Genomic DNA, 217,321 nt, shown 5'->3' on the forward strand with positions numbered 1-217,321 from the left:
CGCGCCAAGGCCAGGGAGGAGTGGTGAGGCTGCTCGGACTAGAGGCAGTATTGCCGGGACCGGGGAGTACTGTCAGGACTTCGGTCTCGACCTCTGCAAGCCGCAGTCGCGCGCCGGACTTCTTCACAGGCTTCATCGCGCCCACAGCAGACCGTGGCGCCGCTTTCGGGTTCATATGAGGACGGAGTTGGAGATTGTCACGAGAAGGCGATATCGGCGGCATCTGGTGATCGACAGATCCGATTCGCCGGAGGTGGGTCAATGGTCTCCGGGCAGATCCCCGAACCCCGAACGAGGCGGGCAAGGCGAAGGGCTCGGTGACGCGGTTCAGGGGGTTCCTGTCGGGTCGTCTTGTTCCGGGGTCCCGGTCGGGGTGGTGACGGTTCAGGAGTGGCTCAGGATTCCTGGTCGCCGAGGGCTCGGGCTGCGTCGGGGGCCATGGTGCCGATGATGCGCTCCAGGTCGTCGATAGTGGCGAACTCCACCACGATGCGGCCCTTGCGGCGCCCTAGATCGACTTTCACCTTGGTTTCGAAATGGTCGGAGAGACGGTCGGCGAGATGGGTCAATTCGGGTGCAGTTGGGCGGCTGGTCTGGCGTTCGCGGACAGGCTTGCTGGCCGCAGCCTTGGCGCTGCCCAGTGCCACGATCTCCTCCACCGCCCGCACCGAGAGCAGTTCGGCCACGATGCGCTTGGCGAGCTGAATCTGTTCCTCGGGGTTCGACAGCCCGAGGAGCGCCCGCGCGTGACCGGCGCTGACTGTTCCGGCAGCGACCTTCAGCTGGACGTCGGGCGGGAGGTTCAGCAACCGGAGGGTGTTGGTGATGTGGGAGCGGGACCGGCCGACCTTCTGGGCGAGCTGTTCATGGGTGGCCTGAAAGTCGTCCAGGAGCTGCTGGTAGGCGGCCGCCTCTTCGAGGGCGTTCAGCTGCTCGCGCTGGAGGTTCTCAATCAGGGCATCACGGAGAAGATCGTCGTCCTGGGTATTGCGGACGATGGCGGGCACGTGATCCAGGCCGGCGAGCTTCGAAGCGCGTAGGCGCCGCTCCCCCATGATGAGCTCGTAGTCACTACCGCCGATCGAGCGCACCACAATCGGCTGGAGCAGCCCGACTTCCTTGATGGACTCGGACAGTTCCTTGAGTCGCTCCTCGTCGAAGACCTCCCGGGGCTGGCGCGGGTTCGGGATGATCGCCGACAACGCGATCTCCTTGAAGTACGCCCCGGCAACCGGCTGCGAGCCATGCTCCAGCACGGAACCGTTCTCCGCTGCCACGGCTGCCGTGCCGTCAACGATAGGACCGGTCGGGATCAGCGCCCCGAGTCCCTTGCCCAATCCCCGCCGCTGCTGACTCACTGCGTCTCCTCGTCCACCCGGCCGACTCCGGTCACACAGGGAGAGGTTACCGGTGACGACGCGACCGGGTGCGCGCTCGCCACACGCACTTCCTCCCATTTCCCCCGTCGTATCCCAACCCGCATCGGCTTTTCTCTAGGAGCGGATGGGTGGCTGCGCCGTGACTTGGGAACGCAGGCCATGCCTGTCCGGGCGTCGTTGAGGGCGGGTGGCGAGCGCCTGGGTAGCGTGGTGTGACAGACCCACGGCGACTACGGCGAGTGACGTCAAAGTGGCTTGCCGTAACAGTTGGGTGAGCGGGCGTCAGCCCGCGATCAGGGCGCGGTGGGCGATCTCGCGGGCGGCGTCCTTGTAGGCCATCGCGCCGCTGGAGCCGGGGTCGTAGGTCATCACCGACTGCCCGTAGCTGGGCGCCTCGGAGAGGCGCACGCTGCGCGGGACGACCGTCTTGAGCACCGTGTCGCCGAAGTGCGAGCGGACCTCCTCCGCCACCTGCGAGGCGAGGCGGGTACGGCCGTCGTACATGGTCAGCACGATGGTCGACAGGCGGAGCGTCGGGTTGAGGTGGGCCTTGATCAGATCGACGTTGCGCAGCAGTTGGCCCAGGCCCTCCAGGGCGTAGTACTCGCACTGGATGGGGATCATGACCTCCTCCGCCGCCACCAGGGCGTTGACGGTGAGCAGGCCAAGCGAGGGCGGGCAGTCGATGATGATGTAGTCGAACTCGATCTCGTCATAGGCGGACAGCGCGCGGCGCAGGCGGGCTTCGCGGGCCACGAGGGAGACGAGTTCGATCTCGGCGCCCGCCAGGTCGATGGTGGCGGGGGCGCAGTAGAGACCGGGCATGTCCGGGACCTGCTTGACGATCTCGTTCATGGGCAGGTCGTCGACGAGTACCTGGTACACGTCGGGGATGTCGCCTCGGTGCTCGGTGGCGAGTGCGGTGGAGGCGTTGCCCTGGGGATCGAGGTCGATCACGAGCACGCGCTGGCCATGCATGGACAGGGCGGCGGCGATGTTGACCGAGGTAGTGGTCTTGCCCACGCCGCCCTTCTGGTTGGCGACCGCGATCACGCGCGTCTTGGGCGGGCGGGGCCAGCCGCCTGAGTTGTCGCTGGGAGCGCCCCCGGAGCGGGGGGCCGTCTGGACGGCTGTTGTTTCACGTGAAACCACTGAGCTGAGCGCCTCTCGTACCAACGGCGAATCACCGGGGTTAAGGGGGGTCTGGGTCACGATGGCCATCCTTTCAACCAGAGGCGGGGTCGTGTCGGGAAATCGCTGTCGCGACACGCCCATTTCGGGCCAACCAACCCCCGCCTGGCTTTCTGAGGACGGAATGACGGGCCAGCCCAGGCCGCTCGGTGCGACTGGCACGACCTTCACCTCCTCCGTCGGCGCCTACCCTGCTCAGGCGCGCGTCCCGCAACCACCCGAACCAATGTTGCAGGCGGCTCGACCTTACCGTGCCCAACGGTCACCAGTTCAGCCGCACGGGCCCCACTGGATTTCAACTGAGCGGTGGCTTCGGCAAGCTCTTCGGCCGCCCGCTCCCCCTTCATGGCAATGAGTTCGCCGCCTTCGCGAAGAAGCGGCATAGCCCACTTCAGCAGCCGCTCAAGCGGCGCGACGGCACGGGCGCACGCGACGTCGAACTCGCGCTTACCCGCAAGGTCCTCGGCCCGGCCGCGCAGCACCTCGACGTTGTCGAGCTTGAGGGCCTCGACACACTCCTCCAGGAAGACGGTACGGCGAAGCAGCGGCTCCAGGAGCGTCACCTGGAGGTCTTGACGCACGATGGCGAGGACGAGGCCGGGGAGCCCTGCGCCGGAGCCGATATCCACCAGGCGGACGTCTTCGGGGACAGCCTCTGCCACCACCGCGCAGTTGAGCAGATGGCGGTCCCAGATGCGGGGCACCTCTCGCGGGCCGAGCAGACCGCGGACCACACCCGGTCCGGCGAGCATCGCGGCGAAGGTGTTCGCTCGCTCCCATGCCTCTCCGGGGAAAACGTCCCGCGCGATGTCGGGTGGAGCGGACAGCTCTTCGCTCACTGGCTGGTGGCCCTTCCGGTAACGCCGATGCGGATGGATACAAGGCTAGGTGCCGGATCCCGTGGGAAGACTAGCGGCTGGTCACCTGTGCTCCGATCATGCCGCAATCGGAGCAGTTCGCGGGGATAGACCGTGTGCACGCGGGAAGGCCCGAACGATTGAGCGGCCATCCAGTGTTTCGGCACACAAATGGTCGCGAGCGTCCGCCGGACAGCACCAATGCCGAGCGGCTGTTACGGGCGAGAGCCAGCGGATGAGGTGACGAGAGCCGGCCGCCGGAGGAGGCGGGGGCGTGAGCGGAGGCGGGGAAGGGCAATTGGGGCTGCGGGGGTAGTGGTGCCCTTGGCGCAGCTAAAGAGTTGCCTGGAGAGGACGGACGAGCGACAGCGCCCTCGGTGCGGGGCTCAGGGCCGCCGGGAGGGGCGTATGGGGCGGCGTTGCGGTGAGAGTGAGGCGGGGTGAGGAGCGTGCTCCTGGAGGCCGTCAGGTGGGTGCGGCGGGTGGGGGTGGGCGGGGCTGGGCCGTAACGGCGAGAAGTCGTGACGCACAGAGGTCCCATAGGGTCGAGGTCGTGACGCACAGAGGTCCCATAGGGTCGCGGTCGTGACGCACAGAGGTCCCATAGGGTCGCGGTCGTGACACGTGTTGGGGCCGAGGCTCTTTCAGAAGGCATTGGGCTTCGAGAGCTCGACCGGCCCGGAGAAGCAGAAGACCGCCGCGTTGTCGAACGCGGCGGTCTGCAACGAGAAACGGTCAGGCCGGGAGCACCACGACGAAGCGGAGCGGCTCCTCGCCCTCGGACTCACTGCGCAGGCCGGCCGCGGCGACCGCGTCGTGGACGACCTTGCGCTCGAACGGCGTCATCGGGTGGAGCGACTTCGGCTCCCCCTTCTGCCGCACCTGGGCCGCGATCTCACTGCCGAGCTTGCTCAACTCGGCCCGGCGCCGCTCGCGGTATCCGGCCACGTCGAGCATGAGGCGCGAACGTTCGCCCGTCTGCCGGTGTACGGCCAGCCGGGTGAGCTCCTGGAGCGCCTCCAGCACCTCTCCCCCGGGCCCGACGAGTTCGTTGCCCTTGAGGCCCACGACGGACACGAGCGCCCGGTCGCCCTCGACGTCCATGTCGATGTCGCCGTCGATGTCGGCGATGTCCAGCAGGCCCTCGACATAGTCGGCCGCGATCTCACCCTCTTGCTCCAGCGCGCTGACATCCGGCGCCGCCTTCTGCTGCTCAGCCTCGGTCATGGCCGACGTCTCCTTTGTGATCACGACTTCTTGCTGCCGGTGCGCTTGCTGCGGGACTGCCGGCTGGGCTGGTTGCGGACGATCTTAGGCTTGGGCGGCTCCGGCGCGGGAGCCTCCTCGACCGGAGGGCTCTTCTTCAGCTTGGACAGCAGGCCGGGCTTCGGCTTGTCCGGAATCACGTTGCCCTTGGCGTCGAACTGGGGCATCGGGTGGCGGCTGTAGAACCAGTGCTGCTGGCCGAGCGTCCACAGGTTGGTGGTGACCCAGTAGAGGATGAGGCCCAGGGGGAAGTTCAGGCTGAAGATCGCGAACAGCGGCGAGATCCACATGAGGATCTTCTGCTGGGCCGCCATCGGGTTGTCCGGCATCTGCTGGATGGAGCGGGTGACGCTCTGCCGGACGGTGAGGAAGGTCGTCAGCGAGCTGACCGCGACGAAGATGGCGATGATGATCTTGCTGGTGACGTCCGGGGCGGAGAAGAACGTCTCGGAGATGCCGGCGGTCAAGATGTGCGCCTGCTTGGCGCTGTCGACGACTTCCTTCGTCATGCCGTACTTGGTCGCGGTGCCGTTGGCGATCGCCTGGAGCACCGTGAACATCGAGATGAAGATGGGGAACTGCGCCAGGATCGGCAGACAGCCACCGAGGGGGTTGGCTCCGGCGCCCTGGTAGAGCGCCATCACCTCCTGGTTCATGCGCTGTTTGTCGTTCTTATAGCGCTTGCGAAGCTCCTGCACCTTCGGCGCGAGTTCCTGCATCTTCTTCGACGAGCGCATCTGCTTGAGGAAGAGAGGGAAGATCAGGATTCGCATGATCACGGTGAGCGTGATGATGGTCAACGCCCAGTTGAGCCCGCTGGCGGGGTCGATGAAGGTGCTGTACGCCTGGTGGATCCAGGTGATGACTTGGGCGATGAATGTGTACAGCCAGTTCAGCCAGGCGAAATCCACCGGCTTAGCTCCCTTGCGTTTCGTGAGTCCGGACCGAGCGTGGGGGCACCGGGTCTATGCCTCCGGGGTGGAATGGATGGCAGCGCCCGATACGCCGGACAGTTAGCCAAATGCCGCGCAGAGCCCCGTGCACGGCGAGAGCCTCGAGTCCGTACGCACTACAGGAAGGGTAGAAACGGCAGCGCGGACCCAGCATCGGGCTGATGAAGGCCCGATAGAACCGGATCGGGGCGATCAGGATCCGGGCCGTAAGGCTCGGCTCGCCCTGGGGCTGCTCCGTCATCTTGGTCCATCCGTCGCGGACTCTCTCCGCCTCAGCAAACGATCGAGCGCGGCGTCGAGTTCGGCGGCGAGGTCCTCGAATCGCGCTGACGCGGCCGGTGGGTTGGCGCGTATCACCAGCAGGCTACCTCGCGGAAGCCGGTCGAGACGGTCTCGGATCAGGTGTCGGAGGCGGCGTTTGACCTTGTTGCGCACTACCGCGCCACCCACCGCACGGCTGACCACGAAACCCACCAGAGGCGTCTCTTCACCGGAGACCCTCAGGTGCAGCACCAAAGTGGGACGACCTGCCCGGCGGCCACGTTTGATCGCCGCGGCGAAGTCCTCCCCCTTCCGCATACGCGAGTGTCGGGAAAGCACGTTATACGCCTATCGCCCGCCGGCGTGGTTAGCCGGCGGGCGGACAGTCGGACGCGGGACGGTCAGGCCGACAGCTTCGCGCGGCCCTTACGGCGGCGGGCAGCGAGGATGGCGCGACCGGCCCGCGTGCGCATGCGAAGCCGGAAGCCGTGGGTCTTCGCGCGGCGACGGTTGTTCGGCTGGAAAGTACGCTTGCTCACGGGTGGGCTCCAGGCTTGAAGGTGCGCCCGTGGTGGGCGCTTACACACACAGGGATGGCTCGCCACGGGCATGCAAAAGAGCCGTCGTGTGACAAGCCGACCGTCGTACGTTACGGGGCAGGCACGGGTCAGGTCAAACCGAGCGGGTTATCCACCTTTCCACAGGCGAGTTTTCCACCGACGCGGCCGCGTCCACAGTTGTGCACCGAGCTACCACTAGGCTGTGGACAACGTCTTGAACACAGCTGTGCACATCGATACCGCCTCCCACCTTGGACCAGGTACAAGGCTGTGCACAGCCTGTGGATCACCTGTGGATCACGTGTTGATATCACGGGACAGCCATGTTGTGGACGGCGGGGCTGCCCACTATCCCGGACGGCCTCCACTGTGGACAAACCCGCGACAGGGAGGAGAGGGCCGAAGTATGGACCTCGGCGCCGTTTGGGCCAGGGCATTGGGCAATTTCCTCAACGAGAGCGTGCCGGTGCAACAGCGAACCTGGCTCTCGATGGTCCGCCCGATCGCGCTCGCCGACGACACGATCGTGCTCGGTGTCCCCAACGACTTCATCAAGGACCTCATCGAGGGCAAACTGCGCTCGCTCGTGACGCACGCGCTGTCACAGGAGCTCGGCAAGGCCATGCGGCTGGCGGTGATGATCGACACGACCGCGCCGGCGACACCGATGCCGATGCCCGACCTTCATCCCCAGGCCGTGCTCCAGGGTTATCCCCAGGGTGGGGATAACTATCCACAGGCTGTGCAGAGCCCGAATTACCAGGTCTCCGAGCCTCCGCAGTTCTATTCCCCACAGCCTGACCCGCAGCAGGTGGCCACAGATTATCCACAGCGCCAGTTCGGCTTCGAGCAGACGCTGCCCGCCGTGGAGAAGGCCCCGGAACCCGTACAGCCTCGGTGGGAGGCCAAGAGCAGCAAGCCCAGCGAGCCGGCCCGGCTGAACCAGAAGTACACCTTCGAGACGTTCGTCATCGGTGCCAGCAACCGCTTCGCGCACGCGGCGGCGGTCGCGGTGGCCGAGTCGCCCGCCAAGGCGTACAACCCGCTGTTCATCTACGGCGACTCGGGGCTGGGCAAGACGCACCTTCTCCATGCGATCGGGCATTACGCGCAGTCGCTGTACGACGGCGCCCGGGTGCGGTACGTGAGCTCGGAGGAGTTCACCAACGACTTCATCAACAGCATCCGCGACCACAAGGCCGACGGGTTCCGCAGCCGCTACCGGGCCATCGACATCCTGCTTGTGGACGACATCCAGTTCCTGGAGGGCAAGGAGCAGACGCAGGAGGAGTTCTTCCACACCTTCAACACGCTCCACAACGCCAACAAGCAGATCGTCATCTCCAGCGACCGGGCCCCCAAGCAGCTCATCACGCTGGAGGACCGGCTGCGCAACCGGTTCGAGTGGGGACTGATCACCGACGTCCAGCCGCCCGAGCTGGAGACCCGCATCGCCATCCTCAGGAAGAAGGCGATACAGGAGGGCCTGGCCGCGCCGCCCGAGGTGCTCGAGTACATCGCCAGCCGGATCTCCACCAACATCCGCGAGCTGGAGGGGGCGCTGATCCGGGTCACGGCCTTCGCCAGCCTCAACCGGCAGGGCGTCGACCTGCAGCTCGCCGAGGTCGTGCTCAAGGACCTCATCACCTCGGACTCCGGCCCCGAGATCACGATCGCGGCGATCATGGCCAAGACGGCGGAGTACTTCGGCATCAGCATCGACGACCTGTGCGGCAGCTCGCGCAGCCGGGCGCTCGTGAACGCCAGGCAGATCGCGATGTACCTCGCCCGTGAGTTGACCGACCTGAGCCTGCCGAAGATCGGTCAGCAGTTCGGCGGTCGCGACCACACGACCGTCATGCACGCAGAACGGAAGATCCGGTCGCTGATCGCCGAGCGGCGGTCGATGTACAACCAGGTCAACGAGCTAACAATGCGCATCAAACAGACGTCGCCTGGGGCCTGACCGTCATGCACACCCTGTGGAAAACACTGTGGATCAGCGGAAACACCAAAACAGGCAGTGCATTGCGCCCCAAAGTGTCCGAAATATCCGCCAGAATGCCTGGGGATAAAGGTGGGGATAACCTGCGGACAACTTGTGGACAGCCGGTGGATGACTTGTGGACGGCCTGTGTACAGCGGTTTTCCGATCTATCGGGAGCCCCCGATTTTCTGTGGATAACCTGTGGACAGCCAGTGGATAACCGGTGGATGAAGGCCATGTGATCTGGGGATGGCCTGTGGGCAACGGAAGACTGTCCCCAGGCGCGGAAGTTACCCCCAGGCTCTACCCACATCCCCAGTGGATGAAAACAGCGGTGTTGAAGTGCGGAAACACGGGCTGTCCACAGTATCCACAGCCCCTAGTGTGAAGACCACATATCTCTCTCTCAAAGAACTCAAGACCCATAGAGGGGTTCCGCCCGTCCGGATGCTCGGGAGAGTGAACACTTGAGTCAGCGACGAAACCCAGGAGGTTGATCAGCGTGATGTTCCGAATCGAGCGAGACGTGCTCGCTGAGGCGGTGGCATGGACGGCACGCAGCCTCCCGGCCCGCCCGTCGGTGCCCGTACTGGCCGGGATGCGGCTGGAGGTCACCGAGGACCAGCAGTTGAAGCTGTCCGGCTTCGACTACGAGGTCTCCGCGGAGGTGACGCTGGAGGTCCACACCGGCGAAGCGGGTGTGGTGCTCGTCTCGGGCAAGCTGCTCGCCGAGATCACCCGCGCGCTTCCCGCACAGCCTGTGGACTTCGTGGTGGACGGCCCGAAGGCCGTCGTCACCTGCGGCAGTGCCCGGTTCACCCTGCTGACCATGCCTGTGGAGGACTACCCCACGCTGCCCGCCATGCCGCCAGCCGCCGGGCGTGTGGGCAGCGACGTGTTCGCCTCCGCGGTCGCGCAGGTCGCCGTCGCCGCGGGCAGGGACGACACGCTGCCGATGCTCACCGGCGTGCGGATGGAGATCGAGGGCGACACCGTGACGCTCGCGGCCACCGACCGCTACCGCCTGGCCGTACGCGAGCTGAAGTGGCAGCCCGGACAGCCCGACTTCTCCGCCATCGCGATGGTCCCCGGCAAGACCCTCGCCGACACGGCGAAGGCGCTGGGGTCCACGGGCGCCGAGGTGGAGATCGCGTTGAGTTCCGCCGGAGGCACCGGTGAGGGTATGATCGGCTTCTCCAGCGCCGGGCGCCGCACCACGACGCGCCTGCTCGACCCCGAGTTCCCCAAGTACCGCTCGCTGCTGCCTACGGAGTTCTCCGCCAAGGCCGAGTTGTCCACAGGCCCGTTCGTCGAGGCGGTCAAGCGCGTGGCCCTGGTCGCCGAGCGCAACACCCCGGTCCGCATGGCGTTCAAGGACGGGGAGGTCGTCCTTGAGGCGGGCAGCGGCGACGAGGCCCAGGCCGTCGAGGCGCTGCAGGTGGACTACGACGGCGAGGAGATGAACATCGCCTTCAACCACCAGTTCCTTCTGGAGGGCCTCGGGGCGATCGACTCCGATGTGGCCAGGCTGCAGATGACCACGTCCACCAAGCCCGCTATCCTCACCGGCGGCAAGCCTGTGGATGGCGACGCGACACCTGACTACCGCTACCTGATCATGCCCATCCGCTTGTCCAGCTGAAATGATGGAAGCCTGACAAGAGGGGGCGCATGATGCAGATCGGCCTGGTCGGACTCGGCAAGATGGGCGGCAACATGGCCGAGCGGCTTCGCCGCGGCGGTCACGAGGTCGTCGGCTACGACCGCGATCCGGCGATCAGTGACGTCGGCGGGCTCAAGGAGCTGGTCGAACGCCTGCAGGCGCCCCGCGTCGTGTGGGTGATGGTCCCGGCGGGCGCCGCCACCCAGCAGACGGTCGACGAGCTCGGCAAGCTTCTCGACGAGGGCGACATCGTCGTCGACGGCGGTAATTCACACTATGTGGACGACCAGAAGCACGCGGCCGAGCTCGCCGGGCGCGGCATCGGCTTCGTCGACTGCGGCGTGAGCGGCGGCGTGTGGGGGCTGCAGAACGGCTACGCGCTGATGTGCGGCGGCGACAAGGCCCACGTCGAGCACGTGATGCCGATCTTCGAGACGCTCAAGCCGGAGGGGCCCGACGGGTTCGTCCACGCGGGCGACGTCGGCGCCGGCCACTTCGCGAAGATGGTCCACAACGGCATCGAGTACGGCATGATGCAGGCCTTCGCCGAGGGCTGGGAGCTGCTTGAGGCCTCCGACGTGGTCAAGGACGTGCGGGGTTCCTTCAGCAGCTGGCGCACGGGCACCGTGATCCGTTCGTGGCTGCTCGACCTGCTGGTGCGGGCGCTCGACGAGGACCCCGAGCTCAAGGAGCTGCGCGGCTACGCGCAGGACTCCGGCGAGGGCCGGTGGACGGTGCAGGCCGCGGTCGACCACGCCGTGCCGCTGCCGGTGATCACCGCCGCGCTGTACGCGCGCTTCGCCTCCAGGCAGGACGACTCCCCCGCGATGAAGGTCGTGGCCGCGCTGCGCAACCAGTTCGGCGGCCACGCTGTGGAGACGAACGACGACAAGAAGTAGTTTTCCACAGGCGGCACGGCGGTGGCCCGGCCGCCGCCGCGGGCCACTACCCTTCGTGGGGTGCACGTCGCCCACCTCTCGCTGACCGACTTCCGGTCCTACGCCTCCGTGGAGCTCGGCCTTGAGCCGGGCGTCACGGCGTTCGTGGGGCCCAACGGGCAGGGCAAGACCAACCTGGTCGAGGCGCTGGGCTACGTGGCCAGCCACTCCAGCCACCGCGTCGCCAACGACGCCCCGCTCGTACGGCAGGGCGCGGGCCGGGCGGTCGTCCGCTGCGCCGTCCACAGGGACGAGCGGCGGGCGCTGGTCGAACTGGAGATCAACCCGGGCAAGGCCAACCGGGCCAGGCTCAACCGTTCGCCGGTCTCCCGCCCGCGCGAGGTCGTCGGCCTGCTGCGCACGGTGCTGTTCGCGCCGGAGGATCTCGCGCTGGTGAAGGGCGATCCGTCCGAGCGGCGACGCTTCCTCGACGACCTGCTCGTCGCCAGAGCGCCCAGATTCGCCGCTGTGCGGGCCGACTACGACCGGGTGCTCAAACAGCGCGGGGCGTTGCTCCGCGCGGCCGCACAGGCCCGTAGAGGCGCGCGCGGCGCCCGTCGGGCCGAGAGCGACACCGCGTTCGCGGCGGCGGGCGCCGGCGACGTGCTGAGCACGCTGGAGGTGTGGGACGCCCATCTCGCCCGGCACGGCGCCGCGCTCCTGCGGGCCCGGCTCGATCTGGTCGAAGCCCTGCGGCCGCTGGTCGCGGGAGCGTACTCTTCCCTTGCCCCGTCGAGCGGAGCGGCAACGCTCGACTATCGCAGCACGTTGTCCACAGGTGGGGATGATCCTGAGGGCGAAGAGCCCGGTGGACATGGATCTTCGGATGCGCACACGTTATCCACAGGCCTGGGGAAAACTCTTGAGGAACAGCTGCGCGAGCGGCTGCTGGAGGTCCGCGCGGCCGAGCTGGAGCGGGGGGTCACCCTCGTCGGCCCGCACCGCGACGACCTGGTCCTGGGTCTCGGCGACCTGCCCGCCCGCGGCTACGCCAGTCACGGCGAGTCCTGGTCGTTCGCCCTCGCGCTGCGGCTGGCCGCCTACGACCTGCTGCGCGCCGACGGCGGCGATCCCGTGCTGATCCTCGACGACGTCTTCGCCGAACTCGACACCCAGCGCAGACGGCGGCTGGCCGAGATCGTCGCCTCCGCCGAGCAGGTGCTGATCACCGCCGCGGTGCCGGACGACGTACCCGGTGAGCTCGTCGGCGCCCGTTTCGACGTCACAGAGGGAAGTGTGAGCCGTGTCCGCTGAGGACAACCCCGCCGCCCGCGGCGCGGCCATGGCCAGGGAGAAACTCGCCCAGGCCAAGGCCGACGCCGCCAAACGCGGTCAACTCCCCCGCCGGGAGTCGCGCCGCAGGGCGCCGGGGCTGCGGCGGCAGGCCGGCGACCCGCAGCTGTTCGGGCGGGCGATCTCCGACCTGCTCGCCGACCGGGGCTGGGAACGGTCCGCGGCCGTCGGCGGGGTTTTCGGCCGCTGGTCCGACATCGTGGGCACCGACCTCGCCGCACACACCAAACCGGAGGGTTTCGCGGACGGCGAGGTCCTGATCGCCGCCGACTCCACGGCCTGGGCGACGCAGGTCAGACTGCTCGCCCGCACCCTCGTGCGCAGGCTCAACGAGGAGCTCGGTGTCGGCACGGTGACGAAAGTGAAGGTCAGAGGGCCGCAGAACGCGCCACGCCCGACGGGAGGGCTGCGGGTGACCGGCAGCAGAGGCCCCGGTGACACCTACGGCTAGGCCGTACCGGGCGATCAGAGAGCCGCAGGCGCGCTGAGCCCCCAACCCAGAGGGGGGATGCTTGAGTGGGGGGAAAACGAGCTACAGGGCATCACAGGCGCGTTCAATGCCACTTTCTGCGCTCCGAGCCGGTAGAATGAAACCGGATTCCGGACACGTCCGCTTGCGTGTCACCCCGGCAGCAAGCCGACTCCCCCGGGTGGCCGCGCATCGGGGCACTCACGACGGTGACGGGCACGGCAAGACAAGCTGACAACAAGTTGTCACACTTGCCGCGTGTCCGCGGCAGGAGGATTTCGCACTTGTCCTACGACGCTAGCTCAATCACCGTACTCGAGGGCCTTGAGGCGGTTCGCAAGCGCCCGGGTATGTATATCGGCTCGACCGGCGAACGCGGCCTGCACCACCTTGTCTACGAGATCGTGGACAACTCGGTGGACGAGGCGCTCGCGGGTCACGCCGACCGCATCGACGTCACGCTCCTCGCCGACAACGGCGTCAGGGTCGTGGACAACGGCCGGGGCATTCCGACCGGCATCCACCCTGTCGAGAAGCGCTCGGCGGTCGAGGTCGTGCTGACCACGCTCCACGCGGGCGGCAAGTTCGACGGCAAGTCCTACGCGGTCTCCGGCGGCCTGCACGGCGTCGGCTCCGCCGTCGTCAACGCGCTGTCCACAGCCATGGACGTCGAGGTCAAGCAGAACGGCCACTTCTGGCGTCAGCGCTACGAGATGGCCAAGCCGACCGCGCCGCTCGCCCAGGGCGAGCAGACCGCCGAGACCGGCACCACGATCACCTTCTGGGCCGACCCGGGCATCTTCGAGACCACGATGTGGAACTTCGAGACGCTCTCGCGGCGCTTCCAGGAGATGGCCTTCCTCAACAAGGGCCTGACGATCACGCTGACCGACGAGCGGCCCGACCACGTCGACGGCGACGAGTCCCACCGGGTCGAGTACTTCTACGAGGGCGGTCTGGCCGACTTCGTCCAGCACCTCAACGCCAAGAAGGAACCGGCGCACGCCTCGATCATCGCCTTCGAGGAGGAGGGCGAGGGCATCGCGGTCGAGATCGCCATGCAGTGGAACAACTCCTACTCGGAGTCCATCTACTCCTTCGCCAACACGATCAACACCGCCGAGGGCGGCACCCACGAGGAGGGCTTCCGCGCCGCGCTGACCTCGATCGTCAACCGCTACGCGCGTGAGCAGAAGTTCCTCAAGGAGGGCAAGGACGACAACCTCTCCGGTGAGGACGTCCGCGAGGGCCTGACCGCGATCATCTCGGTCAAACTGGCCGACCCGCAGTTCGAGGGGCAGACCAAGACCAAGCTGGGCAACACCGAGGCCAAGTCGTTCGTCCAGAAGGCGTGCAACGACCACCTGCGCGACTGGTTCGAGCGCAACCCGGGCGAGGCCAAGGACGTCATCAACAAGTCGCTGCAGGCCGCCCGCGCCCGCATCGCCGCACGCCAGGCCCGCGACCTGACCCGGCGCAAGTCGCTGCTGGAGTCCGGCAGCGGCCTGCCGGGCAAGCTGGCCGACTGCCAGTGGAACGACCCGGAGAAGTGCGAGCTGTTCATCGTCGAGGGCGACTCGGCCGGCGGCTCGGCCAAGGGCGGCCGCGACTCGCGTTTCCAGGCGATCCTGCCGATCCGCGGCAAGATCCTGAACGTTGAGAAGGCCCGCATCGACAAGGTCCTCAAGAACAACGAGGTCCAAGCCCTGATCACGGCGCTCGGCACCGGCGTGCACGACGAGTTCGACATCGCCAAGCTGCGCTACCACAAGGTGATCCTGATGGCCGACGCCGACGTCGACGGCCAGCACATCAACACCCTGCTGCTGACGCTGCTGTTCCGGTTCATGCGGCCGCTGATCGAGGCCGGGCACGTCTACCTGTCCTGCCCGCCGCTCTACAAGATCAAGTGGAACCGCAGCGGAGACGACGCCTCCTACGCCTACTCCGACGCCGAACGCGACGCCGTCATCGCCGAGGGGATCGCGGCGGGCAAGCCGGACCCGCGCCCGCGTGACAACGTCCAGCGCTTCAAGGGTCTGGGCGAGATGAACGCCGGCCAGCTCTGGGAGACCACGATGAACCCGGAGACCCGGCTGCTGCGCCTGGTCACGCTCGACGACGCCGCACAGGCCGACGACCTGTTCAGCGTGCTGATGGGCGAGGACGTCGAAGCCCGGCGCGACTTCATCATCCGCAACGCCCGCGACGTCCGTTTCCTCGACGTTTAGCCAGACAAAGGATCACCACCTGTGACGGAAGTGAACACCACTCCCCCGGCTGAGCGCATCGAGCCTGTGGACATCCAGTCCGAGATGCAACGCAGCTACATGGACTACGCGATGTCCGTCATCGTGTCCCGTGCGCTGCCGGACGTCCGCGACGGCCTCAAGCCGGTGCACCGCCGGGTCCTGTACGCCATGTACGACGGCGGCTACCGTCCCGACCGCGGCTACTTCAAGTGCGCCCGCGTCGTCGGTGACGTGATGGGCACCTACCACCCGCACGGCGACACCTCCATCTACGACGCGCTCGTCCGGCTGGCCCAGCACTGGTCGCTGCGCTACCCGCTGGTCGACGGCCAGGGCAACTTCGGCTCGCCGGGCAACGACCCGGCGGCGGCGATGCGCTACACCGAGTGCAAGCTCGCGCCCATCGCCATGGAGATGCTGCGCGACATCGACAAGGACACCGTCGACTTCCGGCCCAACTACGACGGCAAGTCGCAGGAGCCCGACGTCCTTCCGGCCCGTTTCCCGCAGCTGCTGGTCAACGGCTCCGGCGGCATCGCGGTCGGGATGGCCACCAACATCCCGCCGCACAACCTGCGCGAGGTCGGCGCCGCCGTCAAGTGGTGCCTGGAGAACCCGGGGGCGAGCGACGAGGAACTCCTTGAGGCGGCCGTCGGGCTGGTCAAGGGGCCCGACTTCCCCACCAAGGGCCTCATCGTGGGCCGCAGGGGCATCGAGGACGCCTACCGCACCGGCCGCGGGTCCATCACCATGCGGGCCGTGGTCGAGGTCGAGGAGGACGGCAAGGGCCGCCAGGCGCTGGTCGTCACCGAGCTGCCCTACCAGGTCAACCCGGACAACCTGGCGTTGAAGATCGCCGAGCTGGTCCGCGAGGGCAAGTTGACGGGCATCGCCGACGTACGGGATGAGAGCTCGTCCCGGGTCGGGCAGCGGCTGGTGATCGTCCTCAAGCGGGACGCGGTCGCGAAGGTCGTCCTCAACAACCTGTACAAGCACACCCAGCTGCAGGACACCTTCGGCGCCAACATGCTGGCGCTGGTCGACGGTGTGCCGCGCACGCTGCGGCTCGACCAGTTCGTCCGGCACTACGTGGCCCACCAGATCGAGGTCATCGTCCGGCGCACGCGCTACCTGCTGCGCAAGGCCGAGGAGCGCGCCCACATCCTGCGCGCGCTGCTCAAGGCGCTCGACCGGCTCGACGAGGTCATCGCGCTCATCCGGGCCTCCGACTCGGCCTCGCACGCCCAGCAGGGCCTGATGGCGCTTCTTGAGATCGACGAGGTGCAGGCGCAGGCCATCCTGGACATGCAGCTGCGCAAGCTGGCCGCCCTGGAGCGTCAGTCCATCCAGGACGAGTTCGAGAACCTGATGACGCAGATCGCCGAGTACAACGCGATCCTCGCCAGCGAGGCCCGCCAGCGCGAGATCGTCAACGAGGAGCTCGCCGAGATCGTCGCCAAGTACGGCGACGAGCGGCGCACGGAGATCATCGCCTACGACGGCGACATGTCGATCGAGGACCTGATCGCCGAGGAGGGCGTGGTCGTCTCGATCACCCGTGACGGTTACGCCAAGCGGACCAAGACCGACCTCTACCGGGCGCAGAAGCGCGGCGGCAAGGGTGTTCGGGGTGCGCAGTTGCGCCAGGACGACATCGTCGACCACTTCTTCGTCACCACGACCCACCATTGGCTGCTGTTCTTCACGAACAAGGGCCGGGTCTACCGGGTCAAGGCATACGAGTTGCCCGACGTGGCGCGTGACGCGCGGGGCATGCATCTTGCGAACCTTCTGGCGATGCAGCCCGACGAAACAGTCATGGAAGTTCTCGATCTGCGTGACTACGAGGTCGCGCCGTACCTCGTGCTGGCCACCCGCAGCGGGCTGGTCAAGAAGACCCGGCTGTCCGAGTACGACTCCCCCAGGACGGGGGGGCTGATCGCGATCAACCTCAGGGACGACGACGAGGTGATCGCCGCCCGGCTCGTCTCCGAGCAGGACGATCTGCTGCTGGTCTCCAAGGGAGCCCAGTCGATCCGGTTCACCGCCTCCGACGAGGCGCTGCGCCCGATGGGCCGCGCGACCAGCGGCGTCATCGGCATGCGGTTCCTGGAAGGCGACGAACTTCTCGCCATGAATCGGATCGCAGACGGTCAAGATGTGCTTATCGCCACCAAGGCTGGGTACGCGAAGCGGACACCCGTCGAACAGTATCCAGTTCAGGGCCGAGGTGGTAAGGGGGTGCTGACGGCAAAGATCGTCAGCGCTCGTGGCAAGCTGGTCGGAGCCGTTATGGTCAACCCGGAGGACGAGGTCTTCGCGATCACATCCGCGGGCGGGGTGATCCGCACGAGTGCCGGGGAGATCAAGCAGTCCGGCCGCCAGACCATGGGAGTGCGCTTGATGAATCTCGCTGACGGCGACAGCGTCGTCGCCCTCGCCCGCAACGCCGAGTCGCTGGAGACTTCGGTGGAGGCCGAGGAAGACGGGGGAGGAGAATAAAAGATGAGCGCCGCCCAGGGTGGGTCCGCCAAGACCAAGTCGACAGCTCGCGAGAACGGGCAGCCGAGGCAGCAGCCGGACAACCGTGACCCGCAGGTCAGGGACGAGCGGGTAGCACCGGTCGCCGGGCCTGTCTCCCCTCCGCCTCCTGCGGCCGAGGAGGCTCCGGCCGAAGGCAACGAGACCGCGCGCCTGCGTCCGTCCCTGATGTCCGAGGCTCCGCCGGCCAAGATCGAGCTCGGCGGCAAGAAGAAGGGTTCCGGCGGTTCTGCCGCCCGGCTCCCCCGCAAGGCCCATCTGGTCCTGCGGCGGGTCGAGCCGTGGTCGGCCATGAAGTTCAGCTTCGTGCTGTCGCTGGTCTGCTTCGTCGTGCTCTTCGTCGCCGTCGCCGTGCTCTACATGGTGCTGTCGATGCTCGGGGTCTTCGACTCGCTCGTCGACCTGGTCAACCAGCTGGGCAAGGGTGAGCAGGGGCAGAACAGCATCCCGCTCGACATCGCCTCGTGGTTCGAGCCGGTACGCATCCTGGGCTACACCGCGTTGATCGGCGCGGTGAACGTGGTCCTCATCACGGCGCTGTCCACGCTGGGGGCGGTCATCTACAACCTGTCCGCCGACCTGGTGGGCGGGGTCGAGGTCACCTTCAGCGAGGCTGAATAGCGGTCGGGCTCGCGCCGCCCACCCGGGGTTTCCACCTGGGAGGCGGCGCGAGCAGTGCCCGTGGCACGGTAAGCTTTTCCTCGTCCGAACATGCGGTTCGCAGGCTGGTGCGAGGTGCGATATCGTTCGGTGCGCGGGGCTATAGCTCAGACGGTTAGAGCGCTTCCCTGATAAGGAAGAGGTCCCAGGTTCAAGTCCTGGTAGCCCCACCCAGTTGACCGACGAAAAGGCCGCTGTCCGATTTTCGGAGAGCGGCCGTTTTGCTGTCCGCGCGACTTACCGTTCTCGACCGAGCGCGCGCTACGCGACCGGCCCGCCGGAAGACCCGTGCGCCGGAGCGGGCGAGGGGGTTCAGGGGCGGCCGCTCCGGCGTACGGGTGGGTGGATCTCGCGGATGATCTGGATGAACGTGCGGACGCGGGCGGTGTCCTCGCCCGCGCGCCACAGCAGCCCGTACTCGATGGGTGGGGCGTCGCTGAAGGGTACGAAGACCACGCCGGGCCGGGTGTAGTAGCGGGCGCCGCGCGCGGCGACCACCGAGACGCCCTGGCCGAAGCTGACGTGGGAGAGCACTTCCTGCCAGTAGGTGATGGGCGGCCCGTGCGGAATGTTCCGGCCGGAGGGGGTCCGGCGCGGGTAGTGGTGGTCCAGCCAGTAGTCCGGGATTATTCCGGCCATCGGCAGCAGGGTGGCGTCTGCGAGGTCTTCCAGCGAGATCGTCTCCCGCTGGGCGAAGGGGTGTACGTCAGGGACCATGAGTGCGCGTGGCTCGGAGAAGATGACGGGGCCGAGGGCGATGTCCGGTTCGTCGATGGGGAGCGCGGTGAGTTGGAGGTCGACCTTCCCGCTGCGGAGCGGTCCGAGCGGGTCGCCCAGCAGCACTTCCTGGATGTGGACCGCGCAGTCGGGGTGGCGGACCCGGAAGAGGTCGGCGGCCTGGACGACGAGATCGCCCGACCACAGGGAGGAGAAGCCGACGCCCAGCGTGCCGGTGATGCCGCGAGCGGCGATGGCGGCCTGTTCGAGGCCGGCTCCGATCTGCTCGTAGGCCGGGCGCAGAGTGTCGCACAGTTGCTGTCCCAGAGCGGTGAGTCGCACGTTGCGGCTGGTGCGTTCGAACAGCGGTGCGCCGACCTGGCGCTCCAGTTTCTTGATGGTCTGGCTGATCCGGCCGGTGGTCACGCGCAGGCTCTCGGCGGTGCGCCCGAAGTGCAGTTCCTCGGACAGGGTGAGGAAAGCCTCTAGTTCATGACGTTCGAGCACGAGCCCCTCCGTTGAACCCGGTTAAAGAATCGTTCCACTTTCCGCCCCTTGATCGGCTTTCCGGGCCGGTGCAGGCTGTACCAATGAGCAAGATCGCGGCGGTGGTTCACCTCTCCATGGACGGCGTGGTGGAGGAGTTCACGCACAGCAGCCCGTTCTGGGACGACTAGCAGGACAAGTTCCAGCACGGCAGCCCGGCAAGAACATCAACCTGTCCGGCAGCATCAGCCTGACCCGGAGCCTGCTGCGGGCCGGACTCGTCGACGAACTGCACCTGCTGGTGCATCCGCTCGTTGTGGGTACCGGGATGCGCCTGTTCGAGGAGAACTCCGACCGGCTGCTGCTCAAGCTCACCCGCTCCACCACCTTCACCACCGGCGTGCTGGACCTGACCTACCAGCCCGCCTGACCTCGGCCGCGTCGACGGTTTCCGGTGCTGTCGCCACGTCTACGACGTTCGGGACGGCGGCGGCGACTGTCGGCGGTGCGGTGTCCCGCTCGCCCAGAGCTCTCTGGGTGAATCCCCTCCAGGTGGCCGACGGGGGCGGCATACTGGGCGGGCCTGACCTGTGTTCACTCCGGGTCGGTTTACCAGCGGGCCCGCTCCTCTTATGCGCCGGAGGGGCGGGCCGGCTGACGTTTCGGGGCCGATGGGGTGCGGCGCAGGATGTCGATCGGGGTGCCGGGCGGAACTCTGCGGAGTTTGCGCAGGTCGTGGGTGTGCAGGCGGATGCAGCCGTGGGAGATCCGGGTGCCGGTCACACCGATCTGGCGGGCGCCGTCGAGCGGGCCGTGGATGGCCACCAGCGGGTCGGAAGCACCGTCGGGTACGGCGTGCGCCGAGGTGACCAGCAGGAACGGGACATACGGCGGATGCAGTCGCGGCTCCTGGAAGGCCACGAAGAAGCGGCCGGCGGGGGTCGGGTGCTCGGCCGTGCCCACACCGGCGGGCACCTTGAGGACTCTGCGGCCGGCCCGGTAGAGGGTGAGCCGGGTGCGGGAAAGGTCGACGACGATCCGGTACGGCGTGCGGCCATGTCTGACGCGGTGGTCGCGGACCCAGGCGGTCGAGCCGTTGGGGCGTTGGGCAAGGCGCACTCTCACCCATCCGGGGCGGGTGCCGATGATCGGGAGGATCGTGCGGTGACCGTACCAGGTGGGGGGAATGCGACCGGTGCGTTTGCGGCCGGGACGGGCGTACGTCGGCACAGGCTCCCGCACGATGGCGAGCCGGGTGATGTCGGACTTCGGGGAAGCTTCGACGGTTTCGGCAGGGAATATCACTGCGAACTGCCCCAAGGCAGCAAGCGTCAGTAGGCGTACCAAATCGCGGCACCTTTCGGCGAGCCTCCGCCCAATATGCGTCACAGTGAGCGATCTTATGTCACTGGAGGTAACTATCTGGAGCCCCAGGAGTCATGGAGGAGGCCGAATGCGCAGGAGACTGTTTCGCAGATGTCTGCTGATCGCTGCCGCGACCGTACTCATGTCCGGGTCGATCGCGGAGGCCGCCGACGGGATGGCAGCCAACCACGAACCGGGCGTGTTCAGCGAGGTCGAGATCACCGGGAAGGGGCCGGGCCGGTCGGTGACCGGATACCAGGCGCCCGAGTGGTTCAACCCGCTAGGCGGCTATCCGGGGACGGTCCCGCCGGGGTCGATGCCATACGACATCGGCTTCGCGGGCACGCTCAGGATCACTGACCCGGTCACCGGGCAGAGCGCACTGACGTACTGCATCGATCTGCGGACCGACACCGACGACGGCGTTCACTACCGGGCCGGAGCGTGGGACGAGGCGAATGTCTCCCACCTCGGCTACGTCGAATACATTCTGCAGCACTACTTCCCATCCACGCACGAGCCCGAAGGGCTCGGCGAGGACAAGCGGGCGGCCGCCGTACAGGCCGCGATCTGGTACTTCAGCGACAACTACGTCGTATCCGTGGCGAACCCGCTCAGGCGCGTCGTGGAGACGATCGTGGAGAGCGCGCTTCGTCACGGACCGAGCCCCGAGCCGAGGACGCCCAAGGTCGAGATCACGCCGTCGGAACTGCCGGCGCCGTCCGGGGAGATCGTGGGACCGTTCACCGTCCGGGCGGACGGACCCGCGCGAATCAGGCTGTTCGGGGTCGAGGTCTTCACGGACCCGGCCGGCAAGCACCGGATCGCCGACGGCTCGGAGGTCCGCCCCGGCCAGCGCCTGTGGGCCTACAGCCTGTCGCCGGAGCAGCCGCAGGGCTTCCTCATCGAGCGCGTGGTGAAGGGCCTCGTCGGTACGGTCTACCTGTACGACGGCTCGAACCCGCACCTTGAGAAGGCTCAGAAGATCATCCTGGCGCAGCCGATCAAGGCGGTCGCCAAGGGCGGTGCCAAGCTGAAGCCGTTCGACGCCGGCCGACTGGAGGTCGTCAAGCGGATCAAGGGCAACGGCGCCGGGCACCAGGGCCAGATCAAGATCAACGTCGACTGCACCTACCCGACGTTCAAGCGCACGATCACCATCCCCGCGGGCGCGAAGGCCGGAGACCGGACCTTCCTGTTCAAGGGGATCGCGACGGGCAGTGTCTGCAAGGTCACCGAGACGGCCACCGGCGCCAACAAGCGGGCCAAACTGGTCGGCACGCCCACCATCGTGCCGTCGCACGTGAAGATCGAACACTGTAAGACACAGCGCATCACCGTGACCGACACCTTCCGCAAGGTCGTTCACCGGCACCGCCACCGTGACCACGGGGGACGGCGGCACCGGGAGCACCGGGAGTTCGAGGTCGCAGGCTGAGCACAACAGTGGGGTGGCGGCCGAACCGGCCGCCACCCTCGTCGCCCGGTAGCCGCCCGGCGCTCGCCAGGCCAGACGGCTAACGGGGGAGATCTCGTCGATCAGACTCGGTCGCTAGGTGGCCCGGTCTCCGATCGCCACCTTGACGACCGAGCCGTCAAGGGTGATCGACGAGATGTGGTCCTTACACTTCCGCCATGTACGGTTGCCGTACCTGGTCACTGAAGAAAGTAGCGGTGCCGCCGTCGTCGTAGGAGACGGTCAGCCGGAGCTTGCTGGAGTGGTACATATTCAGCGATATATCGGTGATGGTGCCGCATCTGCCCTTTATGGTGATACGGTCGCCGATCGCGAAACGGTTCATCTGACCACGGTCGCGTCGGACCCACATGCCGATCTCGCGCAGGTTGACCTTCTTGTGTTCGGTACGGCCAGGCTTGCGAAGAGTCGCGGACTCGGGAGCGGTGCCGGCGAAGGCGACCCAGAGCTCCCACTCGTCGCGGACGAGGGTGAGCATCGGTCCGTTGGCGTCACTCTCGCTGGTGACCCTCCAACCGCGCTGCACGGCCTTGGTCTCTAACGCGTTCGGATTCATCGTGACCTCCTGGTGCGTAGATTCGTGGCATTTACCAGTAGACGTGGTCGGGTGTGTGGTCAGAGTAAATTTCCGAACCACCCGCTCGCCCGATCCATGCCACGGTTACGGACGGTTGCTTTCCCATTACGTATAACGAATGACGGTTACCGCGACAGCCAGGTCCACGTGTCCGCGACGGTCTCTTCTACCGGACGGCAGCGCAACCCTGTGGCCTGGGCGCGGGTGGTGTCGGTGTGGATCAAACCGGCCAGATGAGGCTCCGGCGGGATCCAGCAGGGCAGTTCGGCCCAGCGGTCGATGCCGGCGGCCGTGATCTCCTCGGGGGTCTTCCAGTCGAGGTCGGCGTCGGCGCCGGTCACGGCGATAGCCGCCTCCAGCAGCGAGCGCATGCTGGTGTGGCCTGCGGGATTGACGAGATTGGTCGGGCCTGGGGGAGCGGCGAGGATCCAGGCGGCCAGGTCGCGGACGTCGACGAACCGCACCGGCAGCTCGGGCGGGCCGGGCGCGAGCACCGTGCCGCCTCTGGCGATGAGGTCCAGCCAGTAGGGCAGCCGCCCGCCGTTCTCGTGAGGGCCCAGGATGAGGCCGGCCCGCGCCAGGACGGCACGGTCGCCGAAGGCCGCGAGGGCGGCGAGTTCGCCGCCGCGTTTGTTGGGAGCGTACTCGCCGGTTTCGGCCTTGGCGGAGGCTTTTACCGTGGGGTGGCTTTCGTCGAGGTCGCGAGGCAGGGGCGGGGCGTAGACCGCTCTGCTGGAGACGTACACATAGCGTTCGGCGCGGTCGGTCAGGGCGGTGGCGCTGTGGGTGACGGCCTTCGGGGCGCCTGCCCAGGTGTCGAGCACGGTGTCCCATTCGCCGTCGAGGGTGGCGAGGTCGGCGGGGGACAGGCGGTCGCCTCTGAGCTGCCGGGCGGCGGGGTGTGCCCAGGAGGCATGGCCTCTGGTGAACGTCGTGACCTTCCAGCCGTGGGAGATGGCCAGGGTGACGACGGTTCTGCCAACGAAGCCTGTTCCTCCGAGGACCAGCATGCGGTTCACCTGGGCGATGCTAGCCGCAGACAGATCGCACTGCCCGGAACAGCGCCACCCTGTGGATAGCCGAGTTGAAAGCGGCGAGCCTGTGGATAACTTTTGGGGCGGCTCGGGTCGGCGAGGTGCCGTCCGTGATGGCTTGAACCCCGGAGGGACCGGGTGCAGGAGGACCGGCGACGCTGGAAGGACCGGGCTCAGGAGGACCGTCGACGGTGGTTCGGGCCGAGGGGGCGCTGCTGGACTCGTGGGGCGGAGGCGGGTTGTGGTGGAGGGCCCGGGAGAGGTGGTGCTCACAGTTCGGGAGGGTGCGGGATCGGCTGATCGACTCCAGCAGTTCGGGGGTGAGGCGGTCGAGGCGGGGGCGGATGTCCGCGCGGAGGTCGGGGGCGTGGGTGGGACGTTCGGCCGGGCGGAGGGACCAGCGGGCATGCAGGAAGCGCTGGACGAGTTTTCCGGCTTCGATCTGGTCGCGGAAGATCGTGGTGGTGAGAGTGGGGTCGAGGCCCATCCGCTGTGAGCGTTCCGTCACTGATGTGAGTAGGTGTCGCTCGCGGTCCGGGTCGTCGATCGGGCGGCCGGTGATCCACTTGGCGGCTGCGACCGGGTGCGCCAGCATCAGGCGGTCGGCTGAGAGCTGAACGAATCTGATGAGGGCGTGGTGGCGGTTCGTCGGGACTTGGGCGGATGTGAGGTGTCGGTGGTCGGTGGGCCGGGGGTGGGTGGATGCGGCGGATGGGAAGTGGTTGGTGAGGGCCGTGACGGTGACCAATACGGGGGCCAGTACGGTCATGGCGGGCATGCAGGGGTCCTCGCGGGGATCGGAGAGGTACGGTTCAACGGGTGATCATCGAGATCGACGTGGAGAGAGCGGCGCCGTCCGACCTGCCGCCGGGGGGCACCTGTGTGGTCGCCAGGCGGGGCGACGAGGTCGTGGGCTGGGCGTATCTGCTGGGGGACGGGGAACCCCGTCCGGTCTTCCTGGAGACCGGCCGACTGGACGTGGCCGCGTACACGGAGCTGATGGGTGTCGCGCGGACGCTGGCGGGGTCGGCGGGCATGACGTGGATCACCTCCGGGTCCGAGCGTGACAGGCAGGTGGCCGCAGCGGTCGGTGCCACGCTGACGGAGGAGCTCGACGCCATGTGGGAGTCTCCCCGTACGGCCTGGCCGCAGCCGACCGGCCTCGGGCGGGAGCACACCGGAGCCGACGACACCCTGCTGGCCGAGTTGTACACACGTCTGGGGGAGCAGCGCTGCGACGAAACCGGCTGCACCACCGTGTGGACCGCCGCCGACGTGGCCGCCGCGACCGACGGCCAGGTCCTGTGTGTCCTGGAAGGACCTGACGGGCTGCGCGCCGTGGCCGGGGCGATGCCGGAGGCCGGGGCGGGGGTCGCGGGTGCCGAGCGGGTTCAGACGGAGATCGGGGCGGGGGTCGCCGATGCCGAGCGGGTTCAGGTGTGGGTGGTCGAGGACGGGCTGTCGGAGGGTGAGCGCGGGAGGCTGGTCGCCGGTGTGCTCGGCCTGGTTCGGCGCCGCCATCCTTCGGTCGGGGCCGCTTACGCGACAATCCCGGCGCCGGGGTTCACGAAACTCGAGAACGACGTCCGGTACGAAGCTTCATAGTGGAGGCATGATCATTCGAGCCGTCCTCACCTTGCTGGCCATCCCGATCTCCGCGGTCGTAGTGAGTTCGCCCGCCGAGGCCGAGTCGAAGGAGTCGGCGCGGCGCAAGCTGGCCCAGCTCAAGGTCGCCAAGCCGTTGTCCGCCCGGGGGTACGACCGCGCCCGGTTCCAACCGCGCTGGGCCCACCACCGGGGCCGGTGCGACGCTCGCGAGACCGTCCTGGCCCGCGACGGCAAGGGCGTGCGGCGGAACGCGGCCTGCCGACCGGTCAAAGGCACCTGGTACAGCCCGTACGACGGCAGATGGTTGCGGAACGAGCGATTGGTGGACGTCGATCACGTGGTGCCGCTGGCGTACGCGTGGCGTTCGGGCGCGAGCCGATGGAGCCAGGCCAAGCGGCGTGCCTTCGCCAACGACCTGACCAGGCCGGAACTCATCGTGGTCAGCCACTCGGCCAACATCGCCAAGGGCGGACAGGGCCCGCAGAGCTGGCGGCCGCAGCGGCGCGCCTACTGGTGCGAGTACGCGACGTCGTGGATCACGGTGAAGCACCACTACCGGCTGTTCGTGACGAGGAGCGAGCGGACGGCGCTGCTCAACATGCTCAGGACGTGTCGCTGAATATTCGGGTGCCCTCGTCAGAAGGCTCCTCTATCGTCTGCGCATGACCAAGGACGGCCGGGCCGTAACCGCTCAGAGCGAAGACTTCTCCGCGTGGTACAACGAAGTGATCACCAGGGCGGAGCTCGCCGACCGTGGTCCGGTGCGGGGCACGATGGTCATCCGACCGTACGGTTACCGGATCTGGGAGCTGCTTCAGGAGGAACTCGACCGGCGCATCAAGGCGACCGGCCACCAGAACGCGTACTTCCCCCTGCTGGTCCCGGCGAGCTATCTCGACAGGGAGGCCGAGCACGTCGAGGGGTTCGCGCCCGAGCTGGCCGTCGTCACGCACGCCGGAGGCAAGGAGCTGGAGGAGTCCGTCGTCGTCCGGCCCACGTCGGAGACGATCATCGGCGAGATGATGTCGCGCTGGATCTCCTCGCACCGTGACCTGCCCATGCTGCTCAACCAGTGGGCCAACGTCGTGCGGTGGGAACTGCGGCCGCGCACGTTCCTCCGTACGACGGAGTTCCTCTGGCAGGAGGGGCACACCGCGCACGCGGACGCCGAGGACGCCATGCGCGAGACCATGCTCGCCCTGCGGATCTACACCGAGGTCGCCAGGGATGTCGCCGCCATGCCGGTCGTGCCGGGGGAGAAGACGCCCGGCGAGCGGTTCGCGGGCGCGGCGCGGACGTTCACGATCGAGTCGATGATGCGTGACGGGAAGGCGCTGCAGGCTGGGACGTCCCACTACATGGGGACGAATTTCGCGCGGGCCTTCGGCATCCGGTACGCGGCCGAGGACGGGCGGCTCGAAACGTGTCATACGACGTCATGGGGGATGACCACCCGCATGATCGGCGCGGTGATCATGACGCATGGCGACGACAGGGGGCTGGTGCTGCCGCCTCGGCTGGCGCCGTACCAGGTGGTGGTCGTGCCGATCGGGCGCGGGGAGGAGATCGCCGCCGCGGCGGCGCGGGTGGCCGAGCGGCTGGCCGCGGCCGGGGTGCGGGTGCATGTGGACGATCGGCCGCAGCATTCGCCGGGGTACAAGTACAACGAGTGGGAATTGCGCGGGGTGCCGTTGCGGCTCGAACTCGGGCCGCGTGATCTCGCCGCCGCCTCGGCCGTGCTGGCGTGGCGGATCGGCGGGGAGAAGGAGAACGTCGCACTGGCGGACCTGGAGGAGATCGTCCCCCGGGCGTTGGACGAGTTCCAGGACCTGCTGCTGCGGCGGGCCGCCGACTTCCGCGCGGCCGCCACGTCGGCGGTGGACGACTGGGCGGGGTTCCGGGCCGCTGCGGCGGATGGGTGGGCGGCCGCCTTCCACTGCGGGGAGGCGGCGTGCGAGCAGCAGATCAAGGCCGAGACGGCGGCCACCGCGCGGTGCGTGCCGAACGACGCTCCCGAGGCGGAGGGGACATGCGTCCGCTGCGGGAGGCCGTCGGCGTACGGGAAGAGGGTGTTGTTCGGGCGCGCGTACTGACAGCACACGGGTGTGCCAACCGCGCACGGGGCGCCTGGGACTCCAAGGTGTGCGCGCTACTGGGCCGGTCGGTGGGTGAGGAGGACGGCGTGGTGGTCGGTGCCGGTGGGGCCGTCGGGATCGGCGTGTACGGTTGCCGCCCGCAGCCTCGGCAGGTCGTGGATCAGGCGGTGCTCGGCCTCGACGGCCACGGCGTGGGCCTCGACCAGCGACAGGTCGTGGCGCACCGCGATCTCGACCTCGGCGTGGAGGGCGTGGCCGATCCAGCGCAGCCGTACCGAACCCACCCGGGCGATGCCCGGCACGGCGGTGAGGATCTGTTCGGCCTGTTCCACCAGGGCGGGGTCGACCGCGTCCATGAGCCGGTGGTAGATCTCGCGGGCGGCGTCGCGCAGGACGAACAGGATGGCCGCCGTGATCAGCAGGCCGACGATCGGGTCGGCGATCGGGTAGCCGAGCGCGGCCCCTCCGGCACCGAGCAGGACGGCGAGGGAGGTGAAGCCGTCGGTGCGGGCGTGCAGGCCGTCGGCGACCAGCGCGGCTGAGCCGATCTCGCGGCCGACCTTGATCCGGTAGCGGGCGACGGCCTCGTTGCCGAGGAAGCCGATGACTCCGGCGGCGGCGACGAGGGCGAGGGCTTGGACGTTCTCGGGGTTGATGAGGCGTTTGACGGCTTCGTACCCGGCCAGTCCGGCCGAGGCGGCGATGAGGAGGACGATGATGATTCCGGCGAGGTCCTCGGCGCGGCCGTAGCCGTAGGTGAAGCGGCGGGTGGCGGCGCGGCGGCCGACGGAGAAGGCGATGGCGAGCGGGATCGCGGTCAGGGCGTCGGCGAAGTTGTGGAGGGTGTCGCCGAGCAACGCGACCGAGCCGGAGAAGGCGACGATGACGGCCTGCACGCAGGCGGTGACCATGAGGGCCGCGAACGAGATGACCAGCACCCGCATGCCCCGGCTGCTGGATTCCAGGGCGCTGTCGGTCTTGTCGAGACTGTCATGACTGTGCGGCGTGAACACCGACATAAGACGCTTTATCCCCCACGCGCCCTCGTGTCCGTGGCCATGCCCGTGGCCATGCCCGTGTCCGTGGGCGGGTCGATGTTCCGTGTCGGGCTCGGGTTCGTGCTGCTGTGGGGGGTCCAGTTCGGCCATTGTGCGTGCCTCGTTTGCTTTTGCTGGGTTTAGGGGCATCATATGTATTCATGTACGCACGCGACAACGAATCAGGTGCGACCCCTTCGCAGGAACAACCCACGAGCGCGCAGGTAGCGGCCGCGATCGAGGCGTTCCGCATGCTCAGCGACGCCACCAGACTGCGGCTGATGTGGCTGCTGTCGCACGGCGAGTTCGACGTCGGCACGCTCGCGGCCGAGATCGGTGTCGCCCGCCCCTCGGTCTCGCAGCACCTGGCCAAACTGCGGCTGAGCGGACTGGTCGAGACCCGCCGAGACGGCCGCCGGGTGCTCTACCGGGCCAGGGACTCACACGTCAGGGCCGTCATCGACGAGGCCCTGTTCCACGCCGACCACGAGGTCAGCGGCATTCCGCGTCACGACTGACCGAGCGTCGCGGCCACCCCGGGCCCCACGGTCGCGCGGAACACCGCGTCGATCTCTGCGGGAGTGGCCGTGATCTCCTCGTCCGCCCACGTGCGCGCCAGCGCCATGAACGCCCCCACCACGCAGGTGATCGTCAGGTCGAGCGAGACCGACGCGGTGGCACCCCTGGCGAGCAGTTCCTCGCGCACGATCCCCGCGAGGATCTGCTCGCTCCTGGTGATCACCGCCTTGCCGCCCCGCCTGCCCAGCAGCGCGCGGACCAGTCTGCGCTGCTCGGCCACGTGCTCGAACATCGGCAGGCTGAACGCGAACAACGGCCCGTCGCCGCTGGGCGCCGGGCGCAGGAACGCCAGTTCGTCGAGGCTGCTGAACAGCACCGCCTGCTTGTCGGTGAAATGCGCGTAGAAGGTCGAGCGGCCGACGTCGGCGCGGTCGATGAGGTCGGTGACGGTGGCCGGCTCGTAGCCCTTCTCCAGGATGAGCTCCACCAGCGCCCGCTGGATCGCCTGCCGGGTGCGCCGCACACGCCTGTCCACGTTTCCGGACACTTCCCTTCATTTCATTCGGTACGGCACAGCACGCCGAAACCAACCGTTGACCCGTCCACGTTAACGAACAGATCATTCATAAGTGAACATACTGTTCAGAAAGGTGGCGACATGGGACTCGGGAAGCTGCTGCACGGCCACGCGGAACACGCGGAGGAAGGCGGCACGATCGACCGCCCGCGAGCGTACGAGCTGTTCTCCGACCTGGGCTTCTTCGGGCGGCGACGGGAGATGTTCACCCGGCTGGCGGCGTTGTCCGGGGTCCGTCCCGGCGACAGGGTGCTCGACGTCGGCTGCGGCACCGGCTACCTGAGCCGGATCATGGCCCAGGTCGCCGGGCCGTCCGGGCAGGTGACCGGGGTGGACCTGTCGGTGCCCATGATCGAGCACGCGCGGCGGCAGGCGCCCGCCGACTGCGCGTACGTCGTCGGCGAGGCGCAGCGGCTCGACCTGCCTGATGCGTCCATGGACGTGGTGACCTCCAGCCTGGCCGTTCACCACCTGCCGGTGGCGGCGCGGGCGGCGGCCTTCGCCGAGATGCACCGCGTGCTGCGTCCCGGCGGGCGGTTGCTGATCGCCGAGTTCAGGCCGCCGACGAATCCGCTGCTCGCGCACGTCATGCTGAAGTTCTCCGGGTCGCCGATGCGGCACAACCCGCGTGACCTGCTCGGCGGCCTCATCCCTGACGCGGGCTTCGAGGTGGTCGAGGAGGGGGAACTGCCGGTGATGCTCTATTACGTCCGGGCCCGCCGTCCCTAGGTGGCGGTGATGACCCGGTCGAGGGCCCGCTCGGACGCTCGCAGGTCGTCGATCGCGCGGCGGATGCGTTCCCGCTCGTCGCGCAACTGGCCGACCACCACGGGGCAGGTGGGGACGAGATGATCGCCGTCGGGGCGCAGGCACGGCAGGACGACGGCGATCGTGCTGGTGCTCAGCCCGGCGGCCAGCAGGCTGCGGATGTTTGCGACGACGTCGATGTGCTCGTCGGTGTATTCGCGGTAGCCGCTGCTGCGTCGTGCGGGGTCGAGCAGGCCCTGTTCCTCGTAGTAGCGCAGCAGCCGTTCACTGACCCCGGTGCGCCGCGCCAGCTCTCCGATCCGCATGTCGGCTCCGTAGCCTCGGCTCCAACCTCAGGGTGAAAGCCTACCCGCCTGCGGCAAGGCGGTGGAGACGGTCCCTTGCGGATCGGCCGGGTAGACCGTCTGTCAGGGGGTCACGCGTTTCATGATCGGATTCCTGGGGAGCTCAGAACTTTTTCGGACGGCGGGTCGAGAGGAACAGGTAGCCGATCAGGGCAGCGGCGATGAGCAGGCCGACAAGGTTCTCAATGGTCATCACATATCCCCTTTTCTCGGATGCCAGCTATAGAGAAGCCCTGCCGGGAAAGGGCGGCAACCACTCTTGATGGGATCACTACTGTCACCGGCGGAATCCCTACGCGTTCTTGACGCCCCGGGTGTGTCGCCGCGGGTCGTGGAGGTGGGGCGGCGGCGTTCGGGCGGTCGGTGTGGTCGCGGCCCTCCGTGTGTCGTCGCGGGTTGCGGAGGTGTGGCATCAGTCCGGCGTCAGCATTCAGGCGATTGGCGTCCGGATTACATATCGATCGGCTGACATTTCGATGTATCGGCCTAGCGTCCTTAGCGGAGAGATTTCCGCAGGAGGCATTCGATGTCACAACCCCGATTGTTCGTCCCCGTCCGGGTCAGCAGGTACGCCACGGCGCTGCGGCTGTTCCGTACTCCCTCGGGCGCCAGGACGGCGGTCGCCTTCAGCTCCCCGCTCCGGCTGGCCGCCGTCCTCGGGACCCGGCAGCAGTGGGTACGGCTCACCGAGCCCGCGCTGCGCGGGATGACGGCCGAACTCGGCGTCACCGGAGTCGTCATCGACCCGGCGGGGACGATGACCGGCACCTCTGCGGGTGTCGCCTGATGTGCCTTCTCCAGCAGGACCTCGCCGCCCAGGACACCTCGGGGCCGTGGTCGGCCACGACCGTGTTCACGCCCGCCGCCGAGACCGGCGGCGTGCCACTGATGGAGATCGTCGAGCGGTTCGGCACCCCGGCCTATGTCGTGGACGAGGCCGACCTGCGCGGACGCTGCAGAGCGTTCAAGGACGCGCTGCCGGGCGCCGACGTCGCCTACGCCGCCAAGGCGTTCCTGTGCCGGGCGGTGGCCAGTTGGATCGTCGAGGAGGGGCTCAGCCTCGACGTGTGCTCCGGAGGAGAGCTGGCCATCGCCCGTTCCATCGGCTTCCCCGCCGAACGGGTGATCTTCCACGGCAACGCCAAGACGCCGCGCGAGCTGCAGCAGGCGGTGGACGACGGCGTGGGCCGGATCGTCATCGACAACCTGGCCGAGATCGCCCGGCTGGCCGTCCTCGTCCCGCAGGGACGTCGGCAGAAGGTGCTGCTGCGCGTCATCCCCGACATCGAGGCCGGGGCGCACGCGGCGGTCCGCACCGGGGGAGAGGGCCAGAAGTTCGGGCTGTCGATCGCCTCCGGCGACGCCGCCGTGGCCGTGGCGCGGGTGCTCGGGCAGCCGTCGCTGCAGCTCGTCGGGCTGCACTGCCACCTGGGCTCGCAGATCGACGAGGTCGGGCCGTACGTGCGGGCGGTGCGGATCATGGTCGAGCAGTACGCTCGCGTCCGCGACACCCACGGCGTGGTGCTGCCCGAACTCGACCTCGGCGGCGGGCAGGGCATCGCCTACCTGGAGGCGGAGCAGGGCCTCAGCCCGCACGCCTACGCCCGCGCGGTCCTCACCGCACTGGAGGAACGCAGCGCCGGGCTGGGCCTGCCGGCGCCCCGGCTGACCGTGGAGCCGGGGCGGGCGATCAGCGGCCCGGCCGGGCTCACGCTCTACCGGGTGATCGCCGTCAAGCGCACCCTCACCCGCACGTTCGTCGCCGTGGACGGTGGCATGAGCGACAACCCCCGCCCCTCCCTGTACGGCGCGCGGTACACGGCCCGCCTGGTCGGCCGCACGTCACGCCCAGCGCCACCGCGCGACTCGGCGACCTCGGCGAACTGCGCCGCTTCGGCCACCGTGACCAGGCAGGCGACGCTCGTCGGCCACCACTGCGAGGCCGGTGACGTGATCGCGGAGAACGTGCCGCTGCCGGCCGACATCAGGGCGGGCGACGTGCTGGCGGTGGCCGCCACCGGCGCCTACCACCACTCCATGGCCTCGACGTACAACCTGACCGGCCGGCCGCCGGTCGTCGCGGTGGCGGGCGGGGCCGCCCGGCTGGTGGTCCGGCGCGAGGAGATCGAGGACCTGATGCGGAGGGAGGTGGGGCTGTGAGCCGGATCCGGCCGGAGGCGGTCGGGCTGGTCGCGCTCATCGCGGTCGTGGCCGTCCTGACCCTCCTGCTCTGACATCCCAAGCGGTGTTCCACGTGAATCACGTGTTTCACGTGGAGCACTGTTCCCACGAAAGGGAGCGCCGCAGGCCGCGGCGCTCTCTTTCGCGTGTCACCCGCCGACACCGGTCGCTCGGCGTCAGCGGGCGAAGCGGTCGCTCCTACCGGAGTAGGTTTCTGCGTGCGAAGCGGTCGCTCATGCGGGGGGTGGGTGTCAGGGCGTGGAGCGGTAATCCATGCCGGGCGGGTGGCCAGGCTCCGACGAGGTCGCAGGTACCGCGTCCGGTGAGTGCGGATGAGCACTTCGCCGCCAGGGCCGACAGATCTCGTTGCGGACCAGAGGAAGCGCTCATCTCCGTCATCACTGTCACGGGGTGAAGCGGTGACCCATATCAGGTCCGGTGATCAGGGCTGACTGGGTTGACGCCGACCAGGCCAGGTTCACGGGGTGAAGCGGTAGCCCATGCCGGGTTCGGTGATCAGGTGTACCGGGTGGGCGGGGTCGGGTTCCAGTTTGCGGCGCAGTTGGGTCATGTACTGGCGCAGGTAGTGGGTTTCCTTGATGTATTTGGAGCCCCACACCTCGGTCAGCAACTGCCGCTGGCTGACCAGTTTGCCGGGGTTGCGCAGCAGGATCTCCAGGATGTGCCACTCGGTGGGCGTCAGCCGTACCTCTCCTGAGACGGTCTTGCTGGTCAGGTCCACGACGTGCTCGCCGACCTGGATGCGGGCCAGCTCGGCCTCGTGGATGGCCGCCCGCCGGGTCACGGCCCGCACCCGGGCGAGCAGTTCGTCGATGCCGAACGGCTTGGTCACGTAGTCGTCGGCGCCGGCGTCCAGCGCCTCGATCTTGTCCTGGTTGCCCGCGCGCCCGGACAGCACGATGATCGGGATGCTGGTCCAGCCGCGCAGGCCGTGGATGACGTCGACGCCGTCGAGGTCGGGCAGGCCGAGATCGAGGATGACCAGGTCCGGGGGGTGCTCGGCCGCCTGCCTGAGCGCGGCACCGCCGTCCGGGGCGACGTCCACCTCGTACTGGCGGGCGATGAGGTTGATGCGCAGGGCGCGCAGGATCTGGGGTTCGTCGTCGACGATCAGGACACGGGTCACGTCGTCACCGGTTTCGAGCAGATGGGAAAAGTGAGGATCATGGTGAGACCTCCCCCTGGCGTCTCATCGGGGTCAAGGGTGCCGCCCATGGCCTCCGTGAGCCCTCGGGAGAGGGCGAGGCCGAGGCCGACACCGGTGTGGTTGTCGCGGTCGCCGAGCCGCTGGAACGGCAGGAAGACGCGGTCGTGGGCCTCGGGCGGGATGCCGGGGCCCCGGTCGATGACACGGATCTCCACGTGCTCGCCGTGCGAGCTGGCGGTGACGAGCACGCCCTGGCCGGGCGGGCTGTAGCGGACGGCGTTGGACATGAGGTTGGACAGCACCCGTTCGAGCAGCGCCGGATCGGCGGTGATCTCGGGGAGCTCGACGGAGATGTCCCCCTCGACGCGTTCGCGCAGCGGGCCGAGGTCGTCCACGGCCCTCGGCACGATCTCCTCCAGGGCGACCTGCTGGAGCGCGACGCCCAGCACGCCCGCCTGGAGGCGGCTCATGTCGAGCAGGTTGGCGACCAGCCGTCCCAGTTTGGTGAGCGACTCCTCGGCCGTGGCCAGCAGTTCGCCCCTGTCCTCGTCGGACCAGACGATCTCGGTGCTGCGCAGCGAGTCGACGGCCGCCTTGGCGGAGGCGAGCGGGGTGCGCAGGTCGTGGCTGACGGCGGCCAGCAGCGCGGTGCGCATCCGGTCCGCCTCGGCCAGCGGCCGGGCCTGCCTGGCCTCCTCCTGCAGCCGCTGCTGGCGCAGCGCCACCGCCGCCTCGGCCGCGAACGCCTCCAGCACCTGCCGGTCGGCGGCCTCCATCAGCCGCCCCTTGGCGGTGAGCACCAGGCTCTCGTCGATGACGATGTCGGTGTCCGCCATGGCCGGGTTGGTGCACGGGGTCGCGCCCGTGGTCGCGATGATGCGCCAGGACTCCGGCTCCGACTGGTCGTCCGGGCTGGGCTCGCCGATGCGTTCCAGCAGGGTGACCGAGGCCAGCCCGAACGTCTCCCGCATCCGCGCCAGCAGCGAGGGCAGCGCGGCCTCGCCGCGCAGCACGTGCCCGGCGAGGGTCGAGAGCACCTCGGCGTCCGCCGTGGCGTTCGCCGCCTCTCTCGTACGGCGGGCCGCGAGGTCCACGATCCAGCTCACCGCGACGGCGACCACCAGGAAGACGGCCAGCGCGAACAGGTTCTCCGGATCGGAGATCGTGAACTGCCCGACCGGCGGTGTGAAGTAGTAGTTGAGCAGCAGGGATCCGCCGATGGCCGCCGTGATGGCCGGCCACATGCCGCCCATGAGCGCCACGCCGATGACCATGCACAGGAACAGCAGGATCTCGCTGGGCAGCGACAGGTCGTCGCGGAACGGCCAGAAGATCGCCGTCAGCAGCGGCATCCCGACCACCGACAGCACCCAGCCGGCCACCCGGCGCTTGCGGGTCAGCGCGGCTCGTGAGCGCTGCGGGCGCCGGCGCCCCTTCTTGGCCTCCTCGTGCGTGATCATGTGGACGTCGATGGAGCCGGACAGCGCCGTGGTCTCCACGCCGACTCCGCGCGAGAACATCTGCGCGAACCGGCCCCGGCGCGAGGCACCCAGCACGAGCTGGGTGGCGTTGACGCCCCTGGCGAAGTCGAGCAGCGCCCTCGGGATGTCGTCGCCGACGACCTGGTGGTAGGTGCCGCCCAGGCTCTCGACCAGGGTGCGCTGGCGGGCCAGGTTGGCGGGGTCGCCGCCGGCCAGCCCGTCGGCGCTGGTCACGTGGACGGCCAGCAGGTCGGCACCCTTCGTGCGGGCCGCCACGCGGGCGGCCCGCCGTACCAGGGTGTCGCCTTCGGGGCCGCCCGTGAGGGCGACCACGACCCGCTCGCGCGCCTCCCAGGTCTGGGAGATGCCGTGCTCGGCCCGGTAGCGGTCGAGCTGGTCGTCCACCTTGCCCGCCACCCACAGCAGCGCGAGTTCGCGCAGGGCGGTCAGGTTGCCGACGCGGAAGTAGTTGGACAGCGCCGCGTCCACCTTCTCCGGTGTGTAGATGTTGCCGTGGGCCATCCGGCGTCGCAGCGCGTCCGGCGACATGTCGACCAGTTCGACCTGGTCGGCCCGCCGTACGACCTCGTCCGGTACGGTCTCCCGCTGCGGAATCCCGGTGATCTCCTGCACGACGTCGTTGACCGACTCCAGATGCTGGATGTTGACCGTGGAGATCACGTCGATCCCGGCGTCGAGGATCTCGTCGATGTCCTGCCAGCGCTTGACGTTGCGCGAGCCCGGCACGTTGGTGTGGGCCAGCTCGTCGACCAGGACGATCTTCGGCGCGCGCGCGATGACGGCGTCGACGTCGAGTTCGGTGAAGGAGGACCCCCGGTAGAGCAGGCTCTGCCGGGGGATGAGCTCCATGTCCGCGAGAAGCTCGGCGGTCCGGGGCCGGTTGTGGGTCTCGACGAATCCCACGACCAGGTCCCGGCCTCTGCCGAGCGCCCTGCGGCCCTCGCTGAGCATCGCGTAGGTCTTGCCGACCCCGGGCGCCGCCCCCAGATAGACCCGTAGCCGCCCGCGTGCCACTGCGCTCACTCCTTGTCGAGCGCCAGGTTGAGGGTGAGGACGTTGACCGCGGGTTCGCCCATGAAGCCGAGCGCGCGGGCGGTCGTGTGCTCCTTGACCAGGGCCTCCACCCTGGCCCGGTCGAGGCCGCGCTCCTTGGCCACGCGGGGGGCCTGGAGCCGGGCGTAGCCCTCGGAGATGTGCGGGTCGAGCCCGGAGCCGCTCGCGGTGACCGCGTCCGCGGGCACCGCGACCTGGGAGACCTCGCCCTTCACGGGTACGGTCCGCCCGGCCGCGTAGTCCTCGCCCGGCTTGCCGCACTCGACGGGCAGACCCTGGTAGGTCGCCGTGAACGGGGTGGCGGGGCAGGCCTGGTTGACGCTGACGGCGCGGTCGGCGAAGACCTTCAGCACCGCGCCGACGCCGTCCGGCGTGCAGTACGGCCGTGCTCCGCTGACCCCTTCGAGTTCGCCGACGGCCTTGGACCGGGCGCAGACCTGGGTGAGGAGGGACTGCTTGCCCTCGTCGTCCTTGGCGCCCGGGACGGGCAGGGTGTCGATGACGTCCTCGGGGCCGAGGTTGCTTGCGGAGGTGGACAGCGGGTCGTAGCCGTCGCCGGCCGCGGACGGCCGGGACTGGAAGTACTTCTTGACCGGGTTGCCGTCCTTGTCGGTGAAGGACTGGCCGATGAGCTCGCTGCCCTTGCCGTCGATGAGCGAGCCGTTGGCCTTGTTGTTGAACAGGGCCTGTGCCACGCCGGTGGTGACGAGCGGGTAGACGAGGCCGGTCACGACCGTGAGGACGAGCACCGCCCTGACGGCTGCGAGGTGCTGGCGGATCCAGCCGGGAAGACGTTCCATCAGACGATCCCTGAGATGAGCAGGTCGATGATCTTGATGCCGATGAACGGCGCCACGATTCCGCCCAGGCCGTACACGTACAGGTTGCGGCTGAGCAGTTTGGAGGCGCTGGACGGGCGGTAGCGGACCCCTCGGAGGGCCAGCGGGATCAGCGCGACGATGATGATCGCGTTGAAGATGACGGCGGACAGGATCGCCGACTGCGGGCTGTCCAGCCGCATGATGTTGAGCGTGTCGAGGCCGGGGTAGACCGCTGCGAACATCGCGGGGATGATCGCGAAGTACTTGGCGATGTCGTTGGCGATCGAGAACGTGGTGAGCGCGCCGCGCGTGATGAGCAGCTGCTTGCCGATCTCGACGATCTCGATGAGCTTGGTCGGGTTGGAGTCGAGGTCGACCATGTTGCCGGCCTCCTTGGCGGCCGACGTGCCGGTGTTCATGGCGACGCCGACGTCCGACTGGGCGAGCGCGGGGGCGTCGTTGGTGCCGTCGCCGGTCATGGCGACCAGGCGTCCGCCCTCCTGCTCCTTCTTGATCAGCGCCAGCTTGTCCTCGGGGGTGGCCTCGGCGAGGAAGTCGTCCACGCCCGCCTCGTCGGCGATGGCCTTGGCCGTCAGCGGGTTGTCGCCGGTGATCATGACAGTGCGGATGCCCATGCGGCGCATCTCGTCGAAGCGCTCGCGCATGCCGGCCTTGACCACGTCCTTGAGGTGGATGACGCCGAGCACGCGGCCCTTCTCCGCCACGACGAGCGGGGTGCCGCCAGAGCCGGAGATGGCGTCGACGAGCCCGCCGACCTGGTCGGTCGGGTGGCCGCCGTTGTCGCGTACCCACTTCATGACGGCGGTGGCGGCGCCCTTGCGGACCTCGCGGCCGTCCAGGTTCACGCCGGACATGCGGGTCTGCGCGGTGAACGGCACCCATTCGGCGTGGGCGAGTTCGCCGGGCTGGCGTTCGCGCAGGCCGTACCGTTCCTTGGCGAAGACCACGATGGAGCGGCCCTCCGGGGTCTCGTCGGCGAGGCTGGACAGTTGCGCCGCCTCGGCGAGTTCCTGCTCGGTGACGCCCGCCACCGGGACGAACTCGCCGGCCTGCCGGTTGCCGAGGGTGATGGTGCCGGTCTTGTCCAGCAGCAGCGTGGACACGTCGCCCGCGGCCTCGACGGCGCGGCCGGACATGGCCAGCACGTTGCGCTGGACCAGGCGGTCCATGCCGGCGATGCCGATGGCCGACAGCAGGGCGCCGATCGTGGTCGGGATCAGGCAGACCAGCAGCGAGACCAGCACCACGCCGGTGACGCCGTCGGCGTCGAGCGCGGGAGAGTCCGGTACGCCGGGGTTGACCATCTTGGAGTAGATGGCCAGCGGCTGCATGGTCACGGTGGCGATCAGGAAGATGATCGTCAGCGCGGACAGCAGGATGTTCAGCGCGATCTCGTTCGGCGTCTTCTGCCGGTTGGCGCCCTCGACCAGGGCGATCATCCGGTCGATGAAGCTCTCGCCGGGCTTCTGCGTGATCTGGACGACGATCCGGTCGGACAGCACCTTGGTACCGCCGGTGACGGCCGAGCGGTCGCCGCCGGACTCGCGGATGACGGGCGCGGACTCGCCGGTGATGGCCGACTCGTCGACCGAGGCGATGCCCTCGATCACGTCGCCGTCGCCGGGGATGATCTCCCCGGCCTCGACGACCACGACGTCACCCTGCTTGAGCAGGGGAGCCGCGACGCTCTCGCCGGACTTCAGCCGGGCCATCGTGTCGGTCTTGGCCTTGCGCAGCGTCGCCGCCTGCGCCTTGCCCCGGCCCTCCGCGACGGCTTCGGCCAGGTTGGCGAACAGTACGGTCAGCCACAGCCAGACCACGATCGCCCACGCGAAGAACGAGGGTTCGAGGATCGCCAGCACGGTGGTGAAGACCGCGCCGAGCTCCACGATGAACATGACCGGGTTGCGCCACAGGGTGGTGGGGTTGAGCTTCTTCAGGGCGTCGGGCAGCGACCTGAGCATCTGCCCGGGGTCGAGCAGACCGCCGCCGACCTTCCTGTTCTTCGGTTCGGGAGCCATGCCCTGCGCGTCGAGCACTGGGGTTGACATGTCAGGACAGTCCTTCTGCGATGGGGCCGAGCGCGAGCGCCGGGAGGAACGTGAGCGCGACGAGGATGATCGTCACGCCGACGACCATGCCGACGAACTGGGGCCGGTGGGTCGGCAGGGTGCCCACGGAGGCGGGGACGGGAGCCTGCCTGGCCAGCGACCCGGCCAGCGCCAGCACCAGGATGATGGGGATGAACCGCCCGAACACCATGCACAGGCCGAGCGCCACGTCATACCACGGGGTGTTGACGGTGAGCCCGCCGAAGGCGGATCCGTTGTTGTTGGAGGCGCTGGTGAAGGCGTAGAGCACCTCGGACAGGCCGTGCGGCCCGGAGTTGAGCATGCCGGCCCGCTGCTCGGCCGAGCCCATGGCGAACGCGGTGCCGACCAGCACCAGCGTCGGGGTGACCAGGAAGTACAGGGAGGCCAGCTTGATCTCGCGGGCGCCGATCTTCTTGCCGAGGTACTCGGGGGTGCGGCCCACCATGAGTCCGGCGACGAAGACGGTGATGACGGCGAGGATCAGCATGCCGTACAGGCCGGAGCCGACGCCGCCGGGGGCGACCTCGCCGAGCATCATGTTGAACATCGTCATCATGCCGCCGAACGGCGTGTACGAGTCGTGGAAGGAGTTGACGGCACCCGTCGAGGTCAGCGTCGTGGCGGCGCCGAAGGTCGCCGAGTTGGAGACGCCGAACCTGACCTCCTTGCCCTCCATCGCGGCGCCGACCGCCTGCGGCACGGTGGCGTTGCCGCTCAGCTCGAAGACGTTGGTGAGGGTCACGCTGGCGATCGCGATGAGGCCCATGACAGCGACGATCGCGTAGCCCTGCTTGACCTGGCCGACCATCTTGCCGAAGGTGCGGGGCAGCGAGAACGGGATGATGAGGATCAGCAGGATCTCGAACCAGTTGGTCCAGCTCGTGGCGTTCTCGAAGGGGTGGGCGGAGTTGACGTTGTAGAAGCCGCCGCCGTTGGTGCCGAGCTCCTTGATCGCCTCCTGGCTGGCCACGGGGCCGCCGGTGAGCGTCTGGGTGCCGCCGGTGAGGGTGGTGATCTCCTGCGGGCCGGTGAAGTTCTGGATCAGTCCGCCCGCCACCAGCACCAGGGCGCCGACGAAGGCGATCGGGACCAGGATGCGCAGCGTGCCGCGCACGAGGTCCACCCAGAAGTTGCCGAGCGTGTCCGACTGCCTGCGGGCGAAGCCGCGTACCAGGGCGATGGCGACGGCCATGCCGACGGCCGCGGAGACGAAGTTCTGCACGGCCAAGGCCGCCATCTGCACGGCGTAGGTCATCGTGGACTCGCCGGAGTAGGCCTGCCAGTTCGTGTTGGTCACGAAGCTGATGGCGGTGTTCCAGGCGATGTGGTCGGTGACCGGGCCGAGGTTCTGGCCGAACCAGCTCGTCTGCTGGAGGCGCTGCATGCCGTACACGACGAGTACGGAGATCAGGGAGAAGGCGAGCAGGCTGCGGGCGTAGGCGCTCCAGCGCTGCTCGGCGTTCGGGTCCACGCCGAGGAGCTTGTAGACGCCGCGTTCGACCGCGAGGTGTTTGGCTCCGGTGTAGACGCGGTGCATGTAGTCGCCGAACGGTTTGTGCAGCAGGGCCAGCACGGCGATGAGCGAGATGACGAAGACTGCTCCGGCCATCAAAAGCGCTCCGGGAAGAGCAGCGCGATGACCATGAAGACCACCAGGGCGGCGGCCAGGATAAGGCCGGTGGCGTTAACGGCGCTCACAGGCGCTCCACCGCCTTCACGACAAGCCCGAAGACCACGAAGATCGCGATCGTCAGGGTGACGAAGATGACGTCAGCCATCCTCACTCCTCAATTCCGGGGTGCTTGCTCTAGCCGTCAGATCGGCGGCTACAGCCCAAGCAAAACCCCAGATTTGCCCGGTTTTGCCGTTCTTGACGGCTTCCATACGGGCTGAGCGTGAGAATTGACGCCCCTCATACGAGGCGGCTGGGACTACCGTGGCCGGGCGCTGCCCAGCACATGGGAGACGTGGCAGTAGGTCAGGCGGTCGAGGCCGATGATCGCGAAACCGGCCCGGTCGAGCGCCGCCAGGCAGTCGCTGGCGGGGTGGCAACCGCCCAGGACCCGCGACCAGAGCAGCTTCTCGCAGGTGGCCAGCAACTGGTTGGCCGAGCGCTGGTGCTCGTAGAAGCGCAGCTCGCCGCCGGGGCGCAGCACCCGCCGTACCTCTTCGAGGGTTTTCGCGGCCGACGGCGACGCGCACAGCGCCAGGGAGGTGACGACCGCGTCGAAGGCGGCGTCGGGCGCGGGCACCCGCGTCAGGCTCCCCCCGACCACCCGCACCGGTACGGTCACCCGCGCCGCGACCTGCTCGGCCGTCCCCCGCAGGAAGGGGTCGGCCTCCACGAGCACGACCTCGCTCACCTCGGCGGGATAGCAGGTGAGTTTGACGCCGTCGCCCGCGCCGAACTCCAGGACCCGGCCCGACAGCCCGGCCATCAGCCGAACCCGCTCGGGGGTGGGCCAGCCGCCGGCGTAGATCGGGCGCGGGTGGTGGAACTGCTCGATGCCTCGGCCGAGGCTCCGGGCGGTATCAGGGGGTTCGTCGGTTCGCACTGCCATGTCTCCACTATCGGCGGCGGGGGCGGTCAGTGGGCGCCGTCCCTACGCAATCGTGGCGGGCGGCTATCCCTTTCATACGGAAGGCCCCCGCTGCCATCGCGGGGGTCTTCCATGTGATCAGCCGAACAGCTCGGCGATCAGCTCGCCGTCGATCGGTGCCGGCGTCAGCCGGACGCCCTTCGGCGGCTCGACGTTGAGCAGGTGGCGGACGAAGAAGTCCCACCTCCTGCGGTAGACGTGGTGCTCGTAGCCCCAGAAGGTGTGCTCGGCACCCGGGACGATCAGCATCTCGAAGTCCTTGTCGAGCTGGATCAGCCGCTCGACCAGCCGCAACGTGAGGTGCGCGTGGACGTTGTCGTCGTTGCCGCCGTGGATCAGCAGCAGCTTGCCGACGATCCGGTCGGCGCCCTCGACGTTGGACGAGCGGACGTAGTCCTCCTCGCTCGCGGGGCCCTCGTAGGTCTCCGCCCAGCCCGCGTGGTAGTAGCGGTCGTCGTGATTGCCCGCGTCGGCGACGGCGACCTTGTAGAAGTCGGGGAAATCGATCATCGCGCGCACGGTGGCGAACCCGCCGCCCGACAGGCCGAAGACGCCCACCCGGTTCAGGTCCATCCACGGCCGGCTCGCGGCGAGCTGGCGCATGCCCGCCACGTGGTCGACCAGGCCGCCCGCGCACTCGTAGTTCTTGTACGAGAAGTCGTGGAAAGCCTTGTCGCGGCAGGGCGTGCCGCGCCCGTCCATCGCGATCACCACGAACCCGATCGCCGCCAGGGCCTCGGCGTCGGTGCCGAGGAGCCCGGGGTCGAAGGCCGGGCTCACCCGCTGGATGTGCGGGCCGGGGTAGGGGTGGTCGATGACCGGGTAGCTGCGGCGCGGGTCGAAGTCGTGTGGTTTGTACAGCACGCCGTAGACGTCCGTGACGCCGTCGGCGGCCTTGACCTTGAACCGGGCGGGAGCGCTCCAGCCGGTCGCCACCAGCGCGCTGATGTCGGCCCGCTCCAGCTCGACGAGCAGGCGGCCGTCCCAGCCGCGCACGCTGATCAGCGGCGCGGTGCCCGTGGTGGAGGCCGTGTCGATGAAGTAGGGGTTGTCCTCAGGGTTGTCCGGGACGGTGACCGCGTGGTCGAGGTCGTCCACGGTGACCCGGGAGAAGCCGGAGCCGTCGAGGCCGACGCGGCAGACCGTGCGGCGGTACGGGTCGTCGGCGACCAGGCCGGTGGCGGTGAAGTACACGACCCGCGCGGCCTCGTCCACGTGCAGGATCTGCTGGACGGCGAACTCGCCCGAGGTGAGCCGCACGCACGGGCTCCGGCCGTACAGGTAGAGGTGGCCCCAGCCGTCACGCTGGGAGTACCAGAGGACCTCGCCCGTCGACAGGACCTTGACCATGGGAAGCTGGCCCTGCTGGTGGGCGGGCTCCACCCGGGTGTGGCCGCTCTCGCGGATCAGTACGGTCACCTCGCCGGTCCGAGGGTCGAGGCGCTCCAGTTGCAGGGTGCGCACGTCGCGCGACTGCCGGAGATAGTAGACGGCCGAACTGTCGTCGGCCCACCAGGCCCAGCGGATCGCGATCGGCGACATGAGCGGCACGTGGACCGGGTCGGCCTGGGCCGGGACCACCCGGCCCGTGGCCACGTCCACGACGACGTAGTGGCCGAGCGGCAGGTGCTCGTCGCCGGGGTAGGCGTAGCGCTGGGTCACGAGCCGGGGTTCCGAGCCGTCGGCCGGAACCGCCTGCACATGGTGGACCTCGCGCACCCGGCGCAGGTCGGTGAGGTGGGTGAGCACCTTGGTGGAGTCCGGAGACCAGGCGACCATCGGCGGCAGACCGGTCAGGCCGAGCTTGTTCAGCAGAGCCAGCGGGACGAAGGGGCTCTCGCCGTACTCGTGGTCCTTCCCGCCGTCACGGGTGAGCTGCCGCTCGACGCCGTCCCGGCCGCGCACCCACAGGTCGTGGTCGCGGCTGAAGACCGCGTGCGCGCCGTCAGGGGAGGCCGGTTCCATGAAATCGGGTGGTGGGCTGCCCTCGGTCCGCGTGACCTCGTACGTGGCCAGGTCGAGCCGCCAGTGGACGCCCTCGTTCGTCCAGAAGGAGACCGCCCGGTCATCGTCCACGTCGATGGCCTCGAACGGCAGCGCGGCGGCGTCCACGGGCTGCCCGGTGGCGGTGGCCAGGGACTCGGCGAGGCGGGCGTGGTCGAAGGCGGGGCGGCGGAGTCCGGCGCCCGGGTCGACCAGGATGAACCGGCGGCCCGCCGAGGTGGAGACCGTGTACCAGAACCGCCTCCCGCCCTCGATCCAGTTCGGGCGGATCCGGTCGCCGCGCACCAGCTTGCTCCGGTTGTGGCGCAGCAGCGTCTCTGCCGTCCGGTAGGCGGAGGCGGCGACTTCGGCCTTGGGTTGTTCGACGGTGAGCTGTTCCCGCTGGCCGGCGGCCTGCCAGTTGCCCTTGGCGTCCCAGGTGAGGCTGGTGGTCATGATGGTCTCTTCTCTCGTCGGCTCGTGGCGGGTCAGTGGTGGGCGGCCATGGCGGGCTGCCGGTCCTGCTCCGCCGTGGCGGCGGCCTTGGGCTGCCTCATGACGAACAGGGCGAGTACGGCGGCGCCGACCACGGCGAAGGCGCTGATCAGGAAGCTGTCGGACATCGCGGTGGTGAAGGCGCTGCGGGCGGCCTGGGCGATGGCGCCGTCGCCGAGGGCGAGGGCCTCGCCGATCGAGCGGGTGGCCGCCTCGGGGGCCGAGCCGGGCATCGCGTTGGTGAAGCCCGCGCTGACGACGCTGCCGAGGACGGCGACGCCGAGCGCGGCGCCCGCCTGCTGGATGGTGTCGTTGAGGGCGGAGCCGACGCCGGCCTGGGCCGGGGGAACGGTGCTCATGAGGGCGGCGATGGCGGAGGGCATCGCCATACCGCCGCCGGCGCCGAGGACGAACAGGGCGAAGGCGGTGAACACGAAGCCGGTGTCGGCGTCCAGGGTGGACATCAGGCCGAATCCGGTGGCGATCGTCAGCAGGCCGGCGACGATCATGACGCGGTTGCCGACCTTGGCGCCGAGGGTGGCGCCGAGCGCGTTGAACAGCAGGGAGGCGCCGGCCATCGGGATGAAGGCCAGTCCGGCCTGGGTGGGGGTGTAGTCGAGGACGTACTGCAGGTACTGGGTGAGGACGAGCAGCAGGCCGCCGTTGCCGATCTGGACGAGCGTCAGGGACAGGCTGCTGCCGGAGAACAGGCGGTTGCGGAACAGGTTGAGCGGGACCATCGGCTCCTTGACCCGCAGCTCCCAGACCACGAAGCCGACCAGGCCGAGGACGGCGGCGGCGAGGCTGGTCCAGTTGAGGCCGTGCGGGGCTTCGATGATGGTCCACACCAGGCCGGTCATGCCGACGACGGACAGGATCGCGCCGAGCGGGTCGGGCTTGACCTTCGGACCCTTGGACTCGGGCATGAGGGCGAGGGCGGCGACGATGGCGATGACGGCGATGGGCACGTTGATGAGGAAGACGGCGCCCCACCAGAACCAGGCGATCAGCGCGCCGCCCAGCACCGGGCCGCCGACCAGACCGACCATCGCGACCGCGCTCCACGCGGCCATGGCCTTGCGGCGCTCGGTGTCGTCGAAGACGGTGATGAGGATCGACAGGGTGCTCGGCATGATGAGCGCGCCGCCGATGCCCATCACGGTGCGGGCCACGATGAGTTGCACGGGGTCGGCCGCGAAGGTGGCGGCCAAGGAGGAGAGCCCGAACAGCGCCAGGCCGATGATCATGACCTTCCGGCGGCCGAACCGGTCGGACAGACTGCCCGCCGTCAGCAGCAGGCCGGCGAAGACCAGGATGTAGGAGTCGAGGATCCACTGGATGTCCTGCGGGGTGGCGCCCAGGTCGGCGGCCAGCGGCGGGACCGCCACGGTCAGGACCATGTTGTCGATGACCAGGACGAGGGTGCTGAGACACAGCACGATCAGGATCCACCAGCGGCGTGGGTTCTTCGCTTCCATCGGGTCAACCTCTCAAGCGGTGCGTACGGTCGTCGCGTCTTGCGCACACTGTACGCATAGGGAACGGTGTGCGCAAGTTGGTAGCTGGTATGCGTGGAATTTCGGTCAGGTCGGCGATTACGATGCAGACTGATCGCCCCCGACCTAAAGCTTGGTGTTTGCCCAGCTTGGGAACAATGCGCGATCACGCAATAGCGGTTAACTCAGAAGTTAAGGATCGGGGGATTCATGAGACTCCGGGGGGCGTGGTGGAGCTTCGGGATATCGAGATCTTCCTGACGCTCGCCGAGGAGCTGCACTTCGGCAGGGCGGCGGCCCGCCTGCACGTCTCACCCGCCAGGGTGTCGCAGGCGATCAAGAAGCAGGAGCGGATGGTGGGCGCTCCGCTGTTCGAGCGCACCAGCCGCAAGGTGATGCTCACCGTGCTCGGGGAACGGCTGCGGGCCGACCTGCGCCCGATCTATCAGGGGTTGCTGGACAGCCTGGAACGCACCAGGCTCGCCGCCCTGGGCAAGACGCAGATGCTGAGGGTCGGGACGATCGCCAGCAACGCCTACGACCTGCGGCCCTACTGGCAGACCTTCCGCGCCCGCCATCCGGAGGTGGACCTGCGGATCCGGCACAGCCCCTTCAACGACGCCTTCGACCCGCTGCGCAACGGCGAGATCGACGCGCTGATCACCTGGCTGCCGGTCGAGGAGTCCGACCTCACCGTCGGGCCCGTCGTCCACATCGAGCCGCTGATGATGGTGGTGAGCCCGGACAGCGAACTCGCCTCCAGAGAGACGGTCTCCCTGGAGACGCTCGCCGACCGGGCGGTGCTGCACGGCACCGGCAACCCCGAGTACTACGAGGACGCCTTCATCCCCTTCTTCACCCCCAGAGGGCAGCGGGTGACCAGGCACGCGAAGCGGATCGGCGACCTGGAGGACATCTTCAACCTGGTCGGCACCGGGGAGGCCGTGCACCTGCTCGGCGAGCACGCCGTCCGCTACCACGTCCGCCCCGACATCGTCTACCTGCCGGTACGCGACGGCGCGATGCTGCGCTGGGCGCTCGTCTGGCGGACCGACCGGGAGAACGACCTGATCCGCGCGCTCGCCCAGGCCGTACGCGACACCGGCACGCTCAGGCTCTAGCCCGCAGGACCGCCTTCGACAGCTCGCCCACCCACAGGATCGCCGAGCCGACCAGCGCGCACACCAGCCACTGGGCGGGCGTGAGGTCGGTGACGGTGAAGAAGCCGTGCAGGTCCGGCCACTCCACCATGGCCGCCAGCAGCACCAGCACCACCCCGATCGCGACGAACGTGGTCGGGTTGGCGAAGGTGTCGCGGTGGAAGGCGCTGCGCAGGTCGTCGCGGACGTTGATCAGGTTGAACACCTGGAAGAACACGAACGTGACGAAGGCCATCGTGCCCGCCACGGACGCCTGCCCGGCCAGGGGCGGCTGCCCCGGCGCCAGCACGAGCACCGCCAGCGTGCCCGCCGCCATGACCAGGCCCGAGATCACCAGCCTGATCAGCCGCTCGGTGGTCAGGATGGGCTCCGCACGCGGGCGCGGCGGGTGTTTCATCGCGTCGGGGCTGGTCGGGTCCACACCCAGGGACAGTGCGGGCGGGCCGTCCATGACCAGGTTGACGAAGAGGATCTGCACGGCCGTGAACGGCGCCCCGCCCGCCAGGCCGGTCAGCGAGGCGGCCAGGAAGGTCAGCACGAAGCCGAAGGCCGTCGAGATCTGGAACCGGGTGAACTTCACGATGTTGGCGTAGATGCCGCGCCCCTCGCGGACCGCGTCCACCACGGTCGCGAAGTTGTCGTCGGTGAGGATCATCGTGGCGGCTTCCTTGCTGACCTCGGTGCCGGTGATCCCCATGGCGACGCCGATGTCGGCCTTGCGCAGCGCGGGGGCGTCGTTGACACCGTCGCCGGTCATCGCCACGACCTGGCCGGTGCTCTGGAGCGCCCCGACGATGTGGATCTTGTGCTGCGGGGTCACCCGGGCGACCACCCCGACGCGCGGCAATTCGGCGGCCAGGTCCGCGTCGGAGAGGGCGTCGAGCTGCGCACCGGTGACCGCTTTGCCGGGGATGCCGAGGTCGCGGGCGATGGCCGAGGCGGTGACCGCGTGGTCGCCGGTGACCATACGGACCTGGATGCCAGCCTCGTGGCACTGCGCGATGGCGGCGGCGGCCTCGGGGCGCGGCGGGTCCACGATGCCGACGAGAGCCAGCAGCGTCAGGTCGGCGACGAGGGACTTCGGGTCGGCGTCCGGGTCGAGGTCGGGCAGGTCCCTGAAACCGATCGCGAGAACACGCAGGCCCCGCTCGGCGAGTTCGCCGTTGGCCACGGTGTACCGGTCGCGGGCCGCCGCGTCGAAGGACGGGGCGGTGCCGTCGGCGGAGACGTACGCGCGCGTGCGGACGGCCAGCACGTCGGGCGCGCCCTTCACGAAACACCGTACGGTCCCCTCCCCGGTCCGGTGGAAGGTGGCCATGAACTTCTCGTCGGAGTCGAAGGGCACCTCGGCCAGCCGGGGGTGCCTGCGGCGCAGCGCGGCCACGTCGACGCCGCCCTTCTCCGCCAGCACCACCAGCGCGATCTCGGTCGGGTCGCCGACCACGTCCTGCTCGTCGTGGACCACCGCGTCCGCGCACAGCGCCATGCCGAGCAGCGCCGCGTACAGTCCCGGGCCCTCGGCGGGGTTCTCGTCGGTGCTGCGGATGCGTCCCTCGGTGGAGTAGCCGTGGCCGGAGACCGTGAACCTGCGCTCGGGCAGGCGCAGCTCGCGGGCGGTCATCTGGTTGAGCGTCAGCGTGCCGGTCTTGTCGGTGCAGATCTGGGAGGTGCTGCCCAGCGTCTCGACCGAGGCCAGCCGTTTGACGATCGCCCCCTTCTTCGCCAGCCGCGAGGTGCCCATGGCCAGCGTGAACGCCACCACGGCGGGCAGCCCCTCCGGTACGGTCGCCACCGCCAGCGACACCGCCGTGGTGAACAGTGTGCCGATCGGCTGCCCGCGCAGCAGCCCGAGCACGAACACGACCACGATGACCCCGGCCGCGATGATCGCGAGCGTGCGCCCGAGCCGGTCGATCTGGCGTTGCAGCGGCGTCGGAGCCGGCTTGGTCTGCTGGAGCAGCCCGGCGATCCGCCCGATCTCGGTGTCCGCGCCGGTGGCGGTCACGAGCATGCGGGCGCGGCCTCTGGTGACGATCGTGTTCATGAACACCGCCGTGCCTCGGTCGCCGAGCGGCGCGTCAGGGGCGACGCGGGCCTGCGCCGACTTGGCGCTCGGCTCGGCCTCGCCGGTCAGCGCGGCCTCCTGCACCTCCAGCGAGGTGGACGACAGCAGCCGCCCGTCGGCGGGCACCCGGTCGCCGGCGTCGAGGTCGACGAGGTCGCCCGGCACCAGGTCGGCCGCGTCGATCCGGGCGGCGGCGCCGTCCCTGATCACGGTGGCCTCGGTGTGCAGCATCTTCCGCAGGGCTTCCAGCGACGCCTCGGCCCTGGCCTCCTGGACGAAGCCGATGGTGGCGTTGAGCAGCACCACCAGCACGATGATGGCCGGGGTCTCCCACTCGCGGGCGACCAGCAGGCTCACCACGGCGGCGCCGATCAGGGTGAGGATCAGCAGGTCCTGGAACTGGCGCAGGAAGGCCCGCCAGCGCGGCTCGCGCGGGGCCTCGGGCAGCCGGTTGGGGCCGTACTCCTCGCAGCGCCGCGCGACCTCGGCCGGGTCCAGCCCGTCGGCGGCGTTCACCCCGAACCGGGCGGCCACCTCGTCTGCGGGTGTCGCGTGCCAGGCGTCGTGGGTCATGTGACCACGCTAGGAGCGAGGTCGGCGTCCGTTCTGCGACACCTCGCCGCACTTGCGAGCTCTTTACGGGACCGGGTTCCGGTTGGGTTGCGCACGCTGTACTCAGCTATGAATTCGTGCGCAGATTGCGAACAGTGTGCGCTATATTGAGGGTATGGCAGCTAACAAGCAGACAATCCCGTCGGTCTGGGCCCGTCAGCGCAAGCGGCGCGAGCAGCCCGCGCTCAGTCCCGAACGGATCGTGGCCGAAGCCCTGAGCCTGCTGGACGAGAAGGGGATCGACGCGCTGAGCATGCGCACCCTGGGCACCCGGCTCAACGCCGGGGCCACCTCGCTCTACCGGCACGTCGCCAACAAGGACGAGCTGATCGAACTCGTCGTCGACGAGGTGTACGGCGAGGTCGAGGTGCCCGAGGTCGCCGACCCGAAGGCGTGGCGCGAGCAACTCGCCGTCACCGCGCACAGTCTGCGCGCGATGATCCTGCGCCACCCGTGGGTGGCCTCCGTGCTCGGCCAGGTCGCGCTCGTCGAACTCGGCCCCAACCTGATGCGGCAGTCAGAGCGGATGCTCGGGCTGTTCAGGGCGGCGGGCTTCGACCTCGCGGACGCCGACCGGGCCAACTCCGCCCTGACCGCCTACGTCGTCGGCATCGCCGGCAGCGAGGCGTCCTTCCTGTCGTTGATGGCCCGCAGCGGGCAGGACCCACAGGAGTGGACGCGCAGTCTGCGCGAGACGGCCGAGCAGATCGCCGAGGAACAGCCGCTCCTGAAGGAGTACTACACGCAGGTGTGGCCGAAGGGCGACATGCATGAGTGGAACGACGAGAACTTCGTCTACGGCCTCGACCTCTTCCTGGACGGCATCACCGTCAGGCTGTCGGCCCAGGACTGATTATTGACGCGAACGGGAGGAAAGGATACGTTCCGGTAGATTTCACGGTTGCCTGAGGGAAATCCGGTGAGAAGCCGGTGCGGACGCGCCACTGTATCCGGGACCACGGTCCCGGGAGCCAGGTCGCTCAGGCGGACGTGACCTCACTGTTTGGGACGCGTCATCCCTGAGGAGGCACCATGAGTGGGCTGACCACTCCTTCCACGATCCCGTTGCCGCGCCTGCGCCCCTGGCTGCTGGCCGTGCCCGTCCTGCTGCTCGTCGCCTACCTGGTCCTCATGGACAACGGCGCTCTCTCGCAGACCGGCGCCTACCTGCACGAACTCATGCACGACGGGCGGCATCTGCTCGGCGTGCCGTGCCACTAGGGGCGCGCGTGGTTCGCACCCTGCTGGTCAGGGGCCTGCTGCTGGGGCTCCTGGCCGGGCTCGTCGCGGGCGGGTTCGCCTACGTCTTCGGCGAGCCGCACGTGGAGGCCGCCATCGCCCTGGAAGAAGCCGCCGCGAAGGGGGCCCCTTCGGACGGGACCGCATCGGACGGGCCTGCTGGGCCGGCACCGGAAGAGGCCGCGCCGCACGGTCACGACGAGGAGGCGATCGTCAGCCGTCCCGGGCAGAAGGCCGGGCTCTTCCTCGCCACCGGCCTGTACGGCCTGGCCGTCGGCGGCGTGTTCGCGCTCGTCTACGCCGGGCTGCACGGCCGCGTCGGACCCCGTGACGGCGGCGCGCTCGCCCTGGTCGCCGCCGGGATGGCGTTCGTCGCGGTCATCCTCCTCCCGTTCCTGAAATATCCGGCCAACCCGCCCGCCGTCGGCGACCCTGAGACCATCACCGGCAGAACCGTCCTCTACCTGGTGATGATCCTCGTCGGCCTCGCCGCCACCGCCATCGCCGTCGCGACCGCGCGACGGGTCACCGCAGGACCGTGGCAGCGGTACGGCGCCGCCGTCGCCGCCTTCCTCGTCCCCGCGATCGCGGCCCTGGCGCTGCTGCCCACCGTGAACGAGGTGCCGGACGGCTTCCCGGCGGCGCTGCTGTGGGACTTCAGGATCGCCTCCCTGGGAACCCAGTTCGTGTTCTGGGCCGTGTTCGGCGTGCTGTTCGGCTGGGCGGCCGCGCGCCGACCGGCCGTGATCCCGCAGCACACCTGAACCGGGGTGCTGTTCGTACGGCAGGCCACCACGCCGGGCACGCGGTCGGCCTGCTTCCCCGACGACCAGGCCGCCGACCCGGCGAGCCTGGCCGCCGCCATGCCCCTCGGCGCCATCCTCGGCCCTTACGTCCGCCCTCGTCCTGGTAGCGACCCCTGCATCGGCCCTTGCGTCGGCCCGACCCCCGGTGCCTCTTATGGTTCCGCCAGCGGCCCTGCCTCTGGTCAGGCTCTCGGTTCGGTTTCCGGTGCGGGTCTTGGGCAGGCCGGGGTCGCGATGGTCGCACCGGTGGCTGCCGCCCGGCAGACCGCGACGGCCATGGGGCTGGTGCCGGTCGAGGTGGCCGCGCTGCGGGAGGCCGAAGCGGGGCGGTGGCGCGGGCTGCCGTACGCGGAGGTCGCCCGGCGTGAGCCGGACGCCCTGGCCCGCTGGCTCGCCGACCCGCACGCCGCACCCCACGGCGGTGAGAGCCGCGCCGCCCTGCACGCCCGCGTCGCCCGGTGGCTCGACGGGCTGCCCGCGACCCTGTCAACCATCGGGCCCGCCACCGGGCCCGCCACCGGGCCCGCCACCGGGCCTGCGACCGGGTCCGCCTCTGGGTCCGTCATTGGGTCTGCGACCGGGTCCGCCACTGCGCCTCCCACTGCGCCTCCCACTGGGCCCCGTGTTGTGGTCTGCGACGTGGGGGTGCTGCGGGCGGTGCTCGCCCACGTGCTCGGCCTCGACGTCCTGCGGGCGGCGCTGATCGACTTCGCGCCGCTGTCCACCACCGAACTCACCGCCGCCACCGGAGGGTGGCGGGTCGCTCACGTCAACCGGAAGGTTCGCTCTTGATCGCCTCCTACCCGTTCAGCGCCGTCGTCGGGCTCGCCGACCTGAAACTCGCGCTGGTGCTCAACGCCGTGTCGCCGAGGGTGGGCGGGGTGCTCGTGCGCGGTGAGAAGGGCACGGCCAAGTCCACCGTCGTACGCGCGCTCGCCACCCAGTTGCCGCAGGTGGAGGTCGTGTCCGGGTGTCGCTTCAGCTGCGACCCCGCCGCCCCGGACCCCGCCTGCCCGGACGGCCCCCACGAGCCCGGCGCGGCGGCGGTCCGTCGTCCGGCCGCGTTGGTGGAACTGCCCGTCGGCGCGTCGGAGGACCGGCTGGCCGGGTCGCTCGACGTGGAGCGGGCGCTGACCGAGGGCGTGAAGGCGTTCGAGCCCGGCCTGCTGGCCGCCGCCCACCGGGGCGTGCTCTACGTGGACGAGGTCAACCTGCTCCACGACCATCTCGTGGACCTGCTGCTCGACGCGGCCGCTCTGGGCACCTGCTACGTCGAGCGCGAGGGCGTGTCCGTCCGGCACGCGGCCAGGTTCCTGCTGGTCGGCACCATGAATCCCGAGGAGGGCGAGCTGCGGCCGCAGTTGCTCGACCGGTTCGGGCTCACGGTGGAGGTGCGGGCGTCGCGCGATCCGGGGGAGCGCGCGGAGGTGGTCCGCCGCCGCCTCGCCTTCGACGCCGACCCCGAAGGTTTCGCGCAGGGCTGGCGGGAGGAGGAGGCGGCGCTGGCCCAGCGGATCGCGCGGGCCCGCGACCGCGTCCCGTCCGTACGGTTGCCGGACAAGCGCCTGGTGCAGATCGCCACGGTGTGCGCCGGGTTCGAGGTGGACGGGTTGCGCGCCGACATCGTCACGGCCAACGCGGCGGTCGCGCACGCGGCCTGGCACGGCCGGGACGTCGTGACCAGGGAGGACGTGCGGGCGGCGGCCCGGCTGTCGCTGCCGCACCGGCGTCGCCGCGACCCGTTCGACGCGCCGGGCATGGACGAGTCGCTGCTGGACGACCTCCTTGGACCAGACGATCCCGACGACGACGGCCCAGGTCACGATATTTCCGGACCTGACGGCTCAGGCCCCGACGGCGGGACGACGGGATCGGACGGCACCGACGGGCGAGCCACCGGCCCGGACGGGTCCGAGGGCTCCGGCCCGGACGGAGGGCCGGACAGGGGCGCGGACTCCGGCCTCGACCCGGACCACTCCGGCGCGGCGGAGGAGGGCCTCGACAGCGGGCCGCCGTCCGGGTCGGGCCAGGACGGCCGGGCCGGGCACGGAAGGCCGGGCGAGGACGGGGCCGACGGGGTGAGTGGTGTGCCGGTCGGTGGGCAGGTGGCCGCGGCGGCGGCGCCGTACAAGGTGAGGTTGTTGAACGTGCCGGGCCTCGGCGAAGGGGTCGCGGGGCGGCGCTCACGCGCGCGGACCGCCCACGGCCGCGCCACCGGCTCCCGCCGTCCCGACGGCCGGGTGCGGGACCTGCACGTGACCGCCACCCTCCTGGCCGCCGCCCCGCACCAGCGCGACCGGGGCAGGACCGGCTCCGGCCTGCTGCTGCGCCCCGACGACCTGCGCCAGGTCGTGCGGGAGGGCAGGGAAGGCAACCTGGTGCTGTTCGTCGTGGACGCCAGCGGTTCGATGGCCGCCCGCAAGCGGATGGGCGCGGTGAAGACCGCCGTCCTCAGCCTGCTCCTGGACGCCTACCAGCGGCGCGACAAGGTGGGCCTGATCACCTTCAGGGGCACGGGCGCCGAACTGGCGCTGCCGCCGACCTCGTCGGTGGAGGCGGGTGCCGCCCGGCTGCGCTCGCTGCCGACCGGCGGGCGGACCCCGCTGGCCGCCGGGCTGGTCAGGGCGGCGGAGGTGCTGCGGGTGGAGCGGCTGCGTGACCCGTCGCGGCGCCCGCTGCTGGTGCTGGTGACCGACGGCCGCGCGACCTCGGGCGGCGACGTGGACCGGGCGGCGGCGCTGCTGGAGGGCACCGCGAGCGTGGTCGTGGACTGCGAGAGCGGCCCCGTACGGCTCGGCCTCGCCACCCGCCTGGCCGCCCGCCTGCGGGCCCGCGCCGTACCCCTGTCCGAACTCGGAACCGTCGTCCACGACCACAGAAAGGCGAGCTGACCATGCCGCAGGGCAAGCCGTCCGTCGTTCCCGACGACGGGCTCACGACCAGGCAGCGGCGGGCCCGGCCGCTGCTGATGGTGCACACCGGTCCGGGCAAGGGCAAGTCGACGGCCGCGTTCGGCATGGCGCTGCGCGCCTGGAACCAGGGCTGGCCGATCGGGGTGTTCCAGTTCGTGAAGTCGGCCAAGTGGCGCATCGGCGAGGAACGGGCGCTCACCGTGCTCGGCGCGACGGGCGAGGGCGGCCCGGTGACCTGGCACAAGATGGGCGAGGGCTGGTCGTGGATCCAGCGTCCCGGCGCCGACCACTCCGACGACGCCCGGGAGGGCTGGGCGCAGATCAAGCGCGACCTCGCCGCCGAGACCTACCGCTTCTACGTCCTGGACGAGTTCACCTACCCGCTGAAGTGGGGCTGGCTGGACCTCGACGACGTCATGGAGACGCTGACCGGCAGGCCGGGCAACCAGCACGTGGTGATCACCGGCCGAGACGCGCCGCAGCGCCTGGTCGAGGCCGCCGACCTGGTGACCGAGATGGGCAAGGTGCGCCACCCCATGGACGCCGGGCAGAAGGGGCAGAAGGGTATCGAGTGGTAGTCCCACGGCTGGTCGTCGCGGCACCGGCGTCGGGCAGCGGCAAGACGACGGTGGCGACCGGGCTCATGGCCGCGTTGCGGGCCCGGGGCCTCGCCGTCTCGCCGCACAAGGTGGGCCCCGACTACATCGACCCCGGCTACCACGCGCTGGCCAGCGGACGGCCGGGCCGCAACCTGGATCCGTGGCTGACCGGCGAGGAGCGGGTCGTGCCGCTGTTCGCGCACGGCGCGGCGGGCGCCGACGTCGCGGTCGTCGAGGGCGTGATGGGGCTGTTCGACGGCAGGGGCGACACCGACTTCGCCTCGACCGCGCACGTGGCGCGGCTGCTCGACGCCCCGGTCGTGCTGGTGGTGGACGCGGCCAGGCAGAGCCGGTCCGTGGCGGCGCTGGTGCATGGCTTCGCCACGTTCGACCCCCGGGTGCGGGTGGGCGGTGTCATCCTCAACCGGGTGGGTTCCGACCGGCACGAGGAACTGTGCCGGGCGGCGCTGTCCGGTGTGGACGTCCTGGGTGCGATCCGCCGCGACGACGCCGTGGAGACGCCCTCCCGCCACCTGGGACTCATCCCGGCCGCCGAGCGCGAGCAGGAGGCGGTCGCGGCGGTCGCGCGGCTGGGCGGACTGGTCGCCCGCTCGTGCGACCTCGACGCGCTCATGCGCCTGGCCCGTACGGCCCCGCCGCTGCCGGGCCGTACCTGGGAGCCGCCGGGTTGTCCACAGCCTGTGGACAGAAAGGTCGTGGCGGTCGCCGGAGGCGCCGCGTTCACGTTCGGCTACGCCGAGCACGTCGAACTGCTGCGCGCGGCCGGGGCCGACGTCGCCGTCTTCGACCCCCTCCACGACGAGCGCCTGCCGGACGGCGCCGGCGCCCTCGTCGTGGGCGGCGGTTTCCCCGAGGTGTACGCGACGGAACTGGCCGCCAACACCCGCCTGCGCGAGCAGGTCGCCGCCTTCGACGGTCCCATCGCCGCCGAATGCGCGGGCCTGCTCTACCTGTGCGAGGAACTCGACGGCCGCCGCATGTGCGGGAGGGTGCCGGGAACCGCCAGGATGACGGCCAAGCTCACCCTCGGCTACCGGGAGGCCGTCGCCACCCGGGACTCCCTGCTCACCAGGACCGGCGAGCGCTACCGGGGCCACGAGTTCCACCGCACCGTCCACGACGGCGGCGGCGAGCCGCTGTTCCGCTGGGAGGGCGGCGCCGACGGCTACGGCGACGCCCTCCTCACCGCCTCCTACCTACACCTGCACTGGGCGGGACGGCCGGAGCTGGCTCAGCGGCTCGTGTCGTCCTCCAGGTCGCCCTCGGTCTTGAGGTAGACCTCCTGGAGGTCGCGCAGCGTGTCGGGGTCCGGGTGCTCCCACATGCCGCGCTCGGCCGCCTCCAGCAGGCGCTCGGCGATGCCGTGCAGCGCCCACGGGTTCGACTTGGCCATGAACGCCTGGTTCTCCGGGTCCAGGACGTACGTCTGGGTGAGTTTGTCGTACATCCAGTCGGCCATCACGCCCGTGGTCGCGTCGTAGCCGAACAGGTAGTCGACCGTCGCCGCCAGCTCGAAGGCGCCCTTGTAGCCGTGCCTGCGCATCGCCGCCAGCCACTGCGGGTTGACCACGCGGGCGCGGAAGATGCGCGAGGTCTCCTCCGACAGCGTGCGGGTGCGGACCGCGTCGGGGCGGGTGCTGTCGCCGACGTACGCGGCCGGGGCCCGGCCGGTCAGCGCCCGCACGGTGGCGACCATGCCGCCGTGGTACTGGAAGTAGTCGTCGGAGTCGGCGATGTCGTGCTCGCGGGTGTCCACGTTCTTGGCCGCGACCGCGATCCTGCGGTAGGCGTTCTCCATGTCCTGCCTGGCGGGCACGCCCTCCAGGTCACGGCCGTAGGCGAAGCCGCCCCACACGGCGTACACCTCGGCGAGGTCGGCGTCGTCGCGCCAGTTGCGGCTGTCGATCAGCGGCAGCAGCCCGGCGCCGTACGCGCCCGGCGCGGAGCCGAAGATGCGCATCGTGGCTCGCCGCTCGTCGCCGTGCGCCTCCGACCTGACGTGGGCGCGCACGTAGTTGTCCGCGTCGGACTCCTCCAGCCCTGCCACCAGCCGTACGGCGTCGTCGAGCATCGCCACCACGTGCGGGAAGGCGTCGCGGAAGAAGCCGCTGATGCGCACGGTCACGTCGATGCGGGGACGGCCCAGCTCGGCCAGCGGGACCGGCTCCAGCCGGGTCACGCGGCGCGAGGCTTCATCCCATTCCGGACGCACGCCGAGCAGGGCCAGCACCTCGGCCACGTCGTCGCCCGCCGTCCGCATCGCACTGGTGCCCCACACCGACAGGCCGACCGAGCGGGGCCACTCGCCGGTGTCGGCGCGGTAGCGCTCCAGCAGCGAGTCGGCCATCGCCTGGCCGGTCTCCCACGCCAGCCTGCTCGGCACCGCGCGGGGATCGACGGAGTAGAAGTTGCGGCCGGTCGGCAGCACGTTGATCAGCCCGCGCAGCGGCGAACCGCTCGGCCCGGCCGGGACGTACCCGCCGTCGAGGGCGTGCAGCAGGTGGTCGATCTCGTCCGTCGTACGGCGCAGCCTCGGCACCACCTCGGTCGCGGCGAACACCAGGATGCGCTCGACCAGTTCGTCCGGTCCGTCCAGCACCTGCGCGACCACCCCGGCGGCGGCCGACGGCTCCCAGCCGCCCTCCTCCATGGCCTCGACCAGCGCGCGGGCGGTCGCCTCCGCGCGGTCCACCTCGCCGAGGGCGGCGCTGCCGTCCTCACGTAGTCCGAGCGCCTCGCGCAGGCCGGGCAGGCTCTCCTTGCCCGCCCACATCTGCCTGGCCCGCAGCATGGCCAGCACCAGGTCCACCCGTACGGTGCCCTCCGGCGCCTGGCCGAGTACGTGCAGGCCGTCGCGGATCTGCGCGTCCTTCACCTCGCACAGCCAGCCGTCCACGTGCAGCAGGAAGTCGTCGAACTCGGTGTCGTGCGGCCGGTCGGCCATGCCGAGGTCGTGGTCGAGCCGCGCGGCCTGGATCAGCGTCCAGATCTGGGCGCGGATCGCGGGCAGTTTGGCCGGGTCCATGGCGGCGATGGTGGCGTGCTCGTCCAGCAACTGCTCAAGTCGTGAAATATCGCCGTAAGTCTCGGCGCGGGCCATCGGCGGCACCATGTGGTCCACCAGCACCGCGTGCGCCCGCCGCTTGGCCTGCGTGCCCTCGCCCGGGTCGTTGACCAGGAACGGGTAGATCAGCGGCAGGTCGCCGATGGCCGCGTCGGTGCCGCACGAGGCCGACATCCCGGCCGACTTGCCCGGCAGCCACTCCAGGTTGCCGTGCTTGCCCACGTGGATCATCGCGTGCGCGCCGAACTCCGCCGACAGCCACCGGTAGGCCGCCAGGTAGTGGTGGCTGGGCGGCAGGTCGGGGTCGTGGTAGATGGCGATCGGGTTCTCGCCGAAGCCGCGCGGCGGCTGCACCATCACCACGACGTTCCCGGCGCGCAACGCGGCCAGGACGATGTCGCCGTCCTGCACGAACAGCTCGCCGGGCGGCGGGCCCCAGTGGCGCTCCATGCCGTCGCGCAGGTCGGCGGGCAGTGTGTCGTACCAGGTGCGGTAAGTCTCTGCGGAGATCCGCACCGGGTTGCCCGCGAGCTGTTCGTCGGTGAGCCAGTCGGGGTCCTGGCCGCCCGCCGCGATCAGCGCGTGGATCAGCGCGTCGCCGTCCTGCTCCGCGACGCCGGGGAAGCCCGCGCCCAGGTCGTAGCCCGCCTCCGCGAGCCTGGCCAGCAGTTTCACCGTGCTGGCCGGGGTGTCGAGACCGACGGCGTTGCCGACGCGCGAATGCTTGGTCGGGTACGCCGACAGCATCACCACCAGCCTGCGCTCGGCGGGCGGCGTGTGCCGTAGGCGGGCGTGCCTGACGGCGATGCCCGCGACGCGGGCGGCGCGTTCGGGGTCGGCGACGTACACGGTGAGGCCGTCCTCGTCGACCTCCTTGAACGAGAACGGCACGGTGATGATCCGGCCGTCGAACTCGGGGATCGCGACCTGCGAGGCGGCATCCAGCGGCGACAGGCCGTCGTCGTTGTCCTCCCACGCCTTCCTGTCGCTGGTCAGGCACAGGCCCTGGAGGATCGGCACGTCGAGTTCGGCCAGCGCCCCGACGTCCCACGCCTCGTCGTCGCCGCCCGCACCCGCCGTCGCGGGCCGCGACCCACCGGCGGCCAGTACGGTCACCACCAGCGCGTCCGCCCGCCGCAGCGTGTCGAGCAGCTCCGGTTCAGCGGTACGCAGCGATGAGCAGAAGACCGGCATCGCCTGGCCGCCCGCGTCCTCGACGGCCGCGCTGAGCGCCTCGACGAAGCCGGTGTTGCCCGCCATGTGGTGGGCCCGGTAGTAGAGGATGCCGACGACCGGGCCGTCCTGGGTGTGGGCGGTGCGTTCCAGCGTCCCCCAGGCGGGGGCGGCCACGGGCGGCGCGAAGCCCCGGCCGGTCAGCAGCACCGTGTCCGACAGGAAGGCGTGCAGTTCGGCCAGGTTGGCGGGGCCGCCGTGGGCGAGGTAGGCGTGGGACTCGGCGCAGACGCCGCCGGTGACCGTGGACAGCTCCATGAGCTCGGCGTCCGGGGCCTGCTCGCCGCCGAGGACGACCACCGGCCGGTGACCGTTCAGCAGGACGTCGAGACCCTCCTCCCAGGCACGCCTGCCGCCGAGCAGGCGGACCACGACCAGGTCGGTGCCCTCCACGAGGGCGGGCAGGTCCTCTGGCAGGAGCCGCGCGGGGTTGCCGAGCCGGTAGTCGGCGCCGCTGGCGCGCGCGCTCAGGAGGTCGGTGTCGGAGGTGGAGAGCAGCAGGACGGTACGGCTGTCGCCAGGCAAGGGGAGTCCTCCCTCGGGGTCCTCGCCCCGGTCGTGGGTGTCACGACGGCAGAAGTCTCCTGGCTCCCGGATCGACGTTCACCCCTGACCTTCCCGCCCGTCGCCGGGCAGTGGCCTGTGGTGGGGGTCGCTCCCCGGTTACAGTGGCGGGACCGCACCGGTTTCTCACCGGTTTCCTCCTGTGCCGTCGCCTACCGCTGAGCCTACGGCACAGGGAAGTGGCGTTACCATCCTCTCCGTGTCCATAGCCGACTTTTCCGGACGTAATGGGCCAGATGCCTGTCCGGGGGCGCTGCAGGTGCACCAGGCCGCCGACGGGCCGCTGGCCAGGGTCCGCCTGCCCGGCGGGCGGATCACCGCTGCCCAGTTGCTGGTGCTGGCCGGGCACACCGAGGTGGTCGAACTCACCTCGCGGGCCAACGTCCAGGTCCGCGCGCTGCGCTCACCGACGGACTTCGCACGGCGCCTCGCGGACGCGGGGCTGCTGCCGTCGCCGTCACACGAACGCGTCCGCAACATCATCGCCTCCCCGCTGGGCGGGCGCGGAACGGTCGGCGTGCTGGACACCGACCCCCTGGTCGAGGCGCTGGACGCCGCCCTGTGCGGGAACGCGCGATTGGCCGGGTTGCCGGGGCGGTTCCTGTTCGCACTGGACGACGGCAGCGGTGACGTGACCGCGCTGGGCGCCGACGTGACGCTGGTCCCCGCCGCCGGGCTGGGCGCCGACGTGAAGCCCGTGCCCGAAGCCGCGCTGGATGCCGACGTGACGCCGGTATCCGGCGTCGGGCTGTTGCTCGCCGGGGAGGACATCGGCCTGCGCTTTCCCGTTGAGGAGGCCGTGGCGCTGATGATCGCGGCGGCCGAGGCGTTCCTGGATGTGCGCGGCCCCGACGGCGCCTGGCGCATCGCCGAGCTGCCCGACGGCCCGGCGCGGGTGGCGGCCCGATTGCGCGAGAACCTGTCGGCGGCCGGTCTCGGGGTGTCCGGGGACAGGTGGGCGCCTTCTGTCGCCGGGCCTGATCGGGGAATCCGGCGGGCCGGGGCCGTGGGGCTTCGGGACGGGCGGGTGGCGCTGGAGGCCGTGGTGCCGCTCGGGCGGCTGACCGCCGTACAGGCCCGAGTGCTGGCCCAGGTCGCCGAGTCCGTACGGTTGACCCCCTGGCGTACCGTCGTCCTCCTGGACCTCGACCCCCAGCACGCCACCGACCTGGCACTCCGGCTGCAACAAGCCGGACTGGTCACCGATCCCGACTCCTCGTGGACCGGGGTCACCGCCTGCACCGGCCGCCCCGGGTGCGCGAAGGCCCTCGCCGACGTACAGGCCGATGCGGCCGCGTGGGTGCGGGCGGGCCGTGGCGGTGCGGGCGGTGGCGAACTGCCGGTGCACTGGGCGGGGTGTGAACGGCTGTGCGGGCTTCCGCGCGGTTCGGTGATTCAGATGGTGGCTACCCCGGACGGGTATCAGGAGAGGCAGCAGTGACCGACTACATCCGCGACGGCGCCGAGATCTACCGGCAGTCGTTCGCCACCATCCGCGCCGAGAGCGACCTCACCGGCCTGCCGCCGGACCTCGCGCAGGTGGCCGTCCGGATGATCCACGCCTGCGGGATGACCGACCTGGTCACCGACCTGGGCTGGTCGCCGGGCGCGGTCGCGGCGGCCCGGACGGCGCTGCGGGCGGGCGCGCCGATTCTCTGCGACGCGATGATGGTCGCCTCCGGCGTCACCCGCAGCAGGCTCCCGGCGGACAACGAGGTGGTCTGCACCCTGTCCGACCCCGCCGTACCCGGGCTGGCCGAACGGCTCGGCACCACCCGCAGCGCCGCCGCCCTCGAACTGTGGCGCGACCGCCTCGACGGCGCGGTCGTCGCGATCGGCAACGCGCCGACGGCCCTGTTCCGGCTGCTGGAAATGGTCGAGGAAGGGGCGGGACGGCCCGCCGCGGTGCTGGGCATCCCGGTGGGGTTCATCGGCGCGGCCGAGTCCAAGCGGGCACTGGCCGACAGCGATCTGGAACACCTGGTGGTGCACGGCCGCCGAGGCGGCAGTGCGATGACGGCGGCGGCGATCAACGCCATCGCGAGCGAGCGGGAGTAGACGGCGTGAGCGATGCGGAGAACCCGGCCATGACGGAAACCGGCGGACAGGCCCCGGCGACGGCGGGCGGCGACGGGGCGGGCGTGGCGGTAGGTGCCGGGCGGTTGTACGGGGTCGGGCTGGGGCCGGGGGACCCGGAACTGGTCACGGTCAAGGCCGCGCGGCTCATCGGCGTGGCCGACGTGATCGCCTACCACGCGGCCAGGCACGGACGGAGCATCGCCCGGTCGATCGCGTTGCCGTACATGCGGGAGGGGCAGGTCGAGGAACTGCTGCTGTACCCGCTGACCACCGAGACCACCGACCACCCGGGCGGCTACCAGGGCGCGCTGGACGACTTCTACGTGGAGTGCGCGGCCCGGCTGGCCACCCATCTCGACGCGGGCCGTACCGTCGTGGTGCTGGGCGAGGGGGATCCGCTCTTCTACGGGTCGTACATGCACCTGCACAAGCGCCTGGCCCACCGCTACCCGACCGAGGTGGTGCCGGGCGTGACGTCGGTGAGCGGCGCGGCGGCGGTCCTCGGCCGTCCGCTGGTGGAGCGGGACGAGGTGCTGACCGTCCTGCCGGGGACGCTTCCGGCCGAGGTCCTGTCCGAACGGCTGGCGGCCACGGACTCGGCGGCGGTGCTGAAGCTGGGCCGTACGTTCGAGAAGGTCCGCGACGCGTTCGCGCAGGCAGGACGGCTCGACGACGCCTGGTACGTCGAGCGCGCCACGACCGGCGCCGAGCGGGTTGCGCCGCTGAAGGACGTCGACCCGGACACCGTCCCGTACTTCTCCCTGGCCCTGCTGGCCAGCCCGGCCGAGCGCACCTTCGTCCCCGAGCCGCTCGCCTCTGAGCCGCTCGCTTCCGGGTCGGTCGCTTCTGAGCCGGTCGCCCCGCTCGGGCAGTCCTCGCACGGCGACCGTCTGCCGACAGGCACGCCCGGCGAGGTGGCCGTGGTGGGGCTCGGACCGGCCGGGCGGCCGTGGCTGACGCCGGAGGCGCAGGAGGCGCTGGCCGCCGCGACCGACCTGGTCGGTTACGGGCCGTACGTGGACCGGGTGGCCCAGAACCCGCGCCAGGAGCGCCACCGTACGGACAACCGGGTGGAGGCCGAGCGCGCCAGGCACGCGCTGGAACTGGCCCGGGAAGGACGCCGGGTGGCGGTGGTGTCGTCGGGCGACCCCGGCGTGTTCGCGATGGCCAGCGCGGTGCTGGAGGTGGCCGCCGACTTCCCCGACGTCCCGGTACGGGTGGTGCCGGGACTGACGGCGGCGCAGGCGGTGGCGAGCCGGGCCGGCGCGCCGCTGGGGCACGACTACTGCGTGCTGTCGCTGTCCGACCTGCTGAAGCCGTGGGAGGTGATCGCCGAGCGGATCTCCGCCGCCGCGCGGGCCGACCTGGTGCTGGCGATCTACAACCCGGCCTCGCGCAGCCGTACCTGGCAGCTTGCCGCCACCCGCGATCTGCTGCTGGAACACCGTGACCCGGCCACACCGGTGATCATCGGCAGGAACGTCGGCGGCGCCGCCGAGTCGATCATCGTCACCACGTTGGGCGACTTCGACCCCACCCAGGTGGACATGCGCTGCCTCCTGATCATCGGCTCCTCAACGACGCGAGTGGCCCCGTCCGGCCAGGTCTACACCCCCCGCCGCTACCCCTGACCCGGACCCGGTCGACTCGCCGGATGATCAGGAGACAGGGTTCTGGCTGCCCTCGTCAGAACCCGCGAAAGACACCGTCCTCATCCATGGAGTCGGCGAATTCCGCGAAGTCCATGTTGCCGATCGAGAGATTGATTTCGATCGAGGCCAACGCGGCCGGGACGGCCCGCATCTGGCGCCCCATCTCCCTCCTCAGGTCGACGAGAAGGAGCGGCATCTCCGGCGACCGGATGGTGGCTTTGTCCACCACGACGAAGAACGTGGGCTTGTACTCCTCCGGCAGCAGAGCGAGGATCTGCTCCGCTGTGGCGCCGTCGTGGGCCGGATCATCAAGGTATTGGACCGCCACGAAGGGCTCGTCCTCGTCATCCTCCTCCTCAGGCCACTCGTCCTCGTTCTCGGTCGATTTGATCGCCGCGCGGACGGCAGCCCACGCCTCAGGCGCGGAGAAGTCCGTACGGATCACCAGCAGTTCGTCACTAGACGATAGTATGTTCGACATAACCATGCATTCTGCCAGCATCGGCGAACACCTCGCCCACTCGCCGGGAGCGCGGGTCACCCGCCTCGGGCCCCGGCGCCCGGTCATAGTGTCACCCTTGTTCGTTAACGTCTGGCGACATGATCATTGCTGGCACGTTCCCCGAGATGGCAGGGGATCCCGACGCGGCACGAGAGATGCTCGAAGCCGCCGACTGGTCCGCGTTCACGCCTGAACGCGATCTGCCGCCGCTGCGCGACGCGCTCACCGCGTTGGAACGAACGCATGGTGTCACCGAGGCACACCGTCACGCGACCGCGAAGATCAAGGCGTACGGCGCCCGTCTCCGCCATGCCGACACGCACCGGGCCGAGGTGCTGACGCACGTGCTCAGCCCCTGCGGCCGGTACCTGGCACTCGGGAGCGCGGTCGGCGAGGAGTTCGACGACGGCGGTGTGCTGCAGATCTGGGAGGTCGCCACCGGCCGCTGCGTCAATGTCATCGACGGGATCCCCGGTGGCGTGGGCTGGGAGAGCGACCGGCACATGCTTCAGTGGTCGGCCGACGCCTCCCGGGTCGCGGTGGTGCACGGCAAGTCGCGGGTGGGGATCTGGGAACCGTTCGGCGACCCGGAGGACTCCTGGGGCGAGCCGATCGCCCGGACGAACGTGAGCGATTCGCGGCCGCACTTCGCCTTCGCGCCCGACGGCGACCGCGTGATGATGTGGGGCGGCTGGTACGGGCAGGACCGGCGAGGCCGAATCGTCTCGATGGACGACGACGTGGACATCGATGCCGTCGAGGCTCTGGTGTCGGTCGAATCGCTGCCGGACGGGATGCGCGCCGTGCTCCGGGGGAAGCCGCTCTGCCTCGACTGGTCCGCGTGGTCGAAGGACGGCGAGCGGATCTACGGGTACGAGTCGTCCGGGTGGGCGTGCTCCGTCGACGTCGCCGAACGCAGGGTCGTCTGGCTGCGCGACACCCACGACTTCGACGGCCCGCTGCCGGTCTGGAGCCCGGACGAACGGCACCTGGCCCACCAGCGGGACGGTCAGTTGATGATCAGCGATGCGGTGACCGGGGAACCGGTGGCGGTGCACGCCGCCCGCCCCGGCACCGCGCTGCTGTCCTGGGGCCCTGCCGGACGGCTGGCGGTCGTGGCGCCTGCGAACGACGACAGAGGCGCGCGCCCGGGCGTGCGCATCCTCAGCGTGAGCGGCGAGCACGACTACGACCTGGACCTGGCACTCAGCCCGACCGGGCACATGACGCCCGACCTCACCGCGTGGGCCTGGTCGCCGGACGGCGGCCGCGCCGCCTGCGTGACCGACGAGGGCCGGGTCGAGGTCTGGGACCTGGGCGAGCACCCTGAGCGACTGCGGGTGGTCGAGGTACCGGAGGACGTGGACGGAGTGCTGTGGGGCGCGGACGACGTGCTCGTCATCGTCACCTCGCTCGACGAGGGCGAAGGGACGATCCCGGGGCTACGGTTCGTCGCGGCCGGGAGCGGCGAGGTGGTCGGCGCATTCGAGTTCCTGCGGGAGCCGTCCGGACCGAATCCATTGGACGAGGACGGGGAGGACCACGGCTTGGACCACAGTCCCCATCCCGCTTTCGCGCTGGACGCGCATACCTGGGCGGTCGCGTTCGAGCCCGGCCTGGTGATCGCCCCTGCCGGCAGAGAACCCGACCTGGACACGCGGCTCGCCTGGTCGGTGGACCGCCGGTTCGCCTGGCCGGTGCGCTGGGGCGACCTGGAGATCTTCCCGAACCCGGCCGAGGCCGCCGACGGAGCCACCCCTCCCCTCGATGAGCTGGTGGAACCCTTCCTAGGCGGCACTCCGCGCCCGGCTGAGCCGCCCGCGTGGCCACCACCGAACACCGCGACCTTCGAGGACCTGCTCGACCTCGCCGGCAAGGTGGTCGAGCGGGTCAGGGCGAGCGACCAGGAAGGGCACACCTCCGGACTGCCACGTGAGATCGCGGTCCTGTACGCGCGGCGGAACGATGCGGACCGGGCGCGGCGGTTCGTCGAACTCTGCCCCGAACCCCTGCGGATCGCCCCACGGATCGAGCAGATCCTGCGGGAGGCGGCGCCTCCGGCGCCCGAGCCGCCGACCCCGGAGGAGATCGCCGCTCTCGCCGAGGCTCACGAGAGGTTCCTCCGGACGCCTCGCGGTCAACGCTCGGGCGTGAACGCCGAACTGGTCCGGCAGGCCGCCCACGCCCGCCACGTCTCCGCCGTCCTCGATCTGCTTGAACAGGCGCCGCTGGAGACCCACCTCGGCCTCGGCTCGCACGACAGGCACCATCTGACGCTGTGCGCTCTACGGATCGTCGCCACCGGCTCCGACGAGGAGATCTAGGATCACACCCTCGCCGATCTTGGAGCATAAAGGGGTATTCGGCTGCTCACGGAGTGCTTCGTCCTGCGCGGCCGATCCGCCGTAAACGGGCAGGGGCCCTAAACCTCCGGCAAACACTCCAAGATCTATGGCTGGCAGGCGAAACCACGCTCAATATCGAAGTCAACCGTCTGGACGGGCCGATAGGTAGAAATACCCTGGTAGAACGCGCCGTCGCATGGTGGCACGCACTGTCCGGGGGCAGCGCCCTCCGCCGCGAAACCCTCCTTCGAGAGGGCGTGGAAGCAGGAACTCCGAGGTTCGTCTTCATGCGGATCGGCCTTGAGGCCATCCGAGGTTCAGTCCCCGACGCCCGTCGTGGACCTGGTGCCTTCATGAGGAAGGAGACGAGGATGCACGGAAACCGGCTACTCATCGTCAGTCCGATGATCGCCACCCTGATGTTCGGTTCGATCGGGACCTCGCACGCCTCACCCATCCCGACGTCTGCGAGCGCCGGCGACAGTCACGTCGCAGCGATCCCGAATGCCGCGCCGCCCGTGTGCAGAAGCTTCTACAAGGATGAGAAGCCGTTCTGCTCGGAGGGTTACGCGGACGGATTCGAGGCCGGGAGGGCGTGCGGCCCGCCCCGCCAGACCGGAAGAGTCTCCTCCGACGAGGCATACGACATCGGCTACGCCGCGGGCTACACGTCAGGGAAGCGGACCTGCAAGTCGTAATCGGACGCCTGAGCACGGGCCTGGCCCGGTGGTCACCACCGGGGCCATGGCCCGCCCCGAACTCGATCGAGCGGGCATCGCCGATTGACCCGGCCTTAAATGTAATAGATGCTGTTACAGCAGGAGGGGTGATGGCGGCGAACAGCAGGCTCACGATCGCGGTGCACATTCTGGCGTGGCTGGCCCTCGCGCACCGTCGCGGAACGGAGCTGCTGACCTCTGATCAGGTCGCCGCCAGCGTGAACACGAATCCGGTGATAATCCGGCGCAGTCTCGGTGACCTGCGGCGAGCGGGCCTGGTGGTCGTGCGTCACGGCGCGGGGGCCGGGTGGAGGCTGGCTCGCGTGCCGGAAGAGATCTTGCTGGTCGACGTGTACGACGCCGTCGAGCAGGACCCGTTGTTCGGCATGCATCATACCGAGCCCAATCTCGCCTGCCCGGTGGGCAAGGGGATCCGCCCCGCGCTGGGTGAGGTCTACGGCAGGGCCGAGCTGGCTCTGCGTACGGAGTTCGGGAGCACGTCGATAGCCGACGTGCTGCGCGAGACCCTGCTGACGAGCTAGCCGCCCCGGGTTCGCCAGGTCTTCGACGTACCACTTGTTGTAACAAAGATTGTTCCAGTCAACAGAAGGAGATCCTCGTGCACGACGTACGGTGCCCGATCGTGGAACTGAGGCAGTACACGCTGCATCCCGGCCAGCGCGACGTGCTGATCCGCCTTTTCGACCGGGAGTTCATCGAGTCGCAGGAAGCGGCCGGCATGACCGTCCTGGGACAGTTCCGCGACCTGGACGACCCGGACCGGTTCGTCTGGCTGCGGGGATTCGACGACATGACGCGCCGCGCCGAGGCGCTCGGCCGCTTCTACGGCGGGCCGATCTGGAAGACCCACCGCGAGCAGGCCAACAGCACGATGATCGACTCTGACGACGTACTGCTGCTGAGACCCGTCACGGCGCGGGCCGGCTTTCCGCCCCCCGCCGTCCGGCCCCCGGCAGGGGAGACGACCTCGGCTCCGTCCCTCGTGCTCGCGACCGTCTATCACGGCGAGGGCCTGTTCGACCAGACGTTCGCGGAGTTCTTCGACGGGCGTATGCGTCCCGTTCTGACGGAGGCGGGCGCCACGCCCTTGGCCTGGCTGCAATCCGAACATGCGGCGAACAGCTTCCCGGCGCTGCCGGTGAGGACCGGCGAGAACGCTTTCGTATGGTTCGCCAGGTTCGCCGACGAACGGCAGCTCGCCGAGCATCTGGACTTCCTGGACCGCTCGGATCGGTGGCGGGAAACGGTGCTGCCCACCTTGTCGGCGACACTGACCAGGACCCCGCAGCGGTTGCGGCTGACTCCCACCACGAGGTCCGTGCTGCGCTAGCGGGCGGCCTCCTCGACGAGTTTCAGGGCGAGTCGCTGCAGGTCGGGCCCGGCCTTGTCGGGGCTGCCGGTGTCGAAGGGCGGCTGCGGGTCGTACTCGACCGCCAGTTGCAGCGCCTGCGCCGTCCGTACGTCGGTGAGCTTGGCCGCCAGGTGCAGTGCCATGTCGATGCCGGCCGACACCCCCGCCGCCGTGATGATCTTCCCTGACTCGACGAAGCGGTCAGGCGACGGGAGGGCGCCGAACGTGGTCTCCAGATAGGTCCGGGACGCCCAGTACGTGGTGGCGGGCACGCCGCGCAGCAACCCGGCGGCGCCCAGGATCAGCGCACCGGTGCACACCGAGGTCGTCCACGTGGTGTGCTCGTGCAGGCGGCGTACCCAGTCGACGGTCTCCGCGTCCTCCATGGCGGCGATGACGCCCCGATTGCCCGCACCCGGCACGAGCAGCACGTCCGCCTGCCGCACCTGACGAAGTGTCCGGTCGGCGACCAGACCGAGCACTCCGGTGTCGGTGCGCACCGGACCCAGCCGTTTGGCCACGGTGACCACCGAAGCGTCGGGCACTCGGCACAGCACCTCGTAGGGCCCCACCGCGTCCAACGCGGTGAAGCCGTCGTACAGCAGGATCGCCACCCGAAGCCCGCGTGCCCGCGCTGCCGCCGGCGCCTCCAGGCCCAGCGCCCCCAGACCCGCTCCCACGCCGCCTGTGGCCACCGCTTTCAGCATCGATCTACGGTTGGCGTCCATGTCCGCACCTTTCCTCGGGAATCTCCTTCCACTGGTCGCACGAGCCGCTGCGAAAGTTCCCGGGAACCCGCGCGGCTACCAGGTCACCGGCAGTGCGTGCAGGCCGTACACGGGGCTGAAGGTCCGGAAGCCGACCTGCTCGTCCGGGACGGCCGGCGCGAGGCCGGGGAAGCGGCGCAGCAGGGCGGGGAAGGCGATGCGCATCTCCATCCGCGCCAGCGGCGCCCCGAGACAGTGGTGCACGCCGTGGCCGAAGGCGACGTGACCGGCGGTCTCCCGGGTGATGTCGAGGGCGTCGGGATCGTCGACGAACGCATGGTCGCGGTTGGCGGCGGGAGGCGAGCAGATCACCAGCGAGCCTGCGGGGATGGTGTGCCCGGCGACCTCCACCTCCGTCGTGGTCGTGCGCGGCGGCATCGACTGCACGATGGACAGCCAGCGCAGCAGTTCCTCGACGGCGGGCTCGATCAGCGCCGGATCCGCGCGGATCATCGCGAGCTGGTCCGGGTGCCGCAGCAGGGCCAGGGTGCCCAGGCCGAGCATGTTCGAGGTCGTCTCATGCCCGGCGATCAGCAGCAGGCTCGCGATGCCGATCAGCTCGTCGGTGCCGAGGTCGTCGCCGTGGTCGCGGACCAGCATGCCGAGCATGTCCTGGCCCGGTTCCGCCTGGGCGCGGGCCACCAGGCCGGCCATGTAGCCGCGGTTGTCCCGCTGCGCGGCGGCCTGCTGCTCCATCGTCAGCGACGCGTCCAGCAGGCGGGCGGAGCGCTCCTGGAACTCGGCGCGGTCGGCGTACGGCACGCCCAGGAGCTCGCAGATCACCAGGGACGGTACCGGCAGCGCGAAGTGTGAGACCAGATCGGCTGGTTTGCCGGCCCGTTCCATGTCGTCCAGGGCCGCTTCGACGATCTCGGTGATCCGAGGCTCCAGCCGTCGCATGCGGCGTCCCGTGAACTCAGGGGTGAGCATCCGGCGCAGTCGCGTGTGCTCGGGCGGGTCGAACCCGATCAGGATCCCGGCTCGCATCTTCGCCCGTTCCTCCTCGTCCATGTCACCCGCCCCCGGGATCGGTGTGGGGGCGCTGCTGAACCGGACCGGGTCCGACAGCACGCGGCGGACGTCCTCATGACGGCAGACCAGATAGGCGAGTACGCCGAAGGGCGTCATCACCCGCACCACACCCTCGTCGTCCCGTGCACGGGCCAGTTCCTTGACGGGGTCGAACCCGTCCCGCCGCATCTGCAGCGGCAACTCCAGCGCTTGCGTCATCGTCTGCCCATCCATTCTGTGATCGTGTGGGACTGTCTCGGCGCCGCCATGCGGGTGCGGGGCGGTGGGCGCGCGGCCTGTGGCACTGTCACCGGTCGGCGCTCCTTCGCTCGGGCGGCGACTCGGTCCACAGCCGGAGCTTGTCGGGGTTGCGTATCGCCCAGATGCGTGTGATCCGGTCGGCTGCGACCTCGAACGCGTACACCGACACGGTGATGCCGTCGTGCTGAGCGATCAGGCCGGGCCGGCCGTTGACCGTACGCTCCAGGATCGTCAGACCGTGCAGCCTGGCGGCGAGAGTGACCAGCGAGCGCCCGATCTGCTCAGCGCCTTCGACCGGGCGCAGCACAGCGCCGGCGGCGCCGCCGCCGTCGGCGATCGCCGTGGCGTCGGGGTCGAGCAGGGCGACGAGGGCGTCGATGTCCTTGGCCTCCCATGCCTGCTTGAAGGCTCTGACGACGCGGGCCTGCCATACCACCGGAGGCGGGGGAAGCTGCGAGAGGCGGATACGGCGGCGGGCCGAGGAGGCCAGCTGGCGGCAGGCCGCCGGAGTACGGCCGAGGATCTCGGCCACCTCGGCGAAGGCGTAGCGGAAGACGTCGTGGAGGATGAACGCGACGCGTTCGGCCGGGGTCATCGATTCGAGGACGACGAGGAAGGCCATGTTGACCGACTCGTCGAGGGTGACCCGGTCGGCCGGGTCACCGCCCGGCCGCTCGCTGGTCCACTCCCCGGGTTCGGGCAGCGGCTCGGGGATCCATTCGCCCACGTAGGTCTCCCGCCGGGCCCGTGCCGAGGACAGCAGGTTGAGACACAACCGGCTGGCGACCTTGTTCAGCCAGGCGCCGGGGGATTGGACGGCGTCCCGCTGCTGCGGGGACAAGGCGTACCAGCGGGCGTAGGTCTCCTGGGCGACGTCCTCGGCCTCCGACAGCGAGCCCAGGAGCCGGTAGGCGAGATTGATCAGCTGCCGCCGAGCGTTCATGATCACGTCCGGGCCGGGGCCGCTCTCCGGCGCGAGTGAGACGGTCATCGTGTCGTGGGCTCCTTCGGTCGCCAGCCTCAACAGTTCGACCGGACAGCGCGGTGATTTGTCAGGCCGGCACGCCGCCTCACGTTCCGAGGTGCTGTGTTGTCAGAGCAGTGAGACGACTCCCGGCGACTTCGCAGCGAAGTCGGCCACCACGACGAGGAGGTTGAGATGCGCAGTCAAAGGAGCACGACGTTCCAGCACGCGAAGGCCGCCGTCGCGCACGGCGCAGGGAGCCGGATCCGCCTCATCGCCTTTCGGATCACCACGTTTGTCATCGTCTTCGAGTTGGCTGCCGGTTCGGTGTGGAACCTGCTGCCGATCGAATGGACGGAAATCCAGCTGCGCCACCTGGGATACCCACAGTTCCTCCTCCACATCCTGGGCGTGTGGCAGGCCGGTGCGGCCGTCGCGATCATCGCGCCCGGGCTTCCGGTGATCAAGGAATGGGCATACGCGGGGGCCCTATTCCTATGGTCGGGTGCCGTGGCGTCCCACTTGATCGTCGGGGACGGTCTTCGGACGTGGGGGGTGCCGCTGATTTTCGGGATGTGCGCCATCGCGTCGTGGGCGCTGAGGCCGGCCGACCGATGGCTCCGACGGGGCGACCTGGCCAGCACCGGACAGGGTCGGGCCGCCCCGTCGGAAACCCGGCCTCGCGCTTGGGTCGTGCCGATCGGGCTGCTCGTCGCCCTGTATGCCGTTTCGTTCCTCACCCTGCCCGCGGCCGAGGCCATGACACACCAGTGGGCGGTCGAACTGGGCTGGATCAACGGGTAGCGCCTCGCGGACGTACCGGGGACCGATCTGACGCCAGGTCACGAGCCTGGGGACGGTGCCGAGATCACCGGTTCGCCCCGGCTAGGAGCAGCCCTCGAACTGCGGGACCGAGACCACCGACAGGTCGATGCCCGATGCGCCGAACCACTTGTCCAACAGGATGCGCGCCGTGCCGTCCTGGTACATGCGGGTGATGGCCCGGTTGAGCTCCTCGCAGCCGTCCACGTCGCCCTTGCGCACGCCGATCGCGGTGCGCTGCTCGTTGAACGTCGCGCCGACCAGGTGCAGGTCGACGCCGGGCCGGGTGAGCAGCCCGGCCAGGATCTGGCTGTTGGTGGAAATGGCGTCGATCCGGCCGTCCTTGATCATGTCCAGGCAGGCGTTGTAGTCGGGCGCCTCGACCGGGGTCGCCTCGACCCGGCGCTCCTCCACGATCCGCTGAGCGATGTTCGTCCCGCGCACCCAGCAGATCTTGCGGCCTTCAAGGTCGCGTACGTTGCGGATGGCGCCCTTGTCGGCCACCCGTACCGCGATGTCCTGGAAGTCGACATGGTACGGCCCGGCGAAGTCGATCACCTTCTTCCGCTCCGGTGTCACCGACATGTGAGCGAAGACCAGGTCGGCCCGCCCGTCGGTGAGCACGGAAAGCTGATCCCCGGCCTTGATCTCCAGCCACCGGATCCGCTTGCCCAACCGGGACATGAGATATTCGGCCACATCGACGTTGAAGCCGTCGTAGCCGCCGTCCGGCCCCTTGAAACTGATCAGCGGTACGTCGGAACGGATGGCGACGACCAACTCGCCTTTGTCCATGAGGGACTCCGGCCGTGCGGTACCGCAGGCGGTCAGCAGCAGGACGAGGCAGATCAGCAGTCTTCTCACCGGTACCTCCTGTCCATGATCCCAGGCGATGCCGGCTTTGGCGAGGCCATACTTCCGCGACCACCGAGGCCATGGCGGCCTCCGGAATGGAAGGCCGCAGTCCTATCTCACGTGTCCCTGGAGGAGGGCTTGCCAGGTGGTGTGGCCTTCCTTCATGCGCATGCGATGGGTTTCGGCGACCTTTCGGAAGCGCGTGTCCTCGCGCCGGAGGAACGTCTGTCCACCTGAGGCGCACAGTTCGTATGCGACGTCGTCGCAGTGGCAGGTCCAGAGGAGTGTTTGGCGTCGTGGCTCGTTTCGCGCCGCGATCCAGACCAGCCGGGTGCAGCCGGGCTGAGGCTTGGGTAGGTGGGGCGACAGGCAGGCGTTCACGTCGGCTCGGCCGGTGAACGGTGAGATGCCGGAAACGGCCGTCGCGGTCATGTCGGTGGCCTTTCCTCCGCGATAAGGGAGTCGCGGATGGTGTCGAACTCCTCGGGTGACAGGGTTCCCTTTCCTTTGTGGTGTCTGGCCATCTCGCCCAGGGCCCAGGGTTCCCACAGTTCGCGGATCGTTCGGGCGTCGGGGTGGATGTCGAGCGCGCGGGCGATGTCGGCGATGGGGACGCCGTGCCTCAGTGCTTGCGTGAGTGCGCTCATACGATGTCGGTTCGCACCCACGGCCAGGGCGGACGCCCAGATCAGCGCCCGCACCCGGTAGCCGTTGTCACGCCACTCCACCGGCACGTACTCCAGTTCGTGCCACCGCTGGATCACCACCGGGAACCGGTGGGCCAGCGCGTCGGCCAGGCTCCGAACATCCATCAGCGGCCCCCTCTTCTGGTGGTCGCGGGCTGATCCTGCCGTTGTTCGCCTGGTTCGGGCCAGTTGGGTGGGAAGACCCGCTCCCGCTGTGGACGTTGCCGGGACGATCTGCCCGGCGCATGTGCGCGGGCCACTTTCGGGCCGCGCGCCCGCGCGAAGATCCTGGTGCGGTGGGCGGTTTGCGGCTGTGGGATCCGAAACTCCGCCTTGGACATCCGGCGGCGGTGCAGCCCGAGCGCTGTGTACAGGTTGAGCCGCTCGGCCATCGACTCGGCCGACGGCACCTCGTAGTCGTGGGCACCGAGGGCGGAGCAGCCGTGGGCGTAGGGAGGGTGTCCGCACACCGCGCATCCCAGCGCCAAGGGCGGGTTCTCCGCTGTGAAGCACTGCTCGCGCACCAGGGTCGACACCGCCGGGTAGCGCCGCGCGGAGGGAGAGACGAGGTCGGGCGTCACGACTGCCACTGCGCCGCCTTCACCAGTTCGCCGCTGTGGAAGACGCTCCACACGAGCGACTCGGGGGCCGCGTGGACAGGCCCGTCCATCAGCATGGCCGTGCATCCCGGGCACGGGCCCGTCGAGGTGATCCAACCCGTCGCCAGCAGTTGCAGGCAGGTGAACCCGAGTAGGGCCGAGGGCGGGTGGCAGGGCCTTTCGGGGACAGTTGGTCGGGGGTTGCTATTGCTCACAGTCGCATCTCCAGGTGCGCTCAGGGCTCGCACCGGTCGTGCTCAGCGCCGGGCGGGCTCGCTTCATGTTCAGAAGGGCGTGGACCTCACTATTGCTACCTACACCTCACGATCGGATACGACACGTACGTCTAGAAAGGCGTCGTAACCGGACGGCTCCTATCGTGCTGCTGTGATCGAGTTCCGTCCTGACCTCTCCAAGTACGAGCAGGTAGCAGCCGAGATCCGTCGGCGGATCAAGACGGGTGTCTATCAGCCGGGAATGCCGATCCCCGGCGAGCCTCGGCTTGCAGCGGAGTTCGGCATCGCGCGTCGCACGGCCAGGAAGGTGCTTGAGCTCCTCATCGAGGACGGCGACGTCTACACCGTCCGGAGCATCGGCACCTTTGTCACCCGTGAGGAGAGCGACGATGCCTAGCTTCCAGCAGGTTGCGAGCCAAGCTGACCACGTTCCCCATGTCCGCTTCGACCCCCTTCGGCGTAAGCGCTCTCGGCGGTAGTGTCTTGGGACTATCGTCGGCCCTACTCCGGCACATGTCAATTATCCCAAGACAATCTCTCGAAGGAGCGTTGGGTGGCCGAACCACGACGGCATTCGCGATATCTGGATCTTGCCGCTCGAATCCGGGTTCGGATCGAAGCGGGCGAGTGGGCGCCGGGCTCGAAGTTGCCGCGCCTCGACGACTTCGCTGAGGAATACAGCGCGAACCGCGACACGATCGGCCGAGCGATCACAGCCCTCGAATCGGAGGGGTTCGTCTGGGCCGTACAGGGGCGGGGCATCATCGTCCGGCACGGGCTCATGAGGTTGCGTCGGCCCCGGGGAAACCTGGTCAAGCGAAACCTCGCCACCGAAGGTCCCGGCTACTCGTTCCCGTCGGCCTCTGGACGAGAGGTCTGGAAGCACCACATCACACCCATGGCTTCTGTCGAACCGCTGACCGATCCGCGGATCGCGAAGCTGCTGGGGGTGCCTGCGGGGACGCCGACCATGCGCCGGTTCAGGGTCACCGGCCCGGAGGGTGAGCCGCCCTTCCAGATCAACATCTCGTGGATACATCCGCGCGGCAGCGAAGCCGCCGAAGTCACCTCCCAGGGGCGAGGGCCGAGCGACTGGCTCTACCGGTTGGAGCAGGCTGGGCACTGGCCGATCAGTTGGGTGGAATTTCACCGGGCCAGGATGCCCACCAAGGACGAGGCCACATTGCTGGAGATCCCCACGAGCCTGCCCGTACTGGAGATCGTTCGGCAGGGCGTCTCAGGCGGAGACGGCCAGCCGATAGAAGTCACCGAGTACGTGGTGGCGAGCGACCGAGTCGAGACCGTCAACGTTCTGCACCGCGACGCATCCGCCCGCGAACCGTGGCCCACTGACACCGAGCCGGGTGAGTGAGTCATGCCGGTCACCGTCAACGCAGCCGCACGCACCCACACTGGGTTGATTCGCGGGAGCAACCAGGACGCCTTCCTGGTGGGCCACCAACTGGTCGCCGTAGCCGATGGGCTCGGTGGTCACAACGGCGGCGAGGTCGCCAGTTCCTCTGTCATCGAGGTCCTCCGCACCCATGACCGCCGAGTCGAGACCATCCAGCTCATCGACACCCTCGGACGGGCGGTCTACGCGGCGAACCAGGTCCTTCATCACACAACCCGGACCCGCCCAGAACTCGCCGGCATGGGCACCACCTTGGTGGCGATGCTGTGGTCGGGCAGCACGGCGGTGCTGGCCAACATCGGCGACTCCCGCGCGTACCGGCTCCACGGGCCCGCCCCACTCGCGCAGCTCACCGAGGACCACACCTGCGAGAACCTGCTCTCCGATGCCGACGACGTCCCGGGCTTCGCAGAGCGGATCTCTCGATTCCTCGACGGTCGCCCCGACGGCCGCTCCCCCGATCTGGTCACCATGGAACTGCACGCCGGTGACCGGTTCCTGCTGTGCTCGGACGGGCTGAGCTCAGCCGTTCCGAACGGACTCATCAACGAATGCCTGCGCTCGCTGCCTGACCGGGAGAAGGTCGCCGATCGCCTCATAGGTCTGGCCCTTGAGCACGGCGGCCCGGACAACGTCACCGTGATCGTCATTGATGTGTGGGACGACACCGCACCCAGGCCGGTCGCACCATGATCACCCTTAAGTCCGGTTCTCAATAGGTTCGGCAGGCATTCACTGATGGGGGAAGGCGGAGACGCCGCGTGTCGATGATCATGCTCAATCCGTCCGCTCGCGCAGCCAGTTCAGCGCGGCCACGCCCTGCGCCCGCTGAAACTTCCTGACCGTGGGTAGTCAGGGCGGCGCCCTGACCGCCTTGACGAACGCGCGCCGAGCCGTAGACGAGCTGCCGCTCCGGGTGAGAAGCCCCCGGTCTGGGTCACCGCCTCGACGACGCTGCCGCCGAGGATCTCCTCGACTCTGTTCCGCACGGGTGGGTGTACTTCGTCCCATGGATCCGTACGCCTGACGCGGGCGGACTGTGGTGCTCGGGTTCTGGAGGCATGGATGACAACGCTGATGTCGCGCACCCCGTCCTCAAAGGTGGGTGCCCTGTGTCCGATGTCGTCCAGCCGGTACCGTGGCTGCTGAACGGCCTCTCGCCCCCTGGAGGGACTCGTGACCGACACGGGTTGGGGCAGTGTTTCTGCTTCCTATGTGAGACCTCGTCGTCCTGGTGAGCCGGAAGCCTGGGCCGAAGAGGCTGCCCAGCATGGGCGTGTCGGCACCCAGAAGCTGCGCGCCGTAGAGGAAGTGAACCCGCCTCAGGTGGTCGCGGAGGCTTTCGGGCTCGGCTCTCGGGACAGGGCTGTGGTCCGTCGTCGCTTGATACTCATGGACGGACGGCCGACCGAACTCGCCGACTCCTACTATCCTGCGACGGTCGCTCGGGGCACCCGATTGACGGAGGCGCGCAGAATCGCAGGCGGAGCTCTTGCCGTACTCGCCGATCTCGGCTATCAACCTGCCGGTGCTGAGGAGGGCGTCATAGCGCGTCCCTCAACCCCGGCGGAACAGGAACTGCTCGACATCCGGCCGCAGGATTGGGTCATGGTCCTCACCCGGGTGTTGAGGACCGGCGACGGTGTGCCGATCGAGGTCAGCGTCATGACGATGGTCGCCGAAGGCCGCGAGCTGCGCTACAAGACGACCATTCAGTGAGGAGACCCGACAACCTCAAAGACGAAGGGTTCGTACGCGGCCATGCGGGCAAGGGCGTCTTCGTCCGCGACAGGTGGCCTCCGGCGATCGAAGCCAGCGCCTACAAAGCCCCGTCTCCAGAGGGTTACGGCTATGAGCTTTTCAAGTCGGCCAGGTCGGGGTTGAGAGTTGCAGGCTCGGGCTGACGCACAAGAATCCAGGCCGGGTCTCGGGCTTCATGGATGCAGCGAAGCAGGGAAGCTATGAGACGCAAGAGAAAGAAGTGTGCGCGGGTACTCTTTCGAGGAATTACAGCTGTACTCGGCGGATCAATCAGCTCGTCATGTTTGGTCGCAGCCCTTTTGGTTTCAGGGTGTAGTGGCGGAAGCCCTGATGATCGTCTGGGTAGGGCCGACTTGCTTGAGGAGCTTCGAAGGAATCCAGGCGTCCCGTTCGCACTACCGCGAAAACTGCCTCACGGATATAGGATTATCTCGGCTCAGACCGTCGTACAGGATATGCGGAAAGGTGGTCGTGCCACTATTCGGCAAATTCACTTTCGGTCTGATGCCGCAGCGGGCAGCTCCCTGGTTGACGTGTGCATAGAGGATCCGGAAAAGCCGGATCAGTGCGGCCAACCTAATAGCGAAGCCAGCTTTGCGAGGAAGCTGAAGGGCGCCCGTATAGTTGTCAATCTGTACCCATTAGGGCTGCAAGACGTAACTTCCTGGCGTGCGACAGAATTTACGACAGATGTGTCTGAAGTGACGTGGCTAAATTAGCGACGGGAGCTCATTGCGCTGCCTCGGCCATATCGACGCGGCAGCGGCCGTTCCCAGAGTGGAGTATTCGCTGGCCGCCCGGGTCTGGGGTGCGCGCAGCCCGGCCAACGAGGCGTCTGCCAGGCTCATGGGTGAGCTGGGCATCGTGGAGGAGGGGCCGATGGCGGGATTCGATCGTTCACTCGATCCTGGCGCCGGAGTGGAAGACAGGTGAGAGCACCTCACGTGGAGAGCCCCGGGTACGGGTTTCACGTGACCTTCGGCGGGTTCTCCAGACCGTTCAGGCGCTTGTTCATCGTGTCGAGGGTCGGCCAAGGAGGGCCCTCGTGCAGTGCGCGCAGGAATTCCGCTCTGAATCGCCTTCCGTTCGGGAACTGGTCGCCGGTCTCCCAGCGCCACGCTGCGACCATCGCGAGAACGAGGTGCCGGCAATCGTCCAGCAACTCTTGGTCGACGTTCGGGTAGTGCTCGCAGACCGCCTCGGGAACATGGGCGAGGTCGAACTCGACGGGTCCACGGCAGCACGTCTCAAGGTCGATGAACAACGGGCCGTTCTTCGTGCCGAGGAGATTGCCCGGATGCGGCTCGCCGTGAAGGAGCTGTTCCACGGTGCCGCGGTCCTCGATCGCCTCTCGCAGGCTTCGCAGTCTGCCGCTGAGGAAGACGCGGTCCACGTCGGGGAGTTCCGGCGAGAGATCCGGGTTGGCGACGACCTCTTGCGCCTCCGTGATTCGGTCCGTGAACCTCGGGCTCGGCACGTCGGCCTTGCGCATGCCGACGTGCAGCAGTTCCAGCGCCTTGGCGTACTCGACCGGCGAAGGTGTGACGGGCTCGTAGTAGGTCCACAGCGTCACCTCGAAGCCGTCGCGCGTGTACACGAGCGGCTCCGCCCGAGGCTCCAGGGCGCCCACCGGGCATCCGGCCTCGGTGAACCGTTGGGTGAGATCGATTTCGAGCTGCGCGCCCTTGTGCTCCATGGGGGAGACCCGGGCAAGGACGTCACACGGCGTCAGCCGTAGCGCCAGCCTGTTCGAGTTGTGCAGCAGGATCGCATCGTCGGCCGGCAGGTCGAGCGATGCGGCGACCGAGATCGCAGCCGCGATCGCGCGCGTGACCTCGGAAATTTCCACCCCCGGATCCTAGGTCGCCCCGGTTCCGTTGGAAACTGAGTATTCAGCCGGGAACCCAGGCTGCGGCCTCGGCCACGGTGTCCGCGAGGCGTAGGCCGGGGGGCAGTGGTGGCCGGTCCACCATGATCACGTGCACGCCGAGTTCGCGGGCGGCGGCGAGTTTGGCCATCGTGAGCCGGCCGCCGCTGTCCTTGGTGACGAGGGTGTCGAGACGGTGTTCGCGGAGCAGCGCGCGTTCGCCCTCGATCGTGTACGGCCCGCGCCCGAGCACCACCCGCACGTTGTCCGGCACCGGTGCGGACGGCGGATCGACCGATCTGGCCAGGAACCACACGCCCGGCACCGGCGTGAACACCGGCAGGCTGCGGCGTCCGGTGGTGAGGAAGATGCGCATCGGCGCCGCCAGTGCCCCGGCCGCCGCTTCCAGTGACGGCACCCGCTGCCAGGAGTCGCCGGGCTCCTCCCGCCATCCGGGCCGCCGCAGCACCAAGGACGGCACCCCGGTACGGGCCCCCGCCTCGGCGGCCGAGGCGGTCATCCGGGCGGCGAACGGGTGGGTGGCGTCCACCATGGCGGCGATCTCGTGCTCGCGCAGCCAGGAGGCCAACCCGTCCACGCCGCCGAATCCGCCGATGTGCACCTCGCCGACCGGCAACCGGGGCCGCTCGACCCGCCCGGCCAGCGACGACACCACGTCGTACCCCCGCTCGACCAGCACCTGCGCGAGTGCCCGCGCCTCAGCGGTCCCGCCGAGGATCAGCACTCGCCTCACGGACGCTCCCGATCCGCTGCCACGGCGCCGGGATCCTCGGGAACCTCCGCGCGCACCGTTTCAGACCGGCTGCGGTCGTCGCACGGGCGGTGGCGGGTGGAGCTGTACAGGTGGCTGTCGGGGAACTGGGTCGCCGACAGGACGCGGCCGACCACGATGACGGCCGTGCGCCTGATTCCGGCCGCGTGCACCTGGTCGGCGATGTCGGCGAGCGTGCCGCGCAGGATGACCTCGTCCTCGCGGCTGGCGCGGGCGACGACGGCCACCGGGCAGCCGGCCCCGTACGACGGCACCAGCTCCGCCACCACGGCCTCGATCCGCTGCACGGCCAGGTGCAGCACGATCGTGGCCGCGCCGGCGCCGAGCGTGGCGAGGTCCTCGCCGGGCGGCATCGGCGTGGCCCGCGCGGACGTCCTGGTGAGGATCACGGTCTGCCCGACCCCGGGCACGGTCAGCTCGCGTCCGAGAGAGGCAGCGGCGGCGGCGAAGGCGGGCACCCCCGGCACGATCTCGTACGGCACCCCGAGCGCTTCCAGCCGACGCACCTGCTCGGCCACGGCGCTGAACACCGAAGGATCCCCCGAGCACAGCCGGGCCACGTCCTGCCCGGCGCGGTGCGCGGCCGACAGTTCGGCGACGATCTCGTCCAGCGTCAGGTTCGCGGTGTCCACGAGCCGCGCCCCCGGCGGGCAGGCGTCGAGGAGTTCGCGCGGCACCAGCGACCCCGCGTACAGGCACACGGGCGCCGCCTCCAGCAGCCGCAGCCCGCGCACGGTGATCAGGTCGGCGGCGCCGGGCCCGGCGCCGATGAAGTACACGGTCACGCGCTGTCCTTCCTGACCGCCCAGACGGTGACGGGCATGGCCGCCCGCCAGCCGGTGAACCCGCCGACGGGCGCCGCCCGTTGCACCGACAGGCGCACGAGGTCGCCGCCGAGCTTGGCGTACCACTGCCCGACCAGCGCCTCCGACTCCAGCGTGACCGCGTTCGCCACGAGCCTGCCGCCCGGACGCAGGGCCGTCCAGCAGGTCTCCAGCAGCCCGGGTACGGTCGCCCCACCGCCCACGAACACCGCGTCCGGCGCCGGCAGGCCGCTGAGGGCGTCGGGCGCCCGGCCGGTGACGACCCGCAGCGCCGGCACCCCGAGCGCGGCGGCGTTGCGGGTGACGCGTTCGGCCCGTTCCGCCCGGCTTTCGATGGCCACGGCCGTACACGAGGGGTGGGCGCGCATCCACTCGATCGCGATGCTGCCCGCGCCCGCGCCGACGTCCCACAGCAGTTCGCCGGGCAGCGGCCCGAGCCGGGCCAGGCTGACCGCCCTGATCTCGCGTTTGGTGAGCTGGCCGTCGTGCTCGAAGGCGGTGTCCGGCAGTCCGGGAACCCGCGACAGCGGTACGGTCTCCGGCTCCGCCCCGCACTCGACCGCGATCACCTGAAGCGCCGACTGCGGCGCCTGCTCGGCGGGCAGCACGGATTCGGCCGGGGATCCCAGGTCCGCCAGTACGGTGACGCGGCTGGCGCCGTACCCGCAGGCCTGGAGGAGCCCGGTGACCTCGGACGTCGTGCCGCCGAGCACCAGCACGCGGCGGCCCGGCGCGAGGGCGGCGGCGAGGGCGGCGAGCGGACGTCCGACCAGGCTGACCACCTCGACCCGCTCGACCGGCCAGCCGAGGCGCGCGCACGCGAGCGTCAGCGACGACAGGTGCGGCAGCACGCGCAGCCGCCCGGCGCCGAGCAGCCGCGTGAGCGTGGCGCCGATGCCGTAGAACATGGGGTCGCCGCTGGCCAGCACGCACACCGCGCGGTCGGTGTGCGCGTCGAGGAGCGCGGGCAGGCCGGGCAGGAGCGGGGAGGGCAGCGGGACTCTGTCGGCGCCGGACGGTGGCACGAGGTCGAGCTGCCTGCGGCTGCCGATCAGCACGTCGGCCGCAGCCAGCGCCTGCCGGGACTGCGGGGCGAGCCCGTCCCACCCGTCGGCGCCGATTCCGACGACGGTGATCACCCGCTCAGCATATATCCGGACATTTCTGGCAGAGTTATCCGGGTGAAGCGCGTTCTCATCATCGGCATCGGCGCCGGCGACCCCGACCACCTGACCTTCCAGGCGGCCAAGGCCATCGCGGCCGCCGACGTGTTCTTCGTGCTCGACAAGGGCGAGGTCAAAGGCGACCTGGTACGGCTGCGGCAGCACCTGATCGAGACGCACGCGGCCGGGCCGTACCGGATCGTCACCGAGCAGGACCCGGAACGCGACCGCACCACCCCCGCCTACGCGGCCGCCGTCGAGGACTGGCGCGCCCGCCGGGCGGCCATCTACGGCAGGCTGATCCGCGAGGAACTGGCGGACGGGCAGACCGGCGCCTTCCTCGTGTGGGGCGACCCCGGCCTCTACGACAGCACCATCGCGATCGTCGAGGAGGTCGCGGACGGCAGCTTCGAGTACGCGGTCGTGCCGGGGATCAGCAGCGTCGCGGCGCTGACCGCGCGCCACCGCACCAGCCTCACCCAGGTCGCCCGGCCGGTGCACCTGACGACCGGACGGCGCCTGGCCGAGGACGGCCCGGGGGCCGACGACGTGCTCGTCATGCTGGACGCCCGCACCGCCTTCGACGGCCTCGACGACTTCCACATTTACTGGGGCGCCTACCTCGGCACCCCGGACGAGATCCTGATCGAGGGGCCGGTCGCGGAGGTGGCCGAGCAGATCAAGCAGGTCCGCGCCGAAGCCCGCGCCCGCAAGGGCTGGATCATGGACACGTACCTGCTGCGGCGCATCAGGAAGGCCGAGCACCCCGAAAGCTGAGCGATCGCGTCACGCGCTGAGGGGCCAGCTTCGGAGTTCGTCGTCGCGCGGAGCCAGCACCACGCCGGACTCCGGCGCGTCGAAGACCATGACGGGACGGGTGTGGTCCCACACCGCCCAGCCCGGGTCGCCGGTCGTCGCGAAGTCCACCCACGCCCGGTGCATCGCGTCGGCCAGCGGCTGCGGCGCCCCCGGCCCGGTCAGCCCCTCGCAGTGGCGCAGCGTGTCGAAGACGAACCCGAGCTCCAGCCCATGGCAGGCCCGCAGGTCCATGACCGGCGACGGCCAGGCGAACTCGTACACGTGCGCCTTCGGCGCCCGCCCCGCCAGCCGGGCGAGCGGCGCCCGCAGCAGCTTGTCCGTCGTCATGGCGCCGAGCACCTCACCGGGCCGCGCCCCGGCCCGCCGCGCCTGGTAGAGCCGCGCCACCCGGCCGGGGATGCGGTACTTCAGCATCGCTGCCCGCATCGCCGCCGCAGTGATCCGGTCGAGCGCGCCCGACGGCACGAACCACAGCCGGTACTCCTCCCGGTTGGCCCCCACCAGCAGCTCGACGGCCACCCGTCCGGGGTCGGACGGCACCACGACGTCGTCGGCCACGACGGCGAACCCCGGTTCGTCCACCAGCGGATTGTTCTTGCGCGTGACCTCGAACTGCGCTTCGAGCAGCCGCCGGCGATCGACGACGGAGAAGGACAGGGCCGTCGGCGGCACCCCCATCGCCCTGGCCATGGACCTGACGACCTTCGCCCCCCGCGCCCGGGACACCGTTCGCGGCGGGCCGCTCTGCAGGATCGCCCGATGGACCAGCCCCTCCGCCTTCGGGCTGGTCAGCAGCGCCGCCACGCCGGACTCACCGAACACGGTCACGTTGCCGGGGTCGCCGCCGAAGCGGGTGATGTTGTCCTGTACCCAGGTGAGCGCGGCGAGCTGGTCGAGCAGGCCCCGGTTGTCCGGCGCGTCGGGGAAGACGCCGAACCCCTCGATACCCAGCCGGTAGTTGATCGACACGAGCACGACCCCGTCGCGGGCGAAGGCGTGGCCGTCGTACACGGGCAGGCTCGACGAGCCGTTGCGCAGCGAGCCGCCGTGGATCCACACCATGACGGGCAGCAGTCCGTCACGGGACTGCGGGGTCCACACGTTGAGGTTGAGGCAGTCGTCGCCGGGGATGTCCGGATCGGGCAGCAGCCGGGAGAGGGGCGGGGGACAGGGTGGCTTGGGGGCGGTGGGGCCGTAGCGGGTGGCGTCGCGCAGTCCGGTCCACGGTTCGGCGGGTACGGGCGCCCGGAACCTGCGGGGACCGAACGGCGGCGCCGCGTAGGGTATGCCGAGGAAGACCGCGACGCCGTCCTCGACCGTGCCCCTGACCCTGCCGCAAGCGGTCCCCGCGATCACGTCCATACGGACGATGCTATGCCGCCCCAGGCAACGTTTACCCTGTCCCGCCCTGCGGGCGAGGCTGGGAGGATGGGGCGATGACGCCCGATGAGCTGGTGGCGTTCCTGCGAGCGCGGTGGGCGGAGGAACGGCAGGTCGCGACGGATGCCTCCCACCCGGGTTTCGAGCTGCCTCCGTCGGGCCACAAGGAGGCCGACGAGTACTGGTGCTGGTACTACGAGGACACCGACGAGCCGGTGCCGTTGCAGGAGGAGTCAGGGGAGCTTGCCCACTTCTGTTTCGACGGCGAGGGCAAGGACGGTCGGCGGCGGGCGCGGCTGCGCAGCCTCAACTGGTACGCGAAGCGGGCCACACAGGGCCGTCTTCGGCACATGGTGGTCCAGGCTGCGCTGGTGGACGTCGGTGCCGCAGTGCACATCGCACGGCACTCCCCGGGCCGCGTCCTGGCGGACATCGCCGCCAAGGAGCGGATCCTCACCCAGTACGAGGGCCTGCGGCAGCGCTGGGAGCAGGGCGAGGCGGCCGACGATGCGACGGTTGGGGCGATCGACGGCCTGGAGGAGGCCCTGCGCGCCCTTGCCGCCGCCTACGCGGAACCGGTGGCGTCTGTCGCGGCGTATGCCGACAAGTCGCTGTTCTGGAGTCGCCGATCGCCGCGTGAGCCGTGAAGTCTGATGCCCCGCCGGAAGGCCCGTGTCGAGTTCGGCCCGCTCAACCTGATTCCGGCATCGGCCAGGTCACACCCACTGCCGCGTGGGCCAGCCCTCCAGGCGCCAGGCGCTGTCCCAGAACAGCCACTCGTACTCGGTGGCCTGGACGAAGGCGGCCTTCATAGCCGCGCGCACCTGCTCGTCGGCGGCGTCCGCGAGCCGGTCGGTGATGCGCCGCGCGGTCGCGACGGCCTCGGCGAAGGCCGGGTCGGCATAGGTCGCGATCCACGCCCGGTAGGGGTGGGTGGCCGAGCTGCGCGACACCAGCGCCTCGCCGACGTCCTGGTACACCCAGAAGCACGGCAGTACGGCGGCGGCCAGCACCGGGTACGGTGCGGACAGCGCGTTCGCCTGCAGCCAGGAGGAATAGCCGAGCGCGGACGGCGAGGTCCGCACGCCCGACAGGTCGGCGGCGGTCAGGCCGTACTCCTCGATGTAGCCCTCGTGCAGGGTGCGCTCGGCGGCGATGGCGTCGTGCGCGCTGCGCGCCCAGAACGCGGCCTCCTCCGGGTCGTCGGCGCGCACGGCGGCGGTCGCCAGCGCCTTGGCGAACGACTCCAGGTAGCGGGCGTCCTGCACGATGTAGAAGGCGAACCGCTCGCGGTCGAGGCTCCCGTCGCCGAGGGCCACGTTGAACGGGTGCTCGTGGATGGCGCGCAGCAGCTTGGCGGTGTGCGCCCAGACGTCGTCGGTGAACACGACTGTCCCTTCGCTAGTCCGAACTAGATCAGGTTCGACGGGTGTGATCTCAGCCTTGGGTCAAGGCACCCCGCGTCGGTTTACTAACCCTATTATGCGATTTACGGTCTATCTCCGTCGGGGCGGGTGTGTGGGCGAAGAAGCCGGACATCGGGTGGAAGATCCCGTAGGCTGACCCGAGCATCGGGAGCATCACGGCAGGACGCACCGGTCCACACTTTTCGCCAAGGCGATGGGCGGTTACAGCGGCGATGAGCACTGGAGGCCGTCTTCCGGACGTGAACCCCCTGAGCCCGTGGCGCCTCTGCTTTCTCCTGGTGCTGGCCATCGCGATCTCCGTGGTGACCGGGATGAGGGAGTCACGGCCGATCGAACCGCCCTTTGCCGCGCGGATCGACACGGTCGAGGTGGAAGGACGAATCCTCCTCCTGCACGCGTTCACCTTGGAGACCTCTGAGGAATGCCTCAAGGCCGAGAAAGCGGAGGCGGCCGAGTCTGAGATGAGCGTGCGGGTCCGAGCGACACTTCGCGACATCTGTCCGACGCGTGAGCGCACGTTGCTGGAGAAGTGGCTGGAGGAGATCTGGCCGCGTTTCCACCTCGGCCATGGAGGGGGCGTCCCCATGTCCGTCACACTGGACCGGCCCCTGGGACACAGGAAGGTCATCGACGAGGAGGGTCGAGAGGTCCGGGTCTGCCCGATCGTGGGCACCCGGGTGAAGACCATGCGACGGTGCCTGATGTCGCGGAACCCGCTATAATGTGATCAATGGCCTGTGCCCGTGAGGGGCGGGCCATGCTGCGTTTCATGAGCTTTCCTGAGCAGTTCGAGCGCACGCGCCGGTTCACCGTCGGCCTTCCCACCGCCGTCACCAGAGACTTCTACCTTCGCGACGGCAGCCTGTGGTCGGGTGAGCGGGAGGTGGCGCGGGACGTCGGCTCCTACACCCTCGACGGCGGCGTCGCCGCCTTCGCCCGCGACGGCCGAGTGTGGACGGTGACCGCAGGCGGCGAGCCGCGCCGTCTGCCCACCGAAGAGCCTGCCGAGCGGCCCTACCCCGATCCCACGGGCCGCCGCGTGGCGTACGTGTGCGACGGCGCGCTGCGGGTGACCGGTGACGACGGTGATCGGCCGGTGGCCGCCCCCGACGGCCCAGAGGTCACTTTCGGGCTGGCCGAGTACGTGGCCGTGGAGTCGCTGGAGCGCGACCGGGGTTTCTGGTGGTCGCCGGACGGCGAGCGGCTGCTCGTGGCCCGGGTGGACACCGCGAAGGTCGGGCGCAGGCACCTGGCCGACCTGTCGGACCCGAGCCGCCCGGGAACCGCCGTGCCGTACCCGGCGGCGGGGACCGCCAACGCCGACGTCAGCCTGTGGATCACCGACCTGGACGGCGCACGCACACCTGTGGACACCCGGGGCATGGAGTACGTGACGGCGGCTGGCTGGGACGCCACCGGGCCCTACGCCGCCGTGATGCCCCGCGACCAGCGCCTGCTCCAGGTCCTCGCCATCGATCCGGACACGGGGGCGAGCCGGGTGCTGTCCGAACAGCGCGACCCCGCCTGGGTGACCCTCGTGCCCGGCCTGCCCGCCCGCACGGCCGCAGGCGTCCTGGTGACCGCGGAGGACCACGACGACACCCGCAGGCTCGTGTACGGCGGCGCCCCCGTCACCCCGCCCGGCCTCCAACTGGAGGAGGTCCTGTCCGTGGACGGCGAGAGCGTCGTCTTCAGCGCCACCGCCGAGCCCACGGAACAGCACCGGTGGATCTACGACCCGGCGGCAGGGCTGCGCCCGTACGAGAGCCCGTGGCGGGCGCCCTCCCGTGTCGAGCGGCCCGTCCTGGAGCTGCGCAGGGAACTGCTCAGGCTCGGCCCCCGCGAACTGCGCGCCGCCCTCTACCTGCCCAGCGGGCACGACGGCGGCCCGCTGCCCGTGCTGCTGGAGCCGTACGGGGGGCTGGGTCTGCGCAAGGTGCTCGTCCGGCCGAACTGGTGGGACTACGTCTCGCAATGGTTCGCCGAGCAGGGCTTCGCGGTGCTCGCGATCGACGGCAGGGGCACGCCGGGCAGGGGTCCGGCGTGGGAGCGGGCGGTTCACCACGACATCGCGGGCCCGGTCCTGGACGACCAGGTCGAGGGCCTCATGGCCGCCGCCGCGCTCCGCCCCGAGCTCGACCTGAGCCGGGTGGCGATCAGGGGCTGGTCGTTCGGCGGTTTCCTGGCCACGCTGGCGGTGCTGCGCCGTCCGGACGTCTTCCACGTGGGCGTCGCCGGCGCGGGAGTCACCGACCAGCGGATGTACCACACGTTCTGGCGCGAACGCGATCTCGGCCACCCGGACGAGCATCCGGACGCCTACGAGCGCTGCTCGACCCTGCTGGAGGCCGGGTCGCTGCGCCGTCCGCTGCTGCTGGTGCACGGGCTGCTGGACGACAACGTGCACCCGGCCAACACGCTGCGGCTGTCGTCCGCGCTGACGGCGGCGGGACGTCCGCACGAGGTGCTGCTGCTGCCCGGCGCCGGGCACCGCGTGGACTCGGCGCGGCTGCTGCGCCACCAGCTCGACTTCATCCGCCGCAATCTGTCAGACCAGCGCCCGTAGCCCGTCGTAGAGCGCCGTGCGCCGCCGCTCGTCCAGCCCCCGGTACGGCACCGCCGCCCCCTCGTCCGTGGCGGTCTCGATCGTCCGCCACAGCGGACCGGCGTGCAGCCTGACCACCTCGGCGGCGCTCAGCCCCTCGGCCTGCCAGGCGCGGGCGTGCGCGTCCCCCCGGTGGTAGCGCAGCGCGGCCAGCCGGTTGAACAGCAGCACCCCGGGGGGCACCCCGTCCGGCTCGTACGGCGGGGCCATCACCTCAAGGGCGCCGCCCGGCACCCGGGGCGCGGCGGCCAGGACCTCGCCGGCCAGGGCGGCGAGGTCGCTCACGTCCGGCCAGATCCGGGTGACGGCCGAGGCGTGGGCGGCGTAGAGGGCGTCGATCGCGGCGCGTCCGGCGGCCGACGCCGACAGGACGCCGTCGCGTTCGACGAGGGTGTCCTGGGCGAGGTGGCGGCCGATCTCGGCGTGGAGGTCGGGCGCGGTGCCGTACCGGTAGACCGTCCGGAGCCGGGCGCGTGGCACCGGGCGCAGGGGCAGCACGTAGCGCAGGTCCACGAGCAGGCCGGAGCGGTCGGCGCCGCAGGTGGCCGCGTGCACGTTCACGTGGACGGCGTCGATGACGGGCGCGATGGCGGCGGCGTAGTCACGAAAAATCGGCATCAGTCGGATTATGACGCCATCCGTAGCGGACCCGCAGTGATCCGAAATGCCCGCAGAGCAGGGTGAAACCCAGTCAAGCAGACCGGTGTTCTCTCACCGCCCGCTGCCTCGTCAGGAGTAACTCTGTGGTCCACGTATGCCCGGCCGTGCGCAGTCACAGCCGCTGGCTGCCCCTGCCCGTCGTGCTGGTCCCGGTCTTCGTGACCACGCTCGACTTCTTCATCGCCAACGTCGCCATCCCCTCGATCCGCGCCGACCTCGGCGCCGGACCCGCCGCCACCCAGCTCGTGATCGCCGGATACGGCCTCGCCTACGCCGCCGGGCTGATCATCTCCGGCCGGATCGGCGACCTGTACGGCCCGCGCCGGGTGTTCATGATCGGCCTCGCGCTGTTCACGCTCGCCTCCCTCGGCTGCGGCACCGCCCCGAGCACCGCCGCGCTCATCGCCGCCCGCGTCGCCCAGGGTCTCGCCGCCGCGCTGCTCGCGCCGCAGGTCCTCACCCTGCTCGGCGCCCTCTACCCGGGCGCCGACCGCGCCCGCGCCTTCGGCTGGTACGGCACCGCCACCGGCCTGGCCGGAGTCAGCGGCCAGGTCGTCGGCGGCCTCCTCGTCGCGGCCGACCTCGGCGGACTGGGCTGGCGCCTGGTCTTCCTCATCAACCTGCCCATCGGCCTGCTGGCCCTCGCCCTCACCCGCCCCCTCGTCCCCGACCTGCGGGCGGAGCCGGACGCCGGTGCCGTCCCGGGGCGGGTCGATCTCCTCAGTGCCGTCCTGGTCGCGGGCGGGCTGGTCAGCGCCGTGCTGCCGCTCGCCCTCGGCGCCGAACTCGGCTGGCCGCTGTGGAGCCTGCTCCTGCTCCTGCTGCCCGCCCCGCTGCTCGCCGGATTCGCCGCCAGACAGCGGACACTCCCGCAACCGCTGCTCGACCTGCGGGTCTTCAGCGAGCGCGGGTTCACCGGCGGGCTGCTCGCGGTGGCGCTGCTGTTCGGCGGCTCCGCCGGGCTGTCCTTCGTGCTCGCCCTCTACCTCCAGGAAGGGCTCGGGCTCGCGCCGCTCTCGGCCGGGCTGGTGTTCACCTCGCTCAACGCCGGATTCCTGCTCGCCTCCCTGCGCAGGGGACGCCCGGTCGCCGGGGCCGCCGCCGTCGCGGCCGGGCTCGGCGTCATCCACGTGGCGGTCGCGGCGGCCTCGCCGTACCTGGTGGCCGGGGGGTTGTTCGTCACCGGGGCCGGGATGGGGGCGCTCATGTCGCCGCTCATCTCCGCCGTGCTCGCGGGCGTGCGCAAGGAGCGGTCGGGGGCGGCGGCCGGGGTGCTGGGCACCGTACAGGAGGCCGGTGGGGTTCTGGGCGGCACGGTCACCGGCGCGGTGTTCCTCAGCGCCGCCGACGGCGGGTGGGGCGCGGCCACCCACGCCGGTCTGCTGCTGCTCGTCGGTTTCGCCCTGGTGGTCCTCGCGGTCGTGCGCAGGCGCGGAACTGCGTGGTTGCCATGAAGATCTTGTGGTGTGATGCTGGTCCACGTGATCGCGGTCCTCGGTGAGTGCGTGGCCGACGCCTTCGCCACCAGGCGGAACGGCCAGCTCACGCTGCGGGTACACCCTGGTGGCGGCCCGGCCAACACCGCCGTGGCGCTGGCCAGGCTCGGCACACCCACCCGTTTCCTCGGGCGCATCGCCGACGACGTGTTCGGACGGCTCTTCCGCGACCACCTCGCCGACTCCGGCGTCGACCTGACCGCGGCCGTCCCCGCCGCCGAGCCGAGCACCCTCGCCATCGCCGCCCTCGACGCCGAGGGCCAGGCCGCCTACTCCTTCCACGCCGACGGCGCCGCCGACTGGCAGTGGACGGCCGACGAACTCGACCCGCACTCCGTCGGCGGCGTCTCCTGCCTGCACACGGGCTCGCTCGCGCTGGTCAGGGAGCCGGGCGCGGACGCCGTCGCCGGCTTCGTCGCCGCGCTCGCCCCGCACGCGACGATCTCCATCGACCCCAACGTCCGGCCCGGCCTCGCCGGCCGCGCCGCCTACCTGGCCCGGCTGCCCATGGGGGCCGACATCCTCAAGCTGAGCGAGGAGGATCTCGGCTACCTGCTGCCCGGCACCGCCCTCGAAGAGGGCTGCGACACCTGGCACGCGGCCGGGGTCCGGCTCGTGGTCGTCACCAGGGGCGCGGCCGGGGCGCTCGTGTCACTCGACGGCGAACGCGTCCGGGTGCCCGGCGTACCGGTGAAGGTCGTCGACACCGTCGGCGCGGGCGACGCCTTCACCGCAGGACTGCTCCACCACCTCGGCGCCGCCGGGCTGCTCGGTGGCCGCCTCGACGGCCTCGACCTCGAAGCGGCGCGGGCCGCCGCCGTACACGGGGCCAGGGTGGCGGCGCTGACCTGTACGGTCCCCGGCGCCGACCCGCCCTGGTTCAGCTGACCAGCACGCCCGCCACGGCGTTCACGGTGCCCGGATGCGCCGCCACCAGCGGCGTGGTGGCGGCGCGCCCCGCCGCCACCGCCACGGGCTCGCACCCGAACAGCTCGCCGACCGCCGCCCCCGTCTCCGGATGCCGCGCCAGCAACTCGGCCACCGGCCCCGAGACCACCACCTGCTTCGGCGCGGGCGCCGACTGCGGGGCATCCCACGGCGGCACGAAGGAGTCGACCGAGGGAAGGCGCGCGGGGTAGGTGCGCCCGGCCTCGCGGACCAGCGTGGGCACCAGCTCCGGCGCCTCGTCCTTCAGCGTCGTGATCAGCTTCGGCAGCCACGGCAGCAGCACCTCGTCGGGCAGCTTGGCGAACGCCCTGGAGATCACCTCCACGACGAACGGCGTCAGCGCCGGAGCCGAGTCCAGCGCCTGCACGAACCCGCTGATGTACAGCGGCACCGTCGGCACCACCAGCGGGTTGTCCGTCAGTCCCGCGATCAGCTCGCGCAGCTCCGCCATGCTCAGCAGCCCGAGCTGGAAACGCGCCGTCCACAGCAGCGCCACCTTCGGCGGCGCCTCCGGATGCGACTGCTGGACGGCCAGCTCAAGCTGCGTCCGCTCGCAGCCCAGCGACATCGCCAGGCTCTCCATCGTGAACAGGAACGCCAGCGTGGCGCCGACCTGCCTGACGCCCGTGTCGTCCGCGACGAACGCCGTCGGCAGCAGCGTGCAGTAGTGGGCGTAACCGGTCGCGACGAACGACTCCGCCCAGGCGGGCAGCACGGGCTCGTGCGTCCGGTAGTAGGCCAGCAGCCGCCGGATGCGCCGCAGCACGTCCGGCGCCTCGTCCACCGTCCGCTCGGCGGACAGCAGCTCGACCGCCCGCTCGCCCAGCTCGTTCGTGAACCGGGCGTTCCGCAGGTACAGCAGGGAGTCCTCGACCGCCTCCAGCGCCGTGGCCGCCGTCGCCTTCTCGTCCCACGCGACCCGCCGCAGCCGCTGCTCCAGCACCTGCTCGATCGTCACGCCCTCGTAGCCCAGCTCGATGATCGACCGCTGGTTGCGGCCCAGGTCGAGGTCCCAGCTCTCCTGGTGGGAGCGTTCCCCCAGCCGCCGCGAGCCCATGATCGGGCGCACCGCGTCGTCGGGCAGCAGCCGCCGCAGGATCCACAGCAGATGCGAGCACGGCTCCAGGTCGGGGGAGGTGTCCAGGTCGATCAGCGAGCGCTGGATGCGCCGCTTGTCCAGGTCCAGCCCGAGCGGCGCCAGCCGGTCGTAGACGTCCTGGGCCAGCGGCGGCAGCGAGTGGTAGCCGACCTGGCCGATCTTGTCGCCGCCGAGCAGGATCTCGCACAGCCGCCGCACGTCGCGGCGGCCCGGCACGTGCTCCTTCTCGATGCAGGTGACCGCCGCGTCCTGGAAGTCGTACGGCGTCGGCCGCTTCCTGTTGCGCATCCCTGCCAGCAGGATCGACGTCTCGTAGATCGCGATGGCGTCGGCCGTACTGGACAGGTAGCCGTTGCGCCGGGCCAGGCGCACGATGTCCACGCACCAGCCGAGCAGCTCCTCCTCGTCGAAGCCGTCCAGCACGGGCGGCTGCGTGAGGAACCCCTGCAGCCCCTGGTGCGGGACGGGCGCGGGCAGCTTCGCCTTCGTTTTGCCCGGCTTGCCCGCCTTGCTCAGCCGGTACGGCGTCAGCCCGGTCCGCTTGAGCGCCTTCTCCCACGTCGCCGCGGCGATCGTGACCGAGCCCATGGCCAGGCCGAACTGCCGCTCGATGTCGGTGTGGCTCGACGGGATGAGACCGTACAGCCACTCCGTCGCCGTGCGGGGGGAGATCTCCATCTGCTCGCCCAGCACCGGGCTGGCCGCGTGGAAGGCGCCGCACACGTACAGGCAGTCGGCCGGGTCGGTGCCGGACGCGGCCAGGTGCTCGCGCATGCGCGTCCACATGTACCGCTCGCGGTTCTCGTCCACCTCGTTCCCGGTCGGCCGCAGCCTGCGGAACAGGCTGCCGACCAGCACCATGACCTGCCGGTACGTCTCATAGTCCGCGCCGGACAGCGGCTGCTCGACGTACTGGTCCCACCACTCCGACCAGTGCCGCACCTTGCCGTGGTGCAGCAGGTGCTCCTCCAGCTCGGCGAAACCCGGCCGCAGGTCGCCCATCTCGATCGCGACCTCGGGCGACTCCTTCGAGCGCGGCTCCCACTGGAAGACGTGGTCGACCGAGCGGTCCACCAGCACCAGTTCCACGCCGGGCGTCTCCATCGCGTAGGCGATGGCCTGGTACTCGGCGGAGGACTCGGTGATCGGCGCGATCACGCTGAGCGGCTCCCACTCCTTCGGGAAGCCGTCGATCGTGGTGGCGAACGCCTGCACCGCCACCGGGAGACGGCAGTTGACCAGCTCGTCCAGCACCGGGCGCAGGTCCTCGCACAGCTCCATGTAGACGACCTTGGGCTGCTTCTCCCGCAGCCTGCGCACCATCGCCAGCGCGGAGGCGGGGGAGTGGTGGCAGACCGGGAAGATCTCCACGTCCGTGGCGAGCGCCTGCTCGACGTCGTCGACCAGACCGGCGCCGAACGCCTCCGCCGCGCTCGCGAGCTGCTCGCGCAGCGGCTCGAAGGCACTCATGACAGGGTGGCGATGGTCTCGCGGCCGCCGTCGAGGAACTCGGGCCACTCGCCGCCCGCCTTCTTGCTGCGCGGCTCGACCACGCCGTGCCAGTACTTGTTCAGGATCGCCAGGTCCTCAGGGGTGCGCCGGGCCAGCGAGCCGACCAGCGAACTGGCCAGCGTGGCCGCGCGCAGCCGGCCGTCGCCGAAGAACTGGCTGTGCAGGATCGCGTCCTCCAGTACGCCGATCTGCTCGGCCGTGGACAGCGCCGACTCCAGCCGGTCGTCGTCGCTCGTGGCGGCGGCCGAGGCCGAACGCAGGTCGGCGAAGCTCTCCAGCAGGATGTCCAGCAGCGTCGGCGGCACCTCCAGCTCGATCTGGTGGCGCTTCAGCAACTCGATCGTACGGAAGCGGACGATCTCCGCCTCGCTCTTCTTGTTCGTCACCACCGGGATGCGGACGAAGTTGAAACGCCGCTTCAGCGCCGAGCTCAGGTCGTTGACGCCCCGGTCGCGGCTGTTGGCCGTCGCGATGATGGAGAAGCCCGGCTGGGCGAAGACGGTGTTGTCCTCCTCCAGCTCCGGGATCGAGACGTACTTCTCGGACAGGATCGAGATCAGCGCGTCCTGCACGTCGCTGGTCGAGCGGGTCAGCTCCTCGAAACGGCCGATCACGCCCCGTTCCATCGCCGTCATGATGGGCGAGGGGATCATCGACTCGCGCGACTGGCCCTTGGCGATGACCATGGAGATGTTCCACGAGTACTTGATGTGGTCCTCGGTGGTCCCCGCCGTACCCTGGACGACCAGGGTGGAGTTGCGCGAGATGGCGGCCGACAGCAGCTCGGCCAGCCAGCTCTTGCCGGTGCCCGGGTCGCCGATGAGCAGCAGGCCCCGGTCGGAGGCGAGCGTCACGATGCTGCGCTCGACGAAGCTGCGGTCGCCGAACCACTTCTGCGGGATCTCGCGCTCGATGCCGTCGCCGCGCTCGGAACCGAGCACGAAGATGCGCACCATGCGCGGGCTGAGCCGCCACGAGAACGGCTTGGGGGCGGTGTCGATCGACTCGAGGTAGTCGAGCTCTTCGGCGTACTTGATCTCTGCGGGTGCACGCAGCACGGAGGTCTCCTAGGTGTTCAGGAAGTTCTTGAGCTCGACGATGAGCTTGCGGATGTGCCCGGAGATGACGGGCGTGCCGAGGTCCTTGAGCTTGGTGCGGAACCACGGGTCCACGCTGGCGTGGCCGGAGCTGTTGACCGAGCCCACCGGGATGAACTTCACCCCGGACTTGTGGAGCGATTCGAAGTCCCGCATCAGGTCGCGGTTGTCGTAGAAGTCGGAGATCCACACCAGCACGGTGTTGCGCGGGTCGGAGATCTTCGGCCGGGCCTGCGCCATCGCGACCGTGCCCTCGGTGCCGCCGCCGAGCTTGGTACGCAGCAGCACCTCGAACGGGTCGCTCACCCACGGCGTCAGGTCGATGGCCCGGGTGTCGTAGGCGATCAGGTGCACGTCCACCTTGGGCAGGCCGGCGAAGATGGAGGCCAGGATGGTGCAGTTGACCATCGCGTCCACCATCGAGCCCGACTGGTCGACCACCACGATGATCTTCGCGGGGGTGGTGCGCTTGGCCGTCTGCTTGTAGAAGAGCGTGTCGACGTAGAGCCGCTCGTCCTCGACGTTCCAGTTGGTGAGGTTCTTCCAGATGGTGCGCTGGACGTCGAGGTTGCGGAAGACCCGCTTCGGCGGCACCGACCGGTCGATCGTGCCGACGCTGGTCTTCTCCACCTGGGTACGGAGCACCTGCGCGACCTCGTCCACGAACCTGCGGATGAGCGCCTTGGCGTTCTGCAGTGCGACGCCCGACAGGTTGGACTTGTCGCGCAGCAACTCCTCGATCAGCGACATGCTCGGCGTGAGGCTGCGGGCCAGACCGGGGTCGGCCAGCACCTCGCGCAGCCGCATCCGCTTGACCAGGTCGGACTCGACCGCCTTCAGCGTGCCCTCGCCGTCGCGGCCCAGCGCGCCCTCGAACCACTTGGCGTCTTCCTTCCAGGCGGCGAGCTGGGCGGCGGAGACCGGGCCCGTGCCGGTGGCGTAGACGTTGATGAGCAGCTTCGAGACGAGGGCGGCGTTGCGTACCGCGCCCTGGTCGAGGTCGCGGAACTGCGGCTCCAGCTCGGGGAAGCGCTGGACCAGAGAGTCGAGGGAGACGCTCGGGTCCAGCAGGGACGGCGGCAGGCCGAGATCCTCGACGATGGCGACGCTGGCCGACTCCAGGGACTTCTGCTCCTGGGAGTCGAAGATGCGCGACAGCAGCCGCCAGTACAGAACCTGACGCCTGTTCTCGGCGCTGGGTGTCAGCTCTGCGGTCGGGCTACCGGCCGGACTGTCGGCCGGGTCGTTGGCCAGGGTGCCGACTGGGCCGTCGGCCGGTCCGGCTGCCGAGTCTGCCGTTGGGCTCGGGTCGTCGGTCGGCTGGGGCGACATTTCCGCATTTGTCGGGTCGGTCATTTCCTCAGCAACCGTCCCGCGCGTTCCTTCAGGACGCCCACCGGCGACGGGGTCTTCAGCCCGTTGACGCCGAGTGCGTGGTCACCGTGGTAGGCCGTGGCCTTGTCCTTGGCAACCTGTACGGCCAGCGGCTGCAGGAACCACTCGCCGCCGTCCCAGCGCACCAACCCCACACACACGTCCGACTTTTTCACCATTTGAGCGGTCAACGCACCGGCGGTGGGCAGCCGATCGAGCGCCACCCGCAGGCTCACGCCGTCCCGCTCCAGCCGATCGCCCTTGATCCGGTAGTCCTCGAACAGCACCGGCTCGGCGATGCGCACCGGATGCCGCTCCAGCGGAGCCACCGGCGCCGCCTGCGCCTCACCCAACTGCACCTGCGCCGTCGCGAACGGATCCGCCTCCTTGCCCACGGCCGCCAGGTCCTCCTGCCACACCAGGTCCCCGCCCGGCGTCATCGGCATGTCCTTGAGCTCCAGGCTGAGCCGCTTCGCCAGCGCCCCCATGAGCACCGGGAACGCCTGGAACAGGTCCCAGACGAACGGCCCGGCGATCGTGTCCACCTTCGGCGCCGACACGTTCACCCTCGCCAGCCGTCCCAGCGGCTCCAGGACACCGTGCACCTGGAGCTGGACCGCCGTCGCGTGCTCCTGCACGTCCACGCCGACCACCAGCAGCCGCCCCGACACCGGCTCCGTGCCCACCTGCTCGTCCGAGCAGGTCAGCATCATCGCCCGCGCCCACATGTCGGCCCACCGGCGTACGGGCAGCCGCTCCATGGCGCCCACCGGCGCCGACGCCTTCAGCTCCGTGGCCAGGCCCTCGACCAGCATCGCCAGCCGCCGCCGAGCCGGATCCTGCAGCAGCCCGGCGATCACCGGGTCGCCGCCCGCCGCCACCTCGTGGTCGACCCCGTGCCAGCCGGTGATGGCCAACTCGGTGAGCCACGAACGGCACGCCCGCGCGGGCTCGGCGGCGGGCTGCGCCGTCGCCGGCCAGTCGGCCCTGGTGCGTCCGAGTGCGGTGTCGAGACGATCCTGGAGCGCGTCGTGGACCGCTCCCAGCAACGCGGTACGGGCTCCGGCCAGCGCCGCGAGCTGCTCCTCCGCGGGCGTGCCGGCGGTGACCTTGTCGGCGGCCTCGGCGGCCAGGCCGTCGAGCGGCGTACCGGCGACGGCGGCGGCCAGCGCGGACAGCGCCTGTGCGTGCTCCTGGGTGAGCCGCCCGAGCCCGTGGACCAGGGCCTGGTCGAACCCGTGCACCAGATCCAGCGCCTCGGACATCCCGGGGACCGGTTCGCCCTGAAGCAGGTCGAGCTGCAAGCGCAACATCACTTCACCTCCCCGTACGCCGGGAACCAGTGCATCTCGGGGACGGGCTGGGTGGTCACCGGCAACTCCAGGTAGGCCAGGTGCCGGAGGAACCGGCTGAAGACGACGGCGGCCGGAATCGACTCGTGGTCCCCCCGCAGGTTGTAGACCAGCTCGGCGGCTCGCTCGCCCTCGACCTGGAGAAACCGCGACACGGTGGCCAGGCCGTACTGGACGACGGCTTCCTGCACCAGCGTCTGCAGGTGCTTGCAGGGGCTCCCCCGCAGCCCGCCACAGGGGCGGTTGTTGTTGGTACTGCAGTTGTAGTTGTGTGACCCGGCAGTGATCGAGGAGACATAAACTCGCTCGATATCTGACCCACTGGACACAACGCCCTGCAATCGCCCCTCCGCCATTTCGACGAAGGGGACTTTCGCCAGCTTGCGCGGCGCAACGGGACTGGTCACCCGTTGCGCGCTCAACTGTTCCCACGCGGTTCTTTCCGCGTCCAAGGGACGACCTCCAGCTCTCGCGGCCGATCAGTGATTCGGGAACCTACCGAACATCGCCGACAAAATGCCAAGAACGGGGAGCCTGGCCCGAGGAACCCTCGATGATCTTGGCGGCGGGCGCGTGTCACGGCCGCCGCCGGACCCTGCCGGATCTTGTATGGTGGCCCGTCATGACCGAAGGCCCCTCCCACCTCGCCGCCACCGCGACCGCCTACGACGCCGTCGCCGCCCTGTACGCCGACCTCTTCCGGAACGCGCTCGACGACCAGCCGCTGGATCGCGCGCCGCTGGACGTGTTCGCCGAGTTGGTGCGGACCACCGGCGGCGGGCCGGTCGCCGAACTCGGCTGCGGCCCCGGATACGTGGCGGCCTACCTGCGGAAGCAGGGATTGGACGTCTTCGGTCTCGACCTGTCGCCGGTGATGATCGACCTCGCCCGTGAGGCGTACCCGGAGCTGCGCTTCGAGGTCGGCTCGATGGACGCCCTGGACCTCGCCGACGGAACGCTGCGAGGCATCGTGTCCTGGTACTCCCTCATCCACACGCCCCCGCAGGACCTGCCCGCCTACCTCGGGGAGTTCCGCCGCGTGCTGGCCCCGGGCGGCCATCTCCTGATCGGCTTCTGCGAGTCCGAAGGAGAACCGGTGACCCCCTTCGACCACAAGGTGACGACGGCCTACCGCTGGCCGATCGACGAACTGGCCGCTCTGGCCCACGCCGCCGACTTCACCGAGATCGGCCGAATGCTACGCGAGCCCCAGGCGGAAGGCCAACGCTTCCGCCAGGGCCGCTTGCTGATGCGCCGACAGTGACCCGTTTCAGCGGCCCAGGCCGTGAGCCGTTGTCGGACTCGGCTCACGCTTCGCCGGGGACGGCGGCCAATGACTCGCGAGTGTGCCCGAAGGCGGCGAGCACGTCGTCGAGAGGGATCCGTTCGCCCGTGTCCGTGGCCAACCGGGCGAGCACCAGCGCCAGATCGGCCGCAGCCTCTTCCGACCCCTGGAATCGGCGAATGCTCATGACAGCCACCACCGGCTGGCGCCGACGGCTGACTGCCACGTCAGCGCCTCATACCGCATTGGCGCCGCCTCGCTGGGCTGCGTACGCGTGAACATCGACTCCTCAATCACGAACCGCATTATCGAGGCGCGTGGCAGCATTGTCACTGGTCCCTGTTGGCCGCCGCCGCTCGCTCCATCAGCAGGGTGCGTTCGCGGAGCGTCGGGGCCAGGCCGGCCGCGCGTTCGAGTTCTTCAGCCGCCTCGTCGCGCCGTCCCAGCTTCAGCAGCACGTCCCCTCGCACCGCGCCGTACAGGTGATAGCGCGCCATCCGGGGCTGCTCCCGGATACCGTCCAGTACGGCCAGCGCCGCGTGCGGCCCGTCGGCGTGCAGGAGCGCCACCGCCCGGTTGAGCTCCACCACAGGGGACGGCGCCAGTTGCCCGAGCGCGTCGTACAACGCGACCACGGCATCCCAGTCGGTGTCCTCGAACCGGTGGGCCCGCGTGTGACAGGCGGCGATGGCCGCCTGCACCGTGTACGGCCCCAGCGGTTTGCCCGCCCGGCGGGCCCGGCCGAGCGCGGCCAGCCCGTGCGCGATCAGCGTCCGATCCCACCGGGACCGGTCCTGGTCCTGGAGCAGGACCGGTTCCCCGTTCGGCCCGACGCGGGCGCGGAAGCGCGAGGACTGCAGCGCCATGAGTGCCACCAGCCCGTGCACCTCCGGCTCGCGCGGCATCAGCCCGGCCAGGACCCGACCGAGGCGCATGGCCTCCTCGGTGAGGTCCCGCCGGATCCACTCCTCGCCGGACGTGCTCGAATACCCCTCGGTGAAGATCAGGTAGACGACTTCGAGCACCGCGGACAGCCGGTGCGGCAGTTCGTCGTCCCCCGGCACCTCGTACGGCACCTGCGCCTCGGACAGCGTCCGCTTCGCCCGGCTGATCCGCTGCCCCATGGTGGCGGACGGCACCAGGAACGCACGCGCGATCTCCTCGGTGCCGAGCCCGCCGACCAGGCGCAACGCCAGCGCCGCCCGCGATTCGCGCGGCAGGACCGGATGGCAGGCGATGAAGATGAGCGACAGCAGATCGGAGTCCTCGCCACCGGGTTCGGCGGCCACTTCGGCGTACTTCTGGTCGCGCAGCCGCTCCCGCCGGATCAGATCGACGGCCCGGCGCCGGGCGACCGAGGTCAGCCAGGCGCCCGGATTGTCGGGAACGCCGTCCCGTGGCCACTGCTCCAGCGCGGAGATGAACGCCTCCTGCGCGATCTCCTCCGCCAGCCCGACGTCCTGGACCAGCCGGGCCAGGAACGCGACCAGGCGCGGGGCCTCGATCCGCCACACGGCCTCGACCGTACGTCGCACGTCCACAGGTTCAGCCCAGGTTGTCGAAGTCGGACTCTTCGTAGTACGGCCGGATCTCCAGGACCTCGCGCGTGTCACCGGTGCCACCGGGGCACTGGCGGGCCCACTCGACAGCCTCCTCCAGGGACTTGACCTGCCAGATCCAGTATCCGGCGATGATCTCCTTGGACTCGGTGAACGGCCCGTCCACCACCGAGGTCTGCCCGCCCGCGAAGACGACCTGGGCCCCTTCGGCGCTCGGCCGCAGCCCGCCTCCGTCGAGCATGACGCCCGCCTTGACCAGCCGCTCGTTGTACTCGTTCATCTCCGCCAGCATCTCGGCCGTCGGAGCGATCTTGTTCTCGTCCGCGCCGCTGACCTTGATCATGACCATGACCCTCATGATGTCTCCCTTGCCGAAGAGCGGGTGTTCTCACTCAGTACGTCGATCGGGCGTACGTCGTTTTCGACACCGGCTCAGCGAATCTCAGATTTTTTCTGGAGATGGTCGAAGATGAGCTGATCGACGGGGGAGACGCGGTCACGGTCGGCGTAGGTGAGCCAGACGACCTCCTCGATCTCGGCGGCGGGCGTGGGCGTGCCCTCGTGGTCGGCGGTGTAACAGGTCATGCGCACCACCACACCGCCGGAGTGGCCGTGAGCCTGTGCCTCGAAGGTGCCCAGATGACGGGCGGTGGCGGGCAGGACGGCGACGGCGAGTTCCTCGCCGATCTCGCGGACCAGCGTGTCGAGGTCGCTCTCCCCGGGCTCGCGCTTGCCGCCGGGCAGGTAGTAGACGTCCTTGCCGCGCGAGCGGGTGCTGAGAATCCGGCCGTCCTGTATCTCGATCCAGGCCACCTTATCGATCATGTCGGTATTTTATGGGTGGCATGCGCGCCGTACTCGTGACCTTGGTGCTCCTGGCCACGCTGACCGCCGACGTCAGGCTCGGCATGACCCCGGACGCTGCGGTGGAGGTGCCGGGCCGCTGGGCGCTGCGTTATGCCGCGCCGTACAAGGAGCAGACCTGGCACCTGGTGTCCACGTCAGGCGGTGAGATGACCCTGGCGACCCCGAGGAAGATCCTGCGATGGGACGGAGTCACCTGGCACCCCGTCCCGCACCCGTGGCGCGGCGCGCACCTCGTCGGGGCCGCGTCGGCAGGTGACACGATCTGGGTCGCGGCCACCCGCTTCGCCGACGGGGAGATCACGGCCACGCGGCTGTTGACCTGGTCGGGAGGGAAATGGACGGTGAAGCACTCGACGCCCAGCCTGGTGATCGACCTCGCCGCAGGGCCTCGTGGCGAGGCGTGGATCGCCACCCTGCCGGACAACGAGGGCGGTCGGGGGGACGTACTGCATTGGAACGGACGCCGGTGGCGATCATTCGGCTCCGAGGCCGTGCACTACCTGAACGGCATCGCCGTCGCGAACCGCGACGACCTCTGGGCGGTGACCCAGTCCGCCGGCAGGGCGCTGACCCACTGGAACGGCACCGCCTGGGCGGAGGTCCCCCACCCCTGCACCCCCGCACCGTCCGCCTGCCGGGGACTGTCGGGCATCGGTGTTCCGCGACTGGCCGCCCAGCCGGACGGCCGGGCCTGGCTCGCAGCGCCGATCTTCGCCGACGCCGCCAGCCCGAAGATCTTCCACTGGGACCGCACCCGCTGGAAGGAGGTCGGCATCTCGGCGACGTGGACGGGGTTGCGCGCACTCGCCACCGATCCGGTCGGCGGTGTGTGGATCGCCGCGAACTCCTGGCGGCGCGGGCCGTCCCTGCTCAACTTGCGCGACGGCGTCTGGCGCCGGATCGCCGTACCGGTGCGTGAGCGGGCCGAGCAGGTTCAGGGCGTCACGCCCGTGCCCGGCACCACGCGGGTGTGGGTCCACACGGGTTTCGCGAAGACGGCCCGCGTGTACGAACTTCAGGCAGGATCGACCGGATAGCGGTATCTCAGGTGCCACTGGTGGGTCGGCATGACGTACACACTGACCTTGACCGCCCGCCCGGACGCGGTGAGCCCCGCGTGGAAGATGTCGAAAACCCGCTGGTCCGGGCTCATGCGAAGGAACCGCGCCTCGTCTGCGGAGGGCGGGCGGACGAGCACGTCCTCCTGGATGGCGGCCTGCGCGTGGCCGAGCTCCTCCAGGCGGCTGCTGCTGATGCCGCCGACACCCGGGTCGGGCTCGGCGATGGGGGTGCCGTCGGCGATCGTGCGGGGGATGTAGCTGGTGACGATCTGAATGGGTACGCCCTCGGCCCGCATCCGCCGCGCCCTGACGATGACGCTCTCGGTGGCCGCGTCCACGCCGAGCACCTCGGCCACGTCCGGGGGCGGCTGGCCGGGCCCGACCGTGTTGTCCGAGGTCAGCGCCCAGTCCAGGTGGCTGAGCTCCGCTGCCAGCGACCCCCGGACCCCGCCTTCTTCCCGATGTGTACGGCCGTGCCGAACGGCGGCGTCCCGCAGGATGGGCGGCAGCCGGTGCACATAGGTGCCCACCCCCATGTGCACGTACAGCAGCCCTTCGGCCTTGAGCACGTTGAGCGCCTTGTTGACCACGGCCCGGTGGACGCCGAGATCCGCCGCGAGCCGGTCTTCGTTGGGCAGCAGGGAGCCGCGCGGATACACGCCTTCGTGAATACCCTGGCGGAGGTGGTCCGCCACGTCGCGGTAGCTGCTGGGGCTCATGGATTCACCATAGCGAAGTATGTACTACCAACTTGGCGCAGTATGTAGTACATACTGGTTATGGCGCCCTTGTCTCGGCCGATCGGTGTGTCGGCCTGGTCAGAACAGTACGTACTCCGCGTCCAGTCGGACGGTGAGGTCCGTCATCTTCGGGGTGTAGGCGGCGTAGAAGTCCTTGCCGCAGTCGAGGTTGGCCATGGCGTGCTTGACCTCTTGGGCCAGATGTGGCCTGGCCTGGTCCGCCGTCAGCCTGGGCATCGGGAATGGGGCCAGTCCCTCCCGCTTGGCGAACGTCTTCGCGTCCTTCTCCCCCTGGGCGCGGCCGAGCCTGGCCAGTTCCTTCGTGACCTGGAGTTCGCCGACGTCCTTGACCTCGCTCGGCTTGGTGTTCGTGACTGGGTACCCCTTGGCCTTCAGGCAGTCGGCCATGGAGTTCGCGAGCCGGAGCAGTTCGGGGTCGCTGTTGATCTCCTGCCCGACCAGCGTGTCCCTCAGGCTGGCCCGCTGGTTGTAGTAGTCCATCGGGCGGTCGATGTCCTTGTCCAGCACCTGCTTCACCGCCTTGGCCGTGCAGGCGAGGTCGGCCTTGTTGTACTGGTCGTGCTGTGCGCTCGACAGCGAGTCGGTGATCTTCGAGTTCGGGTTCTTCTCCCTTTCCGCCGTGGCCACCGAGAGGCCGATCTCGCCGGGGTAGATGTACTCGGAGAAGATCCCGAAGCCGTACTTCTCCCGGTGCGCCTTCATCGCCGCGTAGTCGCCGCTTTCCAGCTTGACCTCCATCGCGGTCTTCTTCTTCTCCGGCGGTACGTACGGGATGTACTTGAAGCCCTTGCCCTTCATGCAGTCGGCCTTGGCGGCCTGTACGGCGGCGGCCTTGTTCTCGGCGGAGGTCTTGTTCTCGGTGGTGGCCGACGCCGAGGGGGGTGTCGAAGGCGCGGCGCCGCCGGTCGTGCTCGTTCCGCACGCGGCCAGCACGAACAGGGCGCACGCGACCGATGACATGGCTCGAATCAACATGCCGGGCACCATAGTACGTTCAATGTAGTATGGTCAATGAGGCTAGAACCCCACGGCTGACATGATGAACTCCGCCTCCAGCCGGGTGGAGATATCCGTCGTCTTCGGGGTGTAGGCGGCGTAGAAGTCCCTACCACAGTGTGGCCGGTCGCCGGACCGCGAGCAGCATCAGCCCGGCGAGCACCAGCGCGTACCCCGAGATCACGGCCGCCGGGGTGGTCCAGCCGTACAGGGCCCGCTCGACGAGGAACGACGGATGCACCGGCAACAGCGTCATCTCCCCGAACTGCCGTCCGCTCGCGACCGCCAGCGCCTTGAGGCCGACCAGCGCTGTCAAAGCCGCAGCGGTACGGATCCATCCGCGCAGGATCGCGAGCACCGATAACGCCGAGAGCGCACTCCACATCGGGAGCGCGCCGGCGTACGGGAGCAATGTCATGAAGTTCGACATCGCGACCACCGTGACGCCGAGGTGCACGCCGTCGACCCAGGGTGAGCCGGTGGCCAGCGCGACCGCTCGGGTCCGCGCCCCGCCGAGCAGCAGCCCGACGGCCTCCCGGAGCGGCGGCCGGGTGCGTCCCGGCGCGGTCGACTCCACCAGTACGTCGAGGAGTTCGTCACCGTGGTCGCGCCGGTAACCGCTCGGGTAGGCGAGCAGCAGCCGGCGGTAACGGCGTTCGAGCAGGGGGACCGCCGTCATCCGGCGGCCTCACGCAGCACGAGCGCGGCGGCGGCGCGCATGCGGCGGGCCTCCGCCTCGACGATGCCCTGGCCGTCGTCGGTGATCCGGAAATAGCGGCGGTTGCGGCCGTTGACGACCTCTTCGCGGTCGACGGCGATGACGCCGCGTTCGTTGAGGCGTTCAAGGATGCCGTACAGCGTGCCGACGGACGGTTTGACCCGGCCGCCGGACAGGTCCTGTATCGCCTTGCTGATCGCATGGCCGTGCAACGGCCCCTTCAGCAGGGCGGTGAGCACGAAGTACATCGGCTCGCTGACTTCAGCGCTTCCCCTCGGCATAAGAGACAAGCTATTCCGTTGAACGGAGCGTAGGCAACGCCGGGCCGCCCTTTATGGGATATCTTGCCGTCCGGTTCCCCGTGGGATCGGCGCTGAACGAAGGTCTACCCGATGGAACCGACGTGACCGCGTGTGTTTCGTCTGATCTAGGTGTGTGTACGGTTGATCCCGGTTGGGGGCACGCAGGCGGAGAGCGCACGGGTCAGCCGCTGGACCCGGGAATCGCTCCCCGGTGGGCCCAGGTAGGACGTCGAGGCGGTGAAGCCGAACGCGAGCCGGCGAGCGGGATCGGCGAAGGCCGTCGCGCAGCCGAGGCCGTGATGGCCGAACGCCGCGTCGCCGGAACCGTCCAGGCCGGGTGAGAGAACCTCGAACCCACGGCTGAAGTGCTGCTCGATCGCCATGGCCGGTGCGCTGAGCACGACGTCGGGCCCTTCGGTCCGCGAGCTGGTGAGATCCCGCAGCGTGTGCGCCGAGAGCGCGGTCAGCAACCAGGCGTAGAGACGGGCCAGACCCCGGGCGTCGGTGTAGCCGTTCGAGGCGGCGATCGGCAGGCCACGCAGGACGGGATCGCGGGGCAGGGACAAGGCGTCCTCCGGCAGCGCGCCGTTGAAGGTCACCGCGACGTCGGCGTGCGGCCCCACGTACTGCGACAGGTCCATCTCGCTCGGCGGGCCGACGTCGTGGGGACCGTACCCGGACAAGTCCGGCGGGAAGTGCGCGGGGATCACCTCGATGAGCCGGCTCCCGCCGTCCTCGGGCAGCCCGAGCGTGAAGTCCGCGCCTGCGGGCACGGCGATCTCCTGGGAGAAGAACTCCGCCAGTCCACGGCCGTCGACGCGGCGCACCACCTCCCCGACCAGCCAGCCGTAACTCTGCGCGTGGTATCCGTAGGCGGTGCCCGGCTCCCACGCCGGGGTGGCGGCGGCGAGTGCGGCGCAGACGGCGTCCCAGTCACCCACTTCCCGGGCGGACAGAGTCACATCAGGGGCCAGCACGCCGGCCTTGTGCTCCAGCAGCCACCGCACGCGCGTTGCCGACTTCCCGGCGGCACCGAACTCGGGCCAGTATCGGACGACGGGCGCATCGAGGTCGAGCAGTCCGCGCTCGACGAGCAGGTTCGCGCACGCCGCGACGGCACCCTTGGTCGCGGAGAACACGCACTGCACGTCCCCGGCCCGGCGGCCCGAACGCAGGTCCACGACGCATTCGCCCTCGACGTACACGCAACAGTCCGCGGACTCCTGACCCTCGGCCCCGACGGCGGCCTCGAACGCCTCTCGGACGGGCTCATACCCGTCGGCCACCGTCCCTTCGACCTGCACGGTCATGTCGATCCCTTCTATGTCGCCGTCGTTCAGCTCTGTCAGGGGATGACCTCGACCTCGATGCCCGGCCACAGCGCCAGCAGCGGGGCCGGGTCGAAGGTGAGCACCGGCAGGCAGCGGCGCCGGGCCGCGTGAACCACACTCGCGGCCGTCACGTGCTCGGCGGTGAAAGGGGCCGCCGAGCGCAGCGCCTCGGCGACGTCGGGCGCGGTGTGGGAGGTCAGATCGTCGACCAGCGTCACGTCCTCCATGCGCAGCAGCGCACCGAGGACGGGCGCGGTGTCGGCCGGAAGCTGGGCCAGCGCCGCCGCCAGCGCCGGAGCGGTGACGACGATCGGCACCACGTACTCGGTGTGGCCGACCCGGGACCAGACGGACGCCTCGACGTACGGCGAGCACCGGCGACCCCACGCGACCAGTGCGCTGGAGTCGAGGACCCGGCCGATCACGCCGCGTGATGGTCGCGGTCGGCGGCGAACTCCTCGTCGCGCAGCCGAACCAGCTCCATCAGCTCGGTCGGGGGCTCCGCGCCCAGCACCTCAAGCAGTAGTTCGAGGTTGGCGAGACGGTGCTCCTCGGGGTAGGGCACCTGCTCACGAGCATCCATAAGCCCAGCGTACCGGCCATGTCGCGGAGCGTGCCAAGAATCCGCCAAGAGATCGGGCTTGACCTCAAGCGAACGTGAGGTAGCACCCTGGAGGCATTCACGAAAAGGGAGTGTCACGATATGCGAGCGATTCAGGTTCATCAGTTCGGCGGTCCGGACGTCTTGGTCCCTGCGGACCTTCCCGACCCGACCCCCGGCCCCGGGCAGGTCGTCGTCCGCCTGGCGGCGGCCGATGTGATCTTCCTCGACACGCTGCTGCGCGGCGGCTGGGGCGGCGACTACTTCCCCTTGAAGCCTCCGTACGTCCCCGGAGGCGGCGGCGCGGGCCGGGTCGTGGCCGTCGGCGACGGCGTCGACCCCGACTGGATCGGCCGCCGCGTCCTCGCCAGGTCGTCGGCGGGATACGCCGAGCTGATCACCACGACCGTCGTGGAGATCGTCGAACTGCCCGACGACATCGATTTCCCCGAGGCGGCGGCGATGCTGCACGACGGCGTGACGGCACTGCTTCTGCGGGAGGCCGCCGGAGAGTTCCCCGAGGGGACGTGGGTCCTCGTGACGTCCGCGGCCGGTGGGGCCGGATCGCTGCTCGTGCAACTGCTGCGGGCCTCTGGCGCGCGCGTGATCGCCGCCGCGCGCGGCGAGCGCAAGCTGAACCTCGCTCGCGAACTGGGCGCCGAGGCCGTCGTGGACTACTCGGAGGCGGGCTGGCAGACGCGGGTTCGCGAGGCGACGGGCGGTGCGGGCGCCCACATCGTCTACGACGGCGCGGGTGGTGAGCTGGGGCGCGCGGCCTTCGAGGCCGTGGCCGACGGCGGACTTTTCCTGACCTACGGGACGTCGAACGAGGACTTCACCGTCATCGACCCGAAGGTGCTGGAGGCACGCCGGGTGGACTTCAAGAACCTGCTGGAGGAGGGCAGCCCCGACAAGCCCGCCGTCAACGCCCTCATGACGGAGGCCCTGAGACTGACGGCCAAGGGCGACATCCGTCCGGCGATCGGCGCGACCTTCCCGCTGGAGCGCGCCGCCGAGGCCCACGCCTCCCTGGAGGCCAGAAACACGGTCGGCAAGTCCCTGCTGCTCATCACCTGAGATCGCAGGTTCGCGTACGGCAGCGGACACGGCGCCTACCCTTCCGGGCTGGGCTGAGCCGGGAGGAGTGAGTACTCACTCACCCGGTAGTGGCCGCTCACTCACCTTGGGCTGCCGGGCAGGGGTTTCCGCGGTCGGGGGTTATCGGGCGGCGTTACGGCGGGGTGGGGGAGCGGTGCTGGGCGCGGGAGAGGCCGGGCGTGGCGGCGGCGGGGCGTGTGGGCGGGGGCTTGCCGTAACGGGGAGGGTGACAGGCGCAGCACCGTCACCTGCGGTTGAGGGCCTGTTCCAGGGTGGCGTGCACGTAGTCGACCTCGGCCGGTGCGTTGTCGATCAGCAGCGCGGTGCACAGTCCGTCGGACACCGCGACGAGCGCGGCGACGGCCACCGGGTCGTCCGTGCACTGCCCGCCGAGCTCCGCGATGTTCTCCCGCCAGCGCCGCGCGACCGTGCGCAAGGCGGGCCGCCGGCCGGCGAGGGTGGACAGCTCGCGCTCGGCCAGCGTGAGTTCGCGCCCCGCCCCGGCCGACTCGACGATGAGCGCCGCGAGCCCGCGCAACTTGTCGTCGTGGTGGTCGATGATGTCGCGGATGCGTGCCGTGTACGTGTCCGCGACGCTGGTCAGCGCGGCCACGAGCAGGTCGTCGATGGTGTCGAAGTAGTACGTGCTCAGGCTGACCGGAATGCCGGCCTCCTTGGCGACCGTACGGTGGGTCACCCCGGCGGCCCCGTCCCGCTGGACGACCGCCAGAGTGGCCTCGATGATCTCGGCCCGGCGCTTCTGGCCTCTGGCCCTGCGTCCGTCCATGATCCCAGGTTAGACGACCGTCACGGCTGGGATTCCCCGATGGGACGGATGTGCCTGAGCATGAACAGTCCCAGCACCGTCACGGCCAGGATCGCCGCTCCGACGCTGAGGGAGGCGACGTTCAGCCCCGCGACGAACGCCTCCCTCGCCTGCTGGACGGTGTCCGCCCGGCCGGCCGCGAGCGCGCCGTCCAAGCTGGCGGTGATCCGCGCGGCGACCTCGGGCGCGACCCCTTCGGGGGCCTGCGCGAGCGATCGGTAGACGGCCGTGGACAGGCTGCCGAGCAGCGCGACCCCGGCGGCGAGACCCAGCTCCTGTACGGTCTCCGACAACGCCGCCGCCGATCCGGACTTCTCCGCCGGAGCCACCCCGACCACGATGTCGGTGCCCAGCGCCGCGATGGCCCCCAGGCCCAGGTAGACGAAGCCGAACCCGAGCACCACGGTCGTCGCGTCGCCGACCTCGGCCGTGGCGAGCAGGCCGTACCCGATCAGAGAGATTCCGAGGGTCGCTCCCATGACGGTCCCCGGACGGATGCGCCTGGCCACGATCGGCGCCCCGATCGCGGCGACGAACATCGCCAGCGCGGGCAGCCCCATCCACAGCCCCGCCACGGCGGGCGACAGCCCTTCCACGAGTTGGAGGAACTGGGTGACCAGGTACATCGTGCCGCCCACGCCGACCAGCCCGACCAGCAGCACGGTCAGGGCGGCGGAGAAGGCCCGGTTCCTGAACAACGTCATGTCCAGCAGCGGCGAGGCCAGCTTGAGCTGCCTGCGCACGAACACCGTCCCCGCGATCACGCTCGCCAACACGAGTACGGGCGTCAGCGCGTCGACCCCGTGCGTGGCGCCGCTCTTGATCGCATAAACCAGCGGCAGTACGGCGACCAGCGACAGCACGACGCTGACCGGGTCCAGCCGTCCCTGCCCGGGTGCGGCGTACTCGGGCAGCAGCACCGGCGCCAGGGCCAGCACGATCACCGCCACCGGCACCGCGATCAGGAAGGCCGCCCCCCACCAGAACCCGTCGACGAGCGCGCCGCCCACCACCGGCCCGGCCGCCATGCCCAGGGCGAACATGGTCGCCCACACGCCGATGGCGACCGCCCGCTGGCGTACGTCGGCGAACATGTTGCTGATCAGCGACAACGTGGACGGCATGAGCGTCGCGCCCGCGATGCCGAGCAGCGCGCGGGCGAGGATGAGGAGCCCCGCGTCGGGAGCGAACGCCGCGATCACCGATGCGACCGCGAACGCCGCCACCCCGATCATGAGCAGGCGCCGCCTGCCGATCCGGTCGCCCAGCGTTCCCATGGTGATGAGGAAGCCGGCGATGAGGAAGCCGTACGCGTCCATGATCCAGAGCGTTTGCGTGGCGCTGGGTTCGAGTTCGGCCGCCATGCTCGGCATGACCAGGTACAACACGGTGACGTCGAGGCCCAGCAGCACGGTCGGCAACGCCAGCAGCCCCAGCCCCAGCCACTCCCGGACGCCGGCTCGCTTCTCTATCTTCATAGTTGAACGTTAGTACAATTTATACCATCGTTCAACTATTGAGATCGACCGCTCTGGCGTCGCCTCACCCGACGTCGTCGGCGCCCTCACCGCCGCCGCTCACCTCGCGCCCGTCACGGTGGCCGGACCCGTCGCCCCGGACGACATCGCCGGACGCTACTGGCGCCTGCACACCCAGCCCCGCGACCAGTGGCAGCAGGAAGTCCTGCACAGCGGACAATAGGTTCACGTCCTGAGGCAACCTCACGGCGTACTCGCGCATGAGAGCGGTCATGCAGAGTGAGATCAGGATCGTGATGGAGGACCCACCGGCGGATATCGCCGCACTGTTCACGGCCCACCGTCTCGACCTCGTCCGGTTCGCGTTTCTCCTGGTAGGGGACCAGGAGACAGCCGAAGACGTGGTGCAGGACGCTTTCACGGCCGTGCACCGCCGCTGGCGGCGGCTGGCCGACCACGATCGGCTGCTGCCCTACCTCAGAACCTCGGTACTCAACGGCTGCCGCGCGGTCCACCGCCGACGGGCCGTCGCCCGGCGATTACGTGTCGACAAGGAAGTGCCGTTCTGGTCCGCCGAGGACCAGGTGTTGCTGGGGGAGACCCGGCGTGAGGTGTTCGCGGCGGTCAGCGGTCTCTCGCGCCGCCAGCGGGAAGCGGTGGTCCTGCGCTACTACCTCCACCTGTCCGAGGCGGAGACGGCGGCGGTGATGGGAGTCAGTTGCGGAACGGTGAAATCCACCGTTTCCCGTGCCCTCAGGGCGCTCGCAGTGAAACTCGAGGAGGGCCGATGATCAACCGGATCGAACAACGACTTCAGGACGCTTTCACCGCCGGCGCGGAACTCGTCCGCCCTGAGACGCTGCGCCCGGCCGACGCCGTGCCACGCCCGCGCCGCCGCAGGATCCTCGCTCCCGCCATGGCCGCCTTGGTCGTGGTGGCGCTGATCGGCCTCGGCATCGAGGATGGACCAGACACCCCACCTCCGGTGAGTACGGCGGCAGGCGGCCCGCGCTTCCTGCTGACCGCCGGGTCGGACGGCCTGGCCGTCCGCGACGCGCGCACCGGGAAGATCACCGACCGGGTCGTGCTGCCCCCGGCACTGCCCCCGGAGGAAATCCCCGAGGCGGTCCCCAGCGGCTACCTGCTCACGGGAACCGGGTACGGCACGACGTTCTTCGTCGGACAGAGCATGATGTCGCGCACGACGCCGAAGAACATCACATGGTTCCACCGGCTGCGGGTGGACGATCACGGGAAAGTCGCCGAACTGACCAAGGACGTGTTCTTCGCCGCGTTCGGAGACCGAGTCACCTCCATCGCGGTGAGCAGCGACGGCACCCGCCTGGCCTACAGCCAGGACCACAAACTGTGCGGCACCGACATGGACAGTTGCCCAGGTGCACGAATCGTGGTCACGGAGCTGTCCGGCAGGTATACACGGACCTGGACGTCGAAGGGTTTCGGCAACATCTGGAGCCTGTCCTGGGCGGCCGATCACCGGACGCTCGCGTTCGCGGTCAAGTCAGAGATCCGCGCCTTCGACACGGCCGCCTTCGAGGCGACGCTCAGGACGAGCCGCGTGGTGGTACGCGACGTGGCCACGCCGACGGGAGTGGCGATCAGCCCGGACGCCCGTACGATCCTGGTCGGCAGAGCCTCGTCATCCAGCGACCGACGATCCTCCATCGAGGAGCACGCTGTCGCGAACGGCCGCCGGATCCGCACGGTGTACAGCACGAACACCGCCGCCCGATGGACCCTCGTCCGCTACGACGTCAGCGGACGACACCTGCTGATCAAGGACACCGTCCACCCACTGACCAGATTGGACGGCAACCGCACCACCACCCTGTCGCCTGCGGACTCACTGCTCGCGACCTGGTGAACGGAATCACGGCGCGGGCGGATTCCTTTCGATCGTTCCGGCCGCTCCCACGGACTGCCGCCATTCCAGAGCCTCCGCCGTGTCACGGTACTCCAACAGGTGTTGACCGGCGATTTTCCGGAGCAGGTCGCGGACTTCCGCAGGGGTGGCATGGAAGAACTCTCGCCGCAAGTTCACCTTGTTGAGACGCCGGTCGTTCAGTTCCGCGTGTAAACGACCCTCCAGCCCCACGGCGTCCTCGCTGAAAATCAGCGCATGGGTGTCGAATCTGAACGGCACAGACGCGTCGCCCAGCTCGCGCACACGATCCTCCGGCTCCAGCCGACGGGTCATGCCGATCTTCACCACGTTGTCGCCGAACGCGCCGATGTTGGAGATGACGTACACGTATCCGGCTCGGACGTTCGCCTCGCGCGATTCGACGTCCGCGACCGCCGCGCCGATCTCGTCCAGCTTCGCCTTCAGCTCTTCCACGCTTTCAGCGGATGCCGTGCCGTTCTTCAGCAACTTGGCCAATGCCGACCGGTAGTGAGCTTCCTCCTTCCGGAGCCGGGTCTTCTCCCGCTCGAACTCGCGACGCGCGGCTTCTTCCTCACGCTGCTGCTCCCGCTGCGCGCGGATGAGTTCCTTCTCCTCTTCCTGCTTTGCCAGATGGTCTGCGGTCAGCTCCAACTCGTGCACCCGCGTACGGTGGTAGTCCGGATGGACGTGGATCTGCATCGTGCGGCCCAGCTTCACGATGGTTTCCACAGCTTTCTCCAGCCGGTCGACAGCCGACTGGAGTTTGTACGGTCGCATGGTCCGCACACAGTTGTCGGCCTCGGCGTTGTAGGCGCGTAGCATCAACTTGGAGAAATCGCGCACCATCTTGCGTCCCTCGGACGCGGACCCGTTCACCTGCCAATTGGTGGCACCGACGACGGCGCGGCCGGCTTTGGCCATCTCCTTGATGTGCGCCTTCACCTGGGTGAGCCGTTCCTTGTAGGCCACCGCGTCGCTCAGCGGATGCCGGTATTCGTAGACACCCACTTCCTGAAGCAACGCGGTCTCTTCCGTCTGCACGATCCGCTGCTCTGCGTCGTGTAGGCGTCGTTCGGCGCCGTCGATCGCCGAACGCAGTCCCACGTGTTCCTGGTGCAATGCCTCGTTCATCGCTGCGATGCGCATGGCATCCATGCCGCCCAGGCGTTCCACCCACTCACGTAACTGCGCGTTCTCCTCCTCCAACCGCTTCTTCCCGCCGAACAGGCCGCCGCCTTTCCGGTCCGGAAGTTGAGGCACGACCGGTTCGGCGACCCAGAACTCCCATCCTGACGGGGGCGGCGGCCACGACGGATCCGGCTGCCACCCCTGCGGCGGTTTCCATCCGCGAGGCGGGACCGGCCAGCCAGGGGGAGGATTGAACCGGGTGTCGGCCACAGGCGCTCCTTGCATTACGGGGATTGCCGTATATAGGAGAGATAGCTATGAGCGCCAAAGGGTTACACGAGTGGGCTGCCGGTACCGGTGGCCGTTGCCTCGGAAGTGACCTGTCCAGGGTCTCCGTAACCAGTGTCCGGAGACCCCTTCGCCTTGGGCTATCTGGCGTAGCACATCGACTTGTCACGCTGCTCGCTCGTGCACTTCTGGTTGATCACAATGTCCACGCCCGGCATGTCCTTCGCCGCTTCGGCCACCGGGCTCCAGTCGGCGTCCGGCTTCAGTGTCAGCCGGAATGATTCCGGCAAGTCGTTGACAGTGACGGCTCTGGCCACCTCGGGGTTGCTCCCGTATGCCTGGAGGAAGTTCTTGTAGGCAGTCTGAGCGTCCTCGAAGGTGATCGACATGATCTCCGGCCTGGCCTCCAGGGCTCGCTTGAGGTCGAGGATCTGCGAGGGCGTGACGGCCTTCCCTTCGGCGATGACCTCTTGGGGGGAATCGACGGTGCCCTCCCCGGATCCGAGGACCGCGCCGCACGAGGGGGACGGCGAGCCTGCCTTGCACAGGAAGACCGCGATCGTCGGCTTGCCCGCCGTCCAGTCTCCCGCCATGAACGGGGACACGCCCGCTGCCAGTACGACCGTCTCCTCGTCGGCCGGCGTCAGTGTGACAGCACCGATGGCTCCGGCGATCGCCAGCGCGGCACCGATGACCACGAACCGGGCCGGCACCCGGAACCGGCGCCGCTGCGTCGGCACCAATGGCCGCAGGCTCGTCCGATCGACTGTGTCTCCGGCTGCGACGAGGGCGTCCCTCAGCCGGGTCTCCACGGAATCGTTCACGCGTCCTCCCCAAGTGCGTGGCCGAGGGCCTTGAGCCCCCGGGCGATCGTGGACCGCGCGGTGCTCCCGCCGATCCGCATGGTTTCGGCGATCTCCTGGTCGGAGAGATCGAAGTAGTAGCGCAGTGTCAGTGCCTCGCGCTGCCGTCGGGGCAGCCGGCGCAGCGCCGCCAGCACCATCCGGCGGTCCTCGCTCACCAGCGCGGTGCTTTCGGCGGACCCGACCGGCGGCTCGTACGGCACGGCCCGCCGCAACATCAACGCCCTGCGCCTGAGCGTCGATCGGCAGCCGTTGAGCACACCCGATCTGATGTAGGCGAGAGCGCGGTCGGGATCCCGAATCCTGGCCCTTCCCGCGTGGACCCGTGCGAACGTCTCCTGGACCACGTCCTCGGCGGTCGCCCGATCACCTAGCATGATCAGCGCCAGCCGGACGAGACCCTGATGGTGGGCGGCGAAGATCGCCGCGACATCCACCCGTTCTCGGGTCAGAGGCTCTCCATCGGAGAGCAGTTCGACTCTCATGTCCCAGAGACGCCCGGCCGCCCGGTTTGCTGCTTGCCCCGACTCACGAATGTTCAGAGCAGGCCGTGGTCGCGGGCGTAGATCGCGGCCTGGGTGCGGTCGCGCAGGCCCAGTCGGGTGAGGATGCGGGAGATGTGGTTCTTGACGGTCCCCTCGCTCAGGAACAGCCGCGTGGCGATCTCCCGGTTGGTGGCCCCGTGGGCGACCAGGCGCAGGACCTCGACCTCCCGAGCCGTCAGGGTCTCATCGGTCCGTCCCTCCTCACGCCCGGCCAGCGCCGCCGCCAGCCGGGCCGTGGCGGCCGGGTCGAACTGCGCCACCCCAGCGTGGGCCAGCCGTACGGCCGCGGCCAGTTCCCGGGCGGGCAGGTCCTTCAGCAGGTATCCCACGGCGCCGGCCCGCAGCGCCCTGACCACGTACTCCTCGTCGTCGAACGTGGTCAGCATCACCACCGAGCACCCCGGCACCCGCTCGCGCAGCGCCGCGACCCCTTCGACCCCGTCCATCTCGGGCATCCGCACGTCCATCAGGACCACGTCCGGCGCCAGCGCGAGCGCCCGTTCCACCGCCTCCCGGCCGTTCGCCGCCGTTCCCACGACGACGATCCCGTCCTGGAGCGCCAGCAGTGACGCGATCCCCTCCCGCACCAGAAGCTGATCGTCCACGACCAGCACCCGCACCGCCTCGGCAGCGCCCACCCGGCCTGTCATGACGGCGGAACCGTGGGAATGGTGACCGTCAGGGACGTCCCGCCGCCCGGCTCCGAGGTGATCGTCAGCCGGCCGCCGGCGAGTTCCACCCGTTCGCGCATGCCGAGCAGCCCGAACCCCTCGCCTCCGGAGTATCCGCGTCCGTCGTCGGTGACGACGAGTCGCGCCCCGTCCGGCTCGAAGTGGGCCGTGACGGACACCTGGCGGGCCCGCGCGTGTCGCCTGGCGTTGGTGACCCCCTCCTGCGCCGCCCGATAGAGCGTCATGAGGAGGGTTCTGTCGTGCTCGTCCTCCTGGCCGGTGATCGTGACGGAGGTCGTCTCGGAGGCCAGGGCGCGCAGCGCCTCCGAGAACCTGAACGGCCCCGCGTCCTCCCTCAGAGAGCGGACCGACCGGCGGACGTCGTTCAGCGCCCGCCGCGCCGAACCGTGCGCGTCCGCGACCGCGCGGTCGGCGACGCCCGCGTCCAGGTCCCGGTAGGCGCTCGCCTTCTCCAGGAGGACGATGATCGCGGTCAGGTGGTGTCCCAGGTCGTCGTGGATGTCACGGGCCAGACGGGTGCGTTCGGCCTCGGCGGACAGTTCGGCGATCCGTTCCGAGGACGCCGTCAGCCGGGCTCGGGCCCGGCCCTCCTCGACGGCGACGGCCGCCATGGTCACCGTCAGGATCAGGCTCATCGTGAACATCAGCAGGTCGGACAGCCGCTCGACGTCGGCGTACCAGCGCGGGTCGGCGATCACACCGGCCGCTCCCGCGAGTACGGCACAGGCGGCGGCCAGGGCGACGGCCACCGTACGGCCGAAGGCGAAATAGGCCGTGAACGGCACCAGGACGAACAGGGCGCGCGACAGTCCGGAACCGTCGGCCGTAGCGACGCCCGCGAACAGGGCGATCCGGGCGCACAGTAACGCGGCGGCGGGCCCCCGTGGCGTACCGGCGGGGAAACGGCGGAGCTCGAAGAGCTCCAGCCCCGTGAGTGCCGCGAGCCCGCCGACGAAGAGCACCGGCTGGGTCGCGCCGAGCCCGAACAGCCAGGCGTGCAGCCCGGCCACCAGCACGGCCGCATAGAGTACGGGCGCCACCCACGTCACCGGCCGTGCGGCGGCCACGTGTCTACCGCCCGTCCGGAGCCGGCGCCGGTCGGAGGGTGGGAGCGCGCAGCAGCGACATGGACAACCAGATTAGCGACCCGGCGGCGAACACGTGGACGAGCCCGGTCACAGGTGTGTCCGGAAGCGGCGCGAGCACGGCCAGCAGGATCAGGGTGACGCCGTACAGCGCTGCCGGCGTCCTCGGGAGGACCTTGGCGCGCACCATCGCCGCCGAGTACAGTCCGGTGCCGATCACGAAGATCGCGACGCCCACCAGCTGGATTGTCCCGGTGGGACCGGCGAGCAGCGACTTCGCGACCGGTGGCGGAAGGAAGAAGACCACCGTGTTCAGGGCGAAGGCGACACAGGCGAACAGGCTGAGACCGATCGTGTTGACGATGTAGGCGACCTCGCCGAAGCGGCCCGTCGCCTGGCCCTGGTAGAGGTGGAACGCGGTCAGCGCCGGAACACCGAACGCCGCGCCCAGCCCGAGGACGAGGCTCGTCAGGGTGGTCTCGCCGACGAACGTCTCGACGGCGCCGGGGATGCCGAGGGACAGCGCCAGGATCACACCGCAGATCGCGCCGAAGCGCAGGATTCCGGGTACGGGCATCGGTTCGCTCCTCTTGGAGGTGCCGGATTCGAGGGATGGAACCGACGGTAGAAGCGCAGGCGCCGCCCGGACAGATGCCGGTCGTCATGCCGGGGGCACGGGTGCGTGCGCCGAACGTCATGTGCCGAGGCTGAAATTCTGCCGTCGCCCGCGGACACGTAGGAATTGAAAGCCGTTCGGAGGACCTGACAAGGATTTCGCGTGGATGAACAAGACGACCGGTCCCGGTTCGAGGCGGTGTACCGGCGAACCTATGAGCAGATCCTCGGATACGCCCTGCGGCGGTGTTCTTCTCCGGAGGACGCCGCCGACGTGGTGGCCGAGACCTATGTGGTCGCCTGGCGGCGGATCGCCGAACTCCCCGGCGGGGAGTCCGGCAGATTGTGGCTGTACGGCGTCGCCCGGCGAGTTCTGGCCAACCATCGCCGGAGTGAGCGGCGCAGATTGACCCGGCACGCCGAACTCACCGATGAGATCGCGCATTTCTATCCCGCCCCATCGCACCACGGCGAGCACGACGGCGTGGCCGAGGCGATGGACAAGCTCGCCGACAGCGATCGCGAACTGTTGTCCCTGGCTTTGTGGGAAGGGCTCGATCCCGGCGAGATCGCCGTGGTGCTGAACTGCTCGCGCAACGCCGCCCGCATCCGTCTGCACCGGGCCCGCAAGCGTTTCGCCAAGGCGTTGGGGAAGACCCCGCTTTTCGCATCCCAGCCGCTCATCGAGAAGGAGGCACGGTGAACAACGACAAGATCTTCAAGTCCCGGGCGAGAGTGCTGGACGAGGACCTGGCCGGCAGGGCGTCCACCTCGGGGGCGGACACGCTGCTGGCCGAGGTCGTCTCGCTGGAGCGCGTCACCCGACGGCGACGGCTCATGCCCTCTCCCGGCCGCGCCCTGCTCGGCCTGGGGTTGGCCGCCGCTCTGGCCGGGGCCATCGTCGTCGGGCCGTCGCTGTTCAAGACGTCGTCCGAGCAGGTGTACGCCAGTCAGGCGGTGACGATCGACCGTGTCGGCGACGACTACGCCTTCTATTTCACCGACGGGGATCCGGATCCCGCCGAACTGGAGAAGGCCTTCCGTAAGGTCGGTCTGGACAACCTCACGGTGAAACTGGTGCCTGTTTCGCCGCGACAGCCCGGTACCGTCTTCGGAATCGACAAAACCGAAGCTGGAGCCGTGGCGAAATTCACCGGTGGCGACTGCCCGCGACGGGTCGAGAACTGCCTGACGGCCTTCAGCATCAACGCGGATGTCGAAGGACCCGCGAAAGTCGTTCTCAGTCGCCCGGCGAATCCCGGGGAGAAGTACGCCCATCCCGCCGATGCGAGCTGGCCGGGTGAGGCGCTGGCCGGGGTGAATCTGCAGGGACGTTCGCTGGCCGAGGCGGCACGCGTGGTGCGCGAGCGCAATCTGAAGGTGGCCTACGGCCTCGACTGGCCGCTGCGGAGTGGCGAGGAGGGCTTTCGCTCCGAGGACGAGGTGCCCGAATCCCGCATCGATCCCGGTTGGCCGGTGACGGCGGCGCAGACGTACAACGACGGCGTGATCGTCCTGCGCGCCGCCCCTGGCCCGGAGGCGACCCCGCCCCCCGGATTCTGACCTTCTCCCGGAGCGCTGAAAATCCGTGGCGCCGGGCGGGGCGGGCGATCTACGGTTGGGCACGTCTTCACCTCGCGGCTGCTGACCCACGAGGTTCGTGACGACGGTCTGTTCCGTCGTCTGCTGCGGCGTGCCCGACCGCGCCGCCCTCATTTCAGCAGCTCCGAAGGAATCCATCATGCGTACCCGTCAGGATCACCGTCTCGTCCGCCGTGACGAGCAGTGGCTCACTCTCCCGAACCCCTGGAACGTCCCCGTCGACATCTGCGCCGACGAGCGCGTGCCCCTCGAACCGGCGGCCGTCGACGAAGCACTGTCCGTCCTGGAGACCGCCGACACCCTCGCCCGCCTCGCCGAGGCCGTACCCGCCTATGACGGCCCGCCGCCCCGTCTGACCCGGCTCGTCCTCACGCCCGACTTCCACAAGGGGGCGGGCATCCCGATCGGCACGGTCATCGAGACCGAGGGCGCGCTGCTCCCGCAGGCGGTCGGCAACGACGTCAACTGCGGCATGCGGCTGGAGCTCACCTCGCTCACCGTGGAGCAGGTACGGCCGCGCCTGGACGCCCTGGAACGGCGGCTGCGGCACCTGTTCTTCGAGGGCGGACGCCGTATCGCCCTCACCCCCGCCCAGCGGGAGGCCCTGCTGCGCGACGGGCTCCCGGGACTCCTGCTCACCGGCGACGCTCCCTGGCAGGGGTACCAGCCGACCGACACCGAGGACTGCCTGGACCGCATGCACGCCCCGGCGCACCCGACCGGCACCGCCGACGCGTTCGCCGACTGGATCACCAGCGCCGGAGGCACCACCGCCGCCAGCCACGACAGCCTCATCGGCGGCATCGGCGGCGGCAACCACTTCGCCGAACTGCAGTACGTGGCACGGGTCCACGACCCCGCCGCCGCGTACGCGTGGGGCCTGGCGGAGGGCGCGGTCGTCCTGATGGTGCACAGCGGTTCGCTGTCGCTGGGGCACCAGGCCAACGCCACCGCGCTGGACCGGCTGCGCCGGACCTGGCCGCCGGGGCTGTCGCGACCCCGCAACCAGATCCTGCCGTTCCTGCTGGACGAGCGTACGGCCGCCGCCCGGCGCCGCTACCTGGACGCCTTCGGCAACGCCGCCAACTTCGCCTCGGGCAACCGGTTCTTCCTCGCCCTCACCATGCGGGCCGGGCTCGCCGCCGAATGCGGCCGGCTGACGGCGCGGCTGGTCTACGACGCGCCGCACAACCTGTTCTGGCAGGACGGGGACCGCGTGGTCCACCGTAAGGGCGCGACGCCCGCGAACGGTTACGAGCGGATGAGCGGGGGACCGTACGAGATGTGGGGCGAGCCGGTGATCGTGCCCGGGTCGATGGGCTCGTCCAGTTATCTGCTGCGCGGTCACGGCAACGCGCGCACGCTGGCCAGCGCCTGCCACGGCGCCGGACGGCGCGTGCCGCGCGGCGCCGCCGCGCGTGGCGGCGACCGTGAACTCGACGCGTTCCTGCGGGAGTTCCGCGTGGTCACGCCGCTGGACCACCGCGATCCGACCGTGGCACGCCGCGCGGACGTGATGGCGGCCTGGCGGCGCGACCTCAAGCAGGAGGCGCCGTGGGCCTACAAGGACATCGGTCCCGTGGTGTCCAGCCTGCACGCGGGCGGCGTCGCGGAGCCGGTCGCCGAACTGCGCCCGCTCCTCACCGTCAAGGGCTGAGCGGCGTCGAGGACGGCGGGCCCGGTCACGTGGTCGTTTCAGGCGATCCGGGTCCGTACGTCAGCGATGCGAGCGCCGCATGGACGACGTCGTCGAGCCGGTGGGGGTCCGATTCCGCGCGCGCGACGACATGAAGCCCCTGGACGAGGGCGACGAGAAGGCGGGCGTAGGCCCCGCAGTCGAGGTCCTCGCGGATCTCCCCGGTTCGCTGCGCGACGGACAACGCCTGCTCGATCGCCTTCTCCAGCGCGCCGAACGCGCCGCCGACCACCCGCCCGGCGACCTCGTCGAGCGGCAGCAACTCGGTGGCGGTGTTGCCGAGCATGCACCCTCGCCCCGGCGTCGCCTGCGCCGCCGCCAGGACGTCCCCGAGTAGTTCCCCGAGGCGCGGCAGCACGGGCCCGCCGCTCTGGACGGCCGAAGCGGCCTCTCGGCTGTCATCGGCGTAGCGCTCCAATGCGCGGAGGAACAACGCGTGCTTGTCACCGAAGGCGCCGTAGAGACTGCCGGGCAGCACTCCCAGCTCGTCCTTGAGCTCACGCAGCGACGTGGCGGCGTAGCCGCGTCGCCAGAAGACGTCCTTGGCGCCGTTGACGACGTGGTCGTCGTCGAAGGAGCGCGGTCGGCCGGTTCGAGGCATGGTCACATCCTATGGACTTCTTGACAGCTTATTCAAGAAGTGTAGTATCTCGACTTATTGGACGCACCACCAAGAAGTGATGGGCGCGACCACCAACCGGGGAGATCCGATGAGACGACTCTTCTTGCACATCAACATGTCGCTGGACGGCTACATCAACGACGCCGGCGGCGTCATCGACTGGCACTTCGCCGACGAGGAGTTCCAGAGCTACCTGGACGAGATGCTCGAATCCATCGACGGCATGGTCTTCGGCCGCGTGGCCTTCGAGGAACTCGCGACCTTCTGGCCCACGGCCGGGGACGACGTCTCGCCCGTCCAGGTCCGTAGGATGAACGAACTGCCCAAGTACGTCCTCTCCCGGACGCTCAAGGACACCGACTGGCACAACTCCCACCGGATGGAGGAAGACGCCATCGCCGACCTCAAGCGGCAGGACGGGCGCGATCTCGCACTCTTCGCCGGTGGTCGCGCCGCCACGGCCGCGATCCGGCGCGGCCTCGTCGACGAACTTCGGATCGTCGTCAATCCCGTGCTGCTCGGCGGCGGCACCCGCCTGTTCGACGGCGCGTACCCCAGAGCCGAGCTCAGCCTGACGCACACGCGCCGGTTCGCCTCCGGAGCCCTGCTCCTCACCTACGAGAAGGCCCCCCGATGATCATTGTGGCCGGTCGTCTCCGCGTCGCCGCACCCGATCGGGAACGCTTCCTGGCCCTCTCCGGCGAGGCCGTACGGCTCGCCCGCGCGACTCCCGGATGCCACGACTTCGCCGTCTCCGCCGACCCGCTCGACCCCGAACGGATCAACGTCTACGAACGCTGGGCCGACCGCGCGGTCCTGCACGCCTTCCGAGGCGACGGCCCCGCCGGAGAGCTCGACACGCTGATCACCGGCGCGGACATCGAGGAGTTCGAGGTGACGGACGAATAGGCGCCTGCCGTAGGAACGTCAGCACCAGGTCGTCGGCCTGCTCGTCCTTGCTTCCCATCCAGGGTGCACCCTGAATGGGAAGAGCTCAGTTGCCTGGATCACCTTGTGATACGAGGGTCGGCTTCAAGGAGCAGGGGTGTACTGGCGAAGCCGTAGGCACAGGTCTCGTTGTCGATGGATCATGTGATGTCACATGAGTTGTTCTCACTCCACTCGCCGTAGAGGAGTCCGCAGATAAGGCAGGCCGATATGGCCTCAAGCTCGGACGGCCAGTCGTGCTGGTGGCGGATCATGATCATCCTGTTGGGGAGGCATCCGCGCCAAGACCCCAGGTCAAGGCCCTGGCGCCTGGAGGTGAGTCTGGCTGTCGCCGGTCGCGGCCGGTCAGCCGGACGGGTGTCGGGAGGCGGCGACCATCAGAAGCGCGTTCTGGGGGTCGCCCTCTCGCGACGGATGATGTGATCGGGAGCCGTATCGGCGACGCGTCGATCATTCGGGGCGTTGGCCACCCACAACAAGTGCATATCAACGCTTAAAGGTGTCACCGTTCCGCTGGACGAGTCGCTATGGACCGCAGATATAGTTCACCTCAGGTCCTTTCTCCATGTCGTTTCGAGAGCGGCCCCGCAGTTGCGGGCATGAGAGGGGACATCGGCCTGGCCGGGTCCGAGAGATTGCAGCTCTCGGGTGACCCGCCGGGCCGTCCCCGTTATGGGGGTACATCTCGCCCGATGGCCAAAAGTCAATGTCTTGGTCATTCGGTAGATCTCGGACTTAGCTTACACCCACGCCTGCCTTTCGGACGCGCACGGATCTCCGGATGCGCAATTGGTTCTGAAAGTTGAATTGCGTCGCATGAACCCCCAGGTGGCCGCCTGGACTTCTTGGTCTTGAAAGCGTAAATCTGCACGCGGGCCGGGTGTTTGCGATAACTTCCGTCAAGCCCGTCGAGCTGCCTGCCGCCAGGACCTCTCAGAGGTTCTCGTGTGGATCGGTGCCGTCGTGTTGGCCACTCGCGCAACGATCTGCATGTTGATCAATTGCGTGTGGAGAAGTGCGATGACTAGGGTGCAGGTGCGCACGACGATGAAGGGATGGGAGCCGATCAGTGAGTTCCGGTAGCAGTAGCGATGAGACTCCCTTCCCCTCCTGGTTGACTCAGATGGCGCGGGCCATGGGCTACCCGACCGACGCGTCTCTGGCGGAGGCTCTTGGAATCAGCCCTTCCACGATCTTGAGGTGGCGGCGTGGTAGCCGACCCTCGGTGGAACATCTGGCGAAACTGAGCAACATCCTCGGCGTACGGCTGGAAGGGCTGCTGGCGTTGGCCGGGCATGTGGGGCCCGGCGTGCTCGATGCCAACGCGAACCTTCCGGAGCCGCCTTCGGCCATCACCGAGACCGTCCGCCGCATCACAGACTCACCTCTCAGCGAGGCGTCCAAGAGCGCGCTCATCAAGTACTGGAACGAGCGCCTCACCGAGGAACGGGCTCTGGTGTACGAGTTGATTCGGATCCTGAAGGGTGCCGAGCGAGGCGAAGTCGACGTGGTCGACGATCTCGCGACCATCCTCCGCCTGGCCTCTCAACCGGAGCTCTCCTCTCACCTCGTGGAGCTTCTCAGACGCGTCACGACCATCCTCCACAGCTCCAAGCCGAGGAGTCGCCGGCGTCACGCGGTCACGAAAGGGGTCCGGTTCGCGCTCCGGCCCACGGAGGCGGGCCGCGTTCGATTCGAGATCGTCAACCCCGACGGGAGCGTGGCCGCACTCGGGGATGAGTTCGACACCTCGGAGGAGGCCGTCCGGCAACTCGAACGCCGACTCGGCGTCGAACTCGACGACATCCAACTGCTCGGGGAGTCGTAGGCACGGCTTGTTTATCGTTGCGCGGGCGTCGAGGTCATGAAAGTGCGGGCGAGACGGTCGATCTCGTCGTCCATGGACACCTCGTCGACGCGCTGATCCCGGTCGATCCGGCCGCGCTCGGCCTTCAGCCGGCGCTCCTCCTCATGGAGCCGGATCTCGTAGTCACCGGTCCGCTGCCGAGTGGTGAAGTTCAGTTCGGCCTCGTGACAGGCCGAACCCGCACGCAACTCCTGGGTGAGAAGGCGGTCGTACTCGGTCTTGCCGTTCAGCATCTTCGAGATGATCGGCATGCAGTCGAGCAGGACGAATATGATGCGCAACAGCCAGTGAGCGAAGTTGACCATGCCGCTCTGACCGGCGACCGTACCGAGTGCCTCCCATCGGTCCAGCAGACCGATGTCGGAGTAGGCGCGCCTCTTCTCCTCGACGTGCTCGGCGATCTTCTTGCTCTGAGCTTCCGCACGTTCCTTCTCGGCTCCGGCGAGAGCGGCCGAGAGCACGCCGACCTCCGCCTTCAACTCCGCCACCTTCGCCTGCTGCTGGGGGATGTCGTGGTTGGCGAGGAAGGTCGTGAGTTCCTCCTTTCGGCTCTGGCACCGGGGTCCTTCGCCGAAAACACCCGTGGTCTGGCCGCCCGTGTCGTCGCCATCACATTCCTGGTTGTACAGCTTCTGGCGATCCGCATGCTCTTTCACGTCGGCCGCGAGTCGGCGTTCCTGGGCCTTGAGACTGGCCTGCGCCCGCCGCAGGTTGCCTTCGACGGTGAGGGCCCGGTCGCCGCCGTCGAGGAGATGGCCGGTGCAGTCGACACCGGTAGGCGCCGACCCTCTGAGGGGGTTGCACTGTTTGTACCGGCTCTCCGTCAGACTGATCGCCTGGGCGCGCTCCACCAGGATCTGCCGGTCGAGCCGTTCCTGGAAGATCTTCAGGGTCAGCGGCTCGGCGATGAAGAGCCCGATGATCACGGCGAGGGCCAGGCGGACGAGCACGTTGCCCCAGCGGGACCAGCCTTCGTTGTCGCCGTGAAGGCTGGTGATCAGGAATCGGTCCACGTTGGCGATGATCAAGCCCCACAGCACCGCGACCGGCACCAGACTCATCGGGGACGCCGGTGAGAGCAGGGTCAGCGCGCCCAGCATGGACGCACCCGCGATGAGTGCGGTGCTGACCACGACACCGCCCAGGCTGGTGTATCGGGAGCGTTCCTGCGGGACGCTTGCGAGGATCTTCTCGTCGACCCCGGTGAACCGGCGCAGGAACCTCCCGAGACCGAGCCGTCCCCGGCGCCGGTGGCTGCGTTCGTGCTGCCCGGCCGCCCTGGATCCGTGGAGGATGTCAACCACGGACGTCCTCCTCCATGAAGAAGTCGTCGTCGGGGTCGCCCGAGGTCACCTCGGCACGGGCCTCGTACGCGGGTTCTTCGAGTTTCTCGGGCTCGACGTTGTCGAAGGAGGCGAGCAGTTCCCTGCCGGTCGCCTCGTTGAACAGGCCCTGGTCGATCGCGGCCCGGACGATGTCGACCCGGGCTCGGGTCTCAGCGACCTTCAACTCGTGCGCACGCTGGATTCCGTGTTGGATGGCGCTGTACTCCCGGTCGCCCAGAGCGGCGTAACGGTCGGCGACCTGCTGGTCGCTGAGGCCGCCGACCGTGACATACAGGCCGTCGGCGGCGCCGGGACCGCTGCTGAGGAAGTCCCTGACCTTCGCGGCTTCGCTGATGTGCTGATCCCGGTCGAGAGCCGACTCCTGCCGAGTGAAGTCGTTGGTGCTGTGGCCCTTGATCTGCAGGTAGTCCTGCTCGTCGAGTTCGAAGTCACGGTCGAGCTTGCGTTTGGCGTCGCGGAGGCCGTGTTCGTCCTGGATGTTGTGCAGGCTGGTCTCGTAGCGCCGCCGTCCGTGGGCGATCTCGTCAGGCGCGGACACGTCGAGGCCCGCGAACTCGGCCGACATGCCGGGCAGCGCACACGGCACCACGGTCGTGTACGCCTTCACCTGGGCGTGCACGACCGTCCACAAGTCGTGGACCTCGTGCAGCCCGTAGCCTCGGCCGAGCTCGAAGAGCTTGTGGTAGGCCCGGATGTAGGTGACCAGGTGTTCGACGACGTTGGTCACACCGGCGCGCACCACCACGATCGGGTCGTCCACCGTGCAGCGGAACTGCACCGCGACGGTGAAGTCGTGGGCGCCGGAAGAGCTGATCGACACGTGGACCGTCACCGGGTGGTCCTTGGCCACGTCCACGACGCTGACGCTGGCGCCGTACAACACGTGTGGTTCGTCGCCCCGCAGCCGCCGGTCGCCCAGCACGAACGTGCCGTCGTACTCGAAGACGAGCCGCTGGTGCGGGAGCTGGCGGGGCAGGCCGGAGATCGGACGGCGGGGCCTGCTCAGGAACCCCTGCTTGGCGACAGGATCAAGGGGAATCTGGCTGATCACGGGGTAGTGCATGGACGCATTCCAATGGTGTCGAGGGACAGGACGGCCGGGCTGAGGAAGACCCGGAGCAGCGACAGGAGAATCTCCAGCCGGTTCTCGTCGGTGTTGCGGGAGATGGCATAACGTCGCAGGTCATGGGCCAGCAGCGGCCGTTCCTTCGCAGGGAGTGCCGCCACGAGCGCGGCGAACAGGGCACGGACACAGTCACGGTCTCCGTCTGCACGCTCGTCGAAGGCGCAGACCGCGTTGTACAGAGCGGCCAGAGCCTCCCTGCGGTGCGGGCGCTTGACCAGGACCACGGACCAGAGCTTGGCGAGGGGGGTGGCGGAATCACGGCGATTGCGCAGGTGAACGGTGACCGTGGGAATCCCGACGCCGTCCTCCTGAGCGGTCAGGACGCTCAAGATCGCTCGGATCAGCGGGTCGATCGCGCGGCCGATCCGCCGGTCGTTGCTGATCCGGTGCACCAGCAAGTCGAGCATCGGCAGGGCGTTGCCGGTGGCCTCGGTCAGTGCGGTGAACAGCTGGGCCAGTGCGATCTCCGCAGGCCGTACCGGCTTGTCACTGTCCTTGATCTGCAGCCAGAGCATCCGGGTCGCCTCCTGCGGGAACCGGATGCCAAGCTCACCGGACCAGGCGAGGGTCGCGGTGAACTTGGGTCTGGCGGCGGATGCCCTCGTCCACATGCCGACGGTACGCAGGACCTCCGAACGGGTCGTCTCGTCCAGGCACAACCATGAGATGGCCATCGCGGCGGTGGCCTGGCTGCGCATGACGCCGCTGCCTTTGGCCCATGGGGTGAGGAAGGTGCTTTCGACGTACGAATAGTCCGAGACGGAGGCCAGAATCGCGACACCTCTGGCGATCTCCGCCTGCGCACTCGGGTCGCGTAGCGCGGCGCACTCATGCAGCCATTCGGATACCGGATCCCATAACCGCATGCCATGCCGCCGGTACAGCTCCCGCATCACATGTGTCCGGTGACCCTCGACCTTGAACTTCAGCCGGCGTCCCGACGACAGACGGAGCAATGAGCCCTCTGCCACGCGCAGCAGGCGGCGGCTCGGCATCGGATCGTCGGCCGAGACGGGATCCGCCGTTTCCACGCCGATACCGGCGATGGACTCCAGCCGGGCGAGCAGCGACTCGAAGCGGCCTTCCGTGAGGCCAGCCGTGAAGGCCATGGCGGCCATCTCGAAGAGCTCGCCTCGGGTACGCGGGCCCTCGAACCAGGCGACCACGTCGCGCCGCCCGGCGGACTCCAGCTTGCTGAGAGCTGTGTCCAGCGGTCCGCCCGAGGCCAGATCACGTGCCAGCGTCACCACGTCGGCCATCGCATGGTCGGGGGTGATCTGGGCGGCCGCCTGGTCGGCGACCTCGGGAGCCACCCCGTGAGCCCGCAGGACGTCGCGGGCGGGAGGCGACAGCCAGCGTATTTGCTCCCTTTCCGGCAGAGAAGTAGCCGTCCCCGTGATCACCAGGTAGGCGCCGGCCTCGCGTACGCGGCGCCTGATCTCCCGTACGTGAAAGTCGGCGATGCTCCCGTCAACGTCGTCCCGAGGCCAGTCGCACAGCAGATAGGCGGGAGCCTTCCAGACTTCGCGGGCGGCCAGTTGCTCCAGGGTGTTGGCCGGGCTGAGTTCCACCACATCGCACCGTGTGCCGACGAAGTCGTGAAGCAGGTTGAGCGCCGCCGTTCGGCGGCCCGTGCCGGCGTTGCCGATCAAGGCCACCATGTTGCCGCTTTCCAGCCGTTCGGCGGCGGCCCGGTAGCTGTCGTGGCGTACGTAGCAGGTGAGGGCCTCCGCCATCTCGTGCTGGGATACCGGGCCGGACGTACGGCGAGACTTGTGGGAACCCGAGATGCCGAAAGAGGCCCCGCCGATGTTGCCGTGAATGTGGTTGATGACCGTCTGGACCTGGGAGACCTGCGCGAAGATCTCGTCCGTCGCCTCGGGCCGATCTGCCCAGTCGACCGGCGTGGCCTCGTCTCCGATCAGGACGCCCTCGGCCGGCGACTCAGTTTCGGATGCCAAAGTTGATCTCCTCGGCGGAAATCGGGGCGGTGATCAGGTTGACGGTCATCTGTTCGGCCTTGAACTGCTGCGCGAACCGCTCCGCCTCGGCGTCGACACGGACCAGCTTCTCCAGAGACTCCAGCAGGTCGTCGCGCGACTCCGGGTCGGCCGGCCGGCCCTGCTCGGAGCGGAATTCCTTGATCTTCGCGAGCAGCTTCCTGGCGCCGCCGAGCCCGGTCTCGGTGCCGTAGGCGCCCAGACGTTCGAGGGCGCCACCGGCGATCAGCGGCCACAGGGTGTCGGCGACCTCGGGCAGGTTGTCCATGTCGAGAGTTCCTTTCTGGTCCACGTCCTCTGAGGGGAGCCACATCCAGGCGATCTCGGTGCGCTGCTTGGTCCGCACTTCCAACCGTGTGAAGGACTCCGGCCGGTAGGAGGTGTGGAGCTGGCGGACGACGTCCTCGTAGAGCCGATCGGTGAGGATCAGCACCAGGTCGGCGCGGGGGTTCAGCTTCAGGGCGGTACGGCCGGCCTGCGCGTTGAGCAGCCGGCAGGTGGTCACCACGATCTGGCCGACGAAGCCCATCGCGCCGCGCTTCACGACCCCGTGGCCGATGGAGATGCGGATCCGCAGGCGGGCGTCATCGCGGCGCTCGCGGTTGTGGTCGTGCAACGCCTTGCGCACGCGGTGGACCAGGTCGTCGATGACCTGAAGCTCGGGCTCGCCTTCGGGGAGGACGATGACCTCGCCGTCGCCGGCCTCCTGGCGGGTCCAGGTCTCGCGGCGCAGGCCGGCCTCTCGCGCACCGCGGTCCATGACCTGGGCCAGACCCGACTGGATCGAGTCGTGCCGCAGGTCGTCGCCGCGGCCGTATCCCTCCGCATCGACCGCCACGATCAGTCGGCGGCTGAAATCAGAATCAAGCATCACGTCACCTTGCTGCGAGAAAGATCGACCAGAGCGGTCGGGGAGATCGACGGGATCGAGTCTGGCGAAGACCGCATCGCCTCACGACGTACCAGTACGCTTTACCGGAAATTGGCCAGACCGACCAGGTCGATGATGATCTTTCGGCGATGCCCGGTGTCGACCAGTCGACGCTCCTTGAGGCATCGGAAGGCTTTGAAGACGGCGTCCCTCTTCGCTCCGATCAGATTGGCGATCTCCTCATAGGTGAGCTCGACTCCGAGATCCCGCATGCCGTCGGCTCTGTCGAGTCCGTGTCGGCTGGAGATTTCCACGAGCACGTTCGCGACCCGTACGGGCACGGGGAACTGGGCGAAGTCGGTTCTTCTCCGGTTGGCCCAGCCGAGCCGGTCGGCGATCATTCTGGTCAGTGCGTCCCACGCCGCCGGGTGGCGATCGAGGAAGTCTTTGAACACCTGCGCGGGGATGGCGTGCACCCACATCTGACTGCACGTGGTCACCATGGCCGATCTCGGCTCTCGGCGTATGGTCGCCAGTTCGCCGACCACGTCGCCGCTGACGCGGATGCCCAGCATCGCCACCGCGCCGGTTTCCAGGTAGGCCGTCACCTTCACGCACGCTGTGGGCTGCCGACCTGGGATTGATCTCAGTAGATAGACCTCGGACCGCTCCGAATCTCCTTGATGGATGAGATGTTCGTCAGCCTGCCGCAGGGACGACGGCGCGAGAGCCAGAAGTTCCGTTCGGTCGGTCGGGCTGAGCCTGTCCATGAAAGTGCCGATGGGCCACCTGGCGGGAAAATGATCTTTTATCACTGATTAAGCGCCTTGGGTCATTGATGTGAAGCTGCTAGAAGCTACACCCAGAAATATCGCGGAGCCAGATTCGAATAGTCTCCAGAGTGCAAGTATGTTGCACTTTGTCCGACTTATCCCGAAAAATTGGGCGAAATTATGGAAGAGGGAGAGGTGATTGTCGTGAATCATCGAAACGCCCGTAGCGATATGCGACTTATGTGGTTGTAAGTCTGCTCATTGGGGTTTCTGCGACATCTGTCTTATCTGGAAGTAGCGTCCGGTGTCACGCTGCCGGCGTGCGGGGTCAGGAGGCTTTCGTGCAGGTGAGCACGATGGTGGTGCCGACTTCGACGCTGCTGCCGACCTTGTGGGACTGCTTGGTCACCGTCCAGTTCTCCGGCAGGAGGACCATCGTGTCGTAGCGGTCCTGGGAGCCGAGCTTGATGTCGGTGAACTCGTTCCACCCCCGATCGACCAGCCACTGGCGGGCGATCGAGGCGTTCTGTCCCTTGAAGTCCGGCAGCTTCACCAGGCGGCCGCTCTCCTGCTTGCCTGCCGGAGGGGCCGCGGCTTCTCGCGATGCCTTCGCGGCGGCCGTCTGAGTGGGGGACATGACTGTGGTTGGTGTGCTGCCGCTACTTCCGATGGCCACGCCGCCGACGCAACCGGCGCCCAGGGCGAGAGCGGCGATCAGGGCGACCGCCGGGCCGGAGAATCCTCGGCGCGCGGGAGGCGGCACGGGAGGTTGGTGTGTCACGGGGATCCCTTGGAATCGGGCGGCCAGAGCCGTGTCGAGGTGGGCGATGCCGCCGACTGCTTCATGCGGTCGCCGGCCGAGCAGACGGGTGCGGGATACCACGGTGACGTGGACGTCGTGGGCGGTCAGTCGGGCGACCGGCTCGCAGAGTACGCGTCACAAACCCTTCGCCCCTCTCATGACAAAGAAGGCTAGGGCCTGTGAACTCGGTATGCAACCTGAATTATCGTGACAGAAGTAGGAGAAGGTCTGATGCGGCTGGACGTACACGCTGATCCTTCTGCATGGCTCTCCGAACAAGATCACGAAAAGGAGCGGGCATCATGCTGAGATCCGGGTCGGCGTTGAGGACCTGGTTCTCGACGGCCCAGACGGACGGACCGTCGAAGGCCAAGCGACCGGTGGCTGCGAAGTACATGGTCGCGCCCCAGCTGAAGATGTCCGAAGCGGGACCTGCCAGACGGCCTTCGACCTGTTCAGGCGACATGAAGGCCGGTGTGCCCTTGGCGCCTCCCGTGTTCGTCAGGCGTTCGACCGCACGTGCGATCCCGAAGTCGATCACACGTGGGCCGTCGGGGGCGAGCAAGACATTGGCCGGCTTGAAGTCTCGATGGACGATGCCTGCTTGGTGGATCCCGTTGAGAGCAGCGGCTGTCGCGATGGCGAGCCGGACCATGCTGTCCGGTGAACGTGGGCCCTCTCGGTGGATGAGCTGCTCAAGAGACGGGCCCTGGACGTACTCGCTCACAAGGTACGGCCTGGCGTTGTCGATGCCGACGTCGATCACCTGGGCGGTCGCGAACCCGGGCACCCGGCGGGCCGCGTTGGCCTCGGCGAGGAAGCCTGTCCGCTCGGCAGGGGACACCCGCGCATGCAACAGCTTGATGGCGACCTGCCCGCCGGCTGGAGAGCGAGCCAGGTAGACCTGCCCCTGGGCTCCTTGTCCGATCTTGGAAAGGAGTAGGTACGGGCCGATCCACGTCTTGGGTGCCCGGCTCGGCGTCGCGGGTCCGGGGCGTGGTCTCGGAACGGTCGGAGTAGGCGGAGTCTTCTGCGGCAGGACCCGCTTGGCCAGGATGAAAAGGTGCACCGCGCCGCCGAGGTAGGTGCCCATCCAGATCACCGTCGTCAGCGTCCAGCGGAAATCTTCTTTCGGAACGTCCTTCAGGACCCAAGAGGCCGCGAACACCGCTCCCTCGACTGCGAGATACGCTGCGGCGAAGGCCCACAGCGTCGCGTTGCGGTGCCGGTAGGCGACGTATCCGATCATGAAGGGGATCGGTAATCCGCCACAACAGCAGACCGGTATCAGAGCCCAGGCCAGGTTCTGGCGCAGATTCGCCTGGAGGGCGGCCCGATCGGACCCAGCAGTCATGAACCGCATGATATGCAGGCGTTCCACGCCATCGTTCGTGGCTTCGCAAGCCGCGGCATCGCGGTCGGACGGTTCTCCCGTCACTGCCCCAAAGCGGTGTCCACCGACAGACCGGCCCACCCCGTTTCTGTCTTCCAGATGGTCGCGACGTCGTAGAGCCGTTTGATGACGTCGACCGCCCACAGGTCCTGTGGTTGCCTCGACAAGACCAGGAAGAGGCGGTCGACCTCCCTGCCGTCGGCCCATGCGGCCTCCAGGAGCCGAGGCGCCATGGTGCGAAGCTCGGTGTAGGTGTCGACGAGCTGAGTGGAGATCAGATAGAGCCCGACCCCGTCTTCACCTTCGCAGACGATGTCGGCGAAGTCGGTGTCCAACTGCGGCACGCGATCGTTTCCGTACAGCTCGGCGACGAGCATGTGCTTGAGCCGAGCGTGCGCCGCCTGCTTGCGGTCCACACCTGTTCGCTCCTTGAGCGCGGCCCGAAACCCGTCGCCGTCACCGAACCGCTCAAGTGCGGGCGAAGGCGCGGCCTCGGCCGTTTCGGCATTCACCACAGGCTTCTTGTTCGGCCCACCGAGTTCGGCGGGGAGGGGGGACGAATGGAGCACCGTGAGGGACTGTGTGCACCGGGTGAGAGCGACGTAGAGTCGCCGGAGACCCATGCGGTCACTCTCGTCGAACAGGTGCGGTTCCATGACCACGACATGGTCGAACTCCAACCCCTTGGCCATGTGCGCCGGCATGACGGTGATCTGCTGCCCGATTCCCGGCAAGGTGGACTCTTGGGCAGCGGTGATCCGATGAGTGAGCTCGGAAAGGAACTCGTATTTCGAGGGAGTCAGGACCGCGACCGAACGTGCCTGATCGTTGTCCTTCATGGCCAGTCGCTGTGCCCTGCTCACCGTTTCGGCGATGACACGCTGGCGGGAGATCGCGACGACCTCCAGGGCGTCTGGGGACGACGGCCGCGCCGAAACAGGGATCGCGGTGGAGGGCGAGACCTTCGTCCCCAGCATCGCGGCGAACTTCATGACCTCGGCCGGCACCCGGTAGCCGACGCCCAGTTCGGCGATGTGCCAGCCTTCGGCCGCGGCCAGAACGTCGGCCAGGCGCTCCCAGACGTCGTACTGGCGGATGCCGGTGCTCTGCGCCAGATCGCCGAGGATCGTCATCGACCCGGACGGGCACCAGCGGGCCAGCGACCTGGCCTGCATGGGCGTCAAATCCTGGGCTTCGTCGATGACCAGGTGCTGGTAGCGCCGCTCATTGTCTCCGGTCAGGAGCCATCGGAGTTCCTCCAGACAGACGAGGTCCTCTGGTGACCAGGGTTCGTCACCGACCCGCCTGGCCTGCGGGCGGACCAGCGTCGCCTGCTCGTCGAGGGTGAGCACGCCGAAGGCGGCAGCCGCCAGGCTGTCCCTGTCCGCGAGCAGGTGGCGCAAGACCTGCTCGGCGCTCACTGACGGCCAAACCCGGTTGAAGAGCGCGGAAACGGCCGAGGTCTTCTCCAACTGCGTACGAATCCCGTCGTCGGTCTTCTTGACGCGAGTCGCCTCGGTGTACTGGGTCATCAACCAGTCGATGGTGGTGTCGATGAAGCGGCGGCGCCGTATGAGGTAGGAGCCCTTGGCGCCGCGAGCCGCTTCGACCAACCGGACCAGCTCGGTCTTGTCGATTTCCACGCGGGCACCGCGGAAGTTGAATGTCTCGTCGGTGGCCAGATCGCCCCGGACGCGGTTCTCCACCGCGTTGTGCAGCACTCTGGCCATCCGCTCATCCGATTTGATCAGGCGGGCGGTGACCGGATCGGTTCCGCGGATGTCGCCCGGCCAGAGTTCCGCGATGTCCACGGTGGCCACGCCACGACTGCCCAGCCGGGGCAGCACATCACGAACGTAATGAAGGAACGCCTTGTGCGGGCCGATGACGAGCACTTGCTCGGGAGTGAAGTGCTGGTTGTCCAGCAGCCAGGTGACCCGGTGCAGGCCGACCGCGGTCTTGCCCGTGCCTGGCCCGCCCTGAATGACGAGCACACCTTTTCGTTCGTCGGCCACCAGTCTGAGCTGGTGGCGCTGGATCGTCTCGACGATGTCACGCATGGCACCGTCACGGGCGAGGTCCAGATCGGCGAGGAGGAACAGGTCGGGCTCGTCCTCGGCGGCCGGAGCGGGGACCGTCTCCCCGCTGGCGTTGATCACTTGGATTTCGGTGTCGCTGTAGTCGAGGACTTGGGAACCACTACAGCGGAGCTGGCGTTGCCGCCGGACATCCGCAGGCTGGTCGGGGGTGGCCAGGCGCCAGGCGGTCGCCGCCTTGGAGGTCCACTTCACCAGCGCCAGGTCGCTCTGGCGGTCTCGCACCGTGGCGCGGCCGATGTACCAGGTGAGCCGGTCGTCGGGGTCATCGAGGAGATCGATCCGGGCGATCACCAGAGGATGATGACCGCCGTGACCCTCGCGACGTCCGTACTCCCTCGGTAGATCCGGGTGAGGCGACAGTCCCGCGTCCGGACAATCGCTCAGGCTGCTTGAGCGGAAGCTTTCGACGGCTTTCTGATCCTGGTCGACGCAGTCGTAGATGTGATTCACGGCCAGCTGTTCGTCAGCGATCACCGAGTTCCGATCGACCGTGCTCATTCACCCTCCGGGGGAAACTCAATCGATGCTGGCTGGTGGGAGCGGCCCGTCGAATCGGAACTACCCTCTCTCTATTTGAGACGGAAGCCGGTGGCGGAGTCGGGACAGCTCTCCGAGGCGGAGCCTACAGGTTGTGACCTCTGTGCACAGCCGCAATGTCCGGTGTTGACCGCACTTGCGAGAGGCTCTCGGCCGGTCGTACACAACTCTCTGATCCGGGTCAGAAGAAGCCTCGGCATCCCCGCATGCCGAGCGGTATCGCCTTCGACTTGCCGAGTGCCGAGGCAAGGTGGATGCCCGGGGCTGTCATCGAGAACGGCCGCTCAACGATTCCCAAAGCGTGACCTGGCATGCTGTGACCGTGAGTGAAATACCGGGAGTCCGGCGGGTCGGCAACCTGGAAGTCGCCGTCTCGGTGAGTGATCGGCGAAAGGACGCGCAGCGGGACGTCTCCATCCGGACCTGCCCAGAGGAGGCAGCGCCGGGAAGCATGTCAGCCGGTATCGCGGGGGTGAAGCGGGTGTGGTCCCGGGCAGCCCGACTTGGAGTCGAGGCGGGCGGATTGCGGGTTCGTCCGATCGGGTATCGATGCGGCTCCGCCGTACCGGAAATGAAATTGGGTGCCGGAGGAGGGTCGCTGAATGCAAGACGAAGTCCTGGTCAATGCCGTTGACATCGCGCGGATGGCCGATGTCGGCCGAGCCGCAGTGAGTAATTGGCGCAAGCGGTTCGACGACTTTCCCCAACCTGCGGGCGGCACCGCCTCCAGCCCCGCCTTCTCCTTGAGCGAGGTGGAAAGATGGCTTCGAGACCACGGCCGCTATGTCGAGGTATCACCACTTGAAAGGCTTTGGCAGCGACTGCGTAGCAGCACCGATGATCTGCGGCTGGGCGAGGCGGTAACGCATGTCGGCGCGGTTCTGCTGGGGGAGCGTCCCAAGCTTGACAATGCCCTGGTCGGAGAGATTCACAAGGTTGGCCGGATGCACGGCGCGGTTGCCGCGTTCGACGAGATCTGTGCGCGCTATATCGATCTCCATTCTCGCCGCCTGTTGATCACTCCACCGTCTGTCGCAAGACTGATGACGGCAATCGGTGGTACGGCAGGAGGCCGGATACTCGATCCGGCCTGTGGGATCGGCACCGTATTGCTGGAATCCCATGGCAGCCGGGTATCGGGCCAGGAACTGAACGAGAACGCCGCAGGACTGGCCGGGGTCCGGTTGCGCCTGCACGGGTATGAGGCCCAGGTCGAAGCCGGTGACTCACTGCGTGCCGATGCCTTCGGCGGAACGCAGTTCGACGCCGTGGTCTGCAACCCGCCGTTCAACGAACGCGGCTGGGGATATGAAGAACTGACCAGCGACCCGCGTTGGGAGTTCGGCCTGCCGCCGCGCGGTGAGTCCGAACTCGCCTGGGTGCAACACTGCTTGGCGCATGTGCGGCCGGGCGGGCTCGTCGTGATCATGATGCCGAGTGTGGCGGCGAATCGCCGACCTGGTCGGCGGATACGCGGCAATCTTCTGAGATCGGGAACATTGCGAGCCGTAATCAGCCTTTTCTCAGGAGCCGCTCCCGCCTCCAGTGGCCCGCCGGACCTGTGGGTACTCCGCAAACCCCTTGAGGGAGACGAGCCGCCCTCGGACGTGTTGATGGTCAACGCGGGCCAGGATCTGGACCTCGCCGAATTGGCATGGCGGGCGTACGGCAACAAGACGGAGTTGCCGGAGAACAGCCGGGTGGTACGTATCATCGATGTCCTCGACGAGGAGATCGATCTGACGACGAGCCATCGAGTGGTACGGCAGGAGCCCACGTCCGGATATTTTGCATTGAGCGATCGTCTGTCATCGGTCATGGAAGAACTCAGATTTCCGCGGATCGCAGCGAGACCTCGTCGAGATCTCGCCATGACCAACCTCGGAGAGTTGGTCCGGGCAGGAGTCGTCACCGTCATGCAGGGTCCGCCGAAACCCGCAGAGGGCGGCAAGCTTTCGTTGCTGACGACGAAGGACCTCTTGCTCAACCGGGAACCCACCGGCCGGACCGATGTCGCTCCGGGAATCGTCCGCATAGCCAAGGGCGATGTGATCGCCTCCCTCCTCCTGACCAGCGGTGCGGTACCACGGGTGATGACCCGGGCGGGGGATGTGCTCGGACCCCAATTGCTACTTTTCCGCACCGACCCGGACCGTCTCGATCCCTATTTTCTGGCCGGTTGTCTATATTCCGAAAGTGTCACAGCCATTCGTCACGGCTCGATGGCCAGGAGAGATCCACGGCGGGCGGCACTTCCCAGACTGCCGATCGAGGAACAGCGTCGATATGGAAAGTCTTTCGCTCAGCTTCTTGAGCTTGAGAACACGACAAGAGCCTTGCGAGAGATCAGCGATAATCTTGTCGTCGCCGGGATCGACGGGCTTCTGGAAGGGAGCCTGACCCCGGAGTGACCCGGGGAGGCTCTGTGTCCCACTTTCTCGGCCGGTATCGGCTTGACCGGTATCGGCTCGGCTGCGGCGGGATGGGCGAGGTGTGGGGCGCCGCCGACCTCACGCTCGGCCGGCGAGTGGCGATCAAGTTCGTCCTTCTTCCGGACGTGGAGCTGCACCAGCGGTTCACCCGGGAAGCCAAGGCGCTGTCCAGCTTGGCTCACCCGGGTGTTCCCGCCCTGTACGACTTCGGATTCGCGGACGGCCGCCACTACATGATCATGCAGTTCATCGAGGGAATCGGTCTGCATGACGTCATCGCCGAGCACGCACCGCTGTCCGTCGGCTGGGTGGCGTCTATCGGTGCCCAGATCGCGGCGATCCTGGAGGCGGCTCACCGGCAACGCATTCTGCATCGGGATCTGAAGCCGGCCAATCTCATGCTCTGTCGAGACGGTTCGGTCCGGGTCTTGGATTTCGGTTTGGCGTTCATGCATGACGTGGGCATGATCACGCTGACCCAGACCGGGCAGCAGCTCGGAACCGCCGCGTACATGTCGCCCGAGCAGGTCAAAGGCGAGCGCAGTACAGAACACGCCGACATCTACTCTCTGGGGTGTGTGCTCTACGAAACGGCTACCCGTCACCCGTTGTTCACCGGGCCCAACGACCACAGCGTGAAGACTCAGCACGTCACGACCACCCCGGTACCGGCCGCACAGCACCGGCCCGACATTCCGAGTGGGCTGAATGAGTTGCTGATGGCGATGGTGGAGAAGGATCCGGTCGATCGACCTGACAATGTTCGCGAGGTGTATGAGCGGCTCATGCCGTACCTCTCCGGGGCTGAACCCCTGGGCGACATGACCGACAGGCTCCCGAGCCCGCTGCTGCTCTACTCACGCGCGCTGAGCCGCGCCACCATCACGGGCCCAGCGGCCGAATCACGGAGCGCCTGGGGCGACTTCCGCTAGCGTGGGACGTCTCTGCAGGCCACGATCGTCCGAGGTCACGACCGGTCCAGTTCGTCGGCTCGCCGCAGGTCCTTGGGGCGGCCCAGTGCGCGGCGCATCAGGACCAGGTCGTCCCGGCGGACGTAGTGAACCCGCAGGCCGCTCGCATCGACCGCGGTGAGCGCGCGGCCGAGGATGTCCCGGACCTGCAAGCCGCCCCAAGCCAGTTCCGGGGTGCAGCAGTCGCCACCCACGACGGGCGAGGTGAAGGGCGCTTTCGGGCGGAGAAGGGCTTCGGGGGCGACGCTCCAGCCCCCGTCGTCGAGGAAGCGGGCCCCGGCAGCGGCGAAGGCCGCCGCCAGGGCGGGGGCGTGGTCGGGGGAACCGTCCCAGAGCAGGTCCAGATCGCCGGTCAGCTCGGTGGAGCCGTGCATGATGCCGGCGACCTGTCCGACCACGGCGACCCGCACGCCGCTGCGATCGAGGGCTTCGAGCAGCGGGAACGGGTCGTACCCGAGCGCGCCGTCCGTGCCGATCGTGCCGACGTCGTCGTCGGAGTCCTGGTGGGTCAGGCCGGTTTCCGTCCGGTGCAGGGCCAGTTCGCGGATGCGGCGAGTGGCCGCCCGGAGCCGTTCGAGGGGTTCGGTGATCATTTGATCCATCCAACACCCTGACTATCCTGGGCACACCCCGCCGCGAGCCCGTCAGGAGGCGACGACCGTGACAGCCTCCCAGCGCGTCTGGCACCCGGTCCTGGCCCTCCTGACCGCGATCATCCTGGTAGGAGCCCGGTACCTCGGCGCGGACCTGTGGCAGATCCTCGCCGCCGCGAGCGCCGCCGTCCTGCTCCACGTGGGAGCGGTCGTGGCCGAGCGACGCCCCTGGGTGGGGTACGCGATCGGCGCGCTGGCCATGCTCGTCCTGGTGACGCTGCCCTTCCCCGGCTGGTCACCGGCCCTGTTGCCCTCGGCCGCGTGCTTCCCCCTGACGTTGTGGCGGCTGACCACCCGGGTCTCGGTCAGGTCCTCGGTGGCCGCGCTGGCCGTCGCCGTGCTCGGCGTCGTCCTCAACGAACTGGTGGGGTGGGCCCGGCTGCCCGCCGACGTCCCCGTCTGGACCCGCTTGGCCGAGGGCGGGCTGCTGATGCTCGTGGTCGGCGGCGTGTGGCTCGCGGCCCTGCTCGTACGCCGCAGGCGCGCGGCCGCCCGCCGAGCCGAGAGCGAACGCCTGGCCGAGGCGGTCGCGGACGAACGGGCCGGCATCCGCCGCGACCTGCACGACGTGATCGCCCACACGGTCACCGTCATGGTGGCGCGGATCGAGGCCGCGGCGGTGACGACGGCGGATCCGGCGACCCGCCGTGAACTCGGCGACATCGCCGAGGCCGGCCGGGACGCCCACCAAGGTCTGCGGGCGATGCTGGCCACCCTGGCGCCGCGCGCCGACGCCCGGCCCATCTCGCTCGCCGTCCTCCCCGACCTGGTGGCCTCGGCCGCGAGCCCGCTCCACACGGTGACGCTCGCGGAGGTGGGCGAACGGCGGCCGCTGAGCCTGAGCGCCGAGGTCGCGGTGGTCCGTACCGTGCAGGAGGGCGTCACCAACGCGTTGCGCCACCTCGAACCACCGGTCGAGGTGACCGTGCGGCTGCGCTGGAGCCCCGCCGAGGTGGTCGTGGAGGTGCGCGACGACGGCGGCAGGGCCCGACGCGACGTCGGCGGTCAGGGGACCGGTTTGATGGGGATCGAGGAACGTGTCCGCACCGCAGGCGGCACCCTGTCGATCGACGACGGGGACGACGGGTGGGCGCTGCGGGCGCGGCTCCCCACGAAGGAGGGGGCGTGACCGGGATCCGGGTCATGCTCGTCGACGATCAGGAGCTGCTGCGGGCCTCGCTCCGTACGGTGCTGTCGGCCGACGAGCGCATCGAGGTCACCCACGACGTCTCGAACGGCGGCGACGCCATCGAGGTCGTCCGCCGGCACCGCCTCGACGTGGTGCTCATGGACATCCGCATGCCGCGCATGGACGGGGTCGCCGCCACGGCGGAGATCGTCAGGATCGCACCCGCGACCCGGGTGCTCATGCTGACCACCTTCGACGGCGACGAACTGGTCGTGGCCGCCATCCGGGCCGGCGCGAGCGGCTACCTGACCAAGGACATCCGGCCCGCCGCACTGGCCCAGGCCGTGTGTGACGTCGCCTCCGGGACGTCCGCGCTGGCCCCGGGGGTGGCCGCGACGATCCTCGACCTCGTACGGCAGGTGCCGGTGCGGCGGACGGCGGCACTGGACGGCCTCACCCCGCGCGAGGTGGAGATCTTCGGCCTGATCGCCCGAGGCAGGTCCAACAGCGAGATCTGCGCGGACCTGGTGCTGAGCGAGAACACGGTGAAGTCGCACGTCCGAGCCGTACTGCAGAAGCTGGACCTGCGCGACCGCGTGCACGCGGTGATCCACGCCTACGAGAACGGGCTCGTGGGCCGCGGCGATCTGCCCGACTGATTCCATCCTGCCGGGTGGTCCCGTCTCACCCCTTGGGGTGATGTCCCCCGGTGACGCCCTGCCTAGGTTCGACGTCGTGTGTTTCCCACGTCACCTCTTCGTCCTCGCCGGTGTGTTCGCCGCCGTCCTGCTCGCCTGGACGGCACCGGCCCACGCCGGCGGCGAACGGGTGGTCGACGACTACCGCTCCGTGTACGGCACGCCGGGTGTCGCGGCCGCCGTGATCGACGGATCGTCGGTCGAGACGATCCTCGCAGGCCGCGACGGGAACGGGGCCGCGGTGACGGCTCGCACCCCGTTCCGGATCGCGTCGATGAGCAAGTCGATGACGGCCACGGCGGTCATGCTGCTGGTCGAGCGTGGCCGTGTCTCCCTGGACGACCCGGTCGTCAAGGTGCTGCCCGACTTCAGGATGGCCGATCCCCGGTTCGCCGGGGTGACCGTACGTCATCTGCTCAGCCACACCTCGGGGCTGTCGGGCAGCACGAACAACGAGTACGTGTTCCCTCCTCCGCGCGCCGCGCAGGAGATCGTGGCCGAGCTGGCCGACAAGACCCTGGCCGCCGATCCGGGCACCCGCGCGGAGTACCACAACACCAACTACTCGATCGCCGCGCGGATCGTCGAGGTGCTGTCGGGGAAGTCCTTCGACGCCTTCCTCCACACCGAGCTGTTCACGCCGCTGGGCATGACCGGCACCGGTTCGACGCCGGGGTGCTCCGACGGCGCCGAGGGCCTGCCGTCCGGGTACGAGGTCGTGCTCGGGGTCGCCGTCGCCGTACCGGAGATGCCGGGGATGTGCGTCGGCAACGGCGGGGTGATCTCGACCCTGGACGACATGGTGCGGTGGCTGCGGTTCAACCAGGGAACCCTCGGCGCGGACCTGCTGAGTGCGCGTTCGCTGGCCGAGTTGCACACCGCCCAGCCGAAAGCGGACGGCTACGCCCTCGGCTGGCAGGCCCGCTCCGTCCCGGCGGACGCCCCGCCGTCGCTGATCGCCCACGGCGGAACACTGGCGACGTGGACCGGGGACATGGTCTTCTCGCCTGAGAAGGGAGTGGCCGCCCTCGTCCTCACCAACAGCGGCGGCGACCCGAGCCTGCTCACCGCCAACCTGCTCGCCGAACGGCTCGGGACGCCGGCGACGCCGATGAGCAACCCGCTGACCCTCGTGAACGCGATCGTGCTCGGGCTCACGGTGGTGATGGCCGCGTTGCTGGTCACGGCGATCGTCCGAGCACGCCGCTGGGCGGCACGCCGCCGCGCGGCCCGCCGGCCGTGGCTGGTGCTGCGCCTGGTGCCGCTCGCCCTGGTGGTGGTGCTGGGCGCCGTGTTGCCGGCGCAGATCTGGGATCCGGGCGGGCCGCTCAACCTCCAGTACTGGATCGTCACCGCCTGGCTGATGCCGCTGCTGGCGCTCTTCAGCCTCACCTCCTGCGTACTCGGAGCGGTCGCCCTAGGGCGCCGCCTGTGGCTCTTCCGCCGCGCCGGTGATCGCCTTGTCTGAGCGCAGGGACTCAGTCCGAGTCCGCAGGAACGTCCGCAGCGTCTGCGCCTCGGCGTCGGCCTTGGCGGCGTCGGCCTTCTCATTCAGCTTGTAGGCGGCCACGAGGTCGTCGAGCAGGCCGGACACGCGGTCGAGGATCTGTGCCTTGCTGACCACCCGTCCGAGGCGGTCCGTACGGCGAAGCCGTTCAGCTCCAGCGCCTCGGACAACAGTTCGCGAATGTTCGGCTCGTCGTCGACGATCAGCACTTTCGCGGCGGGGTGTCCGTTCATGACATCGTTCTACGTGCTCACGCTGAGAGAAAGGTGTGAGCCGTCGCCCCCGACTCATCGGTGGCGGGCGCCCGAAGACGGTCTCAGGGCGCCTGCGTCACGCGGAGCCGTACTCCTCGGTGACGGGAGTATCCCGCGCGGGATACTCCCGTTCTCAGCTCGCGAAGAACTCCGCGCGCGTCGGGGATGTTTGCCGTCCTCAACCGATCAACCCGGCGCGTTCGGCTGGTCTAGAGACGTACCGACCAGCTGTCGATCTGGCCCACGCTGCCGCCGGTGTAGTCCTTCACCCGCAGTTTCCATACTCCGTCGGCAGGCGAGAAGGACAGGTTCTCCGTGAACGTCTTGTGAATGTCGCTGGCCCAGCCGCCGGTCCGGTTGTGCAGGTAGATGGTACGGCCGCTTGCCGCCACCAGCGAAACCTCCAGATCCGCGATCCGGGGGTGGGTGATGTGCACCTCCACCGCCGCCGTCGCCGAGGCATTGCCCGCGCAGCCCTTGATGGGGATGTACGACTCCACGAGCTCGAAGTCGTGGATCGCCTTAGCGGTGGTGTTCGTCCCCGAGCAGCCGGGTGCGGGGACCGGGACGACCGTCCAGCCGTACGACGCCCTGCCTGAACGTGGCAGGCTGCCCGAGTCGGTCACCGTGACCTGCGCCGTGAACGACCCTGCGGTGGTCGGTGTCCCGGAGATCGTGCCCGTCTCGGCGTTGATCGACAGCCCAGGAGGAAGGCCGGTCGCCGACCAGGTGTACGGTGCCCGCCCGCTCATCGTCGAGTGGTTCACCGGCGAGATCGCCCTGTCGACCATGCTGGCCTGGAGGCCCTGGTGTCTCACCTCAAGGCCGTCGCCCGGCACCCACTCCCAGTTCGTCAGCTCGACGCCCTGGCCGGTGGTCATGTAGACGCCGCCGGCATGGTTGGTGTTGATGTACTTACCGGTCACGTGATTCGAGATCGGGGCCCACGTCTGGTTCCCGTGGCTGACGATGAACCACTTCATGGCGGGTCGCCAGGCATCGCAATCGCGCATGTAGATGGTGGTGGAGCTGGCTTCCAGGCATTTGAAATTGCCGTCGTTCGTTTGCAGGCGGTATTCCGAGCTGGTCGCCTTGTCGAAGATCCACTTGGTGTTGGCGGGGCCGCATCTCTGCACGGAGACCGCAGTGCCGTTGTAGGCGAGACAGTCATTGGTGTCGCGAACCCGAAGATAGTTCACGTGCTCGGTGGGTGCGCCGGCCATTGCCGGTGTGGGAGCCGACAGGCCGCTCGTGAGCGCTGCCAATGTCATTGCCGCGCCGATCGCGGTGCGTCGCATCAGCAGCTTCGCTAAATTCTTCATCCGAACTCCTGGTGATTGTGGTCCATTTTCCGGCCGCCCGGATCGGTGACCTCAGAATCAATCTGACGCACAAATCCGATCCGGCCGCGGGCCGGATAAACCAGCGCCGCTGGTTCCGTGTTTTCAATGGCCGGTCAAGTGTGAGTCATCCCAGGCCGTTGCGGGATCACAGGGTAGCACCGGCCTTCGGTGAATCGATCTGTCGTTTCGGTGGGAGGCCCCGTTTCGAACCGGCTTCACCGAATGGCCGATTCAAAGCTGATGAGAATGTTCCTGAGCGCAGCATTGTTGTTCTCGGGGAAAGTTTCCGATATCGGCGGGGTCGGGTGCCGAGCGACGGCGGCGATGCCGGGCCGTCCCATGCGTGAGGGCGGTCCTTCTCGCGATTCTCCAGGCGTGGTCGTCGGCGGCGGCATTGTGGCCGGGACCTGACCCGGCCGCCCACGATCTCCCGGGCGGGAACATCGGCGGGCGCTTGGCGGTTACATCAGCCGTGGCCGGTGTGCCCAGTGTCCCCGGGCCTCACCTATCGCCTTCGCGGACTACCGTTCGGCTGGAGCCGCGTTGTGCCTTTCGCCGAGAGGCGACACGCACACCGGTACGCAACCGTGGAAGGGCTCGGCCGTCGCGAGGCGGCCGAGCCCTTCGTCGTTCGCGGGCCGCGTTCACGCCGGATTGACCTCGCGTCCGCCCGCGCAGCAGTCGTCGGCTGTTCCGGGCGTGACGGCGGCCTCTGCGGGTGCTTCAGGGGCGGTGTCGGTCTCTCCGGAGGGCGCGGACGGGCGGGCCGGGGTGCAGCAGGTGTCGCCGCGCCAGGCTTCGCGGCCTTCTTTGACGGCGACGGCGGCGATGACCAGGGCGGCGACGGGGTCGGCCCAGGACCAGCCGAACAGGCTGTTCAGCGCCAGCCCGGCCAGGAGGACGGCCGACAGGTAGGTGCACAGCAGGGTCTGCTTGGAGTCGGCGACGGCGGAGGCCGAGCCGAGTTCGCGGCCCGCGCGCCGTTGGGCGGCCGACAGGAACGGCATGACGATCAGGCTGAGGGCGGCCAGGACCAGTCCGGCGGTGGAGTGCTCGGCTTCGCCGCCGGCGAGCAGGGCGCGTACGGCGTCGAAGGAGACGTAGGCGGCCAGGGCGAAGAACGAGATCGCGATGACGCGCAGCGCGGCGCGTTCGCGTCTTTCGTGGTCGGCGGCGGAGAACTGCCAGGCGACCGCGGTGGCGGAGGCGACCTCGACGACGGAGTCGAGGCCGAAGCCGATGAGGGCGGCCGAGGAGGCGATGGTGCCGGCGGTGATGGCCACGGCGGCTTCGATCACGTTGTAGGTGATGGTGGCGACGACCAGCAGCCGGATGCGGCGCCGCAGCAGCGTGCGCCGGGCCGGCAGGTTGAGCGCGGTCATGCCTCCGCCTGCCGGGGCGTGAGCGCCATGCCCGCGTTGTCGCGGACCGGGCGGAGGGTGACGGTGTGTCCGGTGGCGGCCAGCAGGTGCTCGGCCGCGCCGAGGAGATCCATCAGCTCGGGCCGGGTCAGGGAGTAGAAGGACTGACGGCCTTCGGCGCGGTAGCCGACCAGGTGGCAGTCGCGCAGGCAGGCCAGGTGTTTGGACACGGTGGACTGGGCGAGCCCGAGTTCGGTGGTCAGGTCGACCACGCGGGCCTCGCCGCGAGCGAGCCGGGCCACGATGCGCAGCCGGGTCTCGTCGGCCAGGGAGTGGAACAGCGCGGCCGCCGGGGGGATGCCGGCGGCGATCTCGGCGCTGACACAGACACCGCCGTCATTATCGATCGCCATGTAGCGATGATAGCTCGATACAGCGATGTCATGACAAGGGGAGCGGCATTTCATTCGGACGCTCTCGCAGGCCAGGGTTCGACTCCACCACGTCCCGGAGCGAAGGAGATCCTGGTCGATGATGGCGGACATCGGGCCGGCGGCGGTCGAGGGTGTGCGCCCGATCCGCTGCGGCGACACCTTCCCGATCTTCCCCGGCAAACGCTACGACCTTCGACGACCCCGCCGGACGCGGCATCGAGGTAGTACGGAGGATCCGCGCCCGGGTGGAGAAGCTGGTCGACGAGCTCGCGTAGCCGCCCGCGAGGAGGATCAGCCTCCGGCCGGAGCGGCCGACGGCGTGAACAGGGCGCCGAGCTTGTTCACCGTCTCGGGAACGATCCGGTAGTAGACCCAGGTGCCGCGCCGTTCGCCGCCGATCAGCCCGGCGGTGCGCAGGATCTTCAGGTGGTGGCTGATGGTGGGGGCGGTCAGGTCGAAGTCGCCGGTCAGGTCGCACACACAGACCTCGCCGCCGGCATGGGAGCCGATCATGGACAGCAGGCGCAGCCGGACGGGGTCGGCGACTGCCTTCAGCAGCGCCGCCGCCTCGACCGCGTCGCTCTCGGAGATCGGCTCGCGGGCGATCGGCGCGCAGCACAGGACCGTCGCGGCGGTCATCCGGGACCCCTTCTACTTTGACGCATGTCGAAATTCTAGGCGCGTCAGCCGCAGCAGTCGCCTTCGGCGCTCGCCGGCACACCGACGAGCGGGAGCGGGGTGCTCGGCAGGCCGCCGCTGATGCCGGTGGCCAGGCCGACCCGCTGCTCCTGCGCCTCGGCCAATGACGGGGAGCACACGCCGGTCTCGGGCAGGTCCAGCCGTACCTCGTGGGCGGCAGCCGGTGGTGGCCACGACCCGGTCGGCGGTGACGGTCTGCTCGTGGCCGGACGGGTCGCGGCTGATCACCGTGATCTCGTCGCCCACCTGCTCCACGGTGTGGGTGAAGAATCCGGTGAGCAGGCGGACGCGTCCGCTCTCGACGTGGGAGTGCAGGCGGGTGCCGAGTGCGCCACGGGCGGGCAGCGCGTCCGGACGGTAACGGTGGCCAGCAGCACCCCGTCGACGCGCTCGCGCCGGCCGGCGTCACCCGCCGCTCGGCGCGGGACGTGCTGCCAGCGCCTTCGGATTCTTCTCGGTGGGCGATTTCTCCGGTCATCACCTGGGCATAGCCGGACAGCCGCGTATGGCGAAAGGCGGGCCGGATGAATCTGCGATGGTCGCGGCGATGGCAGGAGTCTCTCTCACGGGTGGTCACGTTCCTGGCGTCCGGCAGGTCGCTGGAGGAGAGGCAGATGCCGGGGATCGGTGCCCGGCGCACTGCCGTACTGGCCCGGCATGGCCCTGGCGCGACGGTGACGCAGCGCTTGGACCAGGTGTCGGGGCCGTAGGAGCACGGCGGGGCGGGCGAGAAGGTTGGTGACCCGCGCCAGGTCGACGAACATCGCCGTGTCTTCGACGGCCAGGTCCTGGCAGGTGCCCAGGTAGGCGACCGCCGCGCGTACCGGGAGTGTGGGCTCGGTCCAGGCGCGGTCGGCCAGGACCGACATCTGCCACGGCCAGGCGGTGGCTCGGGCCAGCCGCCGTTGGTAGGCGGCGGTCAGGCGGCGCGGGCTGATGTCCCGGTGACGATCGAGCAGGTCGCGTAGCGTGTGGGCGGCCATGGCGGCGACTGTCATGCCCTGTGCGTACAGCGGGTTGAAGGTGACTGTGGCGTCGCCGAGCACGATCAGCCCGTCCGGCCAGGGTCGCACCCGGTGGTAGAGGCGGTTGTGGGTGGTGGAGCGGGCGTAGCGGTGGATGCCGGAGGCCGGGCGCAGATCGGCCACGACTTCGGCGAGGTCGCTGTCCAGGGAGGTCATGAAGGCGCCGAAGCCGTCCTCGTCATAAGGCGGATGATCGCCCGCCACGCCCTGCAGGGTGATGAGCAGACGCCGGTCTTCGATCAGCAGGGCGAAGCAGCCTCGGGTGCGGCCGGGGGCGCGCGGGGTCTCGAACAGCGCCCGCCAGTTCGGCAGTCGGCTCGGATCGGCGTGGTAGGCGCGGCTGGCGTAACCCACCCTCGCGTCGGTGGTGAGTTCGGTCGGCGCGGGCAGTCCGAGGTCGGTCAGCCAGCCGGGTAGGTGGGAGGAGCGCCCGCTTGCGTCGACGACCAGGTCAGCCCGCACAAGCCCGGACGGAGAATCAACCTGCTCCCGTCGGGGTCCGACGCCTTTGCGCTGAGTGACACATACCCCGGTGATTTCACCGGGCCTGCCCACCAGCCCGGTGACCGCGCACCCGTCGATGACGTGTACCTCCGCCAGAGCGGCGAGGTGCTCACGCAGCGTGAGCTCCAGCAGCGGGCGGCTGACCGGCTGGATGACGACCGGCGAGGCCGTCGGCTCGGGTACGCCTGCGGGCCAGTGGTGGCGCGCCTGGCGGCAGAAGTCCGCTGGGAGGGCGCCCGCCCGCTGCAGTTCGGAGCCGAGGCCGGGGAACAGGTCCTCAAGCAGGATCCGGCCACGGGCGGCGAGTGCGTGCGCGTGGCGGCCCTGCGGGACGCCGGGCCGAGGACGGGCGTCGGCGGTCAGGCGGTCGCGTTCGACGACGGTGACCTGCTCGAAGTGGTCGGTCAGGACCTGAGCGGTGGCAAGTCCTGCGACGCCCGCGCCGATCACCACCGCGTGTCCGTGACGGCCGGATCGCGCGCTCATGTCGGCCGCTCGTACCAGGGCGGCAGGTCGATGGGGTAGCTGATTGACGCGGCTGCCAGCATGACCAGTTGGAGGCTCAGCATGCACAGGTTGGCGAAGCCGATCCCGGCCAGCAGCCGGATCCAGGGCTGGGCGCGGCGGGGCAGGTCCAGCGACCCGTCGAGGAGCCAGACCTCGTGCCCCGGTCTGGCGTAGACCGTCATCAGAACGATGGGCATGACCGCGAGGAACGTCATGCATATCGGTGAGGTGAGGGGCAGCTGGTACCACTGTCCTTCGAAGAGGGTGAGATAGGGCAGCGCGCGAGGGTAGCCATAGCCTCCGAACCGCATGTACGCGTGTTCGAGGACCAGGTCGATGGGGAACACGAGCACGGCTGTGACCACTGCGACACGGGCCGGGCTCCAGTGGGGACGGCGGGTGGTCAGCAGCCGGGCGATGCCCAGACCGATGAGTATCCAGAGCACGACCCAGGGGTAGCCGAGATCCTCCAGGAGGGTCTGGGCTTGCGGGGTGGGGCCCTGCCAGCCAGGTAGATACGGCCCCCAGCTCGGGTAGTTGACCCCGATGAGGTTCGCGCTGACGGTATGCATGAACGTGCCGGAGTACGGGTCGGTCCAGATGACCAGGAAGTATCCGGCAAGCAGGGCGGCGAATAGGGTGATATGTCCGGCAGCCCGGCTCTCGCGCCAGCACGCGATGATCATGAGGATGCAGCCGATGATCGCGACGCCCTCCAACACCCGTGTGCCGATCTTCAGGTAGCCGGGGGCCTCGCCGCTGAAGGGGTAGCCGCGCAGGTTGCCGTCGGCGGCCCACCGGATGAACACCCATGCCTGGAACAGGACGCACAGCGCCCCGAACGCGGCCCACAGGACTGGGGGGATCAGCCAGCGTCGCCGGAGGTCGTAGTCGGAGGTCGTAGTCGGGTTCTCGGGGGCGGGCTTCATGTCGTCACCTCCTGGGTGGAGTCTTCGGTGGTGAGGAGGCCCATTCGGTTCATGATCCATTCGGTGAGGCCGGCGGGGGTGGGGCGGACCCAGATGACGCCGGGTTCGATCGGGGTTTTCAGGGCGTTCTGGAGGCGGACCTGGAGTTGGACGGCGCCGAGGGAGTCCAGGCCGAGGATGACCAGGCTGGTGCCGGGGCCGATGTGCTGGGAGGTGTCGCCGAGGATGTCGCGGACGACGTCGATGATGTGTTGTTCGATCAGTGTTCTGCGGCGGGTCTGGGTGCGGGCGGCGAGCACCTCTTGCAGGACGGGTGAGTCGTCGTCGGCGGGGGTGTCGCCGCGTACTTCGGCGAGGAGTTCGGAGGCGGCGAGGGCGGGGTAGCCGTCCGTGTACTTCTGGACGTCGATGGGTGAGTAGGCGAGGCGGGTGTGCCCGGCCCGCAGGATGCGGCCGAGGGCTTCGGTGCCGTCGGCGGGGGAGATCATGACGAAGCCGCGATCGGCGAGGTGGCGGCCTCGGCCGGTCTGGCTCCAGGCTCCCCAGTGGACGGCGGTGGCGGGCAGGCCCTGCCCTGCGCGCCAGTCGGCCAGGTCGTCCAGGAAGGTGTTGGCGGCGGCGTACATGGCCTGGCCGGGGGAGCCGACCAGGGAGGCGAGGGAGGAGTACAGGACGAAGAAGTCCAGCTCCAGCCCGGCCGTCGCGCGGTGCAGCGCCCAGGCGCCTTCGGCTTTGCCGCGCCAGACCCGGTCCAGCAGTTCGGTGTCGGCGCCTGCGAGGGTGGCGTCCTCGACGACGCCCGCTGAGTGGATCACACCGCGCAGGGGGTGCTGGTCCGCTGCGGCCACGGCGCGGGCGGCCACGGCGGGGTCGGCGATGTCGCCGCGTACGACGGTGACCTCGGTCTTCGAGCCGCGCAGCGCGGACAGGACGGCCGCCGTCTCGGGGGTGGGCTCGGAGCGGCCGACGAGGATCAGGTGGGCCGCGCCCTCGGCGGCCAGCCATTGGGCGGTGGCCAGGCCGAGGCCGGTGAGCCCGCCGGTGACCAGGTAGGCCGCGCCGGCGCGGACCTCTGCCCCGGGCACCGGAGGCTGGTCGGGCGGGCCGGGACGGAGCCGGGCAAGGTGGCGGACACCGTCCCGCCAGGAGATCTCACAGACGGGGTGAGGAGCGAGGAGGTCCTGTGCCACGTCGGTGAGGGCCGTGTCCGGGGTGAAGTCGAGGAAGGAGGGGGTGAGCTGCGGGGTCTCGTAGGCGGCCACCCGCATCACTCCGCGCGGTCCGGCCGTCGCGGGTGCAGGACCCTCGGCCTGTACGGCGACCCGTGCGGGAGCCTCGGTCTGTACGGTGACCCACAGACGGGGCGGCCGGGGCAGCGCGGACAGGCGGCGGATGAGGCCGCTCAGGCGGGCCACCGCAGTCTTGGCCGCCAGGGGCGGGTCGCCCTTGGGCGTACCACCGATTGCCATCACCACGCCCGCAGGGCGGGAGTCCAGCAACGCGTCCCAGTCCTCTTCGGAGGTGGGCAGCTTGGTGGTGCGGCCGGCGAGTGCGTCGGACAGGCGCCGGGGCCAGGTGTCGTCGTTGTCGGTGAGGACGAGCCAGGGGCCGGTGGGCGTCACGGGCTCCCGGTCCGTCTCGGTGGGTACCCAGGCGATGTGGGAGAGCCGGTCGGCGTACCGCTGCTCCGGCGGGGTGACGTTGCTCAGGCGCAACCCGCGGATCTCGGCCACCACGGTGCCGTCGGCGGTGGCCAGGACGCCGGAGGACAGGCTGGTCAGGTCGTCGGCCTCGTGCAGCAGTACGCGGGCCTGGCGGGCGTGCGCGGTGGGCCCGTGGACGCGGATCTCCTCGAATCCGGCGACGACGACCGGGCCGGGGCTGGTGGCGTAGTGGTCGAGCCACACGGACACGACGGTCTGGACGAGTTCGTCGGTGAGTGCCGGGTGCAGGGTCATCATCCACGCGGAGGCCCGTGCGCTGTCGTCCAGTCGCAGCGTGGAGACGGCCGTGTCGTCGGACGGGTCGATCCGGATGCGTTCGAGACCGGCGAAGGCGCGACCGTGGCGGATGTCGTGCCGGTCGCGGAAATGCCGGTACAGGTCCGAGGGCAGGGCTTCCGTCCAGTCGTCGGTGACCTGATCGGGCGTCGCCGGTGGAGGCGGGTCCTCCAGGCGCCGCAGGGTGGCGCGGGCGTGGACCTGGGGGCCGTGGTCGGTGGCCGAGAGGATCTCCACCTCGGCGGTGGCGTCCTCGGCGACGGTGACGCGGGTGCTGACGGTGGGTTCGGGGTCGAGCACCAGCGGGCTGCGCAGGGTGAGATCGCTCAGCGCGATCCGGTCGCAGCCGAGGGCTTGGCGGCCGGCCGAGAGCATCATCTCGGCGATACCGGTCCCGGCCATCACCGGCACCCCGGCGACCCGGTGGTCGCCCAGCCACGGCAGCCGGTGCGGGGAGACGGGGGTTTGCCACCAGTGCCGTTCGGGCCGGTCGGGGTCCTGCACGTGGCCGCCCAGCAGCGGATGCTGCTCGGCGCCGATGAGGTGGGGGGCGATGAGCCGGTACGGTTCGTCGTCTCCGCCGTGCCGTACGCGGTTCCACGCGGTGGCGGGCAACTCGGCCAGTTCGCCTTCGCCGTACCGGGAGGTCCAGTCGACGGGGAACCCGGCGCAGTGGACGGCGGCCAGGTGTTCGAGGAAGGAGTCGGTGTCGCGGCGCAGGCTCGCCACGGTCACGGCGTCGTCGACCTGGCGGGTGCGGGCGATCTCGGCGACGGCCCGCAGTGCCAGCGGGTGCGGGCTGCACTCGATGAACAGCCGGTGCCCGTTGTCCAGCGCGGTTGCGGTCGCGGTGGCGAACCGTACGATCTGGCGGAGATTGTCCGCCCAGTATCCGGCGTCCAGTAGCCGTTCTTCCTGCGGGTCGCCGGTGACGGTGGAGTAGAAGGCGATCTCCGGCTCGCGTGGCCGCAGGTCGGCCAGCGCGGCGCGCAGCCGGTCCAGGATCGGGTCCATGTACGGCGAGTGCGAGGCGACGTCGACCTCGACGAGCGCGGCCGCCACCTCCCGGCCGTGCCAGGTTTCGAGGAGCCCGGCGAGCTGCGCCGGATCTCCGGAGATCACCGTGGCGGCGTCCGAGGTCATCACCGCGACCGACACCCGGTCGGCGCCTGCTTCGGCGAGGTCGGCTTCGACGTCGGCTGCGGGCAGCAGCACCGAGGCCATCGCGCCACCGGTGACCTCGGCCAGCAGCGCGGAACGGCGGCAGATCACCGCGACGCCGTCCGCCGGGGAGAGTGCCCCGGCGACCACGGCGGCGGCCACCTCCCCCATGGAATGGCCGATCACCGCCGCCGGGCGCACGCCCCAGGACCGCCACAGGGCCGCGAGCGCCACCTGGACCGCGAACAGGACCGGCTGGATCCGTCCCACCCCGGTCGCCTGGCCGGGCTCGGTGAGTACGGCGCGCAGCGAGAACCCGGACTCCGCCGCGATCAGCGGTTCGAGATCGTCGATCACGTCGGCGAACACCGGCTCGTCTGCCAGCAGAGTGCGGCACATTCCGGGCCACTGGGAGCCCTGGCCGGTGAAGACGAACACCGGGCCGGGATGTTGTTCCGACAGCACCGGTGTGCCGTGGACCAGGCCGTCCGCTTCGCCTTGGTCGGCGAAGCCGTGGAGCCGGTCGGCGAGTTCACGCGCGGTGGAAGCCACCGCGCCCAGCCGGAACGGCGCGTGCTGACGCCGCACGGAGAGGGTGTGCGCCATATCGGCGAGGTCCGGGGTGTCGGGCTCGGTCAGCCGTTCGGCGAGCCGGGCCGCAGACTGGCGCAGCGCCGCCGTCGATGCGGCCGACAGCGGGAAAAGCCTGGTCTGCCGTGCCGCCGGGGACTGGCGGGAGGACGGCTTGGCTTCTGCCCGGTCTTCACCCAGAACGGACGGCTTGGCGTGCCGGTTCGGAGCCTGCGGCTTGGCGCGTCCGCTCGGAGCCTGTTCCAGGACCAGGTGGGCGTTGGTCCCGGTGACGCCGTAGGAGCAGACGGCGGCCTGCCGGGGTCCGTCTTCCACCGGCCACGGTGTCAGCTCGGTGGGGACGAACAGCCGCGAGTCGGCGTCCAGGGGGATCGCGGGGTTCCAGGTGCGGAAGTTGAGGTTGGGCGGGATCACGCCGTGCCGCAGCGCCTGGACGGCCTTGATGGTGCCGGCGACCCCGGAGACCGGCTCGCAGTGGCCGATGTTGGTCTTCACCGACCCCAGCGCGCACCGGCCGCGCCCGCGCCCGTACACGGCGTTGATCGAGGTGTACTCCACCGGGTCGCCCACCGCGGTGCCAGGCCCGTGCGCCTCCACGAGGCCGACGCCCGCCGGATCCACGCCACCTCGTGCCAGTGCCGTCCGGAACAGCTCCTGCTGCGTCACCGTCGAGGGCGCGGTCAGCCGCGACGACTGCCCGTCGTTGTTCACCGCCGAGCCCCGGATCACCGCCAGCACCCGGTCACCGTCCCGCCGCGCGTCCGCGAGCCGCTTCAGCAGCAGCATCCCGGCGCCCTCGCCCCGCACGTATCCGTCCGCGCGCTCGTCGAAGGCGAAACAACCGCCGCGCTGCGACAGCAGCCAGGGAGCCTCCAGATACTGGGTGAGCGGCGACAGCATCAACATGACCCCACCGGCCAGCGCGGTGTCGCACCCGTCCGTGGCCAGCGCCGTGCAGGCGGTGTCGACCGCAACCAGTCCCGAGGAACAGTGGGTGCTGACCACCATCACCGGACCGCGCAGGTCCAGCGCGAACGCCGTCCTTCCGGCGGCACCGGCGGTGAAGTTGCCGAACAGGTAGAGGCTGTCGGGTGCGTCCTCGATGGGCCGGGCCTGGCGGAAGAGGTTGTCGGGGGCGTACGTGCCGATGTAGACGCCCGTCCTGGACCCGCGCAGCCGGTCGATCGGGATGCCCGCGTGCTCGACGGCCTCCCACGCCACCTCCGTGACCAGCCGGAACTGCGGGTCGATCGCATCCTGCTCGGCCGGCGCCACCGACAGCGCCGCAGGGTCCCACGCCCACACGTCCCCGTCCAGGAAGCAGCCGCGACCGGCGCGCGACACCATGTCAGGGTCGTGTACGGTCGCCAGCCGCGCGCTGTCCCAGCGGCCGGGAGGCACCGGCCCGACCGTCTGGCGGCCCTCGGCCACCAGATCCCACAGTCCGGACGGTGTATCCACCTTTCCAGGGAATCGGCAGCCGATTCCGATAATCGCTATTGGCTCGGAATTTGACGCAGACACGACTGATCTCCTGGCTGTTTGTTGGTTGATCCCGTAACGACACGGCCGCTTATCGGGTGCGGTCGGAATGGGTTCGGCACGGCCGAAGGTGTTGATCCCACCTGCCTGGTCGGGGGCTACTCCGCCACGTAGGTGCGGTACGACCAGCGGTAGATCCGATACTCGCGCTCACCGATGCGGGCGATCTCCACGGTTCTGCGGAAATGCTCGGTGCAGTGGCCTCGCGGGATCTTCACCTCGGGCTCGTCGGCGGCAACGCGGCGTTGCCGGTCGGCGCGCGAAAGGCTGTCAGGTCCGCCCTGCAACAGGGCACGCACGAGGTCCGCTGGCTCCTCGGCCACCGTTCCTCTCCAATCTCCTCGCCTCTTGCCATGAAATGATGAAGCCCTTCCCCACGAAGAGCTCTGCACCTACATGTAAGGGCTTCCTGTGGATTATCCGCCGGGCTGAGATCTTTTGTGGTGACGATCAAATTAACTCAGTCGGCGATTAATTCACCTTTCCTGTACTACTCTTATTCGGTGAGAAAATGTGTGTCTTTCTGGCGGTGGTCAGCTCACAGAAAGGCAAGCCTTTGGTGGCTGTGTCGATAGGTGGAATTATGCATATTTTCACAAGAAAGGGGAGAGGTGGATATGAGTGTGGCGATATATCCGTTTTTATGGAGATCGCGCAGGCCCGGAGGCGTCCCTATCGCAAGATCCTGGAGGTGGGTCCGCATTCGTGAAGATGCACTCGCCCGGCATGCGAGGTTCGCCGGAACCGGCGTTGCTTCCGATGGGGCGCGGTGCTCCGGACCGTGTCGTCGCGGGGAAGATCAAAGGGGCGGCCGGTTCAGCCGAAGACCACGGAACGGAACAGGCGGCGGGCGGCGTGGATCACGGGCTGGCGCAGGCTCGGAGCGGTGCTGGCCAAGATGGCCACGCCCGCTGCGGAGTCCGGGCTGAAGCCGGCGAAGGCGGTGAAACCGCCGGTGCCGCCGCTGTGCCACAGCAGCGTGCGACCTCGGATCTCGCGGACGTTCCACCCCAGGCTCGCGCCGCCGTCCTCGTGGCGTTGCCGTCGAGCGGTCAGGAGCGCGGTGGCCAGCGGCTCCGGGACGGTGTCCGGGTGGAGCTGGGCCTGTAGGTAGCGCAGCAGGTCGGCGCCGGTGGAGTAGAGGGCGCCCGCCGCCTCCAGCGCGTCGAATCGCCAGTGCGGGACCGGCCGGCCACGGCGGTGCCCCACCGCCGCCCGGCGGGTCAGCGTCTCCTCCGGCGGGACGAGGGTGTCGCGCATGCCGAGCGGGGTGAGGACCCGTTCGGCGAGGAGTTCGGGGTAGGGGGTGCCTGCGGCGCGGGCGAGGAGATGCCCGAGCAGGCCGACGCCGAAGGTGGAGTAGCGCACCTGCGGGGCCTCGCGCGGCGGGCGCAGACGGGAGACGGCCCGGTGGAGGTCTTCGACGCGGTACCGGGCGTAGGGGTCCGACAGCAGGTACGGCAGGCTGCGGCGGCGCAGTCCACGGGGCAGGCGCGGCAGACCGGCGCGGTGTGCGGCGAGCTGGCCCAGCGTGATCGCGGCGGCGCCGTTGCGGGGCACGGCCTCGGCGGGCAGGTGGGCGCGGATGGGGTCGTCGCAGGCGACCGCGCCGGTGGCGGCCATCTCGGCGAGCAGCAACGCGGTGAACGTCTTGGTGATCGACCCCAGCGCGAACAGCGTCCCAGGCCCTGCCTCGACCGCTCCGGGGGCTGGGCGGGCGAGGTTGCCGGCGGTGACGACCGCCTGGTCTGAGCCGCGCAGGGCCACGCCGACCGCTGCCGGGGCGTGCCCGGACCCGACCAGCGCATGGACGGTTCCCGACACCAGCGAGTGAGCGTCGTTCACGTCTTGCTTCGAGCGCCGGTGGCCGCGTGGGAGACGGCGCGCGAGAGCGTCAGGGTTCCGGCCGCGACCGCGACGATGGTGGGATGGTGGTGATTGCGCCAGGCGCGGTGCGGGTCGGCGGGCGGCTTGGTCATGCCGTTCGGCATCATGCCGTCGGCGCGCTGGGCGGCGGCGACCTGTTCCCAGATCGCCCTGGAGAACAACGGCCGCCCCAGGCAGGTGCCGACCATCAGCATTTCGAGCAGCAGGTCCCACAGCCTGGTCTCGCAATACACTTCCGCCCACGCCGGGAGCCATTGGTGGAGGTAGTCCTGCAGTTGTGGCGGCAGTCCCTCCGGCCGGGCGCCCCAGTCGGTCAGGTGGAAGACGGTGTGCGTGACGCCGTAGGCGTTGCTGGGGTCCAGCATCCACGGCTCAGGGGTGCCGCCGAGCCAGGTCTGGCCGGTCAGCGCGGCGAGGTCGTCGGGAACCGCGACGCCGATCTTGGCGGCGGCGGAGACCAGGGCCAGGCGCCGGTTGGGCACGTGCTCGACCACTCGATACGCGCGCAGGCCGTACAACTGCGCGGCCAGCCGGTCCAGGCGCTCGTGGCGGTAGCCGGCGGCGGCGAACGGGGCGTAGATCTCCATCGGGTAGGTCGCCGCGGGGGTGCGGGCCTGCAGCCGGTACAACAGCTCACCCTGCCCGACCTGCTGCCAGCAGAAGTCCAGCAGCCGGTCGGCGAGGTCGGCGGAACGTGGTCCGGCGATGGCCTCACGGCGTACCAGGGCGGTCGCGAGCGTCAGCTCGGCCAGCGCCTTCAGCGCGTCGCCGAGGACATGGTCGTCAGGCGTATCGGTGGGCAGGGCGAAGCTGCCGCGCATGCCGTCCAGCCAGGACAGCGCCGCCTCGGCGACCTGCCGGGCCGTGCGGGCCACCGCCGTGTCCATCTCCGTTTCCACGTTCCTGCTCCCTCGCTCACGCTTCGGGGGACGCGCCGGTCATCAGGCGCCTGGTGATCGCGGTCTCCAGCGTCACGCGTGCGTCGTCCGTCCCGGCGATCTCCAGGTAGTCCAGGACCGGGGCGGTCAGCCGCGCGTCGGCCGGCCCCAGCCAGCGGGCCAGGCGGGCGGCGCTGAGCAGGTCTCGGCGCAGCAACGCCCGGACCAGCCCGCGCCCCACGTCGAGGTGGCGGCGGGCCAGGTGCGCGCGTACGTCCTGTTCGGCGAACGGGGGCGCCGCGCCGGTCATCCGCACCAGTTCGGCGGCCATCGCCACCCACGGCAACGTCAGCAGCCGAGCGGGCGACTCCGCCGGGGCGAGCCCCTCCCAGCCGGTGGCGTCGACTCCCGAGGCGGCCAGCGCGCGTACCAGTGCCGCGTCCCGCACTCCCCACAGCGAGACCTCGGACGCGGGCGCCTGCGGTGCGGGGTAGGCCCGCACCGCAGTCCGAATCAGCGCCGCGTCCTGCGCGGTGAGCGTGAGTCCGTTCACCACGAACGGCGTGAGCACGTCGGCGCCCAGCACCCGCACCGCGGCCAGTCCGGCGTCGGCCTGCCGTCCATCGGGCAGGACCCGCGCCAGCCGGAACCCGCCGTTCTCGGGGATCAGCGCCTGCCTCAGCGTGCCCGCCAGGAGGCGGACAGTAGGCAGAACCGTGCCCTGCGGCGGGATGCCCGGCGTCGGCGTGATCGGCATCGGGTCACGGCCTCAGAACGCGGCCGCGCACGTCAGGTTCTGCAGCACCCCGCCGAACGCGTCCTCGATCGGCTCGTCCTGCGTCGGGTCGGCCGACAGGAGCAGCGCGAGGAGGAGCAGGCCGGCGCCCTTCTCCGATCCCGGCGAAGGGCAGTGAGGTGCCTCTCCCGCGCCGATCAGCGCGCGCGTCTCGGTCCGTACGGTCGCCGTCGGCTCGGCGAGGACAGTCATGAACCCTTCTTTCCCAGACATTTTTGAACCCTTTCCTTGATTTCGGAGCTTGCCTCCGACAAGGATTCGATTCCGCAATTCATTGATCCATAAATAGCCTTCTGTGAGACGTGATAGTAGACTCACCTGATTGTCATGTACATATCATGACTTATCAACTCATGGTGTTCGCCGGTAGACGTGAGAAATATTCGGGGTAAAGTCCTGCTTATGGCCATAACCCCGCATCCCATCGTGCGTCCTGAACAAGCTCTCTATTTACGATAAATCCGGCTAATCGTGATATTTCCGGGCGCCAGCTCAAAAGGCCGTTCGGCTGAGACGTTTCGCGGCATCGGTCAGTTCTGCCGTGGTGGCGGGGGCGGCGAAGCTCAGCCGGAGGAAGGCGCCGGGCGGCTCGGCGGGGAAGTACCGGTCGCCGGCGTTGACGAGGACGCCGCGGGTCCGGGCGGTTTCCGCTGCGGCGGTGGCCTGGTGGCCGGTCGGTAGCCGGACCCACAGGTGGAATCCGGCGTGGGGGATGTGGGTGGGTGTCCAGTCGGGGAGATGGAGGGCCAGGGCGCCGGCGAGGGTGGCGCAGCGTTCGCGCAGGACGGCGCGCAGGTTCTGCAGGTGGCGGTCCCAGGCGGGGGCGCTGAGGAGTTCGATCGCCGCTTCCTGCAGCGGCCGGGCGGTGAAGAAGTCGTCGACGTAGCGCATGCCGAGCAGGCGCCGTGAGACCGGGCCGCGGGCGATGACGGCGCCGATGCGCAGGCTGGGGGAGACGGGTTTGGTCAGGGAGGTCAGGTAGACGACCGTGCCGTCGGGGTCGTCGTCGATCAGCGGTGGCGGGAGCGGGCGGCCATGGCTCAGATGCCGGGCGAAGTCGTCCTCGATGAGGAAGGCGCCCGCCTGGCGCGCGATCCGGATGATCTGGCGGCGGCGTTCGGCGGCCAGTGCCGTCCCGGCGGGGTTGTGCAGGGTGGGCTGGCAGTACAGCAGGCGGGCGCCGGTCATGTCGAAGGCGTCGGCCAGCAGGTCGGGGCGGATGCCGTCGCCGTCCATGGGGACGGGGATCGGGCGCAGTCCCGCCGCCCGTGCCGCGGCCAGGGCGCCCGGATAGGTGGGTGACTCCATCAGCACGGGGCCGTCCGGTGCCGCCAGCGCGCGGAAGAGCATCGACAGGGCCCCTTGCCCGCCCCCGGTGATCAGTACGTCCTGCGCGTTCACGCTGCTGCCGGCGGCCTTGGCGAACAGCGCGCGCAGGGGTTGCAGGCCGGCGGTCGGGGCACGATGCCAGGCACCGGGACGGCGTGCCGCGCGGGCCAGGGCGGCGCTCAGCGCCCGTGTGGGCTGCAGCGTCTCGTGAAGGTAGCCGCCGGACATGGCGATGCCGTCCTGGGGTGCGGGGTGAGCCGCCTCCACCGCGTTTCCCGGGTCGTACTCGCGGCCGGCCAGCGTGATCTCCTGCCACGAGGTGTCACCGGCCGCCGCGTCCGCATGGGTACGGCGAGGCGCGACGAACGTGCCCGACCCCGGCCGGGTGACCACGGCGCCCTCGGCGACCAGCAGGGCGATCGCGCGCGAGACGGTGGCGGGCCCGACGCGGAAACGTTCGATGAGGTCTCTGCTGCTCGGCAGCCGCTCGCCCGGCTTCATCCGGTCCAGCTCACGCCGGAGGCTCGCGGCCAAAGCATCAGAAGTGCTACTGTCCGACATGAGAGACAATAGTAGCGCTTCCGGCTGGAGTGCGGAATCACTTCTGGAGCTGCGAGCCGACACACCCGGCTGCGAGCAGGTCGTCCATTTCAACAACGCGGGCTGCGGCCTGCTGGCCGCACCCGTCCTGGCCGCGATGGTCGAGCATCTGCAGTTGGAAGCCGGGATCGGCGGCTACGAGGCGGCGGCCGCCCGCGCCGAACAGGTCCGCGACTTCTACACCGAGATCGCCGCCCTCATCAACGCCCGGCCCGAGAACATCGCCTTCGCCGCCAGCGCCACCCACGCCTACGCAACCGCCCTGTCCTCGATCCCGTTCGAGGCCGGGGACGTCATCGTGACCACCCGCAACGACTTCATCTCCAACCAGATCGCCTTCCTGTCCCTGACCAAGAGATTCGGTGTGCGGGTCGTGCACGCGCCCGACCTGCCCGAAGGCGGGGTGGACGTGGAGGCGATGGCGACGCTCCTGCGCCGGCATCGGCCCAGGCTCGTCGCGGTCACGCACATCCCCACCAACTCCGGCCTCATCCAGCCGGTCGCCGAGGTCGGCCGCCACTGCCGCGAACTGGACCTGCTCTACCTCGTCGACGCCTGCCAGTCCGTCGGCCAGCTCCCGATCGACGTCGCCGAGATCGGCTGCGACCTGCTCACCGCCACCTGCCGCAAGTTCCTGCGCGGCCCGCGCGGTTCGGGATTCCTGTACGTCTCCGACCGGGTGCTGGCCGCCGGCTACGAGCCGCTGTTCATCGACATGCACGGTTCGCGGTGGACCTCGCCGGGACGTTACGAACCCGTCGCGACCGCGGCCCGGTTCGAGGAGTGGGAGTTCCCCTACGCCACCGTGCTCGGGTGCGCGGCGGCCACCGCCTACGCCCGCCGGGTCGGCCTCGAAGCCATCGCCCGCCGAAGCTCCGCGCTGGCCGCGCGCCTGCGCGAACGCCTCACGGCCATCCTCGGCGTTCGCGTGGTCGATCACGGGGCGAACCTGGGCGCACTGGTCACCTTTCAGATCCGTGGCTGGCAACCACAGCCGTTCAAGGCCGCCATGGACACCCGCGGCATCAACTCGGCGCTCAGCTTCCGCGAGTTCGCCCAGTTCGACTTCGGCGACAAGAACGTCGACTGGTGCCTGCGCCTTTCGCCCCACTACTACAACACCGACGAGGAGATCGCCTTCGTGGCCGACACCGTCGCCGAACTCGTCCGTTGACGCGCACCGGCCTGCTCCGCAACCGGGACTTCCTGACCTTCTGGTTCGGCGAGAGCGTCTCCCTGATGGGCACGCAGGTGACCACCCTGGCCCTGCCCCTGGCCGCGATGACGGCGTTCGGCGCCACTGACGAGCAGGTCGGGCTCCTGCGCTTCCTGCAACTGGCGCCCTTCCTCGGGCTGGCTCTGCTGATCGGGGTGTGGACCGACCGGCTGAGGCGCAGACCGCTCATGCTGGGCGCCAACCTCGCAAGAATGATCTTGCTCGCTCTCGTCCCGGTCCTCTACTGGCTGGACGCCCTGACGCTGGGCCTGCTCCTCGGCATCGCCTGCGTGGTGGGCATCGCCTCGGTGCTCTTCGATGTCAGCTGGATGTCCTTCGTGCCGGCCCTGGTCCGCGACCGCGAGCATTACGTCGAGGCCAGCGCCAAGCTGAGCGCCAGTTCCTCGGCGGCCGACGTCGCCGGGCCGGGACTGGCCGGCGCCCTCGTCACCGCCGTGGGCGCGCCGATGGCGTTGATCGTCAACGCCTGCTCCTATGCCGTCTCCCTCGTCTCGCTGCTGCTCATCCGGACCCCCGAGCCCCGCCCCGAGCCGGCCGAACGCCGCGACGCCCTGGCCGAGCTGCGCGCCGGCCTGCGCTGGGTGTTCGGCGACCCGGTACTCAGAGCGCTGGCGCTGATCGGCTTCTGCTGCAACTTCTCCATGGTCACGGTGTGGACCATGTTCCTGTTGTACGGCTCCCGCGACCTCCACCTGACACCCGCCACACTCGGGGCCGTCTTCGCCACCGCCTCGGTGGGCGGTCTGATCGGGGCGTTGCTGTCCGGCAGGATTCTCCGGCGTTTCCCGCTGGGGCGTGTCTACCTGGTGGCGCAGTCGGCCCTGCTGCTCGGGCCGACGCTGATCGTGGCCGCCACGGGCCCCGCGCCGGTGATGGTCGGCATGTTCGTCGCCTCCTTCTTCGTCACCTACCTCGGGCTGGGCGTGGCCGGGGTGATCATCGTCAGCCTGCGGCAGGCCGCCACCCCTCAATCGATGATGGGACGGATGACCGCGGTGTTCCGTACGCTCCTGTTCGGCGGCGGAGCCCTGGGTGGGCTGGCGGCGGGCCTGCTGGCCGGGTGGCTGGGCGCGTACGGCGCGCTGACCGTGGCCGCGGCCGGGTCGGCTGCCGTGGTGGGGGCGTTGTTCCTCTCTCCGGTGATCAAGGTGAGATCTCTCCCGGCCGTACCGACGCGCTGACCGCGTGGTTTCGTCTGGTCCCCTCACCCGGTGGGGCGGACGCGCTTCCAGAAGCTGTAGTCGTGGTCGGCGGCGAAGTCCGTACGCTTCCAGGAGGCGGAGGCGAGCAGCTGCACATGGCCGGCACGGGGAAGCCGGCGCGCTACGACGGCGGTCGTGCGACGGGGAGAAGCGCGTCGGCGCCGGAGGCGATTCGCCAGCCGGTGGCCTCTTCGCGTCGCTGCCAGAACCGGGCGAAGCGCCCGCCGGCGGTGAGGAGGTCGTCGACTGTGCCGTCCTCGACGACGCGGCCGTCCTCCAGGAAGAGGACGCGGTCCGCGTGCCGGATACTCGCGAGCCGATGGGCGACGATCACGCGGGTGCGCGGCGTGGCATCGGCGGTGAGCGCCTGGACGACGGCGCGTTCGTTCTCGGTGTCGAGGGCGCTGGTCGCTTCATCGACGAGTAGTACCGGGGCGGGCTTGAGCAGCGCGCGGGCGATGCTCACCCGCTGGCGTTCGCCGCCGGACAGCGCGGAGCCGGCCTCCCCGACGAGGCTGCGCTCCCCGTCCGGGAGACGGCCGGTCAGCTCGTCGACGCGGGCCAGCGTCATGGCTCGGGCGACTCGTTCGGGTGCGGCCGTGGGGTCGCCGGCGCGGATGTTGTCGACGACGGTGCCGTCGAACAGGTACGGGTGTTGGAAGACCACGCTGACCAGGCCGCGGCGGTCCGCGGCGGTGCTCGCGCCGTCGATCAGGACCCGGCCGGCGGTCGGCTCCAGCAGCCCGGCCAGCAGTCCGAGCAGAGTGCTCTTGCCGGACCCCGACGGACCGACGATCGCGGTGGTGGTGCCCGGTTCGAAGGTGAGGTCGAGCCCGTCGAACACCACCGCGCCCGGCCCGTAGCGGAAACCGACGTGCTCCAGAGTGACGCGGGGTGCGGTCCCTGCGGAATCGTGCTCTCCGGCCGTGCGCTCGGCACGCCCGTCGGCGGGTGCGTCGAGGACGGCGCGGAAGCGGCGCAGGGTGATGGCGGCGGTCTCGATGGCCAGGGCGAGTTCGCCGAGCGCGGTGAACGGTTCGAGGTAGCGGGCGATGACCACGATGAGCGCGATCGCCTCGGGGACGGTGAGCGCGCCGCGAACGGCCAGGATCGTCGTCGTGCCCGCCAGGAGCACGAGAGCGAGCTGGCTCGCGATGCTGAACAGCAGTTGCCCGGGGATCTGCATGAGCAGCAGCCTGACGGTGGCGCCGTGCTGTGCGGCGAGGGTGGCGCCGACGTGGCTGCGCGCGGGCTCGGCGCGCCGCGCCGAGCGGAGGGCCTCCTGGGTGCGGGCGAACTCGACGATCCGCTCGGTGAGCGCGCTGTTGGCCTCGGCGGCCACCCGGTCGGCGGTACGGCTGACCCGCCCGGCGGCCCAGAACGCGCCGAGCAGCACGGGCACGCCCGCGAGGGCGGCCACGGCCAACGGGCCGGAGACGGGCAACAGGGCGAGCCCGATCGCGACCGGCAGGCCGATCGCGCTGATCACCGGCGTGATCAGGTGGACGACGAGGCCGACGAGGTCGGGACCGGTGGCGGCGACTGCCTGGCGGGCGGTGGCGGTGTTCTCGGCGGTGAACCAGGTCGTGCGGATGCGGGTGAGCCGCTCGGCGATGTCGTGCTGGGCGTGGTCGAGGAGGGCGAAGCCGAGGTCGAAGCCGATCCGCGCGGTGATCGCGTCGTTGACCCAGCCGACGACGGTGACCGTCGCCAGCGCCCCGAGCCACGGCCATGCCCCGGCCGGAGCCGTACTGAACAGCGCGGCGACGAGCGGCACGAGCAGCACGGCGCCTGCCGCGCGCAGCACCACGCCGAACAGGGTGAGCGCGAGGTGCGCGCCCGCCCGCCCGCGCCGGTCGGCGGGGATGAGGTGAAGCAGGGTGCGGATCATCGGGCGGCCTCCCAGAGTCGCCGGTATCGGCCGTTCGAGGCGAGGAGTTGCCGGTGGGTGCCGGTCTCGGCGATGCGCCCGGCGTCGAGTACCACGATGTTGTCGGCTCCGGTGACGGTGTGCAGGCGATGCGCGATGACGAGTACGGTCCGGCCCGAGGTGAGCCGGTTCAGGGCACGCTGCACGAGGTGCTCCGACTCGGGATCGGCGAAGGAGGTGGCCTCGTCGAGCACGAGGACGGGTGGGTCGGCGAGGATCGCGCGGGCGATCGTGAGCCGCTGCCGTTCCCCGCCGGACAGGTCGGCGTCCGTTCCGAGCACGGTGTCGTAACCGGCGGGCAGTCGCAGGATCCGGTCGTGGACGCACGCGGCCCGCGCGGCGGCCTCGACCTGTTCGGCGGTGGCTTCCGGGACGGCGAGGGCGATGTTGTCGCGGACGGTGCCGTGCACGAGTCGCGTCTGCTGGAAGACGAACCCGACACGGGAGTACAACTCGTCGGCGGTCAGGTCGCGCAGGTCGGCTCCGCCGACCCGGATCGCGCCCTCGTCCACGTCGTGGAAGCGGGCCAGGAGCGCGGCGAGGGTGGACTTGCCGGACCCCGAAGGGCCGACGAGCGCCGTCACGGTGCCGGGCGTCAGGGTGAGACGGATGTCGTGGAGGACGGGGACGCCCGGCCGGTAGGAGAAGCCGACCCGGTCGAACACGACCGGTCCCGGCGCCGCTTCCGGCCCTTTCGCAGGCAGGCGCAGTTCGGCTTCGTCGAGCGCGTTCTGGACGCGGCGGGCGGCGAGCATCCCGGCGCGCAGCCCGCCGAGCCCGTAGCCGACGCCGAGCAGCCGGGCCCCGAAAGTGGTGCCGAGCAGCAGGAACGGCAGCAGCGACACCGGATCGATCGAACCTGCGGTGACCAGGGCCGTGCCGAGCACGGTGATGAGCAGCACGAAGGTGGCGGGCCTGGTGGCCAGGTCGATGACGGTCTTCTTGCCGGTGAAGGGCCGCTGCCAGTCGCCCAGGAACCGGATGTACCCATCCAGATGGGCGCGGAAGCCGGAGGCCGCGGCACCGCCGAAGACACGGATCACCGGCTGACCCTCCAGGTAGGCCCCGGCCTGGCCGTTCATCCGTTCCGCCCAGCGGGTGGCCTGGACCGTCTTCGCGCCGGACTGGACGATCATCACCGCCATCGTGACCAGGTAGACCAGCACCGGCAGCAGCAGCAGGAGCGCGAGCCGCCAGTCCACCGTGAACAGATACACCAGTACGGCGAGCGGCGCGACGACGGCGGCGACCGCGTCCGGGACCGCGTGGGTGACGAGGTAGTGCAGCGCGAGTGTGTCGTCCTGCAACAGTTGCTTCACCGACCCGGATCCTCGGGCGGTGAACCAGCCCAGCGGCAGCCGGGCGAGCTTGCCCAGCAGTCGTCGCCGCAGGTCGTGTGCGAAGCGCGCCTCGACCAGGTGCAGCCAGAACATCAGCGCGGCGCCGAGCAGCGTTCCGGTGCCCAGCAGCGCCAGCGCCCACACCCCGACCGCCCACAGCTCGGGTTCCGTCGCTCCGTTCAGCATGCGCCGGGCCAGTTCCACCAGCAGGACGAACGGCGAGAGCTGCACGAGCGTGACGATGGCCTGCAGCACTCCCGAGAGGATCAGCACCGGGCGCAGTGGCGCCAGCAGCCGTCCTGCGGCCTGGGCCTGCCACCTGCCCCGGGCCGCTCGCGCGGTCTCCGCCGGTGCCGGCGCGGCTTCTTCGGGTGCCGTCCGGGGGGACCGTAGTTTCCCCATCGCCCGTCCGTGGGTCCAGTACGCCTGGGCGTGTGTCTGCGATCTGGGGAACCCGAACTCGTCTCTCAGCCGGGCCCGCAGGTGCTTGAGCGAGCCCGCTTCCGGGGCCGTCCAGGCGTACCAGTCCGACCAGTCCCGGGCTTCGATCGCCGCCGACAGCGACCCGGGACCGCGCCGTGGTACCCGGTGCAGCAGGAGGCGGGGATGCGTGGCGAGCGGGATGAGCAGATCGGCTTCGTCGTGTTGTTCCAGGTACAGCTCGACCGGCAGTTCGTCGGGCAGGACACCGAGGATGCCGTTGATCGCGGGGATCGACGCCGAGTCCCCGATCAGCAGGTACCCCGCGGGCAACTCCTCCGGTACGTCGAACTGCGACGATCCCATCGAGGTCACCATGACGGTGTGGCCCGGTTCGGCCCGCTGCGCCCACAGCGTCGCCGGGCCGGCCGGCTCGTGCAGTACCACGTCGATCGCGAACGCGCCGCTCGCCTCGTCCGCCTCGGAGACGGTGTACGCCCGCTGGAACTCGGTGGGCCCGCCCTGGGGGTCGGGGAACCAGAACCGCAGCCAGGCCGTGGGGGACGCGGCCGCGTCCTGGAAGAGCGTCGGCGACGTCAGCCGTACCCGCAGGAAGTTCGGTGTGATCTGTTCCGTCCCGAGCACGGTGGCCTCGTGGTCGCGTGCGCCGAATCCGCGTACGACCGCGCCCTGGAATCCGCGCCTGCCCATCACCGTCCCTCTCCCATGGCGGCGAGGCCCGCGATGACCTTGTCCGCAGGACGCCCCGGCGGCGCCGCCTCGACCAGTCCCCTGACGACGGCGGTCAGCAGCAACCGGACATACCTGGAGCGCTCCATCTGCGGCAGTGTGCTGTGGGGCGCACCGAGGAGGCTGTGGCCCGCCAGTCCTTCGATCGCGGTGTGCCGTGCCCGCTCCAGACCGGGGGTGTCCTCGCGTTCGGCGCGCAGGCTGTTCTCCTCGGAGACGGCCAGCGCGATCGCCACGGTGGCGGCTCCGCTGCCGAGGATGATCGCCGCGTCCGGGGCGTAGCCGCGCCGTCCGAGGGCCTCGACCTCGGCGGCCAGCAGCCGCCGGCCGCTCTCGCCGCGCGGGAACAGCAGTTGCATGTACTGCGCCAGCCCGGGGTGCGCGAGGGCGAACTCCCTCAGCTGGAGGGCGAACGACAGCAGATGCCGTTCCACGTCGTGGTCGGGGGTGTCGCGCAACTCCAGCTCCGCGAGGATGCTCTCGCCCACCAGCCGGTCGAGGTCCCAGCGCCCCTCGACGTAACGGTAGATCGCGGTCGAGGTCACGCCCAGTCGTGCTGCCACGGCCTTCACGCTCAGTCTGCTCAGGCCGAGTTCGCGACCGGCTCGGACGATGTCGTCCAGGTCGATCCGAGGAGGGCGACCGCCGGTCGTCATCGATTGCTCCCGTCCCTTAGTTTCAGAGGGTAACTAAGGTTAGCCTAAGCTGAATTCCGGGCACTTGGCAATCTTGACGGCGCGACTACTTTAGGTATGCCTTACCTAAGTTACAAGGCCACGTGCTCGGCTCCGCAACGGGACGCAGCCGTCCCAGCGCGCCGTCGACGAGCTCCCACCCGTCGATCTCGATCGACTCGGCGGTCGCGAAGTCGTGGCCGCGCTCCAGGGCTTCGTCCAGCAGGGCGCGGGCGACCCCCGGGCGGTGCAGGTTGAGGTAGGCGCGGTCGCCGGTTCGCAGCACTCCGCCCGCGATCGGTGATCCCACGGCGACCGCGCCGCTGGCCATGGACTTGGCCTGGGTGTAGAGGAGGGACGGAAAATAGTAGGAGGCCGGCATCTTCTGGTGCTTGCCGTCGACGATGCCGTGGGCGACGAGGCCGGTGCCCATCCGCAGCCCTTCCAGGCCGAGGGTCGCCAGGCCGCGTGGCGCCTGGTGATGTCGTCCTCTCGGTGTGCGGGTGGGGGTGAAGGGAGCGGAACCGATGATCGCCAGTGTGTCGGCGGCCTTCTGCCAGCCGTCCCGGTCGGAGGAGTACACCATGCCCAGGCGGATGACCGACGAGTTGCCCGGGTTGGGCACCCCGGCGCACGCGGCCACCTCCTTCGGGCACAACTCGATCCCGCCCTCACCCGCGTGCAGGGCCTGGATGCGCTTGTGCTTCTCGGTGAACTTCTCACCGCTCCACCGGCACCACTCCCACCAGTTCGCGCAGGCCTGGCGGGCCATGAGTTCCTGCATGATCGGAGAGATCGGCTCGGAGCGGGCCTTGGAGTGATCGGGGTCGGCCACGTCCTTGAAGCATCGCGAGGTCGTGCAGCCGGGGCGGCCCCACGCCGGAGGCTTCCAGTGGCCCTTGGGCGGCGGGGGAATGTCGTCATCGCCGCCACCCATCCCGGCTTCCCTCCGGGCGGCTCCGCTGCGGCGACCGCTCGCCCTGGCGCCGCCCAGGCGGTCACGCTCGCTCCTCGTCCCGGCGCGGCGCCGCTTTCGCCGCTCGCGGCCATCGCCGCCGAACTCCGGGAGACGCACCCCTTGGACGCGCTTGACGGCGGTGAGCCCGCGCTCCGCCTGCGAGCCGTGTTCTCGTGGTCGTTACGGACCGTCTCCGCGCCAGCCGTACGTCTCCTCCGCCTCCTGGCGCTCTGTCCGGCCGCCGACCTGGGCGTACCCGCGGCCGCGAGCCTCGCGGGCGTGACCCGCCCAACCACCAGGCACCTGCTCGACGAACTGGGCCGCGCGAACCTGGTCACCGAACCGTCCCCCGGACGGACGAGCATGGACGACCTGCTGCGCGCCTACGCCGCCGCGCTCACCATCGGCCGCGAACGCCAGGAGGCGCCCGCCCGCCTCCACGACCACTACGCGCACTCCGCCCAGGCCGCGGCCCTCGCCCTGAGCCCCCACCGATTCCCGATCCTGACCACCACTCCCCTGGCAGGGGTCACACCGGAGAGGTTCTCCGGCGCGGACGAGGCGGTGGCCTGGTTCCAGGCCGAACATCACCTCCTCATGTCCCGAACCTTCGTCACCTGGCAGTCGGCATGGGCCGTCCACGACTTCCTGGACCGGCGAGGCCGCTGGCAGGAGCAGTCCCAGCTGCAACGCGCCGCCCTGGCCACCACCCTGGTGTCCGGCGACCGTGTCGGCCAGGCGCACACCCGCCGCAACCTCGGCTGGGCCCATGCCAGGCTCGGCCGTCCCGAACTGGCCCACGCTCACCTGGCCTACGCCCTCGACCTCTTCGAGGCCCTGATGGTGTCCGAGGATCGACACACTCGATACGTACATGCCGTTCAGCGCTTCCACCACGCTCGTTCTCCCTGGTCGGGAAGGGTGAGCAGCCATGGAGCCGAACATGGGGACCGTGCGCCGCATCCAGCGCACGACGATCACGGGGGTCGTCCTTCTCGCCGGTATCGCGGCGGTCGTGTCGTTCCGCCACATGCATGAGCTCTGTCTCCGGCACGGCGAGGATCATCTGGCGGCGGTGCTCATCCCTCTCGCGGTGGACGGCACGATCGGCGTCGCCTCGATGTCCATCCTTCTGGCCAACCGGTACGGCTCACGCGGAGGTCTCCTGGCGTGGGTGATGTTGCTGGTCGGCAGCCTGGCCAGCCTCGGGGCGAACATCGCGGTGGCCGAGCCGAGCCTGATCGGCCGGGTCATCGCGGCGTGGCCGAGTGCCGCTTTGATCGGCAGCTACGAGCTGCTGATGTCCCAGATCCGCCAGGCCTCCGCCACGAAACGAGATGTCGCGCGAGATTGGGTGCCAGCAGATCGGGAACTGTATGGAGCCGATGGTCACGATCTCTCCGCTGAGGTGAGTTCTGATGGGAGCGCGGTGGTGGATCTCCGTCGGACCGCTTGGAAGTGGGCCCAGGCGAATCGGCTTCCCGATGGAACGCTTCCGCCGGGCCGGGTCATCGCTGAGCGGTTCGCGCGGAGTGCTCGGTGGGGTCGCTGGATCAAGCGGACCGGACTTGAGGGAAAGCTCGCGGAGCATGACCAATCTGCTGCTGTGTAACTCCGTGACCGCCCCGATGCCGCTGCGCGGTTACTGCGGGGCCGGTGCGGTCGTGCCCGGAGGGCGAGCGAGGGGTCGATGGCGATTGTCGTAGGCCTGGCGGGCCCATGCCGCGAGAGCCTCCAGCGGAGCGCATATGTCCTCGACCAGAGCTGTGGTGGCGTATTCCACCCGGGGTGGGGAGTCGGGGTAGACAGTGCGGGTGATCAGCCCGTTGCGTTCCAGGTTGCGCAGGCTCACGGACAGCATCCGCCGGCTGATGCCCTCGCTCGCCTTCTACGCGACGGCCTCCTCATGACCGCTGAGGGGCCACGCACAGCACCGCCCTTCCAAGGTCGGTGAGGATCGCAACCTCAAGCTCGGCAAGGAGGCGCCTGCGCCGGCGAAGGCCTAGCACCGACCCTCCAGGGTTGGTGAGGATCGCAAACGCTATGGGTCTCAGCAGCAGAGGGCTGCTAATCCGGATTTGTCGTAGGTGTTCTCTACTGTTGCCTGACCGTCGGTAGTCGGGAGATGCGATGGATGGCCCCTGGGCGCACAGCGTCAATCAGCTGGGTACGCGACACCAGCTGACGGACCATCTTCGGGGAACCGCAGCACTGGCCGCGACTTTCGCCGAGCCTTTCGGGGCTGGTCGGATCGCCTGGTGGCTGGGGCTTTTGCACGACACCGGCAAGGCGGCCTGCGGCTGGCAGCAACGTCTGCTGGAGGTCGAAGGCAGTGACCAGCGGGTAGGGCACGATCACAAACGCCTGGGTGTCCTAATGGCCGCCGAACGCGGCCTCGGCAAATTCGCGATGGCGGTCCAGGGTCATCACGGAGGGCTGACGGATCCTGAGAGTCTGCGCGGATGGTTGAAGGCGGCGACTCCGGATCAGACAGCCGCGCAGGCCGACGCCCGCGCGGCGATAACGAGACTTCTGCCCGAACTCATGGGGGCCGAGAGGCCGCGTGCGCCCCAGGCGTGGGAGAACGATCCGCATGTTGCGGAGATGGGCCTCCGGCTGGTGTTCAGCGCCTTGTGCGACGCCGACTTCCTGGACACGGCCGCTCACTTCGCCGCTCAGTCTCGTCCGTCTGTTCGTGACAACACCGACTTCTCCGTCCTTCGTGACAGGTTCGAGCGGAGACGGCGGGCGATGCTGGCGGATGCCGGCCGACGGAAGGCGAAGATCGACGGCATTCGCGATGACGTCTACCAGGCTTGCGTCGCGGTTGCGGCTCGCGCTCCTGGGATGTTCCGGTTGGCGGCTCCGACAGGTTCCGGAAAGACGATCTCCTGCGCGGCGTTCGCTGTTCACCATGCGGCTCTGCACGGTAAGCGCCGGATCGTCGTCGCCGTCCCCTTCTTGACCATCACCGAGCAGAACGCCGATGTCTATCGCGGCCTTCTCGACGAGGACGGCGATCGCGTGGTGCTGGAACACCACAGTGGTGTCGATCACGACGAGGCGGGCCGAGGCTGGGAGCGTCTCGCCGCCGAGAACTGGGACGCTCCGTTCGTCGTCACCACCATGGTGCGGCTCTTCGAGTCGCTCTTCGACCGCCGTCCTGCGGCGATGCGCAGACTGCACCGTCTTGCCGGGTCGGTCATCGTCCTGGACGAGGTCCAAGCGCTGCCGCATGAGCTTCTGGTGCCCATTCTGGACGCTCTGCGCACGCTGGTGACGCACTTCGGGGTGACGGTGGTGTTGTCGTCCGCGACTCAACCCGCGTTCTGGTCCTTGCGCCCGTTCCGGGACATCCAGGCCCATGACATCATCGCTGAGCCGCAGTCGCTGGTAAACAAGCTGCGGCGGGTCGAGTTCGAGTGGTGGGTCGATCCTCGGCCCACGCTCGCCGAGGTCGCGACTCGGGCGGGTCTGCTCCACCAGGTCCTGGTGGTGGTCAACACGACTGCCGATGCGAAGGCCGTATTCGAGAACTGGCGGACGGCCGCGAAACCGGCCTGGCATCTGTCCACGCGAATGTGCCCTGCGCACCGTCGCCGAGTGCTCGCGGAAGTACGTGCGAGTCTCGAAAGGGGGGAAGCGGTCAAACTCGTGTCGACCCAGCTTATCGAGGCAGGGGTCGATATCGACTTCCCCGTGGTCTATCGCCTGATGGCTCCGGCTGATTCACTGCTCCAGGCTGCTGGTCGCGCGAATCGGGACGGCAATCTGCGGGGCCCAGGACGGGTGGTCATCGTGGCCGCGTCGGATGCCGGGCAGCCACCGAGCTACCGGACGCTCGTCGACACGACCTCCCTCTACTTCGGGCCTGCCAAGGCCGAGCCCGATGATCTGAAGGCGCTTGACGACTATTACCAGGCTGTCTACGGCTCGCTTGCCCTTGAGCATCATGACAGCCGAGGGATGCTGCTGCAGGGAGCACGGGCAGCGCTCGACTTCCGCACAACGCGCGACCGCTTCCGGATGATCGATGAGGCCGGCGTGGCCGTGGTTACGTCGCAAGGAGCAGCAGACGACGAAGAGAAAGCCCTGGCAGACCTGGCGATCCACCGGCTGCGTACGGCGCCGCAGCCTTGTGCGGCCGATGTCCGTGCCCTGCAGCCGTACATGACCTCACTTCACACTTCCGCTTTGCGAGTTCCGGGGGTTTTAGCACTACTTCGTCCGATCATTGGATCACCACAACCCGCTGGAGGCCCTCTGTCGTGGAACGGGGTTCTCGCCGAATGGCTGGGGGAGTACGACCCCGTCACCGGAATCGATCTTGATCCCCACGTCGAGAGCTTTCTCGTCTGAGCCGTCCGTGGAAAATCTCGGATTATGCCTTCACGGCCGAATAGGGCAAAGTACGCTTCCCTCGTATCGCCTAGCGCCAGATGGATTTCCTGGCGAGGATCGAAATGCCCTTTTCGGGCGTGAAATTTCCCCCTATGTGGCCGCTGTTCGCGGCCGCATCACCACGTTCACGAGCAAGGGAGTTGTGCGATGAGTCGACCCCCTCGCCCTCTCGACCTGGAACGTTCCTCCGACGGGGTTCCGCCCGTGGTGGTCCAGGTTCGCGGAGAGGCGGCGCTGTTCTCCCGGCCGGAGTTGAAGGCCGAGCGTGTCACATACCCGGTCATGACGCCCACCGCAGCGCGAGGCGTACTGGAAGCGATCTTCTGGAAGCCGCAGATGCTCTATCGCGTGCTGGCCATCGAAGTGCTCAACCCCGTCCGGCAGTTCACCGTCCGCCGGAACGAGACGCATCATGTCGTCTCTCTCGACGGTGCGCTGAAAGGGGAACGCGTGGACAGCTCCGCACGCCGGGACCAGCGGAACGCGGTGTGCCTGCGCGAGGTCGCCTACCGGATCCACGCGCACATCGAGGTCAAGCCGGGAGCCAAGCACAACGCCGCCGCGTACCGCGACCAGTTTCGGCGGCGGGTCACCAGAGGAGCGTGCTTCCACCAGCCGTTTCTGGGAACCAAGGAGTTCAGCGCCGACTTCGGTGATCCCGACGACAGCCCGCCCATCGCTCTCAGCGAGGACCTGGGCCTGATGATCCACACCATCCACCATGGGCCGCCCGTCGTCATGGAATGGTTCACCGCCCGCCTTGAAGGGGGTGTCCTGCATGTACCCAGGCACGGACTTCCCGCCCCGGTCGAACTGGTCGGCAGGTGATGAGCCTGCTGAGACGCCTGGTCGAACAGGCGCAGGATCCCGGGCGGATCATCCCGCCCTACTATCAGGACAAACCCGTCAAGTTCGTTCTGGAGCTCAACTCCGACGGCAGCCCCGCTTCGCCGTACCTGACCTCGCTCGTCAACCCGGCTGACCCACGCACCAAGAGCGGCGTCGTCCACACGGTCCCCTCGATCGTCAAGACGGTGAACATCGCGCCGACGCTCGCCGTCGACACAGGTGAGTACCTCTTCGGCTGGGTGGACGCGGCGACCAAGAACCCCGCACGGGTCGAGCGGATGCACCGGGAATGCCGGGAACTGGTCGATCAGTGGGTGGCCGCCGACCCCGACGGCCCCGGGCTGCCGCTGCGACGATTCCTCACCGGCGGTCACGTACGGGAGATCCGCCGGGACCCGGACTGGTCCCGTGACTCGCGGATCGCCGTTCGGGTGGACGGGACCTTTCTGCACGACACGCAGTCCGCGCGAGAGTTCTGGCAGGTGGTCGCCAGCAGGCAGAAGTCTTCTGGACGTAGCGGACTGTGCCTGGTGTGCGGGCTGACCGGGCCGCTCCTGCAGTCCATCCCGCAGCAACTGCCCGCCCGCCTGGTACCCAAAGCCACTCAGCAGGCGTCGCTGGTCAGCATCAACAGGAAAGCTCACGGGTTCGACCTTCAGAAGCAACTGGTCCACACCCCGATCTGCGCCTCGTGCGCCCTTCGGGCCATGGACACCCTTGAGCGGCTGCTGAACGACCAGTGGTCGGGCACCGTCGTAGGTCAGGACACCCGCCTGATCTGGTGGACGACAGGTGCCACGGAGTTCGACCTCTACTCCCTCTTCGATCCGCCCACCCCACGTCTGGCCGCCCACCTGCTGTTGAGCGCCGCCGCCGGGCGGGCGCCGACAGTAGGCGACGAGGTGGGTGAGGAGTCCTTCTGCGCGGTCGCGATCGGCGGGAACGTCTCTCGCGTCGTCGTACGCCAGTGGATCGAACAACCGCTTCCGCGTATCAAGGCGAACCTCGAAGCATGGGCGACCGACTTGGCCATGTTCGACGGTTGGTCCGGCGAAGTTCGTCAACCTGGCCTGCGACGCCTGGTCGCAGCCACAGGACGGTGGATCGTCGGCAAGAACGGGGCCAAAGGCGGATACGCCAAGGTCGGCGCGCCGGGCGCCGACCGTCCGCCGGACCTGTACGGGGGCCTGCTGCGCAGCGCCCTGCTCGCCGCGCCGCTGCCGCCGAAGCTGCTGGCCCATCTGATCCGCCGCATCGGCGCCGACGGCCGGGTGGATCTCGAACGCGCCGCGCTGCTGCGACTGGCGCTCCGCCGACGGCTGCCCGACCCCGAACGGGAGCTCTACATGCCGAACCTGAACCCCGACAACAACCAGCCCGCGTACCTGTCAGGCCGGATCTTCGCCGTCCTGGAGGACATCCAGCTCTCGGCCGCGCGTGCCGACGGCGACGCGCCGCCAAACACGACCTTCGCCGACAAGTACTGGAGCCGGGCCACCACGAGCCCCGCCGCCGCGCTGATGGCGGGCAGCGACAGCTCCCGCGCCTGGCTCAGGCGGATGCGTCGCAAGCAGCCCGGCTGGGCGCAAGGGGCGTCCCGACGCCTCGACGAGTTGTACGGCCGGCTGGCGCAGGCGGGCGGCCCGCCGCACGGCACCAACCTCGCGGAGAAGACGGCGTTCGTCCTCGGCTACCACCAGCAGTGCGACGAGCAGTTCGCGGCGAGGAAGGCCGCGGCCGCGAAGAAGAGAACCGACGACAACCCCTCGGAGCAAGGAGAGTCCGCGTGAGCGCTCATCTCGATCCAGCCCTCCGCCACGACGTGGTGATGCTGTTCGACGTCACCGACGGCAACCCGAACGGGGATCCCGACGCGGGCAATCGGCCACGTACCGACGACGAGAGCGGCCAGGGCCTCGTCACCGACGTGTCGCTCAAGCGGAAGATCCGCGACGTCATCCCCGAGATCAAACCCGGTGATGCCCGCTACGGCATCTTCGTCGAAGCCGGATTCGCGCTGAACACCCGCATCGAAGAAGCCGGCACCGCCTTGGCGGGCGGCTCCGTGGCGGACAAACAGCGCTGGCTGTGCGAGCGATACTTCGACATCCGGATGTTCGGCGCAGTCCTGAGCACCGGGCAGAAGGAGGAGGGGAAGAAGACCGCCGGAGCAGGTCAGATCCGCGGCCCATGGCAGTTCACGTTCGGACGGAGCATCCACGCGATCCAGCCCGTCGATCACACCATCACCCGGGTCACCCAGACCCGGCAGACGGACATAGACAAAGGGGAGAGCACCGAACTCGGGTCGAAGTGGACCGTCCCCTACGGCCTGTACCGCGCACATGCCTTCTACTCGGCCAGCCGTGGCCTCAAGACCGGGGTCACGAGCGAAGACCTGGCCACCCTGTGGACGGCGATGACGATGATGTTCGACCACGACCGTTCGGCCACGCGCGGCGAAATGACCCTATGCGGGCTCTTCGTCTTCACTCATGACAATGCCTTCGGCAGAGCACCCGCAGTCAGCCTCACACAGCGGCTCCGGCTGTCGCTCGCCGATCCGGACAAGCCCGCCCGGCAGCGGGGCGACTATCTCCGCCATCTCGACCTCGCCGACCTGCCGGCGGGGATCTCCCCCTGGCGCGGTGTCGACCTGTGGGTCTGACCGACCCGGCCAGCATCCCCCTGTCCGCCCTGGAGCATGTCGCGTACTGCCGACGCCAAGCCGCCCTCATCCACGTAGAGGCGACCTGGGCCGACAACGCCGACACCGCACGCGGTGACCTCGTGCACAGGGCAGTCGACCTGCCCGGTGCCCGCCGCCGACGCGGCATGGTCAGCGTCCGCTCACTGCCGGTCGCGAGCACACGGTACGGCTTGCACGGCGTCTGCGACCTGGTGGAGATCGTGGACGGCACCGCAGTTCCCGTCGAGTACAAGGTCGGCCGGTACCGGCCCGGCGGACCAGCCGACCTCCAGGTCGGTGGGCAGGCTCTATGCCTGGTCGAAGCCGGATTCACCGTCCCGGCCGGCTACATCTACTCGGCGGCCGAACGGCGTAGGCACGAGGTCACCATCGACCCAGCCCTGACGGACGCCGTCCTCCAGGCCGCCGAACGGATGCGCCGCCTACTGGCCGCCGATCGGCTGCCTCCGGCACACAACGATCGCCGTTGCCGCCGCTGCTCGATACGTGAGGACTGCCTTCCCGAAGTAACCGGCGGTGAGCGGCGGCCAACTGATCTCTTCGCTCCTCGTCCACTGGGAACGTGGCATGACTGAACTGCTCAACACGCTCTACGTGCAGACGCCCGGTACCAGCCTTCACCTGGAGGGAGACACCGTCCGCATCGTCCAGGCCGGCCAGCCCGGACGCAGGATCCTGCCGCTGGTGCGGATCGACCACGTGGTGGTCTTCGGCGGTGTGACCGTCACCGACGACCTTCTTCTCAGATGCGCGGACGACCGACGAAGCGTCAGCTGGCTCACCTCGAACGGTCGGTTCCGAGCCCGCCTGAACGGACCGACGGCAGGCAATCCGCTTCTACGAAGAGCGCAACATCGAGCGCATGAGGCAGCTACTCACCGCCTCGACATCGCCCGGTGTATGGTCGCCGGAAAGATCCACAACAGCCGTCAGGTGCTGCTCCGGGCCGCACGAGACGCCGCCGGAACCCGGCAACGCAGGCTCCGCGACGCCGCCACCCGACTGAGCCGGTCACTCGAAGGCGCGGGACTGGCTCCCGACCTTGAAAGGCTGCTGGGCGTCGAAGGCAACGCCGCACGCGACTACTTCGCAGTGGTCCCCAGCATGTGCCCAGCGGCGCCCGACCCGTTCGAACGTGTTCGCCGCCCGCCCACTGATCCGCTCAACTGCCTTCTTTCCTTTCTGTACGGCATGCTCCGTGTGGCCGTACACGGAGCCTTGGAACAAGTCGGGCTCGATCCGTACATCGGTTTCATCCACGGCGTCCGGCCTGGTAAGCCCGCTTTGGCGCTGGACCTGATGGAGGAGTTCCGCCCCTTGCTCGCCGATCGCCTGGCGCTCACACTGTTGAACCGCGGCGAGATCACGGACACCGACTTCGAACCTCTCCCTGGATCGGCGCTCAGGCTGACAGACGCCGGCCGCCGATCTGTCCTCACTGCCTGGCAACAGAGCAGGCTCCGCGTCTGGCCACACGCACTCCTGGGCCGTGAGGTTCCAGGGGCGGTGTTGCCGCTCGTGCAGTCTCGTCTCCTTGCTCGTCATCTCCGTGGCGACCTGGAGGCGTATGCGCCCTGGACGGTGAACTGACGTGGACCTGCTCATTACCTACGATGTCGAAACGACGACCCCGGAAGGGCAGGCCCGCCTCAGGCGCGTCGCGAAGATCTGCGAAGGGTACGGTCACCGCGTCCAGAAATCCGTCTTCGAAGTGGTATGTCGCGAAGTGGACAAGATTCGCCTGGTAGCGGCACTCCACGCAGCCATTGATGCCAAGCGCGACAGTGTCCGGATCTACCATCTCGGCCGCCATGCCTTGGACGACGTGGAACATCTCGGCCGTCCCCGGGAGACAGATCCGCGAGGGCCGTTGGTGATCTAGCCAACGCGCCCGTTACCTCGATCTCGCACACCCCTGATAAGTGATCTAGGAACCCCAAGTGAGCACGCGACACGCCATCTGCTCCTACGTCCAAGTGGGCAATAAAGGGACATCTGGCTCCTTTGATTAGGGTGCCGTAGACGACGGCATGACAACTTCCCTGTTCGAAGACACCAGCACCGACCCTCCAAGGTCGGCGAGGATCGCAACTTGGTCTTGCGGACGATGTCGCGACGGCGGTCTTCGGCCAGCACCGACCCTCCAAGGTCGGCGAGGATCGCAACTCGGGCGGCTACGCCGGGCTCGACGCCGGGCTCTCCCAGCACCGACCCTCCAAGGTCGGCGAGGATCGCAACGCGTAGACCCGCTCCAGGCGGGACATCAGCAGTTCGCAGCCAGCACCGACCCTCCAAGGTCGGCGAGGATCGCAACTCCGGTCTGGCACAGGTCACCGCTCGATGAGGGCCTGGCCCAGCACCGACCCTCCAAGGTCGGCGAGGATCGCAACCTGTCCTGCGGCCAGGAGGCGTTCTTCGAGGGGCACGTCCAGCACCGACCCTCCAAGGTCGGCGAGGATCGCAACGCCCGGATCCGACCGGCTCTGCATGCCGCGATGGCCCAGCACCGACCCTCCAAGGTCGGCGAGGATCGCAACGCCTACAACCGGTACCGCGTCCCGGCCATGGTCACCCCCAGCACCGACCCTCCAAGGTCGGCGAGGATCGCAACACCTGGTCGTAGACCCTCCCCGGTTGCGCGGAGCATCTGCCAGCACCGACCCTCCAAGGTCGGCGAGGATCGCAACGACGCGCTACCAGCGTGGAGACCCTGACAGGTCTGGCCAGCACCGACCCTCCAAGGTCGGCGAGGATCGCAACACCCTCTCTCAGCTCGCTATGCAGGACCTCCACCTCCGCCCAGCACCGACCCTCCAAGGTCGGCGAGGATCGCAACCGGCCCTTCACCGGTCACGAGCCCGACCCGATGGACCTGCCCCAGCACCGACCCTCCAAGGTCGGCGAGGATCGCAACGATCGCACCCGATGGGATGCTGGCTGGCATGAGCCCATCACCCAGCACCGACCCTCCAAGGTCGGCGAGGATCGCAACTTCGGGGTGGTGCTCGGCTTCGGCGACGGGGTGATGGTCCCAGCACCGACCCTCCAAGGTCGGCGAGGATCGCAACCCGTTGAAGGTGCCGGACCCGCGCCGGTACGCGACCCCAGCACCGACCCTCCAAGGTCGGCGAGGATCGCAACTCCGTCACGTACGAGGGCCGGACGATCGAGACCTGCAACCAGCACCGACCCTCCAAGGTCGGCGAGGATCGCAACCAGGCGGTCTACGGCGGAGGCGCCGTCGAGAAGGTCCAGCACCGACCCTCCAAGGTCGGCGAGGATCGCAACTGCTGGATGGTCTCGGACCAGGCTCCGCCGATCACCCAGCACCGACCCTCCAAGGTCGGCGAGGATCGCAACTGCTTGCGTGACGACGAGTTCGCTACCGCTGGCCGGCCAGCACCGACCCTCCAAGGTCGGCGAGGATCGCAACTCGCGTCCCACTAGCTGCACTACCGCATGGCTAACCGTCCAGCACCGACCTTCCAAGGTCGGCGAGGATCGCAACAGGAGATGGGGGCGATGGGCCCGCTGATCCCGCTCCCAGCACCGACCCTCCAAGGTCGGCGAGGATCGCAACAGCAGGAGCACGACGGCGACGACCAGGAGCAGCCCGGCCAGCACCGACCCTCCAAGGTCGGCGAGGATCGCAACATGTGGATCGTCGGCAACGACGAGGCGGCGGTCGCCTCCAGCACCGACCCTCCAAGGTCGGCGAGGATCGCAACAAGGAAGAGGAGCGGCTGACCCAGATCAAGCACACCCGCCAGCACCGGCCTTCAAAGGTCGGTGAGGATCGCAACTATCGGTTGGCCGGTGACCACGGCCACAGCGAAGCGCCAGCACCGACCCTCCAAGGTCGGTGAGGATCGCAACCATCTCCTCATGGTGCCGCCGCACGGCCTGTCGAAGCCAGCACCGACCCTCCAAGGTCGGTGAGGATCGCAACAGCAGGCCCAGCCCGACAGCGGCCGCCGCAGGCCACGGCACCAGCGCCGACCCTCCAAGGTCGGTGAGGATCGCAACAAGGCGAAGGAGTACCAGCACTGCGTACCCCAGGACCAGCACCGGCCTTCCAAGGTCGGTGAGGATCGCAACACGTGGCGGTCGTCAAAACGGGCGACCGACTCGGGCCCAGCGCCGACCCTCCAAGGTCGGTGAAGATCGCAACGCCGAGTTCAAACTGCACTACCACCGCGATCCGGAGCCCGTCCAGCACCGGCCTTCCAAGGTCGGTGAGGATCGCAACACTCCGTGCGCGGTGTCGTCGGGTGGGGGGATGCGGCCCCAGCACCGGCCTTCCAAGGTCGGTGAGGATCGCAACGAGGACATGCGCCGCGCCGCTCACCGCTTGCTCGGCGCCAGCTGTCATCCAGGCTGGCCAGCGCAGCACCTCCCGCGTGCAGGGCCAGGTGGGGGTGGGCGGCCAGCAGCGGGTAGAGCTGGAGTCGGGCCAGGTGCGGCCATCGGCGGGCGGCCTCGATCAGGGTGATCAGCCCATGGCCGACCCACACCGGCACCTCGTGGCCAGCTCCCGGCCGAGCGCCGGCGACCTCCGATGCGGCGAGCAGCCGGGAGAACGCGGCCCTGGCCCAGGGGTCGACCGGAAACCCACAGTCATGCCCGGGGTGGACAGGGCGATGAAGTCCTCCCCCAGCCGGTCGGGATACAACGGCTCCAGCACGCTAACCGTGCTCTGGTACGCCGATGCCAGCCGCTGAGGTCCGTGCGGCAGGACTGCGGGCGGGTAACACAACGCGTGCTCTTTGAGCAGCTGCCCGAATGCTCGCGCGAGGCGACGGCGGCCCGCTCAATGGCCGCCGTGCCCACGTCGTAGTCGAGCCAGCCGGTCACGGTGGCCGTGTAGACGATCTGCGCCATCGCATCCGGCGAGGTCGCCACCGGGTTGTCCCGCCGTGCGTGCATCGCCTCCCAGTGATCGCGCTCGCGCGCCAGCAAGAACGCCGACACCTCCACCGGATCGGCGGGCGGCGCCTGGCCGCAGGCACGGGCCAGCACCGCAGCCATATGCACCGCCAGCACCAGTTGGTAGGCCTCGTGCCGCTCCACCGCCGGTGGTGGGAGCACCGCGTCGGGGCTTGGCACCTGCCGCAGCTCGGCGAACCGGTCTCGAGCCGCATCGAACAGGCCACCGCGAGTGATACCTTCCTCCTGCTCCAACGGCCCCAGCTCCCGGCTGCTGGGCACCAGCTGCAGATCGCGGCGCATACGGCCCGCCAGGCTCTGCCACCACGTGCCCGCTGGACGGGCCAGCAGCAGCACCCGCACCGGCAGCCGCCCAGGCAGACGCGAGTCGCGCAACAGGGTCAGCAGATCGGCGGTGTCCCACCGTTCGGCGTAGTCCACCACCAACACCCGGGCCGCCCCGTCGAAGGCGGGCACCCTCGAGGTCATCCGGTGTGGAGCGCTCACGCTTGTGGTGGGCCGCCAGCACCACCAACCCCTCCCGCTGCCACTGGGACGCCACCTCGCTGACCAACCGGGTCTTACCCTGCCAGCCCAGCCCGTGGAGCAAATGCGCCGCCAGCCCCGGCCAGCTGCCCCCATCCCGCCACTCCTCCAGCTCGGCCATGACAGCCCGGCGACCGATGAAACCGACCGGGCCGGTCCCGGCGCGCACCGCCCCCACCGTCACGGTGACGTGCCACGTAATGGGCTTGCGCCGACGTGGGCAGGACAGGCGGGCGCGGGGTCTCTGCAGCGGAGCACCTGTCCCGGACACGGCGCACCCCCGACGGCCGGGTCGTCTCCGAGAAGATGCGTGACGGAGACGTCCTGCTCCGCGACGTCGCCATGCTGCAGTGCCAGGGCGAAGTCATGCGGCGAGTCGGGGAGATCGCCGATCGAATCGGTAGGCCCTGCCAGATCCTGCATCTGCTCGACGGCGACGCGGCGGCATTCGCCGAGGCGTACCAGGCAGAGGCAGGCTTCGATCGGGGCTGGTCACCGCTCTGACGGCATCTGACCGTCTTGGAATCCAAGGCTGCCGGACTGTTCGCCTCCTGCCGACCCGATCCTCGGCGCACCCGAACCGCAACCCTGACGGCTCACTCGTTAAGGCGTCGGCGTCGCCCCCTTGCGCCAGGTGGGCCACCACGACCGACACCTCCGCAGCATCAGCCTGAACACCAGGCGCATACAGCGGCGAACTCCTGCTGGCCGTAGACCAGACACCAGGCCAGCCACTGACCAGGGACGATTGTTCCCGAAGACCGTGTACAGGAAGGCAGACCTCTACAGGGTCGAGATCACGGGCCAGCGAGGAGCTGTCGAGCCGCGGCTCGCAGACTGGGCCGCTCGCGGGCGGCGTCCAGCAGGCGGGCGGCGTCCACCAATAGACGGTCGGCGCGGGCTGATGAAGCGAGGCCCCGGCGGGGCGCCACGTCACGAGTCAGGACCGTCTCCGCCTCAGCCCAGTCACGGACGTGGGCGAGCGCCCAGAGCAGACTCGCATGGGAGACGGACGCTCCACGGTCGTACCCGGCGGCGACCTCGGCCTCGGCAGCGACGGCGAACAGCTCGACGGCCCGCCCCCATTGACCAGCGTCAACACAGATCATGGCGTGGTGCCAGGAGATCTCTCCCTCAGTGAGCCACCAGGCCCACGCAGGATCTCCGGCACGCGGGCCGTCAAGATAGCAGGCGCGGGTCTGGCCAATCAGGCTCCGTGCCCGGCTGTACTCGCCCATCTGCGCGGCGGCCCGAGCAGCGCGCATGTGAAACATGGTGCGGACGCTGCCCTGCACGCTGCTCTCGCTAAGAGCAGCGTCACAAATCTGCGAGGCCTCGGCTGGCTGCTGCAGGTGAAGATCCTGCATGGCAAGCTGGCCGAGCACGAAGTACTCCATCTGCCGGTCGCCTGCGGCCCTCGCGGTGAGCAAGGCTTCCAGGCTCATCCGTCGCGCCAAGTCCTGCCGGTCGCCGTCGAAAGCAACCCATCCGGCGATCTGCTGTGCCTCGGCCGCCGCCGCGAGCACGTCCCGGTCTGCTGACGCGTGCGCGGCCCGATGGGCGTGTGCGGCGACCCGCACCACCGTGTCCACCATGTCACCGGCGCCAACCCGGATGTCGAGGGCTACGATGCGGGCGCTGGTGTCGCGGATCTCGTCAGCTGTCTGGCGGGCGCCGCCTACACCCACCCTAGATTTGTCCGATTGCTCCATGTATTCCATGATCGGGGATGGGCTGGCGAATAGCTCGCGCGGGTCCAGACCGAACGCGCGACTGTACAGCACGCGGTATGCCTCGATCGGGTAGTTCTCACCGCTCTCCCATCTGCGGATCTGGCGGCGCAGGCTGGCCGGATGTGAGGTCGGCACGCGCCCGGCTGCCGCGCGTATCAGCTCGTGCGCCATCCGGGTGAGGCTCCACATCCGGTCTGGCCTCAACCGCTCCCTGCGCAACCTAGCCGCCCATTCGGGCACCTCGTTCATGCTCGGCTCCCAGCTCAGGACGGGGACAACCCTGCGCGTCCCAGCTTGCCCCCTGGCGGTTCACGCGGGCCGGAGTTTGGGTTAGCTCATGCCTTCCTTCCAGAGTGAGCCCTCTGACTGCGGTGTGCCAGCCATGGGTGAAGCGTCGTGAGGCCCGTAGTCGGTCTGGGCACCGGCCGGTGTGATCCGGCCTCGGCGGCGGTGATGGCCGCCGAGGCCAGCGCGAGGCTGGTCGACACCGACCCCGTCCACAACGAGGGCCGTGCCCACAGGGCCCTCGCGCCGGTCCTGGCCGCCCACTCGGGGTTGCGGGTCGCGACCAAGATCGGGCACATGACCCCTGAGCAGGCTCTGCGGGCCCGGCGCGCGGGTGTGCTCAGCGCCGTCGACGCGGCGAGGTGTCACAGCATCGAGCCCGCGTACGTCGACTACCAGCTCTCGGTCAATGGCTGCGAGTTGCGCCGTGACTGCTTGGATCTGGTCTACCTGCACAACCCCGAGCGGGCCGCCGACGACAACGGCCCATTGGCCGAGCACCTGGCGTTGGCCTTCGAGGTCCTGGAGTGCGCGGCCCGGCGTGGCCAGATCGGCGGATACGGCGTGGCCACCTGGGACGGCTTCTCTTCGGACGGCCTCTGCGCTGGGGCTTTCAGCGTGACCGAGGTGGTGTGGGCGGCGGAATGGGCTGCCGAGGGCGGGACCTCACACCTGGTGGCGATCCAGATGCCGCTCAACCTGGCCCGCCTCGCCGCCGTGGACGGGCGTGGCCCGGTCGCCGAGGCCGCCGCCGCCGGGCTGCAGGTGTGGGCATCGGCGCCGCACGGCGACGAGCTTGTCTCGCCTGGGTTGGTGGAGATGATCCGGCCGGGACTGTCCCCTGCTGGCGCCGCGCTGCTGGTGACCTGCTCGACGCCGGGGCTGACCGGCGTTCTGGTCTCCACCGGTGATCCGGCGCACTGGGCGGAAGCGGAGGCCGTGGCCGCGATGCCGCCGCTGAGTCTCGCCCAGCTCCGGGAGATCTGCGATGTCCTCACCCCTGGTCCCGACGCACGACGACGGCGGGCGGTGGGCGTCCAATGACCGCTCTCATCGTGAGCAGGACAGTGATGTACCTGCTTCTGTCGCCCTTGCTCTTCCTCCTTGCCGTAGTGCTGTGGGCCTTCATCGAGGACTGGCGGGACGGCTGGCGACCTTGGGATCCGGACACATGGGACTGACCAGCCGTACCGAAGAACCCGCCATGAACGCTGCCCGTGCGCACCGGTCTCCCACACCCGAGCTTCAGCCCGTCTGCGACCACGACGCGACTCCGCGTGTGTCGGTCGTGGTGCCCGCACGCGGCAACGGCCGCTGCGTCCGGGCTCTGCTGTACGCGCTCGTCGAACAGAGCTACCCGCTGAGACTGATCGACGTCGTCATCGTGGACAACGACCCGGTGTGGGCCCGCGGTCCCGCCGCCCGTGCGGTGCACAGCCAGCGGTGGCCGTTCCGGGTACGGATCAGCGTGGAGTCGCGGGCGGGGGCCAGCCGGGCGCGTAATCGCGGCGTCCGTGCCGCCACCGGCGACTATGTGGCGTTCCTCGACCCGGACGTCGTCCCGGACCCGGGTTGGCTGGCGGCCCTGGTGGCCGCCGCCGTCGAGGAGGGGGCCTCGATCGTGGGCGGCCGTACTCTCACCCACTATCCCGAGGGGCAGGCGCTGCCCCTCACCGACGGCTTGCGCGAGTGTCACGGGCCGGTGAACTGGCCGGACAGGCGCCGCGCCTACGGCTGGCCGTACTGGATCACCACTGCCAGCCTGCTCGTCCGGCGCGAGGTGTTCGCGCAGGTCGGCGGGTTCCGTCTCGACCTGGGACGGCGCGGGCGGTGGCTGCTGGGCTGCGAAGACCTGGAGTTCGTCGACCGCGCCGTCCGGCACGGCCTGAAGGTGGTGATCGAACCGGCCGCGCTGACCGGGCACCCGGCCTACCGGCGGGAGACCCGGCTGGGCTGGTTCCTGGCGCAAGGAGTCGGCCACGGGGTGAGTGTGGCGCGGATGCGCCTCAGCGTGGCCGTCCCTGCCCAGGCGATTCGGGCAGGGAGTCGCGATGTCGAGGTCGCACTGGGCCGCTTGCTGGCCGCCTATCTGTTCCTCGACAGTGCCAGTGCCGTGTATGGCCTGCGTGAACTGGCACGGATCGCCGCCTACCACCTCGAACGTGCCCGGCTGCTGCTCATCGGCCGCCGCCTGATCCGAGCGGCCTCGTCCCCTATCCCGTCTGCGTCCCAGGAAGGCACTCCATGATCACCACCATCGCCACCGGATACCCGGCGTTCGACGGGATGCCGGTCGAGCTCGTCGAGCGCAAGGGCTCCGGGCACCCCCGACACCCTCGCGGACGGGGTCGCCGAAGCCCTTTCACGCGCCTACAGCCGCTACTGCCTGGACACCTTCGGCGCGATCTTGCACCACAACACCGACAAGACCGCGCTGCTCGGCGGGCACGCGGAGGTCTCGTTCGGCTCCGGGCGGATCGTCGAGCCCATCCACATCCTGGTCAACGGCCGCCTGACCCGCTCGCTCGGCGGGCAGGAGGTGCCGGTCGACGAGCGGGAACTGCGGGTGGAGGTTCCTGAGACGTGTCAGACACTGACCGCCGGAGCGGCTCGTGCACTCCTGCGGATTCTCCTGAAATGCCACGAAGAGCTGACAAAACGTCAGCAGGAAGAGAGGACAACTGAATGATCCCCTTCGCCTTCTGGGGCCGGGTTTCCACGGAGGACAACCAGGACCCCGCCTCGTCGAGAAACTGGCAGTTGTCACGGTCACGAGCGCTGATCGAGACCCGTGGTGGCGTGATCGTCGCCGAGTTCTTCGACATCGACAAGTCGCGTTCGATCCCGCCACAACGGAGGCCACAGGCCGCGACCCTGCTCGGCGAGCTGCGCAACCTCAACCGGGGATTCGACGCCGTTGTGGTCGGAGAGCCGCAGCGGGCCTTCTACGGAAACCAGTTCGGCAACACCTTCGAGCTCTTCAACCATTACGGAGTGCCTCTGTGGGTGCCCGAGGTCGGCGGACCCATCGATCCCACCAACGAAGCCCACGAGCTGATCATGCTGATGTTCGGCGGAATCAGCAAAGGCGAGCGTAACCGGATCAAGATCCGCGTCCGCACCACCATGGAAGCGCAGGCGAAGATCGAAGGTCGCTTTCTGGGCGGACGCCCGCCGTACGGGTATCGATTGGCGGATGCGGGACCTCACCCCAACCCGAGTAAGGCAGCCGACGGCAAGCGGCTCCGCCGTCTGGAGCCCGACCCGGTGACGGCTCCCAACGTGGCGCGGATCTTCGCGGAGTTCGTTCAGGGCCAGGGTCTCTATCTGATCGCCGAAGGGTTGACCAAGGAGGGTGTCCCGTGCCCGTCCGCTTACGACAGGGCGCGTAATCGGCATCGCTCGGGTCTCGCGTGGTCCAAGTCGGCTGTCCGGGCGATCCTGCTGAACCCCCGCTACACGGGTCGGCAGGTCTGGAACCGGCAGCACAAGCAGGAAGAACTCCTTGACGTCAACGACGTCACCCAAGGGCATGTGACCAAGCTGAAGTGGAACTCCGACGAGCAGTGGGTCTGGTCGGAGGCCGTCGTCCACGAGCCTCTCGTCGATCCGGAGACGTTCGCGAGGACGCAGGCGATGCTGTCGGCCAAGGGGCGGCCGGCAACTCAGCGTAAGCCTCGGAGAACCCCACATCCATATGTCCTGCGCCATCTTCTGCGCTGCGGTGTGTGTCAGCGGCGTATGGAAGGCACCTGGAACAACGGCCGTGCTCATTACCGGTGCAAGTTTCCCGTCGAGTACGCCTTGGCCAACAAGATCGAGCATCCCCGGACCGTCTACGTTCGCGAGGACCACGTCCTCGCTGAGCTGGATCCCTGGCTCGGCCGGATCTTCGCCCCTGCCGCGCTCGAACAGACTGTCCACGCTCTCTTGGCGGCGCAGAACAACGAGCTGGACGTTTCTGCCATCGAGGCAGCCCGCAAGGCGATCAAGGACTGCGATCAGCGGATGGCACGCTACAGGGTGACCTTGGACGCGGGCGGTGACCCGCAGGAGGTCGGCAAGTGGATGGCTGAGACCCGAACCGAGCGCGTGCAGGCGAAGGGGCGCCTGCGGGCGCTCGACAGAAAGCGTGAGATCACGGAGAAGGAGATCAACGAGATGATTCCGACGATGGCCGCGTTCCCCGAGATCCTCAGAGATGCCGATCCTGCTGACAGGAACGATCTCTACAAACAGATGGGCCTCCACCTCGTCTACGACCCCTTGGAGAGGGTTGTCGCAGTCGAAGCGAGGCCCAGCATGTACCAGAGTGCGTGTCCGAGGGGGGACTTGAACCCCCATGCCCTTAACGGGCACTAGCACCTCAAGCTAGCGCGTCTGCCTATTCCGCCACCCGGACTTGGTGCCTGCACGCGAGACCGTCATCCCGCGTCGGCTCCGTAAGGTTAGCAAACTCTTCGGGGTGCGTCATACCAGGTTTCCGTGAGCCGCCCCCGTGGGGTCGGGGCCGGCTCTGGGGCCGCCGAAGTGCACGGACGAGTCATGGGTCGTTTCGGGGCATTCCGTGGAACGGCGCACCCGGTTTGCGGAGGTTCATGGTGATGACGGTTGACCGGCTCCTGGATCTCTTCTGAAAAGCCCCTTGCGACGACGATAGGTGGTGCTACGGTTACGGACCGTTGAGGGGTGAGTCCACGAACCGGTCTCCTCCAGCGAGGTCGGTTCTGGCATTTGGGAGGTCACGTGGCACGCACTGCGGCGCAGCGACTGAGGGCGATGTCCCTCGGCGCGCGGCGCGTTGCCGTGCCCGTGATCGACCCCGAGAAGAGCGCGATCGCCGATCGGGCGAACCGGATGGCGCGGTTCGCGGCCGGTGCCCGGCAGGTCGTCGCACGAGCAACTGCGGTAGGCGTCCTGTTGGCCGCCGGTTGGCTGCTCGCCGTTCTCTTCGGAATGCTCACCTCCGCCCCTGCGGCGGCGGACACCTCTCACGTCGCAGCCGGGCCCATCACGGGCGATTTCCCCACGGCAGGCGACACCGCGGCGGCGTCGGACAACGCCGAAGCGATGGCAGGCCTCAAGGTCGACGGGCTTACGAGCCAGTCGACCCCCGGCATGCCCGCACCTTCATCTGCCTCCAAAAACCTGGGTGCCAATGGTCTGGCGCCCAACTTCGGAGGTGCTGGCCCCTTCGGGCCTGGCATGGGGGACGTCGAGAGGTCGGCGTACGATCCTCGGCTGACGGCACAGCGCGCCCCGCTGGCGTGCGTGCTGCCCCCCGTCGTCCGCACAGCGGCGGACGACCCTTCTTTCTCACCCGACTGACGAACGCGTCGAGAGTCCGGCCGCAGTAGCGCCGGCGGCGGAGCGTGGGCTGAATCCCCTCCGTGAGCGAGTCAGTCGTTCTTCCGTGGTTCGCGACCGAGATCTCCGTTGTGCGGCCCTCCCCAGTGCCGGGAGGGCGCTTGATCCGGGCTGCCCGCGAACCGTCAGGTATTCCCCCTAAAGAACCACTAGGAGCATTCATTATGCGTACGTGGGCTAAGGCATCTGCCCCGGCGGCCCTGCTCGCCGTAGCGGTGATGTCCTTCGGCGGCGGTACGGCCGTCGCAGACACCTCCGGCAACTCATCCGTGGGCGGTGGCAACCAGGTCAACCTGCCTGTCTCCCTCCCGATCGACATCAGCGGCAACTCCGTCGGCGCGCTCGGCTCGTCCAGCGCCGGTTCGCAGGGCGGCGCCAGCGTCGAGAACCACGGCGGCGAGGGCATCAGGAACAGGACCTCGGGCGACAGTAGCGTCCTGGGCGGCAACCAGGTCAACGCGCCCATCAGCGCACCGATCAACGCCTGCGGCAACGCCGTGTCCCTGTTCGGCAACGCGGACGCGGGCTGCAAGGGCGGCGCCACGGTCAAGAACACCGGCAAGGGCGGCGCGGGCGGCAACAGGACCTCCGGTGACAGCAGCGTCCTCGGCGGCAACCAGGTCACGGCGCCGATCACCGCGCCCATCAACGCCTGCGGCAACGCGCTGGCGATCTTCGGCAACGCGACCGCCGGGTGCAAGGGCGGCGCGTCGGTCAAGAACACCGGCAAGGGCGCCGGCGGCAACACCACGTCGGGCCGCAGCTCGGTCCTCGGCGGCAACCAGGCGGTCGCGCCGATCAGCGCCCCGATCAACATCTGCGGCAACGCGGTCGCGGTGCTCGGCAACGCGTTCGCGGGCTGCAAGGGCGGCTCGTCCGTCGAGAACGGCGGTCACAAGCCTCGCCCGAACTACCACAGCGCGCCGCGTCACCGGGGCTCGACGGGCAACGACACCGACGGCCGGTTCGGCGTCGGCAGCGGAAACCAGATGATCGCGCCGGTCAGCCTGCCGATCACCGCCTGCGGCAACGCGGTGGGCAACGCGCCCGCCGGGTGCAAGGGCGGCGCCACCGTCGAGAACACCGCCGCCGGGTCGGGTGCGGGCGGCAACCGTACGTCGGGGCAGTCCGGTGTGCTCGCCGGCAACCAGGCGATCGCGCCGATCACCGCGCCGATCGACGTGTGCGGTAACGCGATCGCGGTGCTCGGCAACGCGTTCGCCGGGTGCAAGGGCGGTGCGTCGGTCAAGAACGGCGGCCAGGGCGCGGGCGGCAACGTCACGAACGGGCGTTCGGGGGTCGGCGCCGGTAACCAGGTCGTGGCTCCGATCACCGCGCCGATCAACGCCTGCGGCAACGCCGTGGCTGCGCTCGGACTGTCCGAGGCCCACTGCAGCGGCGGCGCCGGCGCCAACCCGCACGGCGGCGTCGGTGGCGGCGGCAACCACACGTCGGGGCAGTCCGGTGTGCTCGCGGGCAACCAGGTGATCGCGCCGATCACCGCGCCCGTGAACGTGTGCGGCAACGCCGTCGCCGTCCTCGGTGACGCGGCCGCCGGGTGCCTCGGTGGCGCGCACGTCGGCCGGCCGGTCAACCACCACAGCGCTTTCGACCACTTCGCGCAGCCGCGCAAGGGGAGCGTCGCGAAGTCCACCGGCGTACTGCCCGCGCTGCCGGTTCCCGGCCTGTCGAGTCTGCAGGGCGCCACGGGGATCACCGAGCACATGCGCAGCGGTGGCGGCGGTGGTGGCAGCCTGCCTCCGCTGCCCGTGGTGGGCGATGTGTCCCAGACGCTCGGCCTGCCCGCGCTGCCGGGTCTGCCCGGTCTGCCCGGTCAGCCGTCCCGGCCCGCCGTGAAGCCCAGCAAGCCGGTCAAGCCCGCCAAGCCGGTCAAGCCCGGCCAGGGCAAGATGCGCACCGCCGCCGTCACCCCTCCCGGAAGCGGCAGCCCGCTGTCGGCGCTGGGCCCGCTGAGCGACCTGGCGGCCGGTACCCCGGTCGGTGGCGCGCTCACGTCCACGGCCGGGTCGCTACCGGTGGCGGATCTGGCGGCCGGTACTCCGGTCGGCGAGGCGCTCACGTCCGCGCCTGGATCGTTGCCGGTGGCGGATCTGGCGGCGGGCACTCCGGTGGGCGGCGCGCTGACGTCCGCGACCGAGGCCCTGCCGGTGGCGGATCTGGCGGCCGGCACCCCGGTCGGCGGGGCGCTCACGTCCGCGACCGAGGCCCTGCCGGTGGGCAGCCTGGGGCTGATGAGCGCCGAGACGCCCGCCGGGGTCACGGGGATGAACTCGACCTCGCTGTTCGCCCTGGTGCTCGGCGGAATGTTCGCGGCGTCGACGACGCTGTTCGCCGCTACGCGCCGCTTCCGGCTGGGCCGGAAGTAACCGATACGGCCGCCTCTCACAGCCGGTGAGCAGGTAGCGACAGACGCTTTGCCCGTTCCGGGGGGCGCGGCCCCGGGACGGGCAAAGCCATGTGCAACGAGTCTTTACGGCAAAGCCCCCCAACCCGCCGCCCACCGCCCCCGGCACCGGCCGAGCCCGGCGCCACCCGCCGTACCGGCGACTCGCCGTGACGACGCCCTGTTGCCCACCCGAGGTTGCCCACCCGAGCGTGTCGAATCCCACAGACCTCGCCAAGCTCCGGGCGAATGTCCAGAATGGGACAGGGAATGGGAGCAAGGGTGAGGACGGTTGCATGGGGGTCAGTTTCTGAGCGTGCTGCGTACTCGTATGATCTTGCGGCGCAGCCGTACCCGACGACTACCGTCCGGGTACAGGCGCACGAGGGAGAGCTCCCACTGGCCGTACTCAGCGTGCTCTGTCAGCAGCTGACGTGCGGCTTCACGGGAGATGCCACGCGGAATGAAGATATCCAAGTAGGAGTAGTCGGGCACAACGATTAGTCTCCAGGGTGAGTCAGGGCGCGTGGGCGCTCGTCGAGCCTTATTCTGCGTGCTTGTGGGTGGACCCGAAAGCCAGTGGGTAACCCGGGGGAAGGAAAAACCCGCATTCCGGGTTACCTTGCAGATCTGTGCCGGATTCCGGCAGGGGGAAGCGCGAACGAACAGCGAGGTAGGAAGCAGCGTGCCAGCCAACAACGGCAACGCCGGCGGAACACGCCTGGTGATCGTCGAGTCGCCCGCCAAGGCGAAGACGATCGAGAAGTACCTCGGCGGCGGATACATTGTCGCGTCCAGCATCGGTCACATCCGTGACCTGCCGGAGCGTGCCGACGACATCCCCGAGAAGTACAAGGGGGAGTCGTGGGCGCGGCTCGGCGTGAACGTGGAGCAGGGCTTCGAGCCGCTGTACGTTGTGAACGTCGACAAGAAGGCGCAGGTCAACAAGCTGCGTCAGCTGTTGAAGGATGCCGACGAGCTGTATCTCGCCACTGACGAGGACCGCGAGGGCGAGGCCATCGCGTGGCATCTGCGCGAGGTGCTGAAGCCGAAGGTGCCCGTCCACCGGATGGTCTTCCACGAGATCACCCCGCAGGCGATCCGGGAGGCGGTGGCCAACCCGCGCGATCTGAACCTGCGCCTGGTCGACGCCCAGGAGACGCGGCGGATCCTGGACCGGCTGTACGGGTACGAGGTCAGCCCGGTGCTGTGGAAGAAGGTGAAGCCGCGCCTGTCCGCCGGACGGGTGCAGTCGGTGGCGACGCGACTGGTGGTGGAGCGCGAGCGCGACCGGATGGCGTTCACGGTCGCCAACTACTGGGACCTTTCCGCGCTTTTCGACACAGGCAAGGCCGAGGAGCGTCCGCGTGACTTCACCGCGACGCTGACCTCGGTCGACGGCAAGCGGGTCGCGCAGGGCCGCGACTTCTCCAGCGACGGCCGGTTGAAGAGCGCCGGCGTGCTGCATCTGTCGGAGTCCGCGGCCACCGAACTGGCGGGACGGTTGCGGGGCAGTTCGTTCGCGGTGCGCTCGGTGGAGCGCAAGCCGTACACGCGCAAGCCGTACGCGCCGTTCCGGACGACCACATTGCAGCAGGAGGCCAGCCGAAAGCTGGGCTTCTCGGCGAAGCACACGATGCAGGTCGCGCAGCGCCTGTACGAGAACGGCTTCATCACCTATATGCGTACGGACAGCATCACGCTGTCCGAGACCGCCATCGCGGCCGCGCGTTCGCAGGCCATCAAGCTGTACGGCGCCGCCTACGTCCCCGACAAGCCGCGCGTCTACTCCAGCAAGGTGAAGAACGCCCAGGAGGCGCACGAGGCGATCCGCCCGTCGGGTGAGGAGTTCCGCACCCCGGGCGAAACCGGGCTGAGCGGCGACCAGTTCCGGCTGTACGAGCTGATCTGGCAGCGTACGGTCTCCTCCCAGATGAAGGACGCGGTCGGCGAGTCGGTCAGCGTCAAGGTCGCCGGTGCGTCGGCGTCCGGTGAGGACGTGGAGTTCAGCGCCTCCGGCCGCACGATCACCTTCCACGGCTTCCTCAAGGCGTACGTGGAGGGGGCGGACGACCCCGCGACCGACCGCGACGACTCGGAGAAGCGCCTGCCGAACGTGGCCGAGGGCGACGCGCTGGCGCTGAGCAACCTCGACGTGGCCGCCCACGCGACCAAGCCGCCGGCGCGCTACACGGAGGCGACGCTGGTCAAGGAGCTGGAGGAGCGGGAGATCGGGCGTCCTTCGACGTACGCCTCGATCATCGGCACGATCCTCGACCGGGGGTACGTCTTCAAGAAGGGCACGGCGCTGGTGCCGTCGTTCCTGGCGTTCGCCGTGGTCAACCTGCTGGAGCGGCATTTCGGCAACCTGGTCGACTACGACTTCACGGCCGACATGGAGAAGGTGCTCGACGACATCGCCAACGACCGGGCCGAGCGGGTGCCCGAGTTGCAGCGCTTCTACTACGGCGCGGACGGTGACGAGGGCCTGAAGGAGATGGTCACCGACCTCGGGGAGATCGACGCCAAGGAGATCAGCTCGTTCCCGATCAGGGGCAGCGACATCGTGATCCGGGTCGGCCGTTACGGGCCGTATCTGGACCGCGAGGGCGCCCGGGTGAACATCCCGGAGGACATGACGCCGGACGAACTGACCTCGGAGAAGGCCGAGGAACTGTTCTCGCGGCCGACGGGCGACCGCGAGCTGGGCCATGACCCGGTCACCGGGAACATGATCGTCGCCAAGGACGGGCGGTTCGGGCCGTACGTCACGGAGGTCCTGCCCGCCCCGGCGGCGGAGGACGAGGCCCCCAAGAAGCGGACCAAGAAGGCGGATGCCCCCAAGCCGCGCACGAGCTCGCTGTTCAAGACGATGACGCTCGACACGATCACGCTGGAGGACGCGCTCAAGCTGCTGTCGATCCCCCGGGTGATCGGCGAGCTGGAGGGCGAGCAGGTCGCGGCCTACAACGGGAAGTTCGGGCCGTACCTGAAGAAGGGTACGGACTCCCGTTCGCTCGCCTCGGAGGACGAGCTGTTCACGGTCACGATCGAGCAGGCCAAGGAGCTGTTCGCGCAGCCGAAGCAGCGCGGCAGGGGCCGGGCGGCGGCTCAGGCGCCGCTGCGTGAGCTGGGCGCGGACCCGGTCTCCAAGCAGCCGATCGTGGTCAAGGAAGGACGATTCGGTCCGTACGTCACAGACGGCGAGACCAACGCGTCCCTCCGCAAGGACGACACCGTCGAGGCCATCACCACGGAACGGGCCGCAGAGTTGCTCGCCGAGCGGCGTGAGCGGGCTCCGGCCAAGAAGAAGACGACCACCCGCAAGGCGCCCGCCAAGCGGGCTCCGGCGAAAAAGCCGGCCACCAAGTCCTGAGAACCCTCTCAGGGTTCGCCGCATAGCATGGCGCCGTGGCATTCGTCGTAATGATGGTGGCCGTGGTCGTCGCGGTGCACTACTACATGTGGCAGCGCCTGGTGAAGGCGACGACGGCGCGGGGGAGCCGGGCTCGGGGGGTGCTCACTTGGGCACTCGCCGGGCTCGGCCTGTTGGTGATGGTGACGTTCGTGAGCTCGCGGTTGATGGCCGGGGCGGGCTGGGCGGCGTGGCCGGGTTACATCTGGTTCGGGATGATGTTCTACCTGGCCGTGATCTTGGTGGTCCTGGAGATCCCGCGCGCGGTGTGGAGTCTGGTGTGGCGCAAACGTGCCGCGAGATCCGTTACGCGTACGGCTGACCCGGTGGCGGTGAAGGTCGGCGCGGCCGAGAGCGGAGCCGACACGAACGTCGTGGAGGCCGCGGCTGCCGTGAAGGTCACGGACATCGCGGGGGACACGAAGGTCGTAGAGGTCGCGGACATCGTGGACATCGCGCGGGACACGGAGGTCGCGGGCGTCGCGCCGGACGCGAAGGTCGGGGGCGCGTCCGATCCGGGGGAGATGAGCAGGCGGTTGTTCATCGGGCGGACGACCGCCCTCGTGGCGGGCGTGGGGGCGATGGGCACGGTGGGTTACGGTATGACCACCGCGCTGGGGCCGCCGGTGATCGAGCCGGTGAAGGTGGTGTTGCCGAAGCTGGACCCGAGGCTGAAGGGGCTGCGGTTCGCGGTGGTGAGCGACATCCACCTGGGGCCGCTGACCGGTATCGGGCACGCGCAGCGCATCACCCGGATGATCAACGAGCTTGAGGCCGACGTGGTGGCGATCGTGGGGGACATGGTCGACGGCACGGTCGCCGAACTCGGCAGGCTGGCGAAGCCGCTGGGCAGCCTCGAATCCCGATATGGCGCCTTTTTCGTGACCGGTAATCACGAGTACTACACCGCCAACGGGCCGGAGGAGTGGATCCAGGAACTGGACCGGCTCGGCATCCGCTCGCTTCGCAACGAACGCGTCGAGATCGCCCACCAGGGCGCGGTTCTCGACCTGGCGGGGGTCAACGACGTCATCGGCGCCCAGCAGAACGACGGGCCGGACTTCGAGAAGGCGCTCGGCGGGCGAGAGGCCGGTCGTTCCACGGTGCTGCTCGCACACCAGCCCGTCCAGGTGGACAAGGCCGCGGAGTACGACGTCGACCTGCAGTTGTCCGGTCACACGCACGGTGGGCAGATCGTGCCGTTCAACCTGGCCGTCCCGTTGCAGCAGCCGGTCGTGTCGGGGCTCGCCACCGTGAAGGGCACGCAGGTGTACGTCACGCGGGGCGCGGGTTTCTGGGGGCCGCCGATCAGGGTGGGGGCGCCGCCGGAGATCACCCTCCTGGAACTCTCCTGACCTCGCCACTGCGGACGGCGACCTCGGCGTGGGGGTCGCCGGAGATCACCCTGCTGGAACTTTCCTAACTCCCTGACACCGACGCCCTCCCGCGCGTAGTATCCAATCGGATACTCGATCGGGAGGGCTGATCGTGAAGACCTCGGTGCCTGACGTCCGGTTCTGGGCCGAGCAGGGCGGCCTGCTGCTCAGAGGCGCGCGGGAGGCGGCCAGCCTCAACCAGGCCGAACTCGCCGACGCCTGCGGCACCTCGCGTACGACGCTGTCGGCGTACGAACACGGGCGCAAGTCGCCCACGCTGGAGACGGCGGGCCGCATTCTCGACGCGGCCGGATTCCGGCTGGCGCTGGAACCGAAGGTGGAGTTCACCGCGCATCCCGACGGCTTCTGGGTGCCCGACCGGCTGCCCAGGCTCAGGGTGGAGGTGGCGCTGGGGCGGGCGGAGTTCCCGGCCGGCCACTGGTGGAACCTCGCCGACCGCGCCGACCGGCAGGCGGCCTACAGCGCGGTGCTGTGCGACGGCTCGCCGGGAGACATCACGCGGTGTGTGGACGGCGTGCTGCTGGCCGAGCTCTGGGCGGAACTCTCCCTGCCGCCGCCGGTGCAGGCCGCGTGGGAGCCCCTGATGGGTCACGGCGAAGCCTGGGAACCGCCACCCGCCGCAGGTGGCGGGGGGCCTCCAGGGCCACGCTCCTCCTCTGGCCGCACCCGTCCCGAACGCACCACGTGACCGTTCCTATACCGAGGGATTGGAAGAATCGGTGTGCACCCCCTGACGGACGTAATAATCTCGGCCCGAGCCGCCGATGTACCCGGCGACTCTTGCCACTTCCCATGCCCGGCGACCCCCTGGATACGCTGACACTATGACCGCCCCTGGCCGACGCAACCCAGCGCATGTGCTGGCTATCGCGCCATTCCGTAGGTTGTGGATGGCCATGTCGGTCTGCAGCCTCGGCGACTGGCTCAACATCCTCGCCCTCACCGCCATCGCGGGTAACCTCAACCAGGGCAACCTGTCCATGCAGTTCCTCGCCGTCGGTGGGGTGTTCGCCGCCAAGATGCTGCCCGCGATCCTGCTGGGCCCGCTGGCGGGGGCGTTCGCCGACCGGTTCGACCGGCGGCTGACGATGGTGGTCGCCGACCTCACCCGGTTCGCGGTCGTGCTGTCGATCGTGTTCATCGGCAGCTACCAGTGGCTGATCATCGCCACCCTGCTGGTCGAGTGCGTCAACCTGTTCTGGGTGCCCGCCAAGGACGCGACGGTGCCCAACCTGGTCCCGAAGGACCGGCTGGAGCAGGCCAACCAGCTCAACCTGCTGGTGGCCTACGGCACCGCCCCGATCGCGGCACTGCTGTTCGCGGTGCTGTCGGTGATCGGCGACCTGTTGCACAACCTGCTGCCGTTCCTGGCGTCGGTGCCGACGACCGACCTGGCACTGGTGATCAACTCCCTGGCGTACATCGCCTCCGCCGTGATGATCTTCACGTTGCGCGGCATGCCGAGGCACGCGGGCACGACCTCGGCGCCCTCGGTCGTCAAGCAGATCGTCGAAGGCTGGCGCTACATCGGCGCCAACCGCCTGGTGCGCGGGCTGGTCATCGGCATGCTCGGCGCCTTCGCGGCGGGCGGCGCGGTGGTGGGCGTGGCCAAGGTGTACGTCGAGATCCTGCAGGGCGGCGACGCCGCCTACGGCATGGTGTTCGGCGCGGTCTTCGTCGGCATGGCGATCGGCCTGTTCTTCGGCCCGAGGCTGCTCGGCGGACTGTCGAGACGGCGGCTGTTCGGGTTGTCGATCGTGGCGGCCGGGCTGGTGCTCGTGGCGATCGCGATCGTCCACAACCTGGTGATCGTGGTCATGCTGACCGTGGCGCTGGGCGCGTGTGCGGGCGTCGCGTGGATCATCGGCTACACACTGATCGGCCTGGAGGTCGAGGACTCCGTCCGGGGCCGCACGTTCTCCTTCCTGCAGTCGATGGCCCGGGTGACGCTGCTGCTCGTGGTGGCGGTGGCCAGCCCGCTGGCGGCGCTGTTCGGGCGGCACGAACTCAACTTCGCCGGGCTGAGCTACCTGTTCGACGGTTCCAGCCTGGTGCTCCTGCTCGGCGGGGTGCTCGCGACCGTCGTCGGCTTCCTCAGCTTCCGCCACATGGACGACAGGAAGGGCGTCAAGCTCTCCGACGACCTGGTGGCGGCGCTGCGCGGCGAGCGCTACGAGCCGCAGACCGAACAGCAGGTGGCCGGGCTGTTCATCGCCTTCGAGGGTGGCGAGGGCTCGGGCAAGACCACCCAGTCGCGGCTCACCGCGATCTGGCTGCGCGACCAGGGCTTCGACGTCGTGCAGACGCGCGAGCCCGGCTCGACCAAGATCGGCATGCGGCTGCGCGCGATCCTCCTCGACGCGGCGGAAAAGGGCCTGTCCCCCCGCTCGGAGGCGCTGTTGTACGCGGCGGACCGGGCCGAGCACGTCGAGAAGGTGATCATGCCCGCGCTGCAGCGGGGCGCGATCGTGATCACCGACCGCTACGTCGACTCCTCGCTCGCCTACCAGGGCGCCGGGCGTGCGCTGGCCCCGGAGGAGGTCGCCGAGATCAACGCCTGGGCCACCGGCGGGCTGATGCCGCACCTGACCGTGCTGATCGACACGCCGCCCGAGATCGGGCTCACCCGGCTCGGCGGGGCCGCCGACCGGATCGAGTCGGAGCCGCTGGAGTTCCACCAGAAGGTCCGCAAGGAGTTCCGCACCTTGGCGGCCCAGGCGCCCGAGCGCTACTTCGTGGTCGACGGCACGCTGACGCCCGAGGAGATCACCCGCCTGATCCAGGATCGGATGCGCGAGATCCTGCCCGACCCCGTTCCCCATGAGTCGGAGGACATCACGGGGACGATGCCGGCGATCCGCGACTAACCTTAGGGCTGTGGGCGTCTTCGATGATCTCGTCGGCCAGGAGCGGGCGGTAACCGTACTCTCGCGTGCCGCCTCGGCAGCCGCAGAGGCGGTCGCGGGCGGCAGGGGCGCGGGCATGACGCACGCGTGGCTGTTCACCGGCCCGCCCGGGACGGGCCGCGAGGAGGCGGCGCGGGCGTTCGCGGCCGCGCTGCTGTGCCCGGACGGCGGGTGCGGCCACTGCGACCCGTGCCACCAGGTGCTGATCGGCTCCCATCCCGACCTCGAACATGTCCGTCCCCAGGGGCTGTCCTACGGCGTCAAGCAGACCCGCGAGCTGATCCTGCGCGCGGCCGGGGCGCCGACGCAGGGGCGGTGGCGGGTGATCCTGTTCGAGGACGCCGACCGGGCGACCGAATCCGCCCAGAACGCCGTCCTCAAGGCCATCGAGGAGCCGCCGCCGCGCACGGTCTGGTTGCTGTGCTCGCCCGCGCCGGACGACATGATGATCACCATCCGGTCGCGGTGCCGGGTCGTCACGCTGACCACGCCGAGCGCCGCCGCCGTCGCCCACGTACTCGCCACGCGTGACAGCGTCCCGGTGCCGATGGCGCAGTTCGCCGCGCGGGCCGCGCAGGGACATGTCGGGCGGGCGCGCGCGCTGGCGCTCGACGAGGGGACGCGGGCGCGGCGCGAGGCCGTGCTGGCCATCCCCCGGTCGCTGACAGGCGTCGGTGAGTGCATCGCCGCGGCCGAACGGCTGGTCAAGACGGCCGAGGAGGAGGCGGCTGCGGCCACGGCCGCGCTCAACGAGAACGAGACCGCCGAACTGCGGAAGCTGTACGGGGAGGGGTCCACGGGCAAGGGCCTCAACCGGGGGCTGGTGCGTGGTGGGGCCGGGGCGTTGAAGGAACTGGAGGACCGGCAGAAGTCCCGGGCGACGCGCATCAAACGCGATTCACTGGACGCGGCGCTGCTGGAGCTGGTGTCGTTCTACCGCGACGTGCTCGCGATGCAGTTCGGGGCCGGGGTGGAGCTGGCCAACGACGATCTGCGCTTCGACCTGGACCAGGTGGCGAAGAGATCGACGGCGGCGGACACCCTGAAGCGGGTGGACGCGGTGCTGCAGTGCCGCGACCGCCTCGACGCGAACGTCAACCCGCAGATCGCCGTCGAAGCCCTGATGCTGTCCCTGCGCTGACACCGCCATCTTTACGACAAAGCCCCGCCGCCGCGATCTCTAACGACGAAGCCTCGCCGTAGGGCTGGAACTCTAATGTGAGGGGGTCCGCCCTGCTGGGGCTATCCCTACCTGATTTTGGGGTGCTGGCGTGATCATCGGGACGATCACGGACAGATAAGGTGAGCATGTCTCAAAACCTCCAGAGAAGGGCTAAGCAAGTTGTTTGGCGTGCAATCTTTCCGTCGTGCTATGTCACGTTCCGCCATCGTCGCCGTGGCAGGCGCGGCCTGTCTGGCCGCGACGGCCGGTAGCGCCGGAGCGATCATCAACGGCAAGGACTCCAGCGAGTCCTACCCGTTCATGGCATCGATCCCGATCTCCGCACCGATCGCCGGCCTCGAAGACGGTGTGTGCGGCGCGGCGCTGATCGATCCGCTGTGGGTGGTGACCGCGGCGCACTGCCTCAACATGGAAGTCGGATCCATTCCCGGTGGAACGGTCCGCATCGGCAGTGACCAGCGCAAGTCCGGCGGTGAGGTTCGCCGCTTCGCCCAGGCGTTCACCCACCCGAAGTTCGTTCAGAGCCGCACCGGTGGCCCCAACAAGAACGACATCGCGCTGATCCGCCTGGACCGGCCCGTTTCGGCCCAGCCGATCAAGATCGCCCCAAGGCCGGGACGGCCCGGCACCGCCACCCGGATCATCGGCTTCGGCACCACCGTCGAAGGCAAGCCGGCGGACTGGAAGATGTCCCTGCGCCTTCAGGAGCTCGACACCCGCAGAGGCGCCGCCTCCGAGTGCGGCCCCGGCTACGCGTCCAGCGCCCGTCTGTGCACGATCAGCAAGATGCCCGACGCCATGGCGTGCAACGGCGACTCCGGCTCACCGCAACTCCAGCGCGGCAAGGGCGACGAGTGGGAACTTATCGGCGTCACCTCCGGTCCCGGCGCCGCCGGTGTGCCCTGCTCCGACGGGCCGGGCCTGTACGTCAACGTGCCCGCCTACGCGGACTGGATCAGCAAGACGATCCGCCCGGCGGCCAACCCGAACGGCTGATCCCTTCCGACGCCTCACCTGATGCGGATCGGGCCCGACGCCCACGCGCCCGATCCGCCTCCCGACGTCTGGGCACCAGCCCTTACTGGCCGCCACCAGCTCCCGGTCGCCGACGACCAGCGCGGCACCGTTCGACGCCGTCGAATCGCTACTCTGCCTCCTCTTGATCAACAAGACGAGCACGCCAGGCCAGAGGAATTTGTAGCACCCGAACCACTCACAAATACGACAGAGTTGGATACGTCAGGGCGCCAGTACGCAAAGGTTCTCCTCGGGGCTCACCCACGTAGATGCGGGCGGGCCTGTGAATCTATGGCGTCGGTTCCGGAAGGCGGCCGGAGTGACCGTCAAGGTCGTTGTCTGCGGTGGCGACCACGCCCGTGGCGCGTAGGTGCCGGTCGCTCCATGTTCGGCTGTCGCGTCCTTGTCTGCGGGTGGTCGCGTTCGTGGTGGATGCGTTCGGTACGGGTGCCGGGGTGAGCGGCGTGCGGAAACGCTGGTCGTGTCGGCGCTCGGCGTACTTGGGGAGCGAGGCGATGAGCGTGCCAACCGGGCTACCTTGGCCGATATGTACTCCCCGATTGAGCCTTACGACCAAGGCATGCTCGATGTCGGTGACGGCAACCAGGTCTACTGGGAGGTGAGCGGCAATCCAGCGGGCAAGGCGGCGGTGATCGTGCACGGTGGGCCCGGGGGTGGGGCCTCGGGGAACTGGCGGCGGTATCACGACCCTGAGGCGTACCGGATCGTGCTGTTCCACCAGCGGGGGTGCGGACGCAGCACTCCGGATGCCGGGCTGCTGGAGACGGACCTGTCCGTCAACACGACCCGGCATCTCATCGCGGACATGGAGTTGCTGCGTGAGCATCTGAACATCGACACATGGCAACTGCTCGGGGTCTCGTGGGGTTCGACCCTGAGTCTGGCCTATGCGCAGCAGCATCGTGATCGGGTCAGTGAGGTGATTCTGTTCGCGGTCACGGCCAGTCGGCGCAAGGAGCTCGAATGGATCACGCGTGACGTGGGGCGGATCTTTCCGCAGGAATGGGAGCGTTTCCGCGATGCCGTACCCGTGCAGGATCGTGATGGCAACCTGGCCGCCGCCTACGCCAAGCTCCTCGCCGACCCTCGGACGCGGGACGAGGCGGCCCGCGCCTGGTGTGAGTGGGAGGAGGCGCATGTGAGTCTGGATCCTGCGTTTCGGCCCAGCTCGCGCATGCAGGACCCTGTCTTCAGGATGACGTTCGCGCGGCTGGTGACTCATTACTGGGGCAATGACTGCTTTCTGAGTGAGGAGGACGACCTGGTCGAGCGGGTGGGGCTGCTGGAGGGTATCCCCGGGGTGCTGGTGCACGGTCGGCTCGACGTGAGCGGACCGCTGGTGACGGCCTGGGAACTCCACCGGAACTGGCCGGGCAGCGAGTTGGTGGTGGTCGACGAAGGGCACGGTGGGAGCGGTATGCAGGCACACGTGGTCGCCGCGACGAACCGGTTTCGCTGAGGTCGGTGCCAGGCGGCGCCATGCCCGCGCCACAGTTTGGCTACAGGCAGGACGCCACAGCCTGACCGCAGGCACGGCGCCGCTTCCTGGCGGGTTCAGGTGTTCGCGCGTTATGCGGGCTCTGCGGGTTATGGGGTGTCGGGGCCGTACATCTTGTCGTGTTGCTGGCGTGGGGAGCAGACCGACGCCGAGGGGCAGGCGCAGCGGCGACCGCCGTCGTCCAGTCGCACGAGGACGGTGTCCGACGGGACGTTGTGGCCGACGACGGTTCCGTCGCCCTGCGGGGTGGCCACCCGGCTGCCGGTGCGCGGCATGCGGTAGCGGGTCTCGACGTACAGCGGGTGCTCGTATTTCAGGCAGCACATGAGGCGGCCGCAGGCTCCGGCGATGCGCAGGGGATTGACCGGTAGGTCCTGGTCTTTGGCCATGCGTACGGAGACGGGCTCGAAGTCCTTGAGGAAGGTGGCGCAGCACAGGTCGCGTCCGCAGGGGCCGATGCCGCCCTGGAGGCGGGCCTCGTCGCGGGGGCCGATCTGGCGGAGTTCGACGCGGGCGCGGAGGTTGCGGGCCAGGTCGCGGACGAGCGCACGGAAGTCCACCCGGTGGGGGGCGGAGAAGTAGACCGTGTAGACGTTGTCCTTGTCGAGGTAGTCGACGCCGACGATCTTCATGGGGAGGGTGTGGCGTTTGATCAGGCGTTTGCAGATGCTGCGGGCTTCGGCGCGTTGACGCTTGTTCGTCTCGTCGCGGGCCAGGTGCTCTTCGGTGGCGATTCCGGCGCAGACGGGGAGTCCGTCGATATCCTCGCTGGAGTATTGGGGGGCCCAGATGCATTCGGCCACTTCTGGGCCGGAATCGGTGGGGACGAGTACCTTGTCGCCGACTTTGGGCTCGTGACCGCCGGGGTCGAGGTAGTAGAGCCTTCCGTAGCGTGTGAAGCTCACGGCCATGATCATCCCCATGGGGTGGAGATCGCCTCCTACCAGCCTCGGCGGTGCCTACCGTAGCCACATTACGTGTGGACCCCCGGATTGCGTGAGGGCAGAACGGGAGGCAATTGGCTGGTGGCCGCTTTTCTCTTTCACCGAGGCGCTGAAGAGCCGCCGTGCCGCCTTCACCTTGTGGGTGCTGGGGCCGGGTTGGGGTGGTTCGGGTTGTGTACGGCCAAGCGGTGGTGGGTGGTCGTGGCGAAGTGTGCTGCGGGGTTGCCCTTCCCGGGGTCAAGGGGCGGCGTTGCGGTGGGCCGGGTGTGGGAAGAGTGGTGCTCGGAGAGGCCCTTTGCCGGGGACGGTGGGAGGAGGGTGGGGGTGGCTGGGCCGTGAAGGGGAGTGATGGTTGTGGGGTTTGTGCGGGACGGAGGGCAACGGTGTGGGTTCGCGGGATCGTGGCGGCGATGGTCGCGATGAGTGGTTGCGCGGCGGGCGAACGTCCGGTGGAGAGCGGGCCGAGGCGTGCGGTCGTGTGGAACGATTGCGGGGACGGGTTCGAGTGCGGGCGGCTGTCCGTGCCGCTGGATCATGGTGATCCGGGGGGCGAGCGGCTCTATCTCAGTCTTGTCCGGCTTCCTGCCACTGGGCGGAGAATCGGATCGCTTGTCATCAATCCGGGCGGTCCTGGAGGGTCCGGGGTTGAGTATGCGCGCTCGGCGCCCGCGCATTTCAGCGCTGCGGTGCGCGGGCGGTTCGACATTGTGGGATTTGATCCAAGAGGCGTGGGAGAGTCTGCCCCGATCGACTGTCTGAGCGATGAACGACTCACCACGTTTCACGCCATCGACACGACTCCGGACACCGGCGCCGAGAGGCGGGCGTATGAGCGGGCCGCACGAGGGTTCGCCGACGCGTGCCAGGAGCGTTCTGCCCGGTTGCTGCCCCACATGAGCACTATTGACAGTGCCCGCGACCTCGACCTCCTGCGCGAGGCCCTAGGCGATGCGAAGCTCACCTATCTCGGCAAGTCATACGGAACCTTCTTGGGTGCGCTGTATGCGGACATGTACCCCGGCAAGGTGCGGGCGCTGGTGCTCGACGGTGGCGTCGATCCGTCGATGTCCCGGCTCCGCCACAACGCCGAGCAGGCCGAAGGGTTCGAGCGCGCGTTCCGTGCGTACGCGGCCGACTGCCGGACGCAGGGGGAGTGCCCGGTGGGCAGCGTCGAGGCGCTTACCGGGCTGCTTCGCCGTACGGACCGGGTGCCTTTGACCAGCGACGGCGGCCGCCCTGTCACCGAGGCCCTCGCCACGCTCGGCGCACTCACCCCCCTTTACGACCGTTCCTCCTGGCCCGCGCTGACCCAAGCCCTGCGCGCCGCCCGCTCCGGCGACGGCACCCGCCTCCTGGAGAACGCCGAAAGCCTCATCGGACGCACCTCCGACGGCACCTACACCAACCAGACCGAAGCCGCCATGGCCACCACCTGCCTGGACGGTCCCCACCCTCGCGACCCCTCCGCGTACGCCGCGCCGCCCACCACACCGTTCGGCCCCTACATCAGCTGGAGCGCCCTCCCATGCGCCTACTGGCCCGCACCCCCACGCCCGATCAGGCCACTGCGCGGGCAAGGAGCGCCCCCCATCCTCGTCATCGGAACCACCCGCGACCCGGCGACACCCCATCCATGGGCCCGATCATTGGCGAACCAGCTGGCATCCGGCACCCTCCTCACATACGACGCGGACGGACATACCGCCTATGGCGGCACGTCACCCTGCGTGGACAGGTACGTGGACACGTATCTGATCTCACTGACCGCCCCGAGCGACGGAAGCACGTGTTGATCGGCGGAGCGAAGACCCCTCGACCTCCTGTAGACTTCATCACGCTGTAGGACAGCGCCGCCTTAGCTCAGTCGGCCAGAGCACTTCACTCGTAATGAAGGGGTCTCGGGTTCGAATCCCGAAGGCGGCTCGCAGTTTGACCAGGGCGTTTCCTCCTCGGAGGGGACGCCCTGATTCGTTGCCGGGTCTCACTTTGGGTCTCATTCCGTCCCAGAGCGTATGGCCCATCCGCTGCATGCCGTCCTCGGCCATCGGCGAGGCGACGTGCGTGTGCCTTGCGTCAGCCGGATATTCGAGTGCCCCAATATCTCCGGCACCGTCCGGACGTGCACTCTCTGCTCGATGAGCAACGTGCCCGCCGTATGTCGAGCGTCGTGCACCCGCGCGTCACGCACCTCCGGCTTGCTGAGCAGTTCCTTCCAGTCGTCGCGCGGGTCGATAGCGCCATCGAGTCGGTCAACGCCCGCATCTGTCGGGCGGTCAAGGCCCGCGGCGACTTTCCGAACGAGCAGGCCGCGCTCAAGTGCGTCTACATGGCCATACGGGTGCGCGTCGCCCAGGACTGCACCAACGGCATCCGTGATCGCCACCCAGCTCACCAACATCGAACTCGACTTCAAGGAAGGCCGGTTCACCGGCACGTGGCTACAGGTCGGCGGCGAGAAGTTCACCCAGCCGCCCAAACGTGAGCACGTCTACGCGCACCGGCCGTGCTGGGACGGTCGCTACCGTGCCCGAGTGCCGATGGCGGGGGCCTTCGACAGCGGTGAGGAGTTCCGCGCGACCGACGAGCAGGCGGCCAACGTCACCTGCAAGGACGCCGTCGACATCTCCGACTAGTGGCCCGTCCCGGAACGTTGACCCGGTAATTGATCTCAGCCAGTGAACCCGGCAGGCTGGCTGCCTCCGAAAGCTGGGAGGTAGTCGTGGCTCGTCCACCGAATGTGTTCGTCCGGCCCCTGTCGATGGAGGAGGGCCGGAAGATCCAGCGCATCACCCGGACCGCGAAGGACCCGGTCAAACTGCGCCGGGCAATCGTGGTGATGATGTCGGGGCAAGGCCAGAGCGTGCCGGACATCACCTCGTTGATGCAGGTCGGCGAGGATTACGTGCGTGACGTCATCCACGCCTTCAACGAGCGGGGGTTCGACGCGCTGGACCCAAAATGGAGCGGGGGCCGTCCACGAGCGATCAGTGAGAGAGTGCGTGAGCACATCTGCCTGATCGCCCGGACGGTCCCCGCCGAGTGGGGCATCACCGGACACTCCACCTGGAGCCTGCGCACCCTGGCCGAACACCTCCTCGCCCGCGGAGTGGTGGACGCCCTCAGCCGCGAGCATCTACGGCGCATCCTGCGCGAGGGCGGTGTGAGCTGGCAGACCACCACCACGTGGAAGGCGTCCGACGACCCGCACTTCATCGACAAGATGCGGCGGGTGCTGGAGTTGTACGACCAGCGGCCCGCCGACGGGAGAGTGATCTGCGTCGATGAGTTCGGCCCGTTGAACCTGCTGCCCCGAAAGGGCAAGCGGTGGCGGCCGGCCGGAAGCCCGGCCCGGTTACGGGCCACCTACAACCGCTACTTCGGCGTCATGCACATGATCGCCGCGCTGGATCTGGCCACCGGCAGGCTCTACTACCGCATCCGCCGGCGCAAGCGGTGGCGGGAGTTTCTGTCCTTCCTCAAGACGCTGCGTTCGCGGTGGCCCGGTCAGAGGCTGTACGTGATCATGGACAACTACTCGCCGCACAAGCATCCCCGGGTCCGGGCCTGGGCCGCCGACAACGACGTCGAGCTGGTGTTCCTACCGACCTACGGCTCGTGGCTGAACTGGATCGAGTCCGAGTTCGCCGCGTTGCGCTACTACGCCCTGAACGGCACCGATCACCGCACCCATGACGAGCAGAACGCGGCGATCGGTGGCTACGTCCGCTGGCGCAACGCCCGGGCACGACCGAAGATCAGCTTCGCCGCCAGCTCACCGATCCGAAGCTGGACCAGTTACCCGGCCAAGGTTGCGTGACGGGCCACTAGAGCCGCTACCACCTGCGGCGCCGACTGCTGGCCGCCTGGAATCTGGCCTCGCCGTCCGGGTCGCCGCCGAACCGGCATTGCACACTCGGCGCGGGATCGGCTCCCGACAGCCCACGACATCGCCGTCTCAGAGGCCGCGCGCGTGATGTACACGGGTGGCGTGGCGAAGTCCGGGTCGTCGCCCGGCCAGCCCCCCCAACTGTCGCCCCACCAAGCCACGCTCCACACGCGGTTCCCGGCTCAGCCCCAGTCACGGCGGTGCCTGAGCCCCTGTGGGTGCGGCGACGCTGAACAAACCGGTGGTAGCGCATGCTTCTCAGCCACGCATCCGCTGCGCGGCGCCGTCGAGGGCGGGGAGGTACGTGTTTGTGACCTTCAGAGGGCCGGATTCTCCGTACCGTCGGGTTCATGGCTGACAAGACCTACAGATCCGCAGGTTGGGCACCGCGACAGTCACCCCCTGTGACCTGCGATAGCGCTCCACCTTGCCCCTGGTGACACGGATCCGAGCACCGGGCCTGATTGAGTGATCTGTCTTCGCTTGTGCGGGCAGTTCTGTTGGGCCTTCCGATGTCCGGCCTGACGGCGACAACGAATCCATCACGTAAAGTTACTAGGCGCTCTCTTGACGTTACTGTGTGTGACGATCAAGGTGGGAGGGACAACCTCGGGGGTCATCAGGGCATCACGACCCGGCTGGCGCCCGACCAACCCGCTCAAGGAGTTCCATGCACCACCTTCGCGCCCGCCTGGCCGCCCCGCTGACCGCCCTCGCGGCAATCGCCGGCCTCACCCTCGCGGCCCCCACCGCCCACGCCGCTGGGACCATCACCTGCGACACCTCAGGCACCATGTACTTCAAGCCAGGCGTCCAGGTCGTCCCCCTCAAGCAGGACATCGAGATCCGCGGTGCCAACGGCTCCTGTCGGGACTCCACCGACCTGGGCATCGAGGCGGCAAAACTCACCGCCAACTTCAGCGGCGTCTGGCTCACCTGCGAACTCGGCGGCGGCGGCACCGGCCACGGAACGGGCGTCATCGAGTGGAGCCTGAGCGACGGCAGCCGAGCCCGCAGCCGACTCGACCTGACCTTCGAGAGCAACTTCGCCAGCGAGGTGACCATCTCGGGCCAGGTCATCGGCGGCCCGCTCGATGGCGCGAAGTACACCTCCCACCTCAGCGCCGACCTGCTCAGGGGCGGCCTCAAGTGCACCGCCGGCGCGCTGTTCGGCGGTGCCAAGAGCATCGGCTACGACGGCAGCCTCACCGTCGGCTGAACCCCGCCCCACCCTTCAGGCGCGCCGTCTGAGACCGTATCGGGGCCATCTGCCCCGATACGGCTCTGATAACGGCGTTGTCGGGAGTGATCGTTAATGTCTCCGGCATGAGCCGGACCTGCAGTCCTCGCTACCCGTGGGTTGAGTTCCTGAAGGTCATGTCAGCCCGACATCAGTCTCTTCGTGCGCCTGCGGTGCCGTTGGGAGCGACCGAGGCGGAGATCGCGCGCCTTGAGGGGCGGCTCGGACGGCGTCTGCCGCCGAGCTATCGGGAGTTTCTCGCGGTGGCCAACGGGTGGAAGGGGACCGCCATGATCCTGCTGCTGCACTCGTGTCAGCTTGGCTGGACTCGGGACCTCGATCCGGAACTCTGCGAGAGTTGGGCGCCGGACGGAGTCCACCCGACCGTCCCAGACGAGCAGTACTTCGTCTACGGTCCCGAGCAGGACTGCATTCACGCGCGGGACGAGTACATACCCGACACCCTCCGCGTCGGCAGGTATGTCGAGGGCCAGACCCTCATGCTCAACCCTCACGTCGTCACCCTCGATGGCGAGTGGGAGACATGGGATTTCAGCATCGATTACCCCGGCGCCCACCGCTACCGATCGTTCTGGGAGTTCATGAGATCCCGCTTCGGCAAGGCGGCTTTCCCAAGCTAGCGACCTCGCCGCTTTCTGAATGCGGCCAGACCAGTCTCAACGGCCGGAACGGCGAGGTTCTCGGTGTGCGTTCGGCGCCGGGGCTGGGTTGGTTCTCGCAGGTGTTTGGCCAGGTCATGTGCCCATCCAGCTTGTCCCGCAACGTCAACACAACCTGACGGCACCGGCGCAGATGTAGAGGACGTCTCGCCGCGTTGCTGAACGAGTCGTCCCCGTCTCTGCTTGGCACGCATCAACTGCCGTCAGTGGTCTGGGTGTGGCGTTCTCGGTTGGCGCGGAGCGGGTTCCGGTGCCTGCGCGGGCATGTCGATGTGATCCAAATCACATATTGAGGTCATCCGGGGTGTCCCGCTACCTCCAATGATCTGTTGACCGGGAATCATGCCGCGAGTCAGTAGGCGTTCTTGACTGCCTGTATCAGGTAAGTGACCCTCCCCGTTCTTGACCGATCTTCGATCGTCGATCAGATTCCGGGTTGATCGTCTTTATGTCCGCTTAACACGCTTCGGCCCCTCCAAGTCCGGGGTCTGCGTCAGCGTGCCTTGAAGGGGTTCGGTATGCGGGTTCGGGTGTGGTTGGCGTCTTTGATGGCGGGCTTGGTCGCGGTGTTGATCCTGTCCATGGCGGATGTGCCGGAGGGTCTGACAGCCCGTGCTGCGGCGGCGACGGCCCCTGAGCGGTCGGTGGAGTCCAGGCCGGTCCCGGTGAAGAAGACGGTCAAGGGCGCGGAGGAGACGGCACCGAAGCCGGTCAGGCGGCAGCCGGTGTGGCCGAAGACGGGCCGCGTCGAGGTGGACCTGCCGGCCTCGGGCAAACCTGCCGCGGCCGACGGTCTGCCTGTCAAGGTGAGCCGGGTCGAGGGCGCCGGGGTGGGCAAGGTGTGGGTGGAGACCTTGCCGGCACAGACGGTGAAGGCGTTGGGCGGTGTCGGCGTGGCCGCGCGGGTGACGCGTTCCGACGGGGGTACGGCACCGGCGAGGGTGCGGGCGGAGTTCTCCTATGCGGGCTTCCGTGATGCTTTCGGCGGTGACTTCGCGGGCCGTCTGCGGTTGCTGCGGGTGCCCGCGTGTGCGATCGAGGTGCCCCGCCCTCGGACGTGTGTGATCGAGCCAGAGGTGGTCAAGGCGTCCAACGATCTGGTGGCGGGGCGACTGGTCGCCGAGGTGGAGACGGCCGGCGCTGCCCAGGGCGCGGCCGGGGCGCCGCAGGAGAAGCAGGGTGTCAAGTCGCAGTCCGGCCAGGAGAACAAGGACCGCAAGGACCGTAAGGAGAACGCGGCCAAGGGGGCGGAGGCCGCGCGGGCGGAGCAGTCGGCGGCGGGTTCGGTGTATGTGCTGGCCGCCGGGCTGACCGGGCCGAGCGGGAACTTCGGCGCCACCGACCTGAAGCCGTCGGGCACCTGGCAGGCGGGGACGTCGGGCGGCGGGTTCGACTACAACCTGCCGTTGCCGGAGGCACCGTCGGCGGCCGGCGGCGGCCCGGACCTGTCGCTGCAGTACGACGCCTCCTCGGTGGACGGGCAAGGGCGGTGGACCAACAACCAGTCCGGCGTGATCGGCGTGGGCTGGGACCTGAGCGCGGGCTTCATCGAGCGCCGTTACCGCCGCTGCGCCGTGGACAACTTCTACGACCCGAACACGGCGGCGCTGGTCTGGACGGCCGACGAGCGCGGCATCTCGGGCCGGGCGTTGTGCTGGGAGTCGCCGGACGAGACCGACGGCGACGCCTCCACCAGTGACCGGGCGCAGTCGGAGCTGGTGCTGTCGGCGGGCGGCCGGTCGGCGCAGATCGTCAAGGACCGCACGTCGGGCGGGTGGAAGACCGTCCCGGACTTCGGCTGGCGGATCGAGCAGCAGGCCGGCGGCGCGGACGGGCACCCGTACTGGAGGATCACCGACCAGCGGGGGCAGGTCTGGCGGTTCGGCTCGAACCGGGACGCGCAGTGGCAGGTGCCGTACGTCGGCAACGAGCCGGGCGAACCCTGCTACGACCGCTACCTCAACGACATGATCCCGCCCACCTGCACGGGGGTGTGGCGGTGGAACCTGGACCAGGAGTCCGACCGCAACGAGAACGTGATCGACTACACCTACCAGCGGGAGAACAACTACTTCTGCCTGCCGTCGTGCGTCCACGAGACGTTCAAGGTGCTGCCCTACGATCGGGGCGGTTTCCTGGAGTCGGTGCAGTGGGGGCACAACTCGCAGGTCGCGGGGAGTGTGCCGACCGCGCGTACGGTGTTCGGCACCGGGACGCGCGACGGCGGCGACGTGCCGACCGACCTGCACTGCACGCAGGCCGTGGGCTGCACGAACAGCGCGGTCGCGTTCTACTCCACGCGCAGAATCACCTCGATGGTGACGCAGGCGGTCAATCCGGCGGGCGGCTGGGATCCGGTGGACCGGCTCGACCTGCGGCATTCGTGGATCCACCAGCGCACCGACTCCGGCCCGCCGGACGACCCGGTGATGTGGCTGGACACCGTACAGCAGACCGGTCTGGCCGGTGGGACGCCGGTGACGCTGCCGCCGCTGGACTTCGACGCGGTGATGCTGGCCGGGAAGATGGACCACGACAACATGTCGGACTGGGCGGGCCAGGTGTCGTGGCGGATGGTGCCGCGCATCGCCGCGATCGGCAACGGCATGGGCGGCCGTACCGAGGTCACCTACGGGCAGGCCGATCCGTGCGGCGGCGGCCGGGGCCGGGACGGCTCCAACTACCTGGCCGACAAGGTGGGCGACTGCTACGAGATCGACCAGGGCAGCGACCCGGGTACCGGTTACGTGTCATGGACCCGCTACTACAAGCAGCTCGCCGTCAAGGTGGTCGAGCGCGACATGGTCGGCGGCTCGCCCGACCTGGTCTCCGCCTACGAGTTCCTGGGCAGCCCGCGCTGGACGAACCCGATCCAGTTCGCCGAGCCGAACCAGGCGCCGCCCGCCTCCGACTGGCGCGGCTACGGCCAGGTGCGCACCGTCGAGGGCGCGGGCACCGACCCGTCGAAGTACACGGTCACCTCCCGCACGTTCCTGCGCGGGACCGGTGAGACGGTCGCCTCCTTCGAGGGCGGCACCGTCGTCGACGTCCCCATTCTGCAGGGGAACGTGCTGCAGGAGCAGGCGTGGAAGATGACCGCGCTGAGCCCGCGCGCCTACGGCGAGGTGTCCTCGACGCGGTACGAGTACACGGTGCAGTCCACCGGCAACGGGCCGGGGACGATGGATCCGGCGCTGGTGTTACGCACCCGGGAGCGGTCGCGGGAGGCGGTGACCGGCGGCACCTGGCGCTACACCGACGAGCGGATCGCCTACAACGCCGACGGCCTGCCGGTCCGGGTCAACGACCACGGCCAGGACGGCGTCGCCGACGACAACACCTGCACCGCCACCAGCTATGCGCGCAACACCGACCCCGGCCAGCACCTGGTCGACTTCCCCTCGATCGTGGAGGAGCGCGCGGGCGACGACTGCGCGGCCGGGACGCTGATCGGCAGGAGCGTCACGCTGTACGACGCGGGCGCCGATCCGGCCGCGAACAAGCCGAGCGACGGCAACCCGACCGAGGTCCGCTCGCACGCCGACGCGGCGACGGTCTCCACCGAGAAGGCCACGTTCGACGAGTACGGCCGGGCGCTCACCTCGACCGATCCGCTGGGCAAGACGACCACCACCGCCTACAGCCCGCCGGTCGGCTGGCCGACCGGCGGCGTCACCACGACCGACCCGCTCGGCCACGCGGTCACCACCCGCCTGTCGCACGTGCTGGGCGAGCCGGTCTCGGTCACCGACGCCAACGGCAGGACCACCGAGGCCGACTACGACGCGCTGGGCCGTACCACCGCGTTGTGGAAGCCCGGACAGCCCCGCAGCGCGGGCACCCCCAGCGCCACCGTCGCCTACGACATCCCGTTCGACGGGATGCTCGGCCAGCCGACCCGCCCGATCAAGACCACGACCAGGCACCTGCTGACCGGCACCGTCTTCACCACCGCCGTCGGCTACGAGGACGGTCTCGGCCGGCCTCGTGAGGCGCAGACCGCGTCACCGGCCGGCGGCCGGATCGTCACCGCGACCACTTATGACGAACGCGGCCTGGTGGCCACGGTCACCGAACCGGCGCACAGCGTGGGCGAACCCGGCGGCGGCCTGGTCAACGCCGCCCCGACCGGCGTCCCGCAGTGGACGAGAACGGTTTACGACGACCAGGAACGTCCGGTCGCCTCCATCGCCCACAACCTGGGGACGGAGCTGCGCCGCACCACCACCTCCTACCCCGGCCTGGACCGCACCGAGGTCACCCCGCCGTTCGGCGGCAAGACCGCCACCGTCACCGACGCGCACGGTCAGGTCGTCAAGGTCGAGGAGTGGGCCGACGCCACCGTCCACCACGACACCGGCTACGGCTACGACCTGGCCGGCAACCTGACCAGGATGACGGACGCCAAGGGCAACGTCCGCACCTACACCTTCGACTGGCTCGATCGCCGCACCGCCGCCACCGACCCCGACGCCGGATCCTCCCGCTACGGCTACGATCTCGCCGACCGACCGGCCTGGAGTGTGGACGGCAAGGGCCAGAAGATCTCCTACACCTACGACGATCTCGGACGGCGTACCGGCCAGTGGGCGGGCGAGGCGGGCACCGGGACCAAGCTCGCCGAATGGACCTACGACACCGTCGCCAAGGGCCTGTTCTCGAGCGCCGTCCGCTACACGGGCGGGCGACCGTACACGCAGGCTGTCACCTCCTACGACGCCGACTACCGGCCGACCGGCGCCACGGTCACTGTCCCCGCAGGTGAGGGTGCGCTGGCCGGGACGTATCCGGTCACGTCGGTGTTCGACGCGGCGGGCAACGTCCGCGAGCAGAACCTCCCCGCGGCGGGCGGGCTGCCCGCGGAGAAGCTCACCTACGGCTACACCGACCTGGGCTTCGCCAAGAACCTCAGCTCCCCTGCCGGGGTGTACGTCCACGACACCGCCTTCACCTTGACGGGCAAGCTCGCCTCCCGCTCGCACGGGACCGGCGGCAAGCTCAAGCGGCTGCTCGAACGGGACACCGTCACCGACTGGCTGTCGCGGGTCCACACCCAGGCCAAGGCGGACACGGCGGTGCCGGAGACCGTCCAGGACGATCGTTACAGCTACAACACCGCCGGGAACATCACCCGCGTTCTGGACTCGGTTCCCACCGCGCCGCAGTCCGAGTGCTTCACCTACGACGGGCTGCGCCGCCTCAAGACCGCCTACACCACCACCGCCGGAGCGTGTAACGGCGCGGGCGACGCCCTCGGTGCCGACCCCTACGACCAGTCCTACGCCTACGACCAGGTCGGCAACATCACCACGCTGACCGACGCCGGGCAGTCGGCCACCTACGTGTACCCGGCGGCGGGCCCGAACGCGGTCCGCCCGAACGCGGTCACCTCCATCGTCCGCCCCGGCCCTCTGTGTCAGGCTCAAATGGGACACACAGTGAGGAAGTTCTCAGTGTGGCA

At 69.3% G+C, this 217,321-nt stretch carries 189 protein-coding genes, 3 tRNA genes, 3 pseudogenes, 1 CRISPR repeat array and 2 riboswitches; of the genes and pseudogenes, 94 read left to right on the top strand and 101 right to left on the bottom strand.

Annotated elements, in window-relative coordinates:
* Positions 1–395: 395 nt before the first annotated feature.
* The 8 genes from ABD120_RS06175 to rpmH all read right to left on the bottom strand — a co-directional run bounded on the left by ABD120_RS06175 (position 396) and on the right by rpmH (position 6,446).
* Entirely contained in the window at positions 396–1,358 is a 963-nt protein-coding gene (locus ABD120_RS06175) for a ParB/RepB/Spo0J family partition protein (RefSeq protein WP_343948717.1), read from the bottom strand.
* A gap of 303 nt (positions 1,359–1,661) precedes the next feature.
* Entirely contained in the window at positions 1,662–2,600 is a 939-nt protein-coding gene (locus ABD120_RS06180; RefSeq protein WP_343948719.1) for a ParA family protein, read from the bottom strand.
* Positions 2,601–2,737: 137 nt separating this feature from the next.
* Entirely contained in the window at positions 2,738–3,409 is a 672-nt protein-coding gene (gene rsmG, locus ABD120_RS06185; protein ID WP_343948720.1) for a 16S rRNA (guanine(527)-N(7))-methyltransferase RsmG, read from the bottom strand.
* A 753-nt stretch (positions 3,410–4,162) separates the two neighbouring features.
* Positions 4,163–4,654: a Jag family protein gene (locus ABD120_RS06190; RefSeq protein WP_343948721.1), complete on the bottom strand. Its 492-nt coding sequence runs from the start codon at positions 4,652–4,654 to the stop codon at positions 4,163–4,165.
* A gap of 20 nt (positions 4,655–4,674) precedes the next feature.
* Positions 4,675–5,604, bottom strand: coding sequence for a membrane protein insertase YidC (gene yidC, locus ABD120_RS06195; protein WP_343948722.1), 930 nt, complete (start codon positions 5,602–5,604; stop codon positions 4,675–4,677).
* Positions 5,605–5,608: 4 nt separating this feature from the next.
* Entirely contained in the window at positions 5,609–5,887 is a 279-nt protein-coding gene (yidD, locus tag ABD120_RS06200; RefSeq protein ID WP_343948723.1) for a membrane protein insertion efficiency factor YidD, read from the bottom strand.
* Positions 5,884–6,246, bottom strand: coding sequence for a ribonuclease P protein component (gene rnpA / locus ABD120_RS06205; RefSeq protein WP_343948724.1), 363 nt, complete (start codon positions 6,244–6,246; stop codon positions 5,884–5,886). Before rnpA ends, yidD begins: the two co-directional genes overlap by 4 nt.
* 62 nt (positions 6,247–6,308) lie before the next feature.
* Positions 6,309–6,446 carry a 50S ribosomal protein L34 gene (gene rpmH, locus ABD120_RS06210; RefSeq protein WP_343948725.1) on the bottom strand — a complete coding sequence of 46 codons (138 nt, stop codon included), beginning with the start codon at positions 6,444–6,446 and terminating at the stop codon, positions 6,309–6,311.
* 427 nt (positions 6,447–6,873) lie between these two features.
* Here rpmH and dnaA point away from each other — a divergent pair, with 427 nt between their 5' ends.
* The 9 genes from dnaA (at position 6,874) to ABD120_RS06255 (ending at position 18,440) form a co-directional block, all read left to right on the top strand.
* Positions 6,874–8,433 (top strand): chromosomal replication initiator protein DnaA, encoded by a 1,560-nt coding sequence (dnaA, locus tag ABD120_RS06215; protein ID WP_343948726.1) that lies wholly within the window; start codon positions 6,874–6,876, stop codon positions 8,431–8,433.
* 523 nt (positions 8,434–8,956) lie between these two features.
* Complete coding sequence (dnaN, locus tag ABD120_RS06220; RefSeq protein ID WP_343948727.1) at positions 8,957–10,096, top strand: DNA polymerase III subunit beta; 1,140 nt, start codon at positions 8,957–8,959, stop codon at positions 10,094–10,096.
* Positions 10,097–10,128: 32 nt separating this feature from the next.
* Positions 10,129–11,016, top strand: coding sequence for a phosphogluconate dehydrogenase (NAD(+)-dependent, decarboxylating) (gene gnd / locus ABD120_RS06225; protein WP_343948898.1), 888 nt, complete (start codon positions 10,129–10,131; stop codon positions 11,014–11,016).
* 60 nt (positions 11,017–11,076) lie between these two features.
* The gene (recF, locus tag ABD120_RS06230; protein ID WP_343948728.1) at positions 11,077–12,309 is read left to right on the top strand and encodes a DNA replication/repair protein RecF; all 1,233 of its coding nucleotides are present in this window, start codon (positions 11,077–11,079) and stop codon (positions 12,307–12,309) included.
* Positions 12,299–12,799 carry a DciA family protein gene (locus ABD120_RS06235; protein WP_343948729.1) on the top strand — a complete coding sequence of 167 codons (501 nt, stop codon included), beginning with the start codon at positions 12,299–12,301 and terminating at the stop codon, positions 12,797–12,799. The genes recF and ABD120_RS06235 overlap by 11 nt, the downstream gene beginning before the upstream one ends.
* A gap of 302 nt (positions 12,800–13,101) precedes the next feature.
* The gene (gene gyrB, locus ABD120_RS06240; protein ID WP_343948730.1) at positions 13,102–15,048 is read left to right on the top strand and encodes a DNA topoisomerase (ATP-hydrolyzing) subunit B; all 1,947 of its coding nucleotides are present in this window, start codon (positions 13,102–13,104) and stop codon (positions 15,046–15,048) included.
* A gap of 21 nt (positions 15,049–15,069) precedes the next feature.
* Entirely contained in the window at positions 15,070–17,571 is a 2,502-nt protein-coding gene (gene gyrA, locus ABD120_RS06245; protein ID WP_343948731.1) for a DNA gyrase subunit A, read from the top strand.
* Between the two features lie 3 nt (positions 17,572–17,574).
* Positions 17,575–18,231, top strand: a complete 657-nt coding sequence (locus ABD120_RS06250) for a DUF3566 domain-containing protein (protein ID WP_343948732.1) — start codon at positions 17,575–17,577, stop codon at positions 18,229–18,231.
* Positions 18,232–18,366: 135 nt separating this feature from the next.
* Positions 18,367–18,440: transfer RNA gene (locus ABD120_RS06255), tRNA-Ile, on the top strand.
* Between the two features lie 142 nt (positions 18,441–18,582).
* On the opposite strand, the gene ABD120_RS06260 is transcribed toward ABD120_RS06255, so the two are convergent.
* Positions 18,583–19,494, bottom strand: a complete 912-nt coding sequence (locus ABD120_RS06260) for a LysR family transcriptional regulator (protein WP_343948733.1) — start codon at positions 19,492–19,494, stop codon at positions 18,583–18,585.
* 157 nt (positions 19,495–19,651) lie between these two features.
* Between ABD120_RS06260 and ABD120_RS06265 the strand changes: the two genes are divergently transcribed.
* Positions 19,652–19,903 carry a dihydrofolate reductase family protein gene (locus tag ABD120_RS06265; RefSeq protein ID WP_343948899.1) on the top strand — a complete coding sequence of 84 codons (252 nt, stop codon included), beginning with the start codon at positions 19,652–19,654 and terminating at the stop codon, positions 19,901–19,903.
* A 200-nt stretch (positions 19,904–20,103) separates the two neighbouring features.
* Here the strand turns inward: ABD120_RS06265 and ABD120_RS06270 are convergent, their stop codons facing one another.
* The gene (locus tag ABD120_RS06270) at positions 20,104–20,778 is read right to left on the bottom strand and encodes a L,D-transpeptidase (protein WP_343948734.1); all 675 of its coding nucleotides are present in this window, start codon (positions 20,776–20,778) and stop codon (positions 20,104–20,106) included.
* Between the two features lie 148 nt (positions 20,779–20,926).
* Between ABD120_RS06270 and ABD120_RS06275 the strand changes: the two genes are divergently transcribed.
* Positions 20,927–22,276, top strand: coding sequence for a thioester domain-containing protein (locus ABD120_RS06275; protein ID WP_343948735.1), 1,350 nt, complete (start codon positions 20,927–20,929; stop codon positions 22,274–22,276).
* A gap of 184 nt (positions 22,277–22,460) precedes the next feature.
* On the opposite strand, the gene ABD120_RS06280 is transcribed toward ABD120_RS06275, so the two are convergent.
* From ABD120_RS06280 to aroQ, 3 genes are all read right to left on the bottom strand, one after another.
* The gene (locus ABD120_RS06280) at positions 22,461–22,871 is read right to left on the bottom strand and encodes a hypothetical protein (protein WP_343948736.1); all 411 of its coding nucleotides are present in this window, start codon (positions 22,869–22,871) and stop codon (positions 22,461–22,463) included.
* A gap of 146 nt (positions 22,872–23,017) precedes the next feature.
* On the bottom strand, positions 23,018–23,902 hold the full coding sequence (locus ABD120_RS06285; protein ID WP_343948900.1) for an NAD-dependent epimerase/dehydratase family protein: 885 nt from the start codon (positions 23,900–23,902) through the stop codon (positions 23,018–23,020).
* A 19-nt stretch (positions 23,903–23,921) separates the two neighbouring features.
* Complete coding sequence (aroQ, locus tag ABD120_RS39720; protein ID WP_425563930.1) at positions 23,922–24,704, bottom strand: gamma subclass chorismate mutase AroQ; 783 nt, start codon at positions 24,702–24,704, stop codon at positions 23,922–23,924.
* Between the two features lie 41 nt (positions 24,705–24,745).
* Here aroQ and ABD120_RS06290 point away from each other — a divergent pair, with 41 nt between their 5' ends.
* From ABD120_RS06290 to proS, 3 genes are read left to right on the top strand one after another with little or no spacing between them, the layout of a single operon-like run.
* Positions 24,746–25,531 (top strand): hypothetical protein, encoded by a 786-nt coding sequence (locus ABD120_RS06290; RefSeq protein WP_343948737.1) that lies wholly within the window; start codon positions 24,746–24,748, stop codon positions 25,529–25,531.
* A 7-nt stretch (positions 25,532–25,538) separates the two neighbouring features.
* A complete protein-coding gene (locus tag ABD120_RS06295) occupies positions 25,539–26,153 on the top strand; it encodes an HNH endonuclease family protein (RefSeq protein ID WP_343948738.1) in 615 nt (204 codons plus the stop codon).
* Positions 26,154–26,196: 43 nt separating this feature from the next.
* A complete protein-coding gene (gene proS, locus ABD120_RS06300; protein WP_343948739.1) occupies positions 26,197–27,627 on the top strand; it encodes a proline--tRNA ligase in 1,431 nt (476 codons plus the stop codon).
* A 56-nt stretch (positions 27,628–27,683) separates the two neighbouring features.
* On the opposite strand, the gene ABD120_RS06305 is transcribed toward proS, so the two are convergent.
* Positions 27,684–28,649: a cation diffusion facilitator family transporter gene (locus tag ABD120_RS06305; protein ID WP_343948740.1), complete on the bottom strand. Its 966-nt coding sequence runs from the start codon at positions 28,647–28,649 to the stop codon at positions 27,684–27,686.
* 179 nt (positions 28,650–28,828) lie between these two features.
* Between ABD120_RS06305 and ABD120_RS06310 the strand changes: the two genes are divergently transcribed.
* Entirely contained in the window at positions 28,829–29,185 is a 357-nt protein-coding gene (locus tag ABD120_RS06310; protein ID WP_343948741.1) for an ArsR/SmtB family transcription factor, read from the top strand.
* Here the strand turns inward: ABD120_RS06310 and ABD120_RS06315 are convergent.
* Complete coding sequence (locus ABD120_RS06315; RefSeq protein ID WP_343948742.1) at positions 29,176–29,721, bottom strand: TetR/AcrR family transcriptional regulator; 546 nt, start codon at positions 29,719–29,721, stop codon at positions 29,176–29,178. The two genes, ABD120_RS06310 and ABD120_RS06315, sit on opposite strands and share 10 nt — an antisense overlap.
* A gap of 123 nt (positions 29,722–29,844) precedes the next feature.
* Here ABD120_RS06315 and ABD120_RS06320 point away from each other — a divergent pair, with 123 nt between their 5' ends.
* Positions 29,845–30,492 carry a class I SAM-dependent methyltransferase gene (locus tag ABD120_RS06320; RefSeq protein ID WP_343948743.1) on the top strand — a complete coding sequence of 216 codons (648 nt, stop codon included), beginning with the start codon at positions 29,845–29,847 and terminating at the stop codon, positions 30,490–30,492.
* Here ABD120_RS06320 and ABD120_RS06325 read toward each other — a convergent pair.
* The gene (locus ABD120_RS06325; protein WP_343948744.1) at positions 30,489–30,836 is read right to left on the bottom strand and encodes a MerR family transcriptional regulator; all 348 of its coding nucleotides are present in this window, start codon (positions 30,834–30,836) and stop codon (positions 30,489–30,491) included. The two genes, ABD120_RS06320 and ABD120_RS06325, sit on opposite strands and share 4 nt — an antisense overlap.
* Positions 30,837–31,401: 565 nt before the next feature.
* On the opposite strand from ABD120_RS06325, the gene ABD120_RS06330 reads away from it, so the two are divergent.
* Positions 31,402–31,662, top strand: a complete 261-nt coding sequence (locus ABD120_RS06330) for an SAV_915 family protein (protein WP_343948745.1) — start codon at positions 31,402–31,404, stop codon at positions 31,660–31,662.
* The gene (lysA, locus tag ABD120_RS06335) at positions 31,662–33,035 is read left to right on the top strand and encodes a diaminopimelate decarboxylase (protein WP_343948746.1); all 1,374 of its coding nucleotides are present in this window, start codon (positions 31,662–31,664) and stop codon (positions 33,033–33,035) included. Before ABD120_RS06330 ends, lysA begins: the two co-directional genes overlap by 1 nt.
* Before the next feature lie 499 nt (positions 33,036–33,534).
* Here the strand turns inward: lysA and ABD120_RS06340 are convergent, their stop codons facing one another.
* The 9 genes from ABD120_RS06340 to ABD120_RS06380 form a co-directional block, all read right to left on the bottom strand.
* Positions 33,535–34,203: a response regulator gene (locus ABD120_RS06340; protein WP_343948747.1), complete on the bottom strand. Its 669-nt coding sequence runs from the start codon at positions 34,201–34,203 to the stop codon at positions 33,535–33,537.
* Complete coding sequence (locus tag ABD120_RS06345; RefSeq protein WP_343948748.1) at positions 34,200–36,740, bottom strand: sensor histidine kinase; 2,541 nt, start codon at positions 36,738–36,740, stop codon at positions 34,200–34,202. Before ABD120_RS06345 ends, ABD120_RS06340 begins: the two co-directional genes overlap by 4 nt.
* Positions 36,741–36,745: 5 nt before the next feature.
* The gene (locus ABD120_RS06350; RefSeq protein ID WP_343948750.1) at positions 36,746–37,579 is read right to left on the bottom strand and encodes a potassium-transporting ATPase subunit C; all 834 of its coding nucleotides are present in this window, start codon (positions 37,577–37,579) and stop codon (positions 36,746–36,748) included.
* Positions 37,579–39,672: a potassium-transporting ATPase subunit KdpB gene (kdpB, locus tag ABD120_RS06355; protein WP_425563931.1), complete on the bottom strand. Its 2,094-nt coding sequence runs from the start codon at positions 39,670–39,672 to the stop codon at positions 37,579–37,581. The genes ABD120_RS06350 and kdpB overlap by 1 nt, the downstream gene beginning before the upstream one ends.
* A gap of 1 nt (position 39,673) precedes the next feature.
* Complete coding sequence (kdpA, locus tag ABD120_RS06360; protein WP_343948751.1) at positions 39,674–41,323, bottom strand: potassium-transporting ATPase subunit KdpA; 1,650 nt, start codon at positions 41,321–41,323, stop codon at positions 39,674–39,676.
* The gene (gene kdpF / locus ABD120_RS06365; RefSeq protein WP_343948752.1) at positions 41,323–41,412 is read right to left on the bottom strand and encodes a K(+)-transporting ATPase subunit F; all 90 of its coding nucleotides are present in this window, start codon (positions 41,410–41,412) and stop codon (positions 41,323–41,325) included. The genes kdpA and kdpF overlap by 1 nt, the downstream gene beginning before the upstream one ends.
* Positions 41,413–41,645: 233 nt before the next feature.
* Positions 41,646–42,275: a class I SAM-dependent methyltransferase gene (locus tag ABD120_RS06370; RefSeq protein WP_343948753.1), complete on the bottom strand. Its 630-nt coding sequence runs from the start codon at positions 42,273–42,275 to the stop codon at positions 41,646–41,648.
* Positions 42,276–42,392: 117 nt separating this feature from the next.
* Positions 42,393–44,753 (bottom strand): S9 family peptidase, encoded by a 2,361-nt coding sequence (locus ABD120_RS06375; protein WP_343948754.1) that lies wholly within the window; start codon positions 44,751–44,753, stop codon positions 42,393–42,395.
* A gap of 32 nt (positions 44,754–44,785) precedes the next feature.
* Positions 44,786–46,270, bottom strand: a complete 1,485-nt coding sequence (locus ABD120_RS06380; protein WP_343948755.1) for an MFS transporter — start codon at positions 46,268–46,270, stop codon at positions 44,786–44,788.
* A 248-nt stretch (positions 46,271–46,518) separates the two neighbouring features.
* On the opposite strand from ABD120_RS06380, the gene ABD120_RS06385 reads away from it, so the two are divergent.
* Positions 46,519–47,409: a LysR family transcriptional regulator gene (locus ABD120_RS06385; RefSeq protein WP_343948756.1), complete on the top strand. Its 891-nt coding sequence runs from the start codon at positions 46,519–46,521 to the stop codon at positions 47,407–47,409.
* Here the strand turns inward: ABD120_RS06385 and ABD120_RS06390 are convergent.
* Positions 47,399–50,086: a cation-translocating P-type ATPase gene (locus ABD120_RS06390; RefSeq protein WP_343948757.1), complete on the bottom strand. Its 2,688-nt coding sequence runs from the start codon at positions 50,084–50,086 to the stop codon at positions 47,399–47,401. The two genes, ABD120_RS06385 and ABD120_RS06390, sit on opposite strands and share 11 nt — an antisense overlap.
* 154 nt (positions 50,087–50,240) lie before the next feature.
* On the opposite strand from ABD120_RS06390, the gene ABD120_RS06395 reads away from it, so the two are divergent.
* The 7 genes from ABD120_RS06395 to ABD120_RS06425 all read left to right on the top strand — a co-directional run bounded on the left by ABD120_RS06395 (position 50,241) and on the right by ABD120_RS06425 (position 56,979).
* Positions 50,241–50,978, top strand: a complete 738-nt coding sequence (locus ABD120_RS06395; RefSeq protein WP_343948758.1) for a TetR/AcrR family transcriptional regulator — start codon at positions 50,241–50,243, stop codon at positions 50,976–50,978.
* Positions 50,979–51,157: 179 nt separating this feature from the next.
* Entirely contained in the window at positions 51,158–51,346 is a 189-nt protein-coding gene (locus ABD120_RS06400; RefSeq protein ID WP_343948759.1) for a CbtB domain-containing protein, read from the top strand.
* A gap of 8 nt (positions 51,347–51,354) precedes the next feature.
* A complete protein-coding gene (locus ABD120_RS06405; RefSeq protein ID WP_343948760.1) occupies positions 51,355–52,128 on the top strand; it encodes a CbtA family protein in 774 nt (257 codons plus the stop codon).
* Positions 52,129–52,416: 288 nt separating this feature from the next.
* Positions 52,417–52,962 (top strand): histidine phosphatase family protein, encoded by a 546-nt coding sequence (locus ABD120_RS06410; protein ID WP_343948761.1) that lies wholly within the window; start codon positions 52,417–52,419, stop codon positions 52,960–52,962.
* Complete coding sequence (locus ABD120_RS06415) at positions 52,959–55,061, top strand: magnesium chelatase subunit D family protein (RefSeq protein ID WP_343948762.1); 2,103 nt, start codon at positions 52,959–52,961, stop codon at positions 55,059–55,061. The genes ABD120_RS06410 and ABD120_RS06415 overlap by 4 nt, the downstream gene beginning before the upstream one ends.
* 2 nt (positions 55,062–55,063) lie before the next feature.
* The gene (cobO, locus tag ABD120_RS06420) at positions 55,064–55,660 is read left to right on the top strand and encodes a cob(I)yrinic acid a,c-diamide adenosyltransferase (RefSeq protein ID WP_343948763.1); all 597 of its coding nucleotides are present in this window, start codon (positions 55,064–55,066) and stop codon (positions 55,658–55,660) included.
* Positions 55,654–56,979, top strand: coding sequence for a cobyrinic acid a,c-diamide synthase CobB (locus tag ABD120_RS06425; protein ID WP_425563932.1), 1,326 nt, complete (start codon positions 55,654–55,656; stop codon positions 56,977–56,979). Before cobO ends, ABD120_RS06425 begins: the two co-directional genes overlap by 7 nt.
* Here the strand turns inward: ABD120_RS06425 and cobN are convergent.
* Positions 56,934–60,524, bottom strand: coding sequence for a cobaltochelatase subunit CobN (cobN, locus tag ABD120_RS06430; RefSeq protein WP_343948764.1), 3,591 nt, complete (start codon positions 60,522–60,524; stop codon positions 56,934–56,936). The two genes, ABD120_RS06425 and cobN, sit on opposite strands and share 46 nt — an antisense overlap.
* Positions 60,525–60,554: 30 nt before the next feature.
* Positions 60,555–60,746, bottom strand: a riboswitch (cobalamin riboswitch).
* 16 nt (positions 60,747–60,762) lie between these two features.
* On the opposite strand from cobN, the gene ABD120_RS06435 reads away from it, so the two are divergent.
* From ABD120_RS06435 to ABD120_RS06445, 3 genes are read left to right on the top strand one after another with little or no spacing between them, the layout of a single operon-like run.
* Positions 60,763–62,004, top strand: coding sequence for a precorrin-3B synthase (locus ABD120_RS06435; protein WP_343948765.1), 1,242 nt, complete (start codon positions 60,763–60,765; stop codon positions 62,002–62,004).
* On the top strand, positions 62,001–62,621 hold the full coding sequence (locus ABD120_RS06440; RefSeq protein WP_343948766.1) for a precorrin-8X methylmutase: 621 nt from the start codon (positions 62,001–62,003) through the stop codon (positions 62,619–62,621). Before ABD120_RS06435 ends, ABD120_RS06440 begins: the two co-directional genes overlap by 4 nt.
* A gap of 29 nt (positions 62,622–62,650) precedes the next feature.
* A complete protein-coding gene (locus ABD120_RS06445) occupies positions 62,651–64,273 on the top strand; it encodes a precorrin-2 C(20)-methyltransferase (protein WP_425563939.1) in 1,623 nt (540 codons plus the stop codon).
* Positions 64,274–64,328: 55 nt separating this feature from the next.
* On the opposite strand, the gene ABD120_RS06450 is transcribed toward ABD120_RS06445, so the two are convergent.
* Complete coding sequence (locus ABD120_RS06450) at positions 64,329–64,796, bottom strand: DUF6924 domain-containing protein (protein ID WP_343948767.1); 468 nt, start codon at positions 64,794–64,796, stop codon at positions 64,329–64,331.
* A gap of 98 nt (positions 64,797–64,894) precedes the next feature.
* Here ABD120_RS06450 and ABD120_RS06455 point away from each other — a divergent pair, with 98 nt between their 5' ends.
* From ABD120_RS06455 to ABD120_RS06470, 4 genes are all read left to right on the top strand, one after another.
* On the top strand, positions 64,895–67,120 hold the full coding sequence (locus ABD120_RS06455) for a WD40 repeat domain-containing protein (RefSeq protein WP_343948768.1): 2,226 nt from the start codon (positions 64,895–64,897) through the stop codon (positions 67,118–67,120).
* Positions 67,121–67,545: 425 nt separating this feature from the next.
* Complete coding sequence (locus ABD120_RS06460) at positions 67,546–67,839, top strand: hypothetical protein (RefSeq protein ID WP_343948769.1); 294 nt, start codon at positions 67,546–67,548, stop codon at positions 67,837–67,839.
* 131 nt (positions 67,840–67,970) lie between these two features.
* Positions 67,971–68,402, top strand: a complete 432-nt coding sequence (locus tag ABD120_RS06465; protein WP_343948770.1) for an Rrf2 family transcriptional regulator — start codon at positions 67,971–67,973, stop codon at positions 68,400–68,402.
* 77 nt (positions 68,403–68,479) lie between these two features.
* The gene (locus ABD120_RS06470) at positions 68,480–69,211 is read left to right on the top strand and encodes an NIPSNAP family protein (protein WP_343948771.1); all 732 of its coding nucleotides are present in this window, start codon (positions 68,480–68,482) and stop codon (positions 69,209–69,211) included.
* Here ABD120_RS06470 and ABD120_RS06475 read toward each other — a convergent pair.
* From ABD120_RS06475 to sigJ, 3 genes are all read right to left on the bottom strand, one after another.
* On the bottom strand, positions 69,208–69,960 hold the full coding sequence (locus tag ABD120_RS06475) for a DJ-1/PfpI family protein (RefSeq protein ID WP_343948772.1): 753 nt from the start codon (positions 69,958–69,960) through the stop codon (positions 69,208–69,210). The genes ABD120_RS06470 and ABD120_RS06475 overlap by 4 nt on opposite strands.
* A 75-nt stretch (positions 69,961–70,035) precedes the next feature.
* Positions 70,036–71,244, bottom strand: a complete 1,209-nt coding sequence (locus ABD120_RS06480) for a cytochrome P450 (protein ID WP_343948773.1) — start codon at positions 71,242–71,244, stop codon at positions 70,036–70,038.
* 73 nt (positions 71,245–71,317) lie between these two features.
* Positions 71,318–72,262: an RNA polymerase sigma factor SigJ gene (gene sigJ, locus ABD120_RS06485; RefSeq protein ID WP_343948774.1), complete on the bottom strand. Its 945-nt coding sequence runs from the start codon at positions 72,260–72,262 to the stop codon at positions 71,318–71,320.
* A 168-nt stretch (positions 72,263–72,430) separates the two neighbouring features.
* Here sigJ and ABD120_RS06490 point away from each other — a divergent pair, with 168 nt between their 5' ends.
* Positions 72,431–73,039 carry a DoxX family protein gene (locus ABD120_RS06490; RefSeq protein ID WP_343948775.1) on the top strand — a complete coding sequence of 203 codons (609 nt, stop codon included), beginning with the start codon at positions 72,431–72,433 and terminating at the stop codon, positions 73,037–73,039.
* A gap of 81 nt (positions 73,040–73,120) precedes the next feature.
* Here ABD120_RS06490 and ABD120_RS06495 read toward each other — a convergent pair whose 3' ends face one another.
* The 3 genes from ABD120_RS06495 to ABD120_RS06505 all read right to left on the bottom strand — a co-directional run bounded on the left by ABD120_RS06495 (position 73,121) and on the right by ABD120_RS06505 (position 75,188).
* A complete protein-coding gene (locus ABD120_RS06495) occupies positions 73,121–73,921 on the bottom strand; it encodes a substrate-binding periplasmic protein (RefSeq protein ID WP_343948776.1) in 801 nt (266 codons plus the stop codon).
* Between the two features lie 419 nt (positions 73,922–74,340).
* A complete protein-coding gene (locus ABD120_RS06500) occupies positions 74,341–74,724 on the bottom strand; it encodes a hypothetical protein (protein ID WP_343948777.1) in 384 nt (127 codons plus the stop codon).
* A complete protein-coding gene (locus ABD120_RS06505) occupies positions 74,724–75,188 on the bottom strand; it encodes a hypothetical protein (RefSeq protein ID WP_343948778.1) in 465 nt (154 codons plus the stop codon). The genes ABD120_RS06500 and ABD120_RS06505 overlap by 1 nt, the downstream gene beginning before the upstream one ends.
* Positions 75,189–75,584: 396 nt before the next feature.
* Here ABD120_RS06505 and ABD120_RS06510 point away from each other — a divergent pair, with 396 nt between their 5' ends.
* The 4 genes from ABD120_RS06510 to ABD120_RS06525 all read left to right on the top strand — a co-directional run bounded on the left by ABD120_RS06510 (position 75,585) and on the right by ABD120_RS06525 (position 78,566).
* Positions 75,585–75,830 (top strand): GntR family transcriptional regulator, encoded by a 246-nt coding sequence (locus tag ABD120_RS06510; protein ID WP_343948779.1) that lies wholly within the window; start codon positions 75,585–75,587, stop codon positions 75,828–75,830.
* Positions 75,831–75,986: 156 nt separating this feature from the next.
* A complete protein-coding gene (locus tag ABD120_RS06515; RefSeq protein WP_343948780.1) occupies positions 75,987–76,805 on the top strand; it encodes a GntR family transcriptional regulator in 819 nt (272 codons plus the stop codon).
* Positions 76,806–76,808: 3 nt separating this feature from the next.
* Positions 76,809–77,540 (top strand): PP2C family protein-serine/threonine phosphatase, encoded by a 732-nt coding sequence (locus ABD120_RS06520; RefSeq protein ID WP_343948781.1) that lies wholly within the window; start codon positions 76,809–76,811, stop codon positions 77,538–77,540.
* A gap of 483 nt (positions 77,541–78,023) precedes the next feature.
* The gene (locus tag ABD120_RS06525; RefSeq protein WP_343948782.1) at positions 78,024–78,566 is read left to right on the top strand and encodes a UTRA domain-containing protein; all 543 of its coding nucleotides are present in this window, start codon (positions 78,024–78,026) and stop codon (positions 78,564–78,566) included.
* 1,009 nt (positions 78,567–79,575) lie between these two features.
* Here ABD120_RS06525 and ABD120_RS06530 read toward each other — a convergent pair.
* The 4 genes from ABD120_RS06530 to cbiE are packed head-to-tail and all read right to left on the bottom strand — an operon-like array spanning position 79,576 to position 83,231.
* Positions 79,576–80,457, bottom strand: coding sequence for a phosphotransferase (locus ABD120_RS06530; RefSeq protein WP_343948783.1), 882 nt, complete (start codon positions 80,455–80,457; stop codon positions 79,576–79,578).
* A gap of 43 nt (positions 80,458–80,500) precedes the next feature.
* Positions 80,501–81,229, bottom strand: a complete 729-nt coding sequence (locus ABD120_RS06535) for a cobalt-precorrin-6A reductase (RefSeq protein WP_343948784.1) — start codon at positions 81,227–81,229, stop codon at positions 80,501–80,503.
* Complete coding sequence (cobM, locus tag ABD120_RS06540) at positions 81,226–82,053, bottom strand: precorrin-4 C(11)-methyltransferase (RefSeq protein WP_343948785.1); 828 nt, start codon at positions 82,051–82,053, stop codon at positions 81,226–81,228. Before cobM ends, ABD120_RS06535 begins: the two co-directional genes overlap by 4 nt.
* Positions 82,050–83,231, bottom strand: a complete 1,182-nt coding sequence (cbiE, locus tag ABD120_RS06545) for a precorrin-6y C5,15-methyltransferase (decarboxylating) subunit CbiE (protein WP_343948786.1) — start codon at positions 83,229–83,231, stop codon at positions 82,050–82,052. The genes cobM and cbiE overlap by 4 nt, the downstream gene beginning before the upstream one ends.
* A 42-nt stretch (positions 83,232–83,273) precedes the next feature.
* On the opposite strand from cbiE, the gene cobF reads away from it, so the two are divergent.
* Positions 83,274–84,032: a precorrin-6A synthase (deacetylating) gene (gene cobF / locus ABD120_RS06550; protein ID WP_343948787.1), complete on the top strand. Its 759-nt coding sequence runs from the start codon at positions 83,274–83,276 to the stop codon at positions 84,030–84,032.
* Between the two features lie 9 nt (positions 84,033–84,041).
* On the opposite strand, the gene ABD120_RS06555 is transcribed toward cobF, so the two are convergent.
* Positions 84,042–85,436 (bottom strand): carboxylesterase/lipase family protein, encoded by a 1,395-nt coding sequence (locus ABD120_RS06555; protein WP_343948788.1) that lies wholly within the window; start codon positions 85,434–85,436, stop codon positions 84,042–84,044.
* Between the two features lie 74 nt (positions 85,437–85,510).
* On the opposite strand from ABD120_RS06555, the gene ABD120_RS06560 reads away from it, so the two are divergent.
* On the top strand, positions 85,511–86,101 hold the full coding sequence (locus ABD120_RS06560; protein WP_343948789.1) for a DUF6221 family protein: 591 nt from the start codon (positions 85,511–85,513) through the stop codon (positions 86,099–86,101).
* Between the two features lie 69 nt (positions 86,102–86,170).
* On the opposite strand, the gene tenA is transcribed toward ABD120_RS06560, so the two are convergent.
* Entirely contained in the window at positions 86,171–86,842 is a 672-nt protein-coding gene (gene tenA / locus ABD120_RS06565; RefSeq protein ID WP_343948790.1) for a thiaminase II, read from the bottom strand.
* A riboswitch (TPP riboswitch) is annotated at positions 86,830–86,925 on the bottom strand. Its footprint overlaps the gene before it by 13 nt.
* Before the next feature lie 234 nt (positions 86,926–87,159).
* Between tenA and ABD120_RS06570 the strand changes: the two genes are divergently transcribed.
* Complete coding sequence (locus tag ABD120_RS06570; RefSeq protein ID WP_343948791.1) at positions 87,160–87,603, top strand: hypothetical protein; 444 nt, start codon at positions 87,160–87,162, stop codon at positions 87,601–87,603.
* A 47-nt stretch (positions 87,604–87,650) separates the two neighbouring features.
* Positions 87,651–89,447 carry a S9 family peptidase gene (locus ABD120_RS06575; RefSeq protein ID WP_343948792.1) on the top strand — a complete coding sequence of 599 codons (1,797 nt, stop codon included), beginning with the start codon at positions 87,651–87,653 and terminating at the stop codon, positions 89,445–89,447.
* On the opposite strand, the gene ABD120_RS06580 is transcribed toward ABD120_RS06575, so the two are convergent.
* Positions 89,430–90,104, bottom strand: coding sequence for a hypothetical protein (locus ABD120_RS06580; protein ID WP_343948793.1), 675 nt, complete (start codon positions 90,102–90,104; stop codon positions 89,430–89,432). The genes ABD120_RS06575 and ABD120_RS06580 overlap by 18 nt on opposite strands.
* A gap of 125 nt (positions 90,105–90,229) precedes the next feature.
* Between ABD120_RS06580 and ABD120_RS06585 the strand changes: the two genes are divergently transcribed.
* Both ABD120_RS06585 and ABD120_RS06590 read left to right on the top strand, forming a co-directional pair.
* Positions 90,230–91,600: an MFS transporter gene (locus tag ABD120_RS06585; protein WP_343948794.1), complete on the top strand. Its 1,371-nt coding sequence runs from the start codon at positions 90,230–90,232 to the stop codon at positions 91,598–91,600.
* Between the two features lie 15 nt (positions 91,601–91,615).
* Positions 91,616–92,530 (top strand): carbohydrate kinase family protein, encoded by a 915-nt coding sequence (locus ABD120_RS06590; RefSeq protein WP_343948795.1) that lies wholly within the window; start codon positions 91,616–91,618, stop codon positions 92,528–92,530.
* On the opposite strand, the gene ABD120_RS06595 is transcribed toward ABD120_RS06590, so the two are convergent.
* The 5 genes from ABD120_RS06595 to ABD120_RS06615 all read right to left on the bottom strand — a co-directional run bounded on the left by ABD120_RS06595 (position 92,523) and on the right by ABD120_RS06615 (position 99,215).
* Complete coding sequence (locus ABD120_RS06595) at positions 92,523–95,159, bottom strand: DUF5682 family protein (RefSeq protein ID WP_343948796.1); 2,637 nt, start codon at positions 95,157–95,159, stop codon at positions 92,523–92,525. The two genes, ABD120_RS06590 and ABD120_RS06595, sit on opposite strands and share 8 nt — an antisense overlap.
* Positions 95,156–96,259 (bottom strand): ATP-binding protein, encoded by a 1,104-nt coding sequence (locus ABD120_RS06600; RefSeq protein WP_343948797.1) that lies wholly within the window; start codon positions 96,257–96,259, stop codon positions 95,156–95,158. The genes ABD120_RS06595 and ABD120_RS06600 overlap by 4 nt, the downstream gene beginning before the upstream one ends.
* A 9-nt stretch (positions 96,260–96,268) precedes the next feature.
* A complete protein-coding gene (locus tag ABD120_RS06605) occupies positions 96,269–97,552 on the bottom strand; it encodes a vWA domain-containing protein (protein WP_425563940.1) in 1,284 nt (427 codons plus the stop codon).
* A gap of 98 nt (positions 97,553–97,650) precedes the next feature.
* Positions 97,651–98,985, bottom strand: coding sequence for a hypothetical protein (locus tag ABD120_RS06610; RefSeq protein WP_343948799.1), 1,335 nt, complete (start codon positions 98,983–98,985; stop codon positions 97,651–97,653).
* Positions 98,985–99,215 (bottom strand): hypothetical protein, encoded by a 231-nt coding sequence (locus ABD120_RS06615; RefSeq protein ID WP_343948800.1) that lies wholly within the window; start codon positions 99,213–99,215, stop codon positions 98,985–98,987. The genes ABD120_RS06610 and ABD120_RS06615 overlap by 1 nt, the downstream gene beginning before the upstream one ends.
* Positions 99,216–99,646: 431 nt before the next feature.
* On the opposite strand from ABD120_RS06615, the gene ABD120_RS06620 reads away from it, so the two are divergent.
* The gene (locus ABD120_RS06620) at positions 99,647–100,288 is read left to right on the top strand and encodes a class I SAM-dependent DNA methyltransferase (protein ID WP_343948801.1); all 642 of its coding nucleotides are present in this window, start codon (positions 99,647–99,649) and stop codon (positions 100,286–100,288) included.
* Between the two features lie 43 nt (positions 100,289–100,331).
* Here ABD120_RS06620 and ABD120_RS06625 read toward each other — a convergent pair whose 3' ends face one another.
* The 4 genes from ABD120_RS06625 to ABD120_RS06640 form a co-directional block, all read right to left on the bottom strand.
* On the bottom strand, positions 100,332–100,496 hold the full coding sequence (locus ABD120_RS06625) for a hypothetical protein (protein WP_343948802.1): 165 nt from the start codon (positions 100,494–100,496) through the stop codon (positions 100,332–100,334).
* Positions 100,497–100,638: 142 nt separating this feature from the next.
* The gene (locus tag ABD120_RS06630; protein ID WP_343948803.1) at positions 100,639–101,850 is read right to left on the bottom strand and encodes an RNA polymerase sigma factor; all 1,212 of its coding nucleotides are present in this window, start codon (positions 101,848–101,850) and stop codon (positions 100,639–100,641) included.
* A gap of 4 nt (positions 101,851–101,854) precedes the next feature.
* Positions 101,855–102,226 carry a YciI family protein gene (locus ABD120_RS06635; protein ID WP_343948804.1) on the bottom strand — a complete coding sequence of 124 codons (372 nt, stop codon included), beginning with the start codon at positions 102,224–102,226 and terminating at the stop codon, positions 101,855–101,857.
* Positions 102,227–102,300: 74 nt separating this feature from the next.
* Entirely contained in the window at positions 102,301–102,693 is a 393-nt protein-coding gene (locus ABD120_RS06640; RefSeq protein ID WP_343948805.1) for an NUDIX hydrolase, read from the bottom strand.
* Positions 102,694–102,713: 20 nt separating this feature from the next.
* On the opposite strand from ABD120_RS06640, the gene ABD120_RS06645 reads away from it, so the two are divergent.
* The gene (locus tag ABD120_RS06645) at positions 102,714–103,772 is read left to right on the top strand and encodes an NHL repeat-containing protein (RefSeq protein WP_343948806.1); all 1,059 of its coding nucleotides are present in this window, start codon (positions 102,714–102,716) and stop codon (positions 103,770–103,772) included.
* On the opposite strand, the gene ABD120_RS06650 is transcribed toward ABD120_RS06645, so the two are convergent.
* From ABD120_RS06650 to ABD120_RS06680, 7 genes are all read right to left on the bottom strand, one after another.
* The gene (locus ABD120_RS06650; RefSeq protein ID WP_343948807.1) at positions 103,751–104,515 is read right to left on the bottom strand and encodes a GntR family transcriptional regulator; all 765 of its coding nucleotides are present in this window, start codon (positions 104,513–104,515) and stop codon (positions 103,751–103,753) included. The two genes, ABD120_RS06645 and ABD120_RS06650, sit on opposite strands and share 22 nt — an antisense overlap.
* Positions 104,516–104,614: 99 nt before the next feature.
* Positions 104,615–105,532 carry a hypothetical protein gene (locus tag ABD120_RS06655; RefSeq protein WP_343948808.1) on the bottom strand — a complete coding sequence of 306 codons (918 nt, stop codon included), beginning with the start codon at positions 105,530–105,532 and terminating at the stop codon, positions 104,615–104,617.
* A gap of 130 nt (positions 105,533–105,662) precedes the next feature.
* The gene (locus ABD120_RS06660) at positions 105,663–106,232 is read right to left on the bottom strand and encodes a hypothetical protein (RefSeq protein ID WP_343948809.1); all 570 of its coding nucleotides are present in this window, start codon (positions 106,230–106,232) and stop codon (positions 105,663–105,665) included.
* Positions 106,229–106,552: a PadR family transcriptional regulator gene (locus ABD120_RS06665; RefSeq protein WP_343948810.1), complete on the bottom strand. Its 324-nt coding sequence runs from the start codon at positions 106,550–106,552 to the stop codon at positions 106,229–106,231. Before ABD120_RS06665 ends, ABD120_RS06660 begins: the two co-directional genes overlap by 4 nt.
* Positions 106,553–106,698: 146 nt before the next feature.
* Complete coding sequence (locus tag ABD120_RS06670; protein WP_343948811.1) at positions 106,699–107,883, bottom strand: serine hydrolase domain-containing protein; 1,185 nt, start codon at positions 107,881–107,883, stop codon at positions 106,699–106,701.
* 35 nt (positions 107,884–107,918) lie between these two features.
* The gene (locus tag ABD120_RS06675) at positions 107,919–108,329 is read right to left on the bottom strand and encodes a hypothetical protein (RefSeq protein WP_343948812.1); all 411 of its coding nucleotides are present in this window, start codon (positions 108,327–108,329) and stop codon (positions 107,919–107,921) included.
* Positions 108,326–108,487, bottom strand: a complete 162-nt coding sequence (locus ABD120_RS06680) for a hypothetical protein (RefSeq protein ID WP_343948813.1) — start codon at positions 108,485–108,487, stop codon at positions 108,326–108,328. Before ABD120_RS06680 ends, ABD120_RS06675 begins: the two co-directional genes overlap by 4 nt.
* 120 nt (positions 108,488–108,607) lie before the next feature.
* Here ABD120_RS06680 and ABD120_RS06685 point away from each other — a divergent pair, with 120 nt between their 5' ends.
* On the top strand, positions 108,608–109,582 hold the full coding sequence (locus ABD120_RS06685; RefSeq protein WP_343948814.1) for a zinc-binding dehydrogenase: 975 nt from the start codon (positions 108,608–108,610) through the stop codon (positions 109,580–109,582).
* Between the two features lie 265 nt (positions 109,583–109,847).
* Here ABD120_RS06685 and ABD120_RS06690 read toward each other — a convergent pair whose 3' ends face one another.
* From ABD120_RS06690 to ABD120_RS06700, 3 genes are all read right to left on the bottom strand, one after another.
* Positions 109,848–110,390 (bottom strand): TetR/AcrR family transcriptional regulator, encoded by a 543-nt coding sequence (locus ABD120_RS06690; RefSeq protein WP_343948815.1) that lies wholly within the window; start codon positions 110,388–110,390, stop codon positions 109,848–109,850.
* Positions 110,391–110,410: 20 nt separating this feature from the next.
* Positions 110,411–111,907 (bottom strand): MFS transporter, encoded by a 1,497-nt coding sequence (locus ABD120_RS06695; protein ID WP_343948816.1) that lies wholly within the window; start codon positions 111,905–111,907, stop codon positions 110,411–110,413.
* A 64-nt stretch (positions 111,908–111,971) separates the two neighbouring features.
* Positions 111,972–112,181: a hypothetical protein gene (locus ABD120_RS06700; protein ID WP_343948817.1), complete on the bottom strand. Its 210-nt coding sequence runs from the start codon at positions 112,179–112,181 to the stop codon at positions 111,972–111,974.
* 22 nt (positions 112,182–112,203) lie between these two features.
* On the opposite strand from ABD120_RS06700, the gene ABD120_RS06705 reads away from it, so the two are divergent.
* On the top strand, positions 112,204–112,698 hold the full coding sequence (locus ABD120_RS06705; RefSeq protein WP_343948905.1) for a SigE family RNA polymerase sigma factor: 495 nt from the start codon (positions 112,204–112,206) through the stop codon (positions 112,696–112,698).
* Positions 112,695–113,792 (top strand): TolB-like translocation protein, encoded by a 1,098-nt coding sequence (locus tag ABD120_RS06710; RefSeq protein ID WP_343948818.1) that lies wholly within the window; start codon positions 112,695–112,697, stop codon positions 113,790–113,792. Before ABD120_RS06705 ends, ABD120_RS06710 begins: the two co-directional genes overlap by 4 nt.
* Before the next feature lie 6 nt (positions 113,793–113,798).
* Here the strand turns inward: ABD120_RS06710 and ABD120_RS06715 are convergent, their stop codons facing one another.
* From ABD120_RS06715 to ABD120_RS06740, 6 genes are all read right to left on the bottom strand, one after another.
* Positions 113,799–115,211 (bottom strand): SNIPE associated domain-containing protein, encoded by a 1,413-nt coding sequence (locus ABD120_RS06715; RefSeq protein WP_343948819.1) that lies wholly within the window; start codon positions 115,209–115,211, stop codon positions 113,799–113,801.
* A 158-nt stretch (positions 115,212–115,369) separates the two neighbouring features.
* Entirely contained in the window at positions 115,370–116,053 is a 684-nt protein-coding gene (locus ABD120_RS06720) for a permease-like cell division protein FtsX (protein WP_343948820.1), read from the bottom strand.
* Complete coding sequence (locus ABD120_RS06725) at positions 116,050–116,577, bottom strand: sigma-70 family RNA polymerase sigma factor (RefSeq protein ID WP_343948821.1); 528 nt, start codon at positions 116,575–116,577, stop codon at positions 116,050–116,052. Before ABD120_RS06725 ends, ABD120_RS06720 begins: the two co-directional genes overlap by 4 nt.
* 53 nt (positions 116,578–116,630) lie before the next feature.
* Positions 116,631–117,287, bottom strand: a complete 657-nt coding sequence (locus ABD120_RS06730) for a response regulator (protein WP_343948822.1) — start codon at positions 117,285–117,287, stop codon at positions 116,631–116,633.
* Positions 117,284–118,369 carry a sensor histidine kinase gene (locus ABD120_RS06735; RefSeq protein WP_343948823.1) on the bottom strand — a complete coding sequence of 362 codons (1,086 nt, stop codon included), beginning with the start codon at positions 118,367–118,369 and terminating at the stop codon, positions 117,284–117,286. Before ABD120_RS06735 ends, ABD120_RS06730 begins: the two co-directional genes overlap by 4 nt.
* 31 nt (positions 118,370–118,400) lie before the next feature.
* A complete protein-coding gene (locus ABD120_RS06740; RefSeq protein WP_343948824.1) occupies positions 118,401–118,991 on the bottom strand; it encodes a hypothetical protein in 591 nt (196 codons plus the stop codon).
* A gap of 201 nt (positions 118,992–119,192) precedes the next feature.
* Here ABD120_RS06740 and ABD120_RS06745 point away from each other — a divergent pair, with 201 nt between their 5' ends.
* From ABD120_RS06745 to ABD120_RS06755, 3 genes are all read left to right on the top strand, one after another.
* Positions 119,193–119,732 (top strand): RNA polymerase sigma factor, encoded by a 540-nt coding sequence (locus ABD120_RS06745; RefSeq protein WP_343948825.1) that lies wholly within the window; start codon positions 119,193–119,195, stop codon positions 119,730–119,732.
* Between the two features lie 32 nt (positions 119,733–119,764).
* Positions 119,765–120,592, top strand: a complete 828-nt coding sequence (locus ABD120_RS06750; protein ID WP_343948826.1) for a hypothetical protein — start codon at positions 119,765–119,767, stop codon at positions 120,590–120,592.
* Positions 120,593–120,770: 178 nt separating this feature from the next.
* The gene (locus tag ABD120_RS06755) at positions 120,771–122,288 is read left to right on the top strand and encodes an RtcB family protein (protein ID WP_343948827.1); all 1,518 of its coding nucleotides are present in this window, start codon (positions 120,771–120,773) and stop codon (positions 122,286–122,288) included.
* 25 nt (positions 122,289–122,313) lie between these two features.
* On the opposite strand, the gene ABD120_RS06760 is transcribed toward ABD120_RS06755, so the two are convergent.
* Entirely contained in the window at positions 122,314–122,928 is a 615-nt protein-coding gene (locus ABD120_RS06760; protein ID WP_343948828.1) for a TetR/AcrR family transcriptional regulator, read from the bottom strand.
* Between the two features lie 109 nt (positions 122,929–123,037).
* Here ABD120_RS06760 and ABD120_RS06765 point away from each other — a divergent pair, with 109 nt between their 5' ends.
* From ABD120_RS06765 to ABD120_RS06775, 3 genes are all read left to right on the top strand, one after another.
* Positions 123,038–123,586 (top strand): dihydrofolate reductase family protein, encoded by a 549-nt coding sequence (locus tag ABD120_RS06765; RefSeq protein ID WP_343948829.1) that lies wholly within the window; start codon positions 123,038–123,040, stop codon positions 123,584–123,586.
* The gene (locus ABD120_RS06770) at positions 123,583–123,858 is read left to right on the top strand and encodes a putative quinol monooxygenase (RefSeq protein ID WP_343948830.1); all 276 of its coding nucleotides are present in this window, start codon (positions 123,583–123,585) and stop codon (positions 123,856–123,858) included. Before ABD120_RS06765 ends, ABD120_RS06770 begins: the two co-directional genes overlap by 4 nt.
* Before the next feature lie 1,162 nt (positions 123,859–125,020).
* Positions 125,021–125,725 (top strand): helix-turn-helix domain-containing protein, encoded by a 705-nt coding sequence (locus tag ABD120_RS06775; protein ID WP_343948906.1) that lies wholly within the window; start codon positions 125,021–125,023, stop codon positions 125,723–125,725.
* 11 nt (positions 125,726–125,736) lie between these two features.
* Here the strand turns inward: ABD120_RS06775 and ABD120_RS06780 are convergent, their stop codons facing one another.
* From ABD120_RS06780 to ABD120_RS06815, 8 genes are all read right to left on the bottom strand, one after another.
* The gene (locus ABD120_RS06780; RefSeq protein WP_343948831.1) at positions 125,737–127,068 is read right to left on the bottom strand and encodes a DUF4407 domain-containing protein; all 1,332 of its coding nucleotides are present in this window, start codon (positions 127,066–127,068) and stop codon (positions 125,737–125,739) included.
* Positions 127,061–128,173: a hypothetical protein gene (locus tag ABD120_RS06785; protein ID WP_343948832.1), complete on the bottom strand. Its 1,113-nt coding sequence runs from the start codon at positions 128,171–128,173 to the stop codon at positions 127,061–127,063. The genes ABD120_RS06780 and ABD120_RS06785 overlap by 8 nt, the downstream gene beginning before the upstream one ends.
* A complete protein-coding gene (locus tag ABD120_RS06790) occupies positions 128,158–130,197 on the bottom strand; it encodes an nSTAND3 domain-containing NTPase (RefSeq protein WP_343948833.1) in 2,040 nt (679 codons plus the stop codon). Before ABD120_RS06790 ends, ABD120_RS06785 begins: the two co-directional genes overlap by 16 nt.
* Entirely contained in the window at positions 130,181–131,107 is a 927-nt protein-coding gene (locus tag ABD120_RS06795; protein WP_343948834.1) for a hypothetical protein, read from the bottom strand. The genes ABD120_RS06790 and ABD120_RS06795 overlap by 17 nt, the downstream gene beginning before the upstream one ends.
* A 101-nt stretch (positions 131,108–131,208) precedes the next feature.
* Positions 131,209–131,877 carry a Crp/Fnr family transcriptional regulator gene (locus tag ABD120_RS06800; RefSeq protein ID WP_343948835.1) on the bottom strand — a complete coding sequence of 223 codons (669 nt, stop codon included), beginning with the start codon at positions 131,875–131,877 and terminating at the stop codon, positions 131,209–131,211.
* A gap of 331 nt (positions 131,878–132,208) precedes the next feature.
* Positions 132,209–132,517, bottom strand: coding sequence for a PASTA domain-containing protein (locus ABD120_RS06805; RefSeq protein WP_343948836.1), 309 nt, complete (start codon positions 132,515–132,517; stop codon positions 132,209–132,211).
* Positions 132,518–132,884: 367 nt separating this feature from the next.
* Positions 132,885–134,063, bottom strand: coding sequence for a serine/threonine-protein kinase (locus ABD120_RS06810; RefSeq protein ID WP_343948837.1), 1,179 nt, complete (start codon positions 134,061–134,063; stop codon positions 132,885–132,887).
* 53 nt (positions 134,064–134,116) lie between these two features.
* Complete coding sequence (locus tag ABD120_RS06815; protein WP_343948838.1) at positions 134,117–136,672, bottom strand: HelD family protein; 2,556 nt, start codon at positions 136,670–136,672, stop codon at positions 134,117–134,119.
* Between the two features lie 641 nt (positions 136,673–137,313).
* On the opposite strand from ABD120_RS06815, the gene ABD120_RS06820 reads away from it, so the two are divergent.
* Complete coding sequence (locus ABD120_RS06820) at positions 137,314–139,122, top strand: N-6 DNA methylase (protein ID WP_343948839.1); 1,809 nt, start codon at positions 137,314–137,316, stop codon at positions 139,120–139,122.
* A gap of 14 nt (positions 139,123–139,136) precedes the next feature.
* A complete protein-coding gene (locus tag ABD120_RS06825; RefSeq protein ID WP_343948840.1) occupies positions 139,137–140,075 on the top strand; it encodes a serine/threonine-protein kinase in 939 nt (312 codons plus the stop codon).
* Positions 140,076–140,110: 35 nt separating this feature from the next.
* On the opposite strand, the gene ABD120_RS06830 is transcribed toward ABD120_RS06825, so the two are convergent.
* Positions 140,111–140,707 (bottom strand): hypothetical protein, encoded by a 597-nt coding sequence (locus ABD120_RS06830; RefSeq protein ID WP_343948841.1) that lies wholly within the window; start codon positions 140,705–140,707, stop codon positions 140,111–140,113.
* Between the two features lie 67 nt (positions 140,708–140,774).
* Between ABD120_RS06830 and ABD120_RS06835 the strand changes: the two genes are divergently transcribed.
* The 3 genes from ABD120_RS06835 to ABD120_RS06845 all read left to right on the top strand — a co-directional run bounded on the left by ABD120_RS06835 (position 140,775) and on the right by ABD120_RS06845 (position 144,062).
* Positions 140,775–141,896, top strand: a complete 1,122-nt coding sequence (locus ABD120_RS06835) for a sensor histidine kinase (protein ID WP_343948843.1) — start codon at positions 140,775–140,777, stop codon at positions 141,894–141,896.
* The gene (locus ABD120_RS06840; RefSeq protein WP_343948844.1) at positions 141,893–142,555 is read left to right on the top strand and encodes a response regulator; all 663 of its coding nucleotides are present in this window, start codon (positions 141,893–141,895) and stop codon (positions 142,553–142,555) included. The genes ABD120_RS06835 and ABD120_RS06840 overlap by 4 nt, the downstream gene beginning before the upstream one ends.
* Positions 142,556–142,631: 76 nt before the next feature.
* A complete protein-coding gene (locus tag ABD120_RS06845) occupies positions 142,632–144,062 on the top strand; it encodes a serine hydrolase domain-containing protein (RefSeq protein WP_343948845.1) in 1,431 nt (476 codons plus the stop codon).
* Here the strand turns inward: ABD120_RS06845 and ABD120_RS06850 are convergent.
* The 14 genes from ABD120_RS06850 to ABD120_RS06915 form a co-directional block, all read right to left on the bottom strand.
* Positions 144,012–144,218 carry a hypothetical protein gene (locus ABD120_RS06850; protein WP_343948846.1) on the bottom strand — a complete coding sequence of 69 codons (207 nt, stop codon included), beginning with the start codon at positions 144,216–144,218 and terminating at the stop codon, positions 144,012–144,014. The genes ABD120_RS06845 and ABD120_RS06850 overlap by 51 nt on opposite strands.
* A gap of 346 nt (positions 144,219–144,564) precedes the next feature.
* On the bottom strand, positions 144,565–145,677 hold the full coding sequence (locus ABD120_RS06855) for a proprotein convertase P-domain-containing protein (RefSeq protein ID WP_343948847.1): 1,113 nt from the start codon (positions 145,675–145,677) through the stop codon (positions 144,565–144,567).
* Positions 145,678–146,342: 665 nt separating this feature from the next.
* Positions 146,343–147,080, bottom strand: coding sequence for a cation efflux transmembrane domain-containing protein (locus tag ABD120_RS06860; protein ID WP_343948848.1), 738 nt, complete (start codon positions 147,078–147,080; stop codon positions 146,343–146,345).
* Positions 147,077–147,472, bottom strand: coding sequence for an ArsR/SmtB family transcription factor (locus ABD120_RS06865; protein WP_343948849.1), 396 nt, complete (start codon positions 147,470–147,472; stop codon positions 147,077–147,079). Before ABD120_RS06865 ends, ABD120_RS06860 begins: the two co-directional genes overlap by 4 nt.
* A gap of 312 nt (positions 147,473–147,784) precedes the next feature.
* Positions 147,785–148,132, bottom strand: coding sequence for a metalloregulator ArsR/SmtB family transcription factor (locus ABD120_RS06870; RefSeq protein WP_343948850.1), 348 nt, complete (start codon positions 148,130–148,132; stop codon positions 147,785–147,787).
* Positions 148,133–148,755: 623 nt separating this feature from the next.
* Positions 148,756–150,207 carry an NAD(P)/FAD-dependent oxidoreductase gene (locus ABD120_RS06875; RefSeq protein WP_343948851.1) on the bottom strand — a complete coding sequence of 484 codons (1,452 nt, stop codon included), beginning with the start codon at positions 150,205–150,207 and terminating at the stop codon, positions 148,756–148,758.
* On the bottom strand, positions 150,204–151,157 hold the full coding sequence (locus ABD120_RS06880) for a spirocyclase AveC family protein (RefSeq protein ID WP_343948852.1): 954 nt from the start codon (positions 151,155–151,157) through the stop codon (positions 150,204–150,206). Before ABD120_RS06880 ends, ABD120_RS06875 begins: the two co-directional genes overlap by 4 nt.
* On the bottom strand, positions 151,154–156,433 hold the full coding sequence (locus ABD120_RS06885; protein ID WP_343948853.1) for an SDR family NAD(P)-dependent oxidoreductase: 5,280 nt from the start codon (positions 156,431–156,433) through the stop codon (positions 151,154–151,156). Before ABD120_RS06885 ends, ABD120_RS06880 begins: the two co-directional genes overlap by 4 nt.
* Positions 156,434–156,549: 116 nt before the next feature.
* Positions 156,550–156,843, bottom strand: a complete 294-nt coding sequence (locus ABD120_RS06890) for a DUF5988 family protein (protein ID WP_343948854.1) — start codon at positions 156,841–156,843, stop codon at positions 156,550–156,552.
* A 424-nt stretch (positions 156,844–157,267) separates the two neighbouring features.
* Entirely contained in the window at positions 157,268–158,296 is a 1,029-nt protein-coding gene (locus tag ABD120_RS06895) for a serine hydrolase domain-containing protein (protein ID WP_343948855.1), read from the bottom strand.
* Complete coding sequence (locus ABD120_RS06900; RefSeq protein ID WP_343948856.1) at positions 158,293–159,237, bottom strand: DUF6895 family protein; 945 nt, start codon at positions 159,235–159,237, stop codon at positions 158,293–158,295. The genes ABD120_RS06895 and ABD120_RS06900 overlap by 4 nt, the downstream gene beginning before the upstream one ends.
* 16 nt (positions 159,238–159,253) lie before the next feature.
* On the bottom strand, positions 159,254–159,973 hold the full coding sequence (locus ABD120_RS06905; protein ID WP_343948857.1) for a hypothetical protein: 720 nt from the start codon (positions 159,971–159,973) through the stop codon (positions 159,254–159,256).
* Positions 159,974–159,985: 12 nt separating this feature from the next.
* Positions 159,986–160,204, bottom strand: a complete 219-nt coding sequence (locus tag ABD120_RS06910) for a hypothetical protein (RefSeq protein WP_343948858.1) — start codon at positions 160,202–160,204, stop codon at positions 159,986–159,988.
* A 300-nt stretch (positions 160,205–160,504) separates the two neighbouring features.
* On the bottom strand, positions 160,505–161,902 hold the full coding sequence (locus ABD120_RS06915; protein ID WP_343948859.1) for an aminotransferase-like domain-containing protein: 1,398 nt from the start codon (positions 161,900–161,902) through the stop codon (positions 160,505–160,507).
* Here ABD120_RS06915 and ABD120_RS06920 point away from each other — a divergent pair.
* Positions 161,901–163,115, top strand: coding sequence for an aminotransferase class V-fold PLP-dependent enzyme (locus tag ABD120_RS06920; RefSeq protein ID WP_343948860.1), 1,215 nt, complete (start codon positions 161,901–161,903; stop codon positions 163,113–163,115). The genes ABD120_RS06915 and ABD120_RS06920 overlap by 2 nt on opposite strands.
* Entirely contained in the window at positions 163,112–164,359 is a 1,248-nt protein-coding gene (locus tag ABD120_RS06925) for an MFS transporter (protein WP_343948861.1), read from the top strand. The genes ABD120_RS06920 and ABD120_RS06925 overlap by 4 nt, the downstream gene beginning before the upstream one ends.
* 142 nt (positions 164,360–164,501) lie before the next feature.
* Here the strand turns inward: ABD120_RS06925 and ABD120_RS06930 are convergent, their stop codons facing one another.
* The 4 genes from ABD120_RS06930 to ABD120_RS06945 all read right to left on the bottom strand — a co-directional run bounded on the left by ABD120_RS06930 (position 164,502) and on the right by ABD120_RS06945 (position 170,431).
* A complete protein-coding gene (locus ABD120_RS06930) occupies positions 164,502–166,271 on the bottom strand; it encodes an ABC transporter ATP-binding protein (protein WP_343948862.1) in 1,770 nt (589 codons plus the stop codon).
* Positions 166,268–168,781 carry an ABC transporter ATP-binding protein/permease gene (locus ABD120_RS06935; protein ID WP_343948863.1) on the bottom strand — a complete coding sequence of 838 codons (2,514 nt, stop codon included), beginning with the start codon at positions 168,779–168,781 and terminating at the stop codon, positions 166,268–166,270. Before ABD120_RS06935 ends, ABD120_RS06930 begins: the two co-directional genes overlap by 4 nt.
* Positions 168,781–169,476 (bottom strand): TetR/AcrR family transcriptional regulator, encoded by a 696-nt coding sequence (locus ABD120_RS06940; RefSeq protein WP_343948864.1) that lies wholly within the window; start codon positions 169,474–169,476, stop codon positions 168,781–168,783. Before ABD120_RS06940 ends, ABD120_RS06935 begins: the two co-directional genes overlap by 1 nt.
* 85 nt (positions 169,477–169,561) lie before the next feature.
* The gene (locus tag ABD120_RS06945) at positions 169,562–170,431 is read right to left on the bottom strand and encodes a hypothetical protein (RefSeq protein WP_343948865.1); all 870 of its coding nucleotides are present in this window, start codon (positions 170,429–170,431) and stop codon (positions 169,562–169,564) included.
* Positions 170,432–170,731: 300 nt separating this feature from the next.
* Here ABD120_RS06945 and ABD120_RS06950 point away from each other — a divergent pair, with 300 nt between their 5' ends.
* Positions 170,732–171,490, top strand: coding sequence for a tetratricopeptide repeat protein (locus ABD120_RS06950; RefSeq protein ID WP_343948866.1), 759 nt, complete (start codon positions 170,732–170,734; stop codon positions 171,488–171,490).
* Positions 171,396–172,064 (top strand): DUF2637 domain-containing protein, encoded by a 669-nt coding sequence (locus ABD120_RS06955; protein WP_425563933.1) that lies wholly within the window; start codon positions 171,396–171,398, stop codon positions 172,062–172,064. Before ABD120_RS06950 ends, ABD120_RS06955 begins: the two co-directional genes overlap by 95 nt.
* 30 nt (positions 172,065–172,094) lie before the next feature.
* Here the strand turns inward: ABD120_RS06955 and ABD120_RS06960 are convergent, their stop codons facing one another.
* The gene (locus ABD120_RS06960) at positions 172,095–172,325 is read right to left on the bottom strand and encodes a winged helix-turn-helix transcriptional regulator (protein ID WP_343948907.1); all 231 of its coding nucleotides are present in this window, start codon (positions 172,323–172,325) and stop codon (positions 172,095–172,097) included.
* 257 nt (positions 172,326–172,582) lie between these two features.
* On the opposite strand from ABD120_RS06960, the gene cas3 reads away from it, so the two are divergent.
* From cas3 to cas2, 7 genes are all read left to right on the top strand, one after another.
* A complete protein-coding gene (cas3, locus tag ABD120_RS06965) occupies positions 172,583–174,811 on the top strand; it encodes a CRISPR-associated helicase Cas3' (protein ID WP_343948868.1) in 2,229 nt (742 codons plus the stop codon).
* A gap of 189 nt (positions 174,812–175,000) precedes the next feature.
* A complete protein-coding gene (cas5c, locus tag ABD120_RS06970) occupies positions 175,001–175,681 on the top strand; it encodes a type I-C CRISPR-associated protein Cas5c (protein ID WP_343948869.1) in 681 nt (226 codons plus the stop codon).
* A complete protein-coding gene (gene cas8c / locus ABD120_RS06975; protein WP_343948870.1) occupies positions 175,681–177,492 on the top strand; it encodes a type I-C CRISPR-associated protein Cas8c/Csd1 in 1,812 nt (603 codons plus the stop codon). The genes cas5c and cas8c overlap by 1 nt, the downstream gene beginning before the upstream one ends.
* Positions 177,489–178,370, top strand: coding sequence for a type I-C CRISPR-associated protein Cas7/Csd2 (gene cas7c, locus ABD120_RS06980; RefSeq protein ID WP_343948871.1), 882 nt, complete (start codon positions 177,489–177,491; stop codon positions 178,368–178,370). The genes cas8c and cas7c overlap by 4 nt, the downstream gene beginning before the upstream one ends.
* The gene (gene cas4, locus ABD120_RS06985) at positions 178,361–178,987 is read left to right on the top strand and encodes a CRISPR-associated protein Cas4 (RefSeq protein ID WP_343948872.1); all 627 of its coding nucleotides are present in this window, start codon (positions 178,361–178,363) and stop codon (positions 178,985–178,987) included. The genes cas7c and cas4 overlap by 10 nt, the downstream gene beginning before the upstream one ends.
* On the top strand, positions 178,980–180,002 hold the full coding sequence (gene cas1c, locus ABD120_RS06990) for a type I-C CRISPR-associated endonuclease Cas1c (RefSeq protein ID WP_343948873.1): 1,023 nt from the start codon (positions 178,980–178,982) through the stop codon (positions 180,000–180,002). Before cas4 ends, cas1c begins: the two co-directional genes overlap by 8 nt.
* 1 nt (position 180,003) lies before the next feature.
* Positions 180,004–180,294, top strand: coding sequence for a CRISPR-associated endonuclease Cas2 (gene cas2 / locus ABD120_RS06995; protein ID WP_343948874.1), 291 nt, complete (start codon positions 180,004–180,006; stop codon positions 180,292–180,294).
* Positions 180,295–180,467: 173 nt separating this feature from the next.
* Positions 180,468–182,736: direct repeats of the CRISPR family, unit length 37 nt; unit sequence CCAGCACCGACCCTCCAAGGTCGGCGAGGATCGCAAC.
* 293 nt (positions 182,737–183,029) lie between these two features.
* On the opposite strand, the gene ABD120_RS07000 is transcribed toward cas2, so the two are convergent.
* Entirely contained in the window at positions 183,030–183,815 is a 786-nt protein-coding gene (locus ABD120_RS07000; RefSeq protein WP_343948875.1) for a hypothetical protein, read from the bottom strand.
* A gap of 375 nt (positions 183,816–184,190) precedes the next feature.
* Here ABD120_RS07000 and ABD120_RS07005 point away from each other — a divergent pair, with 375 nt between their 5' ends.
* Positions 184,191–184,388 carry a hypothetical protein gene (locus ABD120_RS07005; RefSeq protein ID WP_343948876.1) on the top strand — a complete coding sequence of 66 codons (198 nt, stop codon included), beginning with the start codon at positions 184,191–184,193 and terminating at the stop codon, positions 184,386–184,388.
* Positions 184,389–184,681: 293 nt separating this feature from the next.
* On the opposite strand, the gene ABD120_RS07010 is transcribed toward ABD120_RS07005, so the two are convergent.
* Entirely contained in the window at positions 184,682–185,866 is a 1,185-nt protein-coding gene (locus tag ABD120_RS07010; RefSeq protein ID WP_343948878.1) for an NsdA family TPR-like regulatory protein, read from the bottom strand.
* 147 nt (positions 185,867–186,013) lie between these two features.
* On the opposite strand from ABD120_RS07010, the gene ABD120_RS07015 reads away from it, so the two are divergent.
* From ABD120_RS07015 to ABD120_RS39725, 4 genes and pseudogenes are all read left to right on the top strand, one after another.
* Positions 186,014–186,946, top strand: a complete 933-nt coding sequence (locus tag ABD120_RS07015; RefSeq protein WP_343948879.1) for an aldo/keto reductase — start codon at positions 186,014–186,016, stop codon at positions 186,944–186,946.
* Positions 186,947–187,106: 160 nt separating this feature from the next.
* Positions 187,107–188,150 (top strand): glycosyltransferase family 2 protein, encoded by a 1,044-nt coding sequence (locus ABD120_RS07020; RefSeq protein WP_343948880.1) that lies wholly within the window; start codon positions 187,107–187,109, stop codon positions 188,148–188,150.
* Between the two features lie 81 nt (positions 188,151–188,231).
* Positions 188,232–188,591 (top strand): annotated as a pseudogene (locus ABD120_RS07025) (methionine adenosyltransferase); the annotation flags it as partial.
* Positions 188,588–190,264, top strand: coding sequence for a recombinase family protein (locus ABD120_RS39725; RefSeq protein WP_425563941.1), 1,677 nt, complete (start codon positions 188,588–188,590; stop codon positions 190,262–190,264). The pseudogene ABD120_RS07025 and the gene ABD120_RS39725, both read left to right, overlap by 4 nt.
* Here the strand turns inward: ABD120_RS39725 and ABD120_RS07035 are convergent.
* A tRNA-Leu gene (locus tag ABD120_RS07035) sits at positions 190,220–190,304 on the bottom strand. The genes ABD120_RS39725 and ABD120_RS07035 overlap by 45 nt on opposite strands.
* A 344-nt stretch (positions 190,305–190,648) precedes the next feature.
* On the opposite strand from ABD120_RS07035, the gene ABD120_RS07040 reads away from it, so the two are divergent.
* Positions 190,649–191,230, top strand: coding sequence for a hypothetical protein (locus ABD120_RS07040; RefSeq protein ID WP_343948882.1), 582 nt, complete (start codon positions 190,649–190,651; stop codon positions 191,228–191,230).
* A gap of 203 nt (positions 191,231–191,433) precedes the next feature.
* Positions 191,434–193,656 carry a chaplin family protein gene (locus ABD120_RS07045; protein ID WP_343948883.1) on the top strand — a complete coding sequence of 741 codons (2,223 nt, stop codon included), beginning with the start codon at positions 191,434–191,436 and terminating at the stop codon, positions 193,654–193,656.
* A 320-nt stretch (positions 193,657–193,976) separates the two neighbouring features.
* Here the strand turns inward: ABD120_RS07045 and ABD120_RS07050 are convergent, their stop codons facing one another.
* Entirely contained in the window at positions 193,977–194,168 is a 192-nt protein-coding gene (locus ABD120_RS07050) for a DUF5703 family protein (protein WP_343948884.1), read from the bottom strand.
* Between the two features lie 190 nt (positions 194,169–194,358).
* Here ABD120_RS07050 and topA point away from each other — a divergent pair, with 190 nt between their 5' ends.
* From topA to pip, 7 genes are all read left to right on the top strand, one after another.
* The gene (gene topA / locus ABD120_RS07055) at positions 194,359–197,049 is read left to right on the top strand and encodes a type I DNA topoisomerase (protein ID WP_343948885.1); all 2,691 of its coding nucleotides are present in this window, start codon (positions 194,359–194,361) and stop codon (positions 197,047–197,049) included.
* A 35-nt stretch (positions 197,050–197,084) separates the two neighbouring features.
* On the top strand, positions 197,085–198,443 hold the full coding sequence (locus ABD120_RS07060; protein WP_343948886.1) for a metallophosphoesterase: 1,359 nt from the start codon (positions 197,085–197,087) through the stop codon (positions 198,441–198,443).
* 133 nt (positions 198,444–198,576) lie between these two features.
* Positions 198,577–199,173 (top strand): helix-turn-helix transcriptional regulator, encoded by a 597-nt coding sequence (locus ABD120_RS07065; protein ID WP_343948887.1) that lies wholly within the window; start codon positions 198,577–198,579, stop codon positions 199,171–199,173.
* Positions 199,174–199,309: 136 nt separating this feature from the next.
* Positions 199,310–201,352: a dTMP kinase gene (tmk, locus tag ABD120_RS07070; protein ID WP_343948888.1), complete on the top strand. Its 2,043-nt coding sequence runs from the start codon at positions 199,310–199,312 to the stop codon at positions 201,350–201,352.
* A 10-nt stretch (positions 201,353–201,362) separates the two neighbouring features.
* Entirely contained in the window at positions 201,363–202,532 is a 1,170-nt protein-coding gene (locus ABD120_RS07075) for a DNA polymerase III subunit delta' (protein WP_343948889.1), read from the top strand.
* A 231-nt stretch (positions 202,533–202,763) separates the two neighbouring features.
* Entirely contained in the window at positions 202,764–203,570 is an 807-nt protein-coding gene (locus ABD120_RS07080; protein WP_343948890.1) for a S1 family peptidase, read from the top strand.
* Positions 203,571–204,138: 568 nt separating this feature from the next.
* Positions 204,139–205,071 carry a prolyl aminopeptidase gene (gene pip / locus ABD120_RS07085; protein WP_343948891.1) on the top strand — a complete coding sequence of 311 codons (933 nt, stop codon included), beginning with the start codon at positions 204,139–204,141 and terminating at the stop codon, positions 205,069–205,071.
* A gap of 128 nt (positions 205,072–205,199) precedes the next feature.
* Here pip and ABD120_RS07090 read toward each other — a convergent pair whose 3' ends face one another.
* On the bottom strand, positions 205,200–206,021 hold the full coding sequence (locus ABD120_RS07090) for a PSP1 domain-containing protein (RefSeq protein ID WP_425563934.1): 822 nt from the start codon (positions 206,019–206,021) through the stop codon (positions 205,200–205,202).
* A 452-nt stretch (positions 206,022–206,473) separates the two neighbouring features.
* Between ABD120_RS07090 and ABD120_RS07095 the strand changes: the two genes are divergently transcribed.
* Positions 206,474–207,847: an alpha/beta hydrolase gene (locus ABD120_RS07095; RefSeq protein ID WP_343948909.1), complete on the top strand. Its 1,374-nt coding sequence runs from the start codon at positions 206,474–206,476 to the stop codon at positions 207,845–207,847.
* Positions 207,848–207,903: 56 nt separating this feature from the next.
* A tRNA-Thr gene (locus ABD120_RS07100) sits at positions 207,904–207,977 on the top strand.
* A gap of 70 nt (positions 207,978–208,047) precedes the next feature.
* On the opposite strand, the gene ABD120_RS39730 is transcribed toward ABD120_RS07100, so the two are convergent.
* The gene (locus ABD120_RS39730; protein WP_425563942.1) at positions 208,048–208,287 is read right to left on the bottom strand and encodes a tyrosine-type recombinase/integrase; all 240 of its coding nucleotides are present in this window, start codon (positions 208,285–208,287) and stop codon (positions 208,048–208,050) included.
* On the opposite strand from ABD120_RS39730, the pseudogene ABD120_RS07105 reads away from it, so the two are divergent.
* The 7 genes and pseudogenes from ABD120_RS07105 to ABD120_RS07130 form a co-directional block, all read left to right on the top strand.
* Positions 208,288–208,389: pseudogene (locus tag ABD120_RS07105) on the top strand (transposase); the annotation flags it as partial. It abuts the gene before it with no gap.
* Between the two features lie 37 nt (positions 208,390–208,426).
* The gene (locus ABD120_RS07110) at positions 208,427–208,687 is read left to right on the top strand and encodes a hypothetical protein (RefSeq protein ID WP_343948911.1); all 261 of its coding nucleotides are present in this window, start codon (positions 208,427–208,429) and stop codon (positions 208,685–208,687) included.
* An 86-nt stretch (positions 208,688–208,773) separates the two neighbouring features.
* Positions 208,774–209,871, top strand: a complete 1,098-nt coding sequence (locus ABD120_RS07115) for an IS630 family transposase (RefSeq protein WP_343948892.1) — start codon at positions 208,774–208,776, stop codon at positions 209,869–209,871.
* 739 nt (positions 209,872–210,610) lie between these two features.
* The gene (locus tag ABD120_RS07120; RefSeq protein WP_343948893.1) at positions 210,611–211,159 is read left to right on the top strand and encodes a hypothetical protein; all 549 of its coding nucleotides are present in this window, start codon (positions 210,611–210,613) and stop codon (positions 211,157–211,159) included.
* A 158-nt stretch (positions 211,160–211,317) separates the two neighbouring features.
* Positions 211,318–211,458 (top strand): annotated as a pseudogene (locus tag ABD120_RS39735) (SMI1/KNR4 family protein); the annotation flags it as partial.
* Between the two features lie 12 nt (positions 211,459–211,470).
* Positions 211,471–211,821, top strand: coding sequence for a hypothetical protein (locus ABD120_RS07125; RefSeq protein ID WP_343948894.1), 351 nt, complete (start codon positions 211,471–211,473; stop codon positions 211,819–211,821).
* A 605-nt stretch (positions 211,822–212,426) separates the two neighbouring features.
* On the top strand, positions 212,427–217,321 hold a 4,895-nt coding region (locus tag ABD120_RS07130), incomplete at its 3' end, for a SpvB/TcaC N-terminal domain-containing protein (protein WP_343948910.1).

The sequence above is a fragment of the Nonomuraea longicatena genome (assembly GCF_039525605.1).
In the GTDB taxonomy this organism is placed as follows: Bacteria; Actinomycetota; Actinomycetes; order Streptosporangiales; family Streptosporangiaceae; genus Nonomuraea; species Nonomuraea longicatena.

Coding starts and splice junctions, on each gene's coding strand:
- ABD120_RS06180 (WP_343948719.1), bottom strand. CDS start 2,600: ATGGCCATCGTGACCCAGACCCCCCTTAACCCCGGTGATTCGCCGTTG.
- ABD120_RS06190 (WP_343948721.1), bottom strand. CDS start 4,654: ATGACCGAGGCTGAGCAGCAGAAGGCGGCGCCGGATGTCAGCGCGCTG.
- yidD (WP_343948723.1), bottom strand. CDS start 5,887: ATGACGGAGCAGCCCCAGGGCGAGCCGAGCCTTACGGCCCGGATCCTG.
- dnaA (WP_343948726.1), top strand. CDS start 6,874: ATGGACCTCGGCGCCGTTTGGGCCAGGGCATTGGGCAATTTCCTCAAC.
- gnd (WP_343948898.1), top strand. CDS start 10,129: ATGCAGATCGGCCTGGTCGGACTCGGCAAGATGGGCGGCAACATGGCC.
- ABD120_RS06250 (WP_343948732.1), top strand. CDS start 17,575: ATGAGCGCCGCCCAGGGTGGGTCCGCCAAGACCAAGTCGACAGCTCGC.
- ABD120_RS06275 (WP_343948735.1), top strand. CDS start 20,927: ATGCGCAGGAGACTGTTTCGCAGATGTCTGCTGATCGCTGCCGCGACC.
- ABD120_RS06280 (WP_343948736.1), bottom strand. CDS start 22,871: ATGAATCCGAACGCGTTAGAGACCAAGGCCGTGCAGCGCGGTTGGAGG.
- ABD120_RS06285 (WP_343948900.1), bottom strand. CDS start 23,902: ATGCTGGTCCTCGGAGGAACAGGCTTCGTTGGCAGAACCGTCGTCACC.
- aroQ (WP_425563930.1), bottom strand. CDS start 24,704: ATGCCCGCCATGACCGTACTGGCCCCCGTATTGGTCACCGTCACGGCC.
- ABD120_RS06295 (WP_343948738.1), top strand. CDS start 25,539: ATGATCATTCGAGCCGTCCTCACCTTGCTGGCCATCCCGATCTCCGCG.
- proS (WP_343948739.1), top strand. CDS start 26,197: ATGACCAAGGACGGCCGGGCCGTAACCGCTCAGAGCGAAGACTTCTCC.
- ABD120_RS06305 (WP_343948740.1), bottom strand. CDS start 28,649: ATGTCGGTGTTCACGCCGCACAGTCATGACAGTCTCGACAAGACCGAC.
- ABD120_RS06310 (WP_343948741.1), top strand. CDS start 28,829: ATGTACGCACGCGACAACGAATCAGGTGCGACCCCTTCGCAGGAACAA.
- ABD120_RS06320 (WP_343948743.1), top strand. CDS start 29,845: ATGGGACTCGGGAAGCTGCTGCACGGCCACGCGGAACACGCGGAGGAA.
- ABD120_RS06325 (WP_343948744.1), bottom strand. CDS start 30,836: ATGCGGATCGGAGAGCTGGCGCGGCGCACCGGGGTCAGTGAACGGCTG.
- ABD120_RS06330 (WP_343948745.1), top strand. CDS start 31,402: ATGTCACAACCCCGATTGTTCGTCCCCGTCCGGGTCAGCAGGTACGCC.
- lysA (WP_343948746.1), top strand. CDS start 31,662: ATGTGCCTTCTCCAGCAGGACCTCGCCGCCCAGGACACCTCGGGGCCG.
- ABD120_RS06350 (WP_343948750.1), bottom strand. CDS start 37,579: ATGGAACGTCTTCCCGGCTGGATCCGCCAGCACCTCGCAGCCGTCAGG.
- kdpB (WP_425563931.1), bottom strand. CDS start 39,672: ATGTCAACCCCAGTGCTCGACGCGCAGGGCATGGCTCCCGAACCGAAG.
- kdpA (WP_343948751.1), bottom strand. CDS start 41,323: ATGGCCGGAGCAGTCTTCGTCATCTCGCTCATCGCCGTGCTGGCCCTG.
- ABD120_RS06370 (WP_343948753.1), bottom strand. CDS start 42,275: ATGGCAGTGCGAACCGACGAACCCCCTGATACCGCCCGGAGCCTCGGC.
- ABD120_RS06375 (WP_343948754.1), bottom strand. CDS start 44,753: ATGACCACCAGCCTCACCTGGGACGCCAAGGGCAACTGGCAGGCCGCC.
- ABD120_RS06380 (WP_343948755.1), bottom strand. CDS start 46,270: ATGGAAGCGAAGAACCCACGCCGCTGGTGGATCCTGATCGTGCTGTGT.
- ABD120_RS06390 (WP_343948757.1), bottom strand. CDS start 50,086: ATGACCCACGACGCCTGGCACGCGACACCCGCAGACGAGGTGGCCGCC.
- ABD120_RS06395 (WP_343948758.1), top strand. CDS start 50,241: ATGGCAGCTAACAAGCAGACAATCCCGTCGGTCTGGGCCCGTCAGCGC.
- ABD120_RS06400 (WP_343948759.1), top strand. CDS start 51,158: ATGAGTGGGCTGACCACTCCTTCCACGATCCCGTTGCCGCGCCTGCGC.
- cobO (WP_343948763.1), top strand. CDS start 55,064: ATGCCGCAGGGCAAGCCGTCCGTCGTTCCCGACGACGGGCTCACGACC.
- ABD120_RS06445 (WP_425563939.1), top strand. CDS start 62,651: ATGACGGAAACCGGCGGACAGGCCCCGGCGACGGCGGGCGGCGACGGG.
- ABD120_RS06450 (WP_343948767.1), bottom strand. CDS start 64,796: ATGCTGGCAGAATGCATGGTTATGTCGAACATACTATCGTCTAGTGAC.
- ABD120_RS06455 (WP_343948768.1), top strand. CDS start 64,895: ATGATCATTGCTGGCACGTTCCCCGAGATGGCAGGGGATCCCGACGCG.
- ABD120_RS06460 (WP_343948769.1), top strand. CDS start 67,546: ATGATCGCCACCCTGATGTTCGGTTCGATCGGGACCTCGCACGCCTCA.
- ABD120_RS06465 (WP_343948770.1), top strand. CDS start 67,971: ATGGCGGCGAACAGCAGGCTCACGATCGCGGTGCACATTCTGGCGTGG.
- ABD120_RS06475 (WP_343948772.1), bottom strand. CDS start 69,960: ATGGACGCCAACCGTAGATCGATGCTGAAAGCGGTGGCCACAGGCGGC.
- ABD120_RS06480 (WP_343948773.1), bottom strand. CDS start 71,244: ATGGATGGGCAGACGATGACGCAAGCGCTGGAGTTGCCGCTGCAGATG.
- sigJ (WP_343948774.1), bottom strand. CDS start 72,262: ATGACCGTCTCACTCGCGCCGGAGAGCGGCCCCGGCCCGGACGTGATC.
- ABD120_RS06490 (WP_343948775.1), top strand. CDS start 72,431: ATGCGCAGTCAAAGGAGCACGACGTTCCAGCACGCGAAGGCCGCCGTC.
- ABD120_RS06500 (WP_343948777.1), bottom strand. CDS start 74,724: ATGGATGTTCGGAGCCTGGCCGACGCGCTGGCCCACCGGTTCCCGGTG.
- ABD120_RS06520 (WP_343948781.1), top strand. CDS start 76,809: ATGCCGGTCACCGTCAACGCAGCCGCACGCACCCACACTGGGTTGATT.
- ABD120_RS06555 (WP_343948788.1), bottom strand. CDS start 85,436: ATGGACGTGATCGCGGGGACCGCTTGCGGCAGGGTCAGGGGCACGGTC.
- ABD120_RS06560 (WP_343948789.1), top strand. CDS start 85,511: ATGACGCCCGATGAGCTGGTGGCGTTCCTGCGAGCGCGGTGGGCGGAG.
- ABD120_RS06575 (WP_343948792.1), top strand. CDS start 87,651: ATGAGCTTTCCTGAGCAGTTCGAGCGCACGCGCCGGTTCACCGTCGGC.
- ABD120_RS06580 (WP_343948793.1), bottom strand. CDS start 90,104: ATGCCGATTTTTCGTGACTACGCCGCCGCCATCGCGCCCGTCATCGAC.
- ABD120_RS06590 (WP_343948795.1), top strand. CDS start 91,616: ATGCTGGTCCACGTGATCGCGGTCCTCGGTGAGTGCGTGGCCGACGCC.
- ABD120_RS06595 (WP_343948796.1), bottom strand. CDS start 95,159: ATGAGTGCCTTCGAGCCGCTGCGCGAGCAGCTCGCGAGCGCGGCGGAG.
- ABD120_RS06610 (WP_343948799.1), bottom strand. CDS start 98,985: ATGTTGCGCTTGCAGCTCGACCTGCTTCAGGGCGAACCGGTCCCCGGG.
- ABD120_RS06620 (WP_343948801.1), top strand. CDS start 99,647: ATGACCGAAGGCCCCTCCCACCTCGCCGCCACCGCGACCGCCTACGAC.
- ABD120_RS06625 (WP_343948802.1), bottom strand. CDS start 100,496: ATGAGCATTCGCCGATTCCAGGGGTCGGAAGAGGCTGCGGCCGATCTG.
- ABD120_RS06635 (WP_343948804.1), bottom strand. CDS start 102,226: ATGAGGGTCATGGTCATGATCAAGGTCAGCGGCGCGGACGAGAACAAG.
- ABD120_RS06640 (WP_343948805.1), bottom strand. CDS start 102,693: ATGATCGATAAGGTGGCCTGGATCGAGATACAGGACGGCCGGATTCTC.
- ABD120_RS06645 (WP_343948806.1), top strand. CDS start 102,714: ATGCGCGCCGTACTCGTGACCTTGGTGCTCCTGGCCACGCTGACCGCC.
- ABD120_RS06650 (WP_343948807.1), bottom strand. CDS start 104,515: ATGAGCCCCAGCAGCTACCGCGACGTGGCGGACCACCTCCGCCAGGGT.
- ABD120_RS06655 (WP_343948808.1), bottom strand. CDS start 105,532: ATGTTGATTCGAGCCATGTCATCGGTCGCGTGCGCCCTGTTCGTGCTG.
- ABD120_RS06660 (WP_343948809.1), bottom strand. CDS start 106,232: ATGACGGCGGTCCCCCTGCTCGAACGCCGTTACCGCCGGCTGCTGCTC.
- ABD120_RS06665 (WP_343948810.1), bottom strand. CDS start 106,552: ATGCCGAGGGGAAGCGCTGAAGTCAGCGAGCCGATGTACTTCGTGCTC.
- ABD120_RS06670 (WP_343948811.1), bottom strand. CDS start 107,883: ATGACCGTGCAGGTCGAAGGGACGGTGGCCGACGGGTATGAGCCCGTC.
- ABD120_RS06680 (WP_343948813.1), bottom strand. CDS start 108,487: ATGGATGCTCGTGAGCAGGTGCCCTACCCCGAGGAGCACCGTCTCGCC.
- ABD120_RS06685 (WP_343948814.1), top strand. CDS start 108,608: ATGCGAGCGATTCAGGTTCATCAGTTCGGCGGTCCGGACGTCTTGGTC.
- ABD120_RS06690 (WP_343948815.1), bottom strand. CDS start 110,390: ATGGACGGACGCAGGGCCAGAGGCCAGAAGCGCCGGGCCGAGATCATC.
- ABD120_RS06695 (WP_343948816.1), bottom strand. CDS start 111,907: ATGAAGATAGAGAAGCGAGCCGGCGTCCGGGAGTGGCTGGGGCTGGGG.
- ABD120_RS06700 (WP_343948817.1), bottom strand. CDS start 112,181: ATGACCGCTCTCATGCGCGAGTACGCCGTGAGGTTGCCTCAGGACGTG.
- ABD120_RS06705 (WP_343948905.1), top strand. CDS start 112,204: ATGGAGGACCCACCGGCGGATATCGCCGCACTGTTCACGGCCCACCGT.
- ABD120_RS06710 (WP_343948818.1), top strand. CDS start 112,695: ATGATCAACCGGATCGAACAACGACTTCAGGACGCTTTCACCGCCGGC.
- ABD120_RS06725 (WP_343948821.1), bottom strand. CDS start 116,577: ATGAGAGTCGAACTGCTCTCCGATGGAGAGCCTCTGACCCGAGAACGG.
- ABD120_RS06730 (WP_343948822.1), bottom strand. CDS start 117,287: ATGACAGGCCGGGTGGGCGCTGCCGAGGCGGTGCGGGTGCTGGTCGTG.
- ABD120_RS06740 (WP_343948824.1), bottom strand. CDS start 118,991: ATGCCCGTACCCGGAATCCTGCGCTTCGGCGCGATCTGCGGTGTGATC.
- ABD120_RS06755 (WP_343948827.1), top strand. CDS start 120,771: ATGCGTACCCGTCAGGATCACCGTCTCGTCCGCCGTGACGAGCAGTGG.
- ABD120_RS06760 (WP_343948828.1), bottom strand. CDS start 122,928: ATGCCTCGAACCGGCCGACCGCGCTCCTTCGACGACGACCACGTCGTC.
- ABD120_RS06765 (WP_343948829.1), top strand. CDS start 123,038: ATGAGACGACTCTTCTTGCACATCAACATGTCGCTGGACGGCTACATC.
- ABD120_RS06770 (WP_343948830.1), top strand. CDS start 123,583: ATGATCATTGTGGCCGGTCGTCTCCGCGTCGCCGCACCCGATCGGGAA.
- ABD120_RS06775 (WP_343948906.1), top strand. CDS start 125,021: ATGGCGCGGGCCATGGGCTACCCGACCGACGCGTCTCTGGCGGAGGCT.
- ABD120_RS06785 (WP_343948832.1), bottom strand. CDS start 128,173: ATGCACTACCCCGTGATCAGCCAGATTCCCCTTGATCCTGTCGCCAAG.
- ABD120_RS06795 (WP_343948834.1), bottom strand. CDS start 131,107: ATGCTTGATTCTGATTTCAGCCGCCGACTGATCGTGGCGGTCGATGCG.
- ABD120_RS06800 (WP_343948835.1), bottom strand. CDS start 131,877: ATGGACAGGCTCAGCCCGACCGACCGAACGGAACTTCTGGCTCTCGCG.
- ABD120_RS06805 (WP_343948836.1), bottom strand. CDS start 132,517: ATGTCCCCCACTCAGACGGCCGCCGCGAAGGCATCGCGAGAAGCCGCG.
- ABD120_RS06815 (WP_343948838.1), bottom strand. CDS start 136,672: ATGAGCACGGTCGATCGGAACTCGGTGATCGCTGACGAACAGCTGGCC.
- ABD120_RS06820 (WP_343948839.1), top strand. CDS start 137,314: ATGCAAGACGAAGTCCTGGTCAATGCCGTTGACATCGCGCGGATGGCC.
- ABD120_RS06830 (WP_343948841.1), bottom strand. CDS start 140,707: ATGATCACCGAACCCCTCGAACGGCTCCGGGCGGCCACTCGCCGCATC.
- ABD120_RS06855 (WP_343948847.1), bottom strand. CDS start 145,677: ATGAAGAATTTAGCGAAGCTGCTGATGCGACGCACCGCGATCGGCGCG.
- ABD120_RS06860 (WP_343948848.1), bottom strand. CDS start 147,080: ATGACCGCGCTCAACCTGCCGGCCCGGCGCACGCTGCTGCGGCGCCGC.
- ABD120_RS06865 (WP_343948849.1), bottom strand. CDS start 147,472: ATGGCGATCGATAATGACGGCGGTGTCTGTGTCAGCGCCGAGATCGCC.
- ABD120_RS06870 (WP_343948850.1), bottom strand. CDS start 148,132: ATGACCGCCGCGACGGTCCTGTGCTGCGCGCCGATCGCCCGCGAGCCG.
- ABD120_RS06875 (WP_343948851.1), bottom strand. CDS start 150,207: ATGAGCGCGCGATCCGGCCGTCACGGACACGCGGTGGTGATCGGCGCG.
- ABD120_RS06880 (WP_343948852.1), bottom strand. CDS start 151,157: ATGAAGCCCGCCCCCGAGAACCCGACTACGACCTCCGACTACGACCTC.
- ABD120_RS06905 (WP_343948857.1), bottom strand. CDS start 159,973: ATGCCGATCACGCCGACGCCGGGCATCCCGCCGCAGGGCACGGTTCTG.
- ABD120_RS06910 (WP_343948858.1), bottom strand. CDS start 160,204: ATGACTGTCCTCGCCGAGCCGACGGCGACCGTACGGACCGAGACGCGC.
- ABD120_RS06920 (WP_343948860.1), top strand. CDS start 161,901: ATGAGAGACAATAGTAGCGCTTCCGGCTGGAGTGCGGAATCACTTCTG.
- ABD120_RS06915 (WP_343948859.1), bottom strand. CDS start 161,902: ATGTCGGACAGTAGCACTTCTGATGCTTTGGCCGCGAGCCTCCGGCGT.
- ABD120_RS06930 (WP_343948862.1), bottom strand. CDS start 166,271: ATGATCCGCACCCTGCTTCACCTCATCCCCGCCGACCGGCGCGGGCGG.
- ABD120_RS06935 (WP_343948863.1), bottom strand. CDS start 168,781: ATGGGCAGGCGCGGATTCCAGGGCGCGGTCGTACGCGGATTCGGCGCA.
- ABD120_RS06940 (WP_343948864.1), bottom strand. CDS start 169,476: ATGACGACCGGCGGTCGCCCTCCTCGGATCGACCTGGACGACATCGTC.
- ABD120_RS06945 (WP_343948865.1), bottom strand. CDS start 170,431: ATGGGTGGCGGCGATGACGACATTCCCCCGCCGCCCAAGGGCCACTGG.
- ABD120_RS06955 (WP_425563933.1), top strand. CDS start 171,396: ATGGGGACCGTGCGCCGCATCCAGCGCACGACGATCACGGGGGTCGTC.
- cas3 (WP_343948868.1), top strand. CDS start 172,583: ATGGATGGCCCCTGGGCGCACAGCGTCAATCAGCTGGGTACGCGACAC.
- cas5c (WP_343948869.1), top strand. CDS start 175,001: ATGAGTCGACCCCCTCGCCCTCTCGACCTGGAACGTTCCTCCGACGGG.
- cas8c (WP_343948870.1), top strand. CDS start 175,681: ATGAGCCTGCTGAGACGCCTGGTCGAACAGGCGCAGGATCCCGGGCGG.
- cas1c (WP_343948873.1), top strand. CDS start 178,980: ATGACTGAACTGCTCAACACGCTCTACGTGCAGACGCCCGGTACCAGC.
- ABD120_RS07005 (WP_343948876.1), top strand. CDS start 184,191: ATGCGTGACGGAGACGTCCTGCTCCGCGACGTCGCCATGCTGCAGTGC.
- ABD120_RS07010 (WP_343948878.1), bottom strand. CDS start 185,866: ATGAACGAGGTGCCCGAATGGGCGGCTAGGTTGCGCAGGGAGCGGTTG.
- ABD120_RS07020 (WP_343948880.1), top strand. CDS start 187,107: ATGAACGCTGCCCGTGCGCACCGGTCTCCCACACCCGAGCTTCAGCCC.
- ABD120_RS39725 (WP_425563941.1), top strand. CDS start 188,588: ATGATCCCCTTCGCCTTCTGGGGCCGGGTTTCCACGGAGGACAACCAG.
- ABD120_RS07045 (WP_343948883.1), top strand. CDS start 191,434: ATGCGTACGTGGGCTAAGGCATCTGCCCCGGCGGCCCTGCTCGCCGTA.
- tmk (WP_343948888.1), top strand. CDS start 199,310: ATGACCGCCCCTGGCCGACGCAACCCAGCGCATGTGCTGGCTATCGCG.
- ABD120_RS07080 (WP_343948890.1), top strand. CDS start 202,764: ATGTCACGTTCCGCCATCGTCGCCGTGGCAGGCGCGGCCTGTCTGGCC.
- pip (WP_343948891.1), top strand. CDS start 204,139: ATGTACTCCCCGATTGAGCCTTACGACCAAGGCATGCTCGATGTCGGT.
- ABD120_RS07090 (WP_425563934.1), bottom strand. CDS start 206,021: ATGGCCGTGAGCTTCACACGCTACGGAAGGCTCTACTACCTCGACCCC.
- ABD120_RS07095 (WP_343948909.1), top strand. CDS start 206,474: ATGAGTGGTTGCGCGGCGGGCGAACGTCCGGTGGAGAGCGGGCCGAGG.
- ABD120_RS07120 (WP_343948893.1), top strand. CDS start 210,611: ATGCACCACCTTCGCGCCCGCCTGGCCGCCCCGCTGACCGCCCTCGCG.
- ABD120_RS07125 (WP_343948894.1), top strand. CDS start 211,471: ATGATCCTGCTGCTGCACTCGTGTCAGCTTGGCTGGACTCGGGACCTC.